This is a genomic window from Streptomyces sp. Je 1-369, from assembly GCF_026810505.1.
In the GTDB taxonomy this organism is placed as follows: domain Bacteria; phylum Actinomycetota; class Actinomycetes; order Streptomycetales; family Streptomycetaceae; genus Streptomyces.
In genome coordinates this window covers 853,730-1,084,415 of the sequence record NZ_CP101750.1, presented here as the reverse complement: position 1 = coordinate 1,084,415, position 230,686 = coordinate 853,730, and the positions used below count along the sequence as shown (strand labels likewise).

At 71.1% G+C, this 230,686-nt stretch carries 196 protein-coding genes and 3 pseudogenes (1 of these 199 only partly in view); 118 read left to right on the top strand and 81 right to left on the bottom strand.

The window, feature by feature from the left end; all coding sequences use genetic code 11:
- The first annotated feature begins 197 nt into the window (after positions 1-197).
- The gene (locus NOO62_RS04735; protein ID WP_268769630.1) at positions 198-404 is read left to right on the top strand and encodes a hypothetical protein; all 207 of its coding nucleotides are present in this window, start codon (positions 198-200) and stop codon (positions 402-404) included.
- A gap of 484 nt (positions 405-888) precedes the next feature.
- Entirely contained in the window at positions 889-1,164 is a 276-nt protein-coding gene (locus NOO62_RS04730; RefSeq protein WP_268769629.1) for a hypothetical protein, read from the top strand.
- A gap of 241 nt (positions 1,165-1,405) precedes the next feature.
- Here NOO62_RS04730 and NOO62_RS04725 read toward each other — a convergent pair whose 3' ends face one another.
- Positions 1,406-1,903: a peptidylprolyl isomerase gene (locus tag NOO62_RS04725; protein ID WP_268769628.1), complete on the bottom strand. Its 498-nt coding sequence runs from the start codon at positions 1,901-1,903 to the stop codon at positions 1,406-1,408.
- Between the two features lie 266 nt (positions 1,904-2,169).
- On the opposite strand from NOO62_RS04725, the gene NOO62_RS04720 reads away from it, so the two are divergent.
- A complete protein-coding gene (locus NOO62_RS04720; RefSeq protein WP_268769627.1) occupies positions 2,170-2,520 on the top strand; it encodes a hypothetical protein in 351 nt (116 codons plus the stop codon).
- Between the two features lie 48 nt (positions 2,521-2,568).
- On the opposite strand, the gene NOO62_RS04715 is transcribed toward NOO62_RS04720, so the two are convergent.
- Positions 2,569-3,417, bottom strand: a complete 849-nt coding sequence (locus NOO62_RS04715) for a helix-turn-helix transcriptional regulator (protein ID WP_268769626.1) — start codon at positions 3,415-3,417, stop codon at positions 2,569-2,571.
- 139 nt (positions 3,418-3,556) lie between these two features.
- On the opposite strand from NOO62_RS04715, the gene NOO62_RS04710 reads away from it, so the two are divergent.
- The 4 genes from NOO62_RS04710 to NOO62_RS04695 all read left to right on the top strand — a co-directional run bounded on the left by NOO62_RS04710 (position 3,557) and on the right by NOO62_RS04695 (position 6,478).
- On the top strand, positions 3,557-3,823 hold the full coding sequence (locus tag NOO62_RS04710) for an Atu4866 domain-containing protein (RefSeq protein WP_268769625.1): 267 nt from the start codon (positions 3,557-3,559) through the stop codon (positions 3,821-3,823).
- Positions 3,824-3,935: 112 nt separating this feature from the next.
- Positions 3,936-4,694, top strand: a complete 759-nt coding sequence (locus tag NOO62_RS04705) for an SDR family NAD(P)-dependent oxidoreductase (protein WP_268769624.1) — start codon at positions 3,936-3,938, stop codon at positions 4,692-4,694.
- Between the two features lie 117 nt (positions 4,695-4,811).
- On the top strand, positions 4,812-5,588 hold the full coding sequence (map, locus tag NOO62_RS04700; RefSeq protein ID WP_268769623.1) for a type I methionyl aminopeptidase: 777 nt from the start codon (positions 4,812-4,814) through the stop codon (positions 5,586-5,588).
- Between the two features lie 509 nt (positions 5,589-6,097).
- Positions 6,098-6,478 (top strand): hypothetical protein, encoded by a 381-nt coding sequence (locus NOO62_RS04695; protein ID WP_268769622.1) that lies wholly within the window; start codon positions 6,098-6,100, stop codon positions 6,476-6,478.
- Here the strand turns inward: NOO62_RS04695 and NOO62_RS04690 are convergent.
- From NOO62_RS04690 to NOO62_RS04665, 6 genes and pseudogenes are all read right to left on the bottom strand, one after another.
- Positions 6,468-7,490, bottom strand: a complete 1,023-nt coding sequence (locus NOO62_RS04690; RefSeq protein WP_268769621.1) for an SGNH/GDSL hydrolase family protein — start codon at positions 7,488-7,490, stop codon at positions 6,468-6,470. The two genes, NOO62_RS04695 and NOO62_RS04690, sit on opposite strands and share 11 nt — an antisense overlap.
- Before the next feature lie 274 nt (positions 7,491-7,764).
- On the bottom strand, positions 7,765-8,388 hold the full coding sequence (gene thpR / locus NOO62_RS04685; RefSeq protein ID WP_268769620.1) for an RNA 2',3'-cyclic phosphodiesterase: 624 nt from the start codon (positions 8,386-8,388) through the stop codon (positions 7,765-7,767).
- Positions 8,389-8,462: 74 nt separating this feature from the next.
- A pseudogene (locus NOO62_RS04680) lies at positions 8,463-8,600 on the bottom strand (ECF transporter S component); the annotation flags it as partial.
- Between the two features lie 226 nt (positions 8,601-8,826).
- Entirely contained in the window at positions 8,827-9,690 is an 864-nt protein-coding gene (locus NOO62_RS04675) for a carbohydrate ABC transporter permease (protein ID WP_268769619.1), read from the bottom strand.
- A complete protein-coding gene (locus NOO62_RS04670; protein WP_268769618.1) occupies positions 9,687-10,655 on the bottom strand; it encodes a carbohydrate ABC transporter permease in 969 nt (322 codons plus the stop codon). The genes NOO62_RS04675 and NOO62_RS04670 overlap by 4 nt, the downstream gene beginning before the upstream one ends.
- Before the next feature lie 91 nt (positions 10,656-10,746).
- Positions 10,747-12,066, bottom strand: a complete 1,320-nt coding sequence (locus NOO62_RS04665) for an ABC transporter substrate-binding protein (protein WP_268769617.1) — start codon at positions 12,064-12,066, stop codon at positions 10,747-10,749.
- Positions 12,067-12,334: 268 nt separating this feature from the next.
- Between NOO62_RS04665 and NOO62_RS04660 the strand changes: the two genes are divergently transcribed.
- Positions 12,335-14,746, top strand: coding sequence for a glycoside hydrolase family 2 protein (locus tag NOO62_RS04660; RefSeq protein WP_268769616.1), 2,412 nt, complete (start codon positions 12,335-12,337; stop codon positions 14,744-14,746).
- Complete coding sequence (locus NOO62_RS04655; RefSeq protein ID WP_268769615.1) at positions 14,743-15,780, top strand: LacI family DNA-binding transcriptional regulator; 1,038 nt, start codon at positions 14,743-14,745, stop codon at positions 15,778-15,780. Before NOO62_RS04660 ends, NOO62_RS04655 begins: the two co-directional genes overlap by 4 nt.
- Positions 15,781-15,812: 32 nt before the next feature.
- Here NOO62_RS04655 and NOO62_RS04650 read toward each other — a convergent pair whose 3' ends face one another.
- The 5 genes from NOO62_RS04650 to trhA all read right to left on the bottom strand — a co-directional run bounded on the left by NOO62_RS04650 (position 15,813) and on the right by trhA (position 20,197).
- Positions 15,813-16,838 (bottom strand): LacI family DNA-binding transcriptional regulator, encoded by a 1,026-nt coding sequence (locus tag NOO62_RS04650; RefSeq protein WP_268769614.1) that lies wholly within the window; start codon positions 16,836-16,838, stop codon positions 15,813-15,815.
- A gap of 90 nt (positions 16,839-16,928) precedes the next feature.
- On the bottom strand, positions 16,929-17,960 hold the full coding sequence (locus NOO62_RS04645; RefSeq protein ID WP_321170553.1) for a glycoside hydrolase family 5 protein: 1,032 nt from the start codon (positions 17,958-17,960) through the stop codon (positions 16,929-16,931).
- A 225-nt stretch (positions 17,961-18,185) separates the two neighbouring features.
- On the bottom strand, positions 18,186-18,509 hold the full coding sequence (locus tag NOO62_RS04640; RefSeq protein ID WP_414930763.1) for a hypothetical protein: 324 nt from the start codon (positions 18,507-18,509) through the stop codon (positions 18,186-18,188).
- A 370-nt stretch (positions 18,510-18,879) separates the two neighbouring features.
- On the bottom strand, positions 18,880-19,083 hold the full coding sequence (locus tag NOO62_RS04635; protein ID WP_268769613.1) for a cold-shock protein: 204 nt from the start codon (positions 19,081-19,083) through the stop codon (positions 18,880-18,882).
- Positions 19,084-19,417: 334 nt separating this feature from the next.
- Positions 19,418-20,197 (bottom strand): PAQR family membrane homeostasis protein TrhA, encoded by a 780-nt coding sequence (gene trhA, locus NOO62_RS04630; RefSeq protein WP_268769612.1) that lies wholly within the window; start codon positions 20,195-20,197, stop codon positions 19,418-19,420.
- Between the two features lie 508 nt (positions 20,198-20,705).
- On the opposite strand from trhA, the gene NOO62_RS04625 reads away from it, so the two are divergent.
- Together NOO62_RS04625 and NOO62_RS04620 are read left to right on the top strand one after the other, a co-directional pair.
- Positions 20,706-21,569, top strand: coding sequence for an SAM-dependent methyltransferase (locus tag NOO62_RS04625; RefSeq protein WP_268769611.1), 864 nt, complete (start codon positions 20,706-20,708; stop codon positions 21,567-21,569).
- A gap of 37 nt (positions 21,570-21,606) precedes the next feature.
- Positions 21,607-24,543, top strand: a complete 2,937-nt coding sequence (locus NOO62_RS04620; protein WP_268769610.1) for an ATP-binding protein — start codon at positions 21,607-21,609, stop codon at positions 24,541-24,543.
- 10 nt (positions 24,544-24,553) lie between these two features.
- Here the strand turns inward: NOO62_RS04620 and NOO62_RS04615 are convergent.
- Positions 24,554-24,805, bottom strand: a pseudogene (locus NOO62_RS04615) (hypothetical protein); the annotation flags it as partial.
- A 211-nt stretch (positions 24,806-25,016) separates the two neighbouring features.
- On the opposite strand from NOO62_RS04615, the gene NOO62_RS04610 reads away from it, so the two are divergent.
- Positions 25,017-25,463, top strand: a complete 447-nt coding sequence (locus NOO62_RS04610) for a hypothetical protein (protein WP_268769609.1) — start codon at positions 25,017-25,019, stop codon at positions 25,461-25,463.
- 66 nt (positions 25,464-25,529) lie between these two features.
- Here NOO62_RS04610 and NOO62_RS04605 read toward each other — a convergent pair whose 3' ends face one another.
- The 3 genes from NOO62_RS04605 to NOO62_RS04595 all read right to left on the bottom strand — a co-directional run bounded on the left by NOO62_RS04605 (position 25,530) and on the right by NOO62_RS04595 (position 27,727).
- Positions 25,530-26,222: a DUF3105 domain-containing protein gene (locus tag NOO62_RS04605; protein ID WP_414930762.1), complete on the bottom strand. Its 693-nt coding sequence runs from the start codon at positions 26,220-26,222 to the stop codon at positions 25,530-25,532.
- Positions 26,223-26,336: 114 nt separating this feature from the next.
- Complete coding sequence (locus NOO62_RS04600) at positions 26,337-26,759, bottom strand: hypothetical protein (RefSeq protein WP_268769608.1); 423 nt, start codon at positions 26,757-26,759, stop codon at positions 26,337-26,339.
- A 95-nt stretch (positions 26,760-26,854) separates the two neighbouring features.
- Positions 26,855-27,727 carry a class I SAM-dependent methyltransferase gene (locus NOO62_RS04595; protein ID WP_268769607.1) on the bottom strand — a complete coding sequence of 291 codons (873 nt, stop codon included), beginning with the start codon at positions 27,725-27,727 and terminating at the stop codon, positions 26,855-26,857.
- Between the two features lie 142 nt (positions 27,728-27,869).
- Between NOO62_RS04595 and NOO62_RS04590 the strand changes: the two genes are divergently transcribed.
- Entirely contained in the window at positions 27,870-28,457 is a 588-nt protein-coding gene (locus NOO62_RS04590) for a TetR/AcrR family transcriptional regulator (RefSeq protein ID WP_268769606.1), read from the top strand.
- A gap of 212 nt (positions 28,458-28,669) precedes the next feature.
- Here NOO62_RS04590 and NOO62_RS04585 read toward each other — a convergent pair whose 3' ends face one another.
- From NOO62_RS04585 to NOO62_RS04575, 3 genes are all read right to left on the bottom strand, one after another.
- Positions 28,670-29,863, bottom strand: a complete 1,194-nt coding sequence (locus NOO62_RS04585) for an NAD(P)-binding domain-containing protein (RefSeq protein WP_268769605.1) — start codon at positions 29,861-29,863, stop codon at positions 28,670-28,672.
- Positions 29,864-30,024: 161 nt separating this feature from the next.
- Complete coding sequence (locus tag NOO62_RS04580) at positions 30,025-30,675, bottom strand: hypothetical protein (RefSeq protein ID WP_268769604.1); 651 nt, start codon at positions 30,673-30,675, stop codon at positions 30,025-30,027.
- Between the two features lie 133 nt (positions 30,676-30,808).
- Entirely contained in the window at positions 30,809-32,281 is a 1,473-nt protein-coding gene (locus NOO62_RS04575) for a peptidoglycan D,D-transpeptidase FtsI family protein (RefSeq protein WP_268769603.1), read from the bottom strand.
- A 115-nt stretch (positions 32,282-32,396) separates the two neighbouring features.
- On the opposite strand from NOO62_RS04575, the gene NOO62_RS04570 reads away from it, so the two are divergent.
- From NOO62_RS04570 to NOO62_RS04550, 5 genes are all read left to right on the top strand, one after another.
- Entirely contained in the window at positions 32,397-33,335 is a 939-nt protein-coding gene (locus NOO62_RS04570; protein ID WP_268769602.1) for a LysR family transcriptional regulator, read from the top strand.
- A complete protein-coding gene (locus NOO62_RS04565) occupies positions 33,332-34,243 on the top strand; it encodes a serine hydrolase (protein ID WP_268769601.1) in 912 nt (303 codons plus the stop codon). Before NOO62_RS04570 ends, NOO62_RS04565 begins: the two co-directional genes overlap by 4 nt.
- A gap of 150 nt (positions 34,244-34,393) precedes the next feature.
- On the top strand, positions 34,394-35,083 hold the full coding sequence (locus NOO62_RS04560; RefSeq protein WP_268769600.1) for an ABC transporter permease: 690 nt from the start codon (positions 34,394-34,396) through the stop codon (positions 35,081-35,083).
- Complete coding sequence (locus NOO62_RS04555; RefSeq protein ID WP_268769599.1) at positions 35,080-35,760, top strand: ABC transporter permease; 681 nt, start codon at positions 35,080-35,082, stop codon at positions 35,758-35,760. The genes NOO62_RS04560 and NOO62_RS04555 overlap by 4 nt, the downstream gene beginning before the upstream one ends.
- The gene (locus tag NOO62_RS04550) at positions 35,757-36,698 is read left to right on the top strand and encodes an ABC transporter substrate-binding protein (RefSeq protein WP_268769598.1); all 942 of its coding nucleotides are present in this window, start codon (positions 35,757-35,759) and stop codon (positions 36,696-36,698) included. The genes NOO62_RS04555 and NOO62_RS04550 overlap by 4 nt, the downstream gene beginning before the upstream one ends.
- 42 nt (positions 36,699-36,740) lie before the next feature.
- On the opposite strand, the gene NOO62_RS04545 is transcribed toward NOO62_RS04550, so the two are convergent.
- The 4 genes from NOO62_RS04545 to NOO62_RS04530 are packed head-to-tail and all read right to left on the bottom strand — an operon-like array spanning position 36,741 to position 40,828.
- Entirely contained in the window at positions 36,741-37,904 is a 1,164-nt protein-coding gene (locus tag NOO62_RS04545) for an ABC transporter ATP-binding protein (protein ID WP_268769597.1), read from the bottom strand.
- A 22-nt stretch (positions 37,905-37,926) separates the two neighbouring features.
- On the bottom strand, positions 37,927-38,574 hold the full coding sequence (locus tag NOO62_RS04540; RefSeq protein ID WP_268769596.1) for a LutC/YkgG family protein: 648 nt from the start codon (positions 38,572-38,574) through the stop codon (positions 37,927-37,929).
- The gene (locus NOO62_RS04535; RefSeq protein WP_268769595.1) at positions 38,571-40,070 is read right to left on the bottom strand and encodes a LutB/LldF family L-lactate oxidation iron-sulfur protein; all 1,500 of its coding nucleotides are present in this window, start codon (positions 40,068-40,070) and stop codon (positions 38,571-38,573) included. The genes NOO62_RS04540 and NOO62_RS04535 overlap by 4 nt, the downstream gene beginning before the upstream one ends.
- On the bottom strand, positions 40,067-40,828 hold the full coding sequence (locus NOO62_RS04530) for a (Fe-S)-binding protein (RefSeq protein ID WP_268769594.1): 762 nt from the start codon (positions 40,826-40,828) through the stop codon (positions 40,067-40,069). Before NOO62_RS04530 ends, NOO62_RS04535 begins: the two co-directional genes overlap by 4 nt.
- 120 nt (positions 40,829-40,948) lie before the next feature.
- Between NOO62_RS04530 and NOO62_RS04525 the strand changes: the two genes are divergently transcribed.
- From NOO62_RS04525 to NOO62_RS04515, 3 genes are all read left to right on the top strand, one after another.
- A complete protein-coding gene (locus NOO62_RS04525) occupies positions 40,949-42,250 on the top strand; it encodes an alpha/beta fold hydrolase (RefSeq protein WP_268769593.1) in 1,302 nt (433 codons plus the stop codon).
- 65 nt (positions 42,251-42,315) lie between these two features.
- Positions 42,316-43,077, top strand: coding sequence for a PIG-L deacetylase family protein (locus NOO62_RS04520; RefSeq protein WP_268769592.1), 762 nt, complete (start codon positions 42,316-42,318; stop codon positions 43,075-43,077).
- A gap of 23 nt (positions 43,078-43,100) precedes the next feature.
- Positions 43,101-43,934, top strand: a complete 834-nt coding sequence (locus NOO62_RS04515) for an enoyl-CoA hydratase/isomerase family protein (RefSeq protein ID WP_268769591.1) — start codon at positions 43,101-43,103, stop codon at positions 43,932-43,934.
- On the opposite strand, the gene NOO62_RS04510 is transcribed toward NOO62_RS04515, so the two are convergent.
- Positions 43,861-44,877, bottom strand: a complete 1,017-nt coding sequence (locus NOO62_RS04510; RefSeq protein ID WP_268769590.1) for an SDR family oxidoreductase — start codon at positions 44,875-44,877, stop codon at positions 43,861-43,863. The genes NOO62_RS04515 and NOO62_RS04510 overlap by 74 nt on opposite strands.
- A gap of 57 nt (positions 44,878-44,934) precedes the next feature.
- Between NOO62_RS04510 and NOO62_RS04505 the strand changes: the two genes are divergently transcribed.
- Positions 44,935-45,702: an NAD(P)-binding domain-containing protein gene (locus tag NOO62_RS04505; protein WP_268769589.1), complete on the top strand. Its 768-nt coding sequence runs from the start codon at positions 44,935-44,937 to the stop codon at positions 45,700-45,702.
- Positions 45,703-45,725: 23 nt separating this feature from the next.
- Here NOO62_RS04505 and NOO62_RS04500 read toward each other — a convergent pair whose 3' ends face one another.
- The 4 genes from NOO62_RS04500 to NOO62_RS04485 form a co-directional block, all read right to left on the bottom strand.
- Positions 45,726-47,207, bottom strand: a complete 1,482-nt coding sequence (locus NOO62_RS04500) for an APC family permease (RefSeq protein ID WP_268769588.1) — start codon at positions 47,205-47,207, stop codon at positions 45,726-45,728.
- Positions 47,204-48,772, bottom strand: coding sequence for a GMC family oxidoreductase (locus NOO62_RS04495; RefSeq protein WP_268769587.1), 1,569 nt, complete (start codon positions 48,770-48,772; stop codon positions 47,204-47,206). The genes NOO62_RS04500 and NOO62_RS04495 overlap by 4 nt, the downstream gene beginning before the upstream one ends.
- Before the next feature lie 54 nt (positions 48,773-48,826).
- The gene (locus NOO62_RS04490; protein WP_268769586.1) at positions 48,827-50,293 is read right to left on the bottom strand and encodes an aldehyde dehydrogenase family protein; all 1,467 of its coding nucleotides are present in this window, start codon (positions 50,291-50,293) and stop codon (positions 48,827-48,829) included.
- Positions 50,294-50,562: 269 nt separating this feature from the next.
- A complete protein-coding gene (locus tag NOO62_RS04485) occupies positions 50,563-51,156 on the bottom strand; it encodes an MBL fold metallo-hydrolase (RefSeq protein ID WP_268769585.1) in 594 nt (197 codons plus the stop codon).
- 181 nt (positions 51,157-51,337) lie between these two features.
- On the opposite strand from NOO62_RS04485, the gene NOO62_RS04480 reads away from it, so the two are divergent.
- Both NOO62_RS04480 and NOO62_RS04475 read left to right on the top strand, forming a co-directional pair.
- Positions 51,338-52,246 carry a GlxA family transcriptional regulator gene (locus NOO62_RS04480; protein WP_268775468.1) on the top strand — a complete coding sequence of 303 codons (909 nt, stop codon included), beginning with the start codon at positions 51,338-51,340 and terminating at the stop codon, positions 52,244-52,246.
- Positions 52,247-52,448: 202 nt separating this feature from the next.
- Positions 52,449-52,973, top strand: a complete 525-nt coding sequence (locus NOO62_RS04475) for a GNAT family N-acetyltransferase (protein ID WP_268769584.1) — start codon at positions 52,449-52,451, stop codon at positions 52,971-52,973.
- Positions 52,974-53,037: 64 nt separating this feature from the next.
- On the opposite strand, the gene NOO62_RS04470 is transcribed toward NOO62_RS04475, so the two are convergent.
- On the bottom strand, positions 53,038-54,093 hold the full coding sequence (locus NOO62_RS04470; protein ID WP_268769583.1) for an NAD(P)/FAD-dependent oxidoreductase: 1,056 nt from the start codon (positions 54,091-54,093) through the stop codon (positions 53,038-53,040).
- A gap of 89 nt (positions 54,094-54,182) precedes the next feature.
- Here NOO62_RS04470 and NOO62_RS04465 point away from each other — a divergent pair, with 89 nt between their 5' ends.
- The 9 genes from NOO62_RS04465 to NOO62_RS04425 all read left to right on the top strand — a co-directional run bounded on the left by NOO62_RS04465 (position 54,183) and on the right by NOO62_RS04425 (position 63,444).
- Positions 54,183-54,821 (top strand): helix-turn-helix domain-containing protein, encoded by a 639-nt coding sequence (locus NOO62_RS04465; protein WP_268769582.1) that lies wholly within the window; start codon positions 54,183-54,185, stop codon positions 54,819-54,821.
- Positions 54,822-54,919: 98 nt separating this feature from the next.
- A complete protein-coding gene (locus NOO62_RS04460) occupies positions 54,920-55,888 on the top strand; it encodes an NADPH:quinone oxidoreductase family protein (RefSeq protein ID WP_268769581.1) in 969 nt (322 codons plus the stop codon).
- Positions 55,885-57,072 carry an acyl-CoA dehydrogenase family protein gene (locus NOO62_RS04455; protein ID WP_268769580.1) on the top strand — a complete coding sequence of 396 codons (1,188 nt, stop codon included), beginning with the start codon at positions 55,885-55,887 and terminating at the stop codon, positions 57,070-57,072. The genes NOO62_RS04460 and NOO62_RS04455 overlap by 4 nt, the downstream gene beginning before the upstream one ends.
- Complete coding sequence (locus tag NOO62_RS04450; protein WP_268769579.1) at positions 57,069-58,169, top strand: acyl-CoA dehydrogenase family protein; 1,101 nt, start codon at positions 57,069-57,071, stop codon at positions 58,167-58,169. The genes NOO62_RS04455 and NOO62_RS04450 overlap by 4 nt, the downstream gene beginning before the upstream one ends.
- Positions 58,170-58,299: 130 nt before the next feature.
- Entirely contained in the window at positions 58,300-59,889 is a 1,590-nt protein-coding gene (locus NOO62_RS04445) for an ABC transporter substrate-binding protein (RefSeq protein WP_268769578.1), read from the top strand.
- A gap of 59 nt (positions 59,890-59,948) precedes the next feature.
- Positions 59,949-60,914, top strand: coding sequence for an ABC transporter permease (locus NOO62_RS04440; RefSeq protein WP_268775467.1), 966 nt, complete (start codon positions 59,949-59,951; stop codon positions 60,912-60,914).
- A gap of 28 nt (positions 60,915-60,942) precedes the next feature.
- A complete protein-coding gene (locus tag NOO62_RS04435; RefSeq protein WP_268769577.1) occupies positions 60,943-61,809 on the top strand; it encodes an ABC transporter permease in 867 nt (288 codons plus the stop codon).
- Positions 61,810-61,853: 44 nt separating this feature from the next.
- Entirely contained in the window at positions 61,854-62,783 is a 930-nt protein-coding gene (locus NOO62_RS04430; RefSeq protein WP_268775466.1) for an ABC transporter ATP-binding protein, read from the top strand.
- On the top strand, positions 62,776-63,444 hold the full coding sequence (locus tag NOO62_RS04425) for an ABC transporter ATP-binding protein (RefSeq protein ID WP_268769576.1): 669 nt from the start codon (positions 62,776-62,778) through the stop codon (positions 63,442-63,444). Before NOO62_RS04430 ends, NOO62_RS04425 begins: the two co-directional genes overlap by 8 nt.
- 232 nt (positions 63,445-63,676) lie before the next feature.
- Here NOO62_RS04425 and NOO62_RS04420 read toward each other — a convergent pair whose 3' ends face one another.
- Positions 63,677-64,465 (bottom strand): DeoR/GlpR family DNA-binding transcription regulator, encoded by a 789-nt coding sequence (locus NOO62_RS04420; protein ID WP_268769575.1) that lies wholly within the window; start codon positions 64,463-64,465, stop codon positions 63,677-63,679.
- A gap of 264 nt (positions 64,466-64,729) precedes the next feature.
- Here NOO62_RS04420 and NOO62_RS04415 point away from each other — a divergent pair, with 264 nt between their 5' ends.
- The 8 genes from NOO62_RS04415 to NOO62_RS04380 all read left to right on the top strand — a co-directional run bounded on the left by NOO62_RS04415 (position 64,730) and on the right by NOO62_RS04380 (position 73,757).
- On the top strand, positions 64,730-66,037 hold the full coding sequence (locus NOO62_RS04415; protein WP_268769574.1) for an MFS transporter: 1,308 nt from the start codon (positions 64,730-64,732) through the stop codon (positions 66,035-66,037).
- Between the two features lie 3 nt (positions 66,038-66,040).
- Complete coding sequence (locus NOO62_RS04410) at positions 66,041-67,582, top strand: FGGY-family carbohydrate kinase (RefSeq protein WP_268769573.1); 1,542 nt, start codon at positions 66,041-66,043, stop codon at positions 67,580-67,582.
- Complete coding sequence (locus tag NOO62_RS04405; RefSeq protein ID WP_268769572.1) at positions 67,575-69,104, top strand: FGGY-family carbohydrate kinase; 1,530 nt, start codon at positions 67,575-67,577, stop codon at positions 69,102-69,104. The genes NOO62_RS04410 and NOO62_RS04405 overlap by 8 nt, the downstream gene beginning before the upstream one ends.
- Positions 69,101-69,745 carry a histidine phosphatase family protein gene (locus NOO62_RS04400; RefSeq protein WP_268769571.1) on the top strand — a complete coding sequence of 215 codons (645 nt, stop codon included), beginning with the start codon at positions 69,101-69,103 and terminating at the stop codon, positions 69,743-69,745. Before NOO62_RS04405 ends, NOO62_RS04400 begins: the two co-directional genes overlap by 4 nt.
- On the top strand, positions 69,742-70,791 hold the full coding sequence (locus tag NOO62_RS04395; RefSeq protein WP_268769570.1) for a 2-hydroxyacid dehydrogenase: 1,050 nt from the start codon (positions 69,742-69,744) through the stop codon (positions 70,789-70,791). The genes NOO62_RS04400 and NOO62_RS04395 overlap by 4 nt, the downstream gene beginning before the upstream one ends.
- A 133-nt stretch (positions 70,792-70,924) precedes the next feature.
- Positions 70,925-71,785, top strand: a complete 861-nt coding sequence (locus tag NOO62_RS04390) for a phosphatidylinositol-specific phospholipase C/glycerophosphodiester phosphodiesterase family protein (RefSeq protein ID WP_268769569.1) — start codon at positions 70,925-70,927, stop codon at positions 71,783-71,785.
- Between the two features lie 129 nt (positions 71,786-71,914).
- A complete protein-coding gene (locus tag NOO62_RS04385; protein ID WP_268769568.1) occupies positions 71,915-72,109 on the top strand; it encodes a hypothetical protein in 195 nt (64 codons plus the stop codon).
- Positions 72,110-72,188: 79 nt separating this feature from the next.
- On the top strand, positions 72,189-73,757 hold the full coding sequence (locus tag NOO62_RS04380) for a hypothetical protein (protein WP_268769567.1): 1,569 nt from the start codon (positions 72,189-72,191) through the stop codon (positions 73,755-73,757).
- 9 nt (positions 73,758-73,766) lie between these two features.
- Here the strand turns inward: NOO62_RS04380 and NOO62_RS04375 are convergent, their stop codons facing one another.
- Positions 73,767-74,975 carry a phosphodiester glycosidase family protein gene (locus NOO62_RS04375; protein WP_414930970.1) on the bottom strand — a complete coding sequence of 403 codons (1,209 nt, stop codon included), beginning with the start codon at positions 74,973-74,975 and terminating at the stop codon, positions 73,767-73,769.
- 140 nt (positions 74,976-75,115) lie between these two features.
- Positions 75,116-75,499 (bottom strand): DUF779 domain-containing protein, encoded by a 384-nt coding sequence (locus NOO62_RS04370; RefSeq protein ID WP_268769565.1) that lies wholly within the window; start codon positions 75,497-75,499, stop codon positions 75,116-75,118.
- Between the two features lie 132 nt (positions 75,500-75,631).
- Between NOO62_RS04370 and NOO62_RS04365 the strand changes: the two genes are divergently transcribed.
- Positions 75,632-76,306 (top strand): L,D-transpeptidase, encoded by a 675-nt coding sequence (locus tag NOO62_RS04365; protein WP_268769564.1) that lies wholly within the window; start codon positions 75,632-75,634, stop codon positions 76,304-76,306.
- 35 nt (positions 76,307-76,341) lie between these two features.
- Here the strand turns inward: NOO62_RS04365 and NOO62_RS04360 are convergent, their stop codons facing one another.
- Positions 76,342-78,441, bottom strand: coding sequence for a choice-of-anchor A family protein (locus tag NOO62_RS04360; RefSeq protein WP_268769563.1), 2,100 nt, complete (start codon positions 78,439-78,441; stop codon positions 76,342-76,344).
- A 215-nt stretch (positions 78,442-78,656) separates the two neighbouring features.
- Between NOO62_RS04360 and NOO62_RS04355 the strand changes: the two genes are divergently transcribed.
- The 9 genes from NOO62_RS04355 to NOO62_RS04315 all read left to right on the top strand — a co-directional run bounded on the left by NOO62_RS04355 (position 78,657) and on the right by NOO62_RS04315 (position 89,592).
- The gene (locus NOO62_RS04355) at positions 78,657-79,568 is read left to right on the top strand and encodes a glycoside hydrolase family 16 protein (protein WP_268769562.1); all 912 of its coding nucleotides are present in this window, start codon (positions 78,657-78,659) and stop codon (positions 79,566-79,568) included.
- A 191-nt stretch (positions 79,569-79,759) separates the two neighbouring features.
- The gene (locus NOO62_RS04350; protein WP_268769561.1) at positions 79,760-81,238 is read left to right on the top strand and encodes an esterase; all 1,479 of its coding nucleotides are present in this window, start codon (positions 79,760-79,762) and stop codon (positions 81,236-81,238) included.
- A gap of 315 nt (positions 81,239-81,553) precedes the next feature.
- Positions 81,554-82,594, top strand: coding sequence for a phytanoyl-CoA dioxygenase family protein (locus tag NOO62_RS04345; protein WP_268769560.1), 1,041 nt, complete (start codon positions 81,554-81,556; stop codon positions 82,592-82,594).
- Positions 82,576-83,895, top strand: coding sequence for a DUF6271 family protein (locus NOO62_RS04340; protein WP_268769559.1), 1,320 nt, complete (start codon positions 82,576-82,578; stop codon positions 83,893-83,895). Before NOO62_RS04345 ends, NOO62_RS04340 begins: the two co-directional genes overlap by 19 nt.
- A 5-nt stretch (positions 83,896-83,900) precedes the next feature.
- Positions 83,901-85,091, top strand: coding sequence for a type III PLP-dependent enzyme (locus NOO62_RS04335; RefSeq protein WP_268775465.1), 1,191 nt, complete (start codon positions 83,901-83,903; stop codon positions 85,089-85,091).
- A complete protein-coding gene (locus NOO62_RS04330; RefSeq protein WP_268769558.1) occupies positions 85,088-85,645 on the top strand; it encodes a GNAT family N-acetyltransferase in 558 nt (185 codons plus the stop codon). Before NOO62_RS04335 ends, NOO62_RS04330 begins: the two co-directional genes overlap by 4 nt.
- Positions 85,629-86,789, top strand: a complete 1,161-nt coding sequence (locus NOO62_RS04325) for an MFS transporter (RefSeq protein WP_268775464.1) — start codon at positions 85,629-85,631, stop codon at positions 86,787-86,789. Before NOO62_RS04330 ends, NOO62_RS04325 begins: the two co-directional genes overlap by 17 nt.
- A 186-nt stretch (positions 86,790-86,975) precedes the next feature.
- Positions 86,976-87,890 (top strand): AurF N-oxygenase family protein, encoded by a 915-nt coding sequence (locus NOO62_RS04320; RefSeq protein WP_268769557.1) that lies wholly within the window; start codon positions 86,976-86,978, stop codon positions 87,888-87,890.
- Positions 87,891-87,930: 40 nt separating this feature from the next.
- Positions 87,931-89,592: an FAD-dependent oxidoreductase gene (locus NOO62_RS04315; protein ID WP_268769556.1), complete on the top strand. Its 1,662-nt coding sequence runs from the start codon at positions 87,931-87,933 to the stop codon at positions 89,590-89,592.
- A 15-nt stretch (positions 89,593-89,607) separates the two neighbouring features.
- Here the strand turns inward: NOO62_RS04315 and NOO62_RS04310 are convergent, their stop codons facing one another.
- The 7 genes from NOO62_RS04310 to NOO62_RS04280 form a co-directional block, all read right to left on the bottom strand.
- The gene (locus NOO62_RS04310; RefSeq protein WP_268769555.1) at positions 89,608-90,336 is read right to left on the bottom strand and encodes a hypothetical protein; all 729 of its coding nucleotides are present in this window, start codon (positions 90,334-90,336) and stop codon (positions 89,608-89,610) included.
- Positions 90,337-90,570: 234 nt separating this feature from the next.
- Positions 90,571-91,947, bottom strand: a complete 1,377-nt coding sequence (locus NOO62_RS04305; RefSeq protein ID WP_268775463.1) for an aminopeptidase P family protein — start codon at positions 91,945-91,947, stop codon at positions 90,571-90,573.
- Between the two features lie 191 nt (positions 91,948-92,138).
- Positions 92,139-92,651, bottom strand: a complete 513-nt coding sequence (locus NOO62_RS04300) for a hypothetical protein (protein WP_268769554.1) — start codon at positions 92,649-92,651, stop codon at positions 92,139-92,141.
- Positions 92,652-92,701: 50 nt separating this feature from the next.
- On the bottom strand, positions 92,702-93,922 hold the full coding sequence (locus NOO62_RS04295) for a hypothetical protein (protein ID WP_268769553.1): 1,221 nt from the start codon (positions 93,920-93,922) through the stop codon (positions 92,702-92,704).
- A 153-nt stretch (positions 93,923-94,075) separates the two neighbouring features.
- Positions 94,076-94,249: a hypothetical protein gene (locus NOO62_RS04290; RefSeq protein WP_268775972.1), complete on the bottom strand. Its 174-nt coding sequence runs from the start codon at positions 94,247-94,249 to the stop codon at positions 94,076-94,078.
- 119 nt (positions 94,250-94,368) lie between these two features.
- The gene (locus tag NOO62_RS04285) at positions 94,369-95,952 is read right to left on the bottom strand and encodes a SulP family inorganic anion transporter (protein ID WP_268769552.1); all 1,584 of its coding nucleotides are present in this window, start codon (positions 95,950-95,952) and stop codon (positions 94,369-94,371) included.
- Between the two features lie 53 nt (positions 95,953-96,005).
- On the bottom strand, positions 96,006-96,647 hold the full coding sequence (locus NOO62_RS04280; protein ID WP_414930761.1) for a carbonic anhydrase: 642 nt from the start codon (positions 96,645-96,647) through the stop codon (positions 96,006-96,008).
- A gap of 404 nt (positions 96,648-97,051) precedes the next feature.
- Between NOO62_RS04280 and NOO62_RS04275 the strand changes: the two genes are divergently transcribed.
- Together NOO62_RS04275 and NOO62_RS04270 are read left to right on the top strand one after the other, a co-directional pair.
- A complete protein-coding gene (locus tag NOO62_RS04275) occupies positions 97,052-97,600 on the top strand; it encodes an AAA family ATPase (RefSeq protein ID WP_268769551.1) in 549 nt (182 codons plus the stop codon).
- A gap of 11 nt (positions 97,601-97,611) precedes the next feature.
- A complete protein-coding gene (locus NOO62_RS04270; RefSeq protein ID WP_268769550.1) occupies positions 97,612-98,811 on the top strand; it encodes a 4-hydroxybenzoate 3-monooxygenase in 1,200 nt (399 codons plus the stop codon).
- Between the two features lie 16 nt (positions 98,812-98,827).
- Here NOO62_RS04270 and NOO62_RS04265 read toward each other — a convergent pair whose 3' ends face one another.
- Complete coding sequence (locus NOO62_RS04265) at positions 98,828-100,588, bottom strand: coagulation factor 5/8 type domain-containing protein (protein ID WP_268769549.1); 1,761 nt, start codon at positions 100,586-100,588, stop codon at positions 98,828-98,830.
- 372 nt (positions 100,589-100,960) lie between these two features.
- Between NOO62_RS04265 and NOO62_RS04260 the strand changes: the two genes are divergently transcribed.
- The 3 genes from NOO62_RS04260 (at position 100,961) to NOO62_RS04250 (ending at position 105,036) form a co-directional block, all read left to right on the top strand.
- Positions 100,961-102,052, top strand: a complete 1,092-nt coding sequence (locus tag NOO62_RS04260) for a DUF1996 domain-containing protein (protein ID WP_268769548.1) — start codon at positions 100,961-100,963, stop codon at positions 102,050-102,052.
- 64 nt (positions 102,053-102,116) lie between these two features.
- Positions 102,117-103,880 (top strand): discoidin domain-containing protein, encoded by a 1,764-nt coding sequence (locus NOO62_RS04255; protein ID WP_268769547.1) that lies wholly within the window; start codon positions 102,117-102,119, stop codon positions 103,878-103,880.
- An 85-nt stretch (positions 103,881-103,965) separates the two neighbouring features.
- On the top strand, positions 103,966-105,036 hold the full coding sequence (locus NOO62_RS04250) for a LacI family DNA-binding transcriptional regulator (RefSeq protein ID WP_268769546.1): 1,071 nt from the start codon (positions 103,966-103,968) through the stop codon (positions 105,034-105,036).
- A 185-nt stretch (positions 105,037-105,221) separates the two neighbouring features.
- Here NOO62_RS04250 and NOO62_RS04245 read toward each other — a convergent pair whose 3' ends face one another.
- The 3 genes from NOO62_RS04245 to NOO62_RS04235 all read right to left on the bottom strand — a co-directional run bounded on the left by NOO62_RS04245 (position 105,222) and on the right by NOO62_RS04235 (position 107,050).
- Positions 105,222-106,226, bottom strand: a complete 1,005-nt coding sequence (locus tag NOO62_RS04245; RefSeq protein WP_268769545.1) for a YdcF family protein — start codon at positions 106,224-106,226, stop codon at positions 105,222-105,224.
- 15 nt (positions 106,227-106,241) lie between these two features.
- On the bottom strand, positions 106,242-106,814 hold the full coding sequence (locus NOO62_RS04240) for a dihydrofolate reductase family protein (protein ID WP_268769544.1): 573 nt from the start codon (positions 106,812-106,814) through the stop codon (positions 106,242-106,244).
- Between the two features lie 89 nt (positions 106,815-106,903).
- On the bottom strand, positions 106,904-107,050 hold the full coding sequence (locus NOO62_RS04235; RefSeq protein ID WP_268769543.1) for a hypothetical protein: 147 nt from the start codon (positions 107,048-107,050) through the stop codon (positions 106,904-106,906).
- A gap of 170 nt (positions 107,051-107,220) precedes the next feature.
- Between NOO62_RS04235 and NOO62_RS04230 the strand changes: the two genes are divergently transcribed.
- The 12 genes from NOO62_RS04230 (at position 107,221) to NOO62_RS04175 (ending at position 127,035) form a co-directional block, all read left to right on the top strand.
- Positions 107,221-107,787 (top strand): DoxX family protein, encoded by a 567-nt coding sequence (locus tag NOO62_RS04230; protein WP_268769542.1) that lies wholly within the window; start codon positions 107,221-107,223, stop codon positions 107,785-107,787.
- Positions 107,788-107,875: 88 nt separating this feature from the next.
- Positions 107,876-108,670, top strand: a complete 795-nt coding sequence (locus tag NOO62_RS04225; protein WP_268769541.1) for a heparin lyase I family protein — start codon at positions 107,876-107,878, stop codon at positions 108,668-108,670.
- A 137-nt stretch (positions 108,671-108,807) separates the two neighbouring features.
- Positions 108,808-108,993 carry a hypothetical protein gene (locus NOO62_RS04220; RefSeq protein WP_268769540.1) on the top strand — a complete coding sequence of 62 codons (186 nt, stop codon included), beginning with the start codon at positions 108,808-108,810 and terminating at the stop codon, positions 108,991-108,993.
- A 92-nt stretch (positions 108,994-109,085) separates the two neighbouring features.
- The gene (locus NOO62_RS04215; protein WP_268769539.1) at positions 109,086-110,477 is read left to right on the top strand and encodes a mycothione reductase; all 1,392 of its coding nucleotides are present in this window, start codon (positions 109,086-109,088) and stop codon (positions 110,475-110,477) included.
- Positions 110,478-110,619: 142 nt separating this feature from the next.
- Positions 110,620-110,859 carry a phosphopantetheine-binding protein gene (locus NOO62_RS04210; protein ID WP_055569977.1) on the top strand — a complete coding sequence of 80 codons (240 nt, stop codon included), beginning with the start codon at positions 110,620-110,622 and terminating at the stop codon, positions 110,857-110,859.
- Positions 110,856-111,707, top strand: coding sequence for a siderophore-interacting protein (locus tag NOO62_RS04205; protein ID WP_268769538.1), 852 nt, complete (start codon positions 110,856-110,858; stop codon positions 111,705-111,707). The genes NOO62_RS04210 and NOO62_RS04205 overlap by 4 nt, the downstream gene beginning before the upstream one ends.
- A gap of 103 nt (positions 111,708-111,810) precedes the next feature.
- On the top strand, positions 111,811-112,806 hold the full coding sequence (locus tag NOO62_RS04200; protein WP_268769537.1) for an ABC transporter substrate-binding protein: 996 nt from the start codon (positions 111,811-111,813) through the stop codon (positions 112,804-112,806).
- The gene (locus NOO62_RS04195; RefSeq protein ID WP_268769536.1) at positions 112,803-113,828 is read left to right on the top strand and encodes a FecCD family ABC transporter permease; all 1,026 of its coding nucleotides are present in this window, start codon (positions 112,803-112,805) and stop codon (positions 113,826-113,828) included. Before NOO62_RS04200 ends, NOO62_RS04195 begins: the two co-directional genes overlap by 4 nt.
- A 74-nt stretch (positions 113,829-113,902) precedes the next feature.
- Entirely contained in the window at positions 113,903-114,844 is a 942-nt protein-coding gene (locus NOO62_RS04190) for a FecCD family ABC transporter permease (RefSeq protein WP_268775461.1), read from the top strand.
- Positions 114,841-115,626 carry an ABC transporter ATP-binding protein gene (locus NOO62_RS04185; RefSeq protein ID WP_268769535.1) on the top strand — a complete coding sequence of 262 codons (786 nt, stop codon included), beginning with the start codon at positions 114,841-114,843 and terminating at the stop codon, positions 115,624-115,626. The genes NOO62_RS04190 and NOO62_RS04185 overlap by 4 nt, the downstream gene beginning before the upstream one ends.
- 1 nt (position 115,627) lies before the next feature.
- On the top strand, positions 115,628-125,620 hold the full coding sequence (locus NOO62_RS04180) for a non-ribosomal peptide synthetase (RefSeq protein WP_268769534.1): 9,993 nt from the start codon (positions 115,628-115,630) through the stop codon (positions 125,618-125,620).
- Positions 125,617-127,035 carry an MDR family MFS transporter gene (locus tag NOO62_RS04175; protein WP_268769533.1) on the top strand — a complete coding sequence of 473 codons (1,419 nt, stop codon included), beginning with the start codon at positions 125,617-125,619 and terminating at the stop codon, positions 127,033-127,035. Before NOO62_RS04180 ends, NOO62_RS04175 begins: the two co-directional genes overlap by 4 nt.
- Before the next feature lie 16 nt (positions 127,036-127,051).
- Here NOO62_RS04175 and NOO62_RS04170 read toward each other — a convergent pair whose 3' ends face one another.
- The 5 genes from NOO62_RS04170 to NOO62_RS04150 form a co-directional block, all read right to left on the bottom strand.
- Positions 127,052-128,575 (bottom strand): catalase, encoded by a 1,524-nt coding sequence (locus NOO62_RS04170; protein WP_268769532.1) that lies wholly within the window; start codon positions 128,573-128,575, stop codon positions 127,052-127,054.
- A gap of 3 nt (positions 128,576-128,578) precedes the next feature.
- The gene (locus NOO62_RS04165; protein WP_268769531.1) at positions 128,579-130,288 is read right to left on the bottom strand and encodes an FMN-binding glutamate synthase family protein; all 1,710 of its coding nucleotides are present in this window, start codon (positions 130,286-130,288) and stop codon (positions 128,579-128,581) included.
- Positions 130,285-130,860 carry an isochorismatase family cysteine hydrolase gene (locus NOO62_RS04160; RefSeq protein ID WP_268769530.1) on the bottom strand — a complete coding sequence of 192 codons (576 nt, stop codon included), beginning with the start codon at positions 130,858-130,860 and terminating at the stop codon, positions 130,285-130,287. Before NOO62_RS04160 ends, NOO62_RS04165 begins: the two co-directional genes overlap by 4 nt.
- Positions 130,857-132,041, bottom strand: coding sequence for an alcohol dehydrogenase catalytic domain-containing protein (locus tag NOO62_RS04155; RefSeq protein ID WP_268769529.1), 1,185 nt, complete (start codon positions 132,039-132,041; stop codon positions 130,857-130,859). Before NOO62_RS04155 ends, NOO62_RS04160 begins: the two co-directional genes overlap by 4 nt.
- Before the next feature lie 69 nt (positions 132,042-132,110).
- Positions 132,111-132,437, bottom strand: a complete 327-nt coding sequence (locus tag NOO62_RS04150; protein WP_268769528.1) for a plasmid stabilization protein — start codon at positions 132,435-132,437, stop codon at positions 132,111-132,113.
- Positions 132,438-132,674: 237 nt separating this feature from the next.
- Here NOO62_RS04150 and NOO62_RS04145 point away from each other — a divergent pair, with 237 nt between their 5' ends.
- Complete coding sequence (locus tag NOO62_RS04145; protein ID WP_268769527.1) at positions 132,675-134,036, top strand: FAD-dependent oxidoreductase; 1,362 nt, start codon at positions 132,675-132,677, stop codon at positions 134,034-134,036.
- 87 nt (positions 134,037-134,123) lie between these two features.
- Here NOO62_RS04145 and NOO62_RS04140 read toward each other — a convergent pair whose 3' ends face one another.
- Both NOO62_RS04140 and NOO62_RS04135 read right to left on the bottom strand, forming a co-directional pair.
- Complete coding sequence (locus NOO62_RS04140; protein WP_268769526.1) at positions 134,124-134,753, bottom strand: alpha-ketoglutarate-dependent dioxygenase AlkB; 630 nt, start codon at positions 134,751-134,753, stop codon at positions 134,124-134,126.
- Between the two features lie 131 nt (positions 134,754-134,884).
- On the bottom strand, positions 134,885-135,145 hold the full coding sequence (locus NOO62_RS04135) for a GlsB/YeaQ/YmgE family stress response membrane protein (protein ID WP_268769525.1): 261 nt from the start codon (positions 135,143-135,145) through the stop codon (positions 134,885-134,887).
- 188 nt (positions 135,146-135,333) lie between these two features.
- Here NOO62_RS04135 and NOO62_RS04130 point away from each other — a divergent pair, with 188 nt between their 5' ends.
- On the top strand, positions 135,334-137,379 hold the full coding sequence (locus NOO62_RS04130; protein WP_268769524.1) for a SpoIIE family protein phosphatase: 2,046 nt from the start codon (positions 135,334-135,336) through the stop codon (positions 137,377-137,379).
- Between the two features lie 219 nt (positions 137,380-137,598).
- The gene (locus NOO62_RS04125) at positions 137,599-138,039 is read left to right on the top strand and encodes an OsmC family protein (protein ID WP_268769523.1); all 441 of its coding nucleotides are present in this window, start codon (positions 137,599-137,601) and stop codon (positions 138,037-138,039) included.
- A gap of 4 nt (positions 138,040-138,043) precedes the next feature.
- Here NOO62_RS04125 and NOO62_RS04120 read toward each other — a convergent pair whose 3' ends face one another.
- A complete protein-coding gene (locus tag NOO62_RS04120) occupies positions 138,044-141,052 on the bottom strand; it encodes a family 16 glycoside hydrolase (RefSeq protein WP_268769522.1) in 3,009 nt (1,002 codons plus the stop codon).
- A 231-nt stretch (positions 141,053-141,283) separates the two neighbouring features.
- On the opposite strand from NOO62_RS04120, the gene NOO62_RS04115 reads away from it, so the two are divergent.
- Positions 141,284-141,958, top strand: coding sequence for a M15 family metallopeptidase (locus NOO62_RS04115; protein ID WP_268769521.1), 675 nt, complete (start codon positions 141,284-141,286; stop codon positions 141,956-141,958).
- A gap of 51 nt (positions 141,959-142,009) precedes the next feature.
- Here the strand turns inward: NOO62_RS04115 and NOO62_RS04110 are convergent, their stop codons facing one another.
- Both NOO62_RS04110 and NOO62_RS04105 read right to left on the bottom strand, forming a co-directional pair.
- The gene (locus NOO62_RS04110; RefSeq protein ID WP_268769520.1) at positions 142,010-143,140 is read right to left on the bottom strand and encodes a PQQ-dependent sugar dehydrogenase; all 1,131 of its coding nucleotides are present in this window, start codon (positions 143,138-143,140) and stop codon (positions 142,010-142,012) included.
- A 175-nt stretch (positions 143,141-143,315) separates the two neighbouring features.
- Positions 143,316-143,882, bottom strand: a complete 567-nt coding sequence (locus NOO62_RS04105; RefSeq protein ID WP_268769519.1) for a DUF1360 domain-containing protein — start codon at positions 143,880-143,882, stop codon at positions 143,316-143,318.
- 293 nt (positions 143,883-144,175) lie between these two features.
- Here NOO62_RS04105 and NOO62_RS04100 point away from each other — a divergent pair, with 293 nt between their 5' ends.
- Positions 144,176-145,834 carry a catalase gene (locus NOO62_RS04100; RefSeq protein ID WP_268769518.1) on the top strand — a complete coding sequence of 553 codons (1,659 nt, stop codon included), beginning with the start codon at positions 144,176-144,178 and terminating at the stop codon, positions 145,832-145,834.
- A gap of 25 nt (positions 145,835-145,859) precedes the next feature.
- Here NOO62_RS04100 and NOO62_RS04095 read toward each other — a convergent pair whose 3' ends face one another.
- The gene (locus NOO62_RS04095) at positions 145,860-146,594 is read right to left on the bottom strand and encodes a TetR/AcrR family transcriptional regulator (RefSeq protein ID WP_268769517.1); all 735 of its coding nucleotides are present in this window, start codon (positions 146,592-146,594) and stop codon (positions 145,860-145,862) included.
- A gap of 160 nt (positions 146,595-146,754) precedes the next feature.
- Here NOO62_RS04095 and NOO62_RS04090 point away from each other — a divergent pair, with 160 nt between their 5' ends.
- Positions 146,755-148,989: an MMPL family transporter gene (locus NOO62_RS04090; protein ID WP_268769516.1), complete on the top strand. Its 2,235-nt coding sequence runs from the start codon at positions 146,755-146,757 to the stop codon at positions 148,987-148,989.
- Between the two features lie 61 nt (positions 148,990-149,050).
- Here NOO62_RS04090 and NOO62_RS04085 read toward each other — a convergent pair whose 3' ends face one another.
- Positions 149,051-149,893, bottom strand: coding sequence for a restriction endonuclease (locus NOO62_RS04085; RefSeq protein WP_268769515.1), 843 nt, complete (start codon positions 149,891-149,893; stop codon positions 149,051-149,053).
- A 373-nt stretch (positions 149,894-150,266) separates the two neighbouring features.
- Here NOO62_RS04085 and NOO62_RS04080 point away from each other — a divergent pair, with 373 nt between their 5' ends.
- The 8 genes from NOO62_RS04080 (at position 150,267) to NOO62_RS04045 (ending at position 156,789) form a co-directional block, all read left to right on the top strand.
- Positions 150,267-150,836 carry an RNA polymerase sigma factor gene (locus NOO62_RS04080; RefSeq protein WP_268769514.1) on the top strand — a complete coding sequence of 190 codons (570 nt, stop codon included), beginning with the start codon at positions 150,267-150,269 and terminating at the stop codon, positions 150,834-150,836.
- Positions 150,836-151,528: a hypothetical protein gene (locus tag NOO62_RS04075; protein ID WP_268769513.1), complete on the top strand. Its 693-nt coding sequence runs from the start codon at positions 150,836-150,838 to the stop codon at positions 151,526-151,528. The genes NOO62_RS04080 and NOO62_RS04075 overlap by 1 nt, the downstream gene beginning before the upstream one ends.
- 362 nt (positions 151,529-151,890) lie before the next feature.
- Positions 151,891-152,076, top strand: a complete 186-nt coding sequence (locus NOO62_RS04070; RefSeq protein WP_268769512.1) for a hypothetical protein — start codon at positions 151,891-151,893, stop codon at positions 152,074-152,076.
- 182 nt (positions 152,077-152,258) lie between these two features.
- Positions 152,259-153,497, top strand: coding sequence for a helix-turn-helix domain-containing protein (locus NOO62_RS04065; RefSeq protein WP_268769511.1), 1,239 nt, complete (start codon positions 152,259-152,261; stop codon positions 153,495-153,497).
- 151 nt (positions 153,498-153,648) lie between these two features.
- Positions 153,649-154,101, top strand: a complete 453-nt coding sequence (locus NOO62_RS04060) for an SRPBCC family protein (RefSeq protein WP_268769510.1) — start codon at positions 153,649-153,651, stop codon at positions 154,099-154,101.
- Between the two features lie 267 nt (positions 154,102-154,368).
- Positions 154,369-155,529, top strand: a complete 1,161-nt coding sequence (locus NOO62_RS04055) for an FUSC family protein (RefSeq protein WP_268769509.1) — start codon at positions 154,369-154,371, stop codon at positions 155,527-155,529.
- Between the two features lie 42 nt (positions 155,530-155,571).
- The gene (locus tag NOO62_RS04050; RefSeq protein ID WP_268769508.1) at positions 155,572-156,471 is read left to right on the top strand and encodes an NAD-dependent protein deacetylase; all 900 of its coding nucleotides are present in this window, start codon (positions 155,572-155,574) and stop codon (positions 156,469-156,471) included.
- Between the two features lie 105 nt (positions 156,472-156,576).
- Positions 156,577-156,789 (top strand): hypothetical protein, encoded by a 213-nt coding sequence (locus tag NOO62_RS04045; protein WP_268769507.1) that lies wholly within the window; start codon positions 156,577-156,579, stop codon positions 156,787-156,789.
- 64 nt (positions 156,790-156,853) lie between these two features.
- On the opposite strand, the gene NOO62_RS04040 is transcribed toward NOO62_RS04045, so the two are convergent.
- The gene (locus NOO62_RS04040; protein ID WP_268769506.1) at positions 156,854-157,141 is read right to left on the bottom strand and encodes a hypothetical protein; all 288 of its coding nucleotides are present in this window, start codon (positions 157,139-157,141) and stop codon (positions 156,854-156,856) included.
- Positions 157,142-158,173: 1,032 nt separating this feature from the next.
- Here NOO62_RS04040 and NOO62_RS04030 point away from each other — a divergent pair.
- Positions 158,174-159,670: an alpha/beta hydrolase gene (locus NOO62_RS04030; protein WP_268769505.1), complete on the top strand. Its 1,497-nt coding sequence runs from the start codon at positions 158,174-158,176 to the stop codon at positions 159,668-159,670.
- Positions 159,671-159,838: 168 nt separating this feature from the next.
- Here the strand turns inward: NOO62_RS04030 and NOO62_RS04025 are convergent, their stop codons facing one another.
- Positions 159,839-160,459: a hypothetical protein gene (locus NOO62_RS04025; RefSeq protein ID WP_268769504.1), complete on the bottom strand. Its 621-nt coding sequence runs from the start codon at positions 160,457-160,459 to the stop codon at positions 159,839-159,841.
- 112 nt (positions 160,460-160,571) lie between these two features.
- On the opposite strand from NOO62_RS04025, the gene NOO62_RS04020 reads away from it, so the two are divergent.
- Positions 160,572-161,396 carry an FAD binding domain-containing protein gene (locus NOO62_RS04020; RefSeq protein ID WP_268769503.1) on the top strand — a complete coding sequence of 275 codons (825 nt, stop codon included), beginning with the start codon at positions 160,572-160,574 and terminating at the stop codon, positions 161,394-161,396.
- Entirely contained in the window at positions 161,393-164,182 is a 2,790-nt protein-coding gene (locus NOO62_RS04015) for a molybdopterin-dependent oxidoreductase (RefSeq protein ID WP_268769502.1), read from the top strand. The genes NOO62_RS04020 and NOO62_RS04015 overlap by 4 nt, the downstream gene beginning before the upstream one ends.
- On the opposite strand, the gene NOO62_RS04010 is transcribed toward NOO62_RS04015, so the two are convergent.
- Positions 164,146-164,616, bottom strand: a complete 471-nt coding sequence (locus NOO62_RS04010; protein WP_268769501.1) for an MSMEG_6728 family protein — start codon at positions 164,614-164,616, stop codon at positions 164,146-164,148. The two genes, NOO62_RS04015 and NOO62_RS04010, sit on opposite strands and share 37 nt — an antisense overlap.
- Positions 164,617-164,703: 87 nt before the next feature.
- Positions 164,704-165,666 (bottom strand): aldo/keto reductase, encoded by a 963-nt coding sequence (locus NOO62_RS04005; protein WP_268769500.1) that lies wholly within the window; start codon positions 165,664-165,666, stop codon positions 164,704-164,706.
- Between the two features lie 150 nt (positions 165,667-165,816).
- Between NOO62_RS04005 and NOO62_RS04000 the strand changes: the two genes are divergently transcribed.
- Positions 165,817-166,236 (top strand): STAS domain-containing protein, encoded by a 420-nt coding sequence (locus tag NOO62_RS04000; RefSeq protein WP_414930760.1) that lies wholly within the window; start codon positions 165,817-165,819, stop codon positions 166,234-166,236.
- Here the strand turns inward: NOO62_RS04000 and NOO62_RS03995 are convergent.
- The 3 genes from NOO62_RS03995 to NOO62_RS03985 are packed head-to-tail and all read right to left on the bottom strand — an operon-like array spanning position 166,223 to position 171,481.
- Entirely contained in the window at positions 166,223-167,764 is a 1,542-nt protein-coding gene (locus tag NOO62_RS03995; RefSeq protein ID WP_268769499.1) for a class I adenylate-forming enzyme family protein, read from the bottom strand. The genes NOO62_RS04000 and NOO62_RS03995 overlap by 14 nt on opposite strands.
- Entirely contained in the window at positions 167,748-169,643 is a 1,896-nt protein-coding gene (locus NOO62_RS03990) for an ABC transporter ATP-binding protein (protein WP_268769498.1), read from the bottom strand. Before NOO62_RS03990 ends, NOO62_RS03995 begins: the two co-directional genes overlap by 17 nt.
- Positions 169,643-171,481 (bottom strand): ABC transporter ATP-binding protein, encoded by a 1,839-nt coding sequence (locus tag NOO62_RS03985; RefSeq protein WP_268769497.1) that lies wholly within the window; start codon positions 171,479-171,481, stop codon positions 169,643-169,645. The genes NOO62_RS03990 and NOO62_RS03985 overlap by 1 nt, the downstream gene beginning before the upstream one ends.
- A 643-nt stretch (positions 171,482-172,124) precedes the next feature.
- On the opposite strand from NOO62_RS03985, the gene NOO62_RS03980 reads away from it, so the two are divergent.
- The 17 genes from NOO62_RS03980 (at position 172,125) to NOO62_RS03900 (ending at position 190,384) form a co-directional block, all read left to right on the top strand.
- Complete coding sequence (locus NOO62_RS03980; protein WP_268769496.1) at positions 172,125-172,751, top strand: response regulator transcription factor; 627 nt, start codon at positions 172,125-172,127, stop codon at positions 172,749-172,751.
- A gap of 381 nt (positions 172,752-173,132) precedes the next feature.
- A complete protein-coding gene (locus NOO62_RS03975; protein WP_268769495.1) occupies positions 173,133-174,554 on the top strand; it encodes a condensation domain-containing protein in 1,422 nt (473 codons plus the stop codon).
- A gap of 341 nt (positions 174,555-174,895) precedes the next feature.
- Complete coding sequence (locus NOO62_RS03970) at positions 174,896-176,356, top strand: aldehyde dehydrogenase family protein (protein ID WP_268769494.1); 1,461 nt, start codon at positions 174,896-174,898, stop codon at positions 176,354-176,356.
- A complete protein-coding gene (locus tag NOO62_RS03965; protein ID WP_268769493.1) occupies positions 176,353-176,898 on the top strand; it encodes a nucleoside 2-deoxyribosyltransferase in 546 nt (181 codons plus the stop codon). The genes NOO62_RS03970 and NOO62_RS03965 overlap by 4 nt, the downstream gene beginning before the upstream one ends.
- Positions 176,895-177,845, top strand: coding sequence for a tRNA-dihydrouridine synthase (locus tag NOO62_RS03960; protein ID WP_268769492.1), 951 nt, complete (start codon positions 176,895-176,897; stop codon positions 177,843-177,845). The genes NOO62_RS03965 and NOO62_RS03960 overlap by 4 nt, the downstream gene beginning before the upstream one ends.
- Position 177,846: 1 nt before the next feature.
- A complete protein-coding gene (locus tag NOO62_RS03955) occupies positions 177,847-178,626 on the top strand; it encodes a creatininase family protein (RefSeq protein ID WP_268769491.1) in 780 nt (259 codons plus the stop codon).
- 99 nt (positions 178,627-178,725) lie between these two features.
- Complete coding sequence (locus NOO62_RS03950) at positions 178,726-180,030, top strand: nucleotide sugar dehydrogenase (RefSeq protein ID WP_268769490.1); 1,305 nt, start codon at positions 178,726-178,728, stop codon at positions 180,028-180,030.
- Positions 180,023-181,015 (top strand): NAD-dependent epimerase/dehydratase family protein, encoded by a 993-nt coding sequence (locus tag NOO62_RS03945; protein ID WP_268769489.1) that lies wholly within the window; start codon positions 180,023-180,025, stop codon positions 181,013-181,015. The genes NOO62_RS03950 and NOO62_RS03945 overlap by 8 nt, the downstream gene beginning before the upstream one ends.
- On the top strand, positions 181,012-182,094 hold the full coding sequence (locus NOO62_RS03940) for a glycosyltransferase family 4 protein (RefSeq protein ID WP_268769488.1): 1,083 nt from the start codon (positions 181,012-181,014) through the stop codon (positions 182,092-182,094). Before NOO62_RS03945 ends, NOO62_RS03940 begins: the two co-directional genes overlap by 4 nt.
- On the top strand, positions 182,091-182,855 hold the full coding sequence (locus NOO62_RS03935; RefSeq protein ID WP_268769487.1) for a sugar phosphate nucleotidyltransferase: 765 nt from the start codon (positions 182,091-182,093) through the stop codon (positions 182,853-182,855). The genes NOO62_RS03940 and NOO62_RS03935 overlap by 4 nt, the downstream gene beginning before the upstream one ends.
- Positions 182,852-184,003 (top strand): DegT/DnrJ/EryC1/StrS family aminotransferase, encoded by a 1,152-nt coding sequence (locus tag NOO62_RS03930; protein ID WP_268769486.1) that lies wholly within the window; start codon positions 182,852-182,854, stop codon positions 184,001-184,003. Before NOO62_RS03935 ends, NOO62_RS03930 begins: the two co-directional genes overlap by 4 nt.
- Positions 183,985-185,886 carry a beta-galactosidase trimerization domain-containing protein gene (locus NOO62_RS03925; RefSeq protein WP_268769485.1) on the top strand — a complete coding sequence of 634 codons (1,902 nt, stop codon included), beginning with the start codon at positions 183,985-183,987 and terminating at the stop codon, positions 185,884-185,886. Before NOO62_RS03930 ends, NOO62_RS03925 begins: the two co-directional genes overlap by 19 nt.
- A complete protein-coding gene (locus NOO62_RS03920; protein WP_268769484.1) occupies positions 185,883-186,809 on the top strand; it encodes an amidohydrolase family protein in 927 nt (308 codons plus the stop codon). The genes NOO62_RS03925 and NOO62_RS03920 overlap by 4 nt, the downstream gene beginning before the upstream one ends.
- Complete coding sequence (locus NOO62_RS03915; RefSeq protein WP_268769483.1) at positions 186,806-187,612, top strand: class I SAM-dependent methyltransferase; 807 nt, start codon at positions 186,806-186,808, stop codon at positions 187,610-187,612. The genes NOO62_RS03920 and NOO62_RS03915 overlap by 4 nt, the downstream gene beginning before the upstream one ends.
- The gene (locus NOO62_RS03910) at positions 187,609-188,931 is read left to right on the top strand and encodes a condensation domain-containing protein (protein ID WP_268769482.1); all 1,323 of its coding nucleotides are present in this window, start codon (positions 187,609-187,611) and stop codon (positions 188,929-188,931) included. Before NOO62_RS03915 ends, NOO62_RS03910 begins: the two co-directional genes overlap by 4 nt.
- Positions 188,928-189,974 carry an alcohol dehydrogenase family protein gene (locus NOO62_RS03905; protein ID WP_268769481.1) on the top strand — a complete coding sequence of 349 codons (1,047 nt, stop codon included), beginning with the start codon at positions 188,928-188,930 and terminating at the stop codon, positions 189,972-189,974. Before NOO62_RS03910 ends, NOO62_RS03905 begins: the two co-directional genes overlap by 4 nt.
- A gap of 68 nt (positions 189,975-190,042) precedes the next feature.
- Positions 190,043-190,384, top strand: a complete 342-nt coding sequence (locus NOO62_RS03900) for an acyl carrier protein (protein WP_268769480.1) — start codon at positions 190,043-190,045, stop codon at positions 190,382-190,384.
- A gap of 83 nt (positions 190,385-190,467) precedes the next feature.
- Here NOO62_RS03900 and NOO62_RS03895 read toward each other — a convergent pair whose 3' ends face one another.
- Both NOO62_RS03895 and NOO62_RS03890 read right to left on the bottom strand, forming a co-directional pair.
- On the bottom strand, positions 190,468-191,811 hold the full coding sequence (locus NOO62_RS03895) for a hypothetical protein (protein WP_268769479.1): 1,344 nt from the start codon (positions 191,809-191,811) through the stop codon (positions 190,468-190,470).
- A 39-nt stretch (positions 191,812-191,850) separates the two neighbouring features.
- The gene (locus NOO62_RS03890; protein WP_268769478.1) at positions 191,851-192,228 is read right to left on the bottom strand and encodes an ectoine synthase; all 378 of its coding nucleotides are present in this window, start codon (positions 192,226-192,228) and stop codon (positions 191,851-191,853) included.
- A gap of 215 nt (positions 192,229-192,443) precedes the next feature.
- Here NOO62_RS03890 and NOO62_RS03885 point away from each other — a divergent pair, with 215 nt between their 5' ends.
- Positions 192,444-193,469 carry a fatty acid desaturase family protein gene (locus NOO62_RS03885; RefSeq protein WP_268769477.1) on the top strand — a complete coding sequence of 342 codons (1,026 nt, stop codon included), beginning with the start codon at positions 192,444-192,446 and terminating at the stop codon, positions 193,467-193,469.
- Here NOO62_RS03885 and NOO62_RS03880 read toward each other — a convergent pair.
- Positions 193,441-194,637: an FAD-dependent monooxygenase gene (locus NOO62_RS03880; RefSeq protein ID WP_268769476.1), complete on the bottom strand. Its 1,197-nt coding sequence runs from the start codon at positions 194,635-194,637 to the stop codon at positions 193,441-193,443. The genes NOO62_RS03885 and NOO62_RS03880 overlap by 29 nt on opposite strands.
- Positions 194,634-196,037, bottom strand: coding sequence for an MFS transporter (locus tag NOO62_RS03875; RefSeq protein ID WP_268769475.1), 1,404 nt, complete (start codon positions 196,035-196,037; stop codon positions 194,634-194,636). Before NOO62_RS03875 ends, NOO62_RS03880 begins: the two co-directional genes overlap by 4 nt.
- 54 nt (positions 196,038-196,091) lie before the next feature.
- Between NOO62_RS03875 and NOO62_RS03870 the strand changes: the two genes are divergently transcribed.
- On the top strand, positions 196,092-196,778 hold the full coding sequence (locus NOO62_RS03870; protein ID WP_268769474.1) for a TetR/AcrR family transcriptional regulator: 687 nt from the start codon (positions 196,092-196,094) through the stop codon (positions 196,776-196,778).
- A 108-nt stretch (positions 196,779-196,886) separates the two neighbouring features.
- Here the strand turns inward: NOO62_RS03870 and NOO62_RS03865 are convergent, their stop codons facing one another.
- The gene (locus NOO62_RS03865; RefSeq protein WP_268769473.1) at positions 196,887-197,429 is read right to left on the bottom strand and encodes a DapH/DapD/GlmU-related protein; all 543 of its coding nucleotides are present in this window, start codon (positions 197,427-197,429) and stop codon (positions 196,887-196,889) included.
- Between the two features lie 158 nt (positions 197,430-197,587).
- Between NOO62_RS03865 and NOO62_RS03860 the strand changes: the two genes are divergently transcribed.
- Positions 197,588-198,601, top strand: a complete 1,014-nt coding sequence (locus tag NOO62_RS03860) for a LysR family transcriptional regulator (RefSeq protein ID WP_268769472.1) — start codon at positions 197,588-197,590, stop codon at positions 198,599-198,601.
- On the opposite strand, the gene NOO62_RS03855 is transcribed toward NOO62_RS03860, so the two are convergent.
- From NOO62_RS03855 to NOO62_RS03840, 4 genes are all read right to left on the bottom strand, one after another.
- Positions 198,525-200,210 carry an ABC transporter family substrate-binding protein gene (locus tag NOO62_RS03855; protein ID WP_268769471.1) on the bottom strand — a complete coding sequence of 562 codons (1,686 nt, stop codon included), beginning with the start codon at positions 200,208-200,210 and terminating at the stop codon, positions 198,525-198,527. The genes NOO62_RS03860 and NOO62_RS03855 overlap by 77 nt on opposite strands.
- A gap of 91 nt (positions 200,211-200,301) precedes the next feature.
- On the bottom strand, positions 200,302-202,434 hold the full coding sequence (locus tag NOO62_RS03850) for an ABC transporter ATP-binding protein (protein ID WP_268769470.1): 2,133 nt from the start codon (positions 202,432-202,434) through the stop codon (positions 200,302-200,304).
- Entirely contained in the window at positions 202,431-203,270 is an 840-nt protein-coding gene (locus tag NOO62_RS03845; RefSeq protein WP_268775459.1) for an ABC transporter permease, read from the bottom strand. Before NOO62_RS03845 ends, NOO62_RS03850 begins: the two co-directional genes overlap by 4 nt.
- Positions 203,271-203,367: 97 nt before the next feature.
- Positions 203,368-204,336 carry an ABC transporter permease gene (locus NOO62_RS03840; RefSeq protein ID WP_321170648.1) on the bottom strand — a complete coding sequence of 323 codons (969 nt, stop codon included), beginning with the start codon at positions 204,334-204,336 and terminating at the stop codon, positions 203,368-203,370.
- Between the two features lie 584 nt (positions 204,337-204,920).
- On the opposite strand from NOO62_RS03840, the gene NOO62_RS03835 reads away from it, so the two are divergent.
- Entirely contained in the window at positions 204,921-207,176 is a 2,256-nt protein-coding gene (locus NOO62_RS03835) for a glycosyl hydrolase family 18 protein (protein ID WP_268775458.1), read from the top strand.
- Positions 207,177-207,231: 55 nt separating this feature from the next.
- On the opposite strand, the gene NOO62_RS03830 is transcribed toward NOO62_RS03835, so the two are convergent.
- The gene (locus tag NOO62_RS03830; protein ID WP_268769468.1) at positions 207,232-209,505 is read right to left on the bottom strand and encodes a catalase; all 2,274 of its coding nucleotides are present in this window, start codon (positions 209,503-209,505) and stop codon (positions 207,232-207,234) included.
- A 253-nt stretch (positions 209,506-209,758) separates the two neighbouring features.
- Here NOO62_RS03830 and NOO62_RS03825 point away from each other — a divergent pair, with 253 nt between their 5' ends.
- The 9 genes from NOO62_RS03825 (at position 209,759) to NOO62_RS03785 (ending at position 222,202) form a co-directional block, all read left to right on the top strand.
- On the top strand, positions 209,759-210,412 hold the full coding sequence (locus tag NOO62_RS03825; protein WP_268769467.1) for a chemotaxis protein CheB: 654 nt from the start codon (positions 209,759-209,761) through the stop codon (positions 210,410-210,412).
- A 22-nt stretch (positions 210,413-210,434) separates the two neighbouring features.
- Positions 210,435-211,214 (top strand): Crp/Fnr family transcriptional regulator, encoded by a 780-nt coding sequence (locus tag NOO62_RS03820; protein WP_268769466.1) that lies wholly within the window; start codon positions 210,435-210,437, stop codon positions 211,212-211,214.
- Positions 211,215-211,538: 324 nt separating this feature from the next.
- Complete coding sequence (locus tag NOO62_RS03815) at positions 211,539-213,170, top strand: M4 family metallopeptidase (protein ID WP_268769465.1); 1,632 nt, start codon at positions 211,539-211,541, stop codon at positions 213,168-213,170.
- Between the two features lie 749 nt (positions 213,171-213,919).
- On the top strand, positions 213,920-214,273 hold the full coding sequence (locus NOO62_RS03810) for a transcriptional regulator (RefSeq protein ID WP_268769464.1): 354 nt from the start codon (positions 213,920-213,922) through the stop codon (positions 214,271-214,273).
- 302 nt (positions 214,274-214,575) lie between these two features.
- On the top strand, positions 214,576-217,041 hold the full coding sequence (locus NOO62_RS03805; protein ID WP_268769463.1) for a hypothetical protein: 2,466 nt from the start codon (positions 214,576-214,578) through the stop codon (positions 217,039-217,041).
- Entirely contained in the window at positions 217,022-218,293 is a 1,272-nt protein-coding gene (locus NOO62_RS03800; protein WP_268769462.1) for a hypothetical protein, read from the top strand. The genes NOO62_RS03805 and NOO62_RS03800 overlap by 20 nt, the downstream gene beginning before the upstream one ends.
- Before the next feature lie 40 nt (positions 218,294-218,333).
- On the top strand, positions 218,334-218,672 hold the full coding sequence (locus NOO62_RS03795) for a hypothetical protein (RefSeq protein WP_268769461.1): 339 nt from the start codon (positions 218,334-218,336) through the stop codon (positions 218,670-218,672).
- A 13-nt stretch (positions 218,673-218,685) separates the two neighbouring features.
- The gene (locus NOO62_RS03790) at positions 218,686-219,774 is read left to right on the top strand and encodes a hypothetical protein (RefSeq protein WP_268769460.1); all 1,089 of its coding nucleotides are present in this window, start codon (positions 218,686-218,688) and stop codon (positions 219,772-219,774) included.
- 13 nt (positions 219,775-219,787) lie between these two features.
- On the top strand, positions 219,788-222,202 hold the full coding sequence (locus NOO62_RS03785) for a DUF2272 domain-containing protein (RefSeq protein WP_268769459.1): 2,415 nt from the start codon (positions 219,788-219,790) through the stop codon (positions 222,200-222,202).
- A 547-nt stretch (positions 222,203-222,749) separates the two neighbouring features.
- Here NOO62_RS03785 and NOO62_RS03780 read toward each other — a convergent pair.
- The 5 genes from NOO62_RS03780 to NOO62_RS03760 form a co-directional block, all read right to left on the bottom strand.
- Positions 222,750-223,625: a sigma-70 family RNA polymerase sigma factor gene (locus NOO62_RS03780; protein WP_268769458.1), complete on the bottom strand. Its 876-nt coding sequence runs from the start codon at positions 223,623-223,625 to the stop codon at positions 222,750-222,752.
- Positions 223,622-224,005: a VOC family protein gene (locus NOO62_RS03775; protein WP_268769457.1), complete on the bottom strand. Its 384-nt coding sequence runs from the start codon at positions 224,003-224,005 to the stop codon at positions 223,622-223,624. Before NOO62_RS03775 ends, NOO62_RS03780 begins: the two co-directional genes overlap by 4 nt.
- A 224-nt stretch (positions 224,006-224,229) precedes the next feature.
- On the bottom strand, positions 224,230-224,985 hold the full coding sequence (locus NOO62_RS03770) for a hypothetical protein (protein ID WP_268769456.1): 756 nt from the start codon (positions 224,983-224,985) through the stop codon (positions 224,230-224,232).
- Between the two features lie 1,666 nt (positions 224,986-226,651).
- A complete protein-coding gene (locus tag NOO62_RS03765; RefSeq protein ID WP_268769455.1) occupies positions 226,652-226,996 on the bottom strand; it encodes a helix-turn-helix domain-containing protein in 345 nt (114 codons plus the stop codon).
- On the bottom strand, positions 226,993-228,072 hold the full coding sequence (locus NOO62_RS03760; protein ID WP_268769454.1) for a tyrosine-type recombinase/integrase: 1,080 nt from the start codon (positions 228,070-228,072) through the stop codon (positions 226,993-226,995). Before NOO62_RS03760 ends, NOO62_RS03765 begins: the two co-directional genes overlap by 4 nt.
- A gap of 305 nt (positions 228,073-228,377) precedes the next feature.
- Here NOO62_RS03760 and NOO62_RS03755 point away from each other — a divergent pair.
- A pseudogene (locus tag NOO62_RS03755) lies at positions 228,378-228,562 on the top strand (IS701 family transposase); the annotation flags it as partial.
- Positions 228,563-228,711: 149 nt separating this feature from the next.
- On the opposite strand, the gene NOO62_RS03750 reads toward NOO62_RS03755, so the two are convergent.
- Together NOO62_RS03750 and NOO62_RS03745 are read right to left on the bottom strand one after the other, a co-directional pair.
- Complete coding sequence (locus NOO62_RS03750) at positions 228,712-229,725, bottom strand: NADPH:quinone reductase (protein WP_268769453.1); 1,014 nt, start codon at positions 229,723-229,725, stop codon at positions 228,712-228,714.
- Between the two features lie 334 nt (positions 229,726-230,059).
- Positions 230,060-230,386, bottom strand: a complete 327-nt coding sequence (locus NOO62_RS03745; RefSeq protein WP_268769452.1) for an ArsR/SmtB family transcription factor — start codon at positions 230,384-230,386, stop codon at positions 230,060-230,062.
- Between the two features lie 150 nt (positions 230,387-230,536).
- Between NOO62_RS03745 and NOO62_RS03740 the strand changes: the two genes are divergently transcribed.
- Positions 230,537-230,686: the start of an MFS transporter gene (locus NOO62_RS03740; RefSeq protein ID WP_268769451.1), read on the top strand. 1,035 nt of this gene lie beyond the right edge of the window; the window shows 150 of its 1,185 coding nt (coding positions 1-150); its start codon is at positions 230,537-230,539; its stop codon lies off the right edge, out of view.

Genomic DNA, 230,686 nt, shown 5'->3' with positions numbered 1-230,686 from the left:
TCACATGCCCCGGCCAATTCAGGGCCCGAAACACCCGTTTGAACTCCGGGCACAGCATGCGCCCGTCCGGGAGCCTCTCTCCGGCGCACTTGTTGCCTTCCGGGCGGCATCGCGACTGGCCCAATGGCACAGGGACTGAGTTGGCTGTCAAACGACTTGGTTGTCTGACAAAGGACACGGTTCCCCGGAGGCAGCGCGTGGTCCCCACCCGCGACGATGCCGACCTGCTCGACCTGCTCGACCAGCTGTCGGCCTGCGACCGCACCGCCGTCGTGCAACTCGCCCTCAACCCCGACTTCCCGATGTCCCACCGTGTGGGCTCCGTTGCCGCTGCCCGCGACGAGAAGGGCCGACCTGTCCCGTCGCGCCGCCGGCGCGGCACCCGCCCCAGCGGTGGGCAGTGAACCACCCCCGAGCCCCCGGAGGCGCACTTCAGCCCGAGCGTCCCCAACGATCTGGTCACCAGCTTCGCAGCCTCACTCGCCTCCCCGGTCCCGGTGGCACGCCACCGGCTGCCGCAGAGCGCGGAGAAGCACCTCACCATCGTCCACCGCGGCTGACTGCGGCCCCGGCACGTGAACGCCCTGCCGCTCGCGTGCCGGTCTCGTTCGCGTGCCGGTCTCGGTCCTTGGAGGTGTCCTTCACGAACCCGCTGCCTGCCTCCGGTGCGCAGCGGTGCGAGTGCTGCGGCTCGGTCGGCTTCCTCGCCCGCACCGTGACCTCGCCGTTGCGCCCGCCTGGTACGTCAGCATTCACGAACGGGCCGACACCACCCGGGCCCGCGGGTCACCCCTGCGAGGGCGGCTGTGCACTCGCCGCCGACCACGACGGTCTGTGCGCCGTACGCGTCTGACCGCCTTCCCCCGCTGCCTACCTCACGGAGGTCCTTTGTCCCTGCCGCTGATCCGGCTCGCCATCGGCCGTACGAACGGCACCGCCCCCTACGGCGTCCTGGTCATTGGCGCCCAGCCGCTGACCGTGTGCGACACGTACTCGCCCGACCTTCAGCCCACCGGCGAGAACACCGCGTACACCCTGTGCCAGAGCTGCACGCGCGCCTGGCTCATCCTCACGACACCACCGCACCCGGGCGGCGAGCCGAAGTTCCGCCCTGCCGCAGGCGCAGGGAAAAGCGCTGCCGCGCACGATCACCTGAATGGCTGACATGTCAGGCGCGCGGTCTGATCGGGCTCTGGTCCGCTTGATGTGATGCCGGCCTGGCCCGCTGTCGTGTGCTTTTGGCGAAGGCGTCTGACCTGCGTTGTACTGAGCCGTCCGCCGCTGGGTACCGCCGACTCCACACGGAGTGGACCAGAGCCTTTGAGCGGGCTCCCTCCAGGCAACCTTGGTGGGCGCGTCTGGAACAACCTGCGTCGAGCCGACCCCGCCGCCCGGGGCGGAGGTGTTATCCGCCCACGATGCCCGAGGCAGCGATCACGACATTCGCTCGGAGGGCGCCGGAGTGCGTGCCCAGGGACTCGATCTTCGTCACCAGTTCCTGACCCTCGACGACCTCGCCGAAGACGACGTGCTTGCCGTCCAGCCACGGTGTCAGCACCGTGGTGATGAAGAACTGCGAGCCGTTGGTGTTCTTGCCGGAGTTTGCCATCGACAGCAGGAACGGCTTGTCGTGCTTGAGGTTGAAGTTCTCATCAGCGAACTTCTCGCCGTAGATGCTCTTGCCGCCCGTGCCATCGCCGCGGGTGAAGTCGCCGCCCTGGAGCATGAAGTCCGGGATGACGCGGTGGAAGCCCGAGCCCTCGTATCCGAAGCCGTGTTGACCGGTGGCCAGCTCACGGAAGTTCTGCGCCGTCTTGGGGACGACGTCGTCGTACAGCTTGAAGACGATCCGGCCCGCGGCGTCGCCGTCGATAGTGATGTCGAAGAAGATGTTGGTAGACATAAGGGGATCCTGTCACAGCCCTGGCGTATTGCCCTGGTGCCGCTCCCTCCGCAGGCCACTGCCGACGGGGCACTCCATGACGGTCCTCCTGTACCGCATCGCTGACGGCACCGAACCAGTCTGGGACAAGGCGGCCTGGGCGGCCGACAGACACGGCATCGCGCCCGTGGCGCTGCCCGGACCCTGAAGGACTGCCGATCGCATCGATCGCCAAGGGCGCTCTGTACGGCACCTACACCTACAAGAGCGGCGCGGTCCACTCCTCGGTGACCTATCCGGTCCTCGACGAGAAGAACGACTACAAGCCCACCTCGACGAAGTACTTCCTGTCCAGGACGGCCGAGCCCGAGCTGGGCGGCACGTACGAGTTGCAACATCAGCGGACGGCGGCTCCGGCGAGGGGTGGTTCGTCGCCGTCGTCGGGCTTGCCCGTGCTCGTAGCAGCAGGAGAGCATCGCCTGCTCGGCTCGGAACGATTCGCTGCGGGCGATTTCGCGGGATTCCCCTTGGTTCTCACTGCGAGCGACAGCACTTGGTGGGCGGTGGAGATCGACGCCGACCGGCGGGGCTTCTGCGTGGAGTGGCGGAGCGAGTTGAACAGGGCGTGCGGCCGGTGACCGCGCGCGACGGTAAGGAGTTGGCGGGCCTCGTCGGCGGTCGGCGGATCAGCGGTGGGACCGAGGGGCGGGCCGGCGGCGGGTGGCGTGGATGGAACCGAGAAGATTGAGGGACTGGGCGCTGGGGCTGCCTGGTTCGGCGTGGTAGATGACGAGCTGCTGGCCGGGTGCGTCGCGTACGTCGAAAGCCTGGTAGGTGAGGGTGAGGGGGCCGACGTCCGGGTGGAGGAAGTGTTTGGCGTCCTGGGTCTTGCCGCGCACGGTGTGGGCGTTCCAGAGACAGTTGAAGTCCGCGTTGTCCTCGGTGAGGGTGCGGACGAGCTCGCGCAGCCGTGGGTTGTCCGGGTCAAAGCCGGTTGCCTCGCGGAGGTTGGCGACGGTGGCCTGTGCCGCCCGGTCCCAGTCCGTGTAGAAGGTGCGGCCCGCGGGGTCGAGGAAGGTCATGCGGGCCAAGTTGTCCGCCGGATCGAACGGGGCGTAGAGGGCATCGGCCATGGCGTTGGCGGCGAGGAGGTCCAGGGTCCGGTTCATGACGAACGCCGGCGTGTTCGGGTAGCCGTCCATCAGCTGTCGCAGCGCCGGGCTCACGTGCTCGGTGGTGTGGGCGGAGGGCCGGTCGTTCGGCGTGGCCCCGGCCAGCCGGTACAGGTGTGCGCGGGCCTCCGTGTCGAGGTGCAGTGCGCGGCTGAGTGCGTCGATCACCTGGGGCGAGGGGTTGCGCTCGCGGCCTTGTTCCAGGCGCGTGTAGTAGTCGGCGTTGATTCCGGCCAGGACGGCGACCTCCTCGCGGCGCAGTCCGGCGACTCTGCGGGGCCCGTAACTCGCCATGCCGACGGCCTCCGGCCGCAGGTCGGCGCGGCGTGCGCGCAGGAAGTCTCCCAGGTGGTTGTCGTCCATGCGTTCAGGCTAGGCGAGGGCTCGGCGCGCAGCCTGGGTGTGCCGTGCCCAGGCTGCACGCGTCCTGGTTGATGGCCGGTGACCTGCCCAGACTCGGTGGAGCGGGAAGGACCGCATCGTACGAGGAGAGGAGTCCGCCATGGCCGGGACCGTTGAGGGCGACCAGGTCGACGTGGTCGGGGTGTGGGTGACCGCGGATGGTCACATCCGGCAGGAGCTGCTGCCGGACGGTCGGTACGACGAAGCCCGCGGCGAGCGGGCCGGCGCGTACACCGGCCGGTACACGGTGACCGGCAGCCACCTGGACTACGTCGACGACACCGGCTTCACCGCCACGGGCGACATCCGGGACGGAGTGCTCCATCACGAGCACCTCGTGCTCTACCGGGAGCAGAAGCAGTCGTAGCGAAGGGCGGGCCCGTGACCGTCGTAGTGCTGGGGTGCGATTTCGCGTCGGCGGACCAGGAAGTCCCGACCCGACAGTCGGGCAACATCAATGAGAACCGAGGAGCACATCCATGACAGGACGACGACTTGACGGCAAGGTCGCGCTGATCACAGGCGCGACTGGCGGCCTCGGCACGGCGACCGCCGAGCTCTTCGCCGCCGAAGGCGCCCGGCTGGTGATCACCGATGTCGCCGAAGACCCCCTGCGGGAGCTGTCCCAGCGGCTCGGGACACGTGGTGCGGAGGCCGTCGCCGTCCGCCTCGATGTCTCCTCCGCACGGGAGTGGGACGAAGCGATCACCGTCGTACGCGACCGGTTCGGGGAGCTGGACGTGCTCGTGAACCTCGCCGGCATCGTGGACTGGCCAGGCATCGAGGACACGCGGGAAGAGGCGTGGGACCGCGTCATCGACGTGAACCAGAAAGGCACATGGCTCGGCATGAAGGCGGCGATGCCGCTCCTGCGTGCGAGCGGCAACGCGTCGGTGATCAATACGTCGTCAGTACTCGGCCTCGTGGGAAGCGGTGCGGCTGCGGCCTACCAGGCGTCCAAGGGGGCCGTGCGCCTGTTGAGCAAGACCGCCGCGGTCGAGTACGCCCGGCAGGGAGTACGGATCAACTCGGTGCATCCTGGGGTGATCGCCACGCCGATGATCCAGGACCTCCTGGACGATCAAGGCGACCAACAGCCGGACATCCGACGCACCCCCATGCGCCGAGCCGGCCGCGCCGACGAGGTCGCCCCCGCGATCCTCTTCCTGGCCTGCGACGACTCGTCGTTCGTCACCGGCACGGAGCTGGTGGTCGACGGCGGGCTCACCGCGCACTGAACAACCCGCCGTCCGCGTTCGACCTCGGCGGGGGTGAGCGGCAACCTGACCATGCACCTATTCTAATACCGGTATAGTTAGACCGGTATAGTTATTGGACATGTGTGAGGGGCTCCCATGATTGAGATTCTGAACTCCACCCGGCTCGATCGGGCGAAGGACACCGGCGCGCTGGTCGGCCACATCCTGCACACGCTGAAGCAGCGCAGCACGATCGGCACGAACCTGCTGGACATCGACCAGTGGGCCAAGGAGATGATCACCGAGGCGGAGGCACAGTCCTGCTACGTCGACTATGCGCCGTCCTTCGGGCGCGGCCCGTTCGGCCACTACATCTGCACGGCCGTCAACGACGCCGTGCTCCACGGCCGACCCCACAACTACACGCTCGCCGACGGTGACCTGCTGACCCTCGACCTGGCCGTCTCCACGCGCGGAGTGGCCGCGGACGCCGCGATCAGTTTCCTCGTGGGCAAGGCCCGGCCGGCAGAGAGCGTCGCGATGATCGAGACGACCGAACGTGCGCTGGCTGCGGGCATCGCCGCCGCGAAGCCGGGGGCACGCATCGGCGACCTCTCCCACGCCATCGGTACGGTCCTCAGCGAAGCCGGTTACCCGATCAACCTCGAGTTCGGCGGCCACGGCATCGGCTCGACCATGCATCAGGACCCGCATGTCGCGAACACCGGACGGCCCGGCCGGGGCTACAAGCTGCGCCCCGGGCTGCTCCTGGCCCTGGAACCCTGGGTCATGGCCGACACCGCCACGCTCGTCACCGATGCCGACGGCTGGACGCTGCGCAGCGCAACGGGCTGCCGGACGGCACACAGCGAGCACACCATCGCCATCACCGACGACGGAGCCGAGATCCTCACCCTGCCACCGCGGGCGTAGTCGCCAGGGGCCGCGCCTGCGGTCCCGCGGCTGCCTACCCGAACCGAACGCCGCTGCCGCCACTTCGTCGACTGTCCACGCGCCAGCAGCCTGTGGCGGTTTCGGATCGAGGTCCCCTTGACGAGTGTGCTTCTTGATGACGCCGACTGTGCGGGAGGGCAGCTTGCGCGCCGGGGCCCGGTACTGGGTCGGCGCGGTCGCGGCCACCGCCGTGCGCCGCCACCCGCGGGGGCGGCGATGACGAACTCAAGGTGGTCTCCACCAGGTGGATGCCGTTGTCCAGCGCCACGTACAGGTGTGTGCCCTCGGGGTTCACGCGCAAAAGGCCCCAACCCAGCCTTTCCCGCACCGGTGATTGGCTGGCCATCGTGCCCAGGACCTCACCCCCCAACCAGCACACGGTGTGCCGACTGCCGCCGGCATAAAGATCAACAAGAGGCATGAGGCGGGCCAGAGGGGCTCAGGGCTCCTTCCTCCAACTGCCCTCAGGGGCGGGGAGGGGTGCACTCTTGGCACCGAAGGCGGATCCAACGGCGCATGTCGATCCGCAGTGGTGGGGGTTCGAGATCCACCTCAGCCACGAAGCCGTGGAACTTCTCGACCAAGTGGACGGGATCATCCAGGACATCGTGGCGGAGATCCCCGAGATCGGCGAGATCCTGGAAGCGGCGCTCAAGCTCCAGGTCCTCTTGACCTACGCGGTACACCTGCACGATCCGCCCGCGCCGGCTCGCTTCGTCCTGCTCGCTCTGCAGCTTCTCCTTGGCCTTCAGAGGTCCCACACGACGAGGCCCCGGGGCGCGGTCCTGGGGCCTCGTTCAGGGGTGGATGACGCACATCAGGACCTGGGGTCATCCGGTTCGCGGCGGTGTGGCCCGGTCAGCGGTTGAGGACCGTCTCGATCTTGACGGCGACGTGCTTGGCCTGGATGTCACGGCCCTTCTCGTTGGGGTGCGCGTACCACGGGATCGGCTGGCCGAAGAGGTCGAGCCTGGAGTCCTCCAGCAGGCCGCCGATGCCGCGATTGGCGCCGTCGCACGCCGTGTTGCTCCCGGTGCGGTCGTAGAGGTCCACGAAGTCGGCATCATCATCCGCGGCGGCCTTCTTCATGACGTCGTCCAGCCGCTTCTGCACCTGGTCCAGGACCGGCAGCGCGTCCTTGGGGATGTCGGCGAACGGCAGTTCCGTCTGGCCGGGGGCCGCGGTCAGGCACTTGGCGGTGTCCTTGGGCACGAGCCTGGGGTAGCCGACCAGGACACGCTCGGCGTCCGGGGCGAAGTAGCTCATGCGCTGGAGAGTCTGCTCCAGGTCCGCCTCGACCTGCTGGAACTGGTAGTCCAGCCATGCCTTTGCGTCTTCCGACTCGAAGAAGTCCCGGCACTCGCCGGCCGGTTTGTCCGGGTCCACCGGTTCTCCGGGCAGCAGAGGGTGCTTGCGCAGTTCGTCGGAGCACTGTTTGAGGATGCTGGTGAAGCCCAGCGTGTTGCCGCCCGTACCGCCCACGACCAGCTTGGTGTCGTCCTTGAGCGCGTCCTGCTGCGCCGGGACCCTCCCGGCGCCGAAGGGCAGCTCCTGTTCCTGCCAGAAGTGGTGGATGAGTGCCGCTCCGCAGGAGGCGTCCGCCTGGATGCCGAGCGTGATGTTGTTGTCCGCCAGGATCCGGGTGGCGGCGGCGGGATAGTTCTCCGTGGCCTGGAAGCACCAGCCCCTTTCGCTGTCCTGGTCAGTCACGGGAGCGATGCCGAAGTTGGCGGTGTAGGAGTCACCGAAGAAGACGGTCGGTACCGGCTCGGCGGGCGCCGCGGTGGCAGTGCCCGCCGGGACGGCCAGCGCCAGGAAACTGCCCAGCGCGACGGCGGCGGCCAGTCGCCGCGTCAGTGCAGTGGTTGTCGTCTTACGCATGGCCGAAGGCATGTCTGTGCCCTTTCGTCGGGACCCACAAGGAGAGGAATGGATCACTCCGCACCTCGGATCACGACGGTGGCAGACGACCGAGCCCAGGCGACATGGGTGACCGGTCAGGTCGCCCGCAGGGGGCATGCGTCCCCCATTCCTCACACGAGTGGTGAACACGGCGCCGACTCCGAACCGGTGCACGCCGTCGCCCCGCCCGCTACACGGCGCGCGCTGTTGAGTGGCGACTGCGCGGCATGCTGGGTCGACGACTGTTTCAAGCTCATTCCCCTTGCTTCCGGGGGAATAGCGCGGGGTGGGAATACTGCCTCTTCACCAGTAGCCATGCGTCGATGTCCTGATAGCGCCGGGGTCCCGGGTGACCGCTGACCGTACTGCCGACCAGGTGGAGGCGTTCGGTCTGCCAAGAGCGTCCGGTGAAGCCGCCGAGGCAGGCGGCCGCCTCCGTGACGGACGCGTTGTCGTAGCGGCGGGCTCGGGCCAGCGTGAGGTGGGGACGCAGCAGACGTTCGGGGAAGGCGACGCCGCGGTCCCTGACCCGCGCCCGCACCGCTTCGGCCAGCTCGTGCAGCCCTTCGAGATCACCCTCGATGCCGCTCCACAGCACTCGCTCGTCGAAGTGTCCGCCACCGAGCAGCGACAGTTCGAGCCGGGGGCGGACCGCCGCCAGATCGGCGAGGGGGGAACGAAGTCGCTGGACGGTCTGCACCGGCAGCTCGCCCAGGAAGGCCAGCGTGATGTGCCAGTCCTCGACGCGGTTCCAGCGCAGGCCGGGATATGCGGCATAGGCCGGGCCCAGCGCCTGCGCCAGCTCGTTCTTCGCGTCGTCGGGCGGCGCCAGGGCGATGAACGCGTGCTGGGTGGCGGTCTGGGGCGGTTCGGTCACGGGTGTCTTCTTACCTCATGTGTCCCGCGGGGCCGAAGCGCCGGGCCAGCCACTCCTGCGGCTTCCCCGCCGCCTCACCGTACGAATCTGATCGGGGCCTGGAAGCGGGCCTCGCGTGCGGCGCGGCGGAAGACGGTGAGTACCGCGGGGCCCGCCAGGGTGGCGCAGATGAAGTTCGTGACCGCGCGGCCGTCCCAGCCGAGCGAGGTTGCGGGCGGCGGCTTCGCGACGGCACCCCCGACCCCCACCACCGCGGGCGCCCCGCGCTGGGAAGCCACCACCGCCTTCACCCCCGCCGCGTCGACCACCACGCCGGGCCCCGTGCTCGACGCGGCGCAGACCTCGGCAGCCCCCACGGGCTGCGTCACCGGGGCGACGCCCGCCGCGGCGGGCCGCGGCACGGTGATCGAGGCCGGTGACGCGCGAAGCGCTGTGGGGCTACTTGGTGGCCCCCTGGGCGAAGCCGTTGTAGATGTAGCGCTGCAGGAACAGGAAGATCAGCAGAGTCGGCAGGATCACGAGGATCGCCCCGGCGGAGATGGCTTCCCAATGCGCGCCGAACGGTCCCTTGAAGCGGAACAGGGCCGTGGAAATGGTCCCCTTGTCCTCGGACGGCATGTAGAGGAACGGGATGTAGAAGTCGTTGTACGTGGTGATCCCCTTGACGATGACGACGGTGGCGATCGCTGGCTTGAGCAGCGGGAAGATGATTTTCCGGTAGATCGTGAAGGTGTTCGCGCCGTCGAGCCGGGCCGCCTCGTCGAGCGAGGTCGGGATGGAGCGGATGAACTGCAGGAAGATGTAGATCGACACGATGTCCGTGCCCATGTACAGCAGGATCGGCGCCCATCGGCTGTCCACCAGGCCGAAGCTGTTGACCACCTGGAACGTGGCGACCTGTGTCGTCACACCGGGGACCAGCGTGGCGATGAGGAAGAGGGCCATCACCGTCTTCTTCATCCGGAACTCGAAGCGGTCGATCGCGTACGCGGTCATGGAGCCGATGAGCACGGTGCCGGTGATGGAGAACAGCAGGATGAACGCGGTGTTCCCGAAGGCCCTCAGCATCTCGCCGTCGTTGAACGCGGTCGCGTAGTTGGAGAAATTCAGCCAGTCGTCCGGCAGGCTCAGTGCGCCGCCGTCACTCACCTCCCTGGAGGATTTCAGGGAGGTGAGGAAGACGACGACGAGGGGGACCAGCACCACGAGCGAGGCGACGACCAGGGAGAGGTACGTCAGGGCCGTGCCGATGCGGGGTCGCTTGCGGAGTGTCGAGCGCTCGTCGGTGGTGAGCGTGGTCATACGAGGTCCACCTTGTCGTCGGGCACAAGGCGGCGCTGGATCCAGGTGACCACCAGGATGATCAGGAGCAGCACCACGGCGCAGGCCGAGGCCAGGCCCGTCTTGTTGAACTGGAAGGCGAGTTTGACCGTCTGGATGACGAAGGTCGAGGTGCCGGTCGCGCCGCCGGTCATGATGTACGGGATCTCGAAGACGGCGAGCGAGCCGGAGATCGCCAGGATGACGCTGAGGCTCAGCACGGGCCGGATGCTCGGCGCGATGATGTGCCGGAACTGCTGCCATCGGCTCGCCCCGTCGAGTTGCGCTGCTTCGTAGAGCTCCCCGGGGATCGACTGGATCGCACCCAGGAACAGGACGAAGTTCAGGCCCGTGAAGCGCCACACCGACACCCCGGCCAGTGAGGTGTTGGCCGACTCCGAATCACCGAGCCAGGCGTGGTCGGCACCGACGCCGAACCACGACAGGAGCGAGTCGAGCGTGCCGCCGTCCTGGAAGAAGTACAGGAAGACGAACCCGATGGCGACGCCGTTGACCAAGTAGGGGAAGAACAGGATGCCTTTGAAGAAGTTGCGGAAGCGGAGGTCGAAGCTGAGGACCGTCGCGAAGTAGAGCGCGATGACGATCTGCACGGCCGACGCGGCCAGGTAGTAGAAACTGACGAAGAAGACCCGGAACAGCTCGGGCCGGGTGAAGAGCTGGGTGTAGTTCTCGAATCCGACGACGTTCCGGTCGGGGCTGACGCCGTCCCAGTCCGTGAAGCTGTAATAGATCATGTTGCCCACCGGCACGTAGGTGAACGTGATCAGCAGCGCCAGCGGTGCCAGCAGGAACAGCCATGGGGTGATCCTGCGCAGCGGATGGTCGCGCCAGGACCGGGAGGGCGGTACGCCCCGGCGGGAGCCCCGGCCGGGGGGAGCGGCACGACGTGCGGGTGTCGGCGGCGCTTTGGACGTGGTGTCGGTCATGTCGAACGGGCCTTTCATGATCCGTGTCGAGCGTGCTGCAGGAGTGGGGCCCGGCCCCGCGGACGGTGCGGGCCCCGTGCTCGTGTCCGGGTCAGTTGCCGGCGGTGGCGGCCGCGTCGGCCCAGCGCTTGTCGAGGTCGTCGAAGTAGTCCTGGAGGGAACCCTCCTGGGCTCCGCGGGCGATGTCGATCAGCTTCTGCCGGTAGTCCTGCTTGGCGAGGCCGATCTCGGAGGCGTTGTCGATGGCGTTGACCTGCTCGGTCTTCGCCTCGGAGCGCTCGATGAGCTTGACATCGTTGTCTTGGTAAGGCTTGAGGACCTCGGGGAAGCTCATCGAGGACAGCGCGGAGACCCCGCCTTCCTTGGCGGCGAAGCCGGACTTCTCGGTGAACCAGTCGATCCAGGCACGTGCGGCGCTCTTGTTGTCGGAGTGCGTGTTCACGGCCAGCTGGTAGTCCGAGAGCATCGTGGCGCAGAACTTGCCGTCCTTCTGCACCGGAACGGGCATGAAGCCGATGTCGTCCGGGTCCTGGCCCGCCTTCGTGGCGGCGTCGCGAATCTGGTTCACGGCCCAGGAGCCGAGCAGCATGCTGCCGGTCTTCCCCTTGGCCAGGTCCGTCTTGGACGTCTCCCAGTTGGTGGTGGTCGGGTCCTTCTCCGACATCTCCTCGTGGACGATGTCGTGGAGCAGGGAGTCGAGGACGTTGAGGTCGCTGCCCTTGGCCCACGGCTTGTCGGCGGTGGCGAGGGCGTCCGACGCCTTCGCGTCGCAGCTGACCGAGCCGACGCTGTTGGTCCAGGGGCTGCTCAGGGGCCAGCCGTCCTTGAAGTTGGTGTAGTACGGCGTCGCGCCGGTCCGCGCCTTGATCTGTCGCAGATCGTCGAGGAACCGCGCCGGGGTGGTGGGCCAGTCGGTGATGCCGGCCTTCTTCCACACCGCCTTGTTGTAGACCAGGCCGTTGACCGAGCCGAAGTTGGCGATGCCGTACGTCTTCCCGCGGACATCGGTCTTGCCGGTGAAGCGGTAGGTCTTCGCCATGTCCTCGGTGTCCCCGAGCGGGGCGAAGAACTTCGGGTAGTCGCCCTTGGCTATCACCGAGGGAATCAGCAGGACGTCACCGTAGTTGTCGGTGTTCATCCGGATCTTGACCTCCCCCTCGTAGTCGGTGATGCCCTGGAACTTCACCGTCACCTTGGGGTGCGTCTTCTTGAACTCGGCGGCGTACTTCGCCATCGTGCCGTCCTGCACCAAGTCGGTGCGGTTGGTCAGCACGGTGATGGTCCCCGACGCCTTGGCGGGGTCCGAGGGCGCGGTCGCGGCCTCCCCCGTAGAACCCCCTCCTCCGCCACATCCCGCGACGGTCAGCATCGCGGTGGCAAGCAGCGCGGCGCTCAGCGGCTTCTTCCTCATGTGCCCAACTCCTTCCAAGGGTTACGGCTCGGACCCAGCGGCTGTCGGCACTATGTCAGCCATCCATGAACCGGTAAAGTGCTGATTTCCGGCACGATGCGTAATCGTTACTCGTGGGTCCGGCTTCTGTCCCCAATGAAGCCGCTGTGGTGCGGTGTTCAGGGTGACGGTGCGTGCTTCGGGGGACTGGACCGGTTAATCAGCTGGGCGTTAGGTTGGCGGGCATTGCGCACGGCCAGGGTCTGCGCCCGTCTGATTGGAGCCGCTGATGAAGGACATCGTCCAGCTGACCGAGGGCTGGCATGTCAGCCACGAGGGGAGACTCCTCGAAGCCCGCGTCCCCGGCTGCATCCACACGGATCTGCTGACCGCGGGCCTCATCCCCGACCCCTTCCTCGGTGCGAACGAGCACGAGGTGGAGTGGGTGGGGCGGCGAGCGTGGACCTACACGCGTCGGCTGGACGAAGCCGCGCCCGGCGCCGCGGCACACGAGCGGACCGACCTGGTCTTCGATGGCCTTGACACCGCCGCCCATATCGTCCTGGGCGGGCAGGAGTTGGGGCGCACGCGAAACATGCACCGCACCTACCGCTTCGATGTCACGGGACGCGCGGGGGAACTGAACGTCACGTTCGCCTCCGCGTACGACGAGGCCGCCTCCGTGCGGGAACTGACCGGTGAACGGCCGAACGTCTATCCCGAGCCGTTCCAGTACATCCGCAAGATGGCCGCCAACTTCGGCTGGGACTGGGGGCCGACGGTGGTCACCGCGGGCATGTGGCGCCCGGTCCGGCTCGAGCACTGGTCGACGGCGCGCGTCGCGCGGGTGCGACCGCTGGTGACCATGGACGGGGCGCGGGGGCGGGTGGAACTCCGCGTCGACCTCGAACGCGCCGCCTCCGGCGCCGGTCGGCCGCTGGCCGTGCACGCCACGGTGGCGGGCGTCTCGGCACGCGCAGTGGCCGATGGCAACGCTGTCACGCTCGTGCTCGACGTGCCGGACGTGGAACTGTGGTGGCCGCGTGGATACGGCGAACAGCCCCTGTACGACATCGAACTGACCCTCCTCGACGCCGACGAGGCCCTGGACGGCTGGGGGCGGCGGGTCGGCTTCCGCACCGTCGAGCTGGACCGCGCGGCCGACGAGCACGGGACCGGGTTCACGTTCGTCGTCAACGGCGAGCGCGTCTTCGTACGCGGCGTGAACTGGATTCCCGACGACGTACTGCCCTCACGGATCACGCCCGAGCGCTACCGCGCGCGCCTGGAGCAGACCGCCGCCGCCAACGTCGACCTGGTCCGCATCTGGGGCGGCGGCATCTACGAGGACGACGCCTTCTACGACGCCTGCGACGAACTCGGCCTGATGGTCTGGCAGGACTTCCTGTTCGCCTGCGCCGCCTACCCGGAGGAGCAGCCGCTGCGCGGCGAGGTGGAGGCAGAGGCCCGCGACAACGTCGTACGGCTCATGCCGCACCCCAGCCTCGTGCTGTGGAACGGCAACAACGAGAACCTGTGGGGCTTCCGGGACTGGGACTGGGAGCAGCCCCTCGCCGGAAACTCCTGGGGCGAGGGCTACTATCTGGGGCTCCTGCCGCGCGTCGTCGCCGAGCTGGACCCCACGCGGGCGTACAGCGCGGGCAGCCCGTGGTCCGGCTCCTGGGACCACCACCCCAACGATCCCGACCACGGCACGTACCACTCGTGGGAGGTGTGGAACCGCCAGGACTACACCGACTACCTGGAGAACGTGCCCCGCTTCGTCTCGGAATTCGGCTGGCAGGCGCCCCCGGCTCTCGCCACCCTGCGCCGCGCCCTGCCCGGCGAGGACCTCGCGCCCGACTCGCCCGGCATGCTGCACCATCAGAAGGCCGAGGACGGGAACGGCAAGCTGAACCGCGGCGTCGAGCGTCATTTCGCCCTGCCCGACGGGGACTTCGACCGCTGGCACTACCTGACCCAGGTGGTCCAGGCCCGCGCCGTCGCCACCGGTATCGAGCATTGGCGCGCCAACTGGCCGCGCTGCGCCGGGACCATCGTGTGGCAGATCAACGACTGCTGGCCGGTCAGCTCCTGGTCCGCGATCGACGGCGACGGCCGCCTCAAGCCGCTCCACCACGAACTGCGTCGCGTGTACGCCGACCGCCTCCTGACCCTCCGGCCGGGTCCCGACGGCCCCGAGCTCGTCCTGGTCAACCAAGCGGCCGAGCCCTGGACGTGTGACGTGACGCTGCGGCTGATGCGGACCGACGGCACGCTCGCCACCCGCGTCTCGCTCGGGTTCACCGTTCCGGCCCGCGAGGTCCTGCGGCTGCCGGCCCCGCCGGAGGTGCGGCCCGCGACGGGGGCGACGAAGGAGTACCTGGTGGCCGACGCCGACGGGCTGCGTGCCCTGCATCTTCCCGTCCGCGACAAGGAGTTCGACTATCCGGCGCCGCGGTTCGACATCGCGGTGGAGACCGTGGGCCAGAACCGGGACACGGTCGATCTCGTGGTGAGTGCGCACACAGTCGTACGCGACCTGCTGCTCCAGCCCGACCGCCTCGCCCCCCACGCGACCGCGGACCGGGGCCTGATCACGCTGCTGCCGGGCGAACAGACCCGCATTCGTGTGCACGGCGCCGAGGGCGTGGGCGCCAACGCGTTCCGCGCGGCCCTCTTCTGCGTGGAACCGGCGTGACTGCCCCTGCCCCACGCGTCACCATCAAGGACGTCGCCGCCGCCGCGGGGGTGTCGAAGGGCGCGGTGTCGATCGCGTTCAACCACAAGCCCGGCCTGGCCGAGCCCACCCGGGAGCGTATCTTCGCCGCTGCCAGGGAGCTGGGCTGGGCGCCCAACTCCTCGGCCCGGAGCCTGTCGACGCAGCGGTCCGACACGATCGGCCTCGCGCTGTGCCGCCCGGCCCGGCTGCTCGGCCTCGAACCGTTCTACATGGAGTTCATCTCCGGCATCGAGAGCGTCCTGGCCGAACGGTCCTGCTCACTGCTGCTGCGTCTGGTCAGCAGCGTGGAGGACGAGGTCCGCCTCCAGGAGACGTGGTGGCGCGAACGGCAGGTCGGCGGATCCATCCTGGTCGACTTCCGCCAGGGGGATCCGCGGGTCGAACCGCTCGGACGGCTCGGCATCCCGGCCGTGGCGGTCGGTCGCCCCGATCTGACCGGAGGCATCCCTTCGGTGTGGACGGACGATGCCACCGCGGTGGCCGAGGCGGTGCGCTATCTCGCCGCTCTCGGTCACCGCCGCATCGCCCGGGTGGGCGGCCCGCTCGACCTGGGGCACAGTGCCATCCGTGAACGGGCCTTCCACGACACTCTCCAGGGACTCGGCCTGGGGCCCGGGGTCCAGGTGGCGACGGGGTTCGCCGGTGAGGAAGGGGCTCGTGCCACCCGTTCTCTGCTTCTGCGGCCCGAGCGGCCGACAGCGATCGTCTACGACAACGACCTCATGGCCGTGGCCGGGCTCGGTGTCGCCGCCGAGATGGGCATCGCGGTTCCGGACGACCTGTCCCTGCTCGCCTGGGACGACTCCCAGTTGTGTCGCCTCACTCATCCGACTCTTTCGGCGATGAGCCACGACGTGCACGGCTTTGGTGCCCAGGTCGCCCGCGTGCTGTTCGCCGTCATCGCGGGGCGGGAGGTATCACCCCTCCCACCACGGGTCCCCTCACTCAGACCTCGTGCGTCGACAGCCGCACTTCGCCCGCCGCGGAGTTGACTCAGCAAGCAGTCGGCCGCCGAGGCACCGGCTCACCTCAGGCGGGGTTGAGGCGGGCTGGTGCTCGCGCGCGGCACCAAACGGGCGGCGGTCACCTGGAGGTGCTCGACGGGTTCCTTGTCGACGGCGGCCAGCAGGGTCCGTGCGGCACAGGCGCCGTAGTCGAAGATGTCCCGCGTCAGGGCGGTGAGTTGCGGCCGTACGGCTTGGGTGAAGGGTGAGTCGTCCCACGCCACCAGGGACAGGTCGCGGGGCACCTCCAGGTTCAGTTCCTGGGCGACCGACAGACCCGCGACGGCCATGATGTCGTTGTCGTAGACGATCGCGGTGGGAGGACTCGGGGCGATGAGCAGCCTGCGCGTGGCCTGTGCTCCGTCCTCACCGGAATAGTCGGTGTGCACCACGGCGGGCTCGGGCAGGCCCGCCTCGCGGCAGCTCGCCTCGAAGGCGGCATCGCGCACGGTGGTGTGCGCGAGGCGGGCGAGTCCCGCCACGCGCGCGATGCTGCGGTGCCCCAGAGTCGCCAGGTAGGCGACCGTTTCCCGGATGCTGGCTCCGTCGTCGGACCAGACGGCGGGCACGGTCCCGGCCGCGTGCGGCGGACCGAGAGCCACCACGGGCATGTCCAGGGCCGCGAGTGCGGGGACGCGGGTGTCGTCGTCGTGCAGGTCCACTAGCAGCGCACCGTCCACCCGGCCCTCGCCCCACCAGCGCTGGTAGAGCTCCACCTCGTCGTCGTGGCTGGTGACGGTCTGCAGCATGAGCGCGATGGAGCGCGGGGCGAGCTCGGACTCGATGCCGCTGATGAGTTCCATGAAGAAGGGCTCGACGCCGAGGGTGCGTGCGGGTCGGCACACGGCCAGGCCCACGGCGCGGGCCAGCGCGCCGTTCAGCGCGCGGGCGGCGTTGCTGGGCCGCCAGCCGACCTCCCGCGCGATGGCCTTGACCCGCGCTCTGGTCTGTGCGGAGACGCCCGGCTGGTCGTTGAGCGCGTAGGAGACCGCGACCTTGGATACTCCCGCCTGGCGCGCGATGTCCGCGATCGTCGGCCGTTTCATGCACCCTCCTGCTGTACCGGTTCCGCGTATCAGCGGCCGACCTTACCGGTCGGCCGCTGAGGGGCGCTCATCCGGTCACTGAACCATGGTTCAGGCGGTGGGCAGGTCCTGCTGTCGAGAGCCGCCGAAGACGCTGGCTTCCTTGGCGGTGGCCTTGATGCCGTTGGTCCCGTCGAACAGCCGCTTGCCCCAGCCGGTCAGCCGACGCGCGTCGAAGTCCTGGACCAGATCGAGGTACTCGACGCCGCTGCCGTTGCCGCCCCAGGACCAGCCCAGGTAGCCGATGCCCTTCGACTGGGCGGTGGCCATGATGGCGTTCTCGTCCGGGTTGCCGTCGGAGTGCAGATGGCCGAACTCGCCCACGACGATGGGCAGCTTGGCGGCGGTGAACCGGTTGAGGTAGGCGCTGACCTCGGCCGGGGTGTCGTAGACGCCGTACATGTGGACGTCGAAGACGGTGTTGCGGTCGGGGTCCGCGGCGAGGACGCCGGCGGCGTTGTCGCGCATGGTGAAGGACCAGTCCTGGCCCCAGTTGGGGGCGTCGACCATGAGGGTGTGGTCCAGGCCCGCGGACCGGAGCCGGCTGATGGCCTTCTTGGTGTCCTTGGTCCAGGCCGCGTACTGGGTGTTGCCGTACGGCTCGTTGCCGATGTTGACCAGGACGTACTTCTCCTGGCCGACGAGGGCACCCTTGACACTGAGCCAGTAGTCGACGGCTTTGGACAGCGGTACGGCGGCGCCCGCTTCGCCGTAGCCGGTGGTGTCGTGGGCTTCCAGGACGCAGATCAGCCGGTTCGCCTTGCACTGGGAGACGACCCTGGTGACATCCGCGGTGTCGTTCTTCGTCCACTGATCACCGGTGCCGAGCACCACGCGTACGGTGTTGGCGCCCTTGGCCTTGATGTCCTTGAGCGCTTGCTTGGTCTTGCTCGGATACCAGGCGTGCGCGTGGTTGACGCCGCGCATCACGAAGTCCTTGTTGTTGGCGTCCAGCAGCCGGCCGTCCCGCACGTGGAAGCCAGGTGTGGCGGCGGCTGCCTGCGCGGACGGGATGACGGCGGGGACGGTGGCGCAGGCGGCGAGAAGGGTGCCCGTCGCGACGGCGACTCGAATGCGGCTCATCTACAGCTCCTGGTTCGATGGGGGCGCGCACCAGAACTCGGGCAGCCCGGAACAGCGCGCGGCACGAATGACAACAGGGCGGCGCAGGCGCGCGGGGAGCCAGTCGGCACGCTCTCCGACCTGCAACAAGCAGGGGGCAGCGGGCTGGTGCTGGTCATTCCGCTCGGCGACGGCCACGACATTAGGGGCCCGACGGCGGCAGCACAACGCTTTGAGCGGAACCGGTTAAGTATTCATGTACAGAGCAGGACCTGCGGACGGCCCGCTGCCGTCGAGGATGTCGCGCAGTTGGACCCTGTCGGTGTACTCGGGGCTGTCACGGACCGCGGCGAGCTGGGCCTGGGTGACCAGTTGCGTGGACAGGCCGTCGTTCTCGCAGATGAACAGGTGCCCGGTGCGGGCGCCGGCCATGACGGACAGGGCGACTTCTATGGTCATGTCGTCGCAGACCTGTAGTGCGCATGCGTCCGTGGCGTCCATGGCGTCCGTCGGAGTCTGCTGTACGAGGGTGACGCGCGTCGAGCGGGGCTGCGTCGGAATCAGCTTCAATCGGTGCCTCCTGTGGCGGTGGATCGATTTCGTGTTGGATTCGTTTGAGAGCCTTACTCGACACGGCACGTATCAAGGAAGGCTCTCAGCGGAAGAGCGGCGCGGGGAATCTCAGGAACGGGCTGAAATGGAATGCGAAAGACCATTCGCCATGCGATGAATTCGGTGCGCGGCGCATGCGGTGAAATAGGTGACGCCCTATATGCGTGAGATCCCGGACGTCATGGGGGGCGGTCTGGGAAGGCGTACGCCTCTAAAGAGAAGCTGGGCGGCGGCGCGGTCTCACGGCTGGCGTCACCGGGGGAAATGCCCGCAGCTGGGGCCCGCACCCCGAGGGATGCGGGCCCCAGCTGCGAAGTGCACGTCAGCGTCAGGCGGGAACGATGTTCTCGGCCGTCGGGCCCTTCTGGCTCGGCACGAGGTCGAAGGTGACCTTCTGCCCTTCGAGCAGTTCGCGGAAGCCCTGGGCGGCGATGTTCGAGAAGTGGGCGAACACATCGGCACCTCCGCCGTCCTGCTCGATGAAGCCGAATCCCTTGGCCGCGTTGAACCACTTCACAGTGCCGGACGCCATGTCATATCTCCTTCTGGGGCAGTACACCGGCACCCGCAATCCACGGACACCGGGTCGCCGCGATGATGCCCCGCCCGGAGAACAACCGGAAATACAGAATGCTTTCCGCAGCTGAATGCGGACGCCGGCGTCGAAGTTTTTGGGAACCACAACTGCAACTGGATCCGACAGTAGCATGCGGGAACGGTGAGCGTCCGATTGCTGACGGCATTCCGCTTGCGTCGGTTAGGAATACTCTCCACGTGGCATGCCAAAACCTCATCCGGCCGCAATAGATAGGCGAGTAACAGGGCGCGTCTTTTTTACGCGGTGCGGCGGGCTCGGCTGTCGCTGGTCAGGTGGCTCCCATCAGGATGGCTGTGTAGTGCGCGGTGAACGCGGCGATGGTGAGCGTGTGGAAGACCTCGTGGAAGCCGAACCAGCGCGGCCAGGGATCGGGGCGCTTGAGGCCGTACACGGCGGCGCCCGCGGTGTAGAGGAGGCCGCCGGTGACGACGAGTGCGACCACCGTGGTGCCGCCGGTGCGTGCGAATTCGGGGAGGTAGAAGACGGCGGCCCAGCCCAGGGCGATGTAGCACAGGGTGTAGAGCCAGCGCGGGGCATTGATCCAGAAGACGCGGAACGCGATGCCGGCCGTGGCTCCGCCCCACACCAGGAACAGCAGGATCCGCTGCTGCCCCGCGGGCAACAGCAGTACCGCGAGGGGGGTGTACGTGCCGGCGATGATCAGGAAGATGTTCGCGTGGTCCAGCCGCCGCAGGACGGCCTCGCCGCGCGATCCCCACGTCCCGCGGTGGTAGAGCGCACTGGTACCGAACAGCAAGCAGGCCGACAGCGCGTACACGGAGCAGGCGGCGACCACCGCCGCGGAGCGGGCAAGGGCGATCAGGACGATGCCGCCGACCAGCGCGAGGGGGACCACCCCGGCGTGCAGCCAGCCTCGCATTCTCGGCTTCAGCGCGGCCGCCGCGCCCTGAAGGGCGTCTTCCGGGGTGGCACTCGCCCGCCGGACGGGCGGGCCGGGAGTCGCATCGGCCTCCGGAGTGCGGTGGCCGCCGGAAAGGTGCTGGGATTCGCGGCCGTGCGCCGCCGGAGGGGTACTTTCAGCAGTCATGTGTTCACGCGGGAAACCAGTGGACGGGGGACGGGGGTGTCGGAAGGTCGCTCGGCACTGCACCCGAGCCCCGAAGGAACTGCTGCACCATCTGCCGGCCCTGGTGCTGCGCCGGAGACCACCTCGCCAGCGATGTCCTGCGGTACCCGAGCTCAAGATTTACGTACTGCTGCCCGGCGGTCCGTGTCTGCCGGACCCTGTCGGACCCTGTTGTCTCTCTGGCTACGGGAGAAACCATAGCCACGCCACCACCTAATGTCTATGCCAGCCAGCATAGATTTCGTGACCCAGGTGACGAGACAGTCGGCAGAGGCCCGGCTGTTCAGCCACCTGCCACACTGCCGATCCCGTGCCCGACCGCGGGGGTTGGGCGGTGCAGGACTCCTCCAGGCGTGCGGTCCGGATCTCGTTCCAGCCGCGGGAAGGCGGCCCGGACCCCGGCTGCCCTCCCGCACAGCCGACGTCCTGCGGAAGCATCGGCAGGCGGAATGTGGGGTATGCACGTGCCGTGACCGAGACCGACGGCGATGACGCCAGCGCACCGGACATCGAAGCGTCGACCCGCCGCTACTACGAGACGGGTGACGTCGACGCCTTCTACGACGCCGTCTGGGGTGGCGAGGACATCCACATCGGCCTCTACGCCCACGAGCGCGAGGCCATCGCGGACGCCTCGCACCGCACGGTGCGGCATGTCGCGGACCTGGTCGAGGACCTGCTCGATCCGGACGCCACCGTGCTCGACCTCGGTTCGGGGTACGGCGGTTCGGCCCGCGCCCTCGCGGAGCGCTTCGGCTGCCGGGTGAGGGCACTCGACCTCAGCGAGGAGCACAACAGGCGCCACCGCGCGGCGAACGTCCGACGGGGTCTCGACGGCCTGATCGAGGTCGTCTCCGGCTCCCTCAACCGCCTCCCGTACGAGGCGCACCGCTTCGACGTTGTCTGGTCGCTGGAAGTCCTGTGCCACGTGGCGGACCGGGAAGGCGCGCTGCGCGAAGCCGTACGCGTGCTGAGACCGGGTGGCGCGCTGGTCTTCTCGGACATCATGGCGGCCGAGGACGTGTCGGCGCAGGATCTGCGGCCCGCGCTGTCCCGGCTCGGCGTCCAGAGCCTGGCGACGGCGTCGTACTACCGGGAACGCCTCACCGCTCTCGGCCTGGAGTGCGACTTCGAGGACCGCACCCCGGACCTCGCCACCCACTACGCACGCCTCAACGAAGAGGTACGCCACCGCAGCGACGAACTCCGCGGCGTCATCAGCTCCGCCTACGTGGACGACCTGCTCGCCAACCTGCCGCTGTGGACGGACATCACGCGTCGCGGCCTGCTGCGCTGGGGGATCTTCCACGCGCGCCGCGCCGCCGCGGTCTGACGACAGGCCCGCCCGCGGCCTCGCGAATAATGGCCGGGTGTCCAGTTCTGTGGTCTCGGCTCGTGAAGCCGACGTGCTCGCTCTGCTCGGGGAGCACCTCAGCAACGCGGAGATCGCCGTGCGGCTCTTCATCTCCGTGCGCACGGTCGAGTCGCATGTCTCCTCGCTGCTGCGCAAGTTGGAGGCGCGCGACCGGCGGGTGCTCTCCCGGCGCGCGGGCGAGTCAGGCCGTGGCGAGGCGCCGGTCGCGGCCCGTGGGCTGCCCGCGCCCCTGACGACGTTCGTCGGGCGCGGGCGGGAACGCGAGGAGCTGGCAACGGCGTTGCGGACGCACCGGCAGGTGACCGCGGTCGGTCCGGGCGGGGTGGGCAAGACGCGGCTCGCGCTCGCGGTGGCGGCCGAGGCGGCGGACGACTTCGCCGACGGGGTGTGGTTCGTCGACCTGGCGCCGCTCACCGATCCGGGCCGGGTGGACGCGGCGGTCGCGGCGGCGGGGCACGTGGGCGAGCAGCCGGGGCGCGGCCTCGCGGAGGCGTTGACGGCGGCTCTGGCGGGCCGTGAGGCCCTGTTGGTCCTGGACAACTGCGAGCACGTCCGGGAGGGCGTCGCGCCCTTCCTGGAAAGGCTGTTGCCCGCCTGCCCACGGCTACGGGTCCTCGCGACCAGCCGCGCCCGGTTGCTGGTGCCCTTCGAACGGGTCTTCTCCGTCCCGCCCCTGTCGCGGGCCGGCGGCGACGAGTCGGAAGCGGTGACTCTGTTCATGGAGCGTGCGGCGGCGGTCGGGTGGCCGCCGGGCCCGGGGGTGAGCGACGGGGTCGTGACCCTGTGCGAACGGCTCGACGGTATGGCTCTCGCGATTGAGCTGGCGGCGGCACGGTGGCCCACGCTCGGTCTCGACGGGCTGACGGCCGGTCTCTCCGACCAGCTGCGGATGCTCGCCGGCGGGGCCCGCGCGGACGGTCGGCACCGGTCGCTGCGGGCGGTGCTCGACTGGAGCCATGACCTTCTCGAGCCACAGGATCAGGAGTTGCTGCGGCGGGTGTCGGTGTTCGTGTCCCCGTTCACGGTCGAGGCGGCAGTGGCAGTGGCCGGGCCTGCCTCCGGCCGCCCCGGCGGGGGGCTTCGTATGGACGGGGCCGATCGGGCTAACGGGTCCGATCCGGCTGACGGGGCCGATCGGGCTGACCGGGCCGATCGAGCTGACGGGACCGATCACGTCGGCGCGGTCGCGGTTGCCGACGGGCTCGGCCGGCTCGCCGAGCACAGTCTGCTCACCGCGGTTCCCTCCGCGACCGGCACGCGGTACCAGGCGCTGGAGACCATCCGTCAGTACGGCACGGAGCAGCTCGTCCACGCCGGTGAGTCGGGCGGCGTCCGCTCCCGGCACCTGGCGTGGTGTCTGGCCGGTGCGGTGGCGCTGCGGGACGGTGGGGGCTTCGGAGGCGGCGACGGTGGCGCGGGTGCCGGGGTTGACGCGTGGCGGGGCCGGTTCGACGCGGTGGCGCAGGACATGCGGGCCGCCCTGGCCTGGGCGCCCGGACGGCCGGGACAGCGCGCCGACGCCTGTCGTCTCGCCGGGCACCTGGCCGGGTTGGCCTTCGCCCACAACCTGCTCGCCGAGGCGCAGGAGCGGTTCGAACAGGCCGCGGGGCTGGCCGACGACGCCGGGGCCGCCGCGGCCCTGCGGCAGGCCGCCGGGGTGGCCGGTTGCCGTCGGCTCGGCGACGACATGTTCCGCCTGCACCGGGGCGCCGCCGAAGCCGCTCGCCGGGCCGGTGACACCGCGGGCGCGTGTCGTGACCTTGCGGCGGCCGCCACCGTCGCCTACCGCTTCTCCACGTCGTTCCCGGTGGTGCCGGTCGTGGCGGAGGTCAAGGACGTACTGGAACAGGCGCGGGCGATGTCCGGCGCGGGTGACACGGCCGCCGAGGCGGCGCTCGCGCTGGCCGGGGCCGCGGTGACCGCGGACGCGTTCGGCGCGCTGCAAGGAGGAGTGGACAACACCGCGCAGGATACGGTCGCCCACGCCGAGCACGCCGTCGCGTTGGCCCGGCGTACGGGAGACCCGGTGGCCGAGTCGGCCGCTCTCGACGCGCTCTCGGGCGCGCGGAGCTGGGCCGGTGAGTCCTTCGGTGCCGCGGCGGCCGCCCGCCGCCGGATCGACGTCCTGGCGCGGCTGCCGCGCACCCCGGCAGGAACGCACGAGGTGATGGACGCCCTGGCGATGGCTGCCGGAACCGCCCTGGGCGTGGGGGAGTTGCCGCAGGCCCGGCGGTGGAGCGGCCAGCTGGCCGGGCATCCCCTGCTGGCCGAGGCGGGACACCAGGCCACGTCCTGGCTCCTGGTCACGGAGGCGTTCGCCGGCCACGCCGACGACGTGCTGGCCCGCGCCGTCGGATTCCGCGAGGCGTGGGAGCGCAGCGGCCGCCAACGCTCGCTCTCACTCGGGGCCGCGGCCGCGTCCGTCGCCATGATCCACGGCTTGCGCGGCGACTGCGCGGCCCGCGCGGACTGGCAGGCCGTCGTGGAGCAGGCCGACACCGCCGAACAGCACCGCCAGGGCTACGGTGCCGTCTTCGACGCCATGGTCCAGCTCCACCGCGGGGACCCGGACGCCGCCCTGGCGAGCGTCGCACCGGAACCGGACGCGGTGTGGAAGTGGGTCTGCTGGGTCTGGCTGCACTGGTACGTGGCACTCCGGGCGGAGGCGTCGGTACTCGCCGGTCATCCGGAGGCCCGGCCCCGCGTCGATGCCGCCCGTACCGTCGTGGAGGGCGACGCGCTCGCGGCGGCCCAGGTGGAACGCGCGCAGGCGCTGCTCGACGACGACGTGCCGCGGCTGCTCGCGACCAGGGCCGCGTTCGCCGCGGCGGGCTGCCCCTATCAGGCGGCGCGGACGCTGATGCTTGCGGGCGGCGCGCATGCGGACCTGGGGAGAGCGGCACTGACCACCCTCGGCCTCAGCGCCGGCTGAGCCATTGCCGTCAACCCACCGCCCGCTTCACCAGCACACCGATCCGCGCCTCCACCTCGGCGGTGACCTCGCGCAGCGCGAAGCCGGTCGCCCACATCGTCCCCTCGTCCAGCTGCGCCGGATCGCTGAACCCGAGCGTGGCGTAACGGGCCTTGAACTTGGCCGCGCTCTGGAAGAAGCAGACGACCTTGCCGTCGAGCGCGTAGGCAGGCATCCCGTACCAGAGCTTGGGCGCGAGCACCGGCGCGCTCGCCGTGACGACGTCTGCGGTGCTCATCATCCACCCCTGCGGTGCCGGGTCACGTGTCGGTCATGACCGGCCGCCGGTACGGCCGACGGGCCGGTCGCTGTGACCACGGATTGCCCGGCCGCACCTACGGACCGCTTCCGTGCCGGCCACGGAGACCACCACGGTCCACCACGGACCGCGCACCCGCAGAGGGCCCGCGCCGAGGCCGTGCGAGCATCGGCGGGTGATCGACAACGAACAGCCGCTGTCCGCCGCCGACCTGATAGGGAGGCGGCTGCTGAAGGTGACGACGGCCTTCCATCACTACCGCGACGATGCGCCGTCCCTCCAGCACCTGTGGCTGCACCTGGAAGGCCTCGGCCCGGTCCGCTGCCACACGCCTTCGACCGGCGTGTCACTGCTCGTCGACGAGCCGCACGGGCCGTACTCCATGGATGAGTGCGGCAGCGTCACCGTGGTCGAGAACGCGTCGGACGTTCCGGTGACCCGCTTCGTCGGACAGCTGGTCCGCTCGGTGCGCGAGATCCGCTACGACGACGGCCGCGTCGACTTCACAGCCGGCCTCACGCTCCAGTTCCCCGACGGCGGCGTCCGCCTGCTCGGCCTCGACGACGACCTGATCATCGTGCTCCAGGACCGGCAGCCGGGCACCGGGGGAGGCCTGACCTGACCACACCCACCCACCCCCCGGTCCGGTCGGCGCGCGGCACTTCCGCCGCGCGCCGGCCGGGCCGGATCACGCGGAGTCGATTCCTCCCGCGCACGCGGCGCCCGGCTCCGGGGTCTGCGGGCCCTGCACGTACTTGCTGAAGAACTCCCCGACCCGCGGGTCGGCGGCACTGTCGACGGTCAGCTGGTGCCCCCACGCCGACAGCATGATGGGACTCCGTTGCTCCTTGACCGGGCTCATCAGGCTGTACGAGGTCTTGGAGACCTTGTCGCTGAGCTTCTTGAGGTCGGCGTCGGGGGCCTTGTCGTTGTACGTGACCCAGACGGCGCCGTGTTCGAGGGAGTGCACGGCGTTCTCGTTCGGTATCGGCTTCTTGTAGACCTTGGCCTCGCAGGTCATCCATGCCTGGCTGTGGTCCCCGCCGACGGGCGGGGTCATCGGGTAGTCGACGGCCTTCTCGACGTGGTTGCGGCCCAGCTTCTTGGCGTCCCACGCCTTCTCGCCGCGCACGGGCTTCTTCGCGGCGGCGGCGTTCTGTTCGTCCTTGTCGTCGGCGCGGTCGACGGCGTACGCGCCGAAGCCGATGAGTGCGGCGACGATCACGGTGCTCACCGAGACGGTGATGATGCGGTTCCGCCGCTCGCGCGCCTGCTCGGCGCGCTGCATCGCCTCGACACGGGCTCTGCGCTCGGCGGCGACGGCCTTCTTGCTCGGCTTGTTGGGCTTGTTGGGCTTATTGGGTTTGGCGGGATTGGCCATGGGGGTTCCTTGTCCCCGCCGCACGCTGACGCGGCGGTGGTGGCGGAGTCTGGGCGGTGGATGCCGTGTCGAACGGGCAGGCCGCTTGCGCGGGCCCACTCTGTCCGGGTCCGCCTAGGTCCGCTGCACCTGGAGCATGTGGAGGTCGGGAGAGCCGCGGTTCGAGGGTTGCTCGGGCGCGAGCCCGGGCGCCGACTGCGCCTGGGGGCAGGGCAGTTGCCGGAGGTGGTCCGAGAGGGCCGGTCCCGCCGGGGCGGGCGCCGCGCGCACGCCGTGGGCGGAGGGCGCGCAGCACTGTTCTTCGGGTGCGCAGTCCGAGCCTTCGACGGCTGACGCGCGGTGGTCGAAGGAGTCGGAACAGGCAGCGGACAGCGCCTGGGTGACGGCGGTGGCGTGGCCCGTGCCCTCGTGGTCGCCGTCGGGCGTGACGGGGCCGAGGCACATGAACAGCGTGGTGACGAGGGAGACGAGCGCAGCGGCCGACGCGACGCGGCACCAAGCGTGCCGGGCGGCGCGGGTCCACTGCGACTGTCTCATCGCAGCGCATCGTAGCGATCGTCGGGCGCGGAGCGGACGGGAGCCCCACATCGACCGCTCCGCGGGCGTTCCCTCCTACGGCTTCCCCGCCCCCTTCAGGCGAGGTCCGTCGTCCCCGCGGGCGCCGCCCCCCGCACCGCCGTCACCAACAGGGCCACGCTGCGCAGTCGCAGGGCTCCGTCGGCCTCGTGGGGGCGCAGGATGTCCGTCAGGCGGGAGTGGGCGTGGTCGCGGGTCTCGGGGGTGACCTGGCTCGTCAGGTGGCGTCCGGGGCCGGAGTCGAGGAGGAAGGCGGCCGCTTCGGCGGCGTCCCGGCCCCATGTCCCGTACGTCTCCACCCGCCTCGCCCCGACCCGCTCGAACCCCGCGGCCGACAGCACGTCGCACGTCCTGTCGGCGTCCGCGAGGGAGAACATGCCGGGCCCGCCCGGTGCGCCGAAGCCGCCGAGGGGGAGCAGGTCGTCCAGTGCGGCGAAGGCCTGGAGCCACTCGTTGTCCTCGGGGTACGCGCCGCAGATGAACGCCGCGCGTCCGCCCGGGCGCAGCGCGCGGGCGATGTTGCCGAAACCGGCCACGGGGTCGGCGAAGAACAGGACGCCGTAGCGGCTGATCGCGACGTCGTACGCGGCCGGGGCGAGTGGGTGGACCTGTGCGTCGCCCTGCGTGAAGGAGACGTTGTCCAAGCCCTCCTGGCGGGCGGCCCGGCGCGCCCCCGCCAGCATCGGCGCCGACAGGTCGAGGCCCAGCGCGTGACCGCCGTGCGCGCGGCGGGCGGCGAGCCTGGTCGTCCGCCCCGCGCCGCAGCCGACGTCCAGGACGCGGTCGACCACGTCGACCGAAGCGGCGTCCAGGAGAGGGATGTTGAAGCCCGCGTTCACCGCGTCCCAGCGATCCTGGTTGCGGGCCCAGTGCTCCCCCTCGTAACCGTTCCATGCCTGTGCCTGCTCGGTGTTGATGATGCTCTGCATTCCGTGCCCCCTGATGCATGGCGTGGTGGGCGCACCGTTAGTATGGGCGCTCGCCCAAACAGTATGGGCGAGCGCCCATTCTGGCAACCGGGCGCTAAGGACGCCGAGTTGTGTCGGCGTCGTCGATGTCGAGGAGGAAGTCATGTCACCGCGCGGAGTCGCGATCCCCGACCTTCGCGAGCGGCTCTTCGGTGCCGCGGAACGGATCGTCGCCCGCGAGGGCGCCGCGGCCCTCACCAGTCGGGCCATCACCAGTGAGGCGGGCTGCGCCAAAGGCATACTGCACACGCACTTCGGGGGCGTGGACGCCTTCGTCGCCGAGCTCGTGCTCGACCGGTTCGCGCGCACCGCGGCCCACGCGCGGGAACTCCCCGCCCGTGCGGGCCGGGACACCGTCCGGGCCAACCTGACCGGCATCGCGATCGGGCTCCTCGACTCCCTCGACCCCAGGGTCGTCGGCCTCGCCCTGACGAGCAACGCCGCCTCTGAGAAGATCCGCGAGGCACTGGCGGAGGGGGCCCCCGGATTCTGCGCGATCGAGGGCGCGCTCACCGCCTACCTCGATGCCGAACAGCGGCTCGGCCGCGTCGCGGACGGCACCGACACCGGCACGACGGCGCTCGCCCTCGTCGGAACCGTCCACCACCTCCTGATGACGGGCGGCTGGGCCGGCGCGCCCGACCCGCGCGAGCAGGCCGAGCGACTTGTCGCTCTTCTCGTGCCCCGGTGAGGTTCCCGAGTCGTTCCCCGGTCGTTCCCCCGGTGAGGATCGCGAGTTCGCGGGTCAGCCCAGATGAGCCAGCTTCCTGAGGCCGGCGTAACTGCCCCTGAACACGTTCCCGTCGACCTTGTTCGGGATGCCGGGTCACGTCACGGGCCGAGGCGGTCGCGCGGGCCCGCGACGCAGTTCTGGGCGGGGGGCCGCCCGCCGGTCCGCGGGACTCACTCGTCGCAGCACGCCGCCACGGACTTCGTCAGTCGCGGTCCCGCGAACCGCGTGCCGCTGACCAGCCGCATCGCCGGGCCGTACGTCGCGACCGCCGACGGCCCGGTGAAGTACAGGCCCGGCACGCTGGAGGAGAACCCCTTGTCCAGTACGGGGAAACCGCCGACGCGTATCAAGTCCGCGCGGAGCTCGGGGGAGAGGAAATCCAGGGACTCCAGCTGGATGCGGTAGCCCGTCGCGGCCAGGACGTGCTCGGACTCGACGGTCTGGGTACGTCCGTCGGGCGTCGTCGTCCGCAGGGCGATCCCGCCGCCGTACGCCTCCGCCCCTGTGATCTCCCGTTCCGCGAGGACCGGCACTCTGCCCTCGAACCGCTCCCTGAGCCACCACGCCCCGCCCGGCCGCAACGCCCGCTCGGCGAGCCGGAGCCGGGCGGCCGCGGGCAGCCGCCGGAACGCGGCGGGCTGCCGCGTGAGGCCGTACATGGTCCAGGAGCGGCCCGCCGGAGTGTCGGGGCGCCACTGCGGTCCCGACGGTGGCGCGTCGAACCGGACCCGCGCACCGCGCGCCACCACCTGCACGTCCGCGCCCGCCTCGTGGAGCAGCGCGGCGCTCTCCAGCGCGGACTGACCGGCTCCCACCACGGTGACGCTGCGCCCCGCGAAGCTGCTCGGATCGGTCTGCTGTGAGCTGTGCGAGATCAGGCCGAGGGCCGCGGGCGCGCCGGACGCGGCCGCCGCGAGGGGCGCGGGCAGATGCGCGAACCCGGTCAGCCCGGTCGCCACGACCACGGCACCGGCCCTGAGCACCTCGCCCGACGACAGCTTGACGCGGAAGCCGTCCGCGCCCCGGTCGACCGCGGCCACCCGCTCGTCCTCGACCCGGGGTACGAGCCGCTCACGGAACCACCCCCCGTACCGCAGGAACAGCCCGACGGGCACCTGGTCGTGATCGCCGAGCCTGCGCTCTCCCGCGTCCCGGCAGTAGTCGTTGAGCGTGAACCCCTCGCGCGGGGTCGCCAGTTCAGTGGCGGCGGGCGGCGTCCGAAGGAGCATACCGGCGGGCATACGCCGGGCCCAGCTGGCCACGGGGGCGCCGAAGATCCGTACGGGCATGCCGCGTGCCCGCAGGTGGGCGGCGGCGGACAGGCCGTACGGGCCCGCGCCGATGACGACGACGGTCTTGGACATGGAGGTCCCTCCTGGCGCCGCACACCCGCGCGCGGTGTCGTCGTACGGACACGGCTCGGGGCGGCGCCGAAGAATCGCAGCGGAACGTGCGGAGCGGAATCGGCAGGCCGGAGCCGCTCCCGTCCGCGTCGGCCGGCGCGGTGGACGCGCCGCGGTCCGGATCAGACGGTGAGCGGCGGGCGGGCCGGAGGGCCCCGTCGTACCAGTGCGTCCGCGAGGAGGAGGGGGAGGGGGAGCGCGCGGGTCGGGCGCGCCGGGGCGTGCATTGCCGCCGGGGGCGGTGGCGCGAGGGACAGCGGTGCGCGGAACGGGCGCAGCAGCCGTGCCAGGAAGGCCCAGAGGAGGCGCAGGGACCGGGCGAGGGAGCCGCCGCCGAGTGGGCGGGACGTGAGGGTGGCCGGTGCGGGGGCGCGGGTGCCCGAGCTCCACCTGCCGCGGAGTGTGGCCCACCGGGTCCGGCGGGCTTCGTCCCGCGGCAGGGCGAGGCGGAGTGACAGCGCGGTGTGGAACAGGACCGCGGCGGCGACCGTCCGCGCGTCCCACGCGGGCACGGGCCCGAGCATGGAACCGAACACGAGGTGGTACGCGGCGACGGTGAAGAGCGTGCCCGCGACGGAGGAGACGACGGTCCGGGACGCCGGACGTGCGGGCGCCCCCTGACATGTGGGCGACCCCGGACGTGCGGGCGGCCCCTGACGTACGGCCCGGCTCGACCGCGCGACACGCATCGGCCATGCCGCCGCCCCCGGCGGCGCGGCGGCCCGATGACCGTTGCGCGGCCGGGAGCGAAGCGTCGGTCCCGAAGTCTCCATGACGCACCCATCATGGTGCGTCAGCTCGCGACTGTCACCCGGGGTGGTCCGGCCACAGTGCCGGGGAGGTCATGAACACGGCCCGGATGAGCGGGAGTTGGCGGCGCGACAGGCCGAACTCCGCCACGTACCGCTAGCGCCCCAGCACCGCCTCCATCACCGCCTTCGCGATCGGCGCCCCCAGCCGGCCGCCCGCGATCTCGGAGCGGGAGATGTCCATGTCCTCCGGGTCGACGAGCACCGCGACCGCCACCGGTGAAGTGCCGTCCGACTGCTTGGCGTACGAGACGAACCACGCGTACGGGCGCTCGTCGCGCACATCCGCGCCGTGCTGTGCGGTGCCCGGCTTGCCGCCCACGGTGACGCCCCGCATCCGCACCTTGTCCGCCGTACCGTCGGTCACCGTGTGCTCCATCATGGCCTGCACCTTCTTCGCGGTCTCCACGGAGACGGCGCGGTTCAGCACCTCGGGATCGGCCTTCTCGATCAGCGACAGGTCGGGGCCGCGCAACTCGTCCACCATGTACGGCTTCATCACCTTGCCGTCGTTGGCGAGCCCCGCGACGGTCATGGCCATCTGCAGGGGCGTGCTGGTCACGCTGCCCTGGCCCATGCCGGTCAGCGCGGTCTGCGGCTTGTCCAGCCGCTTCGGATAGGCGCTCGCCGCCGACCGTACGGGCGTGAACTGCTCCTTGTTGAACCCGAACTTCTCCGCTGTCTCCCGCATCCCGTCCTTGCCGGTCTTCAGCGCCGCGTCCAGGAAGACGTTGTTGCACGACCACTGCATCGCGGTCTTCATCGACACCTTGTCGCACATCGCGTCGGGTACGACGTTGCCGATCTCCGTGCTGCTGAGCGGCAGCCGGTACGGGGCGGGGGCGCCGGACGGGGCGTCGACGTCGGTCACCGTGCCGTGCTCGAGCGCGGCGGCCGCGGTGAGGATCTTGAAGGTCGAGCCGGGCGGGTACGTCTCACGCGTCGCCCGGTTGTTGAGCGGTTTGTCCTTGCGCCGGTCGAGCTCCTTGAACGCCTCGCCCTCCTTGCCGGAGATGCCCGCGAAGACGGAGGGGTCGTACGACGGCGTGCTCGCCATCGCGAGGATCTTGCCGGAGCGGGGATCGAGGGCGACCACGGCGCCCTTCGCGTCGAGATCCGTCAGCCCCTTGTAGGCGGCCTTCTGCGCCTTGGGGTCGATGGTGGTGACGACGTCGCCGGGCCGCGGCTTCTCCCTGGTGAGGGCGTCCAGGGGGCTGCCGAGGAGCCTGCGGTCCTTGCCGCTCAGTACGTCGTTCTCGACGCCTTCGAGGAACGTCGCGCCCTGGGCCTGCGAGAAGTAGCCGGTGACCGGCGCGTACATCGGGCCTTCCTTGAAGGTGCGCTTGTACTTGAGGTCCGAACCCGGCGTCGCCACCGAGCCGGTGACCGCCTTGCCGCCGACGATGATGTCCCCGCGCGGACCGCTGAACGTGTCGATCTGCACCCGGCGGTTCTTCTTGTGCTCGGCGAGGCTGTCGCCCCGGGCGAACTGCACCCACGTGGCCCGTACCAGCAGGGCCAGGACGAGGACCCCGCAGAAGACGGCTATGTGCCGCAATGTCCTGTTCATGGCCCGAGGAGAGCAGCTCCGTGGCCGATGTGTCCAAGATGGATATGGAGTGTGTGTTGATTAATTTCCGATATCGTTGCTGTTCGTGGACCTGATACTGCATCTCCGGTGCTTCGTGGCTGTTGCAGAAGAGTCACATTTCGGCCGTGCCGCCGCTCGTCTCGGCACGGCCCAGCCGCCGCTGTCGCAGCGCATCCAGCGGCTCGAGCGCGAGCTCGGCGTCCGGCTCTTCGAGCGCAACAGCCGTCAGGTGACGATCACCAAGGGCGGCGTGCTCCTCCTCGACGAGGCCCGCGAACTGCTGGCCCGCGCCGAGGCCCTGATGGCCACCAGCAGGCGCATCCGGGACGGCGACGCGGGACTGCTGCGGGCCGCGCTGCCGCCCGACATCGCGGGCGAGACCGTCGCCGAGATCCTGGCCGACTTCCGGCGGCGGCACGCGGACGTCGAACTGGAACTGCACGAACTGTCCACCTCGGAGCAGCTCGCCCGGTTCGCCTCGCACGACCTGGACGTCGGTCTCATCCACCACCCCTGTGACGTCACGGGCCTGGGCCTCGGCCCCGTCCTCCGGCGTGAACTGGGCGTACTGCTGCGGCGCGACGCCCCCGCGGCCGCCCTCGGCGAGGTACCGCTGAGCGCCCTCGCCGACCACGACCTGATCCTCTTCCCGCGCGCCAACGCCCCCGCGCTCCACGACGACCTGCTCACCACGTGCGCCCGCAACGGCTACACGCCCGCCGCCATCCGGCACGGCCAGGGCCCCAGCTTCATCCGCGGCCTCATCCGCTCCGCGGGCTCCGTCGCCTTCCGGCCACGCGAACCCCGCCCCGCCGACGGCGCCGTCGACGACCCCGAGATCGTGTGGCGCCCGCTGGCCGGGGCGCCCCTGGCCCTGCGCAGCTCGGTGGCGTGGCCGCGGGGACGCAGCGACGCCGCCGTGACCGCCTTCGCCGAGGCCACCACGGACGCCATGTGGAAAACTGCCGCGGTGACCACCGACCTGCCCTCGCGCCCCGTCCATCTGCGCCCGGCAGCGGAGTACTACTTGTGAGCGCTGTCAGCACCACCCAGGACCTTCTGCACGCGGCCTTCGCCGAAGCCGGTGTCACGGGCCGCCTGCACGCCGTCGACATCGACTCCGGGGCGGACGTCGACTTCGGCGCCGACCAGCCGGTCGTCACCGCCAGCGTGCACAAGCTCTGCCTGCTCGTCACGCTCCACCAGCGGGCCGCGGCCGGGGAACTGGACCTCACCGAACAGGTCGAGTGCCCCGCGGACCTGCGCACGCCTGGGCCCACCGGCCTGTCCGCCATGCTCGACCCCGTCCGCATGTCCCTGCGCGACATCGCGTTTTTGATGATGACCGTCAGCGACAACACCGCCGCCGACCTCCTCCTCGCCCGCGTCGGCCTGGACGCTGTCAACGCGACCACCGCCGCGCTCGGCCTCGACCGTACGCACGCGACGCACACCTTCAGCGAACTCCTCGCCACGATGAAGGAGGACGCCGGGCCGGCCGGCGCGCAGGCGCTCACCGACCCCCACGTCATCGCGCGGCTGCGGGCGCTCGACCCTGCCGGCAGCAACCGCAGCACCCCGCGCGACATGACCCGCCTGCTCGCCGCCGTCTGGCGGGACGAGGCCTGCGCCCCCGAGCAGGGCCCCGCGCTCCGCCGTCTCCTCGGCCTCCAGGTCTGGCCGCACCGGATGGCGTCGGGCTTCCCCTTCGACGACGTCCACGTCGCGGGCAAGACCGGCAGCCTCCCCACGCTCCGCAACGAGGTGGGCGTCGTCGAATACCCCGACGGCGGCCGCTACGCCGTAGCCGTCTTCACCCGCGCCGCAGGCACGGCCGCGATCCTGCCCGCGGCCGACGCGGTCATCGGCACCGCGTCCCGCACAGCGGTCGACGCGCTGCGGGGGCGGACGGGGCGGGCGCCGGGGAGAGGGATGAGCTGAGGGACGGGCTGAGGCGGCACGTCTGCCCCGCGGCTCGCCCGCACCCCCGCCCACAGCCGCCCCGTAGCCCGTACGGGGCACGGCGCCACCCCGACCCGTACGGGTCACCAGAACGCGCCGCCGCCCCGCACCCGCGCTTTGAATGAACGGGTGACAGCGCCTCCCGACGACTGCCTCGCGCGCAACGAGTGGATCTGCGGTGAGTATCTGAGCACCCGCCGCCAGATCCTGCTCGACGCGGTCGTCCAGCATCTGCAGCTGACGTCGCTCTCCGTCCTGATCGCGCTCGTCGTCGCCGTGCCGCTCGCCGTGCTCGCCCGCCGCTGGGGGTGGGCGGCCGGACCGGTCCTCGCGCTCACCACCGTCCTGTACACGATCCCCTCGCTCGCGATGTTCTCGCTGCTGCTGCCCGTGTACGGACTCTCCGCCTCACTCGTCGTCGCGGGCCTCGTCCTCTACTCGCTCACCCTGCTCGTGCGGAACATCCTCGCCGGGCTGCGCGCCGTACCGGAGGACACCCGGCAGGCCGCCCGCGGCATGGGCTATGGCCCGATCCGCCTCCTGCTCACCGTCGAACTGCCGCTCGCGCTGCCCGCCGCCATGGCCGGACTGCGCATCGCCACGGTCTCCGCCGTCTCCCTGGTCACCATCGGCGCGATCGTCGGCTTCGGCGGACTCGGCAACCTCATCTACACCGGCATGAACACCTACTTCAAAGCGCAGGTCCTCACCGCGTCCGTGCTCTGCGTCGTCATCGCCATCGCCGCCGACCTGCTGCTCCTCGGCGTACAACGCGTCCTCACCCCCTGGGAACGGGCGACGAGAGCGGTACGCCCATGAAGACACTCGGCGACGCCTGGTCGTGGCTCACCGACTCGGCGCACTGGGCGGGCGACGACGGCGTCTGGCACCGGCTCACCCAGCACCTCGTCCTCACCATCGTCTGCCTGCTGCTCAGCTGCCTCATCGCCCTGCCCGTCGCCCTCGTCCTCGGCCACCTCGGCAAGGGCGGCGCGCTCGCCGTGAACATCTCCAACGTCGGCCGCGCGGTGCCGACCTTCGCGGTCCTCGTTCTGCTGCTCCTCACCCCCCTCGGCACGTGGGGCGAGGGGCCGACCGTCGTCGCGCTCGTCCTGTTCGCCGTACCGCCGCTGCTCACCAACGCGTACGTCGGCATGCGCGGCGTCGACCGCAGCGTCGTGCAGGCGGCGCGCGGCATGGGAATGACCGGACGCCAGATGCTGTGGCGCGTCGAACTGCCGCTCGCCCTGCCGCTGGTGCTCAGCGGCATCCGCATCGCCGCGGTGCAGCTCGTCGCCACCGCCACCATCGCCGCGCTCGCGGGCGGCGGCGGGCTCGGCCGGATCATCACGGCGGGCTTCAACCTGGCCAGCACCCCGCAGGTCGTGGCGGGCGCCGTGCTCGTCGCCGTGTTCGCGCTGCTCGTCGAGGGAGTCTTCGAGGTGGCCGAACGGTTCGCGCCCGGGTGGGCGCGGGGCCGGGGGAGGGCCGGATGAAGCGGCGTACAGGAGTCGCGGGCGCCGCCGTGCTCCTCCTCGCGAGCGGCTGCGCGACCGGGCCCTCACTGGAGACCAAGGGCGAGGTCACCGCGCCCCCGGGCGACAGCAAGAGCCTCGTCGTCGGCTCCGCGGGCTTCACCGAGTCCGACCTGCTCGCCCAGATGTACACGCTGCTCCTGGACAAGGCGGGCTACCGCACGCGCATCTTGTCCGTCGCCAACCGCGAGCTGTACGAACCCGCCCTGGAGTCCGGCCAGATCGACGTCGTCCCCGAGTACGCGGCGACCTTCGCCGACTGGCTCAACGCCAAGAAGAACGGCGCCGACGCGCGGCCCGTCGGCTCGCCCGACCTCGACGCGACCATGAAGGCCCTGCGCCGCCTCGCCGCCCCGCGCGGCCTCACCGTCCTCGACCCGGGCAAGGCCGTCGACCAGAACGCCTTCGCCGTCGCCGCGTCGTACGCCGAGCAGCACAAGCTGAAGACCCTCAGCGACCTCGGCAGGTCGGGCCTGAAGGTACGGCTAGCCGCGGGCGACGAATGCGTCCAGCGCCCCTACTGCGCCCCGGGCCTGAAGAAGGTGTACGGCATCGACCTCACCGGCGTCGACCCCAAGGGCGTCGGCACGACGCAGGCCAAGAAGGCCGTCCAGGGCGGCCAGGACCAGATGGTGCTCACGACGTCCACGGACGCCACCCTCGACGACTTCGGCCTGGTGCTCCTCAAGGACGACAAGAAGCTGCAGAACGCCGACTACCTCGTGCCCGTCGTCAACCGCTCACGGGCGGGCAGCAAGGGTGTCGCAGCTGCGCTCGGCCGCCTCAATCCCGTCCTGACGACGGCGGACCTGGCGTCGATGAACGAACAAGTCGACAGCTGGCGCCGCCTGCCGCAGGACGTCGCGCGAACATACCTGGAGAAGAAGGGCCTGCTGTAGGCCCCGTCAGGGGCGCGGAAAACCGCCCCACCAGCGGAGCGCTCACGCGTCGGCGACCGAGTCGAACTCCACCTGGTCCCGCGCCACACCCTGCGCGTCCGCGTCCACCGAGCGCCGCAGTGCCTCGTGCAGCTTCGCCGGGGTCAGCACGCCGAGGAAACGCGCTCCGTCGAGGACGGCGACCCATCCCGCGTCGTGTTGCAGCATCACGCCGAAGGCCTGCTTGAGCGGGGCGCCGACCGGCACCCAGGACTTCATGCGGTGCGCCAGGTCGCCTACCGTGCCCCCCGTGCCCGCCAGCGCCAGCTCGTCGAGGCCCACCCAGCCGTGCAGGTCGCCGCCCGTGTCGAGCACGACGGCCCACCGCGCCTCCTCCGCGCGCAGCCGGGCCGCGGCCTGCGCGGCGGACTCGTCGAGCCGGGCGAGCGGCGGCGCCTCCAGGTCGTCGCTCTGGATCTCGGTGACGGAGAGCCGCTTCAGCCCGCGGTCGGCGCCCACGAACTCGGCGACGTACGGCGTCTCGGGCGCCCCGAGCACCGCCCCCGGCGTGTCGAACTGCTCGATGCGCCCCTGTCCGTACACCGCGATCCGGTCGCCGAGCCGGACCGCCTCCTCGATGTCGTGCGTGACCAGGAGCACCGTCTTGCGGACCGCGGCCTGCATCCGCAGGAACTCGTCCTGCAACTGCTCGCGCACCACCGGGTCGACGGCGCCGAACGGCTCGTCCATCAGCAGCACGGGCGGGTCGGCGGCGAGCGCCCTGGCCACGCCGACGCGCTGACGCTGGCCGCCGGAGAGCTGTTCGGGGTAGCGGGAGCCGTACGTCTTCGGGTCCAGGCCCACCAGCTCGAGCAGCTCCGCCGCGCGCGCCCGCGCCTTCGCCTTCTTCCAGCCGACCAGGGCGGGCACGGTCGCCGTGTTGTCGAGGATCGTGCGGTGCGGGAAGAGGCCGACCTGCTGGATGACGTAGCCGATACGGCGGCGCAGGCGCACCGGGTCGACGTCGGCGATGTTCTCGCCGTTCACGAAGATGCGGCCCGACGTCGGCTCGATGAGCCGGTTGACCATCATCATCGTGGTGGTCTTGCCGCAGCCCGAGGGGCCGACGAGCGTGACCAGTTCGCCCTCGGCGACCTCGAAGGAGAGGTCGTCCACGGCCGTCGTGCCGTCCGGATAGCGCTTGGTCACCTGCTCGAACCGGATCATGCCCTCACGCTAGCCGCGCCCGTCACGCACCGCTCATCAACACCACCTCAAGGGTGCGCGGGCCGTGCACTCCCTCGACCCGGTCCAGCTCGATGTCGCTGGTCGCGGAGGGCCCCGAGATCCAGGTCAGCGGCCGCAGCGGAGCCAGCCGTTCGAGGGCCTGCGGGACCGAGGCGACGACCTGGCCGGGCACCCGGACGACACAGACGTGATGGTCCGGCACCAGGGTGATGCGGCGCCGCCCCTGGTCCGGGGAGCCGTCGAGCACGATCGTGCCGGTCTCCGCGATCGCGAGGGCGCACCCCGTGATGACGCTGTCGACCCGGTCCAGCTGGTGCGGGGTGCTCACCGCGCGGTCGTGGATCCGCACGGGGTCGGCGGCCGCCAGCCAGTGCGGGGGCAGCTCCGGCGGCACGAGCACGGTCTCGGAACCGCGCTCCGCGTACAGGCGCATCAGCAGGTCCGACACCTCGTCCTCCGTGCAGCGGTGCACGATCGCGCGGTAGTCGGCGAGGTTCTCCGCGAGCAGGTCCACGGTCTCCTCGACGGTCCGCCCGCCGTGCTCGCGCGCGTATCCGCGGTCCACCGCCGTCTCGTACGCGAGGTCGTCGGCCGGCACGTCGGCGAGCGCCCGCCGCACCCGCCCCAGAACCCGGTCCCTGCCGCTCACTGGGCGTTCCCTTCCGTCGTGCCGCCGCTGCCGTCGCCCCGCGTGCGCTGCCACCAGTCCCGGAACGGCTCCACCGGGACTTCCGGCAGATCCCGGGACGCGCTCCACGCCCTGCCGGGACCGGGCAGCGTGCGCGGATGGAGCCGCCGGGTCCGCGACGCCAGACGCTGACCCGCGCGGAGCGCACCCGGCCGGGCGAACGCAAGACCCGCCGCCCGCATCGCCGCCCGCTCCGCCGCATGCCCCTTCGCGGGCTTCAGCATCACCCTGTTGCCGCCACGCGTCGCCTCGCCGCCCTGCACGACCCGCTCCCGCAGGTGTACGAGGACCTCGGGGATGTCGATGGCCACCGGGCACACCTCGTAGCAGGCCCCGCAGAGCGAGGACGCGTACGGCAGCGAGGCGTCGATGTCGCTCCCGGTCCCACGGAGCTGGGGGCTGAGGATCGCGCCGATCGGGCCCGGGTACACGGAGCCGTACGCGTGCCCGCCCGCCCGCTCGTACACCGGGCAGACGTTGAGACACGCCGAGCAGCGGATGCAGCGCAGCGCCTGGCGGCCCACCTCGTCGGCGAGGGTGTCGGTGCGGCCGTTGTCGAGCAGCACGAGGTGGAAGGCGTTCGGCCCGTCCTGGTCCGTCGTACCGGTCCACATCGACGTGTACGGGTTCATGCGTTCGGCCGTCGAGGAGCGGGGGAGCGTCTGCAGGAACACCTCCAGGTCGCGCCAGCCGGGGACGACCTTCTCGATGCCGACGACGGAGATCAGCGTCTCGGGGAGCGTGAGGCACATCCGGCCGTTGCCCTCCGACTCCACGACCACCAGCGTGCCGGTCTCGGCGACCATGAAGTTCGCCCCGGAGATCCCCACCTTGGCCCGCAGGAACTTCTCCCGCAGGTGCAGCCGCGCCGCCTCGGCCAGCTCGGTCGGGGTGTCGGTGAGACCGTCGGGCGCCGGGCGGCCCCAGTCGGCCATCTCCTTCCGGAAGATGTCACGGATCTCGCCGCGGTTGCGGTGGATGGCGGGCACCAGGATGTGCGAGGGGCGGTCGCGGCCGAGCTGCACGATGAGTTCGGCGAGGTCGGTCTCGTAGGCGCGGATACCCTCCGCCTCCAGGGCTTCATTGAGGCCGATCTCCTGTGTGGCCATCGACTTGACCTTGACGACCTCCGTCTCGCCGGTGGCCCTGACCAGGTCCGCGACGATGCGGTTCGCCTCCTCGGCGTCGCAGGCCCAGTGCACGGTGCCGCCCGCACGCTCGACGGACTCCTCCAACTGCACGAGGTAGCGGTCGAGATGGCGCAGAGTGTGGTCCTTGATCTGCTTTCCCGCCTCGCGCAGCAGGTCCCAGTCGGACAGCTCGGCGACGGCGCGGGCCCGCTTGTTGCGGATCGTGTGGGTGGCGTGACGCAGGTTGGCCCGCAGCGTGGTGTCGCCGACCGCCTCCCGCGCGGCCGCCGGGAACGCGGGCATGCCGACGAACGTGCCGCCGCTCATGACAAGGCCTCCTCTTCCGTGCTCGCCAGGATCTCCGCGATGTGCACGGGTCGCATGGCCGTGCGCAGCCGGGACATCGTGCCGCCGATGTGCATCAGACAGGAGTTGTCCGCCGCGCTCAGCACCTCGGCCCCGGTCGACTCGGCGTTCCGCACCTTGTCGGTGCCCATCGCCGCCGAGACGTCGGCGTTCTTCACGGCGAAGGTGCCGCCGAAACCGCAGCACTCCTCGGCACCGGGCAGCTCGACCAACTCCAGCCCCTTCACCGCCCGCAGAAGCCGGCTGGGCCGGTCGGCGAGCCCCAGCGCGCGCAGCCCGTGACAGGTCGGGTGGTAGGTCACCGTGTGCGGGTAGTACGCGCCCACATCGGTGACACCGAGGACGTCCACCAGGAACTCCGTGAGCTCATACGTCTTCGGGACCACCGGTGCGACGGACCGCGCCAGACTGTCACCCCGTCCCTCCGCGCGGGCCCGCTCACCCATGCGCGGGTACAGCTCCCGCACCATCGCCCCGCACGACCCCGACGGCGTTACGACCGCGTCGTACGCGTCCGACCCGAAGACATCGGAGAAATGCCGGGCCAGCGGCTCCGCCTGATGTCGGTACCCGGTGTTGTAGTGCGCCTGCCCGCAACAGGTCTGCGCCATCGGGAAGTCGACGTCAACTCCCAGCCTGGTCAGCAGTTTCACCACGGCCCGGCCCGTCTCCGGATACAACGTGTCGTTGACGCAGGTCAGGAACAGAGCGACGCGCATCGCGGGTTCCTCCTAGTGGGTCATCGGATGGATGCAGCGTACCCGGCAGCCCTCCGGCTCGACGTGTGTGCTGGACTGGCTCTTCGTAGACACCCGTCCGCCACCTCGCCAGGAGTACCCGTGTCCCTCTCGTACCGTCAGCCTGGAGTCGTACTCACCGATCGCCGCTTCAGCGTGCCGCTCGACCACGACGATCCGGCGGGGGAGCGGATCGAGGTCTTCGCGCGGGAGGCGGTTTCGGCGTCGCGTGGTGGTGCGGACCGCCCGTGGCTGGTGTATCTGCAGGGCGGGCCGGGGTTCGGGGCCACCCGCTTCGGCGGTGCGGAGTCCTGGCTCGCACGTGCCCTCCAGGACTACCGCGTCCTCCTCGTCGACCAGCGCGGCACCGGCAGCTCCACGCCCGCCAACCGCCAGACGCTGCCCCTGCGCGGCGGACCCCGCGAACAGGCCGACTACCTCGCGCACTTCCGGGCCGACTCCATCGTCCGCGACTGCGAGGCGATCCGCCCCGAGGTGACCGGCGGCGCCCCCTGGACCGTCCTCGGGCAGAGCTTCGGCGGGTTCTGCGCCACCCACTACCTGTCGTCGGCGCCCGAAGGCCTCGCCGCCGCCCTCATCACCGGCGGCCTGCCCACCCTCGACGGCCACGCCGACGACGTGTACCGCGCGGCCTACCCGCGCATGGAGCGCAAGACCGCCGCGCACTACGCCCGCTACCCCCAGGACGTCGAGCGGGCCCGCCGCATCGCCGCCCACCTCGCCGAGCACGAGACGGTCCTGGAGGGCGGCTACGAACTGACCGTCCCTGCCTTCCAGTCCCTCGGCATGCTGCTCGGCACGGGCGACGGCAGCCACCGTCTGCACTACCTCCTGGAGGACGCCTTCGTGCCGACCCCGGCCGGGCCCGCGCTCTCCGACGCCTTCCTGGAGAACATGCGGACGGCTCTCTCATACGCCGGCAACCCGCTCTTCGCGGTGCTGCACGAGGCGATCTACGGGCAGGGCGAGCGGCCCACCGCCTGGTCGGCCGAGCGCATGCGCGGCGAGTTCCCGCAGTTCGACCCGGAGAAGACCCTGACGGGCGACGCCCCGCTGCTGTTCACCGGAGAGGCCGTGCAGCGCTGGATGTTCGACAGCGACCCGGCGCTGCGCCCCCTGCGCGAGACCGCCGACCTCCTCGCCGAGCGCACCGACTGGCCGCACCTGTACGACACCGAGCGCCTCGCCGCGAACGAGGTGCCGGTGGCCGCCGCGATCTACCACGACGACCTGTACGTCGACACCGAGCACGCCCTGCGCACCGCCCGCACCATCCGGGGCCTGCGCACCTGGGTCACCGACGAGTTCGAGCACGACGGCCTGCGCGTGAGCGGACCGCGCGTACTCGACCGGCTGCTCGCGCTGGTGCACGGCGAGGCGTGAGCACGCCTGCTCAACCCGTCCCCGACGCCGGGCCGTTGTCCGACCCCGGGGCTAGGCTGGGAATCATGACCGAGCCGCAGAGTTCAGCCGCCCCCACCGACCAGCTCACCCCCATGCCCGACGACTGGCGGCGGGCGCTCGCTGTCGTCGCCCACCCGGACGACCTGGAGTACGGGTGCGCGGCGGCCATCGCGAGCTGGACCGACGGCGGCCGGGAGGTCGCGTACCTCCTGGCCACCCGCGGCGAGGCAGGCATCGACACGGTCGACCCCGCCACCTGCGGGCCGCTGCGCGAGCGGGAGCAGCGAGCCAGTGCGGCCGTCGTCGGCGTGGACACCGTGGAGTTCCTCGACCACAAGGACGGCGTCGTCGAGTACGGCACGGCGCTGCGCCGCGACATCGCCGCCGCGATCCGCAGGCACCGCCCCGAGCTGGTCATCACGCTCAACCACCGCGACACCTGGGGCGGCGTCGCCTGGAACACCCCCGACCACGTGGCCGTCGGCCGTGCCACGCTGGACGCCGCGGCGGACGCGGGCAACAGGTGGATCTTCCCGGAGCTCATCGAGGAGCAGGGCCTTGAACCGTGGAACGGCGTGCGGTGGGTCGCCGTCGCCGGTTCCTCGACGCCCACGCACGCCGCGGACGCGACGGCGGGCCTGGAGCGCTCGGTCGCCTCGCTCCTCGAACACCGCTCATACATCGAGGCGTTGACGGACGAGGACCCCGAGAAGTACTGCCGTACGTTCCTGACGGGCAACGCGCAGTCCCTGGCGCCGCGCTTCGGCGGGAAGCCCGCGGTGGCGTTCGAGGTCTTCAGTCGGTGAGCCGATGCGCGTAACCTGCGCGCGTGATCGACACCCTCGGCACGGACATCCCGGAGGGTGAGGAACGGCTGCGCCTCGATGTCGAGGACGGGCTCGGCATCCTCACCCTCTGCCGGCCGCGCAAGCTCAACGCGTGGAGCTGGGAATCCACCCGCCAACTCGGCCTGTTCGCCGACCGGATCCGCTTCGACGGTTCGATCAGGGCGGTGCTGCTGCGCGCCGAGGGCCGGGCGTTCTGTGCGGGCATCGACATCACGGCGCCGGGCGGCGCGATCACCGGCCGCTCCGGCGCCGAGCGCACCCGTAACTACTACGAAGGGCTGCGCTGGGCCCACGAGCGCTTCCGTGCCTTCGCGCGGCTCCCGCAGCCGGTCGTCGCGGCCGTCCAGGGGTACTGCCTGGGCTTCGGCTTCGAGCTGGCCCTCATGGCGGACGTACGGATCGCGGCGGACGACGCGGTCTTCGCGCTGCCCGAGGCGAGCATCGGCGTCGCCGTGGACGCGGGCGGCGACCTGCGCATCGCCCGCGAGGCGGGCGCGGGATGGGCGAAGCTGCTCGCCCTCACCGGCCGCCGGATCGACGCCGCGACGGCGGAGCGCCTGCGCCTCCTCCAAGAAGTCGTCACCGTCGCGGAGTTGGGCGCGGTCTCGCGGGCCCTGGCGGAGGAGATCGCGGCGAACGCGCCGCTCGCCGTGCAGGGCATCAAGCGCGGCATCGACGCGTACGCGGACGCGGGGATGGCGGATGCGCTCGACCGCGTCGCGATGAACGCGGCGATCACGCTCACGTCGGAGGACTCCCGGGAGGGGTACGGGGCGAAGGCGGCGGGCCGGCCGGCGGCGTTCGGGGGGAAGTAGCACCCGCGTCAGAAGTCCGCTGACCAGCAGCCGCGCCATCGTCGAAGGCCGCCCTTCCCAGCTGCTCCCGCACCGGCACCACCTGCGGACTGACCAGCCCCCTGCGCTGCCAGTTCGCGCCGTCGACCACCAGCGTGTGACCCGTGATGAAGCGGGCGTAGGGGGAGGCCAGGAACGTGGCGGCCCAGCCCAGTTCGCGGGGCAGGCCGACGCGCAGGGCGGGCTGACGGGCGGCCAGTGCACCCGCCGGGTCCAGGTTGCCGCGGATGGCGGCGGTCATGTCGTCGTGCGGCATCAGCCCCGGCACCAGGCCGTTGACCTGGATGCCGTACGGCCCCCACTCCACCGCGAGGGTCTCCACCAGGCTCTTCACCCCGGCCTTGGCCGCCGCGCTGTGCGCGAACCCGGGGCCGCCCGTCCACGCGTACGACGCCCCGACGTCGATGACCGAGCCGGGGGTGCCCGCGGCGAGGTGACGGCGGCCGAACTCCCGCGTCATCAGGAACGTGCCGGTGAGCGTGGTGTCCACGACCGCCCGCCAGGCGCCCGGCGACATGTCCTCGGCGGGCACGGGGAAGTTGGCGGCGGCGTTGTTCACCAGGACGTCCGGCAACCCGTACGCCCCCTGCGCCGCGTCGAAGACCTCGGCGACGCGGTCGGCGTCCCGGATGTCGCAGACCGCCGCGGTCACGCGCCCGCCCAGCGCGGCCAGCTCGTCCCGCGCCGCCCTGAGCCGGTCCTCCTTGCGGCTCGCGATCACCAGATCGGCGCCGAGCCGCGCGAACTCGGCGGCGACGGCCTTGCCCAGACCGGTCCCGCCGCCCGTGACGAGGACGACCGTCCCGTCGTACGTGCCCGGTGGCAGCGCGGTCGCACCCGGCGGCGGAGGCGGAGGCAGTCCGGGCGGCCCGCCGGCCCGGCCCCGCGTGTCGTGGTTCGTCATGCGCGCATGGATACTCCGTGCGGGGCAAAACCTCCATCGATACAACAGGGGAGAACCATGGTGAACAGCATCGGGATCATCGGAGTGGGCGAGATCGGCCGGGCCATGGTGGACGGCTTGTGCGACGGCGCCCAGGAGCCGCCGGAGATCCACCTCTCGCCGCGAGGGGCCCGTGCGGCCGCCGAGCTGTCCCGCCGGTATCCGAACGTACGCGTGTGCGCGGACAACCAGGAGGTCGCGGACCGCGCCGAGTTGGTGATCCTCGCCGTCCGCCCCCAGGACCGTACCGGCGCCCTCGAAGGACTCCGGGTCGACGGCGAAAAGGTCGTGCTCAGCGTCATGGCGGGCGTCGGCGTCGACGAGGTGCGCGATCTGCTCGGCACCGCCGCCCCCGTGGTGCGCGCCATCCCGCTGCCCGCCGTGCGCGAGCGCCGGTCCGTGACCGTGACCTTCCCGTCCCACCCGGTCGTCGACGCCGTCTTCGACGCGCTCGGCGGCGCGCTGCCGGTCGCGGACGAGGCGGACTTCGCCGTGTTCTCCACGCTGACGGGCACGCTGAGCGCCCACTACGCGTACCTGGCGACCCTCACCGACTGGGCCGCCCGGCAGGGCATTCCCGCGGAGGAGGCGGACCGGTACGTCCGCGGCCTCTTCCAGGCCGTCGGACGGGCACTGGGCGACGGGACGCGCTCGCCGGAGCAGCTGGCGGGCGACCACGAGACACCCGGCGGAAGCAACGAACGCATCCGCACCACGTGGTTCGACGCGGGCAACGCCGAGTCCCTCACCAAGGCACTCGACGCGCTCCTCGTCCACCTCCGATAGCCACGGCTCACGCGCTCACGTCGTCACGCGGTGTCCGGCTCGTCGGGCACCGCGTTGTCCGACGGGGCGTCGCTGCGTCCGTAGTGGCGCGTCGTGAACATGTACACCAGGCCCGCGGCCACCACGACGCCGCCGCTCAGCAGCACGATCCAGTTGTCGTACCAGGGCGCTTCGGGCGTGCGGGGCCAGGCGATGTTGACGATGGCGAAGATCCCGTACGCGAGCGCACCGAAGTTGACCAGCATTCCCCACCGCCCGAGCCGGTACTCACCGCTCGGCTTCCACCCCTTCAGACGGGCCCGCAGCGCGGCGAGGACGACCATCTGGAAGGCCGCGTAGATGCCGAGGATCGCGAAGGACACGATCTTCGTGAGGGCGTCCTCGGAGATGAGCGACCCGACGGCGATGAGGGCGGGCACGACCGCCGCGATGAGCAGCGCGTACGGCGGGACCGCGCGTGCCGAGGAGAACTTCCGCAGCAGCCGGTGGCCGATGATCATCTCGTCACGGGCGTACGAGTAGATCAGCCGCCCGGCGGCGGCCTGAAGACTGATCGTGCAGGACAGGAAGGAGATGAGGACGACCGCCATGACCGTACGCGCGCCCGCCTCGCCGAGGGCGTCGAAGAGGACCCTGACCACCGGGTCCGTGTCCTTCCCCGAGATCACGGCACGGTAGTCGACGACAGCGAGGAGCAGCGTCAGACAGGTGAACGTCGCCGCCGCCCCGCCGACGTAGATGGTGCGGCGCATCGCCTTCGGGATGACCTTGCCGGGGTGCTTGACCTCCTCGGCGACGTCTCCGCAGGCCTCGAAGCCGTAGTACTGGTAGAAGCCGATGATCGCGGCGCCGAGGAAGACGGGCAGGTAGGAGCTGTCACCGGCCGCGCCGTAGTCGTCGAAGAGGACGCCGAGTCCGTGGAAGCGGTGCGTGGTCAGCAGGATGATGCCGACGACGAGCGCGCCGAGCAGCTCCGCGCTGAACCCGATGAGGGCCGCCAGGGAAAGCGCCTTCGTACCGGCGTAGTTGATGAGTACGGAGATCACGATCAGCGCGATCGTGCACAGCACCGTGGTGTGCACGGTGGGCCGGAAGCCGAGCAGGATCGCGATGTAGGGTCCCGCGCCGTACGCGACGCTGGTGATGGTGACGAGCAGCGCCCACATGTAGACCCAGCCGGTCATCCACGCCCAGCGCACGCCCCACAGCCGCCGCGCCCACGGATAGACGCCGCCCGCGACCGGGTACTGCGCGACGACCTCGCCGAAGACCAGCGCGACGAGGAACTGCCCGCACCCCGCCATGACGAACGCCCAGATCATCGGCGGGCCGCCGTCGGCGAGAGCCGTGCCGAAGAGGGTGTACGTGCTCACCACGGGCGAGAGGTAGGTGAAGCCGAGGGCGAAGTTCGCCCACGGCCCCATCTCCTTGCGGAACTCCGAGTTCTCCTCGCCGGGAGCCGCGTCGGCGTTCGCGGTGCCGTCCGGTGTACTCGCAGCGCTCACTGGTGGGCCCCTTCCGAACCCGCGGCCCCGGGTGCGGGCCTCGCCATGATGAGGTCCGCGGCGCGTTCGGCGGCGAGGAGCACCGTGACCATCGGGTTGATGGACGGCATGGTCGGGAAGATGGACGCGTCCACGATGCGCAGACCGTCGTGTCCGCGCAGCCGCAGCTGCGGGTCGACCACGGCCATCGGATCGTCCTCGGCGCCCATCCGGCAGGTGCCCGCCGGGTGGTAGACGGTGTGCGCGGCGCGTCGCCCGTACTCCGACAGGTCCGCGTCCGACTGCACGTCCGGGCCCGGGGCGACCTCCCGCAGCAGCCAGTCGCTGAGCGGGGCGGTGGCGGCGACCTCGCGCGCGATGCGCAGACCGTCGACGATCGTGCGTTCGTCGTGGCCTTCCGGGTCCGTGAAGTAGCGGAAGTCCAGCGCCGGTTTGACGGACGGGTCGGCGCTGCGCAGCCACATGCGGCCGACGGACCGGGCCCGCGGCACGTTCGGCGTCATGCAGACGCCGTGCTCGGGAACGGGATAGCCGAGGCGTTCCGTGTTGACGGTGAACGGCACTTGGTAGAAGTGGAACATCAGGTCGGGGCGCGGGCCGCCCGCCGCGTCGCGGCGCAGGAAGAGACCGGCGTCCGAGTCCATCGCCGAGTTGGGCGGCAGCGGTCCGCTCGTCTCCCACACCATCACCGACTCGGGGTGGTCGAGGAGGTTCTCCCCGATCCCCGGCAGATCCGCCTCGACCTCGATGCCGAGGTCGCGCAGCTGGTCGGCGGGGCCGATCCCGGAGAGCATCAGGAGCCGGGGCGTGTCGATGGCACCGGCACAGAGCAGGACCTCGGCCTCCGCCTCCAGGATCGACACCGAGCCGTCCGGGTTGCGGACCTGCACGCGGGTGAAGCGGCCCTCCTCGTCGCGCAGCAGCCGGTACGCCCACGTCTCCAGACGGTGCGTCAGGTTCGGGCGGTCCATGATGGGGTGCAGATACGCGACCGACGCGGAGGAGCGGTTGTTGGTCTGCGGGTCGTACGCGACGGAGAAGAAACCGGCGCCGTCGGTGAACGGGCGGGCGTTGAAGTCCTCGACGACCGGGACGCCGAGCCGGCTGGTCGCCGCCGTGACGAAGTCCTGGGCGATCGGGTTACGGTCGGCGGCGCCGACGGGCACGATCGTGTTCTGGAGCCGCGACCGGTACGGCAGGATCGTCTCGGGGCCCCATCCTTCGCAGCCGCTCGCCACCCACTCGTCGAGGTCCTGCGGGAACGGCAGGAAACTGATCAGGGTGTTGTGCGAGGAGCAGCCGCCGAGTACGCGGGCCCGGGAGTGCAGGATGTGGGAGTTGCCGCGCGGCTGCTCCTCGGTGGTGTAGCCGTAGTCGAACTCGCCGCCGAGCAGGTTGATCCAGTTGCGGAGCTTCAGGATGCGGTCGTCGCCGACGTCGCTCGGGCCGCCCTCCACCACACAGACCCGGGACGCCGGGTCCTCGCTCAGCCGGGCGGCCAGTACGGACCCCGCCGTACCGCCGCCGATGATCAGGTAGTCGTAAGTCGTCGTCTCGTCGGCCATGCCGCCGCCTTCCCTGTCGTCCGTCAGCTCGTCCGTGTGGAGCGCCGAGTCCGGTCAGCCCTTGAACCAGCCGGAGGGGCCCGGCCTGAGGTTCTGGTAGATGTGCTTGGCCTCCTGGTACTCGCGCAGGCCCGTCGGACCGAGCTCCCGGCCGAAACCGGACCGGCCGAAGCCGCCCCACTCCGCCTGCGGGACGTAGGGGTGGAAGTCGTTGATCCAGACCGTGCCGTGCCGCAGCCGGGCCGCGACCCGCTGGGCGCGGCTCGCGTCGTTCGTCCAGATGCCGCCCGCCAGGCCGTAGTGCGTGTCGTTGGCCAGCTCCACGGCCTCGTCCTCGGAGCGGAACCGCTCCACCGTGACGACCGGGCCGAAGACCTCCTCCTGCACGATGCGCATGGAGCGGTCGCAGTCGGCGTAGATCGTGGGCAGCAGGAAGAAGCCGCGCGACAGCTCGGGGTCGTCGGGCCTGGCCCCGCCGCACACCAGGCGGGCGCCCTCTTCGCGGGCGACCTCCAGATACCCCTCGACCTTCGCCCGGTGCTCCGCCGAGCTCAGCGGACCGCTCTCCGTCTCCGGATCGAGCCCGTTGCCCAGCCGGATGTTCTTCGCGCGGGCGGCGAGCCGCTCCACGAACCGGTCGTGCAGGGAGTCCTCCACGAGCAGCCTGGAGCCCGCCGAGCAGACCTGACCGGAGTGCAGGAACGATGCTTCCAGCGCGTGGTCGACGGCGGCCTCGAAGTCGCAGTCGGCGAAGACCACGTTGGGGTTCTTGCCGCCGAGCTCCAGGGCGAGGTTCTTCACGCCCGGCGCGCACGCCTCCATGATCCGGCGCCCGGTGGCCAGGCCGCCGGTGAAGGAGACCAGGTCCACCTCGGGGTGCGCCGACATGGCCGCGCCCACGGTGCTGCCCGGGCCGAGCACCAGGTTGGCGACACCGGCGGGAGCGCCCGCCTCGGCGATCAGCTTGATCATGTGGATGGTGGAGAGCGGCGTGGTCTCACTGGGCTTGAGGACGAAGGTGTTGCCCGCGACCAGGGCGGGGGCGACCTTCCAGGAGGCCTGCAACAGCGGGTAGTTCCACGGCGCGATCAGGGCACAGACCCCGATGGGGTGGTACGTGACCCGGCTGAGCACGTCCGGACCGACGTCCACGACCCGGCCGCCGTCCTTGTCCGCGATCTCGGCGAAGTAGCGGAACGCGTTCGAGACGTCCTCGACGTCGATCCGGGCCTCGGCAAGCGTCTTGCCCGTGTCGAGGGACTCGACGTGGGCGATCTCCTCCTGGTCCCGCAGCAGGAACCGCGAGACCCGCAGGAGCACGTCGGCCCGCTCCCGGGTGGGCGCCGCCGACCAGTCGCCGCGGTCGAAGGCGCGCCGCGCGGCCCGCACGGCGAGGTCGACGTCCGCCTCCCCGGCGTCGTCGACCTGCTGCACCACGGACGCGTCGAACGGATTGACCACATCCCGCCGCGCCCCTTCGACGGCCCCCGTCCACTCCCCGTCGACGAACAGTTCCGGCATCGTGCGCTCCCTCGCTCTGGTCCCTGTCCGGTGCCGAAGTCGGAGCCGGCACGCACATCGGCTCCAACATCGTCCGAGCGGCGCGCACGGGCCGCGGGGACGCACCGACGGGGGGAGGGTTGGGCGCAGATGTGACCTGGTTGGGCTAGGGCGCGTGCCGGGCGTCGCGGGGCGGGCGGGACTTCCGACACAGGCCCTGGGGCCGTAGGTCGGACGGCTGGTGCCTGCCGTGCGGCGCGAAGGGACCGTTCGGTGCGGGGTGGGCCCGTTCAGCGCGGCGTGGACACGTCCGGCCGGAACGGGGCGCCGTGGCCGGGGACGATCAGGTCCGCGGCGCCGATCACGCGCAGCCGGGAGGCGCGCAGCACCTCGCGGTCGGGGGCCACCGGGTCGTCCGCCGGGCCGTTCGCGTGCCACCACAGGTCACCGGCGAAGGCGACCACGCCCGACTCCGTGCCCGCGAGCAGCGTGATGTCCTCCGTGCTGTGGCCCGGGGTCCTGATCAGCCGGAGCGACGGGGTGAGTTCGTACCCCTCCGCGTCCCGGTTCCGCCACTGGTCGCCGCGGTACTCCACCTTGTGGTCGTGGACTCTGGCCCGGCCGAACAGGCCCACGTTCAGGGTGTTGTCCGGGTGGTGGTGGCTGAGGACCACGTCGGTGATGTCGTCGGGGCCGAGCCCCGCCGCGGCGAGCGGGACGAGGATGCTGTCGCGGCTCGGGACCATGCCCGGGTCGAAGATCACATGGCGGTCGCCGTCGGATATGTAGGAGACGGTGGCGGCGACTCCGGGGCCGGTGGAGCCGACGTAACCGGTGGTCAGGATCGTGTATGCGGCGCTGCGGCCGAGCGGTGCGTCTGTCATGGCTCTGATCTTTGCGGGTGGGGGAGCCGGTCACGAGTGGCACGTCTGCCGTTGATCGCAGGATTGCTGCCAGCCGTGCCAGACTGCGTGCGTGCCCACCCCGCTGCCCGAACCCATCTCGCCGCCGCCCTCCTCGGCGCCCTTCAGGACCGTCGCCGCCTACACCCCGCCCGGCGTCGGCATGCTCGCCGTCGGCATCGTCACCGAGGTGTTCGCACCGCACGGCGAGGCGGTACCCGGCTTCGACCTCGCCCTCTGCACCGACCGGCCGGGCCCGGTCCCCACCGACGTCGGCGTGCCGCTCACCATCGAGCACGGCCTGGACCGGCTTGCCGCCGCCGACCTCGTGATCGCCCTGCCCTGGGCCGACTTCCGTACGCCTCCCGCACCCGCCGTGCTCGACGCCCTCGCGGCGGCACACGAGCGCGGCGCACTCGTCGCCGCCCACTGTGTGGGCGCCTTCGCCCTCGCCGCCGCGGGGCTGCTCGACGGCCGACGGGCCACCACCCACTGGCGGTTCGCCGACCTGCTCGCACAGCGCCACCCGGACGTCACCGTCGAACCCGACGCCCTCTACATCGACGAAGGACGCGTCATCACCGGCGCGGGCGCCGCCGCGGGCTTCGACCTCTGCCTGCATCTGCTGCGCCGGGAGCACGGGGCCGCGATGGCCAACGCCGTCGCCCGTGACGTCGTCCTGCCCTCGCACCGCGACGGAGGCCAGGCGCAGTACCTGGCCGCTCCCGTCCCCGACGACGGCCACGACGACCGGCTGTCCGGCGTGCTCGCCTGGGCCAGGGAGAACCTCCACGAGCCGCTGCCCGTCGCGGAACTGGCCCGGCGCGCCGTCATGAGCAAACGCTCCTTCGCCCGCCGCTTCACCGCGGCGACCGGCACCACGCCGCACGCCTGGCTGCGGAGCCTGCGCCTGAGCAGCGCGGAGGAACTCCTGGAGACCACGGACCTGCCGGTCGAGGAGATCGCCCGCCGCGTGGGCTACGGAAGCGCGGCCGTGCTGCGCGAACAGTTCGTACGCCGCCGGGGTGTGCCGCCGCGCTCGTACCGCCGCTCCTTCACGAACGCGCCCTGAGAGCCTGTGTCATAACCCCGGCCGGGTGGTCGCCGCCTGGCACGCACGCTCGCCGCGTTGCCGAAACGCCCTCGTAGCTCCGCTACGAGGACGCTCCGGCGCCTTGCGATCGCACGCACCAGACGACGCCCACTGATCCGACCGGGGTTATGACACAGGCTCTGACGGACACGCAGTTCGCGTGCGGTGCGAAAATCCCCGGATGACCTGCGCAGACGAGCCCGTACGAACCGTTCTCCGCCCGGCCGGTGCCGAACTCCGGCCCGTGGTCGAGCGATTGGCCCAGCTCTACCGGCACGACATGTCGGAGTTCATCGGGTACCTCCCCGAGCCCGACGGGGCGTACGAGTTCAGCAAGCTGCCGGTGTTCTTCGACGAGCCGGGGCGGTCGGCCCTGCTCATCCAGTACGGTTCCGTGCCCGCGGGCTTCGTGCTGACCCGCCCGATGGCCGAGGGCGCGACCTCGATCTCCGCGTTCTTCGTCGTACGGGCGCTGCGCAGGCGCGGTGTCGGCCGGCAGGCCGCCCTCCAGCTGCTGCGCTCCCGGCCGGGTTCCTGGGCGATCGCGTTCCAGCCCGCCAACGCGGGGGCCGCCCGGTTCTGGCGCGGGGTCGCCACGGACGCGGTGGGTTCCGACTGGCGCGAGGAGTCGCGCCCGGTCCCCGCCTCCGTGGACGCGGACGCGCCGGACGACCGGTGGATCCTGCTGAACACGGGATCGCTGTAAGCCGGGCCGGTTGTCCGGGGCCGGTTGTCCCGGTCCGGTTGTCCCGGTCCGGGCCGATCGTGTCCTAGCCCGTGGGGAGTTCGTGGGTGCGTGCCCCGGCCGCCACACGCGCCACCTCCGCCTCCGCGCGAGGCGAGAAGACTCCCGCCCGGCGACGTGCCACCTCCGCGTCGAGGTCCGTCATGACGAGGTCCGCGTTGACGGTCGAACCGGCACGGTAGCCCGCACTCGCCGCGTTGATCACCTGCTCCATGGGGCCCGCGGCGTTGCCCACCGCCCAGACGCCGGGAACGCTGGTGCGGCCGGTCTCGTCCACCAGGGGGTACGGGCCGAAAGGGGTGTCCTTGTGCTCGGCGCCGAGGCCGGTCAGGAGGCCGCCGCGGGCCACCGGCCTCGCCGCGACGAACAGCACCGAGCGGGGGAAGACCCGGCCGTCGGCGAGCCGTACGCCCGTCAGCCGGTCGTCCTCGACCGCCAGCCCCGCGACCTCGCCCTCCACGACCTGGACCCCGGCGGCGGCCAGGCGCTCCCACTCCTCGTCCGGCATGTCACGCACGGTGTGCAGGAACAGGGTCACGTCCTTGGACCACTGGGTGACGAGCAGCGCCTGGTGGCTGTTGAAGGGCTCCGAAGCGAGGACGCCGAAGGGTTCGTCCCGCACCTCCCAGCCATGGCAGTACGGGCAGTGCAGCACGTCGCGGCCCCAGCGCTCGGCGACGTCCGGTACGTCGGGCAGCTCGTCCACCAGGCCCGTCGCCATCACGACCCTGCGCGCGTGCACCTCCCCGCCGTCCGCCAGCGCGACCGCGAACTCCCCGGTGCCGTCCGGCCGCACGGCCGACACGCGGTCGCGCACGACCTCCGCGCCGTACCGCTCCAGCTCCCGCCGCCCCTCGGCGAGGAACTCGGCGGGCGGCATCCCGTCCCGTGACAGGTAGCCCTGCATATGTGCGGCGGGTGCGTTGCGCGGCTCGCCCGCGTCGACGACGAGGACCCGTCGGCGGGAGCGGCCCAGCACGAGCGCCGCGCTCAGCCCAGCCGCCCCTCCGCCGACCACCACCACGTCGTACGCCTGCCCGTTTCCCATCTCGTTCCGCCTGTCGTGTGCGTTCTCGGTCATCGCGACCACCTCCACTCGCACCATGCCCCCGGTGGTGCGGTATCGACAAGCGACCTTGCCGATTCCGCAACAACTGGCATGATGGCGGCATGAGCGAAAAGCACGCGGGCCACGGCCCGGAAGGCGAGGCCGCGGAACCCGAGGCCATGGATCAGGTCCTCACCGAGGTCGGTCCCCGGCTCCGCCGCATCCGCAGGGAGCGCGGTGCCACCCTCGCCGGTCTCTCCGCGGCCACCGGCATCTCCGTCAGCACCCTGTCCCGCCTGGAGTCCGGGCACCGCAAGCCCAGCCTCGAACTGCTCCTGCCGATCGCCCGCGCCCACCAGGTCCCTCTGGACGAGCTGGTCGGCGCCCCGCCGGTCGGCGACCCGCGCGTGCGGGCCAAGCCGATCGTCCGGCACGGGCGCACCATGCTGCCGCTGACCCGCCAGCCCGGTGGCCTCCAGGCGTACAAGGTGGTCGAGCCCGCGCGTACGTCGCCCGCGCCGGACCCGCAGACGCACGAGGGGTACGAGTGGCTGTACGTCCTCTCCGGCAGGCTGCGCCTGATCCTCGGCGACCACGACGTGGTGCTCGGGCCGGGGGAGGCCGCCGAGTTCGACACCCGGGTGCCGCACTGGTTCGGGGCGACGAGCGAGGGCGGCGCGGAGTTCATCAGCCTCTTCGGGCCGCAGGGGGAGCGCATGCACGTGCGGGCCCGGCCCACCCGCAAGGGTGAGGCGGACTGACAGGGGCACGGAGGGTGTCCAGGGCTGTTCCCTTGAGGGCAAGCGACCGCTTAGTATGCGGACGAGCACGGTCTACGACAGCCCCGTGGAGGCCCCGCATGCAGGCATGGCAAGTGCACGAGAACGGCGAGCCGGGCGAGGTGATGCGCCTCGCCGAGGTGGAACGCCCCGCGCTCGAAGAGGGGCAGGTGCTGCTGAAGGTCCGCGCCGCGAACATCAACTTTCCGGACGCGCTGCTCTGCCGGGGGCAGTACCAGGTCAGGCCGCCGCTGCCGTTCACGCCCGGCGTGGAGATCTGCGGTGAGACGGAGGACGGGCGGCGCGTGATCGCCAACTCCGTGCTGCCGTACGGAGGTCTCGCCGAGTACGCCGTCGCGGACGCCGCCGGGCTGCTGCCCGCCCCCGACGCGCTCGACGACGCGGAGGCCGCCGCGCTCCACATCGGCTACCAGACGGGGTGGTTCGCCCTGCACCGCCGCGCGCACCTCCAGGAGGGCGAGACGCTCCTCGTGCACGCGGCCGCCGGTGGCGTGGGCAGCGCCGCGGTGCAGCTCGGCAAGGCGGCGGGCGCCAAGGTCATCGGCGTCGTCGGCGGCCAGGAGAAGGTGCGGGTGGCGCAGGAGCTCGGCTGCGACCTCGTCCTCGACCGGCGCTCGGACGACGTGATCGGCGCCGTCAAGGAAGCGACCGGCGGACGCGGCGCCGACGTGATCTACGACCCCGTGGGCGGTGACGCCTACACGAAGTCCGCGAAGTGCGTGGCCTTCGAGGGGCGGATCATCGTCATCGGGTTCGCGAGCGGTGCCATCCCCACGCCCGCGCTCAACCACGCCCTCGTGAAGAACTACTCGATCGTGGGCCTGCACTGGGGCCTCTACAAGACCAAGGACCCGCGCTCCATCCTGCGCTGCCACGAGGAGCTCACCGAGCTCGCCGCCAAGGGCGCCATCAAGCCGCTGGTGAGCGAGCGCGTGCCGATGGCCGACGGCGCCTCCGCCGTGCAGCGCGTCGCCGACGGCGTCACCACGGGCCGCGTGGTCGTCCTGCCGCACGGAGGTGCCGCATGACCGACGCCGGTGAACTGCGTACCCGTACCCGCGCGTTGCTCGCAGCGCACCCGCCCGCCACGACGGACCGCGCCGACTTCCTGAAGGCCCGCTTCGACGCCGGACTCGCCTGGGTGCACTACCCCGAGGGCCTCGGCGGCCTCGGCGCGCCGCGCTCCCTCCAGGCCGTCGTGGACGCCGAACTGGAGGCCGCGGGCGCACCCGACAACGACCCGCGCCGCATCGGCATCGGCCTCGGCATGGCGGCGCCGACCGTCCTCGGCTTCGGCACCGAGGAGCAGAAGCAGCGCTTCCTGCGCCCGCTGTGGACCGGCGACGAGGTGTGGTGCCAGCTCTTCAGCGAGCCCGGCGCGGGCTCCGACCTCGCGGCCCTCGGCACGCGCGCCGTCCGCGACGGCGAGAGCGGCGACTGGGTGGTGAACGGCCAGAAGGTGTGGACGTCCAGCGCCCACACCGCGCGCTGGGCCATCCTCATCGCCCGCACCGACCCCGACCTGCCCAAGCACCGCGGCATCACGTACTTCGTGTGCGACATGACCGACCCCGGCGTCGAGGTGCGGCCACTGCGCCAGATCACCGGCGAGGCCGAGTTCAACGAGGTGTTCCTCACCGACGTGCGCATCCCCGACGCCCACCGGCTCGGCGAGGTCGGCGACGGCTGGAAGGTCGCCCAGACCACCCTCATGAACGAGCGCGTCTCCATCGGCGGCATGCGCATCCCGCGCGAGGGCGGCATGATCGGCCCCGTCGCCAAGGCCTGGCGCGACCGCCCCGACCTGCGCACCCACGACCTCCACCAGCGGCTCCTGAAGCTCTGGGTGGACGCGGAGGTCGCCAGGCTCACCGGCGAGCGCCTGCGCCAGCAGCTCGTCGCGGGACAGCCGGGACCCGAGGGCTCCGGCATGAAGCTCGGCTTCGCCCGCCTCAACCAGGAGATCAGCGGCCTGGAAGTGGAACTCCTCGGCGAGGAGGGCCTGCTGTACGACGACTGGACGATGCGCAGGCCCGAACTGGTCGACTTCACGGGCCGCGACGCGGGCTACCGCTATCTGCGGTCCAAGGGCAACAGCATCGAGGGCGGGACCAGCGAGGTCCTGCTGAACATCGTCGCCGAGCGCGTCCTCGGCCTGCCCGCCGAGCCGCGCACCGACAAGGACGTCGCCTGGAAGGACCTCGCGCGATGAGCGACCTGCTGTACTCCGAAGAGGAAGAGGCGCTGCGCTCGGCCGTGCGGGGCCTGCTCGCCGACCGGTGCGACGCCGCCACCGTCCTCGCCCGCGCCGAATCCCCGGCCGCCGACGGACCGCACGACCGGGAACTGTGGAAGGCGCTCACCGACGGCATGGGCCTCGCCGGGCTCCTCGTCCCCGAGGACCTGGGCGGCCAGGGCGCCACGCACCGCGAAGCGGCCGTCGTCCTGGAGGAGTTGGGCCGCGCGGTCGCACCCGTGCCCTACCTCACCAGTGCCGTCGTCGCCACGGAGACGCTGCTGGCCTGCGGGGGAAGCGAGGCCACCGAGTTGCTGAGCGCGCTCGCCGCCGGGCGGACCGTGGGCGCGCTCGCGGTGGGCTTCGCGACCGCCCCCGGAGCTCCCTTCCAGGGCGTACGCCATGAAGCGGGCGCCCTGCGCGGTGAGTTGACCGGTATCGCGGACGCGGCAGGCGCCGACGTGCTGCTCGTCCCCGCCGACGGCGCGCTCTACGCGGTCCACACGGCGCAGGACGGCGTCACCGTCACTCCGCGCACCTCCCTCGACCTGACCCGGCCGCTCGCCACCGTGACCTTCGACGCGGCCGCGGCGCGCGAGCTCACCCCGGACGCCGACGCGGCGGTACGGCGCGGCCTGCGGGCCGGTGCCGCGCTGCTGGCATCGGAACAGCTCGGGGTCGCCGAATGGTGCCTGACGGAGACCGTCGGGTACACGAAGGAGCGGCACCAGTTCAACCGGCCCGTGGGCTCCTTCCAGGCTCTCAAGCACCGGCTCGCCGAGCTGTGGCTGGAGGTCGTGAACACCCGCGCCGCGGCGCGCAACGCCGCCGACGCGCTCGCCACGGACAGCGCCGACGCCGATGTGGCGGCCGCCCTCGCCCAGGCCTACGCGGCCCCCGTGGCGGTGCACGCCGCCGAGGAGGCGCTGCAACTGCACGGCGGCATCGGCATGACCTGGGAGCACCCCGTCCACCTGTATCTGAAGCGCGCCAAGGCGGACTCGGTCGCCTACGGCACGGTAGGTGGTCACCGCGAGGCGCTCGCGCGCCTGGTCGACCTCCAGGCGCCCTGAGGCCCCGTCCCCCGAAGTTCATGCAGCCCGCACCTACCAGGTGCGGGCTGCGCGTTTTACGCCGTCATTACGTAAGGCATAATTGCGACCCGTTCGCAACAACGGTTGATCTTCAGTAGGGGTGTGGAGCATGAGGGCCCGATCGATACGGGGCGCAGGCGCGACGGCGACGGCGGCCGCCATAGCGGTCGCCGCCTCCGCGTGCTCGGCGCCCGGCGACGGCGGCAGCGACGCGAAGGACTCCGCGGTCGTCGGCATCGCCTACGAACCCGAGACCCTCAGCCCACTCCTCGGCTACGGCAAGGACGGCAACTCGAAGATCTTCGACGGGCTGCTCACGCACGACGCCGACATGAAGCTCAAGCCCGCCCTCGCGGCCGCGCTGCCCAAGGTCGCCGACGACGCCAAGACCTACACCTACAAGCTCCGCAAGGGCGTCAAGTTCAGCGACGGCAAGCCCTTCTCAGCGAAGGACGTCGTCTTCACGTACGAGACGATCCTCGACAAGAAGACGAACAACGCGTCCAAGACCGAGCTGGACGCCGTCAAGAGCGTCGAGGCCAAGGGCGACGACACCGTCGTCTTCCACCTCAAGTACCCCTACGCGCCGTTCGCCGAGCGCACCGTCCTGCCCATCGCCCCCGAGCACGTCGCGGGCAAGCAGGACGTGAACACCGGCACCTTCACCACCAAGCCGGTCGGCACCGGACCGTACAAGCTGGTCAAGTGGTCCAAGGGCGAGAAGCTGACCTTCAAGGCCAACCCCGACTACTGGGGCGGCGCGCCGAAGGTCAAGAACTTCACCATGGCGATCATCAAGGACGACGACATCCGCGCCACCCGGCTCGACGCCGGTGAGCTCGACGGCGCGATCCTGCCGCCCAACCTCGCCAAGAAGTACAAGAGCGACAGCGGCAGGAACACCTACGCGGCCAAGACCTTCGACTACCGCGTGGTGACCCTGCCCACCGGCAACAAGGTCGCGGGCGACACCGACATCCGCCGCGCCCTCGACGTCGGCGTGGACCGCAAGGCGATGGTCGACTCGATCCTGTACGGCGAGGGCAAGGAGGCCTACGGCCCCGTCCCGACCGACAGCCCCTGGTTCACCAAGGGCACCGAGCGGACCTTCGACGCCGCCAAGGCGAAGAAGATCCTCGACGACGCCGGATGGAAGCCGGGCAAGGACGGCATCCGCGAGAAGGACGGCGTCCAGGCGGAGTTCCCGCTCTGGTACCTCTCCGGCGACAAGCTCCGCCAGGACCACGCCCTCGCCTACGCCTCCGACGCCAAGAAGATCGGCATCAAGGTGGAGGTGCAGTCCGGCACGTGGGAGGTCATCCAGCCCCGGATGCCCAAGGACGCGGTCCTCGCCGGTGGCGGCTCCCCGGCCGATCCCGACTTCGACCAGTACACGCTCCTGAAGTCCTCCCTCGCCGGTGACGGCTTCAACAACATGGCGCACTACGACAACCCCAAGGTCGACAAGGCCCTTGAGGAGGCCCGCAAGAGCGGTGACCACGCGAAGCGCCAGGCCGCGTACGACACGATCCAGCGCGAGCTCGTGAAGAACCCCGGCTACACGTTCCTCACGCACATCGACCACCTCTACGTCGTCGACAAGAAGTTCGGCGACCTGAGCACCCAGGTCGAGCCGCACGACCACGGCCTGGCCTCCGGCCCCTGGTGGAACGTCGAGGACTGGCAGCCGAAGAAGTGACGTCGGCGATAACCAAGGCTCCGGGGGAGGCGACGCGCCGTCGCCTCCCCTGGGGGCCGATGGCCCGGCTCGTGGCCCGGCGCGCCCTGTTCGCCGTCCCCGTGCTGCTGCTCGTCACCTTCGGGGTCTTCGCCATCGCCGCCGCCTCGCCCTTCGACCCCGTCAAGGCGTACGCGGGCACGGCCGGACTCACCGCCTCGCAGGAGAACCTCGACCAGCTGCGCGCCAACCTCGGCGTCGACCGGCCGCTCACCGCCCGCTGGTGGGACTGGCTGACGTCGGCGCTCACCGGCGACTTCGGGGACTCCAGCACCCTCAGGCAGCCCGTCGCGGACGCCATCGGTGAACGCATCGGCTGGTCCGTGCTGCTCGCCGCGACCGCGTTCGTCGTCGCCATCCTGCTCGGCACCGCGCTCGGCGTGCTCGCCGCCCGCAGGCCCGGCGGCTGGCTCGACCGCGCCGTGACGTCCCTCGCGTACACCCTCGAAGCCGCGCCGCCCTTCTGGCTCGGCCTGCTCGCCGTGTGGTTCTTCGCGCTGAAGCTCGGCGTCCTGCCCTCCGGCGGACTCACCGACACGGCCAGCTCGACCGTGACGGCAGGACAGGTCGCGAGCCACCTGGTGCTGCCCGCCGGTGTGCTCGCGGTCTCGCAACTGCCGTGGTTCGTCCTGTACGTGCGTCAGGGGGTCGGCGACGCCCTGGGCGACGACCCCGTGCGCGGGGCACGCGCGCGTGGCCTCGCCGAGCGGACCGTGCTCCTCGGCCACGCACTGCGCTCCGGCATGCTGCCCGTCCTCACGCTCATCGGCTCGCGCGTGCCCGAACTGATCACCGGCGCGCTCCTGGTGGAGACCGTCTTCAGCTGGCCCGGCATCGCCGCGGCCACCGTGCAGGCCGCGACGTCCGTGGACTTCCCGCTGCTCGCCGCGCTGACCGTGCTCGCCACGGCCGCGGTCCTGCTCGGCAACCTCGTGGCCGACCTCCTGTACGGCCTCGCCGATCCGAGGGTGGGATTCGATGGCTGAGATGGCTGAGATGGCTGAAAGGGCTGAGATGACTGACGTCGTGTGGCGTGACCGGGGCGGTGTGCGGCGCTCCACGCGCGCGTGGCGGGTGCGCACCTCCGCGGTGCTCGTCGCCGCGGTCGTCCTCGCCGTCCTCCTCGTACCGCCCCTCGTCCACCTCGACGAGCAGGCCGTCGACCTCGCGTCGAAGTTGCGGCCGCCGTCGCTCTCGCATCCCTTCGGCACCGACGACGTCGGCCGCGATCTGCTGCTGCGCTGCGTGTACGGGCTTCGGGTCTCGCTCCTCGTCGGTGTCGTCGCGGCCGTCGTCGCCACCGTCATCGGCACGGCGGTGGGCGCCCTCGCCGCCGCCTCCGGCGGCTGGGTGGACCGCCTGGTGATGCGGCTCGTCGACGTCTTCGCGTCCGTGCCGCACCTGCTGCTCGGCATCTTCATCGTCGCGATGTTCCGGCCCGGCGTCTGGCCGGTCGTCGTGTCCGTGGCGCTCACGCACTGGCTGTCCACCGCCCGCATCGTGCGCGCCGAGGTCCTGTCGCTGCGCTCGCGGCCCTACGTCGACGCGGCGATCTCCGGCGGCGCCTCACGGCTGCGCGTCACCGTCAGGCACCTGCTGCCCGGCGTCCTGCCGCAGGCCGGACTCGCCGCCGTCCTGATGGTGCCGCACGCCATCTGGCACGAGTCCGCGCTGTCCTTCCTCGGCCTCGGGCTCCCCTCCCACCAGGCCAGCCTCGGCACGCTCGTGCAGAGCGCCCGCGGTTCGCTCCTCGCGGGCGACTGGTGGCCGACGCTGTTCCCCGGCCTGTTCATCATCGTGCCCACCCTGGCGATCGCGGGCCTCGCGGGCGCCTGGCGGGAACGGATCAACCCCCGGCGCCGATCGGAGCTCATGCTGTGACGGTCCCCGTCCTCTCCGTGAACGGTCTCTCCGTACGCTTCCGCATGCGCGGCGGCACCCACGTCTCCGCCGTCACCGACGCGACCTTCGACCTCGCGGCGGGGGAGTGCCTCGCGTTGGTCGGCGAGAGCGGCTGCGGCAAGTCCGTGCTCGCCTCCGCGCTCCTCGGTCTGCTCCCGCAGAACGCGGAGACCGCCGGATCCGCGCTGATCGGCGGCTCGGACGGCGCGGCCCCCGTCGACCTGCTCACCGCCGACGAGCGCACGCTGGCCCGCACCGTGCGCGGGCGCCGCGTCGGCCTCGTACCGCAGAGCCCCGCCGCCCACCTGACACCGGTCCGCACCGTCCGCTCCCAGCTGGAGGAGACCCTCCGCGAGCTCGCGGGCGTACGGAAGCCGCGGCTGAGGGCCGCCGCCGAAGCGGCCGCCGAACGCGCCGCGTTCCCCCTGGGCCACCTCGACCGCTACCCGCACGAACTGTCCGGCGGCCTCGCCCAGCGCGCTGCCACCGCGCTCGCCCTCATCGGCGACGCGCCGCTCCTCCTCGCCGACGAGCCCACCACCGGCCTCGACCGCGACCTGGTCGACCGCACCGTCGACGAGCTGCGCCGGCACGTCGGCGACGACCGCGCGCTGCTCCTCATCACCCACGACCTCGCCGCCGCCGAGCGCATCGCCGACCGGGTCGCCGTGATGTACGCGAGCCGCGTCGTCGAACTCACCGACGCGGAGGCGTTCTTCGGCACGCCGGGCCCCCGCCATCCGTACGCCCGCGGCCTCCTGAACGCCCTGCCGGAGCGCGCCTTCACCCCCGTCCCCGGCATGCCGCCCGAACTCACCGCGCTGCCCGCGGGATGCGCTTTCGCGGCACGCTGCGAACGGGCCGACGACGCGTGCGGCGCGCTGCCCGCGCTCACCGACGGCGCCGCCTGCCACCATCCCCACGCGGACGTACTGGAGGCACCCCGTGCTTGAACTGCGCTCCATCACCGCCGGATACGACCGCCGCGCCCCCGTCGTCCGCGACGCCGGCCTCACCCTCGCGCCCGGCGAGTCCGTCGGCCTGCTCGGCCCCAGCGGCTGCGGCAAGTCCACGCTGGCGCGGGTCGCCGCACTCCTGCACCGCCCCGACGCCGGACAGGTCGTCATCGACGGCGCGACCGCCCGCGGCTGGCGCCACCGCGCGCCCCGCGAGCTGCGCACCGCCTTCGGCGTCGTCTTCCAGCAGCCACGGCTCTCCGCCGACCCCCGCCTGACCCTCACCGCCCTGATCGCGGAACCGCTGCGCGCCGTCGGACGCGGAGCCGAAGCGGCCGCCGCGGTCCCTGAGCTCGCCGCCCGGGTCGGCCTCGGCACGGACCTCCTGGGCCGCCGCCCGCACGAGGTCAGCGACGGCCAGCTGCAACGGGCCTGCCTGGCCCGCGCGTTGGTGCTCCGACCCCGCTGGCTGATCTGCGACGAGATGACGGCGATGCTCGACGCGTCGACGACGGCGGCACTGGTCCACGTCGTCGAGGAGTACCGGACCGAGCACGACGCGGGACTCCTCGCCGTCGGCCACGACCGCGTACTCCTGGAGCGGTGGTGCGACCGCACGGTGCACTGGGACGAGCTCGCGGGTGTCCCCGCCGCGTAGACCGTCACCCGCGCGATCACCGCGGCCCAATCCAACGCGATGGAGGGGCCGTTGACGCGGCCCTCCACCGAGCAGGCGAAGAAGTTCCACCTCACCGTCGACCGCAAGTCGATGTACGACGACCAAATGCATGGGGGTCGGCTCCAAGCTCACCGACGGCGCGGGCGCGATCCAGTACACGTGCCGCTGAGGTTCCCTGCGGTGCTGTGATCCGCCACGGTCCGCCGCGGGGTCAGCCCCGCGGCACGACCCGTACCTCCGTGCCGTCCCGGCGGATCTCGCGCACCTCGTCCTGCGCGAGACCGTCGTCCACCACCAGCAGGTCGAAGTCGGCGAGCGGCGCCAGCGCGTAGAGCCCGTCGCGGGTGAACTTGGTGTGGTCGGCGAGCAGTACCCGGCGCGTGGCCGCCGCCATCATCGCGCGCTTGACCTGCACGGTCTCCGGTGACGTGTGATAGCAGCGGCCGCGCGTCACCGCCGTCGTCGACATGAAGAGGACGTCCGCGCGGAACGCCTCGACGCTGTCCGCGGTGTGCAGGCCCATGAAGGCGTCGTAGGCGGGGAAGTAGCTGCCGCCGAGCGCGATCAGCGAGACGCCGGGTTCCTTGGCGAGTGCCGTGATCGCGGGCAGCGAGTTGGTGATGACCGTCAGCGGGGTGCGCTCGGCCAGCAGCCGCGTCAGGTGCAGACACGTCGTGCTGTCGTCGAGCAGCACCGTCTGGCCCGGCACCAGCTCCCGCACCGCCGCGCGCGCCAGCTGCTGCTTCGTCTGCGCCATCGTCGACATGCGCTCGGCGACGCTGCCGTGGAACTGCGCGGACGGCAGGCCCGTCGCCCCGCCGCGCACCTTGCGAAGCCACCCCTGCGACTGCAGGAAGTCCAGGTCGCGGTGGATCGTCATCAGGCTGACGCCGAACTCGTCGGCGAGGTCGGCGGCGCGCACGAAGCCGTTCGCGACCACTGATTCACGGATGCTGCCGCGCCGCGCCTCACGCACGTCCGCCCGGTCCGCCGTCGCCATGCGCCTCTCCCGCCGTGCCGCTCATCCACCCACCGTGTGACATGCCGGTGTGATGATCTCACGGATTTCACAGGTCGCCACGGTGGCGGCCCGGGGCCCGCGCAGCTCGGGGGCGGGGGACCCAAGTCCTCCTCACACGGCGAAAGACCCTCGTCGCGGGAGATGTCAGCGGGTCATTGACGGCGGATTTCGGCCAACTGTTAGCTCGGACCTGCCCGCATCAGCCGCCGCGTCCGCCGCCGACCTTGCCGCAGGGGAGCTTCGATGACGAACACCCCGAGTTCCGTCTTCACACGACTCGGCATCCCGCCCGCCCTCTCCTGGGGATACCTTGGCCTCCTGATCTTCATGACCGGTGTCGGCGTCGAGGCCGGCTACCTATCGCCGTACCTGGAGGACCTCGGCATCCCGGCCTCCTCGGTCGCGATGGTCTTCACCGTGTACGGCGTCACGGGCGCCGTCGCCGCCTGGTTCGCGGGCGCCCTCTCCGACCTGTGGGGCCCGCGCCGCGTCATGTGGGCCGGGCTCGTCGCCTTCGCCGTCACGCACGTCTTCTTCCTCACGGTCGCGATCCCGAGCAAGGCGTATCCGCTGCTCCTCCTCGGCTACGGACTGCGCGGCCTCGCCTTCCCCCTCTTCGCCTACGCCTTCCTCGTGTGGATCGCGGCCGTCGCCCCGCAGCGGCAGATGGGCAGCGCCATGGGCTGGTTCTGGTCGGCGTTCTCCGCCGGACTGCCCACGCTCGGCTCGCTCACCGCCAGCCTGCTGATCCCGCACGTCGGAGAGCTCGGCACCCTGTGGGCCGCACTCGGCGTGGTCGTCGTGGGCGGTCTCGTACCGCTCCTCCTCGTCCGCGAACCCACCGGCTCCGGACGGCTGGCCCCGGCGGGCGAGAGCCCCATGGCCGGGCTCGTCGGCAGCCTGACGATCCTCTACCGCAACCCGCGGGTCGGGGCGGGCGCGGTGGTGCGCATGCTCAACACCGCCTCTCAGTTCGGCTTCCTGGTCATGCTCCCCACCTGGTTCGTCAAGGAGATCGGCCTCTCCAACGCGCAGTGGCTGCGGCTGCTCGCCCTGATGTTCGCCACCAACATCGTCACCAACCTGGTGTTCGGCATCGTCGGCGACAGGGTCGGCTGGCGCACCACCGTCGCCTGGTTCGGCGGCGTCGGGTGCACGCTGTCGACGCTCGTCCTCTACTACGTTCCGTCCGCGGCCGGATCGCAGTACGCCCTCTGCGTCCTGGTCGCCGTCCTCTACGGCGCCACGCTCTCCGGATACGTCCCGCTCTCCGCCCTCATGACGGACATCGCGCCCACCCACAAGGGCCAGGCCATGGCCGCGCTGAACCTCGGCGCAGGCGCCTCCACCTTCGTGGGCCCCCTCGTCGTCAGCCTCTTCCTCGGGCCGCTCGGCGTCGGCGGCGTCGTATGGATCTTCGCCGGGTGCCACGCGGTCAGCGCGCTGCTCACCCTCACGTTGCGGACCACCGCCCCGGCCCCTGTCCCCGTCGCCGACTCCGCGGTACTCCTGCCACAGCCGCTTCACGCCGAAGCCCCGAAGGGACCGTGACCCATGTCGGTACTCGCCATCGACGTCGGCACCACGATGATCAAGTCCGTGGTCTTCGACGACCAGGGCAACGAACTCGCCGTCTCCCGGCTCGCCACCGAGGTGCAGCGCCGCCACCCCGGGTGGGCCGAGCAGGACATGGACACGGTGTGGAACGCCGTCGTCCACACCGTCCGCAACGCCCTGGCGGAGATCACCGACCCCGTCTGGCTCGTGACGTTCACCGCGCAGGGCGACGGCGCCTGGCTCGTCGACGCCGCGGGCCGCCCCACCGGACCCGCCGTCCTCTGGTCCGACGGCCGCGCGGGCGACATCCTCATCCGCTGGCAGCGCGAGGGCGTCCTCGACGAGGCCTACCGGCGCAACGGCTCTCTGACCTGCAGCGGCATGCCCAACGCGATCTTCAGCTGGCTGGGCTGCCACGATCCGCAGCGCCTGGCCCGCTCGGCCGCGTCGCTGACCGCCGCGGGCTGGCTGTTCCTGCGCCTGACCGGAGTCACCGCCACGGACGAGTCCGACGCCTCCGCGCCCTTCCTCGACCACACCACCGGCGACTACGACCCCGAGATCGTCGCCCTGTTCGGCCTCACCTCCTACGCCCGCCTGCTGCCCAAGGTCCTCGGCGAGCACGAGCGGATCAGCGAGATCACCTCCGGGGCGGCGGCCCAGCTCGGCCTGCCCGCCGGGCTCCCCGTCGTCATGGCGCCGTACGACATCGCCTCCACCGCCCGCGGCGCGGGCGTCGTCAACCCGGGCCAGGCGTGCAGCATCCTCGGCACCACGCTGTGCACCGAGATCGTCCGCAGGGACGTCGACACGAGCGGCGAACCGTCCGGCATCAACATCGCCTACCGCGGCCGCGAACGCATCCTGCGGGCCTTCCCCACCCTCAACGGCGCGGAGGTCCTCAACTGGGCCTCCCGCACTCTCCACCTGGAAGGCCCGCCCGAACTGGCCGCGCTGGCCTTCGCCGAATCCGAACCCGGCGCCCGCGGCCTGATGTTCCTGCCCTACCTCTCCCCGGCGGGGGAGCGGGCACCGTTCCTCGACCCGCGCGCCCGCGGCTCGTTCTGGGGACTCTCCCTCGAACACACCCGCGCCGACCTGGCCCGGGCCGTCTTCGACGGACTCTCCCTCGTCCTGCGCGACTCGCTCGTCGCCTCCCGCACCTCGGTCACGGAGCTGCGGCTGTGCGGCGGCGGCGCCAACAGCGCCGAGTGGTGCGCGCTCATCGCGGACGCGACCGGCGTGCCGACGGCCCGCTCCGGCGACACCGAACTCGGCGCCAAGGGTGCCTTCCTCACCGGCCTCGTGCTCAGCGGCGCCGAGTCCAGCATGCACAGCGCCGCCGCCAAGTACGTACGGATGCGCACCACTTGGGAACCCGACCCGGAGCGCTCCGCCCACTACGCGGACCTGTACGAGTCGTTCCTGACCTGGCGCACCCTGGCCCGCGACGCGGGCTGGACCGCGGCCGCCGCACCCCTGCCCGGCCCCCGCGCAGCACGAGAAACGACACATGGACAAGGAGCCCTCCGTGCCTGAGCAGCTGCCCCCCGACGCCGTCTGGCTCGGCCTGGATCTCGGCACCCAGAGCGCCCGCTGCGTCGCCGTCGACTCCACGGGCCGCGTGCTCGCCGCCGCGTCCCGCCCCCTCACCAGCCGCCGCGAGGGAGCCCGCCACGAACAGGACCCCGAGCAGTGGTGGGCCGCGCTCGCCGACGCCTGCCGCGAGGCCCTGTCCGGCATCGACGCCGCCCGCGTCCGAGGCCTCGCCATCGACGGCACCTCCGGGACCGTCCTGCTCGCCGACGCCTCCGGTGCCCCGCTCACGCCGGGGCTCATGTACGACGACGGGCGCGCCGCCGGGCAGGCCGCACGCGCCAACGAGGCGGGCGCCGCCGTCTGGCACGAGCTCGGCTACCGCTCCATGCAGCCGTCCTGGGCGCTGCCCAAACTGCTCTGGCTACTCGAACACGAACCCGCGTCGGCCGGTACGGGGGTGCGGCTGCTGCACCAGCCCGATCTGATCACCTGGCGCCTCGCGGGCCACCAGGTGGCGAGCGATGCCAGCCACGCCCTGAAGACCGGCTACCACCTCACCGAGGAGCGCTGGCCTGACGGCGTGCTCGACGAACTCGCCGTCCCACGCGCCCTGTTGCCCGGTGTCGTACGTCCAGGCAGCCTCCTCGGCACCGTCTGCGCGGCGGCCGCCACCGCGACGGGCATCCCCGAGGGCACGGCGATCGTCGCGGGCATGACCGACGGCTGCGCCGCGCAGATCGGCGCGGGCGCCCTCACCCCGGGCGCCTGGAACTCCGTACTCGGCACCACCCTCGTCTTCAAGGGCACCAGCCCCCACCTGGTGCGCGACCCGGGAGGCGTCGTCTACTGCCACCGCGGCCCCGGCGACACCTGGCTGCCGGGCGGCGCATCGAGCAGCGGCGCGGGCGCCCTCGCCCGCGAGTTCCCGGACGCCGACCTGGACGCACTCACCGCCCTCGCGAGCCGGTGCACGTCCGACGCGGTCGCCTACCCGCTGGTCTCCACCGGCGGCGAACGTTTCCCCTTCCGCGCCCCGGACGCCCGCCCGTTCGTCCTCGGCGCCCCCGCCGACGACGCCGAGCGCTTCCACGCGTACCTCCTCGGCGTCGCCTGCGTCGAACGGCTCTGCTTCGACTACCTCGACCTGATCGGCGCGCCCGTCGACGGACCGCTCACCCTCACCGGGGGCGGCGCCCGCAACCGGTACTGGAGCGGGCTGCGCGCCGATGTCCTCGGCAGGACCGTGCGGGTCCCCGAACAGGCCGAGGGCGCGGTCGGCATGGCGGTGCTCGCCGCGACCTCGGCGGGTGTCGGCGTGCGGGACGCCGCGGCCGCCATGGTCCGCACCGGCGAGGAGATCCGGCCCGACCCCGTGCGTACCGCCCGCTGGGTGCCCGTCTACCTCGCCTTCGTCGAGGAGCTGGCCGGACGGGGCTGGCTGGACGGCACCGTCGCCGCACATGCGCGAGACCGCGCCCGCCGGGCCCCCGACAGCCAGGAACGCGAAAGGGAAGACCAGTGACCGACTTCGTCCTCGTACGCCATGGGGAGACCGTCTGGCACGACGGCAACCGCTACGCCGGGCGCACCGACGTGGAGCTCACCGCGCACGGACTCCGCCAGGCCGCCGCGCTCGGCGCGTGGGCCGCGGGGGAGCGGATCGACGCCGTGGTCAGCTCCCCGCTGAGCCGCGCCCGGCTGACCGCGCAGCCCGCCGCCGAGGCGCTCGGCGTGACGCCCCGCGTCGAGGAGCGGCTCGTGGAGGTGGACTTCGGGCGGGGCGAAGGCCTGACCCGGGACGAGATGCGCGCGCGTTTCCCCGAGGAACTCGCAGCGTTCCTCCGCGATCCGGTCGCCCACCACCTGCCCGGCGGCGAGGACCCGCGCGCGGCGGCCGAGCGCGCGAGCGAAGCCCTCTTCGACCTCGCCGACGCCTACCCGGAAGGCCGCGTCCTCGTCGTCGCCCACTCCACCCTCGTCCGCCTCCTCCTCTGCCACCAGCTCGGCATACCCCTCGCCGACTACCGGCGGGTCTTCCCCGCACTCCACAACGGCGCCCTCACCGAACTGCGGCTCCGCGAGGACCGGATGTCCCTGCTCCGCCTCAACGCACCGACCACGACCGCCCCCACCCACGAAGGACACGAAGGAACCCCCTCATGAGCACCACCGTCCTCGCCGCCGGCGACCACTTCGTCCTGCCCCGCCTGCTCGCCGACGAGGTCCGCGCGGCCACCTCCGGCACGGACGCCGTCGCCGTACGGGAACTCACGCTGCCCTGGCCGCACACGCCCTTCGGCCCCGTCGGCGAGGTCGTCGAGGCGTCCGGCACCGAGGAGGAGCTCATCGAGGCGCTCCAGGGTGTCGAGGTGTGCGTCACGCAGCTGGCGCCCCTGACCGAGCGGATCCTCACCAACTGCCCCGACCTGAAGCTGATGTGCGTCAGCCGCGGCGGCCCCGTCAACGCCAACCTGGAGGCGGCCACCCGCCACGGTGTCGCCGTCTGCTACGCCCCGGGACGCAACGCCGTCGCCACCGCCGAACACACCCTCACCCTGCTCCTGGCCGCCGCACGCGGAGTCGGTGACACCCACACCGACCTGCGGTCCGGCGTCTGGCGCGGCGACTACTACGACTACGACAACTGCGGCATCGAGATCGAAGGCGCCACCGTCGGCCTGGTCGGCTACGGCGCCATCGGCAGCCGCGTAGCCAAGGTCCTGGTCGCGATGGGCGCCCACGTCCTGGTCCACGACCCCTACGTACAGCCCAACCTGCTCACCGGCGTCGCCGAGCAGGTCTCCCTCGACGACCTGCTCACCCGCTCCCGCATCGTCTCCCTGCACGCGCGCGTGACCGACGAGACCAAGGGCATGATCGGTGCCGAACAGATCGCCCGCATGCCCCGCGGCTCCGTCCTCGTCAACTGCGCCCGCGGCGCCCTCCTCGACTACGAAGCGGTCTGCGACGCCCTCGACGCGGGCCAACTCGCCGGAGCCGCCTTCGACGTCTACCCGACAGAACCCGTCCCCGCCGACTCCCGCCTCCTGAAGACCCCCGGCATCGTCATGACCCCGCACATCGCGGGCGGCAGCCAACAGGTGGCCCACAAGGCGGCCCGCATCGTGGCAGCCGAGGTCGCCCGCTACCTGAACGGCGAACCCCTCGCCCACTGCGCGAACCCTGAGGTCTTCACGGACCGGCCGTGAACGCGCGGCGTCGATAGCGCCAACTCCCGGGCAGGGCAGGTTTCCTGGCGTGGGCGGGGACTCATACTCACTGAGGTCCCGCCCGTCCATGTGGGCGGGCGTCCGCATCCATTCGCCCCCCGGGAGGCACAACATGGCCCTCACGACCCGTCGCAGAGCCCTCACCACCTTCGGAGCCGCCCTCGTGGGCGGCGTCGCGATGCCCGCCCACGCGCACGCGACCGGAGGCGGACACCACCCCCGCCCCCTGATCCGGGCCCACGCCCACAACGACTACGAGCACCCCCGCCCCCTCTTCGACGCGCTCGACCACCGCTTCGGCAGCGTCGAGGCCGACATCTACCTCGTCGACGGGCAGCTGCTCGTCGCCCACGACCCGGTGGACCTCGACCCCGCCCGCACCCTGGAGTCGCTCTACCTGGAGCCCCTGGCCGCCCGCGTGCGCGCACAGCACGGGTCCGTGTACCGGGGGTATCACCGCACCCCCTTCCAGCTGCTGATCGACATCAAGACCGAGGGCGCGTCGACGTACGCCGAGCTCCACCGCCATCTGCGGCCCTACCGGCGCCTCTTCACGTCGTACAGCCATGGGAAGGTGCGCCGCGGCGCCGTCACCGCCGTCGTCTCCGGGGACCGGGCGGCGCGCGGGCCGATGGAGGCGCAGCGGGTTCGGCATGCCTTCTACGACGGGCGGCTCGCCGATCTGGGCACCGCGGCGCCCGCCTCGCTCATCCCGCTGATCAGCGACAACTGGTCCCTCAACTTCAGCTGGCAGGGCGTGGGGCCGATACCTCCGGCGGAGCGCGACAAGCTGCGCGGCATCGTCTCCGCCGCCCACGCGCGCAGGCAGCGCGTGCGTTTCTGGGCCACGCCCGACCTGCCGGGACCGCAGCGCGACGCGGTGTGGAGCGAGCTGCTCGCCGCCGGGGTGGATCACCTCAACACCGATGACCTCGCCGGGCTCGAAGCGTTCCTCGACGCGCACCGCGGATGATCTTCGAGGATCAACCCTCGTGCAAGTAACACCCGTTCGGAGCACAGGTCAGACGCCCGGACGCTCCCTCCGTTACGCCAGACTGACGGCCGGAAGCCGCGGTTCCACGTGGCGGAGGAGGTACTTCCCATGGCCGTTTCGATCTCTGTCGTGCTGCTCCTTGTGGTCCTCGCGGTGGTCTTTCTGCGCAACGGAGCGCTGAAGGTGTCGCACGCCGTCGTCTGCGGGCTCCTCGGTTTCTACCTGGCGAGTACGAGCATGGCGCCGACCATCCACAACGGACTCACGGCCACCGCCGACATCGTCAGCTCGATCCGGCCATGACGCGTGCGAGTGCTGCGAGTTCATGAACAACTGACGCGCAGTCATGGACAGTCGCGGAGGCGGCATCTAGCTTCGGCGCATGCCCAGCAGACTGCGCCACATCGTTCCCGCCGGTGTCGTGGCCCTGACCGTGTCCCTCGCGGTGCCCGCGTACGCCGACGAGATACCCAACGCCCCGGGGCACCGGCTCGTCGAGCAGTACGAGGGCGCGCCCGCCGAGGCGCGGCCGCTGCCCGGCACCCCGCCGCCCCAGCACCCGTACCTGGCCGCCAACGGCCGCAGCGGCATGCACGCCGACGCGGCCGGCAGCGGAACGTACCCCTGGAGCGGGCCGCTCGGGAAGCGGCCCACCGTCGACAGCGAGAAGATGGCGGCGCTCGGCGGCGAGTGCGCGACCGTCACCTTCGACCGCGACGGACGCATCGTCACCGTGTGCGGCACGTTCACCGGGTTCCTGGTCAAGCTGCTCGACCCGGAGACGCTGGACACGCTCGCCGAGTACAAGCTGCCGCAGCGGCCCTCGACCGTCGAGGCCATCACCCGCCTCGACTTCTCGAAGATCTTCAAGGACACGTCGGGCGGCGCCTATTCGTACCTCGACAACGAGGACCGGCTCGTCCTCGCCGACTCGCGCCAGCACATCGTGCGACTCGCGCACGAACGCACCCCGGGCGGTGGCTGGCGCTTCGTCGTCGACAAGGAGTGGGACCTGACGGACCACGTTCCGCACGACTGCGTGAGCTGGACCAACCTCTACCCGAGCGGCGAGTGCGACCCCGTCACATCGGTGATGCCGGACTGGGAGGGGCGCATCTGGTGGGTGACCCGGCAGGGGCGCATCGGCACCGTCGACCCGAAGTCCGGCGCCATCCGCTCCGTCCGCCTCGACGGCGAGGAGATCCAGAACTCGTTCTCCGTCGCACGTGACGGCGTCTCGATCGTCTCCGACCACGCCCTCTACAGCTTCCGGGCCACCGCGGACGGCACGCCCAAGGCCCTCTGGCGCCGGACGTACGACCGCGGCACCGGCACCAAGCCCGGCTCGGTCAACCAGGGCTCCGGCACCACGCCAGACCTCTTCGGCGCGCACGACGACTACGTGGCGATCACCGACAACGCCGACGACCGCATGAACGTCCTCGTCTACCGGCGCGGCACCGACGTGCCGGACGACGAGCGGCTCGTCTGCAAGGTTCCCGTCTTCGGCTCCGGCGCCTCCACCACCGACAACTCGCTGATCACCTGGGGCGACAGCCTCGTCGTCGAGAACAACTACGGCTACGAGAACATCACCTCGCTCACCCTCGGCCGCAGCGTCGTCGGCGGCGTCAGCAGGATCGATGTGCGCGAGGACGGCACCGGCTGCGACACCGTCTGGGAGAGCGCCGAACGCTCCCCGTCGACGGTGCCGAAACTGTCCACCGCCAACGGCCTGCTGTACTTCTACACGAAGGAACCCAACCGCCTCGGCATCGATGCGTGGTACCTGACCGCCGTCGACTTCCGCACCGGCGACACCCGCTGGAAGCGGCTCGCCGGCACGGGCATCGCGTACGACAACAACTGGGCGCCCGTCACGCTGGGCCCCGACGGGACGGCCTACGTGGGCGCGTTCAACGGGCTCGTGGCGGTGCGGGACGGCGAGTGAACGACCGGCTCAGGTGCGGGAGAACACGCCGATGCCGTTCGGTACCGGACGCTCGATGCCCCCGCTGGGGTTGTTGCGGACCGTGACGGCTTCGGCGCCCGGGAGCCGCGCCACCAGCGTGGACGTCGCGGAGACCAGGGTGGAGGAGCCGCCGCCGTCCAGGCTGAAGCCGTCCCGCGCGCCCAGCTCCTGAAGGGTCCGCGCCATCTCGGCGATCGTCAGGCCCGTACGGAACTCGGGGGACCCGTCGAGGGAAAGGAGCAGCAGGCGACGGCCGCCGTCGGCGATCCCCGCGGCCGTCCGCACCGCCGACGCGGTCCCGTCGAGGCCGGGCAGCGGCTCGCCACCACGGAGCACCGGGTAGCCGCCGAGGGCGAAGCGCAGAGGCATGCGGGACTCGGCCGCGACCAGGCGGTGCTTGACGTGCACCCAGTCGCCCGCCGACAGCTTCCGCAGCTCCTGCGCGCCCGCCTCGCGGCCCACCAGGACCGTGGTGCCGCGGGCGATCGGACCGGTGCCCGGCGTGTCGGCCGAGGCCACCACGCGTCCGCCGCGGACCGTCACCTCGTGGGTGTCCGTGCTGCACGGCGCGCCGCGGCTCGTGTCGGTGCCGCAGGTCGCGCGCACCCGCGACACGGAGCCCCAGTCGCTGGTGAACGCGCCCACGGAACCCACCGGCAGCGCGTACTGGTTGAGGCCGCCCAGCGGAAGGCGGGCGTCCCGGGTGCGGAGGTGCCCGTCGAGGGCGAGGCTGTCCAGGCGGGCCCTGCGGTCGTACCCGACGCCGAGGACGGCCTCGGTGGTCACGCCCGGCGGCATCGCGGGCCCGAAGCGCTGCCCGTTCGGCACGGCGCCCTTGAGCGCGTGGCCAGCCGCGATCGCAGGACCGACGGGTGCGCCGGTCGCCTCGACGCCGGGGTGCTGCGTCTCGGAGATGTTGAAGAAGTCGCCGTTGATGCCGCCGACGGCACCGGCGCCGTCCGCGAGCGCGGAGACGGGCGCACGCGCGGCGACCTTGCCCGGATACAGCAGGCCGACACTGGTGCGCGGGTCGCGCAGATCCACGTCGAGCACGTGCACGCGGGCGGCCCCGTGGGATCCCGCCACGTCGAAGTATCGATACTCCACCCCCGGCGCCACCGGGCCGGACGCGTGCGCGACACCCCCCGAAGCGGCACCGGCCGGCGCCGCTCCCGTGAGAGCGGCACCGGCCAGCATGCCGAGCGTCGTGGCAAGTGTCAGGGCCGTTCTGAACCGTCCACCGCGTTGCTTCTGGCGAGTCACAGATCCCCCTGGTTTTCGACCGGGCAGCGAACCAACTGTCGCAGCAGCCAGAGGAGTTCACCAGATCCCGGTGGCTACGTCCCGACCAGCCGGGAACGGATCAGGAAACGTACGCCTTCCGGGGCCTCCAGCGAGAAGCCGCTGCCGCGCCCCGGCACGACGTCCACGATCAGCCGGGTGTGGCTCCACAGCTCGTACTGGCTCTTCGACATCCAGAACGCTACGGGCTCGGCCACCCCTTCGACCGTCAGCGACGCGAGGTGGACGTCGGATTGGCCGGTACGGAACTCGCCGTCCGGGTAGCACATGGGGGCGCTGCCGTCGCAGCAGCCGCCGGACTGATGGAACATCAGCGGCCCGTGCACCTCCCGCAACTTCCGCAGGAGCAGGGCGGCGGCGGGCGTGAGCTGCACACGAGGGGAGTCGTTCCCGGTGTCCTTCGTCTCATGACGGTCCATGGCGGGACCCTGCCCGCCGACACGTTGCAACAGGGTTGCGGGGCCGGAACCGGAGACCGCTGTTCGGAGCAATCGTGGGATGGTCGGGTCGTGTCGCCCGGGGAGCGGCGGCGCACGGGTGAAGCTGGTGCGATGCGTTGGCTCCTCCCGGCGATCGCCGCCCTGTCGTTGGCCGTCCCCGCGTCGTACGCGGCGCCTCCCGGACCCGCCCAGGGTCCCGCGTGCCGCTCCGGCACCGCCCCCTACCAGCGCGAACTGGAGCGGGAGCTGCGGCTGCCCGTCGACGGACGGCAGTCCGCCGCCGACTGCGCGGCCATCCGGCGGCTCCAGCAGCGCCTCGGTGTCCGCCCCGCGGAAGGCAGGGCCACCCTGCGGACGTACCGCTTCCTCGTCGCGGACAAGGTCCGGCGCAGCCCCGCGCAGCGGCGGGCCTGCCCCGTGAAGCCGTACCGGATCACCTGCGTGGACCTGACCCGGCAGATCCTGTGGGCGCAGAGCGGACGCGGGCTGGTCTTCGACCCGGTGCCGGTGCGCAGCGGCCGCGACGGCCTGGAGACCCGCCGCGGCTGGCAGCGGATCTACTGGAAGCACCGCGACCACTACTCGACGATCTACCGCGTCCCCATGCCGTACGCGCAGTTCTTCAACGGCGGACAGGCCCTGCACGGCACCCGCTCGGACCTCTTCTCGTCCGGCTCGGGCGGCTGCGTCAACCTGGCCGTCGGTGACGCCCGGCGCCTCTACGACCTGCTCCAGAAGGGCGACCGGATCTACCTCTGGGGAACGAAGCCGGGCACGGGCGGCTGACGCCGCCCGCGCCCGGCACACGGACCATCAGAGGGTCACTTGCCCTTCTTGCCTCCGCCTCGCTGGTTGGTGAGCGTCACCGTGACGTCCTTGGCGGGCTTGGTCACCTTGTGCGGGCCGCTGACCTTCTTCGCGGGCATGACGTAGCCGTCGGGAACGGCGGTCTCCCTGAGGTAGTACGAGCCGGGCGTGAGGCCCTGGAACGCGCACCGCCCGCGGCCGTCCGTGGCGCAGCCCCGGTCGGCGAGGGTGTCCCGGCGCGCGCCCGACGTCTGGAGACCGGGCGTCCCGTTGCTCTCGCGCCAGAGCTGGAAGACGGCGCCCGGCAGCGGCCTGCCCGTCTTCTTGTCCTTCTTGACGACCGTGAGGGAGCCGTGGACGTCGGGCTGCCGCTCCTTGCGGTTCAGTGCCTCGACGGAGGCCCCGAGCGCGACGTCGGACTCGGTGAGGGTGAGGGGCCCGAAGGCGGCCGGGTCCGGCAGGTCGTACCCGTCGGGCGCTTTGGTCTCCACCCAGTAGTACGTGCCGGCCGTGACGGTCCTGCGGCAGGCACCGGACGAGTTCGTCGTGCAGGGCGATCCCTTGGCGGTGTCCGGGTCCGCGCCGCCGCGCTGGAGGCCGGGTTCGCCGTTCGTCTCGTGCCAGAGCTGGAAGACGGCGCCGGGCAGCGGCTTCCCCGTGTCCTGGTCCTTCTTGACGACGGAGACCAGGCCCTCCTTGACGGACGGTTCGTCCTTCTTCCTGTTCGTGGCCGGGACGGAGACGCCCTCGGAGGCGTTCGCCTCGGTCAGCTCCACCGGTCCGAAGACGTTCGGGTCGGGTCGCTCGTACCCCTTCGGCGCCTTGGTCTCGCGCCAGTAGTACGTGCCGAGCGGCACGGTCCGCGCGCACTCGCCCTGCGCCTCGGTGACGCAGGGGTCGCCGACCTTCGTGTCCGGGTCGTCGCCGCCGGTCTGCAGGCCGTCGTCGCCGTTGGACTCGCGCCACAGTTCGAACTCGGCGCCCTTGAGGGGCTTGCCGCCGTCGTCGTCGGTCTTGACGACCTTGACCTCGCCGGTGGCGGGCGCGGTGGCGCAGTCGGGCAGGTCGCCGAGGAAGGGGTAGTTGTGGAACTCCTGGCCGCCGCCGCCCGACGCCGAGCTGGTGTGGGTGAGCGAGCCCGTGGTGAAGAAGCGGCCGTTCATGCCCGGCACGCTGACCGTGGTCGTCGAGCCCTGGTTGCCGACCAGGACGCTGCCCTGGAACTGCCCGGTGCCCTTGACCTCCACCGAGGTGGCGTCGGGGAAGTTCCACAGCAGGCGGCTGCGCAACTTGTTGAGCTGGCTGCTGTCGTCGATGGTGCCGCTGTACGTGTTGATGGTGCGCTTGGTGCCGAGGATGTTGACCAGGATCGTGGCGCCGTCCGGGATGCCCTCGAAACGGATGCCCTCCTGGCCGCCGCTGCCGCCCATCAGGTCGAAGTCGACGTTGAAGACCTGGAGCATGGAGGTGTTGTCGCCGCGGAACAGGGTCTCGCCGCCCGCGTGGGTGGCCGTTCCGGTGGGGGTGCGTGTGCCGCCGTCGGGGTGCGCGTAGCACTGGCTGGCGGCGGTCAGCTCGTCGCGCAGCGGGATGTACGGCTCGGCGGCGTCACGGTCCTTGCGCTTCGTGGCGAGGATCGTGCCGTCGGCGTCCTTGGCGTACCGCACGACACCGTCCTCGGCGAGGAGCCGCTCTCCGCCGGCGACGGTGACGCTGCCGCCCGCGGTGAGCCAGTCGGCGCCCTTGGGCGGCGCCACCCGGGAGCCGACGCCGGCCTCGCCGACGTTGTAGATGCTGCTGGCGCCGGCCGCCTTGTCCTGGTCGAAGTCGCCGAGGACGACGACGCGCCCTTCGGCTTCCGCGGCCTTCTCGCGGACGAGGAAGTCCCCGCCCACGTAGATGTTGATGCCGTTGTCGCGGTACTTGATCCCCCCGTTGTTGGTCGGCGGGTAGTCGCCGTCGGGGCAGTTGCCCGGCACGCACGGACCGAGGCCGCCGGGCAGGGGCTTCGCGGCGGCCTCGGCGACAGGCACGGCCGACAGGCTCGTCCCCGCCACGATGCCGAGGAGGCAGAGATACCTCGTCCCGGTCCGGACGAGGGAAGGAAAGGTCACGTGCACATCAGCTCCCACAGGGTCATAGAGACGTGGGGAGGCTCGCACGATTGACGCCGGGGACCGTTCAACCGATCCGCGCTTCATAAGAAGAGCACTGCAAAGGACGAGCGTTGCGCCGTCCGTGTGGCGTCGACTCCGTGCCTCCACGAGGATGGCCCCCTCGAAGGGCGTGGCCCCTCTCGCGGGGGCGTCCGTGGAGCGGAGGCGGCGCGATGGGATCACATGCTGCGGCCGGACGGCGGCGTCGGCGGCCGGTCGTGTTCGGCGCGCTCGGCGCGACGCTGCTGGGGATCCTGCTGTGCGTTCCGAGCGCGGGGGGCGTGCCGGTGTCGGCGGATGCCTGCCGCGGCGCGGGCAGCACGCTGCCGGTCGGCGACTGCGGGCCGTTCTGGCAGGTCCTCGCCGAGGACTTCAACGGCGACCGGGTACCGCTCGGCGCCTTCCGCGACTGCGACCACCACACCGACACCTCCGCGGCGTACTGCGCGGGGCTCAAGGGTTCGTACCGGGACAACTGGTGGGCGTACCCGACCGGCTGGCCCGACACGGCCCACGACCGGGACCGCGACGTCGTCGGCGTCTACCACCCGGAGGACACGGTGAGCGTGGGACCTGCGGCGGACGGCGACGGCCGGATGCGCATCCGCATGTGGCGGCCCGCCGACGGAGGGCCCGTCCACGCGTCGGCGGTGGTACCACGCGCGGTCATGCAGATGAAGTACGGCAAGTACAGCGCCCGCATCAAGGTGACCGAGCAGGCCCCCGGCTACAAGTCGGCCTGGCTGCACTACGGCGGCGGCTGCGAGATGGACCACCCGGAGGGCGAGTGGACCGGCTCCCTCACCGCCTTCCACCACCCCTGCGGCGGAGGCGAGCAGGGCTCCTACCCCGGCGCCGACACCTGGACCGCGTGGCACACCGTCTCCACCGAGTGGACGCCAGGACATGTCCGGTTCTTCGTCGACGGACGCGAGACCGGACACGACACGCGCGGCGTCCCCGACCGCCCGCTCTCCTGGGTCCTGCAGAACGAGAGCGCCTTGGAAGGACCGGGGGCCGCGCCGGGCAGCAGCGCGCAGCTGGAGATCACCTGGGTGGCGGCGTACGCGTACGGATGGAAGTGACGCCGGAAGGAAGCGACGCCGGATGGAAGTGACGCTTCCGGCAACTGCGAGCACACGCTCCGGAAGCAGGTCGTGAATGCCGTACAACCCTGGCGCCCCATCCCGTGTCGAACAGGGCGCCGGACAAGGAACGGGCCCTTTCCGGACACCCCCCGCGCCTGCCCGGCCACCTTCCTTCACAGGAGCCGCTCGTGCGCAAGAACCGTTCGGCCGCCCTCGCCGCGGCATCGTTCCTTCTGCTGACCGGGGCCGGTATCGCCGCCGCCCCCTCCGCCTTCGCCGGCACCCCTGGGGGTACCCGCGCCGACGACCGCAACAGTGACTTCAACGGCGACGGATACGAGGACGTCCTGGTCGGCGCCCCGGGTGCCACGGTGAGCGGCGCCAAGGGCGCAGGGCTCGTCACCATCCAGTACGGCTCCACCGGAGGCATCAACACCAGCGACGTCGCCAGATTCAGCCAGTCGACGTCCGGTGTCTCCGGTGCCGCCGAGGCGGGCGACAACTTCGGCAAGGCCGTCGCCACCGGCGACCTCGACGGCGACGGCTACGACGACGCGGTCATCGGCATCCCGGGGGAGGACCTCGACGCCGGGGCGGACGCCGGTGGCGTCGCCGTCCTGTGGGGCTCGAAGTCGGGGCTCACCGGCTCCGCGAGCAGCTGGCTGCAGAGCCAGAGCGCCGCCGCGGGCCAGCAGTTCGGCCTCGGCCTGGCCGCGGCGCACTTCACCGCGGACACCCCCGGCGACCTCCTCGCCGTCCTCGACCGGGACAACCTGGACCTCTTCGTGTACGACCCCGCGCCGCAGGCACGGGGAGAGGCGCCGCTGCGCCGTCAGGCCACCGAGCGGCTCGGCAGGTCGGCCGCCACGAGCGCGATCGTCTCCAAGTCGCTGACCACCGGCGACTACGACAAGAACGGCTACGCCGACCTCGTGGCCTCCGGCACCACCGACGGGGACGAGCCCGGTCACGGCTGGTCCGTGCAGTTCGCGGGCGGCGCCGACGGCCTGACGTACAAGAACGACCTGCGCGGCGGCCCGGTCGCGGCCTCCGGCGACATCAACAACGACGGCTACGACGACCTCGTGACCGGCGAGCCCGCGTCCCCGGACGACGGTGGCGAGACGATGACCGGCGGCCTGGTCGGCGTGCGCTACGGAACGGAGGACGGCCTCGTGAACGAGGCCAAGTGGTGGACGCAGGACGCCGAGGGTGTGCCCGGTGTCGCCGAGCCGGGGGACGGCTGGGGCGCCGACCTGTCGGTCGCGGACACCAACGGCGACGGCTATGCCGACGTCGCGATCGGCGCGCCGGGCGAGGACATCGGGACGGTCGCCGACGCGGGGGCCGTCTGGGTGCTTCGCGGCTCGGAGAACGGGATGACGGCGAGCGGCGCGAAGTCGTTCGACCAGAACTCCGCGGACGTTCCCGGTGATGCCGAGAAGGGCGACAAGTGGGGCGCGCAGGTGCGGCTCACCGACCCGAACCGCGACGGGCGCTTCGGGCTCCTGGCGGCCGCGCCCGGCGAGAACACCGGGGACGGCGTGGTGTGGGTCCTGTCCGCGAACTCCGGCGGGGTCACCGCCGCCGGGTCCTGGACGTACGGCGCGGGCTCGCTGGGGGCACCGGCGGCGGACGCGGCGTTCGGCGCGGCGATCGACGAGTAGCAGCGCGTAACAGCGCGTAACAGCGGGTTCCTGAGGCAGGTAACTCCTGGCCGGGCTCACCAGAGGCGTCACCGCGTGCGGTGGCGCCTCTTTCGTTTTGGTCCGGTCCAACTACCCGTCGGTAGGCCCGAGTTGAGCTGCGGGATCTTTGCCGAATCCACATATGACGGGCGAGTGAACTGGGGGTAAATGTCGCCTTTTTGCCCCTCAAGGCGCCCAATTCAATTGTTGACACGGAGAGTTGGTCTAGTCCATTTTGGTGATCCGGCGTGGAGATCTGCCGCCGGAGATGAGCACCGATCCTTGGAGCACCACATGGCAGCGAGTGACCGCTACCTCCATCGAGCCCCTTCCGACGTCCCGTACTTCAGCTCGGACGCCGACACGTACCTGGCGCAGACCCAGCTGCGCGACCTCGAGAAGACCCGCCCCCTGCGAGTCCTCTCCGAGGAGGACTTCGCCCACTGGCAGACGTACGGCTACATAGTCGTGAAGCAGGCGATCCCCCGTGAGGCCGCCAAGGACCTCCTCGACTTCGCCTGGGAGTTCCAGGGCCTGGACCGCGGCCGCCCCGAGACCTGGTACGAGGACCGCGAGTTCCGCTCCGACCTCGACCGCGAACTGCACGTCTACGGCTTCGTCGAGGCCTACCACCACCAGCTGATCTGGGACAGCCGCCAGGCGCAGCGGGTCTACGACGCCTTCGTCGACGTCTGGGACTGCGAGGAGCTCTGGGTCACCCTGGACCGCCTCAACCTCAACCCGCCCAACGTCAAGAACCGCTCCCGCTCCCTGATCGCGCCCACCGAGCGCGGCTTCGACATCAACCTCCACTGGGACGTCGACACCACCCTCGGCGTGCTGCCCCAGCGCGTGCAGGGCATCATCGCCCTCGACGACACCCGCGAGGACCACGGCGGTTTCCAGTGCTGCCCCGAACTGTTCCGGCGGTTCGACCGGTGGAAGGCGCTCCAGCCCGACGGCCGCGACCCCATCCGCCCCGCGATCGACCGCGACGAGATGCCCGTCGTCCGGCCCGAGCTGGAGGCCGGTGACCTGCTGATCTGGAACGGCCTGCTGGCCCACGGCGTCGCCCCCAACACGTCGAAGGACGGCGTCCGGGCGGTCCAGTACCTCTCGATGATGCCCGCCCTGGAGTCCCACGAGGAACTGCGCCGCTCCCGCATCGACTCCTGGTCCAACCTGAGCACCCCGGAGTGGAACGCCACGCTGCTCGGCGACGCGGACAAGCCCGAAGCCCTGCGCTACGGCACCGCCGCCCTCAACGACCTGGGCGCCAAGCTGCTCGGCCTCAAGTCCTGGAACGGGGAAGCCGCATGCGACGCATCTGCCTGACCCTTCCCACCAACCGGTCCTGCCCCGAGACCATCGCGGCGATCGGCGAGGAAGCCGCGTACGCGGCGGCGCACTTCGACGTCGAGGCGCACCTGCTGATCCTGGACTCCTCCGACACCGCCACGTTCGCCGACCACACCCGGGCCGTCGCCGCACTCCCCGACCTGCCCCACGTCGTCGTGCACCACCTCGACGAGGCGGCGCAGCGCGACTTCCTGCGCGACGTGATCGAGCGGGCCGAGGTCGCCAAGCCCGAGCTGACGCTCGACCTGATGCTCCCGGACCGCCTCTCCTACGGCGCCTGCACCAACCGCGCCTTCCTCATCGCCCGTGCGCTCGGCTGCGAGTCCGTCCACCGCAGGGACTCCGACAGCCGCTACCAGAGCATCGACGGCGAGCCCGTCTTCCCCGTCCACCACGAGCTCATGTCGCTCGGCAAGCCCGCCCGGGAGGCGGCGCACGGCGTTACGGAGAGCGCTCTCGAACCGCGCCACGCCGACCGGCGCGTGGCGATGGTGGGCAGCTCCTTCGTCGGGGAACTCTCCGTGGACATCGGCGACATCCAGCGCACCGACCCGGACGTGTACTACGACGTGGTCAGCCTCTGGGCGCCCGAGCACTGGTCCGACACGGAGAAGCGGGCGCTGGTCGACGAGTCCTTCCGGGGCGCGGGCACCGACCCGTTCGAGCGCGACCACGCACTGCTCGGCCTCGTCGACCCGATGCGTGTCGACATGTGCAACATCAGCTTCCACGACGTGCACGAGCGCGTGCCGCTGCCGCCCGCGACCGACACCATCGGCAGCGACTACTTCCTCATCCACCTGGTCCACGACGCCGCCCTGCCCGGCGTCCTGCACAACCGGAACATCGTCAACTACTACACCGGGGAGCGCAGGACCGACGCCGGCTTCCTCGCGTACCAGACGCGCTACGCGAAGTTCCTCCTGTCGATGCTCTACTTCAACCACATCTACGACCGCATGACCGAGGCCGGCGAGGAGCTGCTCGACGAGCAGGGCCACGTGCGCCCGACCGTCGTCGCCGAGTTCGCCCGGCAGAGCACCGCACTCGACCAGGCGGAGAACGTCCGGCGCCTCGATCGCCTCGACGCCGCCCACCGCAGGCTCGGCGGCCGGTACACGGCCGTCGCCGACCACCTGGCCGCCCACCGCGAACGCCTCCTCGACGAGGCACGCGGCGACATCGAGGACTTCGCCCTGCTCACCGAGGCATGGCAGCCGCTGATGCGCGCCGCCCAGGACATCGGCCCGCTCCAGGCGACGGGAACCCCCGCGTGAGCACCATGACGACGACGTACGAACCCGACAGCGCCTCACTCCTCGACGCCCTCGCGGCCGCCGCCGAGGACCAGATCGTCTTCGACCTCCCCGGCATCGAGGAGGGGTACGACACCCTCCTGCGCGAACTCCCCGGTGTCGCCGTCCGCTTCGCCATGAAGGCCTGCCCGGTCGACGAGGTCCTCGCCCTCCTCGCACGGCGCGGCTCCGGCGTGGACGCGGCGAGCCCCATCGAGGTGGAGCAGGCGCTGCGGGCGGGCGTGCCCCTCGGCCGGGTGCACTACGGCAACACCGTGAAGTCCGACCGGAACATCGCCGACGCGTTCCGGCTCGGCATCAGGGACTTCGCGACCGACAGTCTGGAGGACGTGCGGGCGGTCGCCGAACACGCCCCGGGCAGCCGCGTGTTCTGCCGCCTCGCCACCACCGGCGAGGGCGCGCTCTGGGGACTCAGCAACAAGTACGGCTGCTCGCCCGAGGACGCCCTCGCGATCCTGGAGACGGCACGCGACCTGGGGCTCACACCCGCGGGCCTCTCCGTGCACGTCGGGTCGCAGCAGATGACCGCCGACGCCTGGAACGGCGCGTTCGACCGCATCGCCGACGTGCTGACCGCACTCACGGCCCGCGGCATCGCCCTCGACCACGTCAACCTCGGCGGAGGCCTGCCCGCGCTCGGCTACCGCGACAAGCACGGCACGACCCTCGAACCGCCGATGGACAAGATCTTCACCGTCATCCGCGAGGGCATGGCACGCCTGGGCGCGCTCCCCGGGCACGACCTGGGCTTCGTCATCGAACCGGGCCGCTACCTCATCGCCGACCACGGCGCCATCCGCGCCCACGTCTCCCGGCTCTCCGCGCGCCGCAGGCCAGACGGCGAGCGTCAGTACTGGCTGTACCTGAGCTGCGGCAAGTTCAACGGCCTCTACGAAATGGACCAGCTGCAGTACCGGCTCGTCTTCCCCTCGCACCGCGACGCCGAATCCGTCCCCGCCGTCGTCGCGGGACCCACCTGCGACAGCGACGACGCCTACTCGCACGAGGACGGCCTCGTGCCGGTGCCCAAGACCCTCGCCTCGGGCGACCCGGTCTGGGTGATGTCCTGCGGCGCGTACGCCACGAGCTACATGACGCAGGGCTTCAACGGCTTCAGCCCGCTCCCGTACACCTGGATCGACGGCGAGGCGGCATGACCGAGGCCGTACGCATACGCCGCATCGCCGACGGCGACTGGCCCGGCATCGTGGCACTGGAGTCCCGCGCCTACGCGCCCCTCGGCCTCTCCGAGGGGAGGGAGGCGCTGGAGTCCCGGGCCGGTGCGTCGCCCGGGACGTGCTTCGCACTGGACCTCGGACGGCAGCTGGCGGGCTACCTGCTGGCCCTGCCGTACCCGGAGTCCGCGTACCCGGAGCTGGACGGACCCGAGCGCGGGCCGACGCTCGCCTCGCGCAACCTGCACCTGCACGACATCGTCGTCGCGGAACACCTGCGGCACCGGGGTCTTGCCCGGCACCTCCTGCGCCACCTCATGGCGACGGCCCGCGCGCACGGCTACGAGCAGATCTCCCTGGTCGCCGTCGGCGGCAGCGAGACGTTCTGGGCGGGCCGGGGCTTCACCGCACACGCGGGCCCGCCACCGTCCGGCTACGGCCCGACGGCCGTCTACATGTCGAGAACCACACGGCCGGCGACCGTACCGGCGAGAGAACCGGAGAAGTGGGCTGATGCGGGTGCTCCGCGTGCGTGATCCTTTCCATCGGAGCCAGCTGGCGATCGCGGCACTGTTCTGCTCGCTCGGCTTCCAGTACGCGACCTGGGCGTCGCGCATCCCGGCCATCAAGGAGGACCTCGACCTGTCAGCGGCCGAGGTCGGCGTGCTCCTCATGGCCGCGGGTATCGGCGCCGCCGTGTCGTTCCCGCTCGTCGCCGTCCTGATGCGGCGCCTCGGCTCGCAGCGCCTCGCGCTCCTTTCGGCGCTCTGTCTGGCGCTGCTGCTCCTCGCGCTGGCCGGAGCACCCAACTATCCCGTGGCGCTGCTCGTCATGTGCGTCGACGGCGTCCTCGTGGGCTGTCTGAACGTCGCCATGAACGCGCAGGGGGCCGAGCTGGAGAAGCGGTACGAGCGCAACGCCATGGCCCGCCTGCACGCGACGTTCAGCGGCGGTTCGCTGCTCGCCGCGCTGCTCGCCTCCGGCATGAACGCGGTGACCTCGGCGGTCGCCGCGCACTTCGGGGCGGCCGCGCTCTTCCTGCTCCTGCTGGTGGTCTGCGCCCGCTCGGGACTCCTGACGGAGCGGGAGACGGCCGGCGCCGCGGCGCCGGAGAAGAAGAAGTCCAAGTGGACGGTGCCGTCCCGGGTGACGCTGTGGATGTGCGTCGCCATGGCGTTCGGCACCGTCACCGAGGGTGCCATGAACGACTGGTCGGCGCTCTATCTGGAGGACGTGGCCGAGGCGTCCGCCGAGCTGGCGCCGCTGGGCATCGCCGTCGTCTCCGGAATGATGCTGGTCGCCCGCCTCTTCGCCGACGGATGGCGCAGCCGCTGGGGCGACGGGCGCGTCGTCCTGACCGGGAGCGTGCTGGCAGGGTCGGGTCTCGCGCTCGCCCTGCTGAGCGGGGGCCTGGTGCCCGCGCTGCTCGGCTTCGCCTGTGTCGGCCTCGGCATCGCGGCCGTCACCCCGTGCGTCTACGTGGCCGCGGCCGGGCAGGGCTCGGACTCGCTGACGCTGGTGGCGGCCATGGGGACGACGGGTCTGCTGGCGGGACCGCCGCTCATCGGTTTCATCGCCCACGCCAGCAGTCTGGTGTGGGGTCTGGCCGCCGTCGCCGCCTCCGCGCTGGTCGTCTCGGCGTGCAGCACACGGATCCGCTGGCCGGCCACGACCGGCTGACCTGCATGGTTCTACGGCTTCAACGGCTCTGTCCAATCTCTTACTTACTCGAGGGTAGGCGTACCCGACCCCGTTGTTATACGTTCTGTCTAACAACGGGGTCGCGGCCTGCCGTGTGACGAGGCGCCGTGCCCGCTGCCTGGACGTCGTCGGAGTCGACGCGTCACCGAGCCAAGGAGCCGCAGCATGGCAAGCAGCACTGTTCGGCCGAGCACACAGGGCAGTTCTCCGGAGGGCGACGTCGCCCGGCGGCTGTTGGACTCGGCCGCTGTGCTGGCGTACGACCCGGCCGTCGAAGTCGACTGGGACACCCCCCTCGACCGCGACTGCCACGGCGCCAGCCCGGAGTGGAGCACGCTCTACGGCACCGCCTACTGGCGGGAGATGACCGAGGGGCAGCGCAAGGAGCTGACCCGGCAGGAGGCCGCCTCGGTGGCCAGCACGGGCATCTGGTTCGAGATGATCCTGCAGCAGATGGTGCTGCGCGACGTCTACGCCAAGGACCCGACGAGCACCGAGGTGCAGTGGGCGCTCACCGAGATCGCCGAGGAGTGCCGCCACTCCATCATGTTCGCCCGCGGCGCCGAGAAGCTCGGCGCCCCCGCCTACCGGCCGCGCCGCTGGGCGACCGAACTCGGCAGGGTCTTCAAGTCCGTCGCCTTCGGTGAGGCCGCGTACGCCGCGATCCTCGTCGCCGAGGAAGTCCTCGACGTGATGCAGCGCGACTGGATGCGGGACGAGCGCGTCGTGCCGTTCGTCCGCACCATCAACAACATTCATGTCGTCGAGGAGTCGCGGCACATGAAGTTCGCCCGCGACCAGACGCGCAAGCAGCTCGCGGGCGCGGGCCGCGTACGCCGCGAGATCAACTCCCTCATCATCGCCATCGCGTCGTACGTCATCGTCACCAGCATGGTGAACCGCAAGGTGTACGCGAACGCCGGGCTCGACGAGGAGCGCGCCATCGCCGAGGCGAAGGCCAACGAACACCACAAGTCCATGATGCGGTCCAGCTGTTCGGGCCTCATGGAGTTCCTCGCGTCGTGCGGCCTGCTCACCAAGCCGGCCCTGGTCTTCTACAAGCGCGCCCACCTCATCTGAGGCGTCCCGAGCCGATCCGACCCGAGCTGAGCCGACGAACATGACCTACGCCATCACCCAGACCTGTTGCAACGACGCCACCTGCGTGGCCGTGTGCCCGGTCAACTGCATCCACCCCACGCCGGAGGAGCGGGCGTTCGGCAGCACGGAGATGCTGCACATCGACCCGAAGACGTGCATCTCCTGCGGCGCCTGCGCCGACGCGTGCCCCGTCGACGCGATCTTCCCGGTGGACACCCTGCCCCTCGCGCAGAAGGAGTACGCCGCGATCAACGCGGCCTACTACGACGACGCGACGGCGGACGCCGCACCCGATCCCGGCCCCGGCAGTCCCAACTTCCATGCCTGGGGCGAGCCGTCCTTCCCCCGCGTCCTGCCCGCGGACTTCGCGCCGCTGAAGGTCGCCGTCGTCGGCACCGGTCCCGCCGGGATGTACGCCGTGCAGGACCTGCTGCTGCACACCAGCGCCGAGGTCACCCTCATCGACCGGCTCCCGGTCGCGGGCGGACTCGTGCGCTACGGCGTCGCGCCCGACCACCCCGCGACCAAGAAGGTCGGCGAGACCTTCGCCCGCTTCCACGCGCACCCGCGGGTACGGATGCACCTCGGCCTCGACGTGGGCACCGACGTCACCCCGGAGGAGATCGCGGCCCACCACGACGCGGTCGTCTACGCCGTGGGCGCCTCGGCCGACCGGCGCCTTTCGATCCCCGGCGAGGAGCTGCCCGGCAGCATCTCCGCGACCGCGTTCGTCGCCTGGTACAACGCCCACCCCGACGCGGAGCCGGACGGCATCGACCTGTCGGCGGAGCGTGCCGTCGTCGTCGGCAACGGCAACGTGGCCCTGGACGTCGCCCGCATCCTGCTCGCCGACCCCGACACCCTCGCCCGCACCGACATCGCCGACCACGCGCTGCGCGCCCTGCGCGGCAGCAAGGTCCGCGAGGTCGTCCTGCTCGCCCGGCGCGGCCCCGAGCACGCCGCGTACACCAGGTCCGAACTCCTGGCACTCAAGCACCTGCCGGGCGTGGACCTGGTCGTCGACGACCACGACCCGCGCGTCGCGGACGCCATCGACGCCGCGGACGCGAGGGACAAGGCGGCGGCCCTGCGGGGCGTCACGCGCGTACGGCCCGACTGGGAACGACAGCCGGAGCCCGGCCGCCGCATCGTGCTGCGCTTCCACTGCGAACCCGTCGAACTCCTCGGCACGGAACGGGTCGACGCGGTGCGTGTGGCGACGGCCGCGGGGGAGGAGCCGATCCCGGCGGGCCTGCTCCTGCGCGCCATCGGCTACCGCGGCACGCCCGTCGCCGGACTGCCCTTCGACGAGACCGGCGGCACCGTGCCCCACGAGGGCGGCCGGGTGGAGGGACGCCCCGGCACCTACGTCGTGGGCTGGATCAAGCGCGGCCCCAGCGGCGGCATCGGCGCCAACCGCACCTGCGCCGCAGAAACGGTCACCACCCTCCTCGCCGACGCGGTCGCGGGCGCGCTGCCCGCCCCGCAACACGCCACGAAGGCCTTCCACCGGCTGGCGCGCCGCCGCAACCGCCAGGTGGTCGACGCGCGCGGACTCGCCGCCATCGAGCGGGCCGAGGTGACCAGGGGCGCGAGCGCGGGCCGCCCCCGCGTCAAGATCGCCACGGTCGCCGAACTCGTCTCCACGGCACGGTCGGGCAGGGCGGGCATCCTGCGCTGACCGGCACGCGCGGGCTCAGTCCACTGCGGACGTCCCGTCGACCTCGTAGGCCTCGAGCCCCGGGGTCGCGAGGAGTTCGGCGACACACCGCGCGGAGCCTCCGACGTACGTGCTGACGAGGCCGACGTCACCGCCCACGCACCAGGCGCGGTCCTCGGGCCACCACAGGTCGGGGAGTTCGGGCACGCCGTCGATGAAGCCGGGCGCGGGCGAGTCGGCGTCGTCGAGGGGGCCGGAGAGCAGGATCTCCTCGCGGCCCGGCGTGTCGAAGACGGGCACGCCGTCCCATTCGATGTGCCCGTAACCGGCCCACAGTCCGTACCAACAGCGGTCGGGAGTCCCGGTGTGCCGCGCCAGGACGGGGATCATGGTCCGGGCCACGTCGCCCGGCGTCGGCCCTTCGTGCGGGTGCTCGTCCCAGACGCCGGGGACGGCGGGGGTGTCGTCGTTGCGGTAGAGGAGGCGGTCCTCGGCGCCGATCAGCTCGTGCCAGCGCGTCGCCGCACCGACCGTCGCGCCGTACGAGGCGGCGGCCCGGTCCCATCGCACCGGTGCGGTGCCGAGCCGGGCGGGGTGCAGGATCCGCGCGTATGCCGCGAAGCCGGGGGCGCACACGGCTGCCACCGTCCCGAACCCGTCGGCGGCCGAGGGGCGTTGCCCGAGCCAGTGGGCGGGGGACAGATCGTGGCGCTCGACGCGGAGGCGGCCGTAGGTGTGCGGGGGCGGAAGGCGGTCGACGAACATGGTCACAGTGTCGCCTACGCGAGAAGGCCCCGGCCTCCGTGACGGAGGCCGGGGCCTTCTTTCGCGAGCGCTGGGCAGGCCTTGCACCTGCATCTCCCCACAGGAAGTGGGGCGCCTTTCCTTGGACCACCAACGCGCGGGCCCTGCGCCGTTGTTCCGGCGTCGAGCACATGATCGACTGTACCCCATGGACCGGGCGGAAGAGAAACGCGCGGTTGTGCCGCCGTGCGGGGCTCAGACGCGGGCGTCGAGCAGTGTGCCCATCCACTCCTCGACGCCCTCGACCGTGCGCGGCAGCGCGCCCGACATCAGGCGGGCGCCCTCCGCCGTCACGACCAGGTCGTCCTCGATCCGGACGCCGATGCCGCGCAGCTCGGCGGGGAGTGTCCCGTCGTCGGGCTGGAGGTAGAGACCGGGCTCCACGGTGAGGACCTGGCCCTCCTCCAGGACACCGTCCAGATAGGTTTCGGCGCGTGCCTTGGCGCAGTCGTGCACATCGAGCCCGAGCATGTGGCCGCTGCCGCACAGGGTGTAGCGGCGGTGCAGGTCGCCCCGCGCGTCCTTGAGGACGCCCCACTCGGCAAGGCCCTCCGCGACGACCCGCATGGCGGCCCGGTGGAAGTCCCGGAAGCGCGCACCGGGACGCAGCGCCGCCATCCCCGCGTCCTGCGCGGCGAGCACCAGCTCGTACACCTGGCGCTGGACGGGGGAGAAGCGGCCGGAGAGCGGCAGGGTGCGGGTGATGTCGGCGGTGTAGAGCGTGTCGGTCTCCACGCCCGCGTCCAGGAGCAGCAGCTCGTCACGGTCGAGGCGTCCGTCGTTGCGGATCCAGTGGAGCACGCAGGCATGGGCTCCGGAGGCCGCGATGGTCTCGTAGCCGGTGCCGTTGCCCTCGGCGCGGGCGCGCAGGCCGAACACCCCCTCGATCCAGCGCTCCCCGCGCGGATGCGTGAGCGCGCGCGGCAGCGCACGGACCACGTCCTCGAACCCGGCGGTGGTGTGGTCGACGGCCAGCTGCAACTGCTCGACCTCCCAGGCGTCCTTGACGAGCCGCAACTCGGAGAGCGCGGCGGCCAGTTCGGGATCGGAGGCGGCGTCGCGGCCCGTCGGTGTCCCCAGGGAGTCCAGGTGGGCGCAGCGGATGCCGGTGAGCCGTTCCGCCTCGGCGAGGTCGGGGCGGCGGCCCACCCAGAACTCGCCGTAGCGCCGGTCCCGGTAGAACTCCTCGTCGCCGTCGACACGCGGTGAACGCGGCCGCAGATGGAGCACCGCCTCGTGCCCGTGCGGCCCCGAAGGCTCCATGACCAGCACGCCGCCGGCCTGGTCCTCACCGGTCAGGCCGGTCAGCCAGGCGTACGCGCTGTGCGGCCGGAAGCGGTGGTCGCAGTCGTTCGACCGGACCGTGAGCTCGCCCGCGGGCACGATCAGCCGTTCTCCGGGGAAGCGGGCGGACAGCCGCGCCCGGCGGGCCGGGGTGACGGCGTGCGCGGGCACCCGGTCGGAGTCGGGCAGGGCGGACGGGCCCCAGGCCTCCGCCATGAAGCGGGAGAGCTCGGCGGAGGCGGGCAGGTCGTGGCTGCCGGTGTGGAGCGGGGCGGCGGACTGCGGCATGCCGGATACGGTCACGAGGACTCCCTGGGGACGACGCACGGACGGGCAGGCGGACGGACGGCGGCGCGGAGGCCGGTCAGTAAAATGTCACATTACTATGGCACGGCCCGTCGGGAATCCGTCGTGCGGCATCAAATGCTGCGCAGCTGACACCAGTTGGAGCGTCCGGCACCAGTCGGTGTGTCCGGTCTTCAGCCTTCCGTGCTGTGCGCCAGCGCCGCGATCTCCGTCAGGGACAGTTCGAGCACCTCGTGGAGGAACCGCACGACCGTCCAGTGCGGCAGGGCGTCCTCGTCGTACGGACCGAACGCGGCGGTGTAGAGGGGAATCCAGCGCAGCGCCTCCTCCGCCGCCGTCTCGCGCCCCGGCTCCTGCTGGTAGGCGTCGTACGACACGCTCCGGTGGTGGATGAAGTGGCCTCCGGGCAACCGCTGTTCGCACAGTTCCCGGTACTCCCGGGTCTGCAGGATCAGGTAGTGCCAGATCTCGTCGATGTCCTGCTCGACGGGGAGGAAGAGACCGGCGAGGCGGTCGGGGTGGCGGGAGACCAGGTACAGGTAGCGGAGGCATTCGCGGACCTGGTGGGTGACGTACGCGGGCTCCGGGGCGTCGGGCTTCGCGGCGAAGTGCCGTACGACCTCGGCGTGCAGGTCGGCGCCGAGCAGCTCTTCGGCGGTGGGGGCGTGCGATACGGAAGTCTGCATGAGGGCTCCGGTCCGGTGGGTCGGCGGCGCGGCCGCGGTCATTGAGGCGGTCACTTCGGCGCGGCCAGCCAGGCGTACTTGCCGGAGCGCCCGATCGGCACGTGGTCACGGTGCTCCACGTGGCAGGAGCGCCCGGTCAACGCCGCGACGGATGTGGCCAGTTCGGCGGCCTCGTCGGGTGTGAACGGCTTCCCGTCGAACGTCGTGCACCACAGCTCGCTCCGGCCCTCGCCGGTGAGGTGCAGCTGATGCAGGAAGACGCGGGGCGAGGCCGCGGTGACCCGGGTGTCCAGGTCGGCCTGGGCCACGGGGCCCTCGGGCGTGGCGAGCAGCTCCTTCTCACGGCCGCAGAAGGAGACGATCCGCTCCGGGTCCGCGCTGCCGTCGGCGGTGCGGACGCAGTCGCCGGAGCGGTAGCGGACCAGCGGCATGTACGGGTTGCGGACGCTGGTGACGATCAGGCTGTGGATGCCGCTGCCCGGCTCCACCGGAATCAGCTCCACGCTCATGTCGTGGAGGTAGGGGCGGTAGCGCCCTTCGCCCTCGCTGTAGAAGAGGTAGCCGAGTTCCGTACTGCCGAAGAGGTCGACGATGGGGCAGTCGAAGTGGGTGCGCAGATACGCCCGTACGTTCAGCGGCGTGTACTCGTAGGCGTGGATGATCCCGGCCGGGCGCGGGAAACGGTCCCACAGGTCCCACTCGGTGACCTTCCGGGCCAGGTGCGCCAGGTGGTAGCTCGAGCAGTCCAGGAGGTACGCGCCCGTGGGGTGCGCGGCGCTCACCTCGCGGATCTCGGCGAGCATCCGCTCGACCTCGGCACGGTCCCAACCGGCGGGGTGCAGCTGCCGGTTGAGGTACAGCGTGCGGTGGTCCAGCCAGCGTTCACCGGGCGTCGCGCCCGGCTTGCGGGCGTTGACGCGGGCGACGTGCTCGGTGGCGAGGACGGTGGTCAGCGAGATCCGCCGTGCCTCCGCGTGCCAGAGGGCGCCGAGTTCGGGGTGCTCGCTCCACAGGCGGTAGTAGGAGCGGAGCAGGAAGTACGGCGGCCGGATGAGCTGCATACGGGCGTGGTTGGTCCCGGTGGACAGCACGAACTCGGCGTCGCCCGTCTCCAGGGCCCGCTCCAGTTCGGGGGTCATCCAGTTGGCGGGGAAGTCCCGGGCGATCTCCGGCTTCTCCAGGACAGGGAAGTCGCCGCGCTCGACGGACGCGCGGTACAGGGGGATGTCCCGGACCTTGTCCAGGACGTCGGCGCTCGGCAGGCGGTTCAAAGGGGCTCCGGTGCTGGGCGGGATGGGGCCGGACGGGGTGGGCCGGACGGGGTGGAGGGTGCGGCCGGTGCGGCGGGATGGCCGGCGGGGCGGGGGCGGTGACCGCGGCTCGCGCCGCCGTCGTCACCGCCACCGCCCGCCGGTTCGGCGCGACTAGGAGATGCAGCCGGTCTTGCCGGTGGCGCTGATGCAGCCGCTCTTCGGCGTCGCGCTGATGCAGCCTTCCTTCGCGCCCGCGCCCTGGGCCGAGTTGACCGCGACCCACTTCTGCCAGACGGACTCCTGCGTCATGCGCTTGATGAGCTGTTCCACGGTGAAAACCTCCATGGCTGTTCGGCACGGCGTGCCGAGGGGATGGGTGGGACACCGGGGGCCGGACCGCATGTGCGGGACCCGGCTCCCGGAGCAGGGGGAAACAGTGAGCGGCAGGTGGCGGGAGAGGGCTCTCAGGCCTTCGCCTTGGCCTTGTCCTCGGCCTGGACCTCGGCCTTGGCCGCAGTCTTGTCCGTGGCCTCGGCCACCGGAAGCGTCTTCATCCGGACGGCTTCCGTGCCGCTGTCGTTGTGCCGCAGCGCCCAGTTCTCCAGCGTCGTGCGGCAGGCGTGGTCCAGATGGCGCACGGCCGTCAGGTCCAGCTCGATGGGGCGGTCCTGCGGCATGGCCTCCAGGGTCTCCAGGATGCGGGGGAGCCGCAGGAACGTGGCGTTGCCGGTGATGGTCACCACCATCCGCCCGTCGGTGAGCTCCCGTACGTCCAGGTGGACATGGGAGGTGTCCCAGGCGGACTTGGCCACCGCGAGCACCAGGCCGAGGATGACGCCCTCGAACATGTTGGTGACCACGATGGCGATCGCCGTGACGGAGAGGACGACGGCCTCGCCGCGGTGGGCGCGGGCGAGCGGCACGATGTCCTTGACGGGGATCAGCTTGCAGCCCGCGTGCACCAGGACGCCGGCGAGCGCCGCGAGGGGGATGATGCCGAGCGCGGCAGGCAGGAGCACCGCGAACAGCAGCAGCCACGCGCCGTGCAGGATCCGCGAGAGCGGGGTGCGCGCCCCGGCCTGTACGTTGGCGGAGCTGCGGACGATCACCGCGGTCATCGGCAGCGCGCCGAGCATGCCGCACACCGTGTTGCCGACGCCCTGGGCGACGAGCTCCTTGTCGTAGTGCGTGCGGGGACCGTCGTGCATGCGGTCCACCGCGGCCGCGCTGAACAGCGACTCGGCCGACGCGATCAGTGTGAACGCGAGGACGGTGCCGAGCACCGCAACGCTGCCGAGCTCCGCGAAGTCGCCGAAGCCGGGCGGCTGGATGGCGTCGACCATGCCGCGCACCGACACGTTCGCCACGTCGAGGTCGAATCCGGCGGTGACGGCCGTGGCGAGGGCCACGGCGGCCAGCGGGGCGGGTACCACACGAGCCGCGGGGGGCAGCTTCGGCCACAGCACGAGGACGGCGATCGTGCCGAGTCCGACGGCCGCGGCGGTCAGCGCCGTGGTGTCCCCGACCGTGTCGGCGAGCAGCCCCGGCAGACCGGTGATCTTGTCCATGCCGGAGAGGGGCTGCTTGGCCCCGGCCATGGTGTAGAGCTGGCCGAAGATCAGCACGAGGCCGATGCCGGCCAGCATGCCCTGGACGACGGAGACCGATATCGCACGGAACCACCGGCCGCAGCGGAGCAGGCCGAGGCCGATCTGGAGCGCGCCGGTGAGCAGCACGATCGCGCCGAGCATGCTCAGCCCGAACTCGCGCACGGCTTCGAAGACGAGCACGGTGAGACCGGCGGCCGGGCCGCTCACCTGGAGGGCGCTGCCCGGCAGACAGCCGACGACGAGGCCGCCGACGATGCCGGTGACCAGGCCGAGTTCGGCAGGTACGCCGGAGGCGACCGCCACGCCGACGCACAGCGGCAGGGCGACGAGGAAGACGACGAGCGAGGCGAGGATGTCCCGCCGCAGCACGCCCGGTTCGCGCAGGGCGCCGAAGGGCGAACGCAGGGAGGAGGAGAGGGAAGGGGGAGAGGAGGGCATGAGGGTGGGGGTCCTGTCGTGGGAGCGGGCCGGTCAGCGAGGAACGGCGGTGCTCACAGCGGACTGAACGAGGGCCGGCCGGTGTCCGACGGCCGGTGTGTGCTGACGGTGCCCGTGTGCACTTCGTAGTACCAGGCGTGCAGTGTCAGGGAGTTGTCGGCGATGCGCTCGCGCACACAGGGGTACGCGTGGAGCCTCTCCACCTGCGCCAGTACGTGGGTCTGGACGGCCTCCGCCACGTCGGGCGAGGTCGCCGCCAGTGAACGCAGGGTGGCGTCGGGGCCGACGGAGTGCTCGAGCCAGTCGCGAACGGCCGGTACGGCCGACAGGTCTTCGCGCCGCACGAGCGCGCCGACGGCGCCGCAGTGGGAGTGTCCGCAGACGACGATGTCGCGGACGCCGAGTACGCACACCGCGTACTCGATGGTGGCGGCCTCACTCATGGGGCCTGCGGCGCGGCCGTCGATGCCGGCCTCGGGGTAGGGCGGGACGACATTGCCCGCCGTACGGAGTTCGAAGAGCTCGCCCGGCCGGGCCCCGGTGATCAGGGCCGGGACGACGCGCGAGTCGGAGCAGGTGATGAACAGGGCTTCGGGTGACTGTCCGGCTTCGAGAGCCCGGAAGGCCGCTGCGTTGTGGGGATCCGCCACGTGTGTCGTGGCGAACGAACGGGCGTTGTCGATCAGTGACTTCAAGGTGGCCTGCCTCCTGCGTCGCTCCGGCGGGCCGGGGACGCGGTGTGGTCGGGTCGATGGTGACGGGCGGGGCGGCACTGGCCCGCTGTGACGGTGGGCGCCTGCCGCCCCGGAACAGCCTGGACGGCCGTCGTGACCATCACTTTGCCATCGCATTACCGTGAGGTGACAGGGCAAAATTCTGCCAAAGATTGAGTAATTAACGCCCCTGAGCTGGGAATTGGTCCAGTAATCAACCGTTGGGTAAAGATCGCGGTGGAGAATGTGTGGGCGGTGTGAAGCACTTCTGTTCGCGCTGCGTTGCAGTCGCACCGAAAGGGGGTGATCGGTCCGGCCGCCGCGCATAGGCTGGCTGACGCCGTCCAACCGAGCCGTGAACCTGAATGATCGGAGAGTGGGAGAGCATGCCGGACACCTCGTTCCAGGGGCAGATCGTCGACACGGAGCCCGCGCCGCACGTGTTCCTCGTCGTCGGCATTCCGGGGTCGGGAAAGAGCTCCGTGTCGGACGCGCTCGCCCGCAGGTACCCCCTCGGCGCGCACATCGAGGGCGACCACCTCCAGGACCTGATCGTCTCGGGCAACCACCTCCCGAAGCCGGAGGAAGACCTCGAAGCGGACCGCCAACTGCTCCTGCGCGCACGCAACGCGGCGGTCCTCGCCCGCAGCTTCCACGCCGCGGGTGTCGTCCCGGTCATCGACGACGTGGTCGTGCGCCGCGCGCACCTGGAGTTCTACCGGGAGCACCTGAAGGACCTGCCGCTGCGCCTGATCGTGCTGGCCCCGTCCATCGACGTCGTCACCCGGCGGCTCACCGCGCGGGACAAGGTCCTCGCCGACGACTGGACGTTCCTGGACGAGGCGGTGCGCGGCGAACTCCGCGGCGAGGGCGAGTGGTTCGACAGCTCCGGGCTGACCCTGGACGAGACGGTCGACGCCATCCTGGCGAACTGAAGGGACGGGCCGTGCCCCGGGACCTCACGCGCACCACGGTCGGCATCGTCGGCGCGGGCCCGGCAGGGCTCATGCTCTCCCACCTCCTTGCCCGCGCGGGCATCGAATCCGTCGTGGTCGACCACCGCACCCGGGCACAGATCGAGGGCACCAGCCGGGCGGGCATCCTGGAGGCGGACAGCGTCCGGCTGCTGACCGACACCGGAGTCTCCGACCGCGTGCTGCGCGAGGGGGAGCGGCACGACGGCATCGAGCTGCGCTTCGAGGGCATGGGCCACCGCATCGACTTCCAGGGACTCGTCGGGGAAAGCGTGTGGCTCTATCCCCAGACCGACGTGTTCACCGACCTCGCCGACGCCCGCGCACGCGACGGCGCGGACCTCCGCTTCGGCATCACGGGAACGCGGGTCGTCGACCTCACGGCCGAGCACCCCGGCATCCTGTTCGACGACGCCGTGGGGCGACCCTGCGAAGTGCGGTGCGACATCCTGGTCGGCGCCGACGGGGCGCACGGCGTGTGCCGGACCGCGGCGCCCGAGGCGGCCCGTACGCACTACTTCCGCGCGCACCCGTTCGCCTGGTTCGGCATCCTCGTCGAGGCGCCGCCCAGCGCCGCCGAACTCGTCTACACCCACTCCGAGCGTGGCTTCGCGCTCATCAGCCGACGCACCGACACCGTGCAGCGCATGTACTTCCAATGCGGTCCCGACGAGGACCCGGCGGACTGGTCCGAGGACCGGATCTGGACGGAGCTGCAGGCCAGAGTGGCCGGACCGGACGGCTTTTCCCTCAAGGAGGGACCCGTCACGGACCGCTCGGTGCTCAGGTTCCGGAGCCTGGTGTGCGATCCGATGCGGTACGGCAACATGCTGCTGGCCGGGGACGCCGCCCACACCGTCCCGCCCACCGGCGCCAAAGGGCTCAACCTCGCGCTGGCGGACGTGCGCGTGCTCGCCGAAGCGGTGGAGAGCGCCGTCCGCACGGCCGACCGCGCCGCCCTCGACACGTACGGGCCCCGGGCGCTGCGCCGCGTCTGGCGGGCCCAGCACTTCTCCCACTGGATGACGTCGATGCTGCACGGGCTGCCCGACGCCACCGACTTCGACACGCGCCGCCAGCTCGCCGAACTGGCGGCCGTGACGGGCTCCGCCGCCGGATCCACGTACCTCGCCGAGGCCTACACCGGGTGCGGAGCCCTGCCCTCCCGGTGAGGACGACCGGAGGTCGTCACGGGTAGGAGACCACCGTCGACGGCACCGTGGAACTGCCCGACGTGGCGGAACCGGTGTCGTTGATGACGTGCTCGTACTGGCCCATGCCTCCGAGCGACACGACCAGGAGGTGGTGGAATCTGACGCCCGGCGTCCGCGGGGCGGCGAACCCGTGGTCCTGGCGGATCGAGGGATCCGAGGTGTAGTTGCAGTAGCTGCCGAGGCCCCAGCCCTCGTGGGACGTCACCGAGCTCGCGACCTTGTAGGCGGCGAAGCCCTTCACGTTCCCGTCCTGGACCGACGCCTGGTTGGGCGCGTCGTACGCCTTCTCGTTCTGGAAGAAGATCGTGCGCCCCCGCTGTCCCGACCATTCCACGTCGTACTTGTTGAAGTGCTCCACGAACAGACCGGTCGCGAGGACGTCGTCACCGCGGACGTGCACCCCGTAGTCCGCGCGGTTGGTCTCCCAGCCCACCCCGGCGCCGTGGTCGGCACGCCACACCCAGGTGTGGTCGATGATCGTGTGGCGGCTGTTGACCTCCATGCTGAGCGTGGCCTTGCCGGGGCCCGCGCCGCCGATCCTGATGAAGACGTCCTGCACGGTGATCGGGTTGGCCGAGTGGTCCCTGGCGGAGCCCCGCGGCCCCACCTCGAGCAGCACGGGTGAGTTGACCGGACCGGCGTCGATGAGGAAACCGGCGAGCCGCACCCCGTCCACGTCGGCGACCTTCATCGCGGCGGCGCCGCCGTCGGGCACGAGCGTGGCGTAGCCGAGGCCGAGTACGACGGTGTTGGCGCGGTTCACCTCGACGGCGCGGTCGATGTGGTAAATGCCGGGTGTCAGGAGCAGATGCAGGCCCTGGGCGAGGGCCGCGTTCATCGTGGCGGCGCTGGTGCCGGGCTTCGCGACGTAGAACTGGCTCAGCGGCAGTGACGTACCGCGGGGAGTCCCGTTCCCCCACGTCGTGCCGCGCGCGTTGGTCCGCTTCTCCGGCAGGAAGACCCGGTACTCCGTGCCGTTCAGGTACAGGAAGGGCTTCTCGCGCGAGATGGGCGTGGTGTCGAGCGTGGTGTACGGGGGGTTCGGGAAGCTCTGGCCCGGCGCGCCCTGGACGCCGGAGAACACCATGTTCCACACGGCGTTGACCCAGCCGCCCACGGAACTGTCGCGGGTGTACCACTGCTGCTGCGAGTACGGGCCGACACTGCCGTCGATCCTGCTGTCCGCGATGTAGCCGCCGCTGGCCCAGCCGTAGCCGTTGGGCGCGAGGTTGAGTCCGCCTCTGATGTGCATGCGGCGGAAGGGCGCCGCCTGCGCCACGGCCCACCGGTTGGTGCCGTTGACGGGCGTGAGCGCGAGGTTCTCCGCGGAGCGCCAGAAGTTTTGCGTGGCGTTGCCGTTGAACCAGCCGGCGTCGACCGTCACGTCACCGTTGATCGACGTGTCGTCGGGGGACAGACCGAGGCCCGCTATCGAGGTGTAGAACCCGAGTTGGGCGTTGAGCCCGTTGTACGTGCCCGGCTTGAACAGCAGCGCGTAGCGCCCGGTGCCGAACTGCGCGCTCTCCTGCTGCTTGAAGATCTGGTCCAGCTTGGCCTGGATGCCGGACGTGGAGGGCGAGAAGACGATCACGTTGGGCCCGAGGTCGCCGCCGCCCGGCAGACGGGCGGCCGGGGTCCGCGCCGCGGCGGGGGAGGCGGTGGTGGCGAGGCCCGCGGTGGCGGCCGACGCGGCGATGGCGCCCAGAACCGCGCGGCGTGTGGGGGAAGTTGGCATGGGGGCTCTCCTGTTTCAGGAAGTGAACGATCGGGAGCCGGGGGAGCGCTCTCTTGACCGGGAATAGTTCATCCGCGTGAGGGGCGCGTCAAGGGGTTGCGCTGTAGTTACCGGTGGTTCCCCTGATGTCACATCAAGAAGGCCCTGCACAGAGCCTGTTGGCGGGCGGGAGAGGCGCGGATCGGCTCTCGCGAGGGGCGGACGGCGCCCTGATGCGGGGGTGGCTCGGAAGCGTTCACTTTCTATTGACACGCTCGCGCCGGGGCCGCAACACTCCGGATCGGGAGAGCGCTCTCCCGATCCGACACAACCCACTGGCAACCCAACCCACGGGCAACCCAACCGATCCGGCTGACTCGGCAGGAGGTCTCCATGGCACGGAGATCGAAGATCATCTCAGGGTTACTGATGTCCGGCGCGCTCCTGGTGACGTCGCTGGGCGTGGGCGGCATGGCGGCGGGCGCCGACTCCGCCCCGCCCTCTGCGCACCCGATGCCCTCGACGCACCACCACCAGGGGCACACGATGGCGCCGTCCACCGTCGCCGCCGCGGAGGACCGCGACGGCGACGGCACCATCCCGGCGAAGTCGCAGGTCACCGGCGCGAAACCGGCAGTGAAGGCGCCGCCCCACCGCTACTTCCACGAGTTCCAGGCCAACTGCTCGGTGACGCACACCAGGCCCGACGACCCGATCGTCTACCCCGGCCAGCCGGGCAAGTCCCACGACCACACCTTCATGGGCAACACGACGACGGACGCCCACAGCACCACGGACTCCCTGAAGCGCGGGAACACCGCGTGCAAGGCGCCCGGCGACAAGTCGGCGTACTGGATGCCCACCCTCCTCAAGGCCGGGCAGCCCGTGCTTCCGGTGGGCCCGCAGGTCATCTACTACAAGGCGGGCGTCACCGACTACACCAGCGTGCGCCCGTTCCCGGAGGGGCTGCGCTACGTCGTCGGCAGTCCGACGCAGAGCGCCGACGAATTCCGCCGCCACCCCGGTTTCGTGGAGGGCTGGGAGTGCGGTGAGAGCTACTTCAACGTCGACATCCCCAAGAACTGCCCGACGTCGGCGGACACCCAGCTCAACATCCGCTTCCAGGCGCCGAGTTGCTGGGACGGCAAGAACCTCGACACGCCGGACCACCAGAGCCACATGTCGTACCCGAAGGTGAAGGCGGGGACGAACGACAACATCTGTCCCGCGTCCCACCCGGTGGCGGTGCCGATGATCGAGTTCAAGATGGCGTTCCCCGTCAACGGCGACCTCTCACAGGTGAAGCTGGCGAGCGGCACGGGTCACTCGTTCCACTACGACTTCTTCAACGCCTGGGACCCCGCGACGCTCAAGGCACTGGTCGACCACTGCGTCGTCGGCGGGCTGCAGTGCAACGCCCGCGGATACGACGAGACGCACCCCGAGGCGGGCGCGGCGCTCGACGAGAACTACGAACTGCCCTGACCGGCGCCCCACGCCCCACCTCCCCGCGCACCCCACCCCAACCCACCCCCACAGGAGACCCCGCATGCCCAGAGTCCGCACACCCCGCCCACCGACGAGACGGCGGCGCATCGCCGTACCGCTCACCGTCGCCCTGCTCGCCTCCGGTGCCCTCGCGCTGCCCGCCCAGCAGGCGGGTGCCGCGGGCAGCGTGGTCAAGGTGACCGGATCGCAGGGGAACTGGCAGTTGACGGTGAACGGCTCCCCCTACCAGGTCAAGGGCCTGACCTGGGGGCCGAGCGTCGCCGACGCCGACAAGTACATGCCCGACCTCACGTCCATGGGTGTCAACACCATCCGCACCTGGGGCACCGACGCCTCCAGCAAGCCGCTGTTCGACTCGGCCGCCGCCCACGGCGTCAAGGTCATCGCGGGCTTCTGGCTCCAGCCCGGCGGCGGCCCCGGTAGCGGCGGCTGCGTCAACTACCTGACCGACACGGCGTACAAGAGCCAGATGCTCGAAGAGTTCCCCAAGTGGGTGCAGACCTACAAGGACCACCCGGGCGTCCTGATGTGGAACGTGGGCAACGAGTCCGTGCTCGGGCTGCAGAACTGCTACACCGGCGCCGAGCTGGAACGCCAGCGCGACGCCTACACCACCTTCGTCAACGACGTCACCAAGAAGATCCACGCCGTCGACCCCGACCATCCCGTCACCTCGACCGACGCGTGGACCGGCGCCTGGCCCTACTACAAGAGGAACGCCCCCGACCTCGACCTGTACGCCGTGAACTCCTACAACGCGGTCTGCGACATCAAGTCCACGTGGGAACAGGGCGGTTACACCAAGCCGTACATCGTCACCGAGACCGGGCCCGCGGGGGAGTGGGAGGTGCCCGACGACGCCAACGGGGTGCCGCAGGAGCCCACCGACCGCGCCAAGGCCGAGGGGTACACCAAGGCCTGGAACTGCGTCACCGGCCACAAGGGTGTCGCGCTGGGCGCCACGATGTTCCACTACGGAACCGAGTACGACTTCGGAGGCATCTGGTTCAACCTGCTGCCCGCGGGCCAGAAGCGGCTCGCGTACACCGCCGTGAAGAAGGCGTACGGCGCGGACACCGCCCGGGACAACACCGCGCCCGTCATCTCCGCGATGAACGTCGAGGGCGACGCGGGCAAGGTCCCCGCGGGCCGCGCGCTCACCCTCACCACGCAGGCGACCGACCCCGACGGGGACGCGCTGAGCTACGAGGTCCTCGCCAACAGCATGTACATCGACAAGGACAAGAACCTGACGCCCCTGCGCCACACGAACGAGGGGAACGGCCGCCTGAAGGTAACCGCACCCGACCGGACGGGCGTGTGGAAGATCTACGTCAAGGTCACCGACGGCAAGGGCAACGTGGGCGTCGAGACGCGCTCGGTGCGCGTGGTGGCCCCGCCGGTCGACGGCACGAACATCGCCCTCGGCAAGGCCGCGAAGGCGTCCTCCCAGCAGGCTGGCGGCGGTGACTGCCCCTGCACCGCGGCGGGCGCCGTCGACGGCAAGGCCACGACCCGCTGGGCCAGCGACTGGAGCGACCCCCAGTGGCTGCAGGTCGACCTCGGCTCCCGCCGTTCGTTCCGGCACGTCCAGCTCAACTGGGAGACGTCGTACGCGAAGGCCTACACGATCCAGACCTCCGACGACGGACAGAACTGGCGGACCGTCCACGAGATGAAGGACGGCAACGGCGGCATCGACGACTTCGACGTCGACGGCACGGGCCGCTACGTACGGGTCCACGGCACCGCGCGCGGCACGGGCTGGGGCTACTCGCTCTACGAGTTCGGCATCCACCAGTGACCCCTGACCCACCGGACCATGAGAGGCGAACCATGATGGGAGAGCGCTCTATCACCGTGCTGTGCAGGGAAGTTAGAGTGCACGCATGGAGAGACAGTCGCTGACGCTCGAGGACGTGGCACGGGAGGCGGGGGTCTCCCGTGCCACGGTGTCACGGGTGATCAACGGAGTGCGCAACGTCGACCCGGCCATCCGTGACGTGGTGCGCGAGGCGATCGAGCGCACCGGGTACGCGCCCAACCGGGCGGCACGCTCCCTGGTCACCCGCCGCACGGAGACCATCGCCCTCGTCATCTCGGGCGCGGGCGAGGAGAGCGAAAGCGAACGGGACGACAGCCGTCCCGGCGACGGCGTGCGGAACGCCTTCGCGGCCCGGGTGTTCGCCGACCCGTTCTTCGGCCGCGTGATCAGCGGCGTGGTCGGCTTCCTGCGGCCGCGGTCCATGCACCCGGTCCTGATGGTCGCCGAGAGCGCGGCGGCCAGGAAACAGGTGACGGAGTTCCTGCGGCAGGGCAGCGCCGACGGAGCGCTGGTCGTCTCCACGCACGCGGAGGACCCGCTCCCGGCGCAGCTCGTCGCCGAGGGACTGCCCGCCGTGTGCTTCGCGCGTCCCGCGCTGCCCGTCCCGATCAGCTACGTCGACCTGGCGCACCGCGAGGGCGGACGGCTCGCCGCGGAACACCTCCTCGCGCGCGGCCGACGGCGGCTCGCCACGGTCACGGGGCCCCTGGACCTGCCGGCCGGACAGGAGCGGCTCGCCGGTTTCCGGGAGGCGCTGGAACGGGCGGGAACGGCGTACGTGCCGATCGCCGAGGGGGCTTTCACCCGGGAGAGCGGCGCCGCGGCGATGGCGGAACTGCTGGCCGAGCACCCCGGCCTGGACGGCGTGTTCGTGGCCAACGACCTCATGGCGCAGGGCGTCTGCGAGCTGCTGCGCGAGAGAGGTGGCGAGGTGCCGCAGGAGGTGGCGGTGGTCGGCTTCGACGACTCCAGCGTGGCGCTGACCTGCCGCCCGCCGCTCACCACCGTCCGCCAGCCGGTGGAGGAGATGGCGGCGGCGATGGCGCGGCTGCTGCACGAGCACGTGCACGGCGTCCGGACGGAACCGACGTCCCTGATCTTCGAGCCGGAGCTGGTGGTGCGGGACTCGACGTGATGCGGAGGATTCGGATGGGGGCGAACGTGTGTACTCGCCCGAGGCGTGGGCACGCGATGAGTGCAGGGGTGACATCCTGCCGGAGCCGCTGACCGGTCAGTGGGCGGCTCCACCTCCGAGCTGAGCGGCCGCGGCCTTCGTGGGACAGGGCCGCGGCCGTTCATGCGTTCCGTCCCGTGGAATGCTCAGCGGGCCGCCCACGCCACGACGCCGCCCAGGACGAACAGCAGGCACACGGCGATGTTGGTCCGCTTGTAGGCGACGAGGACGGCCACGAACTCGCGGATCGTCGCGTTGGGCCAGAAGTACGCCGCCGTGGTCGAGCCGACCACCTGCCCCCTGACGTCCGCCCGGCGGGCCATGAGCGCGGCGCGGAAGGCGTGGTAGTTGTTGGTGACGACGACGCACCGGTAGTCGGCGCCGGTCTTCTCCATGATCGCCTTGCTGAAGCGCAGGTTCTCCTCCGTCGTCGTCGACCGGTCCTCCCGCTCGATCAGGTTCGCGGGGAAGCCCCGCTCCACCAGGTAGTCCGCCATCGCGTGCGATTCCGGCAGGTCCTCGTCCGGGCCCTGCCCGCCGGAGGCGATGAGCACCGGTGCGCCGCCGCGCTTGCTGAGCTGCGCGTGCACCTCCCGGGCCCGCTCAAGACGGCTGGCGAGGAGCGGCGGCACCGTCGACCCGCCGATGAGGCCGGAGCCGAGGACGACCACGTAGTCGGCCTTGCGGCGGATACGCATGCGGCCGTAAAGAAACGCGTACACGACGAAGCTCAGGAACAGGAACGAGAGGTAGGAGGCGAGACCGAGCGCCGCCGTGCCCACGCCGATCAGCACCGGCGTCCGCAGCACCGCCGCCGTGACCACCAGGGCCACGACGCCGATGACGCACACCGCGCCCATCAGGGACAGCAGGTTGGCGGGGCTCCTGCCCTCCTTGCGCACCATCTGCAGCCCGTTGAGGAAGAGCAGGCCCACGAGTACGAGGATGCCCACCGCCCCGAGGGCGAGCAGCGTGGCGGCGATGACGAGCCCGGTCGTCGAGCCGGACGAGATCAGCCGGTACATCCAGGCCGCGAGTGCGCAGAGCGCGGCGAGGCCGAGGAGCACTGCGTTGCCGAACCGGCGGCGCTCGCGCACCATCCGCCAACAGAAGACGAGGAAGAGCAGGGCCGCCGGGGCGTAGAGCAACATCCGCACAGATTACGGTCAGTGCAGGACGTCGAACACGTTCTTCTGCAGGCCGTTGGCGTAGGCCTCGTGCTCGACGAGCCGCAGCTTCTGGGTGTCCTTGTCCGTGGCGCTGAACAGGCGCTTGCCCGCGCCGAGGAGGAGCGGGAAGACGAGCAGGTGGTAGCGGTCGATCAGACCGGCGTCCGACAGGCTCCGGTTGAGGGAGGCGCTGCCGTGGACGATGACCGGGCCGCCGTCGGTCTTCTTCAGCGCGGCGACGTCGTCGAGCGAGCGCAGGATCGTGGTCTCGCCCCAGTTGTCGACGAGGTCGCCTTCGCCGAGGGTCGTGGAGACGACGTACTTCGGCATCACCTTGTACTGTGCGAAGTCCTCCATGCCGGGCCAGACGGGGCTGAACGCCTCGTAGCTGACCCGGCCCAGCATCAGCGCGGCGGCCTCCTGCTGTTCCCGGCCCTTGATCTCGTACGCCTCCGGGAGGAAGTCGATGTCCTTGAACGTCCATCCGGAGTTCCGGTAACCGGGTTCGCCGCCCGGAGCCTCCACGACGCCGTCGAGCGAGACGAAGGCGGTGCTGATCAAGGTACGCATCTGAGTTCTCCCGTAGGGCTTGGGTGTGCGGCAACTATCGCTGAAGACTGCCGCACACGCGGGAACTCATCGGTGGTCCGGCCGCCGGTTCAGCGGCGTCCCCGCAGCCGCGAGAGGAGCGAGCGGGCCTGCGCGCGCTTGCGCGGGTCGGCGGCGGCACGGCGCGCCGACGCGATGTTGCGCCGTCCCTGCGGGGTGCGGCTGTAGGTCCTGATGCGCGAGAGCAGTCCGGCCATGGGGTCCTCCCTGGTTCGTGCCGCCCGGTGCGTCCCGCCGTCGCGGCGGATGAGCGGTCGGTCGGTGTGCGGTTGCTGTTCCCGTACCCGGAGCGGCCCGCCTGATGCGGGCGGACCGACGGCTACCGGTGACCGCGACTGACCGCGCGCAATTCGGGCAGCCGAAGAACATGGCTGTTCTCAGGAAATGCGCACGCCCGATGCTCGCCTCCGTCTTCGTCACGGGCGGGCTGCAGACCCTCCGGGACCCCCAGCGCGCGGTCCCCGCCGCCGAGCCCGTGGTCGCGCCCGTGGCCTCCCGGATCCCCTGGCTCACGGAGGACCCCGAGCGGCTCGTCCGCATCAACGGAGCGGTGCAGCTCGGCGCCGGCCTGATGCTGGCGACCGGCCGCGTCCCGCGCGTCGCGGCCCTCGCGCTCGCCGGCACGCTGGTGCCGACGACCTTGGCGGGGCACGCGTGGTGGAAGGAGAAGGACCCGGAGCAACGGGCCGCCCAGCGCACGCAGTTCACCAAGAACCTCTCGCTGCTCGGCGGCCTGCTGATAGCGGCGGCCGACACGCACGGCAAGCCGTCCGTCGCCTACCGCACCCGCACCGCCGCCGTGACCGGCCGCCGGGCGGCCCGCCGCACCCGCCGTGACGCCACGAAGGCGCTGAGCGGCGTGGCGGGGGACGCGGCGGGGACGTTCCGCTCGCTGACCGGGAGCGCGCGGAACGCTGTCGCCCGCCAGTTCTGAGATTCCCTGTTGCGCAAGCGCTTGCTGTGGTGGTGGGGGCAGTGGCACCCTCGTGGCCGCCCCACCCCCCACCTCGCAGGAGCACGCCGTGAACCGGACCGCGAAGACACTGACCTCAGCGGGCGGCCTCGTCGTGGCCGGAGTTCTGGCGTGGGTCGTTTCCGCGCCGCGCGGAGCCGACGTCACGGCGCACGACGGCGGCAGGCCCACCGAGCAGGCCAAGAGCGCCGAGCGGGGCACACGTGCCAAGAGCGTGCTGTGGGACGGTGACGCCTCCCACGGGCTCGGCGTCTTCGGGACCACCCTGTGCGACGCGCCGGGCAGCGTCACGGTCGACAACTGGGGTACGGCCCGCGGTGACTTCTTCAAGTTCAACAAGCCTGTCGGCGTGCCGCGCTGCGAGGCGCACAACGTGCGGACCGGCCGTGGTGAGTACGCCTTCCGTGACGGGCGCACGTACTGGTTCGGGTGGGACTCGATGACGAAGACGGGGGAGGCGCAGACCGTCTTCCAGTGGAAGTCCAACGGCACCAACGACCAGCACAGCCAGAACTACCCCGTGATCATGAAGGTCGAGGACGGCAGGCTGAAGGTCTGGTACGTCGCCCCCGGCGAGGAGTGGATATCCATCGGCTCCGCCCCCTGGTCGGCCGGGGCCTGGCACTCCGTCCAGCTCGGCATCACCACGAGTTCCGGCGGTTCGGGGAAGCTTTCGGTGTACATGGACGGCAAGGAGATCGCTTCCCGTTCCGGCGCCCGTACCTGGGACGACCTCGGCAACAAGCCGCGCTGGGGCACCTATTGGGGCACCGACGGGAGTACGGCGGCCATCAACTGGATCGACGGCCTGGCGATGGGGGAGTCCCGGGCCGACGTCGACTGACCCTCGCGCACGGCGGGTTCACCCGCGGACTTGGGGGCATCCGGCGGAGTATGACGACACGTGATGGGCACAGTGGCTCGTTCGCAATGGGCGAGATGGAGCGCGGTACTCCACAGAGACTCGAAGCGCGGCAGCGCATGCGGACCCTGGCCTGGGGCGCCCTGTGCGTCCTGCTCGCCGTGTGGTCGGTGGCCTGGGGCGTCGGCGCCGCCACGGGGACGGCCGACGCGTGGGCGTACTTCGTCCCCGGGGTCGTCCTCCTCGCGCTCGCACTGTGGGCGCGCCGCTCAGCCGTCCGCAACAGCCCGCCGCGGCACCTGTGACGGGCGCTGAGGCGGGCGCGGGATGCGCCTGGGCGTAGACGTGGGCGCGGCTCCGGAGGTGTACTGGGAACATATATGGATACTCTCCGTATATGCGACATCATGATCTCCTCGTCCTCGGCGTCGGTTCCGGAAACGTGCTGATCGACGACCGCTTCTCCCATCTGGACGTCGCCGTCGTGGCGGAGGGCCCCTTCGGTGGCACCTGTCTCAACGCGGGCTGCATTCCCAGCAAGATGCTCGCCGTGACGGCCGAGGTGGCCGACGGCGTACGGGAAGCGGGCCGGCACGACGTGTGGGCGAGGTCGGACGGCGTCGACTGGTCTGCCGTGCAGGAGCGCGTCTTCGACCGCCTCGACTCCGTGTCGCGGGACGGCGAGGAGGACCGCCGCGCCTCGGACTTCGTGACCGTGTACCGGGGGCGCGCCCGGTTCACGGGGGAGCGCGAGCTCCTGGTGGAAACGGCCGACGGGACAGCGACGCTGTGCGCGGACCGGATCGTCGTCGCGGCGGGCGGCCGTCCCGTGGTCCCGCCCCCGGTCGCGGACTCCGGCCTCCCCTACGAGACGTCCGACACCGTGATGCGTCTCGACGGGGTGCCCGAGCGGATGGTGGTCCTCGGTGGCGGCTACATCGCCGCCGAACTGGCCCACGTCTTCCACACGGCGGGCACCTCCGTCACCGTCGTCGAGAAGAAGGACACGCTCCTCGCCGAGCAGGACGAGTCGGTCGCTTCGGCTTTCACCGACATCGTGCGCGACCAGTACGACCTGCGGCTCGGCCGCGAGCTGGTCCGCGTGGAGGGAAGTCCGGGACGGCTGCGGCTGACCCTCGATGACGGCTCGGTCATCGAGGCCGACACGCTGCTCGTCGCCGTGGGCCGCGAGCCGAACAGCGACACGCTCGACCTGGACAAGGCGGGCATCACGTGTGACGACAGCGGCATGATCGAGGTCGACGCGCAGCTGCGTACCGGCGCCGACGGCGTCTGGGCGCTCGGCGACATCATCACGGGGCCGCCCCTGAAGCACGTGGCCAACCGCGAGGCCGAGATCGTCGCCCACAACCTCCTGCACCCCGACGAGCCGCGCACGATGTCGTACGACGTGGTGCCCGCGGCCGTGTTCACGCGGCCCCAGATCGCTCAGGTGGGGATCACCGAGCAGGAGGCCCGCGGGCAGGGGACGGAGTACGTGGTCGGCACGCGACGGTACGAGGACGTGGCGTACGGCTGGGCGCTGGAGGAAAGCCAGGGCTTCTGCAAGGTGTTGGCCGATCCGGAGTCCGGCCGCCTGCTCGGCGCGCATGTGCTCGGACCGCAGGCCGCCACCCTCGTCCAGCCGCTCGTCCTCGCGATGACCTTCGGGCTGACGGCGCGCGACGTCGCCGAGCGCCCGCTGTGGATCCATCCGGCCCTGACCGAAGTGGTCGAAAACGCCCTGCGTGATGTGGAAGAGCAACGGCGGAGCCGCACCACCGGGTGAGCGGCACGTGGCACGGATCAACGGGAGGCCTGCGAACAGGCCTCCCGTTTTCACGTGATCACCATGATTAAGTTAGGTTAGCCTTTCCTGAGTGTGGACCAGGGGAGAGAGTCCGCGCTGCGCGTTTTGAAGGAGCCACCCGATGAACCAGACCTTGTCGCCCGAGCGTGTCCGAGCCGATATCGCGGAGCTGCTCGACTGCGACCCCGCCGAGATCGCGCCCGACGAGGACCTGTTCGACCTCGGTCTCGACTCGGTGCGGATCATGACCCTGGTTCAGCGGTGGCGTGCCGCGGGAGCGACCACGCTGGAATTCCCCGACCTGGCCGAGCAGCCCGAACTGGGCCACTGGACGGCTCTCCTGACGGAGCGTGCCGCGTGACCCGCGTCGACCACCGCCACCGTCACCTGGACCGGATCGCCGAGGTCCGCGAGGGGCTGCACGCCGAGAAGGTGGGCTACCCGATCGGCATCCGGGAGGCCGAGGTCGTCCGCACCGCCAAGGTCGGCGAGGGCCTGCTGCGGCTGACCCTGGGCGGTCCCGGCACCGAGGGGTTCGAGGCGCACGCCCCGGACGAGCACGTGAAGCTCATCTTCCCGGAGCCGGACGGCGAATTGCGGCTGCCCGAGCGCGACGGGGCGATGCTGCGCTGGCCCCGGCCCGCGCCCACCTCGCGCGAGTACACCGTGCGCCGCTACGACCCCGTCACGGGCGAACTCGACATCGACATCGTCCCGCACGACGGCGGCCTCGCCTCGGACTGGGCGCACGCGGTCGAGCCCGGTGCCGTCGTGCACGTCGCGGGCCCGCCCGGGGGGCTGATCGTCCCGCACACGTACGACCGCTACCTGCTCGCGGGCGACATCACGGCCCTGCCCGCCATCGCCCGCCGGCTGGAGGAGCTGCCGCGGACCGCCAAGGGCTGGGCGTTCGTCGAAGTCGCCGACGCCGCAGAGGAGATCGAGCTGTCCGCGCCCGAGGGCTTCGAGGTGCACTGGCTGCACCGCGGCGGACTGCCCGCGGGTTCGGGTGGCGCGCTCGAGCGGGCCGTGACCGCCGTGACCGTGCCCGAGGGGGAGCGTGTCTACGTGTGGGTCGCCGGCGAGGCCGGGCAGATCAAGCCCCTGCGCCGCTGGGTCCGCGACGAGTTGGGGCTCGGCAAGGCCGACCACGACATCACCGGGTACTGGAAGCGCGGCGTCGCCGACTTCGACGAGGACGATCACTGACAAACCGGCAGTACGGGCGCGCGAAATCGTTGCGCGCCCCGATTGACCTGCCGCGAGGGCCATCTACTAAGGTGAGCCTTACCTAAGCAACAAGGAGCGAAACATGTCCATACGCAGATCGTCGGGCCTGGTCGGTGCCGTGGCGCTGGCGCTGATGGTGACCGGGTGCGGATCGTCCGACGGAGGCTCGGACGACACCGGCAAGGGCAAGACGCGGGTGTTCGCCGCCGACAACGGCAAGATCACCATCCCGTCCGACCCGAAGCGTGTGGTGGCCACCGGCTATGCCGTCCCGGCCCTGATCGAGGGCGGCGCGCCCCTCGTCGGCATCTCGTCCTGGAAGCGGGGCGAGTCGATGATGAGCAAGCAGGACCTCGCCACGTACAAGAAGACGCCCAAGGTGGCGGGCGAGCTGGCGACCGAGACCAACTACGAGGCCATCGCCGAGGCCGAGCCCGACCTGATCGTCATCGGTGTCCCCGCCCCGGTCCTCGGCGACATCGACGTCAAGCGGCTCGAAGGCATCGCCCCCGTCGTCGCGGTCGGCCCGACCGTGCCGTCCGCCTGGCGCGACCTGGCCCACAAGCAGTCCGACGCGGCGGGCGCGCTGAAGAAGTTCGATGCCGCCAAGGCCACGTACGAGGCAAAGGCCGGCAAGCTGTCCAAGAAGTACGCGGACGTGCTGCCCAAGCTGAAGCTCGGCCACGTCGGCGCGTACGGCGAGACCGCGAAGGGCACGTTCCAGCGCGAGTTCGGCGGCTCGTGGGGCACCAACATCGCCGAGGACGTCGGCGCGAAGTACTACGGCAAGGTCAAGAAGCCCGGCCCGGGCTCGAAGGCCGTCAGTGAGTACCCCTCCATCGAGGAACTGCCGGACGCCCTCGGCAAGGCCGACGCCATCACCTACTCCGTCAACCCCGACGGCAGCGTCCCCAAGCCGGTCAAGTACGTCATGGACTCCAAGCTCTGGAAGAACCTGCCCGCGGTCAAGGCCGGCAAGACCTTCCCGATCCGCTACACCGAGGCCGCGACCTACGGGCAGGCCATGCAGACCCTGGACGCGATCGACACGTCGTTCGCTCCGCTCCTGAAGCGGTGACCGTCGCGGGCCGCGCCTGTGAGGCGGCCGGAACCAGAAAGGCCGTCCCGCGGACCGGCCTGCTCGTCGGCGGCCTGGCGCTGCTCGCCGTCGTCGCCGTGCTCAGCATCGGCATCGGCGCCCGCTCGGTCGCGCCCGGCGAGGTCGTGCGGGCCCTCTTCGACTACCAGGGCAGCAACGACGACCACGTGATCGTGCGGGACGTCCGCGCACCGCGCGCCCTGCTCGCCATCGCGGTGGGCGCCGCCCTCGCGGTGGCGGGCGCCCTCATCCAGACGCTGGCCCGCAACCCGCTCGCGGAACCCGGCATCCTCGGGGTCACCGCGGGCGCCGGGTTCTCCATCACCATCGGCTCCGCCCTCGGACTGACGGTCAACCAGGCGGGTGAGCTGGGCTTCGCGGTCATCGGATCGGTTGTCGCCGCGCTCCTCGTCGTCGCCGTCGGACGGCACTCGCCGCTGCGCCTGGTGCTCGCGGGCGTCGCCCTGACCGCCGTACTGAACGGCGTAGCCCTGGGCCTGCGGCTGATGCTGCCCGACACCTTCGACGCGTACCGCTTCTGGTCGGTCGGCTCGCTCGCGGCCCGCGAACAGGCCCCCATGGCCCTGCCGGTGACGGTGATCGCCCTCGCCCTGATCGGCGCGCTGCTCCTGAGCCGGGCGCTCAACGCCCTGTCGCTCGGCGAGACCGTCGCGCACACCCTGGGCGCCAACGTCGGACGGGTGCGCATCGCCGCACTCGCACTGATCACCGTGCTCAGCGGCGCGGCGACGGCGGTGGCGGGACCCATCCTGTTCGTCGGCCTGATCGTGCCGCACCTGGTCCGCAGGCCCGCGGGCGGTTCCGTGCCGTGGCTGATCCTCTACACGATGGTGCTCGGCCCCATCCTGCTCCTCGTCGCCGACATCGGCTCGCGCGTCCTGCTGCCCACCGGCGAAGTGCCCGTGGCCATCGTGACCGCGTTCCTCGGCGGACCCATGCTGATCTGGGCCGTGCGCCGCTACGGGGCGGGCTCCCTGTGAACACACTCGTGACGAAAAGCGTGCACACACTCATACCGAGAACCGAACGCCGCACGGTGGTCCTCGTCGCCGTCATGACCGTCCTGATGCTCGGCCTCGGCCTGCTCGGACTCTGCTACGGCACGTCATGGTCCACCCCCGGCGAGGTGTTCGCGTCGCTGACCGGCACCGACCGCTCCGTGGTCATCTCCGACTGGCGGCTGCCCCGCGTCCTGGCCGGTCTCGTCTTCGGCGCCGCCCTCGGCGTCGCCGGAGCGATCTTCCAGAACCTCACCCGCAACCCGCTGGGCAGCCCGGACGTGATCGGCCTCGACGCGGGCGCCTACACCGGCGCCCTCTTCGCCCTCACCGTCCTGTCCGGCACCTCCGCCCAACTGGCCACCGGCTCGGTGGTCGGCGGCCTGATCATCGCCGCCGTGATCTACCTCCTCTCGTTCGACCGGGGCTTCTCCGGGCTGCGCCTCGTGGTGATCGGCATCGCCGTCAACGCGATGGTCACCGCGATCAACTCGTGGATCGTGCTCCGCGCGGACCTGGAAGTGGCGATCGCCGCGGTCGGCTGGAGCGCGGGCTCCCTCGCCGGCGTCGGCTGGGAGGACCTGGGCATCCCGTTCACGGTCATCGCCGTGCTCCTGGCCCTGATGGCGTCGCGGGCGCACGCCATGCACCAGGCGTCCCTCGGCGACGCGATCGCCGTGACCACCGGCGTCGGACTGGGCAGGCTCCGGCTGCTCATGGTGCTCGTCGGCGTCGGCTGCACCGCCACGGTGACCGCCGTCGCGGGACCCATCGCGTTCATCGCCCTCGCCGCCCCGCAGATCGGCCGCAGGCTCGCGGGCGCCGCGGGCGTACCGCTGCTCCCGGCCGCGCTGACCGGCGCGGTACTGCTCCAGGGCGCCGACCTCGTCGCCCAGATGCTCCTCGCACCCGTCGCCCTGCCGGTCGGCGTGGTGAGCACCGCGATCGGCGGCTGCTACTTGATCTGGCTCCTCAGTAAGGAGGTGGCGCGCGCGTGACCGCACGCCTGACCGCGCGGGACATCACCCTGCGCTACGGAGACCGGGTGGTCTCCACACGGCTGAACCTGGACGTCCCCGACGGCGCGTTCACCGCCATCGTGGGCCCCAACGCCTGTGGGAAATCCACCCTGTTGCGCGCCCTCGTCCGGCTGCTGCGCCCCCACGAGGGGCACGTGGAGTTCGACGGCCGCGAAGTCGGCGGCTACCCCGCCAAGGCCCTCGCCAAGCAACTCGGCTTCCTGCCGCAGGACCCCCTGGCCCCCGAGGACATCAAGGTCCGCCAGCTCGTGGCCAGGGGCCGCTTCCCGCACCAGTCGCTGCTCGCCCTGCGCTCACCGGACGACGACGCGGCCATCGCCGAGGCGATGGTGGCCGCGGGCGTCGAGGACCTCGGCGACCGGCCCGCGCAGGAACTGTCCGGCGGACAGCGCCAGCGCGTGTGGATGGCCATGGTCCTCGCCCAGGAGACGCCCTACCTCCTCCTCGACGAGCCGACGTCGTTCCTCGACATCACCCACCAGTACCAACTGCTCGGCCTGCTCGCCAGGTTGCGCAACGAGGGCCGCACCGTCATCGCCGTACTCCACGACATCAACCAGGCGTGCCGCTTCGCCGACCACCTCGTCGCCATGAAGGACGGCCGGGTCATCGCCGAGGGCGACCCCGGGGACATCGTGGACGCCGCGCTGATCAAGGACGTCTTCGACCTGCCGAGCATCATCGTCCCCGACCCGGTCACCGACACGCCGATGGTCGTCCCCACCCTGCAAGGAGATTGAGTTGAGCACCGCAAGCGTCTCCTCGGACGGCCTGCTCCCCCTGACCGGAGCCCAGCTGGGCATCTGGAACGCGCAGCGCCTCGAGCCGGACTCGCCGTACTACGTGGTCGGCGACGTCGTGGAGATATCCGGCAGCGAACCCGTCGACGTCGACGCGCTGGTCGAGGCCGTCCGGGCGACCACCGAGGAAGCCGAGACGCTGCGGCTGCGCGTGTACGACACGCCGGAGGGGCCGCGCCAGACGGTCGCTCAGGAGCCCGTCGCCGCGCCCGAGGTGATCGACGTCAGCGGCGACCCCGACCCGGTGGCCGCCGCGCACGCGCTCGTCGACGCCGAACGGGCCAGGACGGGCGCCGCCTGCCGCGGCATGGTGGACCGGCCGCTGTACGCACGGACCGTCATCCGGCTCTCCGACCGCGAGGTCTGGTACACCCAGCTCGGCCACCACCTGATCTTCGACGGCTACACCGCCGCGATGCTCGCCCGCCGCACCGCCGCCCGCTACACCGCCCTCGTCAACGGCACCGAGCCCCGCAAGTCGACGTTCGGCGGGTTCGCCGCCCTCGTCGAGGCCGACCGCGCCTACCGCGAGAGCGACCGCTTCACCGACGACCGCGCGTACTGGGTCGAGCGGTTCACCCCGCTCCCCGAACTCGGCCACCACGCCGAAGCCGACACCGCCGCGGGCGCGCCCGACAGCACGCTGACCGCCCGCACCGCCCTCACCCCCGAGGAGACGACCGCACTCCGCGCGTTCGCCGACACCGAGGGCGTCACCTGGGGCGAGGCACTCATCGCCTCCTACGCCGCCTTCCTGCACCGCATGCTGGCCCGCACCGACGTCGTCTTCGCGCTGCCGCTCATGTGCCGCACCGGATCGGTCGAACTGCGCACGCCCGCCATGGCCGTCAACGTGCTGCCGCTGCGCGTCACCGTGCAACCGGGCGACGGACTCGGCGAGTTGAGCCGTCGCGTCGCCACCGCCATGAAGGAGATGCGCGACCACCAGCGCTACCGCGGCGAGGACCTGCCCCGCGACCTCGGCGTGCCCGGCGCGGGCGCGCTCCTGCACGGACGCGGCATCAACCTCAAGGCCTTCGACCTCGCCCTCGACTTCGCGGGCGCCGGCGGCGTGATGCGCAACGTCGCGGGCGGCCCGCCCGAGGACATGGGCCTGAGCGTCCTGCCGGCCCGCGACGGGGGACTGCTGCTCGGCTTCGAGGTCGACGCCAGGTCCCAGGACCAGGCCTCCGTGGACGGCCTACTCTCCGGCCTGCGCGCCCTGCTCGCCGGACTGATCGACGGCCGGCCCGTCGGGCGTATCCCGCTCGCGGGCAGCGCGCAGGACACCGAGCGCCTCCTCGCGGCCTGGTGCCCGCCCGCCCTGCCCGGCACCCCCGCCGACATCCCGGCCGCGTTCGACGCGATGGTCGCCGCCGACCCCGGGCACACCGCCCTGGTGTGCGGCGACGACCGGCTGACCGCGGCCGAACTGGCCGACCGTGTCCACCGAATCGCCCGCGCCCTGCGCGCCCGCTCCATCGGAACCGACGACGTCGTCGCCCTCGCACTGCCCCGCTCCGCCGACTCGGTCGTCGCCCTCCTCGCCGTACTCGACGCGGGCGCCGCCTTCCTGCCCCTGGACACCGCGTACCCCACCGAGCGGCTGCGCGGCCTCATCGACGACACCCGCCCCGCGCTGGTGCTCACCGCCGCCGACGACATCGACGGAGTGCCGTGGAGCACGCTGCTCGACGAGGCCGCCGCCCTATCCGGCGCCCCCCTGGCCGCTGGTGAACTGGCCGCGCCCCGCCACCCCGAACACCTCGCCTACGTCATCCACACCTCCGGATCGACCGGCCGCCCCAAGGGCGTGCTCGGCCGGGCCGGCGGCCTCGCCGCGCTCCTGCACCACCAGCGCTCGACCGTCGTCGCCGAGGCCGAGGGCGCCGCGGGCAGGCAGCTGCACGTCTCCCACACCTACTCGTTCGCCTTCGACTCCGCGTTCGACCACCTGATCTGGCTGCTGTGCGGGCACCGCCTCCACGTGTACGACAGCGAGACCGCCCGCGACGCCGACGCCCTGCTCGCCGCGTACGCCCGCGACGCCATCGACGTCGTCGACACCACGCCGTCCATGGCCGCGCCGCTGATCGACGGCGGCCTCCTCGACCGCAGGCCCACGCTCCTCGTCCTCGGCGGCGAAGCCACCCCGCCCGCCCTGTGGCAGCGCGTCGCCGCGTCCGGCCTCACCGCACGCAACATGTACGGCCCGACCGAAGCCACCGTCGACGCCACCACCGCCCGCATCGACGGCGGCGAGCCGACCATCGGCCACCCCCTCGCGGGCACCCGTGTCTACGTCCTGGACAGCGCGCTGCAACCGGTCTCGCACGGCCGCACCGGCGAGCTGTACCTGGCGGGCCCGCACCTGGCCCGCGGCTACCTCGGCCGCCCCGGAGCGACCGCGGACCGGTTCGTCGCCGATCCCTTCGGCCCGCCCGGTGAGCGCATGTACCGCACCGGCGACCTCGCCCGCTGGATACCGGGCCGCGGCCTCACCTACCTGGGCCGCGGCGACGGACAGGTCAAGATCCGCGGCCACCGCGTGGAGACCGGCGAGGTAGAGGCCGCGCTCGGTGCCGTGCCCGGCGTCACCGCGGCCGCCGCCACCGTCCGCTCCTCCCGACTCATCGGCTACGTCGTCTCCACCTCCGTCACCGGTGACGCGGTCCGCGCCGAACTGGCCGCACGGCTGCCCGAGCACATGGTGCCCGCGGCCGTGGTGGTCCTCGACGAGCTGCCCGTCACCACCAACGGCAAGCTCGACCGGGCCGCCCTGCCCGCGCCCGCGGCCTCCGGCGGCGGCCGCGAGCCGAGCACCGAGCGGGAACGGATCCTGTGCGCCGTGCTCGCCGACGTCTTCGAGGTCGAACGCGTCGGCGTCGACGACGACTTCTTCTCCCTCGGCGGCGACAGCATCACCGCGATCTCCCTCAGCAGCCGCCTGCGGGCCAAGGGCCTCGAACTGCGGCCGCGTGACCTCCTCGCCCGCCGCAGCTTCGCCGCGCTCGCCGCCTCCGCCACCCTCGTGGAGGACGTCGCGGGCCCGGTGGACGAGCCGACCGGCCCCGTGCCCGCGCCGCCCATCGTGCGCGGCCTCCTCGACCCGCACCCGGACGTCGACACCGTCGCCGGATACGCCCAGTGGACCGCCCTGCACGTCGACGACCTCACCTACGGCGACCTGGTCGCGGGCGTACAGGCGGTGCTCGACCACCACGACGCGCTGCGGCTGCGCGTGGACGACGGACTCGACGTGCTGCCCCGCGGCGCGGTGCGCGCCGTCGTCGACGAGGTCCACGGCGAGGACGTCACCGTGCTCGCCGAACGCCTCGCCGCCCAACTCGACCCGCGTACAGGCGACTTGGTGCGGGCCGCGCTGCTCCGTACCGGCGCCGACACGCCGGACCGGCTCGTCGTCGTCGTCCACCACCTCGCCATGGACGGCGTGTCCTGGCGCATCCTCCTGCCCGACCTGCACACCGCCTGCACGGGCGCCGTGCTCGAACCCGCCGGCACGTCATGGCGGCGCCACGCCACGCTCCTCGCCGAGCAGGGCACGTCCGGCGCCCGCCGCCCCGAACTCGACCACTGGCGCGCCGCCCTCGGCGCCGCGTCCCGCATCGGCGCCCGCCCCCTCGACCAGAAGCAGGACACGGTCGCGACCGCCCGCCGGTCCGTCACCGTGGCCTCGCCCGAGGCCACCGAGGCGCTGCTCACCACGCTGCCCGCGGCCTACCGCGCCGGGGTCGACGAAGTACTGCTCGCCGCACTGGTGCTCGCCCTGCGCGCGTGGGGGCCGGTCGACGACGCGGTGACCGTCACCATGGAGGGCCACGGCCGCGAACACCTCGACCTGTCGCGCACCGTCGGCTGGTTCACCAGCGAGTACCCGGTGCGCGTCCCCCTGGCCGACGGCGGCGTGGGGCAGGTGCTGCGGGCGGCCAAGGAGGCCCGGCGCGGTGTTCCCGACGCCGGGATCGGCTACGGCGTCCTGCGCCACCTCGACCCGGAGGCGGGCGCCGAGCTCGGCGCCGTCGCGCCGCCCGACGTCCTGCTGAACTACCTGGGCCGCTTCGGCTCGCTGCCCGGCACCGATTGGCGGCTGCCCGAGCGGGACGCGTTCTCCGTCATCGAGCCCGACGCCAAGGCACTCGAACAGGTCCTCGCCCTCAACTGCTTCGTCCACGAGGAGGGCGCGCCCCGGCTCGCCGTCGAGTGGACGGCGGCCTCCGAGGTGCTCGGCGCCGAAGCGGTCGCGGAGCTGCAAACCGCCTGGGCCGCCGCGCTGGACGCCCTCGCCGAGCACGCGCGCCACACCTCCGGCGGACTCACCCCGTCGGACCTGCCGCTGGTCGACCTCGACCAGCCCACCATCGACGCCCTCGAACGCACCGGACGCGTCGCCGACGTCCTGCCCGCCACACCGCTCCAGGTCGGCCTCTCCTTCCACACCCTCGTCCGCGACGACCACGAAGCCGACGTCTACGTCGTACAGGCCGTGACGACGCTCGTCGGCGAGGTGCGGCCCGAGGTGATGGCCGAGGCCGCCCGCGAACTGCTGCGCCGCCACCCCGCGTTGCGCGTGTACCTGGGCACGGCGGGCGACGACGTGGTGCAGGTGATCCCCGCCGACGTCAGCCTCGACTGGCGCGAGGACGACCGGTTCCCCGAAGCCGCCCGCGAGGACCTGGAGCGCCCCTTCGACCCGGCGCGCCCGCCGCTCATCCGCTTCCTGCTCTCCCGCGTCGGCCCCGACGAGCACAAGCTCGTCATCACCAACCACCACGCGCTGCTCGACGGCTGGTCCATGCCGATCGTCGGCCGCACCCTCCTCGCCCTCTACGCCGAGCTGACCGGCGGCCCCGTCGCCCCCGTCGCCCCGCCGCTGTCCGAGTACTTCCGGTGGCTCGCGGACCGCGACCACGAGGCGTCGGTCGGCGCCTGGCGGGACGCGCTCGCCGGGGTCGACGACGCGACGCGCCTCGCCCCCGCCACGGTCGGCACCGCCGTCGAGCGGCCCGGTCGTGAAAGCGTCACGCTGGACCGCGAGTTCAGCGACCGGCTGCGCGCCTTCGCCCGCGAACAGGGCGTCACCCTCACCACGGTCCTCCAGACCGCGTGGGGCCTGCTCCTCGGCAAGCTCACCGGGCGCCGCGACGTCGTCTTCGGCTGCCCCGTCTCGGGCCGCCCCGCCGAGGTCCCGGGCGTGGAGTCGATGATCGGCCAGCTCGGCACCACCATCCCGGTGCGCGTACGGCACACCCAGGACCAGAGCACGAGCGACCTCATGGCGCACGTGCACGCCGAGAGCGTCACGCTCGCCGAGCACCACCACGTCGGCCTGCCCGGCATCCAGCGGGCGGTCGGCGTCGGCGAACTCTTCGACACCATGCTGGTGATGGAGAACTTCCCGCTGTCCAGCAGGAAGCGCACCCCGCTCGCCCCCGGACTCGACCTGACGGGCGTCGACATCACCGACGCCACGCACTACGCGCTCACCGTCATCGTCATCCCCGACGACGAGATCACCATCGGCCTCGGCTACCAGCCGCGCGCCTTCGACGCGCACACCGTCCGCGACTACGGCCGCTGGCTGCACAACCTCCTGCGCGAGATCGTCGCCGACCCGGCGCGCCCCGCCCTGCGGCTGCCCGCCCTCGACGCCGACGAGCGCGAGCGGATCCTGCGCACCGGCACCGAGATCGTCCCCGCCAAGGCCCGCGGCCACTGGCTCGACGAATTCGCCGCCCAGGTGCACCGCAAGCCCGACGCCGAGGCCCTGGTCTGCCGCGACCGCAGCCTCAGCTACACCGAACTCGACCGGGAGGCCAACCGCCTCGCCCACGCGCTGATCGCCCGCGGCGTACGGCCGCAGGACCCGGTCGCCGTGCTGCTCGGCCGCGACATCGAGATGACCGTCGCGCTGTTCGGCGTGGCCAAGGCCGGTGCGGTGTACGTGCCGATGGACGCGAGCTACCCCCGGGAGCGGCTCGCGTACATGTTCGACGACATCGCCCCGGCGGCCGTCGTGTCGACCGGCGCCGAACTGCCCGTCGACCGCGACATCCCCGTCCTGCGCCTCGACGACCCCACCACCCTCGCCGCCGCGCCGGACACCGACCCGACCGGGGCCCGCGCCCGGCTCACCGAGGACGCCCTCGCGTACGTCATCTACACGTCGGGAACCACCGGGCGCCCCAAGGGCGTCGGTGTGACCCACCGGGGCGTGCCCGACCTGATCGCGCTCCAGGAGGAGGTCGTCGGTGTCACCGAGCACGACCGGTACCTGCACTTCGCGTCGACCAGCTTCGACGTCGCGTTCTGGCAGACGATGGTGCCGCTCCTCTCCGGCGGCACGTCCGTCATCGCCCCGGAGGAGGTGCGCGTCCCCGGCGACGAACTGCTCGACTACATCGTGAAGCACCGGGTGACGGGCGTGAACCTGCTGCCCTCGTTCCTCGCCGCGATGCCCGACGACCGCACCGTCGACCCCGACGTGTTCTTCGTCGTCGGCGCCGAGCGCCTCGACCCCGAACTGGCGCGGCGCTGGGGCCGGGGCCGCCGGGCGCTCTTCAACGCGTACGGCCCGACCGAGGTCACCATCAACTCCGTGACCTGGCACTACGACCCGGACGACGAGGGGCCGCTGCCCATCGGCCTGCCCGACCCGAACGTCCGGGCGTACGTCCTCGACGGCGGCCTCCAGCCGACGGGCGTCGGCGTGACGGGTGAGCTGTACCTCGCGGGGCCCAGCCTGGCCCGCGGCTACCTGGGGCGTCCCGGGCTCACCTCCGAGCGGTTCGTCGCCGACCCGTTCGGGCCGCCCGGCGAGCGCATGTACCGCACCGGTGACCTGGTGCGATGGCGGCCCGACGGACAGTTGGTGTTCCTGGGCCGCGTCGACCACCAGGTCAAGGTCCGCGGCTTCCGCGTCGAACTCGGTGAGATCGAGTCCACCCTCACCGGCCATCCCGACGTCCGCGCCTGCGCCGTCATCGTGCGCGAAGGACGGCTCGTCGGCTACGTCATCCCGACCGACGGCGCCGACCTGGACACCACGCGCGTACGGGAGTTCCTGGCCCGGGAGCTCCCCGACCACATGGTCCCGACCGCGCTCGTGCCCATCGACCGGCTGCCGCTGAGCCCCAGCGGCAAGCTCGACCCGACCGCGCTGCCCGCCCCCGAGACCGTGGCCGCCGCCCGCCGCGAACCCGCCACCGAAGCCGAAGCGGTCCTGCTCGGCGTCTTCCGTGACGTCCTCGGCACCGACGCCATCGGACCCGACGACGACTTCTTCGCCATCGGCGGCGACAGCATCGTGTCGCTGCAAGTCGTCTCCCGCGCCCGCCGCCAGGGCCTCGGCCTGACCGCGCGTGACGTCTTCGAGGGAGCGACGGTCGCCGGCATCGCGGCCCGCGCCCGCACCCTCGACGGCGGCGACGCACCCGCGACCGGCGACGCGCCGCTCACCCCGATCATGCGCGATCTGCTGCGCCGCGCGGGCACCGCCGCCGACGGCTTCTGCCAGTGGGTGGAGATCTGCGTCCCGCCGGGCGGCGACGCGGGGGAGTGGCAGGCCGTACTCGACGCGCTGCTCGCCCGGCACGACGTGCTGCGGGCCCGCCTCGGCACCGACGTGCTGCACATCCCGCAGGCCGGCGCGGTCACCGGCGCCGACATCCTCACCGTCGTCCGCGCCGCCGACGGCGACCCGCGCACCCTGATCGACGCCTGCGTCACCGGCATCCGGGACGCGATGGACCCGCGCACCGGACCGCTGCTGCGCGCCCTGTGGGTGGACGCCGGACCCGACAGGCCGGGCAGGCTCGTCCTCGTCGCCCACCACCTGGTCGCCGACGGCGTGTCCTGGCGCGTCCTCCTCGACGACGTCGAACACGCCTACTCGGGCGGCGAGTTGACCCGGCACGGACAGTCCTTCCTCGGCTGGGCACTGGCCCTGCGCGAGGCCGACCGCAGGGCCGAACTCCCGCACTGGCAGCGGATGACCGCCACCCCGGCCCTCACCGCACCGCTCGACCCCGCCAGGGACACCGTCGCCACCGCACGGCACCACGAGATCCACCTCGACACCGACGCGACCCGCGCGCTGATCACGACCCTGCCCGCCGCCCACCGCAGCACGCCGGACGCCGTACTGCTCACGGCGCTCGCCCGCGCCGTACGGGCCTGGCGCGGAACCCCGGAGGTCCTGGTCGCACTGGAGAGCCACGGCCGCCCGCAGCACGTCGACCTCTCCCAGACCGTCGGCTGGTTCACCGCCGTCCACCCCGTACGCCTCGACGCGGGCGACGACGTGCAGGCGGTCAAGGAACGGCTGCGCGCCCAGGGCGACGGACTCGGACACGGCATCCTCATCTCGGCGGGACTCCTCGACCCCGCCACGCCGGAGATCGCCTGGAACTACCTGGGCCAGTTCCCCGGCGCACCCACCGACGAGACGCCGTGGCAGCCGTCACCGGACGCCGACCCGCTCGGCTCCGGCGGCACCGACGACCTGCCCCTGCCGCACAGCCTGATGGTCAACGCCCTGGTACGCGACGACGCGCTCGGGGTCCGCATCACCTGGCCCGCGGCCCTGCTCACCGCCGCCGAGGCGGAGGAGCTGGCCGAGTGCCTGCGCACGGCACTCCTCGAACTCGCCGCCGCGCCGGAGATCAGCGCACTCGACGGCGGCGGGCCCGTCGCCGAGATCCAGCCGCTGACCCCGCTCCAGGAAGTGATGCTCCGGCACTCGCGCACCGAACGCCCCGACCCGTACACCGTGCAGTCGACGTTCACCCTCGAAGGCCCGCTCGACCTCGACGCCCTGCGCGCGGCGGGCGCCGACCTGATGGCACGACACCCGAACCTCGGCGCGGTGTTCCCCGCCGATCTCGCGGTGCTGCCCAAGTCGCCGCGGCCGGACTTCCGCGTCGTCGAAGGACCCGCCGACGAGGCCCTCGCGGCCGACCTGGCCGAGCCGTTCGACCTCGCCGAAGGACCGCTCCTGCGCCTGACCGTGATCCGCGACGGCGCCGACCGGTCCCACCTCGTCATGACCAGCCACCACGTCCTCTCCGACGGCTGGTCGGCCCCGCGCATCCTCACCGAGCTGTTCGACCTCTACACGGCGCGCACCCGCGGCGTCGCCCCCGACCTGCCCGCCCCCGTCCCGTTCGGCGACTACCTGCGCTGGCGCGCCGACCACGAACCGGACCTCGACCTCTGGGCCGCCGAGCTCGCCGGGCTGCCCGAAGGCGACTACCTGAGCAGCGGCGAACCGGGCCCCGCCTGGCAGGAACCCACGCTCATCACGTTCGACGCGGACCTGGTCGACGCCCTCGCCCGCCTCGCCGCGCGCCGCGGCCTGACCCGCAACACGCTGGTGCAGGGCGCCTGGTCGGTGCTGCTCGCGCGCCGCTCCGGCCGCGCGGACGTCTGCTTCGGCGCCATGGTCGCCTGCCGTCCCCCGGAGCTCGCGGGCGTCGAGGAGATCGTCGGCCTCCTCGCCAACACCGTCCCGGTCCGCGCACGGCTCGCGGGCACCCTCGCAGAGACGCTCGCCGGCCTCCAGGCCGGGCAGCGCGCACTGGTCGAGCACCACCACGTCGCCCTCTCCGACCTGGAGCGGCTGACCGGGCGGCGCAGGCTCTTCGACAGCCTGGTGGTCTTCGAGAACTACCCGGTCGACCCGGACCGCCTCCGCGAACCCGCCCCCGGGCTCACGGTCGTCGGCACCCGCTTCCGTGAGTCCACGCACCACCCGGTGACCCTGACGGTCATGCCGGACGGCGAAGGATGGACCGGTGTGTTCGCCCACCGCGCCGGGGTGCGCGTCGACGGCCTCGCCGATGAACTCCTCGCCCTGCTCCGCACCTTGGACGAGCACCTCGACCGCGACGTCCGCGACCTCCTGGAGGGCCGATGACCAGCGCTCCGCAGGGGCGGACCGCGGCGGCCGCGCCACCGTCCGACCGCGTGGACCGGCAGCTGCTGCGCGTCGCGTTCATCCTGGTCCTGGGCACCTTCATGGCCACGCTGGACGCCACCATCGTCAGCGTCGGCATCGACCGCCTCACCGAGGATTTCGACGCCTCGGTGGCCGACATCCAGTGGGTCAGCACCGCCTACCTCCTTGCCGTCGTCGCGGCCGTGCCCGCCTCCGGCTGGCTGGCCGACCGCTTCGGCGGCCGGCGCACCTGGCTCGCCGCGGTGGGCGTGTTCCTGGTCGGCTCGGTGCTGTGCGCGCTCGCCTGGTCGGCGACCAGCCTCATCGTGTTCCGGGTGATCCAGGGGCTCGGCGGCGGGCTGCTGCCCGCGACCGGCCAGGCGCTGCTCGCCCGCGTCGCGGGCCGCAACCGCACCGGCCGTGTGATCAGCGTCGTCGCCGTCGTCCCGCTGCTGTCACCGGTGTTCGGCCCGCTGGTCGGCGGCGCCATCCTCAGCACGGCGTCCTGGCCGTGGCTGTTCCTCGTCAACCTGCCGATCGGCGTGGTCGCTGCCGTCCTCGCCCGCCGCTACGTGCCCGCGGTGCCCCCGGCACCCCGGCGCACGGCCTTCGACCTGCGGGGCGCCCTGCTGCTCTCGCCCGGTCTCGCCGTCCTGGTGTACGGGCTGACCGAGGTCGCCCACGGCCGTGACCTGCCCGCGGTGCTCGGTGTGACGGCGGGTCTCGCGATGCTGGCGGGCTTCGCCGTGCACGGCCTGCGGACCCGCGCCACCCCGCTGGTCGACCCGCGGCTGTTCGCCCGGCCGCCCTTCGGGGCCGCGGCCCTCGCGCTGGTCGTCCTCGGCGCGTCGGTGTTCGGCACGACGTTCCTGCTGCCGCTGTACTTCCAGAGCGGCCGCGGCCTCTCCGCGTGGGAGGCCGGGCTGCTGCTCGCCCCGCAGGGCGTCGGCGCGGCGGCCGGTTCCGTCCTGGTCAACCGCACCATCGACAAGGTCGCGCCGCGGACCCTGGTCGTCGCGGGCATCGTCCTGATCCTGGCCGGGACGGCCCCGTTCACCCAGCTGGGTCATGAACCCCCGGACGCGGTGATCATCGCGGCGCTCGCGGTCCGCGGCATCGGCATGGCGATGATCGGCGCACCCGTGATGAACATCGTCTACAGCCGCATCGAACCCGAACAGCTCCCGCGCGCGGCGGGAGCACTCAACCTGCTCAACACGGTGGGCGGTTCGGTCGGCACGGCCGCACTCGCCGTGGTCCTGGAGAACCGGCTCGCCGACCGGGGCCCCGACATCTCCTCGGCGTTCGCCGACACCTTCTGGTGGGTCCTCGGCTTCTGCCTGCTCGCCGCCGCGGGGGCGACGAGACTGCCGAGGACCCAGCCCAGGAGATAGACGAAGGGGGGAGCGGTCAGGCCTTGTCCTGCATGCTGCTGCGCGCCGGGTTGGCCTGCTCCGCGGCCTTCGGGTCCTTCTCGCCCGCCTTGGCGCGCACCCCTTGCTCGATGCGCTCACCGATCGACTTGTCGATGTTCGACCAGTACTCGAAGGCGCGGACGAGCACGGGCTCTGTCACGCCGTTGAGCAGGTGCCCGACGACGTTGTCCACCAGACGGTCGCGCTCGGCGTCGTTGAGCACCTCGCGGACCATGGTGCCGGGCTGGCCCCAGTCGTCATCCTCCGCGTGGTCCACGTAGGCCGAGCGGGTGATGTCGCCGTCCGCGTACCAGCTGGGCGGGGAGCCGTGGCGGGCCGTGTCGGCGGCCGGGCCGCCCTTGGAGTTCGGCGCGTAGACCGGGTCCTCCGTCTTGCGGATGGCCATCGCCCCGTCCTTGGAGTACGTGTTGACGGGCACGATGGGGGCGTTGACCGGCAGCTGCTGGTAGTTGCCGCCGATCCGGTGACGGTGCGCGTCGGCGTACGAGAACAGCCTGCCCAGCAGCATGCGGTCGGGGCTCGGGCCGATGCCAGGAACCAGGTTGTTGGGCTGGAACGCCGCCTGCTCGATCTCGGCGTGGTTGTCCGTCGGGTTGCGGTCCAGGGTCATCCTGCCGACCTCGACCAGCGGGTAGTCGCCGTGCGGCCACACCTTCGTCAGGTCGAACGGGTTGAACCGGTACGTGGCCGCGTCGTCGTACGGCATGACCTGCACGTACAGCGTCCAGCTCGGGTAGTCCCCGTCCCGGATGTGCTCGAAGAGATCACGGGTGTGGTAGTCCGTGTCGGCCGCGGCCATCTGGTCGCCCTCGTGCTGCGTGAAGTTCTCGACGCCCTGGTCGGTCTTGAAGTGGTACTTCACCCAGAACCGCTCACCCTGCTCGTTGATCCACATGTAGGTGTGCGACGAGTAGCCGTTCATGTGGCGCCAGCTGCGCGGGATGCCGCGGTCGCCCATCAGCCACGTGACCTGGTGGGCCGACTCCGGCGAGAGGGTCCAGAAGTCCCACTGCATGTCGTGGTCGCGGAGGTTGTTGTCCGCGCGGCGCTTCTGCGACCGGATGAAGTGCTGGAACTTCATCGGGTCCTTCACGAAGAAGACCGGGGTGTTGTTCCCGACCATGTCGTAGTTGCCCTCGCTGGTGTAGAACTTCACCGCGAAGCCGCGCGGGTCGCGCCACGTGTCCGGGCTGCCGCGCTCACCGGCCACCGTCGAGAACCGGATGACCAGATCGGTCCGTGCGCCGGGCTGAAAGAGTGCCGCCTTCGTGTAGCGGCTGACATCCCCGGTGACCTCGAAGTGGCCGAAGGCGCCGCTGCCCTTGGCGTGCGGCTGCCGCTCGGGGATGCGCTCCCGGTTGAACTGCGCCATCTGTTCGATCAGATAGGAGTCCTGGAGGAGGATCGGGCCGCCGGCGCCGACGGTGAGCGAGTGTTCGTCACTCTCGACCGGTACGCCGGCGTCGGTGGTGGTCGCCTTGCCTGTGACGTGGTTCATCAGCTACGTGTGCCTTCCATGGTCGGCGTTCCCGTCCTGCGACTGGTCACGGTCCGGGTGCCCGCGTTGTCGCGGGCGATACGTGGCGTCCCTCCTGTTTCCGGGTCCGCGTGATCCAAACGCGCCCGTCATGGGGACGAAGCTGTCCGGATCCGCCGCGTGCCAGTCGGCGGCCCAGGTCTCGGGCGGCGCGGCGAGCAGCTCACCGGGGGAGAGCCAGTCGTACAGCTCGGCGTAGGACCGGAACCTCCCGTTGTCCTCGCGGCGCCGCACGAGGTGCGGGCCCAGGTCGGCGGCGTCGCGCACCCCCATCGCGGCCATGATCTGCAGCGCGCTCTGGACCGTGGCCTGCTGGAACCGGGTGACGCGTGCCGACTTGTCCCCGATGTCGAGGGCGCGGGCACGGCGCGGGTCCACCGTGGTGACACCCGTCGGGCAGCGGTTGGTGTGGCAGCGCTGGGCCTGGATGCAGCCGACGGCGAACATCATCGCGCGGGCCGCGTTGGTGTAGTCGGCGCCCATGGCCAGGCGCTTGACGATGTCGGAGCCCGTCGCCACCTTGCCGCTCGCACCGATGCGGATACGGTCCCGCAGCCCCGCCCCGGTGAGGGCGCTGTGCACCGTGATGAGCCCGTCGGTGAGCGGCATGCCGAGGTGGTCGGCGAACTCCAGCGGCGCCGCGCCCGTCCCGCCCTCCGCGCCGTCGACGATGATGAAGTCCGGGGTGATCCCCTCCGCCGCCATGGCCTTGCACACGGCGAGGAACTGGGTCCGTGACCCGGGGCAGAGCTTGAACCCCACCGGCTTGCCGTGCGCGAGATCCCGCATCCGGGCCAGGAACCGGACGAGTTCGCGGGGCGTGGAGAAGACCCGGTGGTACGGCGGTGAGATGACGGTCTCGCCCTGCGGTACGCCGCGTACGGAGGCGATCTCGGCGTTGACCTTGCTGCCGGGCAGCACGCCGCCGATGCCCGGCTTCGCACCCTGCGACAGCTTGAGCGACACGCAGCGCACGGCCGGATGGGCGGCCTTCTCGGCGAACTGCTCGGGGTCGAACGCGCCGTCCCGGGTGCGGCAGCCGAAGTAACCCGTCCCGATCTCCCAGACGAGGTCGCCGCCGGGCCGCAGATGGTGGTCGGAGAGGCCGCCCTCCCCGGTGTCGTGCGCGAACCCGCCCCGCGCCGCTCCCGTGTTCAGCGCGACGATCGCGTGGGCGGAGAGGGAGCCGAAGCTCATCGCCGAGACGTTGAGGAGGGCCATGTCGTACGGCTGCGTGCAGTCGGGCCCGCCGACCCGGACGCGAGGCGGCTCCTTCGGCACCGGCGCGGGCGCCATCGACGGCACGAGGAACTCGTACCCCCTGTTGTCCATGTCGCGCTCGCTGCCGAACGGCTCCTCGGCGGCGACCCCTTTGGCCCGTTCGTAGACGATGCTGCGGGTGTCGCGGTCGAAGGGCCTGCCGTCGTAGTTGCGCTCCACGAAGTACTGCTGCAGCTCCGGCCGCAGCGCCTCCAGGAGGAACCGCAGATGGCCGAGGACGGGATAGTTCCGCAGCACGGAGTGCCGTCGCTGCACGAGGTCGTGGACACCGGTCAGCGCCACGGCCACGAGCGGTCCCGCGGCCGCCCACCACCAGGGCGACGTCAGCACGGCGAGCACCACACCGCAGGCCGCGCAGGCGAGCAGCGCGCCGACTATGACAAAGCGCGTCATGTGTCTGTGCCGCCCCCGTCGAACTCGATGTCCTTGCCGTTGGCGATCCGGGCTCCGAGGTTGATACGCATCATCTCCAGGGCTGCCTCCGCGAGGTGCGGGTGGATGTGGGCGACCGCGTCGGCGACCACCGTCACGTCGAGGTGCCGGATGTGGGCGTCGAGCGCCGAGTACAGCACGCACTGCTCGGTCACCTGGCCGCACAGCGTCACCTTGCGGACGCCCAGCTCCCACAGCAGATAGGTCAGCGGCGTCTCGTAGAAGATCGAGTGCCGGGCCTTCACGACGAACAGCGAGTCGTCGTCCGGCCGCACGGGACCGACCAGGTCCGCGTGCGGCCCCTCCATGGCGGCGTCGACCAGCTCCCCGTGGTGGGAGCGCCACTGGCCGAAGTTGTCGTTGACGTAGATCACCGGCGCCCCGCTCTCCCGGGCCGCGGCGAGGAGGTCCGTGATGACCGGCACGACCTCGCGCACCGACGGCAGCAGCTGCTCGGCGTCCTCGTGGTCGTACGTGTTGATCATGTCGATCACGATCAGGGCGCCGGGACCGTCGTCGTGCTCCGCGCTCATGGCTGCAGAAGCGTCTTGATCATGCCGTCCTCCTTGGCCTGGAAGGTCGCGTAGGCCGAAGGGGCGTCCTTGAGCGGCAGGTGGTGCGTGGCGAACGTGTCGACGCCCAGCGGGTCGTCGTCCGTCAGGTGCGGGCGGATGTCCTCGATCCAGCGCCATACGTTGGCCTGGCCCATGCGCAGCTGGATCTGCTTGTCGAACATGGTGAGGAGCGGCATGGGGCTCGCGGCTCCGCCGTAGACGCCGCTGATGGACAGGGTGCCGCCGCGCCGGACCGCGTCGATGCCCGCGTGGAGAGCGGTCAGGCAGTCGATGCCCGCCTTCTCCATCAGCGGGCGGGCCAGCTTGTCGGGCAGGAGCGCGGTGGCGCGCTGGGCCGCCGTCGCCACCGGCGAACCGTGTGCCTCCAGGCCGACCGCGTCGATCACGGCGTCCGTGCCGCGGCCGTCCGTGAGGTCACGGATGGCGTCGCCCAGGTCCTTGCCGTGCTCGCGCAGGTCGAGGGCCGTGACGCCGTTGCGGCGGGCGCGCTCCAGGCGGGCGTCGACGAGGTCGACACCGATGACAAGATCGGCGCCGCGCAGCCGCGCGATGCGGGTGGCCATGTCACCGATGGGCCCGAGGCCGAACACCGTGACGCTGCCGCCCTGCGGGATGTCGGCGTACTCCACGCCCTGCCACGCCGTGGGCAGCACGTCGGACAGGTACACGAACCGGTCGTCCGGCGGGCCGTGCGGCACCTTGATGGGCAGCGTGTTGCCGAAGGGCACCCGCAGCAGCTCCGCCTGACCGCCGGGCACCTGCCCGTACAGCTTGGTGAAGCCGAACAGCGAGGCGCCGCTGCCCATGGACTTGACCTGCGTCGTCTCGCACTGCGACTGCAGCCCCTGGTTGCACATCCAGCAGGTGTTGCACGAGACGTTGAACGGAATCACCACGCGGTCGCCCACGGCCACCTCGGTGACGTCGGGGCCCGTCTCCGCGATGACACCCATGGCCTCGTGGCCGAGGATGTCGCCCGCGTCCAGATAGGGCCCGAAGACCTCGTAGAGGTGCAGGTCGGAGCCGCAGATGCCGGTCGACGTCACCTGGACGATCACGTCGTCGGGCTTCTCGATGCGAGGGTCGGGCACTTCGTCGACACGCACGTCGCGCTTGCCTTGCCAGGTCAGAGCACGCATGGGGACGCACCTTTCTGCTCGGCCCGCGCGGGCCCGGCGGGCCCGCGCAGGTGAACGGGGGAGCCGACTTCAGCGCCCGACGGCGCGGGCCAGCTCCGACTTGTTCATCGACGAGCGGCCCTTGACGTTCTTCTTCTGGGCCTCGGCGTAGAGCTGGTCCTTCGTCGGACCCTGCGAGCCCTGGTGAGAACGCTCGCCGCCGCGCTGCGACGCGGACTTCGGGTCCTTCGTGGAGGTGCGGCTCATCGTGCGGGACTCACCGGAGCGCGCGCGCTCCTTGTTGACCGTGCGGGCGGCGATCTCCTCCGCGCGGCCCGTGGACTCGCCGCGGTCCTTCGCACTCTCCTTGATGTGCTCGTACTGCCGTTCCCTCTTGCGATTCGATCCTGCGGGCATGGTGTGCTCTTTCAGCTGGGTGACATCTGGCCGGTGTGGGCCCCTCCCACGGTGCCCACACAGTTCGCCGGTCCGCCACACGGGCGATCGCGGCCTGTGACGAGTACCCGAGATCTTCGGCGTGAGACGCGGAGGCGGAAGATCAAGTGCTTCCGTGCGCTCCCCGGGGGGTCTTGAGAAGCGGGGCGCTCCACGGTGGAGTGGTGGGACGTTGCGCCGACAGGGAGGGGCCCGGCCATGCCGGACAACCAGCACAGCTCGCCGCCCGCCGCCCGCTGGGAGCGGGCCGTCGTCGTAGGCGGCGGATACGCCGGTCTCGTGACGGCACGGGTCCTGGCCGACCACTTCGGCGAGGTGCTGGTCCTGGAACGCGACCCGGTGCTGCCCGACACCGGCGTCCACCCGCACGTCCCGCAGGGCTACCACGCGCACGCCCTGCTCGCCCGCGGCGGCGAGGTCCTGGAAACCCTCTTCCCCGGGCTGCGGGCGGAGCTCGCCGAGGAGGGCGCGCCCGTCTTCGACTACGGCGAGCGGATCAGCTTCCTCCTGCCCACCGGATACGCGCCGACCGACCCGGTGGGCGTCCGCATCCAGACCTTCACGCGCGACGAGCTGGAGCGCCGGCTGCGGCAACGGATCTCGGCGCTCCCCGCGGTGCGCGTCGTCCCGGCCGCCCGCTGCGAGACGGTCACCGCGAGCGCGCCAGGCCGCCTGGACCGGGTCAGGTACCGCACCGAGGGCGAGGAACCCACCGAGGTCACCGCCGACCTGGTCGTCGACGCGTCGGGCCGCACCACATCCGTCGACCGCTGGCTCACCGACGCGCACCTGCCCGCGTCCCCCAGGAACGTCATCAAAGCGAAGATCACCTATACCTCCGCGTGCTACGTACGCCCGCCGCAGGACGAGCAGGACTTCGACGTCGCCTACCAGATGGCCTTCGCGCCCGACGTACCGCGCGGCGGCGTCGTCCTCGCCGTGGAACGCGACCGCTGGATGTGCTCGCTGTTCGGCGTCGACGAACACGTGCCGCCCACCGACGACGAGGGCTACCTCGACTTCGCCCAGAGCCTCGGCACCCCGCGCCTCGCCGAACAGATCAAGCGCGGCACCCGCGAGGGGGACATCCGCCGCTACACGAACAACGGCAACGAATGGCGCCTGCACCACAAGAACACCCGCTGGCCCGAACGCCTCGTCGCGGTCGGCGACGCGCTCTGCGTCTTCAACCCCGTGTACGGGCAGGGACTCACCGTCGCCGCACTCGAAGCGCAGCTGCTCGGCCGCCTCCTGAACCGCCACCGGGCCGGTGGCCTCGACGGGCTCAGCCGCGCCTACCAGCGTGCCGCGGCCCGCGTCATCCAGGTCCCGTGGACCATGGCCACCAGCTCGGACCTCATGTGGGCACCCGGCGGTCACCCGCTGCCCGCACGCTTCGCCCACTGGTACAACCAGCAGGTCTTCGCGCTCGCCGTGCACGACCCCAGCGTGTGGGCGCGGTTCGTACGGGTCCTGAACATGACGTCACCGCCCGCGCTGCTGTTCCGCCCGACCGTCGTCGCCAAAGTGGTACGCCACGCGCTCACGCGACGGAGGTGATCCTGGAGCAGGTGGTCGACGTGCAGCTCCTGGAGTCCCGGGCTCCCGGGTGCTACCGCTTCCACCCGCTCACCCGGCTGTTCGCCCTCACCGCACGCCGTGCGGCCGGAACTGGATGCTGATGCGTCCACCGGAGGCGCGGGCGGACTTGGGGACGGCGTGCTCCCAGGTGCGCTGGCAGGAGCCGCCCATCACGATCAGATCGCCGTGCCCGAGCGGCTGCCGGACGGTGGCGCCGCCGCGCCGCGGACGGAGCAGCAGGTCGCGGGGGGCTCCCACGGAGAGGATGGCGACCATCGTGTTCTCACGGGCGCCCCGGCCGATCCGGTCGCCGTGCCAGGCCACGCTGTCGCGCCCGTCCCGGTAGTGGCACAGGCCCGCCGTCGTGAACGCCTCGCCGAGCTCGGCGGCGTAGCGTTCGGAGAGGGCCTGCCTGGCCTCGTCGAGGACGAGGTGGGGGAGCCGTTCGCCCGCGCCGTAGAAGGCGAGCAGGCGCGGCACGGCCACGACCCGCTCGTACATCTGGCGTTGTTCGGCCTTCCACGGGACCTCCGTGGCCAGCCGCTCGAACAGGGCGTCTGCGCCGCTCAGCCAGCCCGGCAGCAGGTCGATCCACGCGCCGTCGCCGAGGACCGTCCGGCGGATTCCGGCCAGGGAGCCGAGGCGTACGTCGTCGCTCTGGTCGAAGAGCGATCCCTGGAGCTGGTGGGTTGTCATGCCGTCAGTGTAAGCGCCATTCGAACACGTGAGCTAATTCGAAAGGTTCGGCACACCTCGTAAGGCCGGAAACGCCTCGGGGGCGCGCATCCGTCCGGATGCGCGCCCCCGAGGGGATCTGTGGGTGGGTCCTACCGCTTCCCCGCGATCATGCGGTAGGCGAACAGAACGATCACGGAGCCGATGATGGCGGCGATCCACGTCGACAGGTGGAAGAACCCGTTGATCGAGTGGACGCCGAAGATCACCTTGCCCAGCCAGCCGCCGAGCAGCCCGCCCACGATGCCGATCACCATGGTCACCAGGCAGCCTCCCGGGTCCTTGCCGGGGGTGAGGGCCTTGGCGATGGCTCCCGCGATGAGACCGATCAGGATCCAGGCGATGATGCCCACGAGAACGTTCCTCTCTTTGTGCTCCGGTCGGCGCTGGAGCTCCAGGCCGACACAGAGCGAATGTCCCGACGATGACGACTCACACAGGACCAAGGTCACGTTTCACGGGACCATCGGCACGCCGGACTCCGGCGGGCGGGTGACGCGCGCGGAGCATATGGTGGCCGAGCGGCATACCGGAGACCACCATGACGTCAGCGAAGAAGACATCCGTCGATGTGGAACAGTGCCTGCTCCTCACCGGCGTGGGCGGCTTCGACTGGGACCTGAGGACCGGCGCGCTCGGTCTCGACGCCGGCTCCCTCGCGGTGCTCGACCTGCGCCCCGAGGAATTCAACGGCCTGGTGACCTCGCTCCAGGGGCGCATCCCCCCGGAGGAGGCCGTCCGCATCAACTACGCCGTCACCGAGGCCGTCGCCTCCGGAGCCGACGGGTACGGCGTCTACTTCCGGGCCCGGCGCAGGGACGGCACGATCCACCTCGGCCACGCGCGCGGACGCATCGTCCGCGACGGCGAGGGCCGGGCCGTGCGCGTACTCGGCATCCTGCGTTCGGCGTCCGAGGACGGGGCGGAACTCGCCGCCATCGATCCCAGGGAGGAACGCCGCCAGGGCATCGCCCTGATGGTGCAGGGCACCACGCAGGCACTCTCCCGGGCCGTCACGGTCGACGACGTGGTCGCCGTCCTGTCCGGCGCGAGCGGCCTCGACCGGTTCGCCGCCGACGGACTCGTCCTCGGTCTCGTCGAGGGGGACAAGCTGAAGCTGATCGCCCTCGTGGGCCAGACGATGCAGGCCCTCGACGAACTCAAGCTGCACAAGGTCGACGAGTCACAGCCGCTCGCCGAAGCCGTCATGACACGGCAGCCCCGCTTCGTCGCCTCACTGCCCGACCTCGCGCGCCGCTTCACCCGCCTGCGGCCCTACATCGAGCACATGCGCCTCGACTCGGCGGCGTTCCTGCCGCTGGTCGCCCAGGACCGTGCCATCGGCGGACTCGGCCTCTTCTACCGCGGCCGCAAGGACTTCACCGACGCGGACCGCAACCTCTGCATCGGGCTCTCCGGCATCGTCGCCCAGTCGCTGCAGCGCGCCATGCTCTTCGACGAGGAACGGGACCTCGCCAAGAGCCTCCAGGCCACCATGCTGCCGCGCGGGGTGCCCGCCGTCGCGGACTGCGAGGTCGCCGTGCGCTACCACGCGGCGTGGGGCGGCCGCGACGTCGGCGGCGACTTCTACGACGTCGTCGCCCTGCCGCGCGGCCGCATCGGCCTGGTCGTGGGCGACGTACAAGGGCACGACACCCACGCCGCGGCCATCATGGGCCAGCTGCGCATCGCCCTGCGCGCCTTCGCGGGCGAGGGCCACCCGCCGGGCACGGTGCTCTCCCGTGCCTCCCGCTTCCTCGCCGAGCTCGACACCGAGCGGTTCGCCACCTGTACGTACGCCCAGTTCGACCCCGCCAGCGGCATCGTGCGCGCGGTCCGCGCCGGACACCTGCCGCCCCTCGTGCGCCACGTGGACAAACGGGTTGGCGTGCCCCGGGTCCCCGGCGGACTGCCGCTCGGCCTGGCCACCGAATTCGGCATGGAGGACTTCCCCGAGGTCCGCCTCGACCTCGTGCCCGGCGAGACCATGGTGCTCTGCACCGACGGGCTCGTGGAGGACGCCGCCCTCGACGTCGACACCGGCATGCGCAACCTCGCCGAGGTGATGCGCCAGGGCCCCGAACGCGCCGAGGCCCTGGCGGACCACCTCTCGCACGCGCTGTGGGAGAGATGGGGCACGAGCGACGACGTGGCGCTGCTCGTCCTGCGCAGGCTGCCCGACCCAGGGACCCTCCAGGAGCCGCGCATCCACCGGTACGTCCATCAGGCCGACCCGGAAGGGCTCGCCGACGCGCGGGCCGCCCTGCGCGAACACCTCGCCTCGTGGGGGTTCGGCACGGTCGCCGACGACGTGGAAGTGGCGGCCGGTGAACTCCTCGTCAACGCCCTCGTCCACACCGACGGAGGCGCCATCCTCACTCTGGAGGTGCTCTCTGGGCCGCCGCGACGTGTCCGCCTGTGGGTGAAGGACCGCTCCAGCGCCCGCCCCCGCAGAAGGTCACCCGCGGAGACCGCCACTTCCGGGCGCGGGCTGCTCCTCGTGGAGGCGGTCGCCTCCTGCTGGGGCGTCGAGCCGCGCGGCGAAGGCAAAGCGGTCTGGTGCGACTTCGCCGTACCCGACGCCTGAAAGCCGGTCTTCGCACCCCTCCCGCCGCTCGCGCCCCGTCCCCGTCCCCGTCCCCGTCAAGCCGACGGCACCGTGTCCTCGAACGCCGTGCCCACTGTCCGGTAGCCCCAGCCCGCCACCGTCGCCGAGACCTTGTCGCCTCCTCCACCCGGGGAGACGTGCGACAGGCCCCCTGAGAGTCTGTGTCGTACCGGGCCCGGCCCTGGTTACCGTTCCGCCATGGCCGACTACCGCATCGAGACCGTACGCAACGGCGAACGCGACTGGACCGCCCGCAACGACCGCGGGGCCGAGGTCCGCGTCGCCGCCGCCGACAACCCCGACGCCCAGCCCTCCTTCACCCCCGTCGAACTCCTCCTCGCCGCACTCGGCGGCTGCGGCGGACTCGTCGTGGACCGCACCGCCCGCACCGTCGAACACGACGCGCTGCGCGTCGTCGTCGAGTCGGTCTCCCGGCCCGAGGACGACGGCCGCGTCGGCGTCGTCCGGGTCTCCTACGAACTCGACCTGCCCGAGGGCGACACCCGCGCCGCGGAGGCGCTGGAGCGCGCCATCCGGCTGACGCACGAGAAGTACTGCACGGTCAGCCGCACCGTCGAACACGGCGCACGCGTGGAGGCGCTCGGCCCCGACGGCACCACGCTCTTCGCCGGGGGGTGACAGGTCAGGACACGGGCACCGGCTCCACCCACACATTGCGGAAGCGGACCTTGTTGCCGTGGTCCTGCAACCGGATCGCGCCGGCCGCCGCGGACTCGGCGTCACCCGCACCGGTCGGACCGTCCACGGCCACGTCGTCGTGGACCTTCTTGCCGTTCCAGACGACGGTGACCCGCGCGTCCGACGTCTTTCCGCCGTCCGCGTCGAAGCGGGCGGCACGGAAGGTGATGTCGTACGTCTGCCAGGTCTCCGGCGCCTTCGACGCGTTGAGGTCGGCGGCTTTCTTCTGGTAGATCGCCCCCGCCTCGTTGTCCGCGAGCTTCGCCACGCCGTACGAGTCGAGGATCTGCACCTCGTACCGCTCCTGGAGGTAGACCCCGCTGTTGCCGCGGTCCTGCCCCGTCACGTCGTCCGGCAGCTTCGGCACCCGGAACTCGACGTGCAGCTCGAAGTCCCCGAAGTGCTGTTTCGTGCGCAGGTCGCCGCAGCAGACCTCCATGGACTTCTCGGCGGTGTGCGGCCACTCGGCGCTGCGGCCGTCACTGTGCTGCCAGGCGGTGGAGACGCTGCCGCCGGAGAACAGGTCGATCCTCGCGCCCGGCCTGCGCACGTCGAGCGCGTCGAGGTTCACATGACCGGTGTCATCGGCGCCCACGGCGTACGTGATCGTGTTGTGGCCCTTGCGCAGGGAGAGCCGTTCGGTCTTCGTGGACCAGCGGTTCCACGCGACCGTGGACGGCAGGCTCGTCTGTCGCGCCGCGCCGCCGTTCACGCTGACGCCGACCGTCTTGGTGCCGGGGGCCGGGTGCGGGCCGTTGGCGTAGCGCAGCCCCACGTCGTACGCGCCCGTCCTGTCGACCACGACGTCGAAGGTCGCCTTCGCGCCCTTGTCACCGAAGCCGTCGACGAACCCGCCGCCGGTGAATCCGGCGTGCTCCTTGTCGATGTCCGCGCCGCCGGACAGCTTCGCGGACTCGGCGTCGTACGTCGTGACGGGCTCCTGCGGGCCCGGCTTGGCGTTCAGGGTGTACCAGGCCTCGGTGGACCACAGCTCCTCGCCACCGGCGGACGAGAACGGGCGGGGCGAGCGGACGTGCACGACCCGGTCGGGCTTCAGGCCGGGGATGGTGAGCCGCACCGTGCGCCGGTCGTCCGAGAGCTTCGCCGACGCGACCGGCAGCGACTCCTCGTCGACCTTCGGGCCGCCGTAGTCCGGCGTGGGAACGTACCGCCACTGCTCCACCGCGTACGCGCCCTCCGTGAGCTCGGCCGCGGTCTCCTCGGAGAGGGGCTTGGTGTAGGTGAGGTCGAAGCCGTCACGGGTGGCGCGCATCGTCTTGATGTCGAAGGCGGTCTTCCCGTTCGGCGTCAGCTTCTGCAGGCCGAAGCGGAGCTTTCCCTCCTGGCCCCAGTTGCCGTCCGCGCCCAGGCCGCCGGTGTAGATCGCGCCGTCGGGACCCTGGCTGATCCGCGAGATGCCGGCCTCCAGGCCCTGCGTGTGCCGGAAGACCGCGCCCTGGTACTCACCGGCGACCTTCTCCAGGGCCGCGCGCTGCAGTCCGCCGTACGTGACGTCGCCGAACACCATCTGCCCGGCGAACGGCCCCTTCTTCAACTGCATGGGCGTGCTGGGGGAGTTGGCTATCTCGTTCTGCGGAAGCCAGAGCGCGGGCTTGGTGACGGGCTTGTCGTCGTAGGGCCCGTCGGGGTTCATGTAGTGGTTGAAGAACCGGTCCTGTTTGATGTGGACCAGCTTGGACGCGGGCAGCCAGCCGCCCTGGTTGTCCGTGACGAACAGGTCGTTGCCCGGGCCGCGCCCGATGCCGTTCGGGGTGCGCAGGCCCCCGGCGAGGTAACTCACCTTGCCCGTCGCCTTGTTGACCTTGATGGTCGTGCCGCGGTTCGGGGCGGGCTGCGGGTCGGTGGTCGCGCCGCCGTAGTTGATGGCGACGGAGAGGTTCAGGTAGAAGTCGCCCTTCTCGTAGAGCAGGCCGAACGCGAACTCGTGGAAGTTCTTGCCGTACGGCCACTCGGCGATCTTCCGCTTCTCGTCGGTGACGTCGTCGCCGTTCGTGTCGTTCAACTCGGTCAGCTGGTGCTTCTCCGACACGTACAGCTTCCCGTCCACGTACTTGATGCCCATCGGCTCCCTGAGCCCGTCGGCGACCTTCTTGTACGTGACCTTCTCGGGGCTCGTCTCACCGGTGACGTGGTCGAGCAGATACACCTCGCCCTTCGTCTCGGTGCTGCCGCCCCACGTGGAGATCGCGAGCCGCCCGTCGGGCAGCCAGTCCATCGCGGACACCTGCGGCTCGAAGCCCTTGGGGCGCAGGTCGGTCAGCTCGTAGCCCGGGTTGACCTCGGTGAGCGGCAGGCCGTCGCCCGGTGTGTCGTACGTCCCCTCGCACTCCTTGCGGCCGGGCGCGGTGACCCGTACGACGTCGGCGTCCGTGCTGAGCACGGAGTTCGGCACGGTCGTGAACTCACCCGCGCCGGGCGGCTTCCACTGGAGGGTGACCTGCTGACCCCCGCCCCGGTCGAAGTGATCGATGCGCAGCGACTGGTACCCGGCGTTGAGGGTAATGCTCCCGTCCTTGGGCTCGGCGCCGTGCAGCCCGTCGTGGTCGATGACCTGCTGTCCGCCGAGGAGGAGCCGCGAACCGTCGTCGCTGATCAGCCGGAAGTCGTACGCGCCCGCTTCCGGCACGTTCAGGTTCCCGATGATCTGCGACACGAAGTTGTCGCTGAAGCCGAAGCCGTCGGTCGACGTCCAGTCGGCCGTCGGGATCAGCTTGTCGACGTTGGGCGTCTGGGCCGGCTTGAGGGTGCACAGCTTCTCCAGCGGGGTCCGCACGTCGAACACGCGCAGGGTGACGCCGGGTTCCTGGGGCGGTAGGTCCGCGAACGGCCGCGGATCGTCGTCCGCGACCGCGCCGGGCGCGAGCAGACCGGCTCCGATGAAGGCGGCGAGCAGCAGTCCCGTGGATCTTCGGGCTTTGCGGTGAGGCTTCACTCTTCCTCCTGCGTGGTTCCGTCGTGGGTTACGCAGATCTCTGTGGCAGAGCGACGCTCAGCGTAGGGACGGCGTCGGAGGACGTCCACACTTTGTCCAGAGAAAGGAAAAACGGGGAGGTGCTGAGGAGCAGCCTCCGGTGCCTGAGGGTCCCCACCAATCGGGCGAACGGCACCCGACGGTCGGCTGTGCGGACCGGGCGGGGCCGCGGGGGCGCGTTATGTCTGTGGGGTGATCACACTTCGAGTCCGTGCGTTCCTCGCACTCACCACCCCGGCCGCAGTCCTCCTCACCACCCTCGGCGACCCGGCCCCTGCCGTCGCCGGAACCCAGCGAGCACCCGCCCTCGACGCACGGGTCAGCGCCGTCTCCGCGCGCGACCTGGGCCGCAGCTGGCATCCGGGGTGCCCGGTCGCGCCCTCCGGCCTGCGGCTCATCCGGATGAACCACTGGGGGTTCGACGGCCGCGTGCACGCCGGTGAGCTCGTCGTGCGCAAGGAGGCCGTGCGGCCCATGCTGCGCGTCTTCGGCCGCGCCTTCGACGCCCGGTTCCCCGTCCGCCGGATGCGGACGATGGCGGCGTACGGCGGCAACGACCTCGCGGCGATGAAGGAGGACAACACCTCGGCGTTCAACTGCCGCACCGTCACGGGCGATCCGGCGCGGCTCTCGCAGCACTCGTACGGGGACGCGGTGGACATCAATACGCTGGAGAACCCGTACGTGGACCGGAACGGACACGTCTACCCCGCGGCGGGCGCCGCCTTCCTGGACAGGCGACGCACCGCCAAGGGCATGATCAAGAACGGTGACGTCATCACGACGACGATGCGCGAGGTGGGCTGGCAGTGGGGAGGGCGGTGGCGGGCCCCGGACTACCAGCACTTCTCGGCCAACGGACGGTGAGAGTGCCCCTCGCGCGGCCGGACTTGCGCTGCCCGGCCCGCGCCGCGAGCCCTATGCCGCCGGGTCGATGCGCGACACCGGCCCGCCCAGGTCGAGCACGTACAGCTCGCCCTTGCCGCCCTGGACGAACGACACGACCTCGCCGCCGTTGACGCCCAGATCGCTCACCCCGGTCACCTTGCCGTCCTTCATCTTCAGGGCACGGACGGTGCCGTCGCAGTAGTCGCTGAACAGGTACTGGCCTCTGAGCTCGGGGATCGCCTTCCCGCGGTACACGAACCCGCCGGTCACAGAGCAGCCGAGGCCGGTGCGGTCGTACTCGTGGACCGGCGGGACGTGGTTCGCGGGCTCCGTGCCCTCGCGGAAGGGATGGGTGCCCTCCATCTGCGACCAGCCGTAGTTCTCACCGCCCTTGCTGGACGCCGGAGCCCGGTCGATCTCCTCCCAGGCGCTCTGCCCGACATCACCGATGAACAGGTCACCCGTGCCCTTGTCGAACGAGAACCGCCACGGATTGCGCAGTCCGTACGCCCAGATCTCGTCCTTCGCCTTCGGGTCACCGACGAACGGGTTGCCCGGCGGGATCGCGTACGGCTTGCCGCCCCGCGGGTCGATGCGCAGCAGCTTGCCGAGGAGCGTGTCGAGGTTCTGCCCGTTGCCGTGCGGGTCGCCGCCCGCGCCGCCGTCGCCGAACGCGATGTAGAGGTAGCCGTCGCGGCCGAACTTGATGTCGCCGCCGTTGTGGTTCGGGTACGGCTGCGTCTGCGTCAGGACGGTGCGCCGGGTCTCCGGCCGCAGCTTGCCCTTGCGCACGGCGAACTCGTCCACGGTGCTCGTGCCTTCGAGGTCCGTGAACGAGACGTAGAAGTACTTGAAGTCGTTGGAGAACGCGATGCCCAGCAGGCCGCGTTCGCCGTCGGTGGTGGTCTCGGCGGAGATGTCGAGCACGGGCTCACCGAGCCCCTGCTTGCCCAACACGCGTACGGTGCCGGCGCGTTCGGCGATCCAGACGGCGCCGCCGGGACCCGCGGTGCCGGCGGACGGATTCTTGGCCGTGGCCACCTTGGTGAGCGCCACCCCGGCCGCGTCTTCGCGGGAGGAGGCGGACGCCGAGGTGAAGGCGAGGGACGTGACGAGGCAGAGAGCGCCGACGATCGCAGAGCTTCTGGTGCGGACGTTCACCGTGATCCTCCTGGAGGCGGCGAAAGGGGGGAGGTCACCATGGTGTGCTGCTGGCCACGGACGAGAGTACTGGGGCCGGGGCGCTTGGTGTAGACCAAGGACGTCATTCGTCTGCTTCTTCTGCCCCCCTGCCCCCCTGCCCCCTGCCCCCTGCCCCCTGTCTCCCGCCTCCGGCCTACTCGGCGTTCTCCTGCAGCAGGCAGTCGTAGCCCAGCTGCATCGCGTCGGCGGCCGCCAGTACGGAGAGGCCGCCCGTCACCGTGCGCGTGGCCTTCGGCCACAGCAGGGCGGCGCCGGTGACGGTGGTGGTCAACCAGACGCTCAGGCAGAACGGGCAGGTGACGAGCTCGCCCACGGTCGCTTTGACGCCGTCTCCCCGTGGGCTCTCGCTCACCTCCGCGGGCCCGGACGCCGCCTCGTAGCGGGTGAACGGCGCCCGCAGCGGGCTGGTCACCGATCCCTTGCTGAGCAGTCGGCCGAGCCGGAAGGTGGCCGCCGCCGCGAACAGGACGTCCCATGGCTCGGGACGCTCAGGAAGCGGGACCTTCCGCATCCGGACGGCCGCACCCCAGGCCACCGTGTAAGCGCCGAACGCGACCAGGGCGCCGAAGTGACCGGCGAGCCGGTGTTCCTCCCCGGAGGAGCCGGAGGAGCCGGAGGAGCCGGAGGGGTCGGAGGAGCCGGAGGGACCGGAGGAGTAGGCCCCGCCCGCACGCCGAAAGGCTCCCCTGATACGTCGCACGCCGGTGCCTTCCCTTCGAGTGTCATGAACCACCGCAACCTCCACTGAACCGTGTCGCAGGCCTTCGCGCCTCATCAGGACGGGTTCGCCCGGGCGAGCGCCTCCGCAACAGGTAACCCTGCGGCGCGAGCGGAAACGGAGCTGAACGGCGGAACCCCGGACGCCTGGCGCGGCGACCCCGGCGCATCTGTGTGATCGTGGACGGGCCGGGCACCGGAGGCCAACCGTCCGGTCCGCACGCGTGCCGGAACGCAGCTCCGCGCACACGGTCACTCGTCAAGGAGCCGACGGTCATGACGGACGTATCGAGCATGGGTTCACCCGCGGACGACTCCCGGCCGGTACTGACCGACCGGCAGGGCCACCCCGTCTACGACAACCAGAACCAGCGCACGGTCGGCGCGCGGGGCCCCGCCACGCTGGAGAACTACCACTTCCTGGAGAAGATCAGCCACTTCGACAGGGAGCGGATTCCGGAGCGCGTCGTCCACGCACGGGGTGCCACCGCTTACGGCTACTTCGAGGCGTACGGCACCTGGGGCGACGAGCCCATCAGCCGGTACACCCGCGCCAAGCTGTTCCAGGAGCGCGGCAAGCGCACCGACGTAGCCCTGCGCTTCTCCACCGTCATCGGCGGCCGCGACTCCTCCGAGGCCGCCCGCGACCCGCGCGGCTTCGCCGTCAAGTTCTACACGGAGGACGGCAACTGGGACCTGGTCGGCAACAACCTCGGTGTCTTCTTCATCCGGGACGCCGTGAAGTTTCCCGACGTCATCCACGCTCTGAAGCCCGACCCCGTCTCGCACGAGCAGAAGCCCGCCCGGATCTTCGACTTCATGTCGCAGACCCCGGAGAGCATGCACATGCTGGTCAACCTCTTCAGCCCCCGGGGCATCCCCGCCGACTACCGGCACATGCAGGGCTTCGGCGTGAACACCTACAAGTGGGTCGACGCGGAGGGCGGCACCGTCCTCGTCAAGTACCACTGGATGCCCAAGCAGGGCGTGCGCAGCATGACCGAAGAGGACGCGGCGAACGTGCAGGCCGGCGAGCTCGGTCACGCCACCAAGGACCTGTACGAGGCGATCCGCCGGGGCGACTTCCCCGAGTGGGAGCTGCTCGTGCAGGTCATGGAGGACGGCGACCATCCGGAGCTCGACTTCGACCCGCTGGACGACACCAAGACCTGGCCGGAGCAGGACTTCCCGCCCAAGGCCGTCGGCCGCATGGTGCTCGACCGCACGGTCGACGACTACTTCGGGGAGAACGAGCAGATCGCGTTCGGCACCGGCGTCCTGGTCGACGGCCTCGACTTCTCCGACGACAAGATGCTCGTCGGGCGGACCTTCTCCTACAGCGACACCCAGCGCTACCGCGTCGGCCCGAACTACCTGCAACTACCGGTGAACCAGGCCAAGAACGCGGACGTGCGCACCAACCAGCGCGACGGCTCGATGGCGTACGACAACCGCGCGGCGAACGAGAACCCCGAGGTCAACTACGAGCCGTCGATCACGGGCGGCCTGCGCGAGGACCAGTACCCCACCCACGACGAACAGGGGCCGGAGGTCTGTGGCCGTCTCACCCGCAAGCGGATCCCGCTCACCAACGACTACCTCCAGGCCGGGCAGCGCTACCTGCTCCTGGAGGACTGGGAGCGGGACGACCTCGTCGGCAACTTCGTGGACCTCATCTCCCAGTGCGACCGGAAGGTGCAGGAGCGCATGGTCTGGCACTTCCTGCTGGTCGAGAACGACCTCGGCCTGCGCGTCGGCGAAGGCCTCGGCATCCGCCCCGACGACGTCTCCCACCTCGAACCGCTGCAGGGCCAGACGCTGACCGACGAGGACCGCAGCCGCCTCCTGCGGCTGGGGAACAACGCGCCGCGCGACGTCTCCGGCCTGACGATGACCCACTGCGTGCCGAACGAACGCCACCAGGTCACACGCTGACACCGGCGGAGGGCGGGCCCGCGGATCACGGCTGCCGCGGGACCCGCCGACGCACGTCGTCGTACAGGTTGCGCATCGCCATGCGGTAGAGCTCGGACTGGTGGGCGCCGAGGAAACCGGTGTGCCCGAACACCTCCAGGGCGACCATGCCGTGCACATAGCCCCACACGCTCAACAACAGGGCCGTCGCGGACGGCGGCAGGGCGGTGCCGCTCGGGGGCGCCTGCCGCGCGAGGTGGTCCAGGAACTCGGGGGACAGCGACCGCGTGTCGGCCGCCGCCAGCTGTTCCGGTGTGAACCCCCGGAACAGTTCCCGCTCGAACACCGCGCTCATCCGGCGGTTCGCCTCCGTCGTGGGGCCGTCCAGAGGCGCGTGGTAGTGGGGGAGCGGTGCTCCGTAGAGGAGTTGGAACCGCTCGGGATTCCCGATCGCCCACCGCCGGTAGCCCTCCGCCGCGACGATCATCCCCGGTACGTCCGGGTCGTCCGGCCCGGCCTCGGTCGCGGCCTGCACCGCGTCCGCCAAGTCGTCGTACGCCTTGGTGATGAGCGCCGTCACGAGGTCGTCCCGGCTAGGGAAGTAGTGGTACAGCGCCTGCACGGTCATGCCGAGGCTGCGGGCCACCGCGCGCAACGACAGGGCGTGCGGGCCGTGTTCGGCTATGTGCGTCTCGGCCGTGCTCACGATCTCGTCGACGGCGACCGCTCGGCGACGCTCACGCAACGAGGGCCGGGGCGCGGGGACTTCGTAGGTGGACATACGGCGACCGTACGTCGCCCTCCCTCGCCCCGGGGCCGGAATCGGGCATCCCGTGAAGAAAATCTAACACTGCTCAATTTTGTTGTGCCCCGCTAGCGTCGGCTGCGCCCGTCACCGCACTACCCGCCTTAGCACCACCCGTACATGAAGGAGACAGCGCGTGTTCGAACGCATAGCCGAGCTGGCGATCCGCCGGTCGCGGCTGGTACTCATCGTCGCCGTAGTGGTCGTGGCCCTCATGGGCGCCCTGGGAGCCGGTGCGTTCGGGAAGCTGCTGGGGGGCGGTTTCGACGATCCGGCCTCCCAGTCCTCCCGGGCCAGGAACGTCATCGACGAGAAGCTCGGCGGAGAGACGAACCTGGTCCTCCTCGTCCGCGCCTCCGAAGGCCGCATCGACGCCCCCGCCGCACGGCGGAGCGGCCAGGCACTGGTCTCGGACCTGAAGAAGGAGAAGGACCTGGCGAACGTCGTCTCGTACTGGGACACGAAAAGCCCCGACCTGCGCTCCAAGGACGGCCGCGAGGCCCTCGTGCTCGCCCGCGTGAAGGGCCGCGACATGGCGCAGCAGGAGAACGCCGAGGGCGTCATCGACCACTACGCGGGAACGTACGAGGACACGCTCACCGTCAAGGCGGGCGGCAGCGCCGGCGTCAGCTACGAGATGGGGCCGCAGACCGAGAAGGACCTCGTCCTCGCCGAGACCATCGCCGTCCCGCTGATCCTCCTGCTGCTCCTCGTCGTCTTCGGCACCGTCGTCTCCGCGCTGCTGCCGCTCGCCATCGCGCTGATCGCCATCGTGGGCGTCTTCGCGGAGCTGTACGTGGTCGGCAGCGTCACCGACGTCTCCATCTTCGCGATCAACCTGACCACGGCACTCGGCCTCGGACTCGGCGTCGACTACGCCCTGTTGATGATCAGCCGGTTCCGGGAGCAGCTCGCGGCGGGCGCGAGTGTGGAGGACGCCGTCCGCACGACGATGAGCACGGCGGGCCGTACCGTCGCGTTCTCCGCGGCGACCGTGGCGGCGGCCCTCGCCGCGCTCATGGTGTTCCCGCAGTACTTCCTCCGCTCGTTCGGCTACTCCGGTGTCGGCGTCGTCGTCATCGCGGCCCTCGCCTCGCTGTTCGTGATGCCCGCCCTGCTCAACGTGCTGGGCCACCGCGTGAACAGCGGCCGCATGCCGTGGGCGAGGCGGGCGCGCGCCGGGACCCCGGCATCGGTGTCGGGCGCCGGGACCCCGACGTCGGTGTGGGGACGCCTCGCCCGCACCGCCATGCGCCGCCCCGCGCTCACCGCGCTGCCCGTGCTCGCGGTCCTGCTCCTCGCGGCGAGCCCGCTCCTCGGCATCACCTTCGGCACCGCCGACGAACGCGTACTGCCCGAGGACGCCAAGAGCCGTGAGGTCTCCGTGTCCCTGCGGGAGAACTTCAACGGAAACGACGCGGCGGCTCTGCACGTAGTCATCGACGGGTCCGTGAACAAGGCCCCGCTGGCGTCCTACGCGGCACGCCTGTCCGGGCTCGACGGTGTCGCCCGCGTCGATACCAGTACGGGCACCTACGCCGACGGCAGGACCGGGCCGACCGGCCCCGGCAACCCGGCGCTCGGCCGCCCCACCGCGCAGCAGCTCAACGTCGTCAGCACCCTGACACCGAAATCCGACGCGGCGAAGGACCTCGTCGACGAGGTCAGGACAGCCACCCCGCCCTCCGGCACGCACCCGCTGGTCGGCGGCGGCGACGCCGAACTCGTCGACTCCAACGACTCCATCGCGGGACGGCTGCCGCTCGCCGTGGGCCTCATCGTCGTCACCACGTTCCTGCTGCTCTTCCTCTTCACCGGCAGCGTCGTGCAGCCGCTGCGGGCCCTCGTCCTCAACGCGGTCAGCCTGGGCGCGACCATCGGCGTCATGACCTGGATCTTCCAGGACGGCTACCTCTCCGGGGTGCTCGGCTTCACCGCACAGCCGATGGAGACGTCGATGACGGTGCTGATGTTCTGCGTCGCCTTCGGGCTCTCGATGGACTACGAAGTGTTCGTCACCAGCCGCATCAAGGAACTGCACGAGCTCGGCGAGGACAACGAGTCCGCCGTGACGGGTGGCCTCGGCCACACCGGAGGCATCGTCAGCGCGGCGGCCGCGCTGATCGCGGTGAGCTTCTTCGCCTTCGGCACGGCGGAGATCAGCTTCATGCAACTCTTCGGCCTGGGCAGCGGTCTTGCCATCCTCATCGACGCGATCGCCGTGCGCGGCATCCTCGTCCCGGCCGCGATGCGGCTGCTCGGGCGCTCCGCCTGGTACGCGCCGGGGCCGCTGCGCACGTTCCACGCGCGGTTCGGGCTGAGCGAGGGCGATCCGGCGCCTGCGGCACGACGGGCACCGGCGAAGGTCTGACCCGTACGATCCGTACGCTCCGTACGATCCGCACGTTGGAGAGCCGAGGACGCCGCCGCGGTCAGGCTTCGACGACCACCAGGTCCCACGGGCTCGGCCCCGTACCGTCGCACCAGGCCTGCAACTCGGCGCCGTTCACGCAGACTATGCCGCACTGCTGCGCGTACTCGAGGGCGGGAGCGGTGAAGTCGCTCGTCGTCACCAGCGCGGCGACATCCGCCTCGTGGACCGTGAAGCACGTGCCCCCGAAGCGCTGCAGGTCCTGCGAGCCGACCTTGTTGTCCTCGCCGTACCGTTTGCACTGGATGACGAGCCGCCGTCCGTCGGGCGCCACCGCCAGGACGTCCGCTCCCAAGTCGCAGGCACCGCCCACGACTTCGACCTCCTGGCAGGCGTCGCGGGCGCAGAGGTCGGCCACGGCCTGCTCGAAGGCGTCGGCGTCGAGTTCGGTGTAGTCGACGTAGGCGGCCGGTGCGTCCAGGACGACGGTCGTGGCATCCTCCGGTTCCAGTACGAGAGTGGGTTCCGCAACGAAGCCGTCCCCCGCGACGGCGGGCACCACCGGGGCGGCGACCGTCGTGGCGGGCGTGGGCGTCTTCGTGCCCTCAAGGCTCTCGGACGCCCGCTCGGCCGCCTCCTCAAGCACCTCGGCCGCACGCCGCGCGTACCTCGCCGCCGAGACGCGCCGCCACCTGGACCTGCCGAGGCAGGCGGCCGCGACGCCCACGACGGCGAGCGAGCCGATCCACAGCGGACGGCTCTCGACCATGTGGGCCGCGGCGCGCACCAGAGCCGCCGTGCCGCACAGCAGGATCGCGACGAAGAGGAAGAACAGGGCGGTCGTGCGCAGATCGAAGCGCCGCTCGCGGTTCGTCCGCCGAACCGGGCGCGAGGATACGGTCATTGCTCTCCCTGGCGGTGGACCGGTGGTGGACCGGCGGTGGACCGGCGGTGGACGGGAACGAAGATCACTTCTTCCGGTTGCCCAAGATCGGCACGGCCAAAAGGAGCGCCGACCCCCTGCGCCCCACGCAGTGACGTGCGTCACAGCGATTCGGGTATGTGCAGGTGGCACAGTCCACGGCCGATGGAATCCCTCATTCCGCAAAGAAGTTGGCCCACTCGGTTAACCAGGCGCGCGCGGCGGCGCGATGTAGGGGCGAGGACGATGTCCTCCCGGGTGCGCAACGTGGCACTCCGGCCCGCCAGTTGAACGGGAAAGGAGCAGTCCGTGAGGCCTCAATGGGCCTGGCATCCTGCCGAAGGGGGTGCGGAGGGTGACTGAACCGTCCGAGCAGGAGCACCACCTGATCGATCCTGCCGAGCTGACGGCCGACTTCGAGACGTTCTTCCGGGGTCACAAGAAGGAGTTCCTGAAGGCGGCGGCGGCACGGGTGCGCAATGTGCACGATGCCGAGGAGGTGGTCCTCAGTGCGGGCGTCCGCATCTACCGCAAGTGGCCGCGCATTCGGGCGCACGCGAACCCGGTCGCGTACGCCCACCAGATCCTCAACTGGGAGATGGCCACCTTCTTCCGGAAGCAGGCCCGGATCACCGACCGGGAGACGTCCTACGGGGAGTTGCTCTTCGCGGACGTCCCGACCGGCGACGACCTCCTCGCCCTCGGGGAGCACGAGGAACTCGACCGGGCCCTGGAGCGCCTGGACGAACGCGCGCCCGTGCGGGCGGCCTGCATACGGCTGCGGTTCCTGTGCGGACTGACCAACCACGAGGTCGGGGAACGGCTGGAGATCAGCCCGGACTGCGTCAAGGTGCACGTGTGCAGAGGCCTCAAAGACCTTCAATCCCTCATGGATCTCCCCACTCGGGGAAAAGGAGATTCCTGATGCTGGAAGACATCCTGCGCAACAGCGCGCAGGAACTGGAGCTTCAATTCGACGCCCATGACAGCGACGCCTTCATGCATCGCCTCGCCGTCCGGATCACCCAGGACGCCTCTCTGCCGCCGCGTGTCCAGAACGGCGGCCCCGCCGCCGTCGCCAAGGAGGCACTGGCACCCGCGCGCCGTACGGGCGCCTCGCGGGCCCGCTCGCGCCGCGGGGCGCGCCGCCGCCCCACGCCGCTCTGCCCACCGGACCCCGCGGCCGCGCCGGAGGCGGTCCTCGAACACGTCCGCGGCCTGTGCAGACAAGTGGTGAGTTCCGCGCACATCGACTCGCTGGCCGACTTCGCCGACGACTACGACGAGGCCGGGGCGCGGACGTTCGCCTGTCTGCTCTACGTGCTCGACCGGCGCGAAGGCGCACTGTTCTGGTGGCGGTTCGCGGCAGGCGCGGGCGACCCGCTGGCCGCCCATCTCCTGGAGGCGCACCACGCGGCCGTCGGGACGGTTCCGGAGGCCCGCGTGTGGCGGGCGTTCTCCCGCCTCCTCGGCTTCGCCGAGCGTCACCTGCCGCGCCTGGAGCGGAGTGCTCCGTCGTACGACGACTCCGGCGCGCGGGAGCTGCTCGGGGGCAACGACACGGTGCTGCGCGCCTTCATGAAGACGGACGACGTGGCGCTCGCGGTGAGCCGGTGAGTTCCCGTCCCGCCATCCGGTGCACGCCGTCGCATCCGCCTATAGCAGAAGCAATTCGAGGGTGCGGGATTGTTCGGAGTAGTGGATGCAAAGAGGCCGCAGGCGGTCTACGAAAGTGTCCGATCGGCCCGAAAATGCACTGCAGTTGGGGGCAAATGTCCGAATAGCTTTGCGCATACCGTGTCACTACGCTCACCGAGCGCGAGCCCGTTCTCTTCGCGGGGTCCCGGGCTCGCGCTCTTGATGAATGCAAACCAAGAAAGAGGACGCGACACATGCCCCGTTTTCCTGGCCGCTTCCGGTTCCGGCACGCACGGCGCCGAACCGGTCCCGACCATAACAGCGCACCGGTCGCCCCGTATATGACGGGCAACACCGAACACCCGGCAGGCAACAAACCTGGCAACCCGCTGGTCACGGCCCTGCAAGCGCCGCCGTTGATCGTGTTCCACGGCGATCCGAGCCTCCCCGAGACCGCAGCGTCCCTCGTCATGGCCGCTGTGTGGATGGGTGGGGTGTATCTGCTCGGCCGTGCCGGACAGAACTGACGGACCACCGGAGGCCGACCATTCCTGATGGCCTCCGGTGCCACGCCGGTGCTCCAGTTCCCGACGAAAGGGGATTGGATCACCGGCTCCTGTCACGGAATGCACGGTCGAAGCGGTCGGGTGGTCCGGGCCTCCACGCAATTGAGCCCGTGACCACCGCATATGCCAGGAAGGGACACAGTATGATCCAGCCGAATATGGGAGAAAGGGTCTGCCCGCAGTGCGGCAAGACCTGGATATCCCAAGGAGCCGGACGCCCGGGCACCTATTGCGGCACCAAGTGCCGCCAGGCGGCCAACCGCGAAAGCAGAAAGAGCCGCCCGGAACCTCCCGACACCCGGCTCGTCGACGAACAGCTCCTCCAGGACTTCCGCGCGATCCAGGACGAGGTCGAGGAACTGCTCGGCTCCCTCGACTACTCCGGAGCGCCGCCCGAAGACCCCCTGCGCGTCCTGGTGCGCATCCAGCAGCGCCTGGACGCCGTCACCATCGGCCTCGTCGGCCGCGCCCGGGCCCGCGGCGCCAGCTGGCCGGACGTCGGCGGGGCCATGAACCTCACCCCGGACACGGTCCGCCACAAGTACGCCACCGCCATGGACCGTTACCAGCGCAAGCGCGCCCCGCGTACCCAGCGCCCGACGGGACCCACGCCGCGCAGACCCGCGGCGCCCGACGACGGCCCAGGGCCCGGCCCCGTCCGCTACATGATCACCGGCACGTTCGGCCAGCACGCCGACGAGGAGGGCGCGGACGTCGTCGTCTGCGCCGAGGAGCTGGCTCCTGCCCTGGCCGCCCTGCACCGCGCCAGCGGACGTACGCTGCGGTCGGTCGCCGAGCAGGCCCGCCTCTCGCCGGGCTACGTCTCGCGCATCATCGCCGGCGAACGCCTGCCCTCCTGGTCCGTCGTCTGCCGCCTGGCACGCGCCTGCGGCGCCTCCCCGGCCCAGCTCCGGCCGCTGTGGGACAACGCCCTGACCCGCCGAGGCACGAAGGGAGACACTCCACCCTCGCTGCACGCGGCGCTGCGCTACCTCCACCGCCGCGCCGGACACCCCGACCCGGCTCAACTCGCCGCGGCCAGCGCTCAACTGACGACTCATCAAATCACCGCCATGCTGAAGAGCGCCGCGGTGCTGGAGTGGGAGACCGTGCGGGAGCTGGTCTCCGCCCTGGACGGCGAAGCGGCGTACTTCGAACCGCTCTGGCGCACCGCGGTGCGGACGCGTCGGCCGCCCGCCAAGCGCCCCATGCCGCTGCCGCCCCTGACGCACCCGGACCGTGGCACGGCGGCCCCCGTCGCGGTCTTCCGGCTCCTGGCCCAGTTCAACGGCGTCCTCAAGAGCAATCCACTGCTCACCGAACCCATGCGGGAACAGGTGCGGCGCACGATCGCGCGGCGGGCGAGGGCCGCGGCGATCTGACGGCCGCAGCCATCCGTGATCTGCGGAACCCGTGAGTGAAAGCGGATGTCCCGGGCACTCGCGAGTGAAGAGAGAGGTGCACCGCCCGGCCGCACGGCATGTGGTCGGCCGTGTGGTCGCACCAGGAGGTACGCGAGGAAAGGTGGCATCCGTGTCGCAGGTCGAAGAGTCCATCGAGGTCGACGTCCCGGTCCGCGCGGCGTACAACCAGTGGACCCAGTTCGAGACGTTCCCCGAGTTCATGCAGGGTGTCCAGCGGATCGAGCAGCGCAGCGACAAGCTCACCCACTGGGTGACGAAGATCGACGGCGTGGAGCGCACGTTCGACGCCAGGATCACCGAGCAGATTCCGGACGAGCGCGTGGCGTGGACCACGGTGGAGGGCCAGGCCAAACAGGCCGGCGTCGTCACCTTCCACCGCCTCGACGAGTCGCGCACCAAGGTCATGCTGCAGATGCGGTACGACCCGGACGGCCTCGCCGAGACGGTCGGCGACAAGCTCGGCTTCGTCAAGCGGCAGGTCACCGGTGACCTGGGCCGGTTCAAGCAGTTCATCGAGAAGCGCGGCGGCGCGGAAACGGGCGCCTGGCGCGGCGAGGTGTGACGCAGCACGGCACGAGACGCGACGAAGGCCCGGACCACCGAGGTGGTCCGGGCCTTCGCTCGTCCCGCACGCCGACGGCCCTGGTGCATCAGCGGCCCGTTTGTCCGTCGTACGCCGCGCTTCCTGGGATGACGCCCTGCTCAGACGCATGGTGGCCTCGACAGCATTGTGACGACGACCCCGATTCAAGCGATCGATGCGGGTTACACAGTCTCTGAAGTCCCCGACGGTCGGGACCGAGCACGAAAAGGGCGGTCGGAGCGCGTGGTGGAGCGGTTGCGTAAGGGCAGAGCCTGGTGGGCGCGAGCGTGGGGCTCGTCCGGGCACGAGCGCCACACGGTGCTCCTCGTCGCGAAACGTGTGCTGGCGGCGACGCTGTCGTGGTGGATCGCGCACGACTTCCTGAACGCCACGTCCCCGGCGTTCGCACCGTTCTCCGCGGTGCTGATCATGAACGTCACGCTCCAGCAGTCGGTGTGGCAGACGCTGCGCTACGTCGCCGCGGTCGTCGTCGGCGTAGCCGTACAGTCGGCGATCGGCTTCACCGCGGGACCCGACCTCTTCGCCTTCGTCGTGGTCGCCGCCATCGCGCTCAGCCTCGGCCAGTGGACGGCGCTCGGCGAACAGCGCTCCCAGGTCGCCACCGCCGCCTTCTTCGCCTTCTCCACGTACTCCGCCGCCGCCACGAACGCCGACCGCGCCCTCCAGCTCGGACAGATCATCCTCCTCGTCCTCATCGGCTGCGGCATCGGCCTGGCCGTCAACCTCTGCATCGCGCCGCCGCTGCGCTACCGCAGCGCCGAGCAGGGCCTGCGTGCCCTGGCCGCGGAGATGGAGTACCTGCTCGACGACATGGCCGACGGTCTCTGCAGCGGCGACGTGGACGCCGACCGGGCCGATCAGTGGCTCCATGCCGGTGAGCGCGTGCAGGACGCGGTGGGCCAGGCGCGGGCCGGGCTCAGCACGGCGGAGAACAGCGTGCCTTTCAACCCGCGCCGCCTGCTCCCCGCCCACCGGGGCTACCTCAGGTTCGACCGCTACCGGCAGGCACTGGCCGCCATGGAACGCGCGGTCCACCAGCTGGCCTCGCTGACCCGCAGCCTCGGCCGTTGGCGCGACACGGAGGACACGTACACCTACACCCCGGCACTGGAGGCCTACGCCGACTTCGCCGCGGCCCTGCGCGACGTCGTGCACGTCCTCGTCGAACTCGACTCCGACAAGCTGTCCGACCAGGCCCAGGAGATGTGCGGCCTCGCAGGGACCGCTCAGGAGGCGCTCCAGAAGGTCCTCGACGTGGCGCAGGAGTACGGGCTGCCGCTGGCCGACGCGTCCCGCCCGTACGGCGTCCTCATCGTCGAGGCCACCCGCCTGATGGAGGAGTTCCAGAACACCTGCGACGTGCTCCAGGACACGGCGGACGCCTGAGGCGGCCGATCACTGTCGGAGCCCGGCCCTAAGCTGAAGGACATGCGGACGCGACCCACGTTGACCTGGGAGCCGCAGGGCGACCTGCCTCCGGCCTCGACCGACCTCTCGGCGGTCGTCGCCGCGGTGCGCGCGGGAGGCGTCGTCGTGCTCAGCGGAGCGGGCCTCTCGACGGAGTCCGGCATCCCGGACTACCGAGGGGAGCACGGCTCGTTCCGCCGCAACCACGTGCCGATGACGTTCCAGGAGTTCACCGGTGGCGACGAAGCGCGCCGACGGTACTGGGCCCGGAGCCAGCTGGGCCGCAGGGCCATGGCGGCGGCCCGCCCGAACGCCGGTCACCGCGCCGTGGCGGCCCTGACGGAAGCGGGTCTCGTCACCGGAGTGATCACCCAGAACGTCGACGGGCTGCAGCAGGCCGCCGGAGCGCGGGACGTGGTGGAGCTCCACGGCAGCCTCGACCGCGTCATCTGTCTGGACTGCGGCGCGGCGGAAGACCGCGCGACGCTCGACGACCGCCTGCGCGCGGCGAACCCCGGCTTCGAGGCGGTCGCCGCCCGCAACCGCGCGGCACAGGTGAACCCGGACGGCGACGTGGATCTGCCCGCCGAGGCGGTCAGCGGATTCAGGACGGTGGCGTGCACGGCCTGCGGCACCGGCGTGCTCAAGCCGGACGTGGTGTTCTTCGGCGAGAACGTCCCGCCGGAGCGGGTGGCCGCCCGCCGAAGCCTCGTCGACGGAGCGACCACCCTGCTGGTCCTCGGCTCGTCCCTGACGGTGATGTCCGGCCTCCGCTTCGTCCGCCAGGCCGCCCGGTCCGGCACCCCGGTCCTGATCGTGAACCAGGGCCCCACCCGCGGCGACCGCCACGCCACCCGCATCGACCTCCCCCTGGGCCCCGCGCTGACCACCGTCGTGTCGCGGACCCTCCCACCCTCGTAACACGAGTCCGGGCACGACATCGGCGACGGTTGGACATCCCGCCCCCACCTCTGGCAACGTCGCCCGTCCGTCACCCGACCCGAGGGGAGAACCACGATGATCGAAGTGAGCACACGCAGCGTCAAGGAAGCAGCCGCCGCCGAACAGCTGCGCGCCGACACCACGACGCTCGACATTCCAAAGGGGTTCGACCTCTGGACGCCCGACGAGATCGCCGACTGGCTCGACAGCGTCGAGAACGACCCCCAGGTCTCCGACACGGACTTCTACGCGGCCCAGCAGGCGGTTCAGCGGGTGCTGGACGGCGACGGAGCGTGACCTGACCCGCCGGGCCCCGGGGGCCATGTCGGCCGCTGGTGGCCGACGGCCGGAGGCCGACGCTTCAGCAGTGGCCCGGGCGGGCGTACAGAGTGATGTGCGCCCCCTGAGGGCGCAAGACCCGGCACTTCTCGAAGTGGTCCGCAAGGACCTGTCTCTTCGTCCGCTCCCGCGGATCCCGGTCCCGTGGCTGTCCTGGCGGATCGCCGACCGCCACGATGCGGCTCTGCGAGAGCATCCGGACGCGCAGACGCTCGGCGGCGACTTCCGTTCCGTACAGGGTGTGCGAGGCAGCCGGGCTCCGGTCGAGCCCCACGTCGTGCAGACCGCGTGCGGCCCACGGATGGGCCATGGACCAGATGCGCCGCCGGAGCGGCAGGTACACCACGCCGTCGCCCGGGAGCGAGGCCTTCCGCGTCGTCCTGAGTCGGGATCAGTGATGCCAGCAGACAACCGGGTCAGCACGCCCGGCATTTGTGGCGCGTACCCCCACGGCTGTGTCAAGACGCAGCCGCCCGGTACAGAGGTCACGCCGATGATCCGCAGACTCTCGTCCATGTCGTACTCGAACGGATCCTCCAGCAACTCCTCGACGCCGTCGTCACCCACCGGCGCCGCTTGCAGACGGCGAATCGCCTCGGCTGCGTCGATGCCGGCCACGCAGGCCAACCCCGTTCCGTCGTAGTGAAAGGTGCCCAGTGCCGAGGTGAGGCGCGCGGCCTCGTCCGCCGCTGCACGTTCCGCGTGGGTCAGGCGCACTCCCTCCGGCACCTGGAACAGGTCCGGCGTGGGCCCGGCCAGGCTCAGTCGTCCCGGCGACCAGCCACCGAGAGCAGGCCGCCAAGGATCAGCCCCGGCATCGGCGAGCGCTCGTGCGTTCTCCGGCTTCTTGGCCACGACGGCCTCCCAGAGTGCCGTCACGCCGTGCTCCAGTACGTCCACATCCGCGACCCGACCGGCCAGTTCGGCGACGACCTCCGGAGACCCGAACACCGCTGCACGATGCAGGGGCACACCTCCGCCCCATTTCTCCGGGTCTGCACCCTCGTCGAGGCGCCGACGCACGTCGTCGACATTGGTCCAGTCCCAGCCCATACCGGCCCAGCCATCACTCATCGCTGCCACACCAGCCCTCCCATATCGCGTCGCAGGCACTGCACACATCACGCTCGCACGCGGGTCTGACATCGCGAGCGCCTGAGGCTGACGGTCGCGCCTGCGGCGTGGGCGGCCGCGATACAGCGCGGGGGCTTGCATCCGTGGGCGAGAAGCCTTTCTGGGCGCCCCCTCACGGCCCTTAGGTGGCAGGTCAGGGTAAACCCCCAATTGTGACGGCCAGTTGGGAGGATGTGGCCACCCCGCCCCGACGGCGAAGATCCTCCGTATGACGAAGATCAAGCGGAACACCGTCCTGCTCACCGCCTCCGCCGCGGTCCTCACCCTCACCGGGCCGGCCACCGCGTCCACCGCGCCGACTGCTCCTGCGACCGCGACCGCGACGCTCGACTGGACGACGTGCGAGGGCCGGGGGGCGGGCACGCGCCAGGAGTGCGCGACGCTCGCCGTGCCGATGGACCACGCCCACCCCGAAGGCAAGGAGATCGAGATCGCGGTCTCCCGCATACCCAGCGAGAAGCCCGGGGCCCGCCGGGGCGCCCTGTTCCTGATCCCCGGCGGGCCCGGCGGATCCAGCATCGACGACCCCTCCGGCAAGGGGCAGAAGCTGCCGCAGAGCGTGCGGGACGCCTACGACCTGATCGGCTTCGAACCCCGCGGCCTCAGCCGCTCCACGCCGGTCGACTGCGGCCTCGAACCCGCCGACCTCGCGCCGTCCGCCCTGCGCCCCTGGCCCGCCCCCGATGGTTCCGTAACCGAGAACATGGTCACGGCGAAACGCCTCTCCGACGCCTGCGCACGCAACGGCGGTGAACTCATCCGCCACATCAGCACGACCGACAACGCCCGCGACATCGACCGCATCCGGGCCGCGCTCGGCGAGGAGAGACTCTCGGCCTGGGCCGTCTCGTACGGAACGTACGTGGGCGCCGTCTACAGCCAGCTGTTCCCGCACCGCACCGATCGGATCGTGCTCGACAGCAACGACGATCCCGACCCCCGCCGGGTCGGCCGCGGTTGGCTTGCGGCGCACGAGCGGGGTGTCGAGGACACCTTTCCGGAGTTTGCCGAGTGGGCCTCCGCGCCGGAGAACGAGGACCGCATCGCGGAGACGGCGGTCGAGGTACGTCCGCTCTTCCTCCGCCTCGCCGCCCGCCTGGACCGCGAACCGATCCCCTGGCCCGACGCCAACCCGGCCGTACTGAACGGCGATGTGCTGCGGCAGACCATGCTCAACGCGATGGACGATCCCGACGACTTCCCCGGCCTCGCCCGCCTGATGCGCGGCGCCCTGAAGGGTGACCTGCCGCCCGCGCCCCCGGCCCCGCCCGAGAAGCCGGTCCAGAACGCCGTCGCCGTCGGCTCCGCGACCCTCTGCAACGACGTCGCGTGGCCCACGTCACCTGCCGCGTACCAGAAGGGCGTCACCGAGAGCCGCGCCAAGTATCCGCTGACCGCCGGCATGCCCAGGAACGCGATGCTCTGCGCCGCCTGGCCCTACCGGGCGAAGCAGGCCACACGCATCACCGACCGGGGCCCGTCCAACATCCTCCTCGTCCAGAACGAGCGCGACCCCAACACCCCGCTGAGCGGCGCCCTGAAGCTGCGTGAGGCGCTCGGCCGCCGTGCCGTCATGGTGACGGTCGACGCCACCGGTCACGACGCCTACCTCGCCAACGGAAACGCGTGCGGCGATCGGACGGTGTCCCGCTTCCTGGCCACGGGGCAGCGTCCGGCGCACGACACCTCGTGCGCCCGAGCTTGAGGTACCGGGACGGCGGTACTGAAGATCGAGCCGCGCCGCTGATGTCCGATCGAGCGCCGAGTGCAGCGGCGCCACCGCTGCACTCGGCACGTCCTCGGCTACCGATCGGATTCTGAGGGGAGAAGCGCCCCAGGTCGAAAGGGCAGTGGGCGGAGCGCCACCAACCCTTCAGGCGGAAACCGGCTGCGCCTGCGGATCCACCTCGCAGTGCTCCACCAAATGGGCAAGACCGCTGCCGCCGACCTCCACCCGGGCCGTCGTCTTGCCGTTTCCGGGGACCTTCACCTTCTCGGACTGCGACACGACCGTGATGCCGTCGGCGTCCACGAACGTGACCGAGACCCAGAATCGGCCCGCCTTGTCGTTCTTGTTCGTGACCTTGACCGTCGCGTACGGGGCCGCCTTCGTCGCGCAGCGCACCAGCTTCGCCGTCGCGTCCTCCGTGCGCTTGCCCCCTGAACCGGAAGAGCTCGATTCCGTGGAGTCGTTGGTCGGCAGTCGCCTGCGCGTGCCGCCACTGTCCCTGTCGCTGCTGCTGTCGCCGCTGCCGTACATGTCGTCATCGTCGTCGTAGCCCGAACCGGACGTCGACGATCCGGACGTTCCCGAGCTGTTCGACGACGAACTGTCGTGGTCCTGGCTCGAGTTGCTGCAGCCGCCGCCTCCGCCGCCCCCGTCGCTGTGACGGCTGCCGCCGCCGTGGCCCCGGCCCGTCGTGAAGCCGGTCAGCGCGAGTGTCGACAGCGTCAGCGCGGCGGTGATCTTGAGCATGCGCCCCCTGTTTGTCATTCGATCATTGTTGTGACCGTGCGCGGCTTCTGGCAAATGGGCGCGGCGGCGCACATCCCCTCTGCGCAGGGCGCGTTGAATCAAGGGGGGATGCTACGACGCGGTGGGAGACATGGATCTGAACACGGTTCTCGACGTGTGCGACGCCCGGCGTCGCGGGCCCTGGCAGCCGGGCGACGCGTGGCTCGGCGGCGGAACGTACCTCTTCTCCGAACCCCAGCCGCGGCTGCGGCGCCTGGTGGATCTGAGCCGGATGGGCTGGGAGCCGCTCCGTACGCTGCCGGACGGCGGGGTACGGATCTCCGCCACCTGCACGATCGCGCAGCTCTCCCGGTTCGGGCGGACGCTCGACGCGCCGGCCGCCCCTCTCTTCGAACAGTGCTGCCGCGCCTTCCTCGCCTCGTTCAAGATCTGGAACATGGCGACCGTCGGCGGGAACCTCTGCCATGCCCTGCCCGCCGGGCCGATGATCTCCCTCACCGCCGCCCTCGACGGCGCGTGCTCACTGCGGGCCCAGGACGGTTCGCATAGGAACGTGCGCACGGTGGACCTCGTCACCGGGGACGGCAGCAACGACCTCGCCGAAGGTGAGCTGCTGCGCTCGGTGACCGTGTCCGGCCGCGCCCTGCGATGCCGTACGGCGTTCCGGCAAGTGTCGCTGTACCGCCTCGGGCGTTCCGGCGCTCTGCTCATCGGGACGATCGATCCGGCGGACGGTTCGCTGGCCCTGACCATCACGGCCGCGACCCGTCGGCCGTTCCGGCTGTCGTTCCCGCAGCCCCCGGCTCAGGGAGAGTTGCACGAGGCGATCGTCTCGGCCGTCGCCGACTCCGACTGGTTCGACGACATCCACGGGCTGCCCGAGTGGCGGCGGCACATGACCCTCCGCCTCGCCGAGCAGATCCGCCGTGAACTCACCCAGAAGGGTGCGCGATGACCTTCTCGGTTCGGATCAACGAGCAGGCGTACGACGCCGAGCCGCGGCCCGGCCAGTGTCTGCGTACCTATCTGCGCGAACACGGCTGGTTCGGAGTGAAGAAGGGGTGCGACGCGGGCGACTGCGGCGCCTGCACGGTCCATGTGGACGGCGAGCCCGTGCACAGCTGCCTCTATCCCGCGGTGCGGGCTCGGGGGCGGTCCGTCACCACGGTGGAGGGCCTGGCCTCCGAGGACGGTGAACTCCACCCCGTACAGCAGGACTTCCTCGATGCTCAAGGTTTTCAGTGCGGGTTCTGCACCGCCGGGTTCCTCATGACCACCGTCGCCATCGAGGGCGCGCTGGACGACCTGCCGCACCTCCTCAAAGGCAACATCTGTCGCTGCACCGGATACCGCGCCATCGAGGACGCCGTCCGCGGTGTGCGGCACACCGAGACCCCTCGGGCCGGGCAGGCCGTCGGCGCGAGCACCGGCGCCCCCGCCGGCCACGACATCGTCACCGGCACCGCCCGGTACACCTTCGACGTCGAGGTGCCCGGGCTGCTCCACATGAAGCTGCTCCGCTCCCCGCACCCGCACGCCCGCGTCGTCGCCGTCGACAGCTCAGCGGCGCTCCGCGTCCCCGGCGTGCACGCCGTGCTCACCCACGAGGACGCCCCCGCGACGCTGTACTCCAGCGCCCGCCACGAGGACCCCACCGACGACCCGGCCGACACCCGCGTCCTGGACGACGTCGTCCGGTACGTCGGCCAGCGCGTCGCCGCCGTCGTCGCCGACAGCGAGCAGGCGGCGGAGGAAGCCTGCCGGCACATCGACGTGACGTACGAGCAACTGCCCTACGTCACCGACCCGGAGGAGGCGATGCGCACGGGCGCTCCCGTCATCCACGCCGGGAAGGGGCCGGAGGCACGGATCGCCCGCATCGAGAACAACGTGGCCGGCGAGGTGCACGCGGAGACGGGCAGCGTCGACGACGGGTTCGCCGAGGCCGCGGTCGTCCACGAGGGCACCTACCGCACCCAGCGCGTCCAGCACGCGAGCCTGGAGACGCACGGCTGCCTCGCCTCCTTCGAAGGGGAGGGCGGGGAGGAGCGCGGGACGGAGCGCCTCACCGTTCGTTCCAGCACTCAGACCCCCTTCCTGACCCGCCGCGCCCTGTGCGCCCTGTACGGCCTTCCGGAGGACGCCGTCCGCGTCGTCACGGGGCGGGTCGGCGGCGGCTTCGGCGGCAAGCAGGAGATGCTGACCGAGGACGTCGTCGTCCTCGCCGCGCTCAGGCTGCGCCGCCCCGTCAAGCTCGAGTACACCCGCGCCGAGCAGTTCCACGGCGCCACCACCCGGCACCCGTTCACGATCCGCGTCAAGGTCGGCGCCCGCGCCGACGGCAGCCTCACCGCCCTCCAGATGCGCGTGGTCTCCGACACCGGCGCGTACGGCAACCACGGGCCCGCCGTGCTGCTCCACAGCGTCACGGAACCGTTCGCCCTCTACCGGGCGCCGCACAAGAAGGTCGACGCCTACGCCGTCTACACCAACAGTGTTCCCTCGGGCTCCTTCCGCGGGTACGGCCTGGGGCAGGTCACCTTCGCCGTCGAGTCCGCCATGGACGAGACGGCACGCCGCCTCGGCATGGACCCGCTCGACTTCCGCGAGCGGAACCTCATCGGCCCCGACGACCGGCTGACCGGGCCGACCGGCGAGGACGAGGACCTGCACATCGGCTCGTACGGTCTCGACCAGTGTCTGGCGGTCGTCCGTGATGCCGTCGCGGACGACCCGAGCGTCGACGATGTGCCGGAGGGATGGCTGACCGGCCAGGGCGCGGCGGTCTCGATGATCGCCACCGGGCTGCCCGGCGGGCACCACGCCGACGCGCGCGTCCGCCTCCTCGCCGACGGGACGTACGACGTGGCCGTCGGCACGGCGGAACTCGGCAACGGCACCACCACCGTCCACGGACAGATCGCCGTCACGGCCCTCGGTACGACCGTGGACCGCATCGGCGTACGCCAGTCGGACACCGACCTCGTTCCTCACGACACCGGCGTCTTCGGTTCGGCCGGTACGGTCGTCGCCGGCAAGGCGGTCCTGCTCGCCGCGGAGGCCCTGGCCGGGCGCATCGAGGTTCTCGCGGCACGGCACACGGGGGCGGCCCGCCACCGCTGCGCGCTCGGTGCGGACGCGGTCGACTGCGCGGGGCGCGGCGTCCCGCTGACAGCGCTGTACGAGGCGGCCCGTGCTGAGGGAGCCCAGGGGGAGCTGGCGGGGGAGGGGCACTGGGACGGCAGCCCCCGCTCCGTCGCCTTCAACGTTCAGTGGTTCCGGATCGCCGTCGACCCGGACACCGGCGAGCTGCGCATCCTGCGCAGCGTGCACGCCGCGGACGCGGGCCGGGTCCTGAACCCCCTGCAGTGCCGCGGACAGGTCGAGGGCGCGGTCGCCCAGGCGCTGGGCGCCACGCTCTTCGAGGCCGTACGGCTCGACGGGCGCGGCGAGGTCACCACGGCCGCCCTCCGCCGCTACCGCCTCCCGCACTTCGCCGACGTGCCGCGCACCGAGGTCCACTTCGCGGCGACGACCGACGCGATCGGCCCGCTCGGAGCCAAGTCGATGAGCGAGAGCCCCTTCAACCCGGTGGCCCCCGCCTTCGCCAACGCCCTGCGCGACGCCACCGGCATCCGGTTCACCGAGACACCGATCACCCGGGACCGCGTCTGGCTGGCCATGGACCGGCAGGGGGCGGTGGACTACGCGGCGGACCGGTCGGAGGACGGCCACAGGTAGGGCAGGTCGTCGGGGACGCCGGGGAAGAGCGGGGCGTAGACCTCCGGCGCCTTGCGCACCAGCGCCGACTGGTGGCTGCGGTGGAACGCCGGGTCGCCGAGCCAGGGCGGCAGCTCGCCCTCGTCGGCGAGCTCTTCCTGGGCACGTACGGGGGTGCCCGGACGGTGCTGGGTGAAGTCGGTGACCAGGGTGGTGGCGCAGGTGTCGGTGCGGCCCTCCGCCACCCACACCGCGCACACGTCGAGGCCGTAGCGGACGAGGGCCTCTTCGTAGCCGGTCCACATGCGGACCGCGGGGTGGTGCCGCCAGCCGTAGCCGGGCACGGTCAGGCCGCGCAGCACTTGGAGGGCCTCGACGCGCTGTTTGCCCAGGCGGGCCTGGTCGAGGGCCGCGGCGGACCGGGTGAATTCGGGGTACGGGAGGAAGGTCTGCACGGTGCATCCCTACCGCGGCGGCCGCGATCCCACCCGCTCCCGCCGCCGCCCGCCCGCTCCCGCCCACCCGCTCCCGCTGCGCGGCGGTCAGGGCAGGGGGGCGCCGCGGGCGGCGACCCACAGGCCGTACCAATCCTCGTGGGTGAGTTCGGGTTCCCGGACGACGGCGTCACGGCAGGCGAGGATGCGCTCGGGACGGCTCGTGCCGATGACCGGGGCGATGTGTGCCGGGTGGCGCTGTAGCCACCACAGCAGGATCGTCTCCGGCGTCGTCCCCTTGCGCTCGGCGAGTTCGGCGACGAGCTCGGCGGCCGGTGCGTCCAGGGGGCCGGCCGCGTTCGAGGGGCCGGTGTAGCGGCCCTGGGCGAGGGCACCCCACGCCTGCACCTGCATGCCGCGGGCCCGGCAGTACTCGACGGTCCCGTGCGGGAAGCCGTTCTCCGCCGCTGCCGCGGTGTTCACGAGGACGCCCGCCTCGACCCAGTCCCGGCTGCCGAGGCTCATCTCCAACTGGTCGGCGACCAGCGGGACGTCGAGATACGCCTGGAGCTGCTGGATCTGCGCGGCGCTCATGTTGGACACGCCGAAGCGGCGCACGAGCCCCTGCCCGTGCAGCGAGGTGAGCGCCTTCGCGGTGTCCTGCGGGTCGGCCAGCGGATCGGGACGGTGCAGCAGCAGTACGTCGATCACGTCGGTGCGCAGACGGGTGAGGCTCTCCTCGACGCACCGGACGACGTGCTGGGACCGCAGGTCGTACATGCCGGGGTGGTGCCCGTCGGCCTGTCGGATGCCGCACTTGGTCTGCAGGACGATCCGCTCCCGCAGCCCGGGCGCTCGGGCGAGGAGTTCGCCGAAGACGGCCTCCGACTTGCCGCGCCGGTAGATGTCGGCGTGGTCGAACGCCGTGATGCCGATGTCCAGCGCCGCCTCCACGGCGGCTTCGGCGTGGCCGATGTCCGCAGCGGTGTACGGGGCGTCGTCCCAGGTGCCGCCGAGCCCCATGCACCCGTACAGCGGCCGTCCTGAGGTCACGTCGGTCTGCGCAGTCATACGTCGCCTTCCCTCATGCACGTCATTCTGCGGGTACGGATACCCGTAGGAGGGACTTCATCCGGATTCCCCGCATCGGCCGGTGCAAATGGGGCAGACTCGGTCCGGCACGACCGAACACGGAACGACCCAGGCATCGTCGAGGAGACTGTGGCCGACACCCCGAACCCCGGCCGATACGGCAGGCAGAGCCAGCAGACCAGGCAGAGCCAGCAGTTCAGGCAGACGCGGCACGGCAGGCTTTCCGTCGTGCGCTCCGCGGTCGACGGTGTCCGCATCGTCGCTCTGCACGGCGAGATCGACCACGCCGTCAAGGACGAGTTCAGCCAGGCCCTGATCCCCGAGGACGGCGGGCCGCCGCCGCGGACCGTGGTCGACCTCAGCGACGTCACCTTCATGGACTCCAGCGGCATCAACGTCTTCATCGCCGCGCACCACACCGTCAAGGACGCGCAGGGATGGCTGCGCATCGCCGCTCCCCGCGAGTCCGTGCTGCGCGTCATCCAGCTCATCGGCCTCGACGCCGTGATCCCCTGTCACCCCACTCTCGAACAGGCTAGGACCGCCTGACGGCAGGGGCGGCGCGCACCGCGGCGCGCCGGACCTTGCCCATCGGACTCTTCGGCAGTGAGGCGACGAAGTCGACCTCGGCGGGGACCTGATGGGGCAGGAGCCGGGCGCGGCAGTGCGACGTCAGCTCCGTCGAGGACAGCGGGGGCCGCGCCACCACGGAGGCCCGTACGCGCTCGCCGCCGTCGTCGGTCGTCTCGCCCCGGACCACGGCCTCGACGACCGAGGGGTGGGCCAGCAGGACCTGCTCCACTTCGAGGGGGTTCACCTTCTTGCCGCCCACGTTGATGAAGGAGTCCTTGCGCCCCACCAGGTGCAGATGGCCCTCGGGGCCGAGGCGGGCCACGTCACCGGTCAGGTACCAGCCGTCGGCGAAGGCCCGCCGGGTGGCGTCGGCGTGCCCGAGGTAGTGCGTGAACATCGCGGGTGTCCGTACCAGCAGCGCCCCCTCCTCGCCGTGCGGCACCTCGTCCCCCCGCTCGTCGACGACACGGACCCGCACGCCGGGCATGGGACGGCCCACGCCGAGGTCGGCCCCGGCGCCGTCCTCCGGGCGTCGCGCGGCGATGACCCCCGCCTCCGTGCAGCCGTAGACCTGCTGGATGTCCAGACCGAGCCGCTCCTTGGCCCGCTGCGCCACGGCAGCAGGCAGGGCGGCCCCCGAGGACAGGCACAGGCGGAGGGCGCGCGGCACGGACGAGGTCGCGCCGGCCGCGCGCGTCGTCAGCTCGTAGGCCATGGGAGCGGCGACCAGGACCGTGCAGGCGTGCTCGTCCAGGGCGCGCAGGAGCCGCGCGGGGGTGAAGCGGCCGAGCAGGACGAGTTCCGCCCCGGCGCGCAGAGCGGTGACCAGTCCGGCCACCAGGCCGAAGGAGTGCAGCAGGGGGACGGCGGCCAGGATGCGGTCGTCCTCGGTGATCCCGTAGGAACGGGCGTAGATGTCGCCGCCGTTGACGAGGTTGCGCTGCGTGTGGACGGCGACCTTGGGCTCTCCGGTCGAGCCGGACGTGTACTGGTGGAGGAAGGGGGCGTCGGGCGCGGTGACGTCGTCGCTCTCGGCATCCCCGGAGGGTGCGTCGCCTCCCGGGTCCTCCACGGGGACGAGCGCGCAGTCGAGCGGGTCCGGGTCGTTCGCGCCGTCCAGTGCGGCGAGCCGCGCGGCATGCCCTACGACGGACAGTGGGCCCAACTTCTCGCACGCCGCCACGAGTTGGGAGCGCGGGGTGCCGGGTTCCAGGGGGACGACGCGCAGCCCGAGACGGGCCGCCGCGAGGAGCGCGACGACCGAGTCCGGGGTGTTCTCCAGGAGCAGCCCCGCCGTGCCGTGTTCGGTGACGCCCAGAGCGGTGAAGCGGCGCGCGGTGGCCCGCACCTTGTCGTGCAGCTCGCCGTAGGTCAGGACGGCGTCCTCGCCGCGTACGGCGACGGCGTGGGGGCGGGCTCGGGCGGCGGTGCCGAGCAGCTCGTGGAGGGTTGCCGGGGCGGGCCGGGCGGGCCCGTCGGTCCTGCTCTCAGACGCGGTGGCCATCGACCACGCTCTCCTCTCGGTCGGCGGGGTTCGCGAGGACCTCGGGGTGCGCGGGGTCTGCGGGTTCCACGGGGTCTGCGGGGTCTGCGGGGTCTTGGTCGGGTTGCTGGTGCCGGAAGTAGCGGTCGTACAGGCGTCGGTACGCCCCGCCCCGGCCGAGCAGCGTGGCGTGGTCGCCCTCCTCGATGATGCGGCCGTCGTCGACGACGACGATCGTGTCCGCCTTGCGGACCGTGGGCAGGCGGTGCGCGACGACGATCGTCGTGCGGTCCGCGGCGAGCGCCTCCAAGCCCTCCTGGATCTGTGCCTCCGTCAACGGGTCGATGCTGGCGGTGGCCTCGTCGAGGATCAGGACGGGCGCGTCCTGGAGGAAGACGCGGGCGAGCGAGACGATCTGGCGCTGGCCGGTCGACAGATTCCGGCCGCCTTCGTCGGTGGGGGTGTCCAGCCCCTGCGACAGCTGCTCCAGCCAGTCGCCGCCCGCCACCGCACGCGCCGCGGCTTCGATCTCGTCGCGTCCGGCGCCCGGCCGGCCGCGGGCGATGTTCTCCGCGACCGTCCCGGAGAAGAGGAACGGCGTCTGCGTCACGACGCCGAGGCAGCGCCGGTACTGGTCGAGGTCCAGGGTGCGCACGTCGAGGCCGTCGACCTCGATGCTGCCCTTCTGGAACTCGTACGCGCGCATGATCAGCCGTACGACGCTCGACTTGCCGGCGCCGGTGTGGCCGACGAGTGCGACGGTGCGGCCCGCGGGGATATGGAGGCTCACGTTGTCGAGTACGGGATGGTCGTCGTCGTAGCCGAAGTGGATGTCGCGCAGGGTGATCTCACCGCGCAGGCGCGGCACCGGGATCCGGTCGCGCTGCCGCACCGTCGACTCGCGGTCGACGAGAGCGAAGACCCGCTCGCCCGCGGCCAGGCCCTGCTGGAGCTGGCTCCAGAAGGACGCGATGCTCGTGAGCGGCGACCAGAACAGTGCAAGGGCCTCCAGGAACAGCACCCATTCGCCCGCCGACACGGAGCCCGAGTCGACGCCGTGCCCGCCGACCAGGACCACCGCGACCGTACCGAGTCCCGTGAGGGAGATCAGCAGCGGGAAGATGCCGCTGAACAGGCGGTTCAGCCGCACGCTGGCCTTGAACCAGCGGTGGTTGACCTCGTCGAGGCCGGTCTGCGCGGACTGCTGGTGGCTGTGGTTGCGCGCCACGGCGATGCCCCGCAGCGTCTCCTGCACGTATCCGTTGACCTCGGCGAGGGCCTGCTGCTGGCGCAGCGAGGCGCTGCGGGCCGCGCGCCGGAAGGCGAGGCTGACGGCGACGATGACCGCCGCCACGAAGGCCGTCACCAGGGCCAGCGGCACGTTGATGACGAAGAGGGCGGTCAGCAGGATCAGGATCATCAGGACCTGGCCGAGCAGGCTCAGCATCAGGGTGATCAGCGTCGCGAACGCCTGGGTGTCGTTGGTGACGCGGCTGACGACCACACCGGTGGGGTGCGCGTCGTGGAACGCCATGTCCTGGCGCATGGCCGCCGCGAACGCCCGCTCCCTCAGCTTTAGCACGACATCGCCGGCCATGGTTCCGGCCGCGCGCTCCTGAAGGACGGTCAGGAGCCAGGCGGCGATACCGGCGACGAGGATGGCCGCGACCAGCCACGCGAGGCGGCCGTCGCCGTCGTCCTCCAGAGCCGAATCCACGGTGCGGGCCAGCAGCAGGGGCACGGCGCTGCCCGCCGTGGCGGCGACGATCACGGCGACGGTCACGAAGACCACCGCGCGGCCCTTGCCGCGGAAGTACGGGGCGATACGGCGGGCCAGCTCGCGGTCGCCGTAGCGGCGGTCGTAGCCCTCCGGGTCGAGGCCCTCCAGCAGATGCGCCATCAGTGGCTCTCCTCCTTGGCGCCCGCGGCATCGGGGCCGCCGGGTGCCGGCGTGCTCAGATAGGGCGCGAAGATCCTGCGGTAGAGAGAACAGTCCCGCAGGAGCTGTTCGTGGCTGCCCTGGTCGACGATCCGGCCGGCGTCCAGGACGAGGATGTGGTCGGCCGCCCGGATGCGGGACAGCCTGGGCGTGACGAGGAACGTGGTGCGGCCGTCCGACGCCTGCCGCATGGCGCGCTGCACCTCGTACTCGGTGGCGCTGTCGACGGCACTGGTCGCGTCGTCCACGGCGAGGATGCGCGGGTCGGCGATCAACGCGCGGGCGATGGCGACCCGTTGGCGCTGCCCGCCGGAGAGGGTGGCGCCGCGTTCGCCGACGACGGTGTCGTAGCCGTTCTCGGTCGCCATGATGAAGTCGTGGGCCTGCGCGATGCGGGCCGCGGCCTCGATGCGGGAGCGGTCGGTGCCGTTGTCCGAACCGAGGCTGAGGTTCTCCGCGATGGTGCGGGAGAAGAGCATCACGTCCTGCTCGATGACGGAGGTGCGCGAGCGCAGCGCCCCGATGTCCCAGTCCGTGGTGGCGACACCGTCGATCAGGACGCGCCCGTCGTCCGGTGTGTAGGTGCGGTTCAGCAGGTGCAGCAGGGTGGTCTTGCCGCTGCCCGTGGCGCCGACGATGGCGACGGTGGTGCCCGGGGTCACCCGGAACGACACGTCGCGCAGCACCGGCTTGCCGGGTTCGTAGCCGAACGTGACGTTCTCCATGGCGACTTCGCCGACGACGGGCGCGGTGTGACTGCCGCCCCGCTCGTCCTCGCCCTCGGGGTCGTCGACGACCTCCTTGATGCGCTGCGCTCCCGCCATGCCGAGGTAGATGAGCCCGAGGCTGAAGGACGCCAGCTGGGTGGGGGCGCGCAGGGTGCCCATCAGCCCCAGGACGGCGACGAGTTCACCGATGCTCAGGGAACCGTCGCGCAGCAGGATCACGGAGTGCACCAGGGCGCCGACGGTGGCGAGGGCCAGCAGCAGCGGGGACAGGGCCAGCGCCTGGGTGCGGATCTGGCGTACGGAGGCATCCCGGTACTCCCGGGCGAGGTCGGTGAACCGGGCGCGTTCCTGGTCGGCGCCACCGGTCGACCCCACCACCTCGATCCCGGCGATGCTCTCCGACGCCTGGGCCGTCATGTCGCCGAACCGCTCACGTGCCGCGTCGGACACGGGCTCCAGGCGCCGCCCGTGTTCGGCCAGCGCCACGGCGAACAGCAGGACGAAGACGACGGGGGAGACCAGCAGCCTCGGGTCGACCAGGGCGATGAACACGATCGGCATCAGGATGTTCAGCGCGAGGTCGACGGCCAGGTCGAAGCCCGGCGACACCATCAGGTTCAGCGACTCCGCGTCGCCGGTGGCCCGTGCGGACAGGTCACCGACCCGCCGCCGGTTGAAGTAGCCCTGGCTCTTGCGCAACAGACTGGCGAAGACCTGGGCGCGGGCGTTGCGTTCGAGCCCGCTGGCGAAGGACTCCAGGCTGTACGTGGACATGATGCCGCCCAGCGCCCGGACGACGACGAGTGCGAGCAGTCCGCCGACGATGGCGTGGAACGAACCGAAGTCGGGCGATCCGTCGTCCTGATCGAGAACGGCGTCGAAGGCCAGACCGGTGACCAGTGGGATCGCCGCGGTCAGCGCCTGCCAGGCGAGGCTGCCAAGGAGGAACAGGGCGATGTAGGGCCTGAAGGGCCGCATCTGTGCGAGCAGCCAGCGCGGGACGCTCCGCCGGTCGCCCGTGTCGTCGGTGTCTTCGGCTGCCGTGGCGCCCGCCATGGTCTCGGCGGTCATCGGCGCTCCTTCTCCGTGTAGGGGGCCGTAGCGTCCCCGGGCCCGGAGGGGTCCGGAGGTCCGGAGGTCCGGAAAAGACAGCGACGCATGGTTTTCGGCCATCACTTAGCGAATTTGTGGGTGAGCGGCACACAGGGCTTTCCGGCCGCCAATGTGAATTCGTTCTGGCCGGAATGGGAGTGTCGCCGGAGGCGGCCGCGTGACCGGATCACCCGGCGCGCCGTGGGGTGGCGGTGGGTGAGTCGGGGCGTGCCGTGGCATGGAAGCTACTGGTTTTCAGCCCGAAAGGAAAGTCCACCTCCGGGCCACCTGAATAGCTGTGAGTTGAAAATTAAATCAACGGCGGGAGTGGTGTGCGCACGTCTTTTTCGGGCCGCTCGGCCTGAACGGGTCGCGTCAAGTTGAATGGTTGAAGTCGCTTGAATCGTCTGGGTACTGTGATGAGTGTCCAGTGCTGAAAAGCGCTTGCAACTGCGTACCTATTGCGGGCGTGCGCAGTGGTGAGCCGGCCGCGGCCTGCCGGTGGACGGCGCGGGGCGGTGTCATTCCCCCACGTCGGACACGGCACGGCACGTGGCGACAGTGAGGAGGAATGCGAGTGAGTCAGGCGCTGTGCCACCCCCCGTTTCCAGGAGAACAGCTCGTGGTGACCACTCTCGTGCGCAACGGTTTCCTGCAGCTCGGGCTGCGGGCCGCGCTGTCGACGGCTCCCGTGGTCAGGGACGTCAGACACTGCGGTGACTGGGGCGAGGTGGAGGAAACCTTAGGCAGTAACCAGGTCGACGTGCTGTTCCTGCATGAGAAGGACTACAGCCCGGATCGAGGCGTGCTCGTGGACGCGCGGCGGCGCCGTCCGAAGATTCTCCTGCTGCTCACCACCACCGAGGTTCCCGAAGAAATACTCGCGGCTCCCTCGGTACCCGATGGATTCCTGGTCGAGAACGAGTTGACCGCCACCGCGGTCGAGGACGCGCTCCACGGGATAGTGGCGGGCGAGGTGCCCATGCCCACCTCCGTCACCCGGGCGCTTCTGCAGCGCGTCCGGGAGCCGGAACAGCAGCGCCGGCGCCGCGTCGGCAACCTCACCGGCCGTGAGAACGAAGTGCTGCCGCTGCTCGCCGAGGGGCTGAGCAACAAACAGATAGCCAGGCGCCTCGGCATCTCGAGCCACGGCGTCAAACGCATCGTCGCCAGCCTGCTCCTCAAGCTCGGAGCGCCCAACCGCACGGCAGCAGTGGTCACCGCCATACAGAACGGCCTGATCACCTGACGGGCCGTCATGTCCCTGTCCGTCCCACCGGGCGGACAGGGACGCTTCTTTTTGTAGGACCCGACGCCGGGTCCGAAAGCCCCTGGGTCGGGCCCGTTAGGCCCTACGTCACGTGTACCGGCTTTCCCGGATATCCGGAAATCCGCATGCCGTGCGTCGCGACGCGTCGGATAACTCGCATGCACCCGATACTCGCGGTGCCCGAATGTTGTGGGAAGCCCCCACTGGGCGGCCGTTCGGTGCGCCGTATCGGGCAGCCCGAGCGGTCCGGAGGTGACCGAACGGTCAGCCCCGAAAGCGCGGGTGACGCCCGCGCGAAGCCGGAGTTACCGTGAAACAGCGCGTCCCAACTCACCTCACCGTGCTGGAAAGGACCGAGCCGTGGCCGAATTCGTCCGGCACCGTATCCCCTTCGCTGGACGACGGGCGGTCACCGCGCCGGCCACCTGCGCCCAGCGGCACATCTGGAACCTGATGCAGGAGCAACTACCCGACGCCGCCTTCTACGACGTGTGCTACTGGGTGGCCCTGCCCGGCCGCGGCACCGCACAGGACCTGCTCGACGCCTTCGCCGAGCTGCTCGGGCGCCACGAGTCGCTCCGCACCGGATTCCACCGGGACGAGGACGGTTTCCTCGTACAACAAGTGGTGGACGCCGACGAGTTCGAGGCCGAGGTGTGGGCTCTCGCGGCGCACGACGACCCGGACGGTGTGCGTCAGGCGTGGGAGCGCCGGATGCGGCACACTCCCTTCGACCCGGCACGGGCCCCGCTCATCCGGTTCATGGTGACCGTCGTCGACGGAGCTCCGGTGCTCGCCGCGTTCTGTGTGTCCCACCTCGCGGTCGACCTGACGTCGGTGCGGATGCTGGCCGACGAGATGACCCGGCTCCATGACGCGCGTGCGGCCGGCCGGCCCCTGCCGCCCGCCGTGCCCGCGCGACAGCCCGTCGAACAGGCGCGGTTGGAGTACTCACCGCGGGGCCGTGCCCTGCAAGCACGCGCGCGTGCCTACTGGTGCCGCCAGCTCGACAGCGCGCCCACGACCCTGTTCCCGGACCGGGGCGGCCCCGCGGGCCCGGTCCGCTACAGCGCCGGCATGAGCTCCCGCGCCGTGGCACTCGCGGTGCCTGTCCTGGCCCGGCGCTGGCGGGTGAGCACGTCCGTCGTGCTGCTGACCGTCGTCGCGCAACTCCTGGGCCGCCGCGCGGGGGTGTCGTCGTGCACCCTGCGCCTGCTCACGGCGAACCGGTCGGACCCTGACGTGCGCGGGACCGTCGCCAACCTGCACTCGGAGGTGCCGGTGACGATCGGCCTGGAGGGCGACCGTGACGAGGACGTCGCGCGCGGGGCTCTCGCCGCGTGTACGACCGCGTACGCGAACGGACTCTACGATCCCGACGACGTGGCGCGTCTGATCGCCTCGGCCCGTGGGCCCGGCGCACCCGTCGACCTCTCGTACTGCTTCAACGACGTACGGGAGGAACAGGCGCTGCCCGACGCGGCCGAGGACGGCGATCCCGTGTCCGACGGCGGGCTGCGGGCCGCGATGGCCGACACCGTCGTCGCTCCCGATGAGTTCGAGGAGGGCGAGACCTTCTTCATCGTGATCGACGACGAGGTCCCCGGCTGGATCCGCATGGTGCTCAACGCCGACCACCGGGCGCTCCCGCCGTCCGAGGTCCATTCGTTCCTCTACGACATCGAGCGTTTGCTGGTCGAGTACGCCGAGAGTGCCGGGGAAGAGCCAGATCCGGCCGCCGCCGTGGGCATCACCGGGGGGACCACGCCCGCCAACACGTAGGGACCGGGGCCACACAGGGCCGCATCGAAGCGCGCCGACCGTCCGGCTGCGATCCGCCGACGGCCGGCGCCTCGGCATGCCCGGACGCCGGGCGTTCGGAGTAGCCGGATGACCCTAGCCCAAAGTGGGGGTGTTCGATCACCGGGGACCCGGCAAGACTGTTCCCCAGGTCACGCAGGTCACGGAAGACGCGGAGTCCCGGCAGCGGGACGCACCCCTCCCACCACTCCGCCGCTCCCACCCCGCACCGCTCCTCCCCCTCCCTCCCCGCAGGACCGCGCTCTCTTCAGCAGTCGACAGTCGACAACCGCCCCTACGCGACCCCCTCGTGACGGGAACCCATGTCCTCATCTGTTGATCAACTCGCTTCCCCCCGTGCCGAGTTCCCCCCGGGCGCCCCCGGATCCGTACGGTACGGACCGACCCCGGTCGAGAATCCGGCACTCGGCGAGGCATTCGCCGAAGCCCCGGGATGTACGCCCGAACAGCTCGACGACGTGCTCGACGAAGCGGCCCGCGCCTTCCCCGGCTGGGCGGCGACCCCCTTGGCGGAACGCCGCGAGCGGCTCCGCTCGTGCCACCGCGCCCTGCTCGGCGCGGTGGACCCGATGGCCGAACTGCTCACCCGGGAACAGGGCAAGCCCCTGAAACACGCCAGGGCCGAAGTCGGCCTGGCCGCCGAGTGGTTCGCCCGCACCGCTGAGCTGGGGCTCGCGCCGGAGCAGCTGGTCGACGAGGCCGATGCACGGGTCGACGTGGAACGCGTGCCGTACGGCGTGGTCGCCGCGATCGCGCCGTCCAACTTCCCTGTCCTGCTGGCCGTCTGCAAGATCGCCCCGGCGCTCCTGGCCGGCAACACCGTGGTGCTCAAGCCGTCCCCGGACACGCCACTGTCCAGCCTGATGATGGGCCGGGTCCTCGGTGAAGTCCTGCCCCGGGGCACCTTCGCGGTCGTGGACGGCGACGTCGAGCTCGGCGCCCGGCTCACCGTCCACCCCGCGGTCCGGATGGTGTCCTTCACCGGGTCGGTCGGCGCGGGCCGCGCCATCGCCCGGCAGGCCGCGGCCGACCTGAAACGGGTCGTCCTCGAACTCGGCGGCAACGACCCCGCCGTCGTACTGTCCGGCACCGACGTCTCGTCCGTCGCACCGGACCTGTTCACCGCGGCCATGACCAACAGCGGCCAGTTCTGCGCCGCGGTCAAGCGGATCTACGCGCCCCGTGCCACGTACCGCCGACTCGCCGAAGCCCTGGCGGAGAAGGCGAGGACGGCGATCGTGGGCGACGGGCTCGATCCGGCCACCGAGTACGGTCCGCTCGTCAACCGCGCCCAGCTCGAGTGGGTCGCGAGCCTGGTGGACGATGCCGTGGCGGCGGGAGCCGACGTCCTGGCCGGCGGCCGGGCCCTCGACGTGCCGGGCCACTTCTATCCCCCCACCGTCGTCACCGACCTGCCGCCCGGCAGCCGCCTCGAAGAGGAGGAGCAGTTCGGCCCGGTGATCCCCGTCATCCCCTACGACGACCTGGAGCAGGTCTTCGCCCGGGTCAACGCCTCGCCCTACGGGCTCGGCTGCTCCCTGTGGGGCGACGAGGACCGGGCGCGGGAACTGGCCGGGCGGCCCGCGTGCGGAACCGTGTGGATCAACACCCACGGCGCCCTCCGGCACGACGTGCCGTTCGGCGGGCACCGGCACTCCGGGCTCGGCGTCGAGTACGGCGCATGGGGTCTGAACGAGTACACGCAGCTCAAAGTGCACCACAGCGCGCTTCGCCTTCGCCAAGCAGATCGGGAGACGTCATGAGTGACAGCACGGTGGTCCGCGTCAACGGTACGGACGGCATCGACCTGACGGGAGTCAACGTATTCGTCGGCGGCCCCATCCAGCACGCGATCCGTGACGACGGCTTCCACCAGCCGTTGCAGCATGCGATCGGCGACATCATCGAGGCCGTCACCGCCGCCCACGGCACGGTCTTCTCCGCCCACGTGGCCGAGAAGTTCGGCATCGACACGCCCCTGTTCTCGCCGGACCAGGTCAGCGTGCGCGACATCGGCTGGATGCGCCGCTGCGACGTGTTCGTACCGGTGCTCCCCGTGGACGCGGCCGGTGAACTGATGCGCACCGACGGCACCCACGTCGAACTCGGCTGGGCCTCCGCCCTGAACAAGCCCATCGTCATCGTCACCCCGATGCCCTTGGCGCCCAACGCGAGCCACCTGCTGCGCGGCCTGCCGTCCGTCGCCGACGTCACCGTCGTCGACCTGGTGGAGGCGCAGGCCGACCCCACCGATCTGCTCCGGCTGCTCGAGAAGCTGGGCCAGGAAGCAGTGATGGCGCAGTGACGGCGGCCGAGGGCGGAACGCACCGGCCCGAGGCACCCGAGACCGCCGCCACCGCGGCCCCGGTGGAGGTCCTCGGCCTGCGCCTGAAGTCCCCCGTCGTCGTGGGCTCCGGCCTGCTCACCGACCAGGAACGCAACATCCGCCGGCTCCTCGCGGGCGGCGCGGGAGCTGTGGTCACCAAGACCATCCACCCGAGCCCGGGACCTTCGGGCAACGAACGCCTGCTCCGCCTGTCCACCGGCATGCTCAACAGCACGACGTACTCACGCCGTTCGGTGGACGACTGGTGCGCGATGCTGCGCCGGTTCGCCGACGACGAACTGCCGGTGATCACGTCCGTGCACGCGGACACGCCGACCGAACTCGCCGACCTGGCCGAGCGCGTGACCGAGGCGGGCAGTACCGCACTCGAACTCGGCATCTCGTGCCTGAACGAGGAGGACGGCGCTCTGGAGGACACTCCCCAGCGCGTCGCCGCGTACACGGAGGCGGTGCGGAGCCGCACTTCGGTGCCGTTCAGCGTCAAGCTGGCGATCGGGGAGCGGGTGCGGGAGCGCATCGACGCCGCCACGGCCTCCGGCGCGGACGCGCTCACCCTGAGCGACACCATCTCCGGCCTCGCCGTCGACGCGGACACCGGTGAGGTGCGCCTGGGCGGAGCGTTCGGCTACTCGGGGCCCGGCATCAAACCGCTCGTGCTCGCCGAGATCTACGGCCTGCGCCGCGACGGCCTCACCGTGCCCGTCATGGCGAGCGGCGGAGTCAACGACGCCGCGGACGTGGCGGAGTACCTGAGCGTCGGCGCCGACGCCGTGCAGGTCTACACGGTGCTGCACCGCAACATGCACGCCACGCTCCGCACCATCCGCCAGGGCTTCGACGACTGGCTCGCCTCGCACGGCGGCACGGTCGCGGACCTGGTGGGACGCAGCATCAAGAAGGCATGAGGTGAACGTGATACGGCAACGCGCCACGGACGTACCGCGCTACGGCGACCTGACCAGCGCGGAAGTGCGGCAGGCCATGGACGGCGCCACTCTGGTGTGGCCGGTGGGCGGCCTCGAACAGCACGGCCCTCATCTCCCGCTCTCGGTCGACATGGACATCCCGGACGCCCTGGCCCGCCAGGTGGTCGCGGAGGCCGGCGGTCTGCTGCTGCCCGGCCAGCCGTTCTCGGCGAGGTCGCTGCCGCAGAGCGGCGGCGGACTGCACTTCCCGGGCACCGTGCACATCGGCGGCAGCACGTTCATCGACTACCTCACGGAGTGCCTGACGTCCCTCGCCCGCCTCGGGCCCGCCCGCCTCGTCGTCATCAACGGGCACTACGAGAACGAGGGCCTGCTCTTCGAGGCGCTCGACGACTGCGCCCAGGCCACCCTCTTCCCGGACACCGAGGTGCTCGCCTTCAGCTGGTGGAGCCTGGTCGCCGAGGAGTGGCTCGGCGAGCACATCCCGCACTTCCCGGGCTGGCACGCGGAGCACGCGGGCCTGACCGAGACGAGCCTGATGATGTACCTCCGCCCCGACACCGTCCGGGCGGCACGCCCCAGTCACGACGCGCCGCCGCCCGCGGGGGTCTACCGGCACCCCGTCGACGTGCACGAGATCTCGGACCAGGGGGTGCTGTCGTCCGCCGTCGGCGCCTCCGCGGAACTGGGGGAGCGCCTGTTCCGGCACCTGGTCGACGGCGCCGTGGACCTCCTCGGCAAACCGCCCCGGGACTCCTGAACACATCACTGAGCGAAGACCTGAAAGACCGGAAGACCTGAAAGACCGGAAGACCTGAAGTCGTGACCGCATGAACCGCACCTCCAGGGAGCTATGTCAATGCCATCGACCAGGCCGTACGAGGACTACGACGTGTGCGTCGTCGGGCAGGGCTATGTCGGCGTCACCCTCACCGCCGCGCTGCTGACCACCGGCAGAAGCGTGCTCGGCTACGAGACCAACCCGAAGGTGGCGGCCGAACTCGCCGAGGGCGTACTCGAATTGGCCGAACCCGGCGTCGAGGAGGAGATCAGGGGCGCGGCCGCGAGCGGTGCCTTCGGTGTCACCACCGACGTGCGCGGGCAGAAGCTGCCGCCCGTCGTCATCATCTGCGTCGGCACACCGATCGAGACCGGCGGCACCGCCCCCGACCTCAGCCACCTGCGGGCCGCCACCGAGGCGATCGCGGGAGGCATCGACGAGACCACCCTCGTCATCGTGCGCAGCACCGTGCCGGTCGGTACTTCACGGAGCCTCGTGCTGCCCGTCCTGAGCGAGCGGATCCCCGAGCCCCTGATCGCGTACTGCCCGGAGCGCACCATTCAGGGCCAGGCGCTGGCGGAGATCCTCTCGCTGCCGCAGATCGTCGGCGGACTCAGCGACGACGCGGGCAAGCGGGCCGCCGAGTTCTTCGGCACGCTCTCCGACCAGGTCGTACCCGTCTCCTCACTGGAGGCAGCCGAACTCGTCAAGTTGGTGTGCAACTGCCACACCGACCTGATCTACGGCTTCGGCAACGAGGTCGCGCTCATCACCGAGAAGCTGGGTCTTGACGCGCGGGAGGTCATCGACTCCGCCAACCTCGACTATCCGAGGCCCAACCTCCACAAGCCCGGCTTCGTCGGCGGCAGTTGCCTCACCAAGGACCCGTACCTGCTCGCGCACTCGGTCGCGGCGTACGACCACGTCCCGCAGGTGATCACCGCCGCCCGCACGCTCAACGAGTCCATGCCCCGCAGGGTCGGCGAACGCGTTCTGGCCGCTCTGTCGGAACAGGGCATCGACCCCGCCGACGCCAGGATCCTGATCTCCGGGTTCGCCTACAAGGGCCGACCCGAGACCGACGACCTGCGCGGAGCGCCCTACGAGCGGCTGCTGCCGTTCCTCAAGGGCCGGGTCAAGGAGATCGTCGGCCACGACTTCGTGGTGCCGACGGCCCGCATCGAGTCGCTCGGCGTCCGGCCCGTCGACCTCACCGAGGGCTTCACCGGAGCGCACGCGGCGATCCTCCTGAACGACCACGTGCGCTACGGCGACGTCGACGCCGCCGACCTGGTGGCGCGCATGGCGGACCCTGCGCTGGTCTACGACACCTGGCGGGTCCTCCCGCCCACGACGAAGGCGATGAGGCTCGGCCGTGCGTAAGAAGATCCTGATCACCGGAGGAGCGGGCTTCATCGGCCTGCACCTGGCCCGCCGTGCCGCCGCCACCTGCGACGTCACGCTGCTCGACGACTTCAGCAGGGGCCGGTCCGACGCGGAGCTCTCCGCACTCCTCGGCACCGTGGAGCTCGTCGAGCACGACCTGACCACCCCGGTGCCCGACGGGCTGCTCGGCGACGACTACGCCGAGGTGTACCACCTGGCCGCCGTCGTCGGCGTCGCCGAGTCCAACGACAACCCGCGGCGGGTGCTGCGCACCAACCTGCTCACCACCGTCCACCTCCTCGACTGGTTCTCGGGACTGACCGGCGCCACCCTCTGCTTCGCCTCCTCCAGCGAGGCCTACGCGGGCAGCGTCGAGGCCGGCATCGCGTCCGTCCCCACGGACGAGGACGTGCCGCTGATGGTCCCCGACCTGACGGTGCCCCGCTCCTCGTACGGCTTCAGCAAGATCACCGGCGAGCTGCTGTGCCGCACGTACGCCCGCACCCACGGCTTCGCCCTGCGCATGGTGCGCTTCCACAACGTCTACGGGCCGCGCATGGGGTACGACCACGTGATCCCGCAGTTCGTCGAGCGGCTCCTCGGCGGCGCCGACCCCTTCGCGATCCACGGCGCCGACCAGACACGCGCGTTCTGCTACGTCGACGACGCGGTCGACGCCATCGTCGCGCTGACCGCCCTGCCCACCAAGGAACCGCTGCTGGTCAACGTCGGCAACGACCAGGAGGAGATCCTCATCAGGGATCTGGCCCGGCACGTCTTCGACGCCCTGGACCGCCACCCGGTCCTCGACGTCCACCCGGCGCCCCCGCTGTCCCCGGCCCGCCGCCTCCCCGACATCGCCCGGCTGCGCGAACTGACCGGATACAGCCCGGCGGTACCGCTCAGCGAGGGGCTGCGCCGCACCTGCGAGTGGTACGCCCGGCACCCCAGGGCCGCCGCGGCCCGCGGAAGCGGAGCGTGAGCGACGTGCGCGTACGGTACGTCCACCGCGGCTACTTCCCGGCGCGCGCCGGAGCCGAACTGATGACGCAGTACCTCGCGGCGTCGATGAGCCGCCTCGGCTGGGAGGCCGGGGTGTACTCGAACCCCGTCGACGAGGACACCGCGGCGTTCATGCGCAGCTCCGGCGTGAGCATCCAGCCGCTGCCCGCCACGCCCGACGACACGGACCGGGCCGACCTGGTCCACGCCATCGACGCGTTCCACCCGCAGGACATCGCGGCAGGCCTCGACCTCGCCCACGCCTGGAACGTGCCGTTCGCCGTCACCCCGGCCTCCGCCCCCGACGTCTGGCCCGACCGCGAGACCGTACTGAACGGATGCAGGAACGCGGACGCCGTCTTCGCCTTGTCCGAGGCGGAGCGCGACATGCTCCGTGACGCGGGCGTCGACGGACGCAGGCTGCACATCATCGGCCAGGGACCGCATCTGCCCGGCACCCCCGACCCCGAAGGGTTCCGCCGCGCACACGGCATCGAAGGGCCGATGGTGCTCTTCCTCGGACGCAAGACGCGCTCCAAGGGCTACGTCACGCTCCTGGAGGCCACCGAGCACATCTGGCGGGACCACCCCGACACGTCCTTCGTGTTCCTGGGCCCGCGCTGGGACGACGACTGCGCCGAACACTTCGCCCGGTACGCGGGACCCCGCGTCATCGAGCTCGGCATGGTCGACGAGGACGTCAAGCACAGCGCCCTCGCCGCCTGCGAGCTGCTGTGCGTGCCCTCCACCGTCGACCTCTTCCCGCTCGTGTACGTGGAGGCGTGGGCCTGCGGCAAACCCGTCGTCGCGTCCACGTTCCTCGGCAGCGGGGAGATCATCGCCCACGGACGGGACGGCCTGCTCGTCCGCCCCACCCCGCAAACCGTCGCCGACGCGGTCAACCGGCTCCTCGCCGACCCGTCCGAACGCCGCGCCATGGGAGAGCACGGCCGCGACAAGGTGCGCCGTGAACTCGGCTGGGACGCGGTCGCCGACCGGGTCCACACCGTCTACCGCACGCTGACCGCCGCCCGGAAGCAAACGGAGAAGGCCCGATGAGAGCAGTGGTACTGGCCGGAGGTGTGGGCCGGCGGTTACGGCCGCACACCCTGACCATCCCCAAACCCCTCGTACCCATCGACGGCACACCGATCCTGCACATCATCCTGGCGCAGCTGCGGAGTGCCGGTTTCACCCACGTGTCGCTCTCGCTCGGCCACCAGGCCCACATGATCGAGGCGAGCTTCGGCGGGAACCGCTGGGCCGGCCTCGAACTGGACTTCTTCCTGGAGGAGGAGCCACTGGGCACGGCGGGCCCGCTCGCGCTGCTGCCGCCTTTCGAGGACTCCACGCTCGTGATGAACGCGGACCTGCTCACCGACATCGACTTCGCCGACCTGATGGCACGCCACAAGAAGTCCCGGGCAGCCGCCACCGTCGCGCTCACCCGTCAGTACATCGACATCGCGCACGGCGTGGTGGAACTCGACGACGACCGCCGGGTGACCGACTTCCAGGAGAAGCCGCGCCTGAGCTTCCTGGTCAACGGGGGCATCTACGTACTCGAACCGTCCCTGCTGCGGCTGCTCACGCCCCGCGTCCGGGACGACATGCCCGCCCTCCTCGACCGCGCGCGGGCCGAGGGCGAGCGTGTCGAGGGCCATGTCATCGAAGGGGACTGGCACGACATCGGCACGCCCGAGCAGCTGAACCGGGCCGCCGCGGCCTTGCGCAACGACCGCGCCCGCTACCTGGGCCGCGGCGCCGCGGCGGTCCTCGGCGCGGGCACCGGCGCCTTCGAGGAGGTGGTGTCCGGATGACGGCGTTCGACATCACGCTGTACCGCCCGCAGATCGGGCAGGCCGAGATCGAGGCGGTCACCCAGGTCCTGCGCTCCGGATGGCTGTCGTCCGGGCCGGTCACCGAGGACTTCGAGGGCAGGTTCGCGGCCGCGCTCGGCGTCGGGTCCGCGGTCGCCGTCAGCAGCGGCACCGCCGCCCTGCACCTGGCCGTCCTTGGCCTGGACCTCGGTCCGGGCGACGAGGTCGTCCTGCCCTCGCTGAACTTCGTGTCGGCCGCCGCGACCGTCGCCCTGTCCGGCGCCACCCCGGTCTTCGCCGACGTCAAGGGCCCGCACGACCTGTCCATCGACCCCGAGGACGCCGCCCGCAGGATCACCCCGCGCACCCGCGCGATCGTCACCATGCACTACGGCGGCCAACCCGCCGACCTGACCGCCCTCGCCCGCCTGGCCCGCACGCACGGCCTCGCCCTCATCGAGGACTGCGCCCACGCCCCCGTCACGGACTCGGCCCACGGCATGCTCGGCACGGTCGGCGACATCGGCTGCTTCAGCTTCTTCGCCACGAAGAACCTGGCCATGGGGGAGGGCGGCATGGTCGTCGCCCGCGACCCCGCCGTCGCCGACCGCATCCGGCGGCTGCGCTCGCACGCCCTGACCGTCAGCGCCCAGCAGCGCCACCACGGCGGGTCGTCCCTGTACGACGTCGACACCCTGGGCCTCAACTACCGTCCAACGGAGATCGGTTGCGCCATCGGCCGCGTACAACTCGAAGCGCTGCCCGCGGGGCAGGTCCGCCGACAGGAAGCGGTCGCGCTGTACCGCGAGCAGCTGGCGTCGCTGCCCGGCATCACGGTGCCCTACGCCGACCGGCCGGTGGAGGAGAGCGCCCACCACCTGTTCGTGGTGGTGCTGCCGGCGGGCACCGACCGCGACGCGCTCCAGGACCGGCTGCGCGCCGCCCGGATCCAGAGCGGCGTGCACTATCCGCCCACCCACCTGTTCTCCGCCTACCAGCGGCGCAGCAGGGGAGGACCGTGCCGGCTCCCCGTCACCGAGGACGTGATGGCACGTCAGCTCTCCCTGCCGCTGCACCCCGGCATCGGCAAGGACGAGGTGCGGCAGGTCGTCGAGGCGGTGAGCGCCGCATGGCCGGAGACATCGTGAACGGCGGGCGCGTCACGTTCACCGACGGGGCCCTCCACCGCGACGGGCACCCGTTCGTCAGCGTCGGCGTCAACTACCATCCCTCGCCGACGGGGTGCGACTACTGGCGTGAGTGGGACGGCGACCGCATCGACGACGACTTCCGGCGAATGGCCGCGGAGGGCCTGAACACCGTCCGCTTCTTCGTCTTCTGGGCCGACTTCGAACCCAAGGAAGGCGTCTACGACTCCGCGACGACGGACCGGCTGCGGGATCTGGTCCGCACCGCCGGGCGGCACGGCCTCCTGTGCCTCCCCTCGCTCCTGACGATCTGGATGAACGGCCAGCGGTTCGACCTGCCGTGGCGCGACGGCCGTGACCTGTGGCGCGACGCGGACCTGCGTGAGCGGCAGCGCGCCTTCGTCCACCACATCGCCGCCGAGCTGCGGGACGAGCCGAACATCCTCGCCTACGACCTGGGCGACGAGGTGATCCACGTCGACTCCAGGTCGTCCGCCGCCCTCGGCCCCGAGGAGGTGCGCGCGTGGTGGGGGATGCTGGCGTCGGCGATCCGCGACGCCGACCCGGACGCCCTGGTGCTCCAGGCCAACGAGCCCTCCGCGGTCCTCGGCGGCCACGCCTTCCGCCCGGAGCACGCGGAGAGCCTCGACATGGTGGGGCTGCACGGCTTCCCGGTGTGGACGCCGTTCCACATCGAGTCCGTCGCGGCCCGCAAGGCCACCGCCTTCCTGCCCTACCTGGTGCGGCGCGGCAGCGCCCACCGGCCCGTGTACGTCGACGAGCTGGGCAGCTACGGCTGCGACGACACCACGGCCGCGCAGTACCTGCGGGCGGCGACCCACTCCGCGTTCGCGGCAGGCGCGGTCGGCACGGCCGTCTGGTGCTGGCAGGACTTCACCACCGAACGCAAGCCGTACGCGCTGCGGCCCAACGAACGGCGCGTGGGTCTCCTCGACGCGGACGGCGGCGAGAAGCCCGCCCTCGCCGAATACCAAGCGTTCGCCCGGCGCGTGAGCGGTGAACTCGCCGGGTTCAGGCCGCTGCCCGCCCCGGTGGGCGTCTTCGTCCCCGACTCCGACGAGCAGGAGGAAGCCGGATACCTGACGCCCTCGGGCAGCGACGCCCCCGCCGCCTTCTACGCCCACCTGCTCCTCCAACAGGCGCACCTGCCCTACGAGTTCACGGGCCGCGACACGGAGCTGGCGCGGCACGCGCTGGTGATCGTCCCCTCCGCGCGCCGGCTGTCGCTGCCCGACCGCCGCCGCCTGGCCCGGTACGTCACCTCCGGGGGAGTGCTGCTGTACTCCACCGGCAGCCTGTTGGACGCCGCCGGCGACGAGGAACTGTTCGGCGTCCGCGTACGGGACTTCACGCGGGCCGACGACACCCACGCCGAGTTCACCTGGGCGGGCGTGCGCTTCCCGCTGCACTGGGACGCGGAACCGATCCCGGTGATCGACACGGCGGGCGCCGAGACCTTGGCCGCGTTCGCCGACGGCTCGCCCGCCCTGACCCGCCACCGACTCGGCGACGGCAGCGTCCACTACCTCAACGCCCCCCTCGAAGCACAGCTCAACGCCCCCTACCGGCTGCGGGAAGCCGACTGGCACCGGCTGTACGAGGCGGTCGCCGAGGACGCGGGTGTCCGCGCGCCGCTGACCGCGGACAACCCGTCGGTGGAGACCACCGTCCTCGGACGCGGCGACGAACGCTGCGGCGTGGTCATCAACCACGCGCCCGAACCGGTGGACACGGTCCTGCGGCGCCCCGCGGCGGACGGCACCCCGGAGAGCGAGAAGCTGCTGCGCCTCGAACCCAAGGGCGTACGCCTGCTGTTCTGGCACGGCGACGACCCGGCGCTGTCCGAGGGGCGGCAGCCGTGATCATCGACGCGCACGTACACGCGGGGGAGTACTACCGCCACTACTCGGCCCGCTTCGCCGAGCAGATGACGGCCACCACCGACCTGGCGCCCGAGGACCTCACCGCGCCGGAGGACAAGCTGCTCGCCGAGATGGACGCCGCGGGCGTCGACCGCGTCTTCCTGCTCGCCTTCGACGTGCGGCGCGTCGAAGGGTTCTCGGTGCCCAACGAGTTCGTCGCCGATCTGTGCGCCCGCCACCCCGACCGCCTGACCGGCTTCGCCTCCGTCGACGCGGGCACCCCCGGCGCCGCCGAGCGCCTGCGCGAGGCCGTCACCGGCCTCGGCCTGCGCGGACTCAAGACGGCCCCCTGCTACCTGCGCATGTCACCCGCCGACCGCCGGTGGTACGACGTGTACGAGACCGCGGCCGACCTGGACATCCCGGTCCTGATCCACACCGGCTACACGCCCTCCCGCCAAGCGGACCCCCGGTTCTTCTCCCCGCTCCTCGTCGAACAGGTGGCCAAGGACTTCCCCGGCCTGAAAGTGATCCTCGCCCACCTCGGCACCCCCTGGACCGGCCCCTGCGTCGAACTCCTCGCCCGGCACGCCAACCTGTACGCGGACCTGTCCATCTTCGGCTCCTACCAGCCGCCCGCCATCGTCGCCAAGGCCCTCGCCCACGCCCGCGGCAGCGGCGTCCTCGACCGGCTCCTGTGGGGCACCGACTTCCCCTTCGCGTCCATGACCGGCTCCGTGGCCCGCACGGCGGAACTGGCCCGGGACCCCGGGCCGTGGCCGGCCGGCAGCGACCCGCTCTCGCCGCGCGAGTACGAGGCCCTCATGGGAGGCACGGCGGCGCGACTGCTCGCCTCCACCGCACCCCACGCCGCGCCGGCCCCCCGCCCGACCCGCCCGAATCGACGTTTCGAGGTGTCATGACCTTCGTCCACGGATACGAGTTCGACGCGATGTCGCGCCGCCCCCTCTACGGCGACGTCACCCAGCGCCTGGTCGACATCTGCGAAGCCCCGGCAGGCGGCGTCGTCGCCGACGTCGGCTGCGGCTCGGGCCTCGCCACCGAACTGCTCCTGGAGCGCTCCGCACACGTCGGAGCCATCATCGGCATCGACCCCTCCGAGCACGAACTGGCCATCGCGCGACGCCGGTTGAGCGACCCCAAGGTGAGCTTCGTGCAGGGCCGCGCGCAGGACGTCGAGTCCCTGACAGGACCCGTGGACGTCGCCGTCCTGAGCAACGTGATGCACCAGATCCCGGCCGCCGAACGCGGCGCCGTGCTCGCGGGCTGCCACCGCCTGCTCGCACCGGGCGGACGCTGCGCCCTGAACACCCTCTTCTACGAAGGGGCCGTACTCCCCGAGACCCGGCCCTTCTACACCCACTGGCTGCGCGCCACCCGCGCCGTCCTGCGCGACCGCGGCACGGACCTCGTACTCGCACGAGAGAAGCCCGTGGCGATGCAGACGCTCACCCCGCCACAGCACGAAGACCTCCTCGCCGACGCGGGGTTCTCCCAGACCAAGTCCGAGGAGGCCGAGTACACCTGGACGCTCCAGGACTGGGAGGCCCTCTGCGCTTACTCGGTGTTCGTGGAGGGCGCCACCGGCATCAGCGACCTCGCCCTCGGCTCCGAAGCGCTGATCCGGGGCGTGCGTACCACCTTCGAGCAACTGGAGCTGAACGGCGTGCCCCGGCGCTGGCTCTTCACGTGGGGCGTCAAGTGAACCCAGCCGCAGGTGAGGACGCTCCGCTTTCCTACGCCCAGCAGGGCATGTGGTTCCTGGAACGCCGCGCCGGACACACCCGCTACATCGACGCCGTCACCTTCCGCCTCGTCGGCGAGCTGGACGCGGCGGCCCTGCGGGCGGCCATCGAGGAAGTCGTCGGCCGGCACGAGGCGCTGCGCACCCGCTTCCCCGTCGTGGCGGGTGTCCCCGTCCAGCGCGTGTCCCCGCGCGCCGAGGTGCCGCTGCCCCTGACGGATCTCACGGCGCTCCCCGAGGCGGAACGCGAACAGGTCGCCGCGCAGTTCCTCGCCGAGGACCTGCGGCGCCCGTTCGACCTGGTCCGCGGGCCCGTGGTGCGGGCGGCGCTGATCGGGCTCGGGCCGCGCGAGCACATCGTGCGCGTCTCCTCGCACCACCTGGTCTCCGACGCCTGGTCGTGGTGGGTGGTGATCCTGCGGGAACTGGAGCAGCTCTACACCGCACACCTCCACGGGCACAGCTCACCCCTGCCGCCCGTGCCCACCCAGTACGGGGACTTCGCGCGCAGGCAGAGGGACTGGCTCGGCGGACCGGCCGGCGCGAAACAACTCGCCCACTGGAAAGAGGTCCTCGCGGGCGCGTCCGGGCTGCCCCCGCTCGCCGTGGCATCTCCCGAGCCACCGTCCGCCGCGCCGCCGGAGCCCGAACAACCCCCGCGCACCCAGTGGATGGCCGTTCCCCAGCCCCTGTACGAACGGTTGCAGGCGGCCGCACGGCGCGAGCACGTCTCCCTCTTCATGCTGCTGCTCGCCGCCTCCAAACGCATGCTGCGCCGCCATGTCGACACCGACGACATCCTCGTCGGCACGCGCGGTGGTTTCCGCACCCGGGCCGAGTTCGAGAAGGCCGTCGGCCTCTTCGTGAACCTCCTGCCGGTACGGACCCAAGTGCCCGCGGACGCGGACTTCCGCGACCTGCTGCACCGGGTCCGCCGGAACCTCATCGGCGCTTACACCCACCGTGACATGCCGTTCGAGCGGCTGGCCCACGCCCTCGGACTGTGGCGACCCGGATTCCGGCCGGTGATCAGCGTCTGCGTCTCCTTCCAGACCACGCCGGAGGTCCCGCCCGCCCTCGAAGGCCTCGACACGACACTCATCAACCACGACCCCTTCTCGGCGTACCCCCTGGACCTCGGGTTCTACGAGGCCGCGGGCGCGCTGCGCGTCCTGCTGGTCCACGACCCCGGCCTGTACGACGACAAGGCCGCCGCACGCCTGCTCGACGACCTGCACGAGGAGCTCGAGACCGGCTGCCGTGAACTGGAGGACGCATGAGAGCGCTGCGATGGCACGGCACACGCCGGGCGGAGGTCGCGGACGACGTCGCCATGCCCCGTATCGAGGAACCCCGGGACGCCGTCGTCCGGGTCGTGCGCAGCGCGATCTGCGGCACCGACCTCCACCCGTACCGCGGTGAGATCGACGGGTTCCCGGCGGGAACGGTCACCGGCCACGAGTTCACCGGCGTGATCGAGGAAGTCGGCTCCGAGGTACGCGGCCTCCGCGCCGGTGACCGGGTCGTCGCCTCGGACATCATCGCGTGCGGGCACTGCCGTTCCTGCCGCCGCGGCTGGCACTACCAGTGCGACCGGGTCGGCCTGTTCGGCTACGCGACCGTGGTGGGCAAGCAGGCCTACGCGGGCGGACACGCCGAGTTCGTGCGGGTGCCGTTCGCCGACACCGTGCTGTTCCCGATCCCCGACGACGTCGGCGACGAGCGTGCGCTCTTCGTCGGCGACGTCCTCGCCACCGGATACGCGTGCGCCGTGGGCGCCGGGGTGCGTCCCGGGGACACGGTGGCGGTGGTCGGCTGCGGCCCCGTGGGCCTGCTCGCCCTGGAGGCGGCCTGGCTCCTCGGCGCCGCCCGGGTGCTCGCCGTCGACCCGCTGGAGAGCCGCCGGAAACTCGCCGCCGAGCGCGGCGCGTGCCCGGTGCCGGCCACGCCCGACGTCGAACAGCAGGTCGCCGACCTCACCGAGGGGCGCGGCGCCGACGCCGTCCTGGAGGCCGTGGGCACCGACGCCTCGCTGCTGACCGCACTGAACGTCGTACGACCGCGCGGTGTGGTCTGCGCCGTGGGCGCCCACGCCTCCGAGACCATGCCCATGCCGACACGGCTCGCGTTCGCCAAAGAGGTCACGCTGCGCTTCGCGGTCGGCGACCCCGTCGGCGACTTCGAGCCGCTGATGAACCTGGTGCGCGGGGGCCGTGTCGACCCCACCTACCTCATCTCGCACCGGATGCCGCTGTCGGAGGCCGCGGAGGGATTCCGGCTCTTCGACTCCGGCGAGGCCAGCAAGGTGGTGCTCATCCCATGAGGGCGGCACCGCTCCGGACCACCACAGCAACCGCACATCAGCCGCACATCAAGACACCTGGAGGAACAGTGACGGACAACCTGGCCGCCCCACTCCCGTCCACGTCGGGCGACGCGGAAGCGGCGGCGGAAGTGGTGCGCGGGATATGGGCGCAGGTGCTGGAGGTGAGCCCCGACTCCGTCGACGTCCACCACAGCGACTTCTTCGAGATGGGCGGCTACTCGCTGCTCGCCCTGCAAGCCATCGGCAGGATCCTGGCGGAGTACGGGATCGACGAGGTGGAAGCGGTCGAGTGGGAGGGCGAACTCCTCAACCGCCTCTTCGAGAACGCCACACCGATGACCCAGGCCGAATTCCTCGCGGAGAAGGGCTGCGGCACACCGAGCGCGGCGAACACCGCACACATGTGAGCCGGAAGAAGGGCGTCGGGCCGAGGCGATCGCCTCGGCCCGACGCCCTTCGCGTGCACGGGCTGCACGTCAGGCCGGGGGAGTCAGCCGACCGCGGCCGCCCTCTTGAGACCGGGCTTGGTCGCGGCGACGGCGGCGTTGACCGCCTGATGCGCCTCCGTGGCGATGCGCTCACCGTCCTCCGCGCTCTTCGCGCACACGACGATGCCCAGCGAGGGCCGGTGCCCGGTGAGCCCACGGGCGGTCGACGGAAAGGCCCGGACGCCGCGCGCCCACAACTCGTCGAAGACGGGACGGATGTGCTCCGTGTACGACGCCGAGCCCGTGAGCCGCAGCGGCAGCGCGTCGTTGACGTACGCGACCGGCAGGTCGTCGGCCCACCGCTCCGCGAGAGCCACGGCATGCATGGCGCCCGAGCGCCGGGCGTTGATCTCGGTGACGTAGAGCGCGTCGTCGAGGCCGTGGAGGCAGTCGATCGTCATCCAGCCCCGGTAGCCGAGGGATTGCGCGAACGTGTGGACGGCCGTGCCGAGCGCGGCGAGCCGTGCCTCGAGGCCCGCGTCGAGGACCCCGGGGCCGAGCGCGAGACTGCGGTACCGCAGCCCGTCGACTCCGAGCATGCTGTACTCCATCCGCGGCACCGCGCCCTCGTCGACGAGGACGTCCACGGCGGGGCAGCCGGTGCCGTGCGCGATGTAGTCCTGCACGGTGAGCGGGAACGTGCCGAAGAACGGCTCGCGGCGCAGCGTCTGCCAGAAGCGCCGTACGGTGCCGTCGGCGTCGCCCTGTGCGACGGCGGAGCCGTAACCCCCCACCCCGTACATGCTCTTGACCACGGCACGGCCGCCGCTGCCCACGATCGCCGTGACCGCGCCCTTGAGCTGTTCCCAGCTGGTGACGGAGATGCCGCGCGGCACCCGGAACCCGGGAACGTGCGACGCGAGGTCGACGCAGCACAGCTTGGATTCCAGGTACTCGCACGACCAGTAGTGCTCCGGTCCCGCGACATCGAGCCGCACCTCCCGCCCCTGGCTGCGGAGCACCGAGGCCAGGGAGTACAGGTCGGGCGACGCGCCGAAGGACAGCAGCCGCACCTCCCGTACCCCGCTGGTCGCGGCGGCCAGGGCGGTCAGCGCGCGGTCGTCGTTGAGCAGGTCGTGGACCAGGCGGCCGGTGCGCGTCAGCGGGGACACGACGGGAGGCACGGAGCTGCCGAGACCGGCGTGCACATGCGTCAGCCACTCCTCGGAGTAGCCGGCCGGAAGCACGAGCACGCGGTCGCCGGCGCTCCAGAAGACACACTGATCGGTGAATCCCGTGCCGTGTTCGACGAGGTCGTGCTCCACACCCGGGTCGAAATCCAGCAGTTCGCGTTTCAGGTTGAACTCGACGACGTTCGGGACCACCAGATCAATGGTGTCGGGCATGCTCTCCTGCCTTCCCTGTGTGCGACTGAGGCCCGGTCCCTAGTAGCTCGAAGGCACACCCGGTGTGAGCAGATGCGTCTCCGACCCGTGCAGGGCCGGCGAGAAGACGCACATCAGCGTCATGCCGTGCTCCGAGCGGAGCACGTGCGGCTCGCCCATACCCGGGGCGTACAGCATCCCCGGCTTGATGTCGAACAGGCCGTCGGCCGTCTCCACGGAACCGGAGCCGGACACGCAGTAGCAGACCTCTTGGTGGTTGTCGTACCGCAGATACGACTCGCTGCCCGGCTGTACGTACGTCTCGGTCAGGCCGAAACCCAATTCATCGGCCTGAACGAGCAGCCTCCGGCTCGTTCCATTACCCCAGTTCACGTCGCATTCGCTTCCCACGACATCTTCAACCGAGCGAACCAGCAAGGTACACCTGCCCAGGAGTCAGTATTTCCGTCAGGGTCGGGTATCGAGTCTATGGAAAGCGGCATCGGTATTCCACGGGAAGTACGGGTATAGCCACCTGGCTATGCCTTTCGGTGCGCCCGCACGGGCGCACCCCCGGTGGGGCGGGGGTGTTGTTTCGGCATCGAAATCTGTAGCTTGCGGGAGCGTTGCCTCGACCATCACGGAGTTCAGAAATGACACAGTCACAAGAGAACGTCCACATCGACCGCAACGACCCCGGCCGCAACGACCCCGACCGCAACGACCTCTTCTCCTCGGCCGAACTGCGCACGCTCACCCGTCGGTCCAGCGCGCAGGCACTGCGCCGCTCCGCGATACACGCCGTGCTGTACGCGGTCCCCGTGACCGGTGCCCTGGTCATCGGCACCTGGTGGGCCATCGGGCTCGGCTGGGTGCTTGCCGCCGTCGTGGTCGCCTCGCTGCACAACCTGCTGCACTGCGCCTCGCACGGCACCTTCATGAACACGTACCGCGGGAATCGGATCGCCGGACAGATCGCCGGCACGTTCATCCTCGTCAACAGCGCGCTGTACCGGGTGTTCCACATGCACCACCACCGCAACACCCATACCGCGGACGACCCGGAACCCGACGGCATCATCACCACGCTGCGGGAATACGCGACCGCTATGATCAACTTCGACTATTTCGTCGGTTTCCTGCGGATGTCGGTGGCCTCACTGGGAAACCGCTACCCCTATTTCGTCACGACCGACCGGGCCCGCTCCGCCATTCGCCGCGACACCTGGATCCTGCTTCTGTGGATCGCCGTCGTCGTCGCCCTGACCATTCTCTGGCCGCTGGTGATGCTCACCGTGTACATCATGCCGACCTGCATTGCCTGGGTGTTGAACAACTTCTCCATCATGCCCGAGCACTATTACGCGGAGCGTTCCGACAATCCCTGGCGTAATACGAATTCGGTCTACACGAAGAGCAAGTGGTTCAGCTTCCTGAACTGGAACACGAACTACCACGCCGAGCACCACCTCTATCCCGGGGTCCCGGCGTGGCACCTGCACGAGGTGTCGAAGCAGGTCCGCGCACATCTCGCCTGCACGGAAACGTCCTACATCCGCTTCCACATCCGTCTGCTGTCCGACATCGTCAGCGGCCGCGCGAAGGAACAGGACGAGGCCTTCGTGCCGCAGGAGGGCCGTGCGACGAGCTTCATCTACCCGTTGCGCAAGGCCGAGTGAGCGCAGAGCGCGGCGGGGTGCCAAGCTTCCGCAACATCGCGTTGCGCCGCTCCAGGGCGGAGGCGGTGGTCGGGAACAGCGCGGCGTCGCCCTCGCCCACCTGGTCCTGATGGGCTGTCACGAAGGGGCGGGTGTCGTGCTCGTACGCGGCGAAACCGGCGGCGTGGCCCCTGCCGACCAGGGAACGGGCGAGCATGTACGCGCCGACGAGCGCGAGGCTCGTCCCCTGACCGGTCAGGAACGAGGGCGCGTACGCCGCGTCGCCCACCAGCGCGACCCGGCCGCTCGACCAGCGGGGCAGCCGGATCTGGCTGACCACGTCGAAGAACAGGTCGTCCGCGGCACGCAGGGCGGTGAGCATCCCGGGAACCTCCCACCCCGCGTCGGCGAACACCCCGGCGACCAGGTCCCGTTGCGCGTGCGGGTCCCTGAACGCGTGAAACGGCGGCTCCGGGTGGGCGAAGTTGAGCAAGGCGTGCACGTGGCCGCCGTCCCCGGCGGCGTAGAGCGCCGCGGCTCTGCCCGGGGTGTTCCACATCGTGACCTCGTCGGTGAGCCCGAAGGAGTTGCGCAGGGTGAAGCCGGCGAAGCAGTAACCGAGGTAGCGGTGGAACTGCTCCTCGGGCCCGAACAGGAACTCGCGGGTACGGGAGTGCACGCCGTCCGCGCCGAACACCATGTCGAACGTACGGCTGCCGCCCCCGCGGAACGTGACGTCGACCCCGTGTTCCGACTGGTCGAGGGTCTCGATGCGGTCGTCGAACAGGAACTCCACGTCGCCACGGACCGCCCCGTAGAGGGCCTCGGTGAGATCCCCGCGCCGCACCTCCAGATCCTCGCCACCGACGCCGCCGGTGAGGTGGTGCGGGTCGACCGAGGCCACCTCGGTGCCGTCTCCGTCGAGGAAGGTCAGCCGGCGCAAGTCGATGTGGACGTCGCGCAGTTGCGGCAGGATGCCCATTCTGCGGACGACCTCCAGTGCGGTGCCGCGGATGTCGACGGGGTAGCCGCCGCCGCGCAGCGCACTCGCCTTCTCGACCACGGTGACGGCGTATCCGTAGCGGTTCAGCCAGTACGCGAGGGCGGGCCCCGCGATGCTGGCACCGGAGATCAGGACGCGGGAAACGGGCGGGGCGGGGGTCTGGGTGGGGATCCGAGTGGGGTTCATTCCTTGACTCCTTTGCTCATGGTGCGGGTGACGAGCAGGGACAGCGCCGTGACGACGGCGGCCACGGCGAAGCCGATGACGAACGCGGACTCGGCCGGGTCGTTCGCGCCCGCGGGGGTGCCCGCGGTGAGGATCGCGCCACTGACCTGCACACCCACGGCGAAGCCGAGCACGCGGGTCACCAGGACCAGGCTCGTGGCGATGCCGGTGTCACCCCGATCGACGGAGGTGGCGGTGCTGGTCACCATCGCCGTGACGCACAGGCCGTTGGCGAACGCGACCAGCACCTTGCCCAGGACGAGGTGCCAGATCTCGCCGTGCACCGCCGACAGGCCGAGCAGCGCGGCGACCATGAGGACGATCCCGGTGGTGACCACGGCACGCGAGCCGTGACGCCGGGCTGCCATCCCGCTGACCGGCCCGGCGATCGACGCGGCCACGGCTCCGGGCAGCAGATAGAAGCCGATCTCGGTGGCGCTCGCCCCGAAGCCGTACGTGCCGGAGGAGACCTCGAACAGCTGCGGGAGGAGATAGACCGGCACCGAGGTGCCCGCGCAGATCACGAACGTCAGCACGCACGACTTCCAGACCGCGGGCCGCGCCAGCATGCGCAGATCGACCATGGGCGATGCGGCACGACGCTCGACGGCGACCCACGCGGTCACGAAGCCGGCGAGCACTAGGACGAGGACGCACAGGACGAGGGGCTGTGAGCCGATCTCGGGCGCCAGCGCGAGGACGAGCATGAGCGTCACCAGCGTTCCGCTCAGCAGGAACAGTCCGGGCCAGTCGACCCCCGAGTCGGCCGACCGGCGCGGTGCGTCCCCCGGCATCAGCATGTGCAACAGGACCGTGGCGACGGCGACCGCGATGGTCGGCAGGGCGAACATCCAGTGCCGGGACAGCCCTTCCGCCACGGGCCCGGCCGACAGCGTTCCCGCCATGCCGCCCGCCACGAAGAGCCCGCTGACCACCCCGATGGCCACCTTCGACTCCCCGGCGGGGAGGTGTTCGCGCACCAGGATGAACGACAGCGGCAGCGCGCCCACCATCGCCCCTTGCAGCACCTGGCCGAGCAGCAGCACGGGCAGGTTCGGCGCGAGCGAGGAGACGAGACCGCCGGTGACGACGACGGCCATCAGCCGTACGAGGACCCGTTTTCCGCCGTAGCGATCACCGAACTTGCCCGCGACCGGGGTGACGAGCGCGCCGGTGATGAGCAGCACGACGCTGAGTAACGCCCCTTCGGCGCGGCTGATGCCGAGTTCGCGTTGCAGGAGGGGGAGCGTCGGTGTGACCACTGATTCCAGGGCTCCGGTGGCGACGGCCAGCATGCCGAGGGCCCCGACGGCGGCTTTCCCGATGTGAAGTGGGGGAGCGAGTGTCGTTGTTGCAGTCATGCGGAGCTACACTACACCGTGCAGTGTAGTTTGGGGAGTGGCTACGATGGGTCCATGCCGACGACGAAGACGCCGACGCCCAAGACACCGAACACGAGAACCTCGCCCACGAAAACCCTGCGCGAGGGGTCCGCCCAGAAGCGGGCCGCGATCCTCTCGGCGGCCCGTGAACTGTTCCTCGCCGACGGCTTCGACCGCTCCAGCGTCGACGCGGTCGCCGCCCGGGCCGAGGTGTCCAAGCGGACGGTCTACGACTACTTCGGCGACAAACAGACGCTGCTCCAGGCCGTCGTCGACGCGATCGGCGAGTCGATGATCACCACGATCCGCCGCACCCTCGACGAGACCCTCACCGACCTCGGCGGCCTCACCGGGCCCGCCGACCTCGAAGGCGCGCTGGTCACGTTCTCGATGCGGATCTCGACGGACATGCTCGGCTCGGCGGAGTACGCGACGCTGCAACGCCTGGTCCGCGCGGAATCCGGCCACTTGCCGCACCGGGGCTACAACACCATGGCCGACACCCCCGACGAGGCGCTCGCCGAACGGCTCGCCGCGCTCGCCGCGGCCGGACTCCTGCACGTCCCCGACTCCCGGCTCGCGGCCGACCAGTTCATCGCGCTGACCTTCGGCGTCGCGCTGGACAGGCTGGGTTCCGCGAACGCGGCGCAGGACACGCGGGTCAGGCCGCTGGTGGTCGAGGGAGTACGGACGTTCCTGCGGGCTTACCGGGCGGCGTAGGTGTGGGTGTGGGGAGAGCGGGAAGCGCCGGTGGCGGCGAGGACCCCCTCGCCGCCACCGGCGCTTCCCGCTTTCGTCTTCTCCCTCTCGTCCTTCCCGCGGCTCAACTCACCAGGTCTTGCGCTCGAACGCCGCGGGCCCGGTCACCAGGGTGTGCGCAGGAACATCTTTGCTGACCACGGTCCCGGCGCCGACCACGGCACCGGCTCCGATGGTCACACCGGGCAGCACCGTCACCCCGGCGCCGAGCCACGCACCGGCGCCGATGGTGATGGGCGCCCGCGTGATGAACTCGGGCCGCTCGGACGCGCGGATCGGGTGATCGGAGGAGATCAGGTTGGTCTTCGGTCCGATCAGCACGCCGTCGCCCAGCCGAATCCCGCCCTGGTCGTAGAAGGTGCAGGACTGGTTGACGAAGACGTGCTCGCCGAACTCGATGCGGAGCCCGTGATCCGTGTAGAAGGGCGGATAGACGGTGACGGAAGCGGGCAGCGGCCTGCCGATGATGTCGGACAGCAGAGCGGCACGCCCATCCTTGTCGTCAAAGGGCAGCACGTTGAGCCGTGAGGTGAGCGCGGTGACGTACTCGATGCGCTCGGCGACACGCGCCCATTCGGGGGTGTGGATGTAGAGACGGTTCTGATCGGGCATGAGGACTCCTCACGAGGGCAGGGCACAAGGCCCTCCGAGCGATGGGGTGACCAACCAAAGGTTGACCGGCCCCATAGAACAGACCGCCCCGCACAGGCATCAAGCAACAACCGATACGCACAGGAACAACACTTGGTTGTCCGCCTAGGATGGGAGGCATGGACGTCACCGCTGTGCGCACCTACATCGCCGTAGTGGAGGCGGAGCAGTTCCAAGAAGCCGCCGTCGACCTGTCGGTCACCCCGCAGGCGGTGTCGAAGCGTGTGGCCGCACTGGAAAAGGAACTGGGCGTCCAGCTGTTCACGCGTGATGCGCGCGGAGCGAAGCCGACCATCGACGGGCAGGCATTCCTGCCCCACGCCCGGGCATTTCTCCGGGCCGCGGAACGTGCCGTCGCCTCCGTGCAACCGGGGCACCGCGCGCTCCGTGTCGACGTGATCGGCCGTCGGCTCTCCCTGGTCGGTCTGCTGCGCGGATTCCACCGCGCCCACCCCGACACCGAACTGGACGTCGTGACGCTGTTCGACTCCGCCACGGCGCTGGCCGCGGTACGCGACGGAGTCATCGACGCGACGTTCCGCGCTGTCACGATGCCGGGCCAGCGGCTCCCGCCCGGCGTCGAAGCCACCCCCGTCCTCGACGAGCCGCTGCACCTGTTCACGGGCCCGGACCACGAGTTCGCCGACGCCCCCGCGATCCGCCCCGCCCAGCTCGCCGGCCACCGCATCTGGATGCCCGGCAACCTGCCGGGCACCGAGTGGGCGGCCTACTACGACGAACTCGCCGCCACCTTCGGCTTCACCGTCGACCCGGTCGGCCCGGACTTCGGCATCGAGCCCCTGCTCGACACCATCGCCAACTCCACGACCCTGGGCACCTTCGTCAGCGAACAGACCCCCCTGGTCTGGCCCGCGGGCCACGACCTGCGCCGCATCCCCCTCAGGGACCCGACCCCCGTCTACATCCACGCCCTCATCTGGCGCCCCGACAACCCCCACCCGGCCCTGACAGCCCTCCGCGACCACCTCACCGCGGCCTACCCGGGACGCCCCGACACCGGAACCTGGACACCGGCGTGGACCGAGAGCAGGACCTCTACTTCTCCCAGCCCACCGTCTCGGGCAGCGGATTGTGGAAGATGGTCGCGCCCACGTTGGCCAGGCCCTTCTTGACGCTGTACGTCGACGGGCCGCTGTAGAGGGGGAGCCTGGCGTAGTCCTGGAGGGCCTTGCGTTCGACCTTGTTCGCCGCCGTTGCCTGCTTGTCCGGATCGGCGATGTCGCTCGTGGCGCGGATCTCCTTGTCCAGTTCTGGGGACCCGGCGCCCGTGAGGTTGGAGTCGCGGTCCGAGCAGTACATCTCGCAGAGGTAGCGGGCCCCGAAGGGGTCCATGGAGCGGTTGCCCGAGAGGAACAGGTCGAACTTCCGCTCACTGAGGATGCTGGAGAAGTCCGCCTGGTCGGCCTTCTCGATGGTGAGGCGGATGCCGGACTGCTTCAGCATCGCGGCGAGCGCGCCGGCCGTCGCCTTGCCCAGCGGGTCGTCGCCCATCAGCGTGTACCCGACCTCGAGCTTCTTGCCGCCCTTCGCCCGGATCCCGTCGCCCCCGGGCTTCCAGCCCGCCGCGTCGAGCTCCTTCTTCGCCCGGTCGGGCCCGTACTTCAGGACAGCCGATACGTTGTCCTCGTACCCCTTCTGGAAGCTGTAGAGCAAGGACGAGCCGGGCAGCGGCTCCTCGTAGTCCAGGCCCTGGAACTGGATCTTCGCGAGCTGGCCGCGGTCGACGCTTTCCTGGATCGCCTTGCGCACCGTCCTGTCCCCGAGGACGGCGGACTTGGTGTTGAAGTACAGCGAGTACTCGAACGGGCTGCCGCCGCTCCGGATCTCCGTGCCTTTGAGCCCCTTCAGCTGCTTCAGGCTCTCGGCGTCGACCGCGGAGACATAGTCGAGCTGGCCGTTCTTGAAGGCGTTGACCGCCGCGGTCGACTCCAGGTTCACGTAGACACGCTTGTCGAGCTTGCCCTTCCTGCCCCACCACTTCGCGTTGCGGACGAACGTGATGTTGCCCGAGTGGGTGTCCCACTTGCCGACCGTGTACGGGCCCGCGCCCCACTCGGGATGCGCCTTCTTCACGTACGCCTTGTTGAACTGGTCGAGCTTCGCAGCCTTCGGATGCAGGAACGTGGTGAACAGGCTCGGCCAGGAGGCGTTGACGCCCTTGAAGGTGATGACGGCCTGCTTGTCGTCCTTGCCGCGCGCGACGTCGGTGATCTGTTCATAGCCGTCGGTGGTCGAGGCCGCGTAGTCCTCGTCGGAGCCGTTGTTGGCCTGCCAGGTGGCCTCGATCGCGGTCCAGTCGATCGGTGTTCCGTCGTTGAAGGTGGCCTTCTTGTTGATCGTCAGGACGACCTTCTGATTGCCGTCGTCCCCGACGGAGACCTTCACATCGCTGAAGTAGTCCCGGTTGTACCGCACTTCACCGGTCGGCGAGAAGGTGATCGCGTTCGCGTTGTACCAGGCCCACACCCGGGACGCCGTCAGCGTGGCATTGACGTGGAACGGATTGCCCTGCTCGTCGAACGTCCCCGCTGTCGTATAGGTCCCGCCGTCCCTGAGCTTGTCGTACGCCGTCGGGTTGTAGTCGGCGGCTCCCGAAGCGGTGGACGAGGTGCTCCTCGAACCGGAACGGGCGGTGCCGTCGCCGGACGGGGACTGGCATGCGGTGGCGGTGACGGAGATGGCTGCCACGAGGGCGACGGGGAGGGCGAGTCTTGCGCGCATGGGGGAGGGTCCTTGGGTCGAAGTCGAAGGTAGAGGTGGTGAAGGCAGGAGCGGGAACGGGCGTCCGGGGGCCCGAGGGATCGGGCGTCGGCTACGCGGCGTGGCAGGCGTACGCGTGCGTCCGCTGCCCCGGCACCGACCTGGTCGCGGGCCGCTCCGTACGGCAGCGCTCCCGGACGTCGTCGTCGGCGGACCGGTACAGGGGGCAGCGGTCGACGAACACGCAGCCGCGCGGCAGGTCCGTGGCGCGCGGCTGCTCGCCCTCCAGGACGATCCGTTCACGGGCGCGTTCGCGCTCCGGGTCGGGGACCGGGATCGCTGACAGGAGCGCGCGTGTGTACGGGTGCTTCGGATCGGAGAAGAGCGTCTCCGTGTCGCCGGACTCGACGATGTGCCCCAGGTACATCACCGCGATGCGGTCGCAGATGTACCGGACCACGGCCAGGTCGTGGGCGACCATGAGATAGGCGAGCCCCAGCTCATGCTTGAGCCGCCCGAGCAGATTGATCACCCCGGCCTGCACCGATACGTCCAGGGCGGAGAGCGGCTCGTCGAGGGCGAGCAGTTTCGGGTCGGTGGCCAGGGCGCGGGCGATGCCGACGCGTTGGCGCTGGCCACCGGAGAGCGCGGCCGGGAAGCGGTCGCTCACCGCGGGGTCGAGACCGACGAGCGTCAGCAGCTCGTGGACGCGGGACCGGATGGCGTCGCGGTCGCGCCCGACGGCGCGCAGGGGTTCGGCGAGCAACTGGTGCACGGTGAGACGCGGATCCAGGGCGCCCGTCGGGTCCTGCATGACGATCTGCACGTCGTGCCGCAGGGTGCGCCCGCGCCGACCGGCGACGGCATCCGTGCCCGCCGCTGTACCGACCTCCCTGCCCCCGATCTCGATCCGCCCGCCCTCCGGTCGGCGCAGCCGCAGGATCTCCATCAGCGTCGTCGTCTTGCCGCTGCCCGACTCGCCCACCAGGCCCAGCGTCTCTCCGGCGCGCAGCTCGAAGCCGACCCCGTTGACCGCGTGCAGCGTGCCGACCTTGCGCTTGATGAACGCACCCTTGGTGACGGGGAACGTCTTGACGAGGTCCTCGACGCGCAGCACCACATCGCCGCCCACGGCACGCCCGAGGTCCCCCTCCCGCCCGACGGGCACGACGCCGCCGTCCGAACCGGGCCTGCCGTCACCGATCCCGGCCGGATCCACCGTGCCGTCCGCGATCTCGGCCGCCCGCAGGCACGCCACATCCCCGTGCCCCGCGACGTGGCGCAGCCCCGGTTCGTCCGCGCGGCACGCGTCGAGTGCGACGGCGCACCGGCTCGCGAAGGGGCAGCCGCCGGGCAGACCCGACAGGGCGGGCGGCTCGCCGCCGATGGGGACGAGGGGACGACGGACGCCGCCGTCCACCCTCGGCACCGCGGCCAGGAGCCGCGCGGTGTACGGCATCGTCGGCCTGCGGAACAGCGCGTGCACGTCCGCCTTCTCCACGAAGCGCCCCGCGTACATGACGGCGACGTCGTCCGCATGGCCCGCCACGACGCCGAGGTCATGGGTGATCAGGACGAGCCCCGCGCCGGTCTCCCGCTGCGCGAGACGCAGTACGTCGAGGATCTGCGCCTGCACGGTGACGTCGAGCGCGGTCGTGGGCTCGTCGGCCACCAGCACACGCGGCCGGTTGGCGATCGCCATGGCGATGACCACGCGCTGGCGCATGCCGCCGGAGAACTCGTGGGGGAAGGACGCGGCCCGGCCCCGCGCGTCGGGGATGCCGACGAGGTCGAGGAGTTCGACGGCCTGCTCCCAGGCCGCCCTCTTCGTCAGGTTCTGGTGGACCCGCAGCGCGTCCGAGAGCAGTCGGCCCACGGAGAAGATGGGGGTGAGCGCGGACAGGGGGTCCTGGAAGACCATGCCGATGGATGCGCCCCGTACCCGCGACAGCGCTCGGTCGTCGAGGCCCGTCAGGTCCTGGTCGCCGAGGCGGACCTGACCGCGCAGGTCGGCGGTGGGCGGCAGCAGCCCCATGATGCCCATCGCGGTCGCCGACTTGCCCGAGCCGGACTCGCCGACGATGCCGAGGGTGCGCCCCGGCAGCAGATCGAAGCTGACGCCGCGCACCGCTTCGACGGGCCCGGCCTCGGAGGGGAAGGAGATCCGCAGGTCCCGTACGGACAGCACGGGGGCGGCGGCGCCCACGGAGGAGACCTCGTCGCGCGAAGTCGTGGTGAGTGTCATCGTCGGCCTCCCGCCGCGCCGGTCACAGAGGTGGGGTCGAGGGCGTCGCGCAGCCCGTCGCCGATGAAGGTCATCGACACGGTGAGCAGTACGACGAGGCCCGCCGGAAAGGCGAAGAGCCAGGGTGCGCTGGTGATGGTGGCCGCACCGTCCGCGAGCATCGTGCCGAGGGAGACATCCGGCGTGTGGACGCCGAACCCGAGGAACGAGAGCGCGGTCTCACTGAGCACGGTCGTCACGACGCCGAGCGTCAGGTTGATGATGAGCAAGGAGCCGAGGTTGGGGATGATGTGGCGCAGGATGATGCGCAGGGGGCGTACGCCCATGAACTCCGCCGCCGTCACGTAGTCCCGTTCACGCAGCGACGTCGAGACGGACCAGATGACGCGGGCCGTGGACATCCAGCCGAACAGGGTGAGTACGAGGATGAGGGCGCGCCAGTCACCGGCCAGGCGGTTGGACACCAGCGCGAGGATGAGGAACGAGGGGACGATCAGCAGGAAGTGGATGACGGCGAGCGTCAGCCGCTCCACCCGGCCGCCGAAGTACGCGGCGCTCGCACCGACGACCGCGGCGACGACGACCGTCAGGACGGACACGCTCACGGCGATCACGAGCGACCGCCGCAGACCGTGCACCGCACTGGCGTAGATGTCGTTGCCGCCCTGGTTGGTGCCGAACCAGTGCACGTCGCTCGGCGGCTGGGTGAGGGCGGTGAAGTCGGCGTCGGTGTGGGTGTAGGACGTGAAAAGGCCGCCGACAACGCTGAACAGCACGAGCAGCGCGAAGATCACGACACCGGCGACGGCGAGGCGGTTGCGCACGAAACGACGCAGGTAGAGCCGCCCGCGCCCGAGCTCTCCGCGCGGCCGGACGGCAACGGTGCCGCTGTCGGTCTCGGCATGGGTATCGGGATCGGTCACGGTCGCCATGTCAGTTCACCCGCACTCTCGGGTCGAGGAAGACCGTGGCGATGTCCGCGAGGATCGCGCCGATCGCGGTGAGCACCGCGGCGAACGCGGCCGTCGCGACCGTGCCGTGCACGTCGTTCTTGCTGATGGTCTGGATGAAGTAGCGGCCCATGCCGTTCCAACCGAAGATCGTTTCGGTGATGACGGCGCCGGTGAAGACGGCGGGCACGCTGAACGCCACGGACGCCGCCGTCGGGATCAGCGCGGCGCGCAGCGCGTGCTTCCGGACGGCCTGGCCACGGGTAAGGCCGGTGGCCTGCGCGGTGCGCACGAAGTCGGAGTTGATCGTGTCGAGCAGCAGGGACCGCTGCGTCAGGTGGTAGCCCACGTACCCCATGAGTGTCAGCGTCAGGGTCGGCAGGATCAGGTGCAGGAGGCGGTCGCCGATCGTCGGGAGCAGTCCCTGTACGTCGGGCGAATTCTCCCCGGCGACGTACAGGAAGTGGAATCCGGCGTGCTGGTTGAGCCAGATGGCGACGAACACCACGGCGAGCGCCGCGACGGGCGTCGGGACGTTGAACAGCGCGATGGATATCGCCTGTGAGACGCGGTCGGCGGGGCCGTACTGGCGTGCCGCGGTGTAGACGGCGAGCGCGACCCCGATCGCGACGGACAGAATGGTGGCCGCGACGACCAACTCGGCGCTGACGAGGGCGCGGTGGCTGACTTCGCCGTTGACGGAGACGCCGGTGGGCGACCGGCCCCAGTCGAAGTGCAGGGTCACCGAGGTGAGCCAGTTCCACCACCGCTGCACCAACGGCATGCCGGGGTCCAGGTTGTACGGGGCGAGGGCGCCGGAGATCTGCGCCTCGCTGCGGGCGGGCCGCAGCTCCTTGAAGTTCGATCGCGGGTCGAGAAACCAACTGGCCAGGAAGTACGTCGCGTTGGTCGCGACCGCGATCATCAGGAGCCAGCCACCCGCCTTGCGCATCACGTAGCGCACGGCGCGGACCGCCCCCTCACCACACAAGTGGGACGCGCCGGAACGGCGCCGGACAAACAGGTGGAGTACATGTGTGGTGGTGCTTTCTGCGGATGTACGGGTACGGAACGGTGCCGCGAAGGGGCGAATGTCAGCTTGGTCCGTACTGACCGGCCGCGCCAGCTTTTGATCGCTTCCGCCACGAGGCCGCAACACTGTCGCGGAGCGCGCAATGTTCCCGTAGGAGCCGCAATGCTCCCGTAGCAAAACGATCACCTGCGGCGTCAAGGCGAGGCAAAATATCGTCGAGTTGGTCCAGTCCATTGCGCCGGTCCTTTGCGGACGCGGGAGCGTGGCGGAGGGGCCCGGCGTCACGCGGTGGTACGTCCGCGCGACCTCCCGTCCGCGTTGACAGGCCCACGGGCAGTGGTTCTCTGAAAGGTCCGTACCGCAGCAAGCGCGTCCTCACCTCATGAAGGAGAGCCGTGTCCTTACGCAGATTCGTAGACAGGGCCGTACGCAGACCCGAACGCAGATCCTCACCCGGACCCGCTGCCGGACCCCATGGCCGCCCGGCCTTCCCCCGGCGCCTCATCGCCGTCCTCGCCGTGTTCGCCCTGGCGTTGGCCGGACTCACCGCACTCGCGGCCCCCGCCGTCGCCGCCGCCAAGCTCACCGCCACCTTCGTCAGCGAGGGCAGCGGCACGTCCTGGACCGGCAAGTTCGTCGTGAAGAACAGCGGCGACACCGCGGTCAGCACCTGGTCCCTGGAGTTCGACCTGCCCGACGGCGTCACCATCGGCGACCACACGCACGGCACCGCCGAGATCAAGGGCAAGCACGTCGTCGTGACGCCCGCGTACTACAACGCCCGTGTCCCCGCGGGCCGCGACACCGAGCCGTACAGCTACACCTTCCGCGGCAGCGGCCAGCTCAAGCCGCCCACCGGCTGCCTCATCAACGGCGACAAGTGCGACGGCACCGCGGCCGTGCCCCCGAAGGCACCCACGGGGCTGAGTGTCGCCGACGCCACCGCCCGTACCGTCAGCCTGAAGTGGACGGCGGCCGCACAGGGGGACTTCCCCGTCGCCTCGTACGAGGTGCTGCGCGGCGCCACCGTCGTGGCGGCCAGCGCCACCACCCAGGCCACAGTGAGCGGCCTCGAACCGGCGACCGCCTACCAGTTCAGCGTCCGGGCCAAGGACACGCGCGGCAACACGGGGGAGCCGAGTGCCCCCGTCAGCGCGACCACGGTGGACCCGGCGACCGACACGGTGCCACCCACGCCGCCCCGCAACCTCCGTGCCGGTGACGTCACTTCGAGCACCGTGAAGCTCGCCTGGGACGCGGCCACCGACAACCAGCGCGTCGCCGCGTACGACGTCTACCGCGGCACGACCCTCGTGGAGAGCCTGCCCGCCGACACCCTCACCAGCACGGTGGCCGGCCTGACGCCCGCCACCGAGTACTCCTTCACCGTCAGGGCACGGGACGCGGCGGACAACGCGTCGCCCCCGAGCAACACCCTGCCCGTCACCACCAAGGAGGCCGTGGGCCAGGGCGGTTACGCCAAGGTCGGCTACTTCGTGCAGTGGGGCATCTACGGCCGGCAGTACTTCGTCCGGGACCTGGAGACGTCCGGCGCCGCGGGCAAGCTCGACGTCATCAACTACGCCTTCGCCAACATCGACCCCAAGAACCTCACCTGCCTCAACGGCGTCACCAAGGGCACCACACAGAACCCCCAGGACCCCAACCAGGGCGACGGGGCCGGGGACGCCGAGGCCGACTACGGCCGGGCCTTCCCCGCCGGGCAGTCCGTGGACGGCGTCGCCGACGACGGCTGGGGCAAGCTGCGCGGCAACTTCAACCAGCTGAAGAAGCTCAAGGCCAAGCACCCGAACCTCAAGGTGGTCGTCTCGCTCGGCGGCTGGACCTACTCCAAGTACTTCTCCGACGTCGCCAAGACGGACGCCTCGCGGAAGAAGTTCGTCAAGTCCTGCATCGACATGTACATCAAGGGCAACCTGCCCGCGTACAACGGAGCGGGCGGTGACGGCGTCGCCGCGGGCATCTTCGACGGCTTCGACCTGGACTGGGAGTGGCCCGGATCGCCGGACGGCCACCCCGGCAACCACTGGAGCACGGACGACAAGGCCAACAACACCGCCCTGATCGCCGAGTTCCGCCAACAGCTCGACGCGCTCGGCGGCAGCCACCGGCTGCTCACCGCCTTCACCCCGGCCGACCCCAAGAAGATCAACGAAGGCTGGGATCTCAAGGAGGTCTTCAAGTACCTGGACTTCGGCAACGTCCAGGGCTACGACTTCCACGGAGCGGGCAGCGACAACTCCTGGGAACCCAACCGCACGGGCCACCAGGCCAACCTCTACAAGGACGCACAGAGCCCGTACCCCACCGACTTCAGCATCGACGACGCCGTGAAGGCGTACACCGACCAGGGCATCAAGCCGCGCAAGCTGACCATCGGCTTCCCGTTCTACGGGCGCGGCTGGCAGCAGGTCGCCGACGGCGGCGCGCACGGCGAATGGCAGAGCGCCAACGGCGCCGCGCCGGGTCAGTTCCAGGAGGAGGCGGGCACACGCGGCTACGACAACCTCGTCGCGAGCTTCCCGAACCTGACCGTCCATCACGACGAACAGTCCATCTCCACGTACGGCTACACCGGGGCGAACGGCCAGTGGTGGTCCTTCGACGACGTCTGGTCCATCGAGAAGAAGACCCAGTACATCAAGTCCAAGGGTCTGCTCGGCGGAATGATCTGGGAAATGTCGGGAGACACATCGAACAACACCCTGTTCAACGCCTTGGACCGCGGCCTGAAGTAACCCTTTTTGTAGCGCGGCGCGTCCCGGAGGGGACGCGCCGCGCGGCCGGGTGCGGTCAGCCGACCAGTCCGCTGGTGAAGCGTTCCCAGACACGGTGCTGCGAGAGCAGCTCCCGCATCTCGTCGAGCACCGCGGCGCCGCCGGTGCCGAGTACGACGCCGGGCGCGTCGGCCGGTACGCCCGCCGCGTCGAGGACCCGCTCCGCTCCGGCCCAGCCGCCGATGGCCTTGCCGTGGCGGAACGCCTCGTCCAGGAGCAGCCGCAACCGCGGATCGGGTCCGGCGCCCGCGGTCTTCGCCTTGGCGTCCCGCGCGGGCAGCGCGTCGGCGCCGGCCGCGGGGCTGCCCACCACCAGCAGGGCGTCGAACTCGATGGAACGGGCCGTCGCGAACGTCCGCTGGACCGTCACGGGCTCACCGTCCGCGTCCAGCTTTCCGCCCGCCGGGGCGATGACCAGCGGCACCATGCCCCCGTCGAGCACGGACTGCCGGACCGCCCGTACCCCGTCGAGGTCGTCCGTCCCGTCGGTCACGATGCCGATGATGCGGCCGTCCAGCGGCCACGTCCGGCCGAGCTGGGAGAGGGCGGGGCTGGGCGGCGCGTCCTGGAGCGGCTCGGTCGGGGCGGGCGCGGGCAGTCCCAGGGCGGCGGCGACCTGGGAGCACAGGTCGGCGTCGATATTGGCCAGGGCCTGGAGGCCACGCTCCTTGACGGCCTGCTCGTAGCACTTGCCGAGCTCGAAGGAGTAGGCGTTGGCGATGTGCTCGCGCTCCGGCGGACTCATGCTCAGCCAGAACAGGCGTGCCTGGCTGAAGTGGTCGTCGAAGGTGGCGGGCGCCTCGCGCACCTTGCGGGACGCGGGCAGCGCGACCGGCACCTCGATGTCCGCCCCGGTGCCGGCGCCCGCCATGAAGGGGCAGCCCCCGTCGAGCGAGTTGGGGCGGTACGGCGCGACGCCGCGGTGCACGGCCGTCTGGTGCATGCCGTCCCGCAGCATGTCGTTGACCGGGGCGTGCGGACGGTTGATCGGCAGCTGGGCGAAGTTGGGCCCGCCGAGCCTGCTGATCTGGGTGTCCAGGTAGGAGAACAGCCGCCCTTGCAGCAGCGGGTCGTCGGTGACGTCGATCCCCGGGACGAGGTGGCCGACGTGGAAGGCGACCTGCTCGGTCTCGGCGAAGTAGTTCGAGGGGTTGCGATTGAGCGTGAGCAGCCCGATGGGCTGCACCGGGGTGAGCTCCTCGGGGACGATCTTCGTGGGATCGAGGAGGTCGATGCCCTCGAAGGTCTGCTCGGGGGTGTCGGGGAAGGTCTGGATGCCCAGCTCCCACTCGGGGTACGCACCGGCCTCGATCGCGTCGGCGAGGTCGCGGCGGTGGAAGTCGGGGTCCACGCCGCCGGCGATCTGCGCCTCCTCCCAGACGAGGGAGTGCACGCCGAGCCGCGGCTTCCAGTGGAACTTCACCAGGGTGGTCTCCCCGGCCGCGTTCTCCAGCCGGAAGGTGTGGACGCCGAAGCCCTCCATCATCCGGTACGAGCGGGGGATGCCCCGGTCGGACATGTTCCACAGGGTGTGGTGGGTGGCCTCGGAGTGCAGGGTGACGAAGTCCCAGAACGTGTCGTGCGCGCTCTGCGCCTGCGGGATCTCACGGTCGGGGTGGGGCTTGCCCGCGTGGATGATGTCGGGGAACTTGATGGCGTCCTGGATGAAGAACACCGGAATGTTGTTGCCGACCAGGTCGAACGTGCCCTCGGCGGTGTAGAACTTCGTCGCGAACCCGCGGGTGTCACGGACCGTGTCGGCCGAGCCGCGCGACCCGAGGACGGTGGAGAACCGGACGAAGACCTCGGTCTCCACGCCTTCGCCGAGGAAGGCGGCCTTGGTGACACCGGCCGCGTTGCCGTAGCCGCGGAACACACCGTGGGCGGCGGCGCCCCGCGCATGGACGACCCGCTCCGGGATCCGCTCGTGGTCGAAGTGAGTGATCTTCTCCCGCAGGTGGTGGTCCTGGAGCAGGACGGGTCCGCGCGGGCCTGCCTTGAGCGAGTGATCGGTGTCGTACAGCCGGTCGCCCTGCGCGGTCGTCAGCCACTCACCCTGCTGCGCGGACGCCGCCCGACCGTCACGCGAAGGGGTGCCGGTGGGGCTCACGGGTTTCGGACCGGTCTGGTCGGGCTTGGGCGGCAGGGGCTCCCGCGGCTCGGTCGGCTCGGCCACCGTCGGCGATTCGGGACCGGGCTTGCCCGGCACGCCCTCCTCGGGCCCCTCTCCCCCCGTGACCGTGTCCTTCAGCTTCTCCACCGCGGCCTTCACGGGGTGGTCGCCATCCATGTACGTCTCCTCTGCTGCGATTCCGCTGTGATCCGTTGCGCCCGGGAGGCATGAGAAGCAGGAGAAGCCCGAACGCAGCTGTCGAAGCGGAGTACCCGCATATGACCGTTCCGCACCGAACAGTGCTGCCAAATGCGCACAAAGGGCCGACGGCCGTCTGCCTACGGTGCCGGGGCGCCGTGATCGGGTTGCCTCGGTCACGTTGCCTCGATGCGCGCGCACTGTGTTCGGTCGCGGGCATTAGACTGCTGCTATGTTCGCCGCCGCACAGAGTCCGTCCACCGCCTTCGACGTGGTCTGCATGACCGCGTCGCTGGGTGGCGTGAGTGCGTACCGCGAGATTCTGTCGGCGCTGCCCGACTCCTTTCCCGCCGCATTGGTACTGGTGCAGCACCGTCCGGTGCGCGAGCACGACACCCTGGTGAAGGTGCTGCAGTACCGCTCCGCACTGCCGGTGCGACTGCTGCACGACGCCGACCGGCTGACGCCCGGCGTGGTTCATGTGGTGCCGGCGGGCCGCACCGCCGCCTTCTCGCCGGAGGGCACGGTGACGCTGCACCCCGCTGACAACCACTTCGCGGCGGACCCGACGTTCGCCTCCGCCGCGGCTGCTTTCGGTCCGCGCCTACTGGTCGCGGTACTGACCGGCAGGCAGCATGACGGGGCCCTGGGGGTACGCCATGTCCGGGGCGCGGGCGGGCGGGCGCTGGCCCAGGACATCGCTACGTCGGAGGCGTCCGGCATGCCGAGCGCGGCGATGGCCACGGGCTGCATAGACTTCGTGCTGCCTCTGCCGGTGCTTGCGCACGCGCTGGTCAGCCTGGTGATGGTGACGGGCGCCGCGGGCATGATGCGGGTTTCGTTGCCCCCCTGGGCGGCAGTGATCCCTCCGGCATTGGTCACCTGACCCAGGACGAGAGGCGTACCTCATGGCGAGCGAGACGGGTGACATGGGTAGCACGGGTGACACGGCTGGCACGGGGGACACCGACGGCTCGTACGACCTGAAAAGCAACCGGATCCTCGCCACCCTGCCGCAACCCGCCCGAGACCGTCTGCGTCCGCACCTGGAACCGGTCGAACTGGTTGTCGGGGACGTGCTCTACCGGCCCGGCGAGCGCATCGACGCCGTGTACTTCCCCGTGATCGGGGTGTGCTCGATCGTCACCGACCTGGAAGGCCCGACCGTCGAGGTCGCCACCGTCGGCGACGAGGGCATGGTCGGCCTCCCCGTCTTCCTCGGCGTGGCCACCTCCACGGAACGCACGCTGTGCCAGGTTCCCGGCCGCGCCCTTCGGATGGGCGCCGACCGGTTCCGCCATGAGATCGCCCTGTTGGACGGCCAGCTGCAGCAAGCGCTCCAGCGCTTCACCCAGTCGATGTTCACCCAGCTGGCACGCAACGCGGCCTGCATCCGCGGCCACCGCACCCACCAGCGCTGCGCGCGCTGGCTGCTGATGACCGCCGACCGCATGCACAGCGAGCGTTTCGAACTCACGCAGAAGTTCCTCGCCCAGATGCTGGCCGTGCGCCGGTCCTCGGTGAGCGAGGTCGCGGGCGCCCTGGCCGCGGACGGCTGCATCGAGTACAGCCGCGGCACGATCACCATCCTGGACCGCGACCGCCTGCAGGCCCACGCCTGCAGCTGCTACCACGTCATCCGTGACACCCTCGACGCCGCGCTGCCTCCACACGCGGACACGCTTTAGGGGCACTCGGCACAGCCACCCTTAAACACAGCAGCCCTCCCTCAGCGAGGGGCACTGCCACCGCGGCAATCAACTCTGCGGCGCGGGCGCCACGTTGCCGATGCCGTCCGCGTTCGTGATCTGTCCGCATTGCGTATGTCGACCAACGTTCAACGGACTATTTCCGGCCAACATCCAGTCAAAATGCTGACATGTACCTGGTTGAAATGACACGCTCCCCCGCAACACGCTGCTCGTACAGCAACAGGCTGCACGCCCGCATCGCGTCTTTTTCTGCTCCGGGCGGCCCTCCATGCCTCCCGGGCCCCCACAGATGGAGCCCGCGTGACCTCTCACATATTCCGTAAGCGTTCGACGCTGACGATCGCCACCGCCGTCGCGGCCGGAGCGCTGCTCACCGCCGGACTGACCACCGGCGCCTCCGCCCAGCCGGACAACGACACCGACCCGTCCGGCTCGCCCGTCGCCCTCTCGGCGTCGGCCCGCGCGGACCTCCTCCAGGATGCGAACGCGGAGAGATCGGCGACCGCCGACGAGATCGGCCTCGGTGCCAAGGAGAAGCTGGTCGTCCGTGACGTCGTCAAGGACGCCGACGGCACGACCCACACCCGCTACGAGCGCACCTACGAGGGCCTGCCGGTCCTCGGCGGCGACCTCGTCGTGCACACCGCCAAGAGCGGCAAGGTGAAGAGCGTCACCAAGGCGACCGAGGCCACCGTGAAGGTCGCGTCGACCGACGCGAAGCTCGGCAAGTCCTCGGTCGCCGAGTCCGCCGAGTCGACCGCGGCCAAGGCCAAGACCACCAAGGCCGACGCGCAGTCGCCGCGCAAGGTGATCTGGGCCGCCGATGGCAAGCCCGTCCTCGCGTACGAGACCGTCGTCACCGGCATGCAGCAGGACGGCACCCCCAGCAGGCTCCACGTCATCACGGACGCCGCGACGGGCAAGAAGCTGTACGAGCGTCAGGCCATCGAGAACGGCACCGGCAACAGCCAGTACAGCGGCAAGGTCAAGGTCGGCTCCAAGAAGGTGGCGAGCGGCTACGAGCTGACGGACAAGGCCCGAGGCGGCCACCGCACCTTCGACCTGAAGCACGCGGAGAGCGGCACCGGCAAGCTCTTCAAGGACGCCAACGACGTCTGGGGCAACGGCAAGCCTTCGAGCGCGCAGACCGCCGCCGTCGACGCCGCCTACGGCGCCCAGCTCACCTGGGACTACTACAAGTCCGTCCACGGCCGTAAGGGCATCAACGGCGACGGCAAGGGCGCGACCTCCCGCGTCCACTACGGCAACGGCTACGTGAACGCGTTCTGGGACGACAGCTGCTTCTGCATGACGTACGGCGACGGCGAGGGCAACAAGAAGCCCCTCACCTCGATCGACGTCGCGGCCCACGAGATGACGCACGGTGTCACCTCGGCGACCGGCAACATGGAGTACAGCGGCGAGTCCGGCGGCCTGAACGAGGCCACCTCCGACATCTTCGCCACTGCCGTGGAGTTCAAGGCCAAGAACCCCAAGGACGTCGGCGACTACCTCATCGGCGAGAAGATCGACATCAACGGTGACGGCTCCCCGCTCCGTTACATGGACAAGCCGAGCAAGGACGGCGGCTCCCTGGACAAGTGGAGCGCCAACGCCGGGAACGTCGACGTCCACTACTCCTCGGGCATCGCCAACCACTTCTTCTACCTGCTGTCCGAGGGCAGCGGCAAGAAGCGGATCAACGGCGTCAACTACAACTCGCCGACCGCCGACGGCTCCAAGGTCCTTGGCATCGGACGCGGCAAGGCCGAGAAGATCTGGTACAAGGCCCTGACGACGTACTTCACGTCGACCACCAACTACAAGGCGGCCCGTAAGGGCACGCTGAGCGCTGCGAAGGGCCTGTACGGCGCGAACTCCACCGAGTACAAGCGCGTGGCCGCTGCCTGGACCGGCGTCAACGTCAAGTAACCCCCGGGTCAGTCACAGGAGTTACAGCGTAAACCGGGCCCTGTGCTGAGCAGGGCGAATGACGAATGGAAGGCGCCTGACGGGCAATAGCCCCGGTCAGGCGCCTTCTTTCGTGCCTCTGGTACTCCAGCCAATCTTCCCATCAATGTCACTTCGGGTGGCCATGCCTCTCGAGTCAGCCACGTGACTTTCCGGCTAGGAAAGTGTGTGCCATGCTGGCAACCTCATCGTCTTGCTGTCGGGAAGGTCGTGCGGCTTCGTGTCTCTTGGGACTCATGGTGGCGAATCACAGTCCGTGGAGGTGTCCCCGGCTCAGGCGGCGAGCGCGCTGGCTCGCGTGGAGTCGATTCGTGCCGGGGTGCGGGGTCGACCGGCACCGGGTTGGTTCCCGATGCTGGCGGGCCTGCTCGTCGGCGTGGACGTGGCGGCGCTTGCCGCCACGCGGGAGGTACCGCTCGCTGCGCTCCCGGGAGCATTGCTCACCTGGCCCATAGCATGGTTGATCCGCCGGATGAGTGTCCAGGTCACAGGGGTGAGGGATGCCCCCGCCAAGCGCCTGCGCAACATACGGCTCGTGGGTGAGGCGGTGGGGCTCTGCGCATTGTGCATTGCCGTCTGGGCAGTGTGTCGCCTCGGTGGCGGCAGTCACGCCACGTGCATCGTCGTACCCGCTGTCGTTGGCGCCGCGGCGGCCTGGAGTCTGTTCGCACGGCGCCACCGGGCGCTGCCTCACGGCCCTGAGGGAGCCCATGCCCGCTGACAGGGGTGTGGCCGGGGCGGGCTTCAACGAGCTCATGCATCATCCGAGCCGGCTGGCTGTCCTGGCATTCCTTTCCGGCTGCATCGAGGCGGACTTCGCGCTCGTACGCGACCGATGCGAGCTGTCCGACTCGGCACTGAGCAAGATTGCCAAGACGCTCGAAGAAGCTGGCTACGTCGACGTCAAAAAGGGACGTGCCGGTCGCAAAGCCCGAACCTGGCTCGCCCTGACTCCTGAGGGGGGCAACGCGCTCGCCGCCCACCTGGACGCGCTCCAGGCCGTCGCAGCGGCGGCCCGCTCCGCCGCCGAGCGCGAGGCCGACGCGAACCACCAGGCCGGCTGACTCAACCGATCTGCGCTCGGTGTCGAGAACCGTTCGACTCGATCTGCCTCGCAGCGCGTGAAGACTGGCTGCCGCCCTCCGCACGGAGGCTGACGTCCTGCTGTCCGGCAGTCGTCGCCACAGGCGCACACCGGCCGGGCCGGAACTGCGCCCGTGATCGTGTGGCCAGTTCTCGCTGCCGCCGCACCGCATGCGTAAAAAGACGTGTTGCCCTCGCTCGGCGGGCCGCAGAACGATGAGCCAGCCTCCGGAACGGGTCCGGCGGTGGCAAGTCCATCGGCGCCCCCGGGGGGTGGCTGCACATGTCCGTGCTCGGCTCTGGTTCCAGCAGCCCGTTTCTTGCTGCCGACAGCTTCGAGATGCCCGACGAAGGGGAGAGCCCGGCCGCGTCGGCGCCGCCCGGCCCGGCGGCGTACGAGAGCCCCTTCCTCAGGAGCTATCTCCGCGACGGTGAGGACCCGGCGGTGGATCCGGAGGCCGAGGAGTTCGCCGCCTTCCTCGCCGAGCTCTACGAGCCGGGGCTCGACGACGCCCTGCTGCGGCTGGCCGGCGAGGCCGCCGCGGAGCATGCGGAGCTCGAGTCGGGGGACGGCGGGACGGTTTATACCGATCCGGCGGCTGTGTGGCAGTTGATGGTTGACCGTTATGCCCCGCTTGTACGGGAGTTGGAATCGGCCATAGATGCGGTGGCCGAGGCGGGCGGCGAGCGTGCGCTGCACGCGATGGATGAGAACGAGGTGGACACGCTCTTCGAGGCATTCGCCGCACCGCCGGGCGGCCATCCGCCGGGATCGCCGTCCTTCGAGTTCCTGTTCGGCATCGGCAACGTGCTGAAGAAGGCCGCCAAGGGCGCGGTCGGCCTCGCCAAACGCGGGCTCAAGGTCGTCGCGAACCTCGCCCTCGGCCCGCTGCTGGCCAAACTCAAGCCGATCGCCGTCGCCCTGCTCCGCAAGGCGGTCGCAGCCGGGCTCAAGTGGCTGCCGGAGGGGCTGCGCCCGTACGCGCAGAAGCTCGCCGAGCGACTGCCGCTGCTGGGCGCGGGCGAGAGCGAGACCGGCGACGACACCGGCCGGGAGACGGTCGATGCCACCGGTGATGTCCGCGAGCTGCAGGCCGAGTTCGGGATGCGCGCGGCCGACACGGTGTTCGCCGACACCGAGGCGGCCATGGACCGGCCGGGCGCCGAGTACGCCCGGGAGGCGGACCGGGCCGCCGTCCGGCCCGACCCCGTCGCGGAACTCGACCGCGCCCGCGAGCGTTTCATCGCCGAGCTCGGCGCGGCCGAGGACGGCACCGATCTGACGCCGCAGCTGGAACAGTTCCTGCCCGCGGCGCTGCCGGTGCTGAAGCTCGCGCTGAAGCTGACCGGCGGGCGGTCCGTGCTGGTGAAGACCCTCGCCAAGTTCGTCGCGCCGCTCATCCGGCGGTTCGTCGGGCCGACCGCCGCCGCGGCGCTGTCCCGGGCGCTGGTGGACGCCGGGCTGCGCCTGATCCACCTCGAAGCGACCCCCGAGGACGAACGGCAGGCGGCGGGGGCGGCGATGGCCTCCGTCGTGGAGGACACGGTGCGCGGCGTGGCCGCGCTGCCGGAGCACATCCTCGCCGACGACACCCTTCTCGAAGGCTTCGTTCTGGAGGCCTTCGAGCAGGCCGCCGCCCGCAACCTCCCGCAGATCCTCACCGAGGCCACCTACCAGGACCGCCCGGAGCTGCGCGAAGACCTCACCCTCCGCGGCGCCTGGCTGCCGAAGCCGCTGCGCGGCCGGCACCGCTACCGCAAGTACACCCGCATCCCGTGGGTGACGGTCTCGCCGTACCAGGCGGCACACATCGGCACCTTCTGCGGCCTCAATCTCGGTGACACGCTGCGGTCCAGGCTCGGATACGCGCCCGGCGCGCCGGTCCGCGCCCGCATGCATCTCTACGAGGCGGTGCCCGGCACCACGCTCGACTCGATCATGCGCGGCGAAGGACTGGAAGACCCCGAAGGCGAACTGTCCGAGACGCCCGCGCTGCACCCCCTGACCTCGGACGCGGCCGCGCTGCTGCTCGGCGAGCCCGCCCTCGGGGAGGAGGCCGAAGCGCGGTACATGGACGGGCAGTTGCTCGGGGTGGGGCAGCGGCTGTACTACCTGGAGGCCGCGGACGCGGGCGGCGCCGCGGCGGACCCCGCCGGAGCCTTGGCGGCGCAACCCGTCGCGGCCCCCGCCCCCGCAGCCCGCCACACCCGCGCCCCCGCGTCCCGCCCCGGCCGGGTCCGTATCAACCTCGGCTGCACCGACGACACCCTGCGGGCCGAGCTCTACCTCACCGAGGCCGAGGCGCAGCGGCTCGCCGCCGGACTGCGCCAAGGCCGGCAGGCCGGACAGCTCCTGGCGCCGCTGATACGGCCGTTGCGCCTGCGGATCAGGGCCGCGCTCACCGGTGGCCACCGGCTCCGCGTCGTCCACGGCGCCGTGCCGTCCGGCGTCGGCGCCGCGGCGCTGCGCCGGCTGCCGGCGAGCGCGCCCGCCCGGCTCGCCGGAGCGGTCGAGGACGCGCTCACCCGCGGGCTCGCCATGCTGCTGAAGGACCACCGGGAGGCGTTCGTCGCCGCCACCGAGGCGCCCGAGGACGGTGCGACCGTACGGGTCGTGCTCAAGGCGGCGCCCGTACTCGCCCAGGTGCGCTCGGCCCTTGACGGCCGACCCGAGCGCCCCGGCCGCCCCGCGGCGCCCGCGACCATGGACGTCACGGTGACCGCGGGCCATGGCACGCGCCGCCGCTGACGCCACGCGGGCCCAGCTCGCCCGCCAGCTCGGCCACTGGACCGCGGCGGCCGACCGGCTCGGCGCCCTGGACGACCTCGCCGCGCCGACCGCCTGGGCGGGCCTGGAGCAGTACCTCGGCGTCGCGGTGCGCCGCGCCCTGACCGAGGCGGTCAGCGGCCTGCGCACCCGCGGGCACATCCTGCGCACGGCCCTGCGCGCGGCCCGCTCGCCCGCCGAACTCGACGCCGTCCGGCGCCGCTTGCTCGAATTCCGGCAGGGCTATCTACGGGCCGAGACCAGCATCGAGTTCTACGCCGACGCCGTGAACACCCGCACCAGCCCGCACATCGCCGCCCTGCTGCGGGCCTGCGACAGCCTCGCCCAGCGCAGCATGGCGGACGTCCTCGACCCGCTGCTCAAGCCCGTACCGGCGGTGCTGACCTACCTCGACAACGGCGTCGGCGCCGCGATCCTCAAAGCGGGACTGCGGCTGTGGGACGGCAGCACCGAGAGCCCGGCCGCCACCATCAAGGTCACCCGGCACAGCCTGCTCTGCCCGACCGCCGTCCTGCACGAATGCGGTCACCAAGTCGCCTTCCAGACCGGTTGGAACGAGGAGGCCGCCACGCTCCTCGCCCGCGCCGCCGCCCCCGCGGGCCCCGACGTCGCCGCGCTGTGGGCGGGCTGGTCCTCCGAGATCACCGCCGACGTCTTCGCCTTCGCGCACGCGGGCTTCGGCGCCGTCGCCAACCTGCACGACGTGCTCTCCGGCGGCCAGGCGTACGTCTTCCGGCTGCTGCCCGGCGACCCGCACCCGGTCGCCTGGCTGCGCGTGCCGCTCAACACGGCGCTGTGCCGGCACGCCTACGGACCGGGCCCCTGGGACGCGCTGGAGCGGGAGTGGCTCGTGGCGTATCCGCTCGCCGACTGCCCGGACCCGGAGGCCCGCGAACTCCTCGCCGCCTCACTGCCGCGGCTCCCCGCCCTTGCGGCCGCCGTGCTCGACGAGCCGCTCGAGGCCTTCGCGGGGCGCCCGCTGACCGCGCTCGTACCGCCGCAGCGGGTGTCCCCGCAGGCCCTGCGGGAGCTGGCCGCCCGGCTCGGCCCCGCGCTCTACACCTCGCCGCACTGGCTGTGGAACGAGGGGCTGCGGCTGCTGGCGCTCACCGGCTGGCGGGCGGCGACAGAACCGGAGCCGACGGCCGGCCCCGCCGCCGGACAGGAGGCCTGGCTGCTGCGGCTCGGAGGAGGCGCGGCGCCGGCTGCCTGACGTAACCGACCGACCCACCACGACCAGGGGGGACCACCAGATGCCCGAGGAAAAGGCGTCCCGGACCACCGAGAAGCCACCACCACAGGTGCGCCGCACCACCGCCACCGCCACCGGCTCGGGGGATGACCAGCCGATCGACCCCGCCCCGGTACCGCCCGACCCGCTGCAGGCGTTCCGCGACCGCTACCGGCGCATCCGCGACGACCTGCGGGTGGCCACCACCCAAGCGCCGGACGAGGACCGCAAGCTGTGGTGCCTGCCCGACCTGAGCTGCCTCGCCCGCAACCCCGCCGCCCCCGCCGCCGCTGGAGTCCACGGGCTGGATGCCGCGAAGGCCGCGAACGCCGCACTCTGCCGCGACCAGAGTTCAGAATGACGAGGAGCCCGCGATGTTCCGACAACTGACCCGGCAGATTCCGGGTGGCGCCGAGCTCCTCTTCCGGCTGCACCCCATTGATCTGGCCTCTCTGCTGGAGCAGGCCTGGACCTTCCAGCGCAACGACCTCACCCAGCCGTCCGGCCACCCCGACCACCGGAGCGACATCCCCGGCCTGCCCGTTCGGCTGCAGCAGCTCTTCCAAGGCTTCGACCGCAACCAGCGCGTCTTCTCCAGCACCTCCCCGGACGACTGCCGCCCCGGCTATGTCCGCTGGGAGCACCTCAGCTACGCGTACATGCTCGAGAGCACCCGGCTCATGGAGATCTTCCGCCGCGTCGTCGCCCTCTACCGCGAGGGCGAGGAGCTGGGGGTGCCCTCGAACGGCGCCGAGCACTGGCTGCGCAACACGGAGGAGCTCTTCTTCCGGGAGTCGGCCCCCTTCTTCATCACGGCGCTATCGAGCTTCGTCCGCCCGAACGGCGACTCCATCCGGCGCAACGCCTACTACCGCATGTTCGGCATGGACCTCACCCACCCCGCGGCGGAGCCGTATCCGAAGCCGACCGCCGCCAACACCCAATTCGTCTCCATCTTCGAGGAGTTCCTGCGCGAGACCTGGATCGGCATCATCAACGTCCGCAACACCATCGGGCCCAACCCCACCGACCACGCGAAGATCGCGGACCTGGCGGAGCGGCTGTCCGACATGCTCACCACGCGGAGGCTCGCCTCGAACCTCTCCCGGGAGGAGTTCTGGGCGATCTCGACGATGGCGTGGTTCCATCTGACACTCGACTTCAACTCGCCGATCGTGAGCTCGCTCCGCGCCGAGGCGACCAGCCCCGAGCAGCGGCTGTTCCGCATCGCGGAGCGGGTGCGGATACCCGCGCATGCGATGTCGAAGAGCTTCTTCGACGTCGCCGACGCGATCTCGCGGCTGCTGATCGCCATCGAGACCAAGGCGTTCGACGACGCGGCGAACGTCCCGGTGCTCTTCGACGACCCGCTGATCACTCCGGATGTGCAGACGGTGATCACGCACTGGTCGATCACCACCGGGCGGGACCTGAAGGCGCCGAAGGTCGCCCCGAATCCGTAGAGGGGAGCAGGCCATGCCGTACGAGACGGGTGTGCCGTCGCCCTTCGCGGACGAGGGCGCGCTGGAGCTGCCGGAGGGTGCGGCGGGGCCGCCGACGCCGGCCGGCGGGCCGTTCCAGGCGGAGGGGGAGTGGTATGAGGGCGAGGCGTACGCGGGTGACGCGTACGTGGGCGAGAGCTACGGGGCGGAGTCGTATGGGGCGGAGTCGTACGGGGCGGAGTCGTACGGGGCGGAGTCGTACGCGGCGGAGTCGTACGGGGCGGAGTCGTACGCGGCCTCGTCGTACGAGGCCGATGCCGTCGAGCCCGCCGAGCAGGAGTCCGGCGAGGCCGCCGATGAGCCGGTATCGGAGGCGGAGTGGCAAGTCGCCCAGTGGGAGGCGGAGCTGGACGACGCCGCCGAGGAGGGCGAAGGGCCGGACGACCTCGTCGGCGAAGGCCCGGACGACCTCGCGGGCGAGGAGCCGGACTTCTACGCGGCCGAGGAGCCGGACGCCGCCCCGTCCGGCGAGAGTGAGGAGCCGGCGCGGCCCGCCGCCGCCCTCGGCACCCGTATCGCGGCGATCGCGGAGCAGGAGTGCAGCCGCTGGGGCGACGGCGCCCGGAAGGAGACCGACCCGCGGCTGACGGCGGTGCTGCAGGACTACTACCGCACCGGCGTCCGCCGCACCGTCGACGCGGCCGATCTGCGGAGCGTCGCGTGGCAGGCGCGCGAGCCGTGGAGCGCGGTCTTCGTCTCCTGGGTGATGGCGAAGGCCGGGGCCGCGACCTTCCCGCGCAGCAGCGCCCACCGCGGCTATATCAGCGCCGTCAAGCGCCGCACCGCACAGGGCGACACGACCAGCGAGTTCTGGCTGCACCGCCTGGAACGTGCCCGGCCGGAGCCGGGCGACATCCTGTGCGCCGACCGGCCCTGCGGCCAGAACAAGCCCTGCAACGGCGCCACGTACGACAACATCGACAACGGCCACGGATGGTGCACGCACGGCGACATCGTCACCGCGGTCGACCTGGCCCGGCGGACGGTCCGGGTGGTCGGAGGCAACGTGGACCAGTCGGTGCATGCGCGCACGTACCGGCTGGACGCGCAGGGCTTCGTGCTGCCGAAGCAGGGCAGGTGCGGGCACTTCGCCCTGATCAAGGTCCGTGCACCCGGCGGCGGTGCCGCGCCCGGCGGGGCCGGTGCCTCCGGACTCGGCTCGGTCTTCCGGCTCTTCGGGCTGCTTCCCCCGGACGCGCTGGCCAAGGCGATGCGGCTGAATCGCTCGTACGGGGAGCGGCTCGGCTGGCGCGGCAGGATCGACGCGGTCGCGCGGCTGCTCGGCGACCCGCAACTGGCGGGGGACGAGGTGCGCTTCGCGCACGCGGTCGCCCAGTGGCAGGGGCAGCACGGGATGGCGAAGGACGGCATCGTCGGCCCGGATACGTGGGCGGCGTTGCGGCGGCTGCTCGACCCGGGGCGGCCAGCGGCGCCCGCCGTGGGGCCCGCGCCTGCTCCAGCCCCTGCCGTGACCCCGGCCACCGCGCCGTCGGCCACCGCGACCCCGGCGACCGCGACCCCGGCCACCGCGCCGTCGGCGACCGCGCCCGGCGTGTCGCCGCTGGGCGGAGACAGGCAGCCCAGCAAGGCCTACCGGATCGTCTATCACGGCAAGGGCGCCGCGCGTACGGCCCGCGGGCTGGCCCGGTACTCCACGGACCGTCCGCTCGCCGCGACGCTCAACGACCTGCGCAGACGCGGCGTCGTCACCATGTCCGAGGACATCCTCGACACCTTCGTACGCGTGTCACAGGTGGAGACCGGCGGGGCCGTGCAAGCCCTCAACACCTGGGACAGCGCGGTGGTCAGCATCGGCTTCCTGCAGCTCACCCTGCAGCACGGGAAGCTCCAGGAATGGATCGACGCGGGCCCCGAGGCGTTCCGCCGCTTCGGGATCGAGGTCGACCGAGGCCGCACGTACCGGTGGGGTAAGACGACGAAGCGGGCGATTGTCGGGGCCGCCACCAAGGATGAGCTGCGCTGGGACGGCTGGGCCGAGCGCTTCTACCTGGCCGGACTCGACGAGGCCGTGATCGTCGCTGAGTGTGTGGTCTCCATGCGGTGGCTGGAGAGGCATCTGGCGGGTATGAACGCGGGGTTCACCAGGGAGCGCATGGGGTGGGCCGCGGCCGCCTTCCGGGCACACTACGACCGGTCGCCCTATGCGCGGGGGATGTTCCAGTCCGCGTACAACAATCTCCCGGTGGTGGCCCAGCGAGCGGTGATCAACGCGATGCACGCGGACCACAAGGCGGGCGGCCTGTCCACGGACCGTTTCGTCCCGGTCCTCGCGGATGCGATCAAGGCGGCGTTCGCGTCGTGGAAGACGCCGCTGCCGGAGCGCGGGGTCCACGTCGTGGAGAAGACGCGAAAGGGGCTGCACGACTGAGTGCCCGGCAGAGGTCGTCCGACCACGACGACCCTGCGGGTGTCGGCGCCCCAAGGTGCCGAACGGGGCACGTTGATGCCCAGTGGGGCGGCCTCGGCGGCGAGGTACCCGTGACCGGCTCACGCATGAAGAGTTACGGGGCAATGCTTGAAGCGTGTTGCACAAGGCCGTGCTCGTGCAGGACAGGGCCGGTGAGCGCGGTCGTCCGGTCATGATGCGAGTCCGGCACGTCTTCCTATAGCTTGCCTATCGCCGCGTCGGCCTGTCGCCGGTGCCGTGCTACTGGCAACTGCGGCTATTGGGACTTGCGGAATTGCAGGTCGGGATCCGGAATGTTCCTCTGCATGGTTAGACCAGCCCACTTCGGTCCCACGATCCTGTCTCCCGTCGTCCGCTGCGGACGAGCGTGCTGTCTCGGAGGCATAACGCCGGGGCACAGCCCGCGCGGCTCTGGCCACGGCGGATGGCGTGTGGACTCGACGCCGGAGCGTGGTTCCGCCATCGCACCGGACACCGTCCTGTCGAGTGCGAGGTGTCCGACACCGGCTCAGGTCTCGGCGGGCAGATGGATCGAGGCCAGTTTGGCAGGGTCGACGACGATGTGGATGCCGGTGATCCGTCCTTCGATGACGGTGAAGGCGATGAGGGAGAGGGGGGTTCCGTCGGGGTGCCAGGACATGTGGCCGGGGATGCCGTTGACCAGCACGGGCCGATGGCGGGCGACCTCGCCGGAGAACATGCGGGCCCCGGAGGCGACCTTGGTGGCGCCGAGGGTGACGACCACGCCGTCGGAAGTGTCGACGGTCAGCTCCACGTTCGGGTCGAGGACACGCAAGAGTGCTTCGAAGTCGCCGCTGCGGGCGGCGGCGCCGAATGCCTGGACGACCTCTCGGTGCTCGCGGCCGGAGCCCGCCGGTCGGTTCGTAGCGTGGACCTTGCGGCGGGCGCGGCTGGCGACCATCTTGGTGGCGGCGGTGGACTTGCCAAGGATCCGGCCGATTTCGTGGAACGGGACTGCGAACATGTCGTGCAGGACGAACGCCAGGCGCTCGCTCGGGGTGAGCGAGTCGAGCACGACGAGCAGGGCGAGGCCGACCGAATCGGCCAGCGCCGCCTGCTCGTCCGGCGCGGGGTCATCGTCGGGTATCACCACGAGGTTCGCGAACTCCTGCTCGTAGGCGATTTCGGGGTGGGCTCGGCGGGATCTCAGGAGGTCCAGGCTGATTCGGCCGACCACCGTGGTCAGCCAGCCGGCCAGGTTGCCGATGGACGCCGCGTCCTGACGAACGAGGCGCATCCAGGCTTCCTGGACCACGTCCTCGGCGTCAGCGTGCGAGCCCAGCACCCGGTACGCGACAGCGCGCAGCCGGTCGCGCTGGGCTTCGAACGCCTCGGCCACGAGACCGGACGGGTGGGCGGTCACGGCTGACGCTGCTGACGGAGCGAGACCCGGTTGCCGTCCGGATCCACCGCCTCGATGCGGACCCCGAACGGATAGTCCACGGGTTCGGGCTCTTCGAAGACGACGCCGCGCCGGCGCATGATCTCGAAGTCTTTCCGCAGGTCCTCGGATTCGAGGATCAGCGGACCGGGCGCGCCCGTGCCGCCCGGCTGTCCCGCGGCCGGCGCGTGGGACCACAGGATGATCTGCACCGGGCCGTCGGGAACCCCGACGGTAAGGAAACGTCCGTCGGGCCCGGGGAAGTCGAGCTGCTTCTCCAGACCGAGTCCCTCGGTGTAGAACTCCAGCGCGCGGTCCTGATCCGTGACGTAGATCGTCACGTACATGATCTTGTTCAGCATCCTGCTCTCGATTCACTCGTTGATGCGACCGTTCGTGTGCGGTCGTCGCTCTCATGACGAGTGCCGACGGGAGAAGGTAACAAGAGCGGTCCGCGGGCGGCGGAAACGGCACATGCCTCCCCGTTGATGCCTGAGAAGCATCGTGCGGGCTTCGTCTCGCTCTGCCGTCCTTTGGGCTGGGCAGAGGCCGCGTCCCACCGGTAGAGGGCATCAGAAATGCGGACCTACAGGAATTCGCGACGTGCGACGTCAGCTGCATAGCCGAGCCGTGTGTTGCCAGCGTCGTGGGACCAGGCCACCGCGCAGGTGGTGGAGATGCCCAGTACGTCGCTCAACACCGACGCCGGGATCTGAGCTGCAAGGTCCAGCAGGGCCGTGTTGCGGCTGGCCCGAGCGCGGATGCCGACCCTGTTGAGCCGTACTGTCAGGTGGCTCGCGGTCATAGCCTGTCCGGCGCGACCGCCCGGGAAGAGCCACGGACCTGGCTCGTTCTGTCCCAGGACAGCGAAAGCCTGTCGGCTGTCGGCGAGTTCGAGGAGCAATGACCCCAGCGGCTCGGGTATCTCCATCGGGCGGGATCCCAGCTGGAGCTGAACCCCTCCAGCGCCAGTAAGGATCTTGTCGGTAGTGAGCCGGGCGATGCGGGATACCGGCTGGCCGTAGAGCACGACGAGGCAGCCGGCCACCCTGTCGGTCAGGGCGAGATCTGCGTCGTGGAGAAGACGCTTGCTGATCTGCCAGCGCGCGTCCTCTTCAGCGAGTTGCTCAGTGCCGCGCGACGTGCCCCGTGGGGGAACGTGCACTGTGGGTATGTGGCCTCGCGCTGCGGACCACGTCAGGAAGCTCCGGGCCTGTGTGTGCTTCCGGCCTGCCTGAGCCAGCCATTCGTCGATCTGGGCCTGTTCGCAGGTCGACAGACTGCTTCCGCGCTGACGCAGCCAGCGTTGCAGAGCAACCGCCGCGTAGATGTCGTGCCGCACGGTCTGACACTGGCCGTGCGTGATGGGGCGGCGCCGTGCGCGGGACCGGAGACGCCTGAGGTGCACCCATGTAGCGAAGCGGCGAATGAGTGCTCGCTCCTGTGAGTCCTCCACTCGTTGGAGGAACACGCTCAGCCAGCGCTCCAGTGACGCGAGTTGCTCATCTCGATTGGGTAGCACTTCGGTGGCCACGAGAGCGGCTCGCAAATAGGTCACGGCCCTCGATGCCGGCATCTCGTCCAGGGTGGCGTGTGTGACGGGGGGACCGGCTCGAGTTCCGGACGCAGGTCCCCGCTGTGGTTCGCCAGAGCGGCATGTAGCTGCCGCGGGGCTGCGCAGGCGGCGCAAAGTCCGAAGTGGTGCAGGTGTTCGTGCGTCCCGCATTGCACGCAGTGGCGTCGCGACGAGGGGTGCTTGCGGTAGCAGAATGTACACAGTGGCCCTGCGTCGTTACGGCCGTAGACCCGCATAGTCCGTCCGCAATCGCCACACGGTTCCCGGCGGCGGGCGCAGGATTCGCATAGCCCGTCGCCGTTGTCCAGGCGGACGAACACGGCTCGGACGGAGCTGCACCGTGAGCACGGGGCGTGTGCGCCGCGAGCCCCGCAGGCTGCGCAGCGAGGAGCGTTGGTTGTGGAGTAGTGGCATGGTTTCTGCCGTTTGCAGACCGAACAGGTCGTGACCGGTGGGCGCCAGCATGATCCGCAGATGGCATGTCCGTCGGCGTCTTTGACGGTCCAAGGCCACAGGCGACCGCAGAGGAAGCAGGTCCTCATGTTGGCGGGATCGCGGCGCATGCACGGGAGACACAGAGGCCCGCCTTCATGGGTGCGTGTGGCGACGTGCTTGTTCTGGCCGCAATGGCTGCACGGCTCGTGGCGGCCGGCCTCATAACAGCCTCGGCAACAGCGACCGTCCTCGCTGCGCCATTTCAGGGGCTTTACCAGCCCGCAGACGGCGCACGGAGGGCGGACAACCTGGGCAGCGCCTGCGCTGAGCAAGCCGTTGATCAGCGAGATCACTGCCGGGGATCCTTGGGAACCCTCGCCGGTGAGCAAGCTGGGACGGTGGCGGAGTTGCGAGGCAGCCTTCCGCCGCTGGTGGGCGTGGGGCAGCGACTTCTTGATGGCCGCTGTGGCGTTCCGTTCATCGAGACCGGTGTCGAGCTGCTTCAGGATCCTGAGGATGACGTCGGTGCCGTCCTCGGCAGGAGGGTGCTTCTGGCATCTGGGGAAGCCGTCCTGGTCGTGGCAGAAGACCTTGAGGGACTTTCCGCATACCGCACACGGCTCGCGGGGCTCACCTCCTGTCGTCTTGCGTTTGCAGTGCGAACAGAGCCGTCGTGCCCCGTCCCGGTGTTCCAGCGACGTCGTCCGGCCGCACCCGGCGCATCGAGGCAACACCAGGCGTCGTGTTCCGTGAGGAAGCAACCCGCGGATCAGCAGCTCCACATGACGTGGGCCTTCGCCCCGGCCACTGGTCAGCAGCTCGGGATCAGTGGTCAGGGCCTGAGCCAGCCGGCGCAGTTGCATACGGGCCGGGGCCACCTGAGCGGCGACCTGCTCGATGATCGCTACAGGCAGCTCAGGCTCCGCTCCGGTATCGGCCTCGACGATGGCCTCCATCGGCTGGAGAACGAACGTGGGGGTGCCGGCCGAGTCAGGCGTCACCTCGGATCACGGGTTACGCGCGCACGGCGCGGGCGAAACTCCCCGACGCCGCGGTCCAGGTCCGCCCCGGCGTCCGAAGCACCGGCTGCCTTGCGTAGCGGTGCGGCGGACGCAACCGGTTCGATGAGCTCATCCATGCGGCACGAGAGGATGTCAATCAAGGCCATCAGTGTCTTCATGCTCAGTCGTTCGGGCTTCTCCGTGACGAGCCGGTAGACCTGGCTGGCCGACAGGTTCACATCCCGCTCGATGAGCAGCGGTCGCAGGTCAGTGGTCGAGTACATGCCGCGCAGGGCCATGAGCTCGCGCAGGTGCCACTTGTAGTCCAGCTTCGATGTCATACCTTCTCCTGTCCGTCCGCCTGGAAGGCCCGGTCCAACGCTCTTCGCATCATGGTGTTGGTGAAGTCCGTGCTGACACCCGTGTAGATCGCGGTCGTTGACGCGACACGGTGACCGACCTGGTCCTGGACGAACTTTGGGTCGGCACCGTCCTCGATCAGGTGCGTGACGTAGGAATGGCGCAGGCAGTGCGGGACCAGGCTCTTGTCGAAGCCGAGCGCCTCCCGGTAGGTGGCGAAGCGATCCTCGATCTCACGTGGTTGCAGTCGCCCGCCGCGTTCCGTGAGCCAGACAGCTTGTCTGCCGGTGCGATCCGGAAAGCGGGGGCGGATGTTCTGCAGGTAGTCGTCCAAGGACTCCACGGCCCACGGCATCACACTGGCCACCATGTGCCGTCGCGGCCCCGATCCCTTCGTACCCTTCCCGTAGCGCACGTGCATGAGCGCCAGCCGCCCAAGCTCTGGTGCCTTGGCATTTCGGTAGAAGTCAGCGACGTCCAGGCGAGACGCCTCCCGAACCCGCAGGCCCCAGCCGTAGATCGTCTTAAAGACGGTGGCATCGCGATAGGCGGGCAGGGCGCCCTTCCTGCCTAGCCGGACAGCTCTCTCCACTTGATCGTCTGCGTAGTCAAAGAGCGCCTGAACCTCTTCCCGAGTCATGGGACGCCGGTCTGCGTCGCCTTCGTACTCGTCAAGGTGAGCTGCGGTGTTCCATTCGTGGCAAACCTGCACCGGATGGGTGCCGAACCGCTCTTCGCAGACTTCGGACCAGCGGTAGTGGGGCGACGTGATGAAGTCACAGAACAGGCGCAGGGCTCCCTGGTAGGCACGAATGGTTGACTTCGCGCGACCTCCTTCGGAGATCAGCGTTGCCGACCACTCGTCCATGTGACCAGCGGTCCAGTTCCAGGGGTACTCCCCGCTGAAGTCGACGAACCGCCGGACCACCGACTGTCGGTCGCGGATCGTGTCGGGCTCCAGCCGCCGGCCGAGTTGCTGCTTCTCCCAGCCGTCGAGCATGCCGTCTAGGACGGCATCTTCCGGATGCAGCAAAAGCACGCCAGAGACCAGCTCCAACCGTGCCGATCCGGGCGCCTCGAAGCCCCGTCACACCAACCCCACACCCCCTGCACCTGATGCATGAATCCTGCATCAGATGCGTGACAACGATCAAGTGCCCAGCTCAGAAAGGTGACATCGCTATGCCTCAGTGCCCGTGCGAAGCGCAGATGGGTGACGTAGTCCGGTACCTCCCGTGCAGTCAATGCAATTCCCCGGCCTTGGCCACGCCCAGCGCAACCATCGCCCCGGCCGCCGCTAGCAACTTGGCATTGGGTCCTGTGCCAGGACCCGTTCGAGTTGCCCCGGGCGAGGCGGCGACGACCGGCTGCTGGATGAGTGACCTGCCCGCCACCACCCCGATCGTGGACCTGGTGCGGTTCGCGAGGATGCGCCGGCGCATCGAGCAGGACCGTCGCGAACTCAAGCACGGCCTGGGCCTGGACACTTCGAGGGCCGGACCTGGCGCGGCTGGCCCCACCACGTCACCCTCGTCACCGACGCCAGACCTTCCTCACCCTCCTGCGGTGCTGGACCGGCCGCCTGCACCACCAGCCCACGACCCCGCGGCCTCACATCCCTTCGGGATCACGCTGCGTCGTCTTGCGCTTCGACGGGATACGTGGCTCCGGGGAACAGGCGGTGCCGTTCCCGCGGTCACGGGATGTCGAGCAGGACCTTCCCGACCAGGCCCCGCTCGAGTGCGGTGTGGGCGTCGGAAATGTGCTCCAGCGGGAAGCGGTGCAGTGGCATTCCGACGTCCTCGCCCACGCGCAGGGCGCGTGCGTCCACGGCTGCGGCGACGTCGGTGAGCGCCTGCTGCTTCGCGGCGGGCGGCACGGTGTAGACGTATACGCTCTGCCAGCGCAGGTTCGCCGCCAGTGAGGAGAGCACCGGGATGGAGAGCTGTTCGTCTTCGCTGCCGGAGTAGTAGGCCATCACGGCGCCCGGGGCGGTCACTGCAATATCGAGAGCGGCGTTGGTGCCGGGTGCGACTTCCACCACGATGTCGACGCCCTCGGGAGCGAGGGCGCGGATCTCTGCGGTCGCGTCCTGCGTGCGGTAGTCGACCACGTGGTGGGCGCCGGCCGCGTGTGCCAGCGCGGCTTTGGCCGGGCTGCTGACCGTGGTGATCACGCGGGCTCCACCCCAGCGGGCGAGCTGGATGGCCGCGTTGCCGACCACGCCGGCGCCACCCGCCACCAGGACGGTCGTGCCCCGCAGAGTGTCGGGCGCGATCTGCCCCGGTCCGCAGTCGTGCACGGTCAGTGCGCGATGGGCGGTCAGGGCCGGGATGCCCAGGGCGGCGCCGAGTTCGAACGAAGCGTGGTCGGGCAGCGCGACGGCGTGCCGGTCGGCCACGAGCGTGTACTGCTGTGCCGTTCCCCAGGGCCGCTCCCACGCGGCCTCCCAGATCCACACCCGCTGTCCGACTCGTGCCGGATCGACCTGAGAACCGACAGCATCGATCACCCCCGCGCCGTCCTGGTGGGGCACCTGCTCGTCCATGCCTGGAGGCAGCGCCCGTTGGCGGCTTCGCCAGTCGGTCGGGTTGACGCCCGAGACGTGCACACGGACCCGTACCTCCCCGGGGCCGGGCTCGGGAACCGGACGATCGACCAACTTGAGGACCTCGGGCCCGCCGGCAGCCGTCCGAACGACGGACTTCATCTCTCACCCATCCTTGGTTCCTTCCCGGATGCCCGCCGTCCGGGGAAAATGCCTCGGGGCAGGGAGATCCCCTGAACCCCCTCGCGGAGCGGGCTGTCGCGGAAGTCCCGCGAGCACCGCGGGAGAGACCCGCGGCCAGACCGGCGACGAATGCGTACCGGTAACTCGCACCGACCGGTACCGCTCGGGACCCGCAGCCGCCCGCACTGGGTGGCAACGGGAACCGATGACGGCCCTGACCAGGGGATCCGCCGGGCGGCGTCACGAGATGCACCGACTCGCATGTTCCATCACGACCGGCCCTGCTGTGCTGCCGCGTCAGGTCCCAGGACCGTCACCCCTCTCGTGCCATCGCCGCCATCAGCGCGTCCAGCAGGCCTGGTGCCGCTTCCTGGAGGGCGCTGCGGCGGAGGCGGTGCCCGCGCGAAGGGCCGACCATGACCGGGTGGAGGACGCCCGCCTCGACCAGGACCTTGAAGTGGTGGGTCGCTGTGGACTTGTTCAGGCCCTCGTAGAGGTCCGAGCAGGGGGCTTCGGCGGCGGGGTCCACGGCCAGTCGGCGGACCATTTCCAGGCGTACGGGATCCGCGAGCGCGCGCAGCAGTTTCTGGACCGGGGCGACGGGCGGCAGCTGGTCGGAGGGGGTCTCCCAGGGTGGCATCAGACGACTCCAAGTTTGACGTACATCATACTTCTCCCTAGCATCCACGAAGTACGATACACATCATACTTCCCAGGAGTCCTTGTGCCGGCGCTTTCCCCGGGGCGACGTCCCCAGCCATGGAGCTATGCGACCCTTCTCGTTCTTCTCATGCTCGGGCAGGCGACGTCCGCCATCCCCTCGCCGCTCTACTCCCTGTACGCCGAGGAATGGGACTACCCGCCCTTCCTCACCACCATCATCTTCGCCGCGTACGGGGCTGTCGCGGTCGTCGCGATCCTCGTCTCCGGACCCCTGTCC

What these genes read in the sequence shown, in the direction of transcription:
- NOO62_RS04050 (WP_268769508.1), top strand. Translation starts at nt 155,572, where the DNA reads ATGCGGACGCGACCCACGTTGACCTGGGAGCCGCAGGGCGACCTGCCT.
- NOO62_RS04550 (WP_268769598.1), top strand. Translation starts at nt 35,757, where the DNA reads ATGAAGCGGCGTACAGGAGTCGCGGGCGCCGCCGTGCTCCTCCTCGCG.
- NOO62_RS03970 (WP_268769494.1), top strand. Translation starts at nt 174,896, where the DNA reads ATGTCCTCATCTGTTGATCAACTCGCTTCCCCCCGTGCCGAGTTCCCC.
- NOO62_RS03825 (WP_268769467.1), top strand. Translation starts at nt 209,759, where the DNA reads ATGTTCGCCGCCGCACAGAGTCCGTCCACCGCCTTCGACGTGGTCTGC.
- NOO62_RS04530 (WP_268769594.1), bottom strand. Translation starts at nt 40,828, where the DNA reads ATGCGCGTCGCTCTGTTCCTGACCTGCGTCAACGACACGTTGTATCCG.
- NOO62_RS04645 (WP_321170553.1), bottom strand. Translation starts at nt 17,960, where the DNA reads ATGAGCCGCATTCGAGTCGCCGTCGCGACGGGCACCCTTCTCGCCGCC.
- NOO62_RS04285 (WP_268769552.1), bottom strand. Translation starts at nt 95,952, where the DNA reads ATGCCCTCCTCTCCCCCTTCCCTCTCCTCCTCCCTGCGTTCGCCCTTC.
- NOO62_RS04345 (WP_268769560.1), top strand. Translation starts at nt 81,554, where the DNA reads ATGGCAGCGAGTGACCGCTACCTCCATCGAGCCCCTTCCGACGTCCCG.
- NOO62_RS04410 (WP_268769573.1), top strand. Translation starts at nt 66,041, where the DNA reads ATGTCGGTACTCGCCATCGACGTCGGCACCACGATGATCAAGTCCGTG.
- NOO62_RS04365 (WP_268769564.1), top strand. Translation starts at nt 75,632, where the DNA reads ATGCGTTGGCTCCTCCCGGCGATCGCCGCCCTGTCGTTGGCCGTCCCC.
- NOO62_RS04290 (WP_268775972.1), bottom strand. Translation starts at nt 94,249, where the DNA reads ATGGAGGTTTTCACCGTGGAACAGCTCATCAAGCGCATGACGCAGGAG.
- NOO62_RS03855 (WP_268769471.1), bottom strand. Translation starts at nt 200,210, where the DNA reads ATGCGCGCAAGACTCGCCCTCCCCGTCGCCCTCGTGGCAGCCATCTCC.
- NOO62_RS04590 (WP_268769606.1), top strand. Translation starts at nt 27,870, where the DNA reads ATGTCACCGCGCGGAGTCGCGATCCCCGACCTTCGCGAGCGGCTCTTC.
- map (WP_268769623.1), top strand. Translation starts at nt 4,812, where the DNA reads ATGATTGAGATTCTGAACTCCACCCGGCTCGATCGGGCGAAGGACACC.
- NOO62_RS03830 (WP_268769468.1), bottom strand. Translation starts at nt 209,505, where the DNA reads ATGGATGGCGACCACCCCGTGAAGGCCGCGGTGGAGAAGCTGAAGGAC.
- NOO62_RS04160 (WP_268769530.1), bottom strand. Translation starts at nt 130,860, where the DNA reads ATGAGCGCGGAGCACGACGACGGTCCCGGCGCCCTGATCGTGATCGAC.
- NOO62_RS04555 (WP_268769599.1), top strand. Translation starts at nt 35,080, where the DNA reads ATGAAGACACTCGGCGACGCCTGGTCGTGGCTCACCGACTCGGCGCAC.
- NOO62_RS03765 (WP_268769455.1), bottom strand. Translation starts at nt 226,996, where the DNA reads ATGACATCGAAGCTGGACTACAAGTGGCACCTGCGCGAGCTCATGGCC.
- NOO62_RS03995 (WP_268769499.1), bottom strand. Translation starts at nt 167,764, where the DNA reads ATGGCCACCGCGTCTGAGAGCAGGACCGACGGGCCCGCCCGGCCCGCC.
- NOO62_RS04275 (WP_268769551.1), top strand. Translation starts at nt 97,052, where the DNA reads ATGCCGGACACCTCGTTCCAGGGGCAGATCGTCGACACGGAGCCCGCG.
- NOO62_RS04445 (WP_268769578.1), top strand. Translation starts at nt 58,300, where the DNA reads ATGAGGGCCCGATCGATACGGGGCGCAGGCGCGACGGCGACGGCGGCC.
- NOO62_RS03935 (WP_268769487.1), top strand. Translation starts at nt 182,091, where the DNA reads ATGAGAGCAGTGGTACTGGCCGGAGGTGTGGGCCGGCGGTTACGGCCG.
- NOO62_RS04355 (WP_268769562.1), top strand. Translation starts at nt 78,657, where the DNA reads ATGGGATCACATGCTGCGGCCGGACGGCGGCGTCGGCGGCCGGTCGTG.
- NOO62_RS04315 (WP_268769556.1), top strand. Translation starts at nt 87,931, where the DNA reads ATGACCTACGCCATCACCCAGACCTGTTGCAACGACGCCACCTGCGTG.
- NOO62_RS04580 (WP_268769604.1), bottom strand. Translation starts at nt 30,675, where the DNA reads ATGGAGACTTCGGGACCGACGCTTCGCTCCCGGCCGCGCAACGGTCAT.
- NOO62_RS04175 (WP_268769533.1), top strand. Translation starts at nt 125,617, where the DNA reads ATGACCAGCGCTCCGCAGGGGCGGACCGCGGCGGCCGCGCCACCGTCC.
- NOO62_RS04330 (WP_268769558.1), top strand. Translation starts at nt 85,088, where the DNA reads ATGACCGAGGCCGTACGCATACGCCGCATCGCCGACGGCGACTGGCCC.
- NOO62_RS03950 (WP_268769490.1), top strand. Translation starts at nt 178,726, where the DNA reads ATGCCATCGACCAGGCCGTACGAGGACTACGACGTGTGCGTCGTCGGG.
- NOO62_RS04635 (WP_268769613.1), bottom strand. Translation starts at nt 19,083, where the DNA reads ATGGCGTCCGGCACTGTGAAGTGGTTCAACGCGGCCAAGGGATTCGGC.
- NOO62_RS04140 (WP_268769526.1), bottom strand. Translation starts at nt 134,753, where the DNA reads ATGACAACCCACCAGCTCCAGGGATCGCTCTTCGACCAGAGCGACGAC.
- NOO62_RS04190 (WP_268775461.1), top strand. Translation starts at nt 113,903, where the DNA reads ATGACCGTCCTGATGCTCGGCCTCGGCCTGCTCGGACTCTGCTACGGC.
- NOO62_RS04075 (WP_268769513.1), top strand. Translation starts at nt 150,836, where the DNA reads ATGCTGGAAGACATCCTGCGCAACAGCGCGCAGGAACTGGAGCTTCAA.
- NOO62_RS04725 (WP_268769628.1), bottom strand. Translation starts at nt 1,903, where the DNA reads ATGTCTACCAACATCTTCTTCGACATCACTATCGACGGCGACGCCGCG.
- NOO62_RS04260 (WP_268769548.1), top strand. Translation starts at nt 100,961, where the DNA reads ATGGCACGGAGATCGAAGATCATCTCAGGGTTACTGATGTCCGGCGCG.
- NOO62_RS03775 (WP_268769457.1), bottom strand. Translation starts at nt 224,005, where the DNA reads ATGCTGAACAAGATCATGTACGTGACGATCTACGTCACGGATCAGGAC.
- NOO62_RS04065 (WP_268769511.1), top strand. Translation starts at nt 152,259, where the DNA reads ATGATCCAGCCGAATATGGGAGAAAGGGTCTGCCCGCAGTGCGGCAAG.
- NOO62_RS03820 (WP_268769466.1), top strand. Translation starts at nt 210,435, where the DNA reads ATGGCGAGCGAGACGGGTGACATGGGTAGCACGGGTGACACGGCTGGC.
- NOO62_RS04660 (WP_268769616.1), top strand. Translation starts at nt 12,335, where the DNA reads ATGAAGGACATCGTCCAGCTGACCGAGGGCTGGCATGTCAGCCACGAG.
- NOO62_RS04395 (WP_268769570.1), top strand. Translation starts at nt 69,742, where the DNA reads ATGAGCACCACCGTCCTCGCCGCCGGCGACCACTTCGTCCTGCCCCGC.
- NOO62_RS04390 (WP_268769569.1), top strand. Translation starts at nt 70,925, where the DNA reads ATGGCCCTCACGACCCGTCGCAGAGCCCTCACCACCTTCGGAGCCGCC.
- NOO62_RS04510 (WP_268769590.1), bottom strand. Translation starts at nt 44,877, where the DNA reads ATGACGAACCACGACACGCGGGGCCGGGCCGGCGGGCCGCCCGGACTG.
- NOO62_RS03880 (WP_268769476.1), bottom strand. Translation starts at nt 194,637, where the DNA reads ATGAACCCCACTCGGATCCCCACCCAGACCCCCGCCCCGCCCGTTTCC.
- NOO62_RS04465 (WP_268769582.1), top strand. Translation starts at nt 54,183, where the DNA reads ATGAGCGAAAAGCACGCGGGCCACGGCCCGGAAGGCGAGGCCGCGGAA.
- NOO62_RS03915 (WP_268769483.1), top strand. Translation starts at nt 186,806, where the DNA reads ATGACCTTCGTCCACGGATACGAGTTCGACGCGATGTCGCGCCGCCCC.
- NOO62_RS04250 (WP_268769546.1), top strand. Translation starts at nt 103,966, where the DNA reads ATGGAGAGACAGTCGCTGACGCTCGAGGACGTGGCACGGGAGGCGGGG.
- NOO62_RS04375 (WP_414930970.1), bottom strand. Translation starts at nt 74,975, where the DNA reads ATGCTGGCCGGTGCCGCTCTCACGGGAGCGGCGCCGGCCGGTGCCGCT.
- NOO62_RS04705 (WP_268769624.1), top strand. Translation starts at nt 3,936, where the DNA reads ATGACAGGACGACGACTTGACGGCAAGGTCGCGCTGATCACAGGCGCG.
- NOO62_RS04340 (WP_268769559.1), top strand. Translation starts at nt 82,576, where the DNA reads ATGCGACGCATCTGCCTGACCCTTCCCACCAACCGGTCCTGCCCCGAG.
- NOO62_RS04380 (WP_268769567.1), top strand. Translation starts at nt 72,189, where the DNA reads ATGCCCAGCAGACTGCGCCACATCGTTCCCGCCGGTGTCGTGGCCCTG.
- NOO62_RS04155 (WP_268769529.1), bottom strand. Translation starts at nt 132,041, where the DNA reads ATGCGTGCTCTGACCTGGCAAGGCAAGCGCGACGTGCGTGTCGACGAA.
- NOO62_RS04520 (WP_268769592.1), top strand. Translation starts at nt 42,316, where the DNA reads ATGACCGAGCCGCAGAGTTCAGCCGCCCCCACCGACCAGCTCACCCCC.
- NOO62_RS04335 (WP_268775465.1), top strand. Translation starts at nt 83,901, where the DNA reads ATGACGACGACGTACGAACCCGACAGCGCCTCACTCCTCGACGCCCTC.
- NOO62_RS04370 (WP_268769565.1), bottom strand. Translation starts at nt 75,499, where the DNA reads ATGGACCGTCATGAGACGAAGGACACCGGGAACGACTCCCCTCGTGTG.
- NOO62_RS04545 (WP_268769597.1), bottom strand. Translation starts at nt 37,904, where the DNA reads ATGATCCGGTTCGAGCAGGTGACCAAGCGCTATCCGGACGGCACGACG.
- NOO62_RS04480 (WP_268775468.1), top strand. Translation starts at nt 51,338, where the DNA reads ATGCTCGCCGTCGGCATCGTCACCGAGGTGTTCGCACCGCACGGCGAG.
- NOO62_RS03810 (WP_268769464.1), top strand. Translation starts at nt 213,920, where the DNA reads ATGCCCGCTGACAGGGGTGTGGCCGGGGCGGGCTTCAACGAGCTCATG.
- NOO62_RS04600 (WP_268769608.1), bottom strand. Translation starts at nt 26,759, where the DNA reads ATGAGACAGTCGCAGTGGACCCGCGCCGCCCGGCACGCTTGGTGCCGC.
- NOO62_RS04475 (WP_268769584.1), top strand. Translation starts at nt 52,449, where the DNA reads ATGACCTGCGCAGACGAGCCCGTACGAACCGTTCTCCGCCCGGCCGGT.
- NOO62_RS04455 (WP_268769580.1), top strand. Translation starts at nt 55,885, where the DNA reads ATGACCGACGCCGGTGAACTGCGTACCCGTACCCGCGCGTTGCTCGCA.
- NOO62_RS04170 (WP_268769532.1), bottom strand. Translation starts at nt 128,575, where the DNA reads ATGAACCACGTCACAGGCAAGGCGACCACCACCGACGCCGGCGTACCG.
- NOO62_RS04505 (WP_268769589.1), top strand. Translation starts at nt 44,935, where the DNA reads ATGGTGAACAGCATCGGGATCATCGGAGTGGGCGAGATCGGCCGGGCC.
- NOO62_RS04430 (WP_268775466.1), top strand. Translation starts at nt 61,854, where the DNA reads ATGCGCGGCGGCACCCACGTCTCCGCCGTCACCGACGCGACCTTCGAC.
- NOO62_RS04585 (WP_268769605.1), bottom strand. Translation starts at nt 29,863, where the DNA reads ATGTCCAAGACCGTCGTCGTCATCGGCGCGGGCCCGTACGGCCTGTCC.
- NOO62_RS04305 (WP_268775463.1), bottom strand. Translation starts at nt 91,947, where the DNA reads ATGCCGCAGTCCGCCGCCCCGCTCCACACCGGCAGCCACGACCTGCCC.
- NOO62_RS04265 (WP_268769549.1), bottom strand. Translation starts at nt 100,588, where the DNA reads ATGCCAACTTCCCCCACACGCCGCGCGGTTCTGGGCGCCATCGCCGCG.
- NOO62_RS04470 (WP_268769583.1), bottom strand. Translation starts at nt 54,093, where the DNA reads ATGACCGAGAACGCACACGACAGGCGGAACGAGATGGGAAACGGGCAG.
- NOO62_RS04670 (WP_268769618.1), bottom strand. Translation starts at nt 10,655, where the DNA reads ATGACCGACACCACGTCCAAAGCGCCGCCGACACCCGCACGTCGTGCC.
- NOO62_RS03805 (WP_268769463.1), top strand. Translation starts at nt 214,576, where the DNA reads ATGTCCGTGCTCGGCTCTGGTTCCAGCAGCCCGTTTCTTGCTGCCGAC.
- NOO62_RS04495 (WP_268769587.1), bottom strand. Translation starts at nt 48,772, where the DNA reads ATGGCCGACGAGACGACGACTTACGACTACCTGATCATCGGCGGCGGT.
- NOO62_RS03860 (WP_268769472.1), top strand. Translation starts at nt 197,588, where the DNA reads ATGGACGTCACCGCTGTGCGCACCTACATCGCCGTAGTGGAGGCGGAG.
- NOO62_RS04130 (WP_268769524.1), top strand. Translation starts at nt 135,334, where the DNA reads ATGACGTCAGCGAAGAAGACATCCGTCGATGTGGAACAGTGCCTGCTC.
- NOO62_RS04240 (WP_268769544.1), bottom strand. Translation starts at nt 106,814, where the DNA reads ATGCGTACCTTGATCAGCACCGCCTTCGTCTCGCTCGACGGCGTCGTG.
- NOO62_RS03990 (WP_268769498.1), bottom strand. Translation starts at nt 169,643, where the DNA reads ATGGCGCATCTGCTGGAGGGCCTCGACCCGGAGGGCTACGACCGCCGC.
- NOO62_RS03870 (WP_268769474.1), top strand. Translation starts at nt 196,092, where the DNA reads ATGCCGACGACGAAGACGCCGACGCCCAAGACACCGAACACGAGAACC.
- NOO62_RS04595 (WP_268769607.1), bottom strand. Translation starts at nt 27,727, where the DNA reads ATGCAGAGCATCATCAACACCGAGCAGGCACAGGCATGGAACGGTTAC.
- NOO62_RS04030 (WP_268769505.1), top strand. Translation starts at nt 158,174, where the DNA reads ATGACGAAGATCAAGCGGAACACCGTCCTGCTCACCGCCTCCGCCGCG.
- NOO62_RS03965 (WP_268769493.1), top strand. Translation starts at nt 176,353, where the DNA reads ATGAGTGACAGCACGGTGGTCCGCGTCAACGGTACGGACGGCATCGAC.
- NOO62_RS04310 (WP_268769555.1), bottom strand. Translation starts at nt 90,336, where the DNA reads ATGTTCGTCGACCGCCTTCCGCCCCCGCACACCTACGGCCGCCTCCGC.
- NOO62_RS04210 (WP_055569977.1), top strand. Translation starts at nt 110,620, where the DNA reads ATGAACCAGACCTTGTCGCCCGAGCGTGTCCGAGCCGATATCGCGGAG.
- NOO62_RS04665 (WP_268769617.1), bottom strand. Translation starts at nt 12,066, where the DNA reads ATGAGGAAGAAGCCGCTGAGCGCCGCGCTGCTTGCCACCGCGATGCTG.
- NOO62_RS03790 (WP_268769460.1), top strand. Translation starts at nt 218,686, where the DNA reads ATGTTCCGACAACTGACCCGGCAGATTCCGGGTGGCGCCGAGCTCCTC.
- NOO62_RS03875 (WP_268769475.1), bottom strand. Translation starts at nt 196,037, where the DNA reads ATGACTGCAACAACGACACTCGCTCCCCCACTTCACATCGGGAAAGCC.
- NOO62_RS04440 (WP_268775467.1), top strand. Translation starts at nt 59,949, where the DNA reads ATGGCCCGGCTCGTGGCCCGGCGCGCCCTGTTCGCCGTCCCCGTGCTG.
- NOO62_RS04005 (WP_268769500.1), bottom strand. Translation starts at nt 165,666, where the DNA reads ATGACTGCGCAGACCGACGTGACCTCAGGACGGCCGCTGTACGGGTGC.
- NOO62_RS04200 (WP_268769537.1), top strand. Translation starts at nt 111,811, where the DNA reads ATGTCCATACGCAGATCGTCGGGCCTGGTCGGTGCCGTGGCGCTGGCG.
- NOO62_RS04235 (WP_268769543.1), bottom strand. Translation starts at nt 107,050, where the DNA reads ATGGCCGGACTGCTCTCGCGCATCAGGACCTACAGCCGCACCCCGCAG.
- NOO62_RS03850 (WP_268769470.1), bottom strand. Translation starts at nt 202,434, where the DNA reads ATGACACTCACCACGACTTCGCGCGACGAGGTCTCCTCCGTGGGCGCC.
- NOO62_RS03885 (WP_268769477.1), top strand. Translation starts at nt 192,444, where the DNA reads ATGACACAGTCACAAGAGAACGTCCACATCGACCGCAACGACCCCGGC.
- NOO62_RS04385 (WP_268769568.1), top strand. Translation starts at nt 71,915, where the DNA reads ATGGCCGTTTCGATCTCTGTCGTGCTGCTCCTTGTGGTCCTCGCGGTG.
- NOO62_RS04715 (WP_268769626.1), bottom strand. Translation starts at nt 3,417, where the DNA reads ATGGACGACAACCACCTGGGAGACTTCCTGCGCGCACGCCGCGCCGAC.
- NOO62_RS04125 (WP_268769523.1), top strand. Translation starts at nt 137,599, where the DNA reads ATGGCCGACTACCGCATCGAGACCGTACGCAACGGCGAACGCGACTGG.
- NOO62_RS03895 (WP_268769479.1), bottom strand. Translation starts at nt 191,811, where the DNA reads ATGCCCGACACCATTGATCTGGTGGTCCCGAACGTCGTCGAGTTCAAC.
- NOO62_RS04020 (WP_268769503.1), top strand. Translation starts at nt 160,572, where the DNA reads ATGGATCTGAACACGGTTCTCGACGTGTGCGACGCCCGGCGTCGCGGG.
- NOO62_RS04165 (WP_268769531.1), bottom strand. Translation starts at nt 130,288, where the DNA reads ATGACGCGCTTTGTCATAGTCGGCGCGCTGCTCGCCTGCGCGGCCTGC.
- NOO62_RS04690 (WP_268769621.1), bottom strand. Translation starts at nt 7,490, where the DNA reads ATGCGTAAGACGACAACCACTGCACTGACGCGGCGACTGGCCGCCGCC.
- NOO62_RS04015 (WP_268769502.1), top strand. Translation starts at nt 161,393, where the DNA reads ATGACCTTCTCGGTTCGGATCAACGAGCAGGCGTACGACGCCGAGCCG.
- NOO62_RS04300 (WP_268769554.1), bottom strand. Translation starts at nt 92,651, where the DNA reads ATGCAGACTTCCGTATCGCACGCCCCCACCGCCGAAGAGCTGCTCGGC.
- NOO62_RS04485 (WP_268769585.1), bottom strand. Translation starts at nt 51,156, where the DNA reads ATGACAGACGCACCGCTCGGCCGCAGCGCCGCATACACGATCCTGACC.
- NOO62_RS04320 (WP_268769557.1), top strand. Translation starts at nt 86,976, where the DNA reads ATGGCAAGCAGCACTGTTCGGCCGAGCACACAGGGCAGTTCTCCGGAG.
- NOO62_RS04450 (WP_268769579.1), top strand. Translation starts at nt 57,069, where the DNA reads ATGAGCGACCTGCTGTACTCCGAAGAGGAAGAGGCGCTGCGCTCGGCC.
- NOO62_RS03930 (WP_268769486.1), top strand. Translation starts at nt 182,852, where the DNA reads ATGACGGCGTTCGACATCACGCTGTACCGCCCGCAGATCGGGCAGGCC.
- trhA (WP_268769612.1), bottom strand. Translation starts at nt 20,197, where the DNA reads ATGACTGCTGAAAGTACCCCTCCGGCGGCGCACGGCCGCGAATCCCAG.
- NOO62_RS04040 (WP_268769506.1), bottom strand. Translation starts at nt 157,141, where the DNA reads ATGGCCCATCCGTGGGCCGCACGCGGTCTGCACGACGTGGGGCTCGAC.
- NOO62_RS03985 (WP_268769497.1), bottom strand. Translation starts at nt 171,481, where the DNA reads ATGACCGCCGAGACCATGGCGGGCGCCACGGCAGCCGAAGACACCGAC.
- NOO62_RS04490 (WP_268769586.1), bottom strand. Translation starts at nt 50,293, where the DNA reads ATGCCGGAACTGTTCGTCGACGGGGAGTGGACGGGGGCCGTCGAAGGG.
- NOO62_RS04575 (WP_268769603.1), bottom strand. Translation starts at nt 32,281, where the DNA reads ATGAACAGGACATTGCGGCACATAGCCGTCTTCTGCGGGGTCCTCGTC.
- NOO62_RS03925 (WP_268769485.1), top strand. Translation starts at nt 183,985, where the DNA reads ATGGCCGGAGACATCGTGAACGGCGGGCGCGTCACGTTCACCGACGGG.
- NOO62_RS03865 (WP_268769473.1), bottom strand. Translation starts at nt 197,429, where the DNA reads ATGCCCGATCAGAACCGTCTCTACATCCACACCCCCGAATGGGCGCGT.
- NOO62_RS03905 (WP_268769481.1), top strand. Translation starts at nt 188,928, where the DNA reads ATGAGAGCGCTGCGATGGCACGGCACACGCCGGGCGGAGGTCGCGGAC.
- NOO62_RS04710 (WP_268769625.1), top strand. Translation starts at nt 3,557, where the DNA reads ATGGCCGGGACCGTTGAGGGCGACCAGGTCGACGTGGTCGGGGTGTGG.
- NOO62_RS04230 (WP_268769542.1), top strand. Translation starts at nt 107,221, where the DNA reads ATGGCTGTTCTCAGGAAATGCGCACGCCCGATGCTCGCCTCCGTCTTC.
- NOO62_RS04150 (WP_268769528.1), bottom strand. Translation starts at nt 132,437, where the DNA reads ATGCCCGCAGGATCGAATCGCAAGAGGGAACGGCAGTACGAGCACATC.
- NOO62_RS03745 (WP_268769452.1), bottom strand. Translation starts at nt 230,386, where the DNA reads ATGCCACCCTGGGAGACCCCCTCCGACCAGCTGCCGCCCGTCGCCCCG.
- NOO62_RS04245 (WP_268769545.1), bottom strand. Translation starts at nt 106,226, where the DNA reads ATGTTGCTCTACGCCCCGGCGGCCCTGCTCTTCCTCGTCTTCTGTTGG.
- NOO62_RS03800 (WP_268769462.1), top strand. Translation starts at nt 217,022, where the DNA reads ATGGCACGCGCCGCCGCTGACGCCACGCGGGCCCAGCTCGCCCGCCAG.
- NOO62_RS03785 (WP_268769459.1), top strand. Translation starts at nt 219,788, where the DNA reads ATGCCGTACGAGACGGGTGTGCCGTCGCCCTTCGCGGACGAGGGCGCG.
- NOO62_RS04460 (WP_268769581.1), top strand. Translation starts at nt 54,920, where the DNA reads ATGCAGGCATGGCAAGTGCACGAGAACGGCGAGCCGGGCGAGGTGATG.
- NOO62_RS04025 (WP_268769504.1), bottom strand. Translation starts at nt 160,459, where the DNA reads ATGACAAACAGGGGGCGCATGCTCAAGATCACCGCCGCGCTGACGCTG.
- NOO62_RS04605 (WP_414930762.1), bottom strand. Translation starts at nt 26,222, where the DNA reads ATGGCCAATCCCGCCAAACCCAATAAGCCCAACAAGCCCAACAAGCCG.
- NOO62_RS04435 (WP_268769577.1), top strand. Translation starts at nt 60,943, where the DNA reads ATGACTGACGTCGTGTGGCGTGACCGGGGCGGTGTGCGGCGCTCCACG.
- NOO62_RS03750 (WP_268769453.1), bottom strand. Translation starts at nt 229,725, where the DNA reads ATGAAGTCCGTCGTTCGGACGGCTGCCGGCGGGCCCGAGGTCCTCAAG.
- NOO62_RS04650 (WP_268769614.1), bottom strand. Translation starts at nt 16,838, where the DNA reads ATGAAACGGCCGACGATCGCGGACATCGCGCGCCAGGCGGGAGTATCC.
- NOO62_RS04095 (WP_268769517.1), bottom strand. Translation starts at nt 146,594, where the DNA reads ATGTCCACCTACGAAGTCCCCGCGCCCCGGCCCTCGTTGCGTGAGCGT.
- NOO62_RS04675 (WP_268769619.1), bottom strand. Translation starts at nt 9,690, where the DNA reads ATGACCACGCTCACCACCGACGAGCGCTCGACACTCCGCAAGCGACCC.
- NOO62_RS04255 (WP_268769547.1), top strand. Translation starts at nt 102,117, where the DNA reads ATGCCCAGAGTCCGCACACCCCGCCCACCGACGAGACGGCGGCGCATC.
- NOO62_RS03795 (WP_268769461.1), top strand. Translation starts at nt 218,334, where the DNA reads ATGCCCGAGGAAAAGGCGTCCCGGACCACCGAGAAGCCACCACCACAG.
- NOO62_RS04070 (WP_268769512.1), top strand. Translation starts at nt 151,891, where the DNA reads ATGACGGGCAACACCGAACACCCGGCAGGCAACAAACCTGGCAACCCG.
- NOO62_RS04415 (WP_268769574.1), top strand. Translation starts at nt 64,730, where the DNA reads ATGACGAACACCCCGAGTTCCGTCTTCACACGACTCGGCATCCCGCCC.
- NOO62_RS03840 (WP_321170648.1), bottom strand. Translation starts at nt 204,336, where the DNA reads ATGCGCAAGGCGGGTGGCTGGCTCCTGATGATCGCGGTCGCGACCAAC.
- NOO62_RS04145 (WP_268769527.1), top strand. Translation starts at nt 132,675, where the DNA reads ATGCCGGACAACCAGCACAGCTCGCCGCCCGCCGCCCGCTGGGAGCGG.
- NOO62_RS04220 (WP_268769540.1), top strand. Translation starts at nt 108,808, where the DNA reads ATGCGGACCCTGGCCTGGGGCGCCCTGTGCGTCCTGCTCGCCGTGTGG.
- NOO62_RS04215 (WP_268769539.1), top strand. Translation starts at nt 109,086, where the DNA reads ATGCGACATCATGATCTCCTCGTCCTCGGCGTCGGTTCCGGAAACGTG.
- NOO62_RS04085 (WP_268769515.1), bottom strand. Translation starts at nt 149,893, where the DNA reads ATGACCGTATCCTCGCGCCCGGTTCGGCGGACGAACCGCGAGCGGCGC.
- NOO62_RS04420 (WP_268769575.1), bottom strand. Translation starts at nt 64,465, where the DNA reads ATGGCGACGGCGGACCGGGCGGACGTGCGTGAGGCGCGGCGCGGCAGC.
- NOO62_RS04100 (WP_268769518.1), top strand. Translation starts at nt 144,176, where the DNA reads ATGACGGACGTATCGAGCATGGGTTCACCCGCGGACGACTCCCGGCCG.
- NOO62_RS04535 (WP_268769595.1), bottom strand. Translation starts at nt 40,070, where the DNA reads ATGAGCGGCGGCACGTTCGTCGGCATGCCCGCGTTCCCGGCGGCCGCG.